Annotated in this window: 212 protein-coding genes and 1 tRNA gene (1 of these 213 only partly in view); 113 read left to right on the forward strand and 100 right to left on the reverse strand. The window is 71.4% G+C overall.

Features of this window, described 5'->3' with window-relative positions; genetic code table 11:
- Positions 1-226 precede the first annotated feature (226 nt).
- From dctP to JMJ55_RS13520, 8 genes are all read left to right on the forward strand, one after another.
- Positions 227-1,219, forward strand: coding sequence for a TRAP transporter substrate-binding protein DctP (dctP, locus tag JMJ55_RS13485; protein WP_202826090.1), 993 nt, complete (start codon positions 227-229; stop codon positions 1,217-1,219).
- Positions 1,220-1,272: 53 nt separating this feature from the next.
- Positions 1,273-2,802, forward strand: a complete 1,530-nt coding sequence (locus JMJ55_RS13490; protein ID WP_202826091.1) for a sulfatase — start codon at positions 1,273-1,275, stop codon at positions 2,800-2,802.
- Entirely contained in the window at positions 2,799-3,782 is a 984-nt protein-coding gene (locus tag JMJ55_RS13495; protein ID WP_202826092.1) for a Bug family tripartite tricarboxylate transporter substrate binding protein, read from the forward strand. The genes JMJ55_RS13490 and JMJ55_RS13495 overlap by 4 nt, the downstream gene beginning before the upstream one ends.
- A 144-nt stretch (positions 3,783-3,926) precedes the next feature.
- Complete coding sequence (hemC, locus tag JMJ55_RS13500; RefSeq protein ID WP_202826093.1) at positions 3,927-4,928, forward strand: hydroxymethylbilane synthase; 1,002 nt, start codon at positions 3,927-3,929, stop codon at positions 4,926-4,928.
- A gap of 65 nt (positions 4,929-4,993) precedes the next feature.
- Entirely contained in the window at positions 4,994-5,842 is an 849-nt protein-coding gene (locus tag JMJ55_RS13505) for an ABC transporter substrate-binding protein (RefSeq protein WP_202826094.1), read from the forward strand.
- A 7-nt stretch (positions 5,843-5,849) separates the two neighbouring features.
- Entirely contained in the window at positions 5,850-6,521 is a 672-nt protein-coding gene (locus JMJ55_RS13510; RefSeq protein ID WP_202826095.1) for an amino acid ABC transporter permease, read from the forward strand.
- Positions 6,521-7,207: an amino acid ABC transporter permease gene (locus JMJ55_RS13515; RefSeq protein ID WP_202826096.1), complete on the forward strand. Its 687-nt coding sequence runs from the start codon at positions 6,521-6,523 to the stop codon at positions 7,205-7,207. The genes JMJ55_RS13510 and JMJ55_RS13515 overlap by 1 nt, the downstream gene beginning before the upstream one ends.
- Positions 7,204-7,959, forward strand: a complete 756-nt coding sequence (locus JMJ55_RS13520; RefSeq protein WP_202826097.1) for an SDR family NAD(P)-dependent oxidoreductase — start codon at positions 7,204-7,206, stop codon at positions 7,957-7,959. The genes JMJ55_RS13515 and JMJ55_RS13520 overlap by 4 nt, the downstream gene beginning before the upstream one ends.
- Here JMJ55_RS13520 and JMJ55_RS13525 read toward each other — a convergent pair.
- On the reverse strand, positions 7,953-8,828 hold the full coding sequence (locus tag JMJ55_RS13525) for a polysaccharide deacetylase family protein (RefSeq protein ID WP_202826098.1): 876 nt from the start codon (positions 8,826-8,828) through the stop codon (positions 7,953-7,955). The genes JMJ55_RS13520 and JMJ55_RS13525 overlap by 7 nt on opposite strands.
- Positions 8,829-10,400, reverse strand: coding sequence for an ABC transporter substrate-binding protein (locus JMJ55_RS13530; RefSeq protein ID WP_202826099.1), 1,572 nt, complete (start codon positions 10,398-10,400; stop codon positions 8,829-8,831).
- Positions 10,401-10,460: 60 nt separating this feature from the next.
- Between JMJ55_RS13530 and JMJ55_RS13535 the strand changes: the two genes are divergently transcribed.
- The 3 genes from JMJ55_RS13535 (at position 10,461) to JMJ55_RS13545 (ending at position 16,224) form a co-directional block, all read left to right on the forward strand.
- Positions 10,461-11,915 carry an N-acyl-D-amino-acid deacylase family protein gene (locus tag JMJ55_RS13535; protein ID WP_202826100.1) on the forward strand — a complete coding sequence of 485 codons (1,455 nt, stop codon included), beginning with the start codon at positions 10,461-10,463 and terminating at the stop codon, positions 11,913-11,915.
- Between the two features lie 84 nt (positions 11,916-11,999).
- Positions 12,000-15,494: a PAS-domain containing protein gene (locus JMJ55_RS13540; RefSeq protein ID WP_202826101.1), complete on the forward strand. Its 3,495-nt coding sequence runs from the start codon at positions 12,000-12,002 to the stop codon at positions 15,492-15,494.
- A gap of 58 nt (positions 15,495-15,552) precedes the next feature.
- Positions 15,553-16,224, forward strand: a complete 672-nt coding sequence (locus JMJ55_RS13545; protein ID WP_202826102.1) for a MarC family protein — start codon at positions 15,553-15,555, stop codon at positions 16,222-16,224.
- 3 nt (positions 16,225-16,227) lie between these two features.
- On the opposite strand, the gene JMJ55_RS13550 is transcribed toward JMJ55_RS13545, so the two are convergent.
- Complete coding sequence (locus tag JMJ55_RS13550) at positions 16,228-16,941, reverse strand: response regulator (RefSeq protein WP_202826103.1); 714 nt, start codon at positions 16,939-16,941, stop codon at positions 16,228-16,230.
- A 183-nt stretch (positions 16,942-17,124) separates the two neighbouring features.
- Here JMJ55_RS13550 and JMJ55_RS13555 point away from each other — a divergent pair, with 183 nt between their 5' ends.
- The 3 genes from JMJ55_RS13555 to JMJ55_RS13565 all read left to right on the forward strand — a co-directional run bounded on the left by JMJ55_RS13555 (position 17,125) and on the right by JMJ55_RS13565 (position 22,286).
- On the forward strand, positions 17,125-19,434 hold the full coding sequence (locus JMJ55_RS13555; protein ID WP_202826104.1) for a molybdopterin guanine dinucleotide-containing S/N-oxide reductase: 2,310 nt from the start codon (positions 17,125-17,127) through the stop codon (positions 19,432-19,434).
- A gap of 91 nt (positions 19,435-19,525) precedes the next feature.
- A complete protein-coding gene (locus tag JMJ55_RS13560; RefSeq protein ID WP_202826105.1) occupies positions 19,526-21,463 on the forward strand; it encodes a PhoX family protein in 1,938 nt (645 codons plus the stop codon).
- 10 nt (positions 21,464-21,473) lie between these two features.
- Positions 21,474-22,286 (forward strand): metallophosphoesterase family protein, encoded by an 813-nt coding sequence (locus JMJ55_RS13565; protein ID WP_202826106.1) that lies wholly within the window; start codon positions 21,474-21,476, stop codon positions 22,284-22,286.
- Here JMJ55_RS13565 and JMJ55_RS13570 read toward each other — a convergent pair.
- Entirely contained in the window at positions 22,274-22,834 is a 561-nt protein-coding gene (locus tag JMJ55_RS13570) for an HD domain-containing protein (RefSeq protein ID WP_202826107.1), read from the reverse strand. The two genes, JMJ55_RS13565 and JMJ55_RS13570, sit on opposite strands and share 13 nt — an antisense overlap.
- Positions 22,835-22,906: 72 nt before the next feature.
- Between JMJ55_RS13570 and JMJ55_RS13575 the strand changes: the two genes are divergently transcribed.
- From JMJ55_RS13575 to JMJ55_RS13660, 18 genes are all read left to right on the forward strand, one after another.
- On the forward strand, positions 22,907-23,413 hold the full coding sequence (locus tag JMJ55_RS13575; protein ID WP_202826108.1) for a cupin domain-containing protein: 507 nt from the start codon (positions 22,907-22,909) through the stop codon (positions 23,411-23,413).
- Positions 23,414-23,489: 76 nt separating this feature from the next.
- Complete coding sequence (locus JMJ55_RS13580) at positions 23,490-23,954, forward strand: (2Fe-2S)-binding protein (RefSeq protein ID WP_202826109.1); 465 nt, start codon at positions 23,490-23,492, stop codon at positions 23,952-23,954.
- 10 nt (positions 23,955-23,964) lie between these two features.
- Entirely contained in the window at positions 23,965-26,142 is a 2,178-nt protein-coding gene (locus tag JMJ55_RS13585) for a xanthine dehydrogenase family protein molybdopterin-binding subunit (RefSeq protein WP_236033699.1), read from the forward strand.
- Positions 26,143-26,149: 7 nt separating this feature from the next.
- Positions 26,150-26,380, forward strand: a complete 231-nt coding sequence (locus JMJ55_RS13590) for a c-type cytochrome (protein ID WP_202826111.1) — start codon at positions 26,150-26,152, stop codon at positions 26,378-26,380.
- Positions 26,377-27,597 carry an NAD(P)/FAD-dependent oxidoreductase gene (locus JMJ55_RS13595; RefSeq protein WP_328702635.1) on the forward strand — a complete coding sequence of 407 codons (1,221 nt, stop codon included), beginning with the start codon at positions 26,377-26,379 and terminating at the stop codon, positions 27,595-27,597. Before JMJ55_RS13590 ends, JMJ55_RS13595 begins: the two co-directional genes overlap by 4 nt.
- Positions 27,590-27,997 carry a sulfur oxidation c-type cytochrome SoxX gene (gene soxX / locus JMJ55_RS13600; RefSeq protein ID WP_202826112.1) on the forward strand — a complete coding sequence of 136 codons (408 nt, stop codon included), beginning with the start codon at positions 27,590-27,592 and terminating at the stop codon, positions 27,995-27,997. Before JMJ55_RS13595 ends, soxX begins: the two co-directional genes overlap by 8 nt.
- Positions 27,963-28,424 carry a SoxY-related AACIE arm protein gene (locus JMJ55_RS13605; protein WP_202826113.1) on the forward strand — a complete coding sequence of 154 codons (462 nt, stop codon included), beginning with the start codon at positions 27,963-27,965 and terminating at the stop codon, positions 28,422-28,424. Before soxX ends, JMJ55_RS13605 begins: the two co-directional genes overlap by 35 nt.
- Positions 28,425-28,427: 3 nt before the next feature.
- Positions 28,428-28,748, forward strand: coding sequence for a thiosulfate oxidation carrier complex protein SoxZ (gene soxZ / locus JMJ55_RS13610; RefSeq protein WP_202826114.1), 321 nt, complete (start codon positions 28,428-28,430; stop codon positions 28,746-28,748).
- Positions 28,745-29,473, forward strand: a complete 729-nt coding sequence (gene soxA / locus JMJ55_RS13615; RefSeq protein WP_236033700.1) for a sulfur oxidation c-type cytochrome SoxA — start codon at positions 28,745-28,747, stop codon at positions 29,471-29,473. Before soxZ ends, soxA begins: the two co-directional genes overlap by 4 nt.
- A 77-nt stretch (positions 29,474-29,550) precedes the next feature.
- Positions 29,551-30,858, forward strand: coding sequence for an LLM class flavin-dependent oxidoreductase (locus tag JMJ55_RS13620; protein WP_202826115.1), 1,308 nt, complete (start codon positions 29,551-29,553; stop codon positions 30,856-30,858).
- Positions 30,859-30,873: 15 nt separating this feature from the next.
- The gene (locus tag JMJ55_RS13625) at positions 30,874-31,287 is read left to right on the forward strand and encodes a carboxymuconolactone decarboxylase family protein (RefSeq protein WP_202826116.1); all 414 of its coding nucleotides are present in this window, start codon (positions 30,874-30,876) and stop codon (positions 31,285-31,287) included.
- On the forward strand, positions 31,284-32,048 hold the full coding sequence (locus JMJ55_RS13630) for an SDR family NAD(P)-dependent oxidoreductase (RefSeq protein ID WP_202826117.1): 765 nt from the start codon (positions 31,284-31,286) through the stop codon (positions 32,046-32,048). The genes JMJ55_RS13625 and JMJ55_RS13630 overlap by 4 nt, the downstream gene beginning before the upstream one ends.
- Complete coding sequence (locus JMJ55_RS13635) at positions 32,041-32,817, forward strand: SDR family NAD(P)-dependent oxidoreductase (RefSeq protein WP_202826118.1); 777 nt, start codon at positions 32,041-32,043, stop codon at positions 32,815-32,817. Before JMJ55_RS13630 ends, JMJ55_RS13635 begins: the two co-directional genes overlap by 8 nt.
- Positions 32,818-32,837: 20 nt before the next feature.
- On the forward strand, positions 32,838-33,668 hold the full coding sequence (locus JMJ55_RS13640) for a polysaccharide deacetylase family protein (protein WP_202826119.1): 831 nt from the start codon (positions 32,838-32,840) through the stop codon (positions 33,666-33,668).
- Between the two features lie 4 nt (positions 33,669-33,672).
- The gene (locus JMJ55_RS13645; RefSeq protein ID WP_202826120.1) at positions 33,673-35,259 is read left to right on the forward strand and encodes an ABC transporter substrate-binding protein; all 1,587 of its coding nucleotides are present in this window, start codon (positions 33,673-33,675) and stop codon (positions 35,257-35,259) included.
- 43 nt (positions 35,260-35,302) lie between these two features.
- Positions 35,303-36,292 (forward strand): 4-hydroxythreonine-4-phosphate dehydrogenase PdxA, encoded by a 990-nt coding sequence (gene pdxA, locus JMJ55_RS13650; RefSeq protein WP_202826121.1) that lies wholly within the window; start codon positions 35,303-35,305, stop codon positions 36,290-36,292.
- The gene (locus tag JMJ55_RS13655) at positions 36,289-37,020 is read left to right on the forward strand and encodes a pyridoxine 5'-phosphate synthase (protein WP_202826122.1); all 732 of its coding nucleotides are present in this window, start codon (positions 36,289-36,291) and stop codon (positions 37,018-37,020) included. The genes pdxA and JMJ55_RS13655 overlap by 4 nt, the downstream gene beginning before the upstream one ends.
- 75 nt (positions 37,021-37,095) lie before the next feature.
- Entirely contained in the window at positions 37,096-37,260 is a 165-nt protein-coding gene (locus JMJ55_RS13660) for a hypothetical protein (RefSeq protein ID WP_202826123.1), read from the forward strand.
- A 100-nt stretch (positions 37,261-37,360) separates the two neighbouring features.
- Here JMJ55_RS13660 and JMJ55_RS13665 read toward each other — a convergent pair whose 3' ends face one another.
- From JMJ55_RS13665 to JMJ55_RS13705, 9 genes are all read right to left on the reverse strand, one after another.
- Positions 37,361-38,605: an Hsp70 family protein gene (locus tag JMJ55_RS13665; RefSeq protein WP_202826124.1), complete on the reverse strand. Its 1,245-nt coding sequence runs from the start codon at positions 38,603-38,605 to the stop codon at positions 37,361-37,363.
- A gap of 64 nt (positions 38,606-38,669) precedes the next feature.
- A complete protein-coding gene (gene cynS, locus JMJ55_RS13670) occupies positions 38,670-39,116 on the reverse strand; it encodes a cyanase (RefSeq protein ID WP_202826125.1) in 447 nt (148 codons plus the stop codon).
- Positions 39,117-39,229: 113 nt separating this feature from the next.
- The gene (locus JMJ55_RS13675) at positions 39,230-40,183 is read right to left on the reverse strand and encodes a Bug family tripartite tricarboxylate transporter substrate binding protein (RefSeq protein WP_202826126.1); all 954 of its coding nucleotides are present in this window, start codon (positions 40,181-40,183) and stop codon (positions 39,230-39,232) included.
- Positions 40,180-40,605, reverse strand: coding sequence for an acyl-CoA thioesterase (locus JMJ55_RS13680; RefSeq protein WP_202826127.1), 426 nt, complete (start codon positions 40,603-40,605; stop codon positions 40,180-40,182). Before JMJ55_RS13680 ends, JMJ55_RS13675 begins: the two co-directional genes overlap by 4 nt.
- On the reverse strand, positions 40,602-41,309 hold the full coding sequence (locus tag JMJ55_RS13685; protein WP_202826128.1) for a ribonuclease activity regulator RraA: 708 nt from the start codon (positions 41,307-41,309) through the stop codon (positions 40,602-40,604). The genes JMJ55_RS13680 and JMJ55_RS13685 overlap by 4 nt, the downstream gene beginning before the upstream one ends.
- A gap of 29 nt (positions 41,310-41,338) precedes the next feature.
- Positions 41,339-42,802: a hypothetical protein gene (locus JMJ55_RS13690; RefSeq protein ID WP_202826129.1), complete on the reverse strand. Its 1,464-nt coding sequence runs from the start codon at positions 42,800-42,802 to the stop codon at positions 41,339-41,341.
- Positions 42,802-43,293, reverse strand: a complete 492-nt coding sequence (locus tag JMJ55_RS13695; protein WP_202826130.1) for a gluconokinase — start codon at positions 43,291-43,293, stop codon at positions 42,802-42,804. Before JMJ55_RS13695 ends, JMJ55_RS13690 begins: the two co-directional genes overlap by 1 nt.
- A complete protein-coding gene (gene gnd / locus JMJ55_RS13700; RefSeq protein WP_202826131.1) occupies positions 43,290-44,267 on the reverse strand; it encodes a phosphogluconate dehydrogenase (NAD(+)-dependent, decarboxylating) in 978 nt (325 codons plus the stop codon). The genes JMJ55_RS13695 and gnd overlap by 4 nt, the downstream gene beginning before the upstream one ends.
- Positions 44,268-44,280: 13 nt before the next feature.
- Positions 44,281-47,139 carry an FAD-dependent oxidoreductase gene (locus tag JMJ55_RS13705; RefSeq protein ID WP_202826132.1) on the reverse strand — a complete coding sequence of 953 codons (2,859 nt, stop codon included), beginning with the start codon at positions 47,137-47,139 and terminating at the stop codon, positions 44,281-44,283.
- A 71-nt stretch (positions 47,140-47,210) separates the two neighbouring features.
- On the opposite strand from JMJ55_RS13705, the gene dapA reads away from it, so the two are divergent.
- From dapA to JMJ55_RS13730, 5 genes are all read left to right on the forward strand, one after another.
- Positions 47,211-48,119, forward strand: a complete 909-nt coding sequence (gene dapA, locus JMJ55_RS13710) for a 4-hydroxy-tetrahydrodipicolinate synthase (protein ID WP_202826133.1) — start codon at positions 47,211-47,213, stop codon at positions 48,117-48,119.
- A 12-nt stretch (positions 48,120-48,131) separates the two neighbouring features.
- Entirely contained in the window at positions 48,132-48,950 is an 819-nt protein-coding gene (locus tag JMJ55_RS13715) for an ABC transporter substrate-binding protein (protein WP_202826134.1), read from the forward strand.
- A gap of 1 nt (position 48,951) precedes the next feature.
- A complete protein-coding gene (locus tag JMJ55_RS13720; protein WP_202826135.1) occupies positions 48,952-49,641 on the forward strand; it encodes an amino acid ABC transporter permease in 690 nt (229 codons plus the stop codon).
- 61 nt (positions 49,642-49,702) lie between these two features.
- Complete coding sequence (locus tag JMJ55_RS13725; protein WP_202826136.1) at positions 49,703-51,109, forward strand: hypothetical protein; 1,407 nt, start codon at positions 49,703-49,705, stop codon at positions 51,107-51,109.
- Positions 51,106-51,933, forward strand: coding sequence for an EF-hand domain-containing protein (locus JMJ55_RS13730; protein ID WP_202826137.1), 828 nt, complete (start codon positions 51,106-51,108; stop codon positions 51,931-51,933). The genes JMJ55_RS13725 and JMJ55_RS13730 overlap by 4 nt, the downstream gene beginning before the upstream one ends.
- 3 nt (positions 51,934-51,936) lie before the next feature.
- On the opposite strand, the gene JMJ55_RS13735 is transcribed toward JMJ55_RS13730, so the two are convergent.
- Positions 51,937-53,520 carry an ABC transporter substrate-binding protein gene (locus tag JMJ55_RS13735; protein ID WP_202826138.1) on the reverse strand — a complete coding sequence of 528 codons (1,584 nt, stop codon included), beginning with the start codon at positions 53,518-53,520 and terminating at the stop codon, positions 51,937-51,939.
- Positions 53,521-53,634: 114 nt separating this feature from the next.
- Between JMJ55_RS13735 and JMJ55_RS13740 the strand changes: the two genes are divergently transcribed.
- From JMJ55_RS13740 to JMJ55_RS13775, 8 genes are all read left to right on the forward strand, one after another.
- A complete protein-coding gene (locus JMJ55_RS13740; RefSeq protein ID WP_202826139.1) occupies positions 53,635-54,567 on the forward strand; it encodes a LysR substrate-binding domain-containing protein in 933 nt (310 codons plus the stop codon).
- Positions 54,568-54,636: 69 nt separating this feature from the next.
- Positions 54,637-55,968 carry an NAD(P)/FAD-dependent oxidoreductase gene (locus JMJ55_RS13745; RefSeq protein WP_202826140.1) on the forward strand — a complete coding sequence of 444 codons (1,332 nt, stop codon included), beginning with the start codon at positions 54,637-54,639 and terminating at the stop codon, positions 55,966-55,968.
- Positions 55,968-57,104 (forward strand): M24 family metallopeptidase, encoded by a 1,137-nt coding sequence (locus JMJ55_RS13750; protein ID WP_202826141.1) that lies wholly within the window; start codon positions 55,968-55,970, stop codon positions 57,102-57,104. Before JMJ55_RS13745 ends, JMJ55_RS13750 begins: the two co-directional genes overlap by 1 nt.
- 8 nt (positions 57,105-57,112) lie before the next feature.
- Entirely contained in the window at positions 57,113-58,357 is a 1,245-nt protein-coding gene (locus JMJ55_RS13755) for an NAD(P)/FAD-dependent oxidoreductase (protein ID WP_202826142.1), read from the forward strand.
- A 28-nt stretch (positions 58,358-58,385) separates the two neighbouring features.
- Complete coding sequence (locus JMJ55_RS13760; RefSeq protein WP_202826143.1) at positions 58,386-59,450, forward strand: ABC transporter substrate-binding protein; 1,065 nt, start codon at positions 58,386-58,388, stop codon at positions 59,448-59,450.
- An 11-nt stretch (positions 59,451-59,461) separates the two neighbouring features.
- Positions 59,462-60,523 carry an ABC transporter ATP-binding protein gene (locus JMJ55_RS13765; protein WP_202826144.1) on the forward strand — a complete coding sequence of 354 codons (1,062 nt, stop codon included), beginning with the start codon at positions 59,462-59,464 and terminating at the stop codon, positions 60,521-60,523.
- Positions 60,524-60,528: 5 nt separating this feature from the next.
- On the forward strand, positions 60,529-61,365 hold the full coding sequence (locus tag JMJ55_RS13770; protein ID WP_202826145.1) for an ABC transporter permease: 837 nt from the start codon (positions 60,529-60,531) through the stop codon (positions 61,363-61,365).
- Positions 61,362-62,165: an ABC transporter permease gene (locus tag JMJ55_RS13775; protein WP_202826146.1), complete on the forward strand. Its 804-nt coding sequence runs from the start codon at positions 61,362-61,364 to the stop codon at positions 62,163-62,165. The genes JMJ55_RS13770 and JMJ55_RS13775 overlap by 4 nt, the downstream gene beginning before the upstream one ends.
- 16 nt (positions 62,166-62,181) lie before the next feature.
- Here JMJ55_RS13775 and JMJ55_RS13780 read toward each other — a convergent pair whose 3' ends face one another.
- The gene (locus JMJ55_RS13780; protein ID WP_202826147.1) at positions 62,182-62,571 is read right to left on the reverse strand and encodes a response regulator; all 390 of its coding nucleotides are present in this window, start codon (positions 62,569-62,571) and stop codon (positions 62,182-62,184) included.
- Positions 62,568-65,546, reverse strand: coding sequence for a response regulator (locus JMJ55_RS13785; RefSeq protein ID WP_202826148.1), 2,979 nt, complete (start codon positions 65,544-65,546; stop codon positions 62,568-62,570). The genes JMJ55_RS13780 and JMJ55_RS13785 overlap by 4 nt, the downstream gene beginning before the upstream one ends.
- Before the next feature lie 247 nt (positions 65,547-65,793).
- Between JMJ55_RS13785 and JMJ55_RS13790 the strand changes: the two genes are divergently transcribed.
- Positions 65,794-67,656 (forward strand): AI-2E family transporter, encoded by a 1,863-nt coding sequence (locus JMJ55_RS13790; RefSeq protein WP_202826149.1) that lies wholly within the window; start codon positions 65,794-65,796, stop codon positions 67,654-67,656.
- On the opposite strand, the gene JMJ55_RS13795 is transcribed toward JMJ55_RS13790, so the two are convergent.
- Positions 67,645-69,426: an SLC13 family permease gene (locus tag JMJ55_RS13795; protein ID WP_202826150.1), complete on the reverse strand. Its 1,782-nt coding sequence runs from the start codon at positions 69,424-69,426 to the stop codon at positions 67,645-67,647. The genes JMJ55_RS13790 and JMJ55_RS13795 overlap by 12 nt on opposite strands.
- 176 nt (positions 69,427-69,602) lie before the next feature.
- Here JMJ55_RS13795 and JMJ55_RS13800 point away from each other — a divergent pair, with 176 nt between their 5' ends.
- A complete protein-coding gene (locus JMJ55_RS13800; protein WP_202826151.1) occupies positions 69,603-70,205 on the forward strand; it encodes a DUF533 domain-containing protein in 603 nt (200 codons plus the stop codon).
- 2 nt (positions 70,206-70,207) lie between these two features.
- Here JMJ55_RS13800 and JMJ55_RS13805 read toward each other — a convergent pair whose 3' ends face one another.
- Both JMJ55_RS13805 and treY read right to left on the reverse strand, forming a co-directional pair.
- Positions 70,208-70,657, reverse strand: coding sequence for a CBS domain-containing protein (locus tag JMJ55_RS13805; protein WP_236033702.1), 450 nt, complete (start codon positions 70,655-70,657; stop codon positions 70,208-70,210).
- Complete coding sequence (treY, locus tag JMJ55_RS13810; RefSeq protein WP_202826152.1) at positions 70,647-73,442, reverse strand: malto-oligosyltrehalose synthase; 2,796 nt, start codon at positions 73,440-73,442, stop codon at positions 70,647-70,649. Before treY ends, JMJ55_RS13805 begins: the two co-directional genes overlap by 11 nt.
- 185 nt (positions 73,443-73,627) lie before the next feature.
- Here treY and glgX point away from each other — a divergent pair, with 185 nt between their 5' ends.
- On the forward strand, positions 73,628-75,865 hold the full coding sequence (glgX, locus tag JMJ55_RS13815) for a glycogen debranching protein GlgX (protein WP_202826153.1): 2,238 nt from the start codon (positions 73,628-73,630) through the stop codon (positions 75,863-75,865).
- A 22-nt stretch (positions 75,866-75,887) separates the two neighbouring features.
- Here glgX and JMJ55_RS13820 read toward each other — a convergent pair whose 3' ends face one another.
- Positions 75,888-76,664 carry an HpcH/HpaI aldolase family protein gene (locus tag JMJ55_RS13820; RefSeq protein ID WP_202826154.1) on the reverse strand — a complete coding sequence of 259 codons (777 nt, stop codon included), beginning with the start codon at positions 76,662-76,664 and terminating at the stop codon, positions 75,888-75,890.
- Between the two features lie 77 nt (positions 76,665-76,741).
- Between JMJ55_RS13820 and JMJ55_RS13825 the strand changes: the two genes are divergently transcribed.
- The 13 genes from JMJ55_RS13825 (at position 76,742) to JMJ55_RS13885 (ending at position 93,270) form a co-directional block, all read left to right on the forward strand.
- Positions 76,742-79,612, forward strand: coding sequence for a molybdopterin oxidoreductase family protein (locus JMJ55_RS13825; protein WP_202826155.1), 2,871 nt, complete (start codon positions 76,742-76,744; stop codon positions 79,610-79,612).
- Positions 79,609-80,349 carry a 4Fe-4S dicluster domain-containing protein gene (locus tag JMJ55_RS13830; protein WP_328702637.1) on the forward strand — a complete coding sequence of 247 codons (741 nt, stop codon included), beginning with the start codon at positions 79,609-79,611 and terminating at the stop codon, positions 80,347-80,349. The genes JMJ55_RS13825 and JMJ55_RS13830 overlap by 4 nt, the downstream gene beginning before the upstream one ends.
- Positions 80,346-81,278 carry a dimethyl sulfoxide reductase anchor subunit family protein gene (locus tag JMJ55_RS13835; protein ID WP_202826157.1) on the forward strand — a complete coding sequence of 311 codons (933 nt, stop codon included), beginning with the start codon at positions 80,346-80,348 and terminating at the stop codon, positions 81,276-81,278. The genes JMJ55_RS13830 and JMJ55_RS13835 overlap by 4 nt, the downstream gene beginning before the upstream one ends.
- Positions 81,279-81,396: 118 nt before the next feature.
- Entirely contained in the window at positions 81,397-81,966 is a 570-nt protein-coding gene (gene rimP / locus JMJ55_RS13840) for a ribosome maturation factor RimP (RefSeq protein ID WP_236033703.1), read from the forward strand.
- Between the two features lie 4 nt (positions 81,967-81,970).
- The gene (nusA, locus tag JMJ55_RS13845; RefSeq protein WP_202826159.1) at positions 81,971-83,512 is read left to right on the forward strand and encodes a transcription termination factor NusA; all 1,542 of its coding nucleotides are present in this window, start codon (positions 81,971-81,973) and stop codon (positions 83,510-83,512) included.
- On the forward strand, positions 83,490-84,119 hold the full coding sequence (locus JMJ55_RS13850) for an RNA-binding protein (protein ID WP_202826160.1): 630 nt from the start codon (positions 83,490-83,492) through the stop codon (positions 84,117-84,119). Before nusA ends, JMJ55_RS13850 begins: the two co-directional genes overlap by 23 nt.
- 81 nt (positions 84,120-84,200) lie before the next feature.
- On the forward strand, positions 84,201-86,990 hold the full coding sequence (gene infB / locus JMJ55_RS13855) for a translation initiation factor IF-2 (RefSeq protein ID WP_202826161.1): 2,790 nt from the start codon (positions 84,201-84,203) through the stop codon (positions 86,988-86,990).
- Between the two features lie 79 nt (positions 86,991-87,069).
- The gene (gene rbfA, locus JMJ55_RS13860; RefSeq protein ID WP_202826162.1) at positions 87,070-87,483 is read left to right on the forward strand and encodes a 30S ribosome-binding factor RbfA; all 414 of its coding nucleotides are present in this window, start codon (positions 87,070-87,072) and stop codon (positions 87,481-87,483) included.
- Between the two features lie 44 nt (positions 87,484-87,527).
- A complete protein-coding gene (locus tag JMJ55_RS13865; RefSeq protein WP_202826430.1) occupies positions 87,528-87,869 on the forward strand; it encodes an acyl-CoA thioesterase in 342 nt (113 codons plus the stop codon).
- Positions 87,869-88,849, forward strand: coding sequence for a tRNA pseudouridine(55) synthase TruB (truB, locus tag JMJ55_RS13870; RefSeq protein WP_202826163.1), 981 nt, complete (start codon positions 87,869-87,871; stop codon positions 88,847-88,849). Before JMJ55_RS13865 ends, truB begins: the two co-directional genes overlap by 1 nt.
- A 46-nt stretch (positions 88,850-88,895) precedes the next feature.
- On the forward strand, positions 88,896-89,168 hold the full coding sequence (rpsO, locus tag JMJ55_RS13875; protein ID WP_202826164.1) for a 30S ribosomal protein S15: 273 nt from the start codon (positions 88,896-88,898) through the stop codon (positions 89,166-89,168).
- Between the two features lie 403 nt (positions 89,169-89,571).
- Entirely contained in the window at positions 89,572-91,782 is a 2,211-nt protein-coding gene (gene pnp, locus JMJ55_RS13880) for a polyribonucleotide nucleotidyltransferase (RefSeq protein ID WP_202826165.1), read from the forward strand.
- 87 nt (positions 91,783-91,869) lie between these two features.
- Positions 91,870-93,270: an NAD(P)H-dependent flavin oxidoreductase gene (locus tag JMJ55_RS13885; protein WP_202826166.1), complete on the forward strand. Its 1,401-nt coding sequence runs from the start codon at positions 91,870-91,872 to the stop codon at positions 93,268-93,270.
- Between the two features lie 66 nt (positions 93,271-93,336).
- On the opposite strand, the gene JMJ55_RS13890 is transcribed toward JMJ55_RS13885, so the two are convergent.
- From JMJ55_RS13890 to JMJ55_RS13925, 8 genes are read right to left on the reverse strand one after another with little or no spacing between them, the layout of a single operon-like run.
- Positions 93,337-93,630: a DUF1330 domain-containing protein gene (locus tag JMJ55_RS13890; RefSeq protein ID WP_202826167.1), complete on the reverse strand. Its 294-nt coding sequence runs from the start codon at positions 93,628-93,630 to the stop codon at positions 93,337-93,339.
- A 34-nt stretch (positions 93,631-93,664) separates the two neighbouring features.
- On the reverse strand, positions 93,665-95,395 hold the full coding sequence (locus JMJ55_RS13895) for a complex I subunit 5 family protein (protein ID WP_202826168.1): 1,731 nt from the start codon (positions 95,393-95,395) through the stop codon (positions 93,665-93,667).
- Entirely contained in the window at positions 95,392-95,736 is a 345-nt protein-coding gene (locus JMJ55_RS13900; protein WP_202826169.1) for a sodium:proton antiporter, read from the reverse strand. Before JMJ55_RS13900 ends, JMJ55_RS13895 begins: the two co-directional genes overlap by 4 nt.
- A complete protein-coding gene (locus tag JMJ55_RS13905) occupies positions 95,733-96,485 on the reverse strand; it encodes an MnhB domain-containing protein (protein ID WP_202826170.1) in 753 nt (250 codons plus the stop codon). Before JMJ55_RS13905 ends, JMJ55_RS13900 begins: the two co-directional genes overlap by 4 nt.
- Entirely contained in the window at positions 96,482-96,742 is a 261-nt protein-coding gene (locus JMJ55_RS13910; protein ID WP_202826171.1) for a hydrogenase subunit MbhD domain-containing protein, read from the reverse strand. Before JMJ55_RS13910 ends, JMJ55_RS13905 begins: the two co-directional genes overlap by 4 nt.
- The gene (locus JMJ55_RS13915; RefSeq protein ID WP_328702639.1) at positions 96,739-97,032 is read right to left on the reverse strand and encodes a monovalent cation/H(+) antiporter subunit G; all 294 of its coding nucleotides are present in this window, start codon (positions 97,030-97,032) and stop codon (positions 96,739-96,741) included. The genes JMJ55_RS13910 and JMJ55_RS13915 overlap by 4 nt, the downstream gene beginning before the upstream one ends.
- Positions 97,029-97,280, reverse strand: coding sequence for a monovalent cation/H+ antiporter complex subunit F (locus tag JMJ55_RS13920; RefSeq protein ID WP_202826172.1), 252 nt, complete (start codon positions 97,278-97,280; stop codon positions 97,029-97,031). The genes JMJ55_RS13915 and JMJ55_RS13920 overlap by 4 nt, the downstream gene beginning before the upstream one ends.
- On the reverse strand, positions 97,277-97,732 hold the full coding sequence (locus JMJ55_RS13925; RefSeq protein WP_202826173.1) for a hypothetical protein: 456 nt from the start codon (positions 97,730-97,732) through the stop codon (positions 97,277-97,279). Before JMJ55_RS13925 ends, JMJ55_RS13920 begins: the two co-directional genes overlap by 4 nt.
- Positions 97,733-97,835: 103 nt before the next feature.
- On the opposite strand from JMJ55_RS13925, the gene JMJ55_RS13930 reads away from it, so the two are divergent.
- Positions 97,836-98,585, forward strand: coding sequence for a 2-keto-4-pentenoate hydratase (locus JMJ55_RS13930; RefSeq protein WP_202826174.1), 750 nt, complete (start codon positions 97,836-97,838; stop codon positions 98,583-98,585).
- On the opposite strand, the gene JMJ55_RS13935 is transcribed toward JMJ55_RS13930, so the two are convergent.
- Both JMJ55_RS13935 and JMJ55_RS13940 read right to left on the reverse strand, forming a co-directional pair.
- Positions 98,582-99,697 carry an NADH:flavin oxidoreductase/NADH oxidase gene (locus JMJ55_RS13935; protein WP_202826175.1) on the reverse strand — a complete coding sequence of 372 codons (1,116 nt, stop codon included), beginning with the start codon at positions 99,695-99,697 and terminating at the stop codon, positions 98,582-98,584. The two genes, JMJ55_RS13930 and JMJ55_RS13935, sit on opposite strands and share 4 nt — an antisense overlap.
- Positions 99,694-100,482 carry a DUF2272 domain-containing protein gene (locus tag JMJ55_RS13940; protein WP_202826176.1) on the reverse strand — a complete coding sequence of 263 codons (789 nt, stop codon included), beginning with the start codon at positions 100,480-100,482 and terminating at the stop codon, positions 99,694-99,696. The genes JMJ55_RS13935 and JMJ55_RS13940 overlap by 4 nt, the downstream gene beginning before the upstream one ends.
- A gap of 45 nt (positions 100,483-100,527) precedes the next feature.
- On the opposite strand from JMJ55_RS13940, the gene JMJ55_RS13945 reads away from it, so the two are divergent.
- Positions 100,528-101,961 carry an FAD-dependent oxidoreductase gene (locus JMJ55_RS13945; protein WP_202826177.1) on the forward strand — a complete coding sequence of 478 codons (1,434 nt, stop codon included), beginning with the start codon at positions 100,528-100,530 and terminating at the stop codon, positions 101,959-101,961.
- 175 nt (positions 101,962-102,136) lie between these two features.
- Here the strand turns inward: JMJ55_RS13945 and JMJ55_RS13950 are convergent, their stop codons facing one another.
- Entirely contained in the window at positions 102,137-104,113 is a 1,977-nt protein-coding gene (locus JMJ55_RS13950) for an ankyrin repeat domain-containing protein (protein ID WP_202826178.1), read from the reverse strand.
- Positions 104,114-104,204: 91 nt separating this feature from the next.
- Positions 104,205-105,755 (reverse strand): MDR family MFS transporter, encoded by a 1,551-nt coding sequence (locus tag JMJ55_RS13955; protein ID WP_328702642.1) that lies wholly within the window; start codon positions 105,753-105,755, stop codon positions 104,205-104,207.
- Positions 105,756-105,889: 134 nt separating this feature from the next.
- Between JMJ55_RS13955 and JMJ55_RS13960 the strand changes: the two genes are divergently transcribed.
- The gene (locus JMJ55_RS13960) at positions 105,890-106,891 is read left to right on the forward strand and encodes an aldo/keto reductase (RefSeq protein WP_236033704.1); all 1,002 of its coding nucleotides are present in this window, start codon (positions 105,890-105,892) and stop codon (positions 106,889-106,891) included.
- 8 nt (positions 106,892-106,899) lie between these two features.
- Here the strand turns inward: JMJ55_RS13960 and JMJ55_RS13965 are convergent, their stop codons facing one another.
- The 8 genes from JMJ55_RS13965 to JMJ55_RS14000 all read right to left on the reverse strand — a co-directional run bounded on the left by JMJ55_RS13965 (position 106,900) and on the right by JMJ55_RS14000 (position 120,060).
- Positions 106,900-108,177, reverse strand: coding sequence for a TRAP transporter large permease (locus JMJ55_RS13965; protein WP_202826179.1), 1,278 nt, complete (start codon positions 108,175-108,177; stop codon positions 106,900-106,902).
- Positions 108,174-108,683: a TRAP transporter small permease gene (locus JMJ55_RS13970; protein WP_202826180.1), complete on the reverse strand. Its 510-nt coding sequence runs from the start codon at positions 108,681-108,683 to the stop codon at positions 108,174-108,176. Before JMJ55_RS13970 ends, JMJ55_RS13965 begins: the two co-directional genes overlap by 4 nt.
- Complete coding sequence (locus JMJ55_RS13975) at positions 108,680-109,351, reverse strand: cyclase family protein (RefSeq protein ID WP_202826181.1); 672 nt, start codon at positions 109,349-109,351, stop codon at positions 108,680-108,682. The genes JMJ55_RS13970 and JMJ55_RS13975 overlap by 4 nt, the downstream gene beginning before the upstream one ends.
- Positions 109,352-109,354: 3 nt before the next feature.
- Positions 109,355-110,347, reverse strand: coding sequence for a TRAP transporter substrate-binding protein (locus JMJ55_RS13980; RefSeq protein WP_202826182.1), 993 nt, complete (start codon positions 110,345-110,347; stop codon positions 109,355-109,357).
- 93 nt (positions 110,348-110,440) lie between these two features.
- Positions 110,441-114,229 carry a cellulose biosynthesis protein BcsC gene (locus tag JMJ55_RS13985; protein ID WP_202826183.1) on the reverse strand — a complete coding sequence of 1,263 codons (3,789 nt, stop codon included), beginning with the start codon at positions 114,227-114,229 and terminating at the stop codon, positions 110,441-110,443.
- Positions 114,230-114,231: 2 nt separating this feature from the next.
- Positions 114,232-118,710 carry a UDP-forming cellulose synthase catalytic subunit gene (gene bcsA / locus JMJ55_RS13990; protein ID WP_202826184.1) on the reverse strand — a complete coding sequence of 1,493 codons (4,479 nt, stop codon included), beginning with the start codon at positions 118,708-118,710 and terminating at the stop codon, positions 114,232-114,234.
- Positions 118,707-119,528: a cellulose synthase operon protein YhjQ/BcsQ gene (locus tag JMJ55_RS13995; protein WP_202826185.1), complete on the reverse strand. Its 822-nt coding sequence runs from the start codon at positions 119,526-119,528 to the stop codon at positions 118,707-118,709. The genes bcsA and JMJ55_RS13995 overlap by 4 nt, the downstream gene beginning before the upstream one ends.
- Before the next feature lie 16 nt (positions 119,529-119,544).
- Entirely contained in the window at positions 119,545-120,060 is a 516-nt protein-coding gene (locus JMJ55_RS14000) for a hypothetical protein (protein ID WP_202826186.1), read from the reverse strand.
- Positions 120,061-120,239: 179 nt separating this feature from the next.
- Here JMJ55_RS14000 and JMJ55_RS14005 point away from each other — a divergent pair, with 179 nt between their 5' ends.
- Together JMJ55_RS14005 and JMJ55_RS14010 are read left to right on the forward strand one after the other, a co-directional pair.
- Entirely contained in the window at positions 120,240-120,392 is a 153-nt protein-coding gene (locus JMJ55_RS14005) for a hypothetical protein (protein ID WP_202826187.1), read from the forward strand.
- A gap of 39 nt (positions 120,393-120,431) precedes the next feature.
- A complete protein-coding gene (locus JMJ55_RS14010) occupies positions 120,432-121,100 on the forward strand; it encodes a TVP38/TMEM64 family protein (RefSeq protein ID WP_236033705.1) in 669 nt (222 codons plus the stop codon).
- On the opposite strand, the gene JMJ55_RS14015 is transcribed toward JMJ55_RS14010, so the two are convergent.
- The 4 genes from JMJ55_RS14015 to JMJ55_RS14030 form a co-directional block, all read right to left on the reverse strand.
- Positions 121,085-121,861, reverse strand: a complete 777-nt coding sequence (locus JMJ55_RS14015) for an SDR family NAD(P)-dependent oxidoreductase (protein WP_328702643.1) — start codon at positions 121,859-121,861, stop codon at positions 121,085-121,087. The two genes, JMJ55_RS14010 and JMJ55_RS14015, sit on opposite strands and share 16 nt — an antisense overlap.
- The gene (locus JMJ55_RS14020; RefSeq protein WP_202826188.1) at positions 121,858-122,814 is read right to left on the reverse strand and encodes an alpha/beta hydrolase; all 957 of its coding nucleotides are present in this window, start codon (positions 122,812-122,814) and stop codon (positions 121,858-121,860) included. The genes JMJ55_RS14015 and JMJ55_RS14020 overlap by 4 nt, the downstream gene beginning before the upstream one ends.
- Positions 122,815-122,908: 94 nt before the next feature.
- Positions 122,909-123,796 (reverse strand): CDP-alcohol phosphatidyltransferase family protein, encoded by an 888-nt coding sequence (locus JMJ55_RS14025; RefSeq protein WP_328702644.1) that lies wholly within the window; start codon positions 123,794-123,796, stop codon positions 122,909-122,911.
- Complete coding sequence (locus tag JMJ55_RS14030) at positions 123,793-124,482, reverse strand: phosphatidylserine decarboxylase (RefSeq protein WP_202826189.1); 690 nt, start codon at positions 124,480-124,482, stop codon at positions 123,793-123,795. The genes JMJ55_RS14025 and JMJ55_RS14030 overlap by 4 nt, the downstream gene beginning before the upstream one ends.
- A gap of 47 nt (positions 124,483-124,529) precedes the next feature.
- Between JMJ55_RS14030 and JMJ55_RS14035 the strand changes: the two genes are divergently transcribed.
- The gene (locus tag JMJ55_RS14035; protein WP_202826190.1) at positions 124,530-124,979 is read left to right on the forward strand and encodes a hypothetical protein; all 450 of its coding nucleotides are present in this window, start codon (positions 124,530-124,532) and stop codon (positions 124,977-124,979) included.
- Here JMJ55_RS14035 and JMJ55_RS31920 read toward each other — a convergent pair.
- Positions 124,913-125,974, reverse strand: coding sequence for a LysM peptidoglycan-binding domain-containing protein (locus tag JMJ55_RS31920; protein ID WP_202826191.1), 1,062 nt, complete (start codon positions 125,972-125,974; stop codon positions 124,913-124,915). The genes JMJ55_RS14035 and JMJ55_RS31920 overlap by 67 nt on opposite strands.
- 55 nt (positions 125,975-126,029) lie before the next feature.
- Entirely contained in the window at positions 126,030-126,806 is a 777-nt protein-coding gene (locus JMJ55_RS14045) for a hypothetical protein (protein WP_202826192.1), read from the reverse strand.
- A gap of 74 nt (positions 126,807-126,880) precedes the next feature.
- Here JMJ55_RS14045 and JMJ55_RS14050 point away from each other — a divergent pair, with 74 nt between their 5' ends.
- Entirely contained in the window at positions 126,881-127,558 is a 678-nt protein-coding gene (locus JMJ55_RS14050) for a cytochrome b/b6 domain-containing protein (RefSeq protein ID WP_202826193.1), read from the forward strand.
- A gap of 1 nt (position 127,559) precedes the next feature.
- Here the strand turns inward: JMJ55_RS14050 and JMJ55_RS14055 are convergent, their stop codons facing one another.
- Entirely contained in the window at positions 127,560-127,991 is a 432-nt protein-coding gene (locus JMJ55_RS14055; RefSeq protein WP_202826194.1) for a cytochrome c, read from the reverse strand.
- Positions 127,992-128,113: 122 nt separating this feature from the next.
- Here JMJ55_RS14055 and JMJ55_RS14060 point away from each other — a divergent pair, with 122 nt between their 5' ends.
- Both JMJ55_RS14060 and JMJ55_RS14065 read left to right on the forward strand, forming a co-directional pair.
- Positions 128,114-128,701: an LOG family protein gene (locus tag JMJ55_RS14060; protein ID WP_202826195.1), complete on the forward strand. Its 588-nt coding sequence runs from the start codon at positions 128,114-128,116 to the stop codon at positions 128,699-128,701.
- Between the two features lie 64 nt (positions 128,702-128,765).
- A tRNA-Pro gene (locus JMJ55_RS14065) sits at positions 128,766-128,842 on the forward strand.
- A 47-nt stretch (positions 128,843-128,889) separates the two neighbouring features.
- Here JMJ55_RS14065 and JMJ55_RS14070 read toward each other — a convergent pair.
- Positions 128,890-129,081, reverse strand: coding sequence for a DUF2842 domain-containing protein (locus tag JMJ55_RS14070; protein WP_202826196.1), 192 nt, complete (start codon positions 129,079-129,081; stop codon positions 128,890-128,892).
- 143 nt (positions 129,082-129,224) lie between these two features.
- Between JMJ55_RS14070 and JMJ55_RS14075 the strand changes: the two genes are divergently transcribed.
- Together JMJ55_RS14075 and JMJ55_RS14080 are read left to right on the forward strand one after the other, a co-directional pair.
- Positions 129,225-129,740 carry an adenine phosphoribosyltransferase gene (locus tag JMJ55_RS14075; RefSeq protein ID WP_202826437.1) on the forward strand — a complete coding sequence of 172 codons (516 nt, stop codon included), beginning with the start codon at positions 129,225-129,227 and terminating at the stop codon, positions 129,738-129,740.
- Between the two features lie 17 nt (positions 129,741-129,757).
- On the forward strand, positions 129,758-130,744 hold the full coding sequence (locus JMJ55_RS14080; protein WP_202826197.1) for a hypothetical protein: 987 nt from the start codon (positions 129,758-129,760) through the stop codon (positions 130,742-130,744).
- Here JMJ55_RS14080 and JMJ55_RS14085 read toward each other — a convergent pair.
- A complete protein-coding gene (locus tag JMJ55_RS14085; protein WP_202826198.1) occupies positions 130,741-132,258 on the reverse strand; it encodes a sigma-54-dependent transcriptional regulator in 1,518 nt (505 codons plus the stop codon). The two genes, JMJ55_RS14080 and JMJ55_RS14085, sit on opposite strands and share 4 nt — an antisense overlap.
- Positions 132,259-132,271: 13 nt before the next feature.
- Positions 132,272-132,616 (reverse strand): Hpt domain-containing protein, encoded by a 345-nt coding sequence (locus JMJ55_RS14090; RefSeq protein ID WP_202826199.1) that lies wholly within the window; start codon positions 132,614-132,616, stop codon positions 132,272-132,274.
- Between the two features lie 397 nt (positions 132,617-133,013).
- Between JMJ55_RS14090 and JMJ55_RS14095 the strand changes: the two genes are divergently transcribed.
- On the forward strand, positions 133,014-133,316 hold the full coding sequence (locus JMJ55_RS14095) for a hypothetical protein (protein ID WP_202826200.1): 303 nt from the start codon (positions 133,014-133,016) through the stop codon (positions 133,314-133,316).
- On the opposite strand, the gene JMJ55_RS14100 is transcribed toward JMJ55_RS14095, so the two are convergent.
- Together JMJ55_RS14100 and JMJ55_RS14105 are read right to left on the reverse strand one after the other, a co-directional pair.
- A complete protein-coding gene (locus tag JMJ55_RS14100; RefSeq protein ID WP_202826201.1) occupies positions 133,313-134,935 on the reverse strand; it encodes a GMC family oxidoreductase in 1,623 nt (540 codons plus the stop codon). The two genes, JMJ55_RS14095 and JMJ55_RS14100, sit on opposite strands and share 4 nt — an antisense overlap.
- Positions 134,932-135,882 carry a LysR family transcriptional regulator gene (locus JMJ55_RS14105; RefSeq protein WP_202826202.1) on the reverse strand — a complete coding sequence of 317 codons (951 nt, stop codon included), beginning with the start codon at positions 135,880-135,882 and terminating at the stop codon, positions 134,932-134,934. Before JMJ55_RS14105 ends, JMJ55_RS14100 begins: the two co-directional genes overlap by 4 nt.
- A gap of 115 nt (positions 135,883-135,997) precedes the next feature.
- On the opposite strand from JMJ55_RS14105, the gene JMJ55_RS14110 reads away from it, so the two are divergent.
- Positions 135,998-136,426 carry a DoxX family protein gene (locus JMJ55_RS14110; RefSeq protein ID WP_202826203.1) on the forward strand — a complete coding sequence of 143 codons (429 nt, stop codon included), beginning with the start codon at positions 135,998-136,000 and terminating at the stop codon, positions 136,424-136,426.
- 16 nt (positions 136,427-136,442) lie between these two features.
- Here the strand turns inward: JMJ55_RS14110 and JMJ55_RS14115 are convergent, their stop codons facing one another.
- Positions 136,443-136,973 carry a GNAT family N-acetyltransferase gene (locus JMJ55_RS14115; RefSeq protein WP_202826204.1) on the reverse strand — a complete coding sequence of 177 codons (531 nt, stop codon included), beginning with the start codon at positions 136,971-136,973 and terminating at the stop codon, positions 136,443-136,445.
- A gap of 102 nt (positions 136,974-137,075) precedes the next feature.
- On the opposite strand from JMJ55_RS14115, the gene JMJ55_RS14120 reads away from it, so the two are divergent.
- Positions 137,076-138,224 carry an MFS transporter gene (locus JMJ55_RS14120; protein ID WP_202826205.1) on the forward strand — a complete coding sequence of 383 codons (1,149 nt, stop codon included), beginning with the start codon at positions 137,076-137,078 and terminating at the stop codon, positions 138,222-138,224.
- Here the strand turns inward: JMJ55_RS14120 and JMJ55_RS14125 are convergent.
- Together JMJ55_RS14125 and JMJ55_RS14130 are read right to left on the reverse strand one after the other, a co-directional pair.
- Positions 138,205-139,278 carry a trypsin-like peptidase domain-containing protein gene (locus JMJ55_RS14125; RefSeq protein WP_202826206.1) on the reverse strand — a complete coding sequence of 358 codons (1,074 nt, stop codon included), beginning with the start codon at positions 139,276-139,278 and terminating at the stop codon, positions 138,205-138,207. The genes JMJ55_RS14120 and JMJ55_RS14125 overlap by 20 nt on opposite strands.
- Before the next feature lie 22 nt (positions 139,279-139,300).
- Positions 139,301-140,020 (reverse strand): hypothetical protein, encoded by a 720-nt coding sequence (locus JMJ55_RS14130; RefSeq protein ID WP_202826207.1) that lies wholly within the window; start codon positions 140,018-140,020, stop codon positions 139,301-139,303.
- Here JMJ55_RS14130 and JMJ55_RS14135 point away from each other — a divergent pair.
- The 4 genes from JMJ55_RS14135 to trpS all read left to right on the forward strand — a co-directional run bounded on the left by JMJ55_RS14135 (position 140,019) and on the right by trpS (position 144,058).
- Entirely contained in the window at positions 140,019-142,355 is a 2,337-nt protein-coding gene (locus JMJ55_RS14135; RefSeq protein ID WP_202826208.1) for a heavy metal translocating P-type ATPase, read from the forward strand. The genes JMJ55_RS14130 and JMJ55_RS14135 overlap by 2 nt on opposite strands.
- Complete coding sequence (gene cueR / locus JMJ55_RS14140; protein WP_202826209.1) at positions 142,352-142,750, forward strand: Cu(I)-responsive transcriptional regulator; 399 nt, start codon at positions 142,352-142,354, stop codon at positions 142,748-142,750. Before JMJ55_RS14135 ends, cueR begins: the two co-directional genes overlap by 4 nt.
- Complete coding sequence (locus JMJ55_RS14145) at positions 142,747-142,947, forward strand: cation transporter (RefSeq protein ID WP_202826210.1); 201 nt, start codon at positions 142,747-142,749, stop codon at positions 142,945-142,947. Before cueR ends, JMJ55_RS14145 begins: the two co-directional genes overlap by 4 nt.
- 109 nt (positions 142,948-143,056) lie before the next feature.
- Positions 143,057-144,058, forward strand: coding sequence for a tryptophan--tRNA ligase (trpS, locus tag JMJ55_RS14150; protein ID WP_202826211.1), 1,002 nt, complete (start codon positions 143,057-143,059; stop codon positions 144,056-144,058).
- A gap of 59 nt (positions 144,059-144,117) precedes the next feature.
- On the opposite strand, the gene JMJ55_RS14155 is transcribed toward trpS, so the two are convergent.
- From JMJ55_RS14155 to JMJ55_RS14190, 8 genes are all read right to left on the reverse strand, one after another.
- Positions 144,118-144,819, reverse strand: coding sequence for a M48 family metallopeptidase (locus JMJ55_RS14155; RefSeq protein ID WP_202826212.1), 702 nt, complete (start codon positions 144,817-144,819; stop codon positions 144,118-144,120).
- A gap of 32 nt (positions 144,820-144,851) precedes the next feature.
- Complete coding sequence (locus JMJ55_RS14160; protein WP_202826213.1) at positions 144,852-145,172, reverse strand: cupin domain-containing protein; 321 nt, start codon at positions 145,170-145,172, stop codon at positions 144,852-144,854.
- The gene (locus JMJ55_RS14165) at positions 145,169-146,107 is read right to left on the reverse strand and encodes a dihydrodipicolinate synthase family protein (RefSeq protein ID WP_202826214.1); all 939 of its coding nucleotides are present in this window, start codon (positions 146,105-146,107) and stop codon (positions 145,169-145,171) included. The genes JMJ55_RS14160 and JMJ55_RS14165 overlap by 4 nt, the downstream gene beginning before the upstream one ends.
- The gene (locus JMJ55_RS14170; RefSeq protein ID WP_202826215.1) at positions 146,104-146,592 is read right to left on the reverse strand and encodes a YcgN family cysteine cluster protein; all 489 of its coding nucleotides are present in this window, start codon (positions 146,590-146,592) and stop codon (positions 146,104-146,106) included. The genes JMJ55_RS14165 and JMJ55_RS14170 overlap by 4 nt, the downstream gene beginning before the upstream one ends.
- A gap of 60 nt (positions 146,593-146,652) precedes the next feature.
- Complete coding sequence (locus JMJ55_RS14175; RefSeq protein ID WP_202826438.1) at positions 146,653-147,762, reverse strand: glycosyltransferase family 4 protein; 1,110 nt, start codon at positions 147,760-147,762, stop codon at positions 146,653-146,655.
- A gap of 7 nt (positions 147,763-147,769) precedes the next feature.
- The gene (locus tag JMJ55_RS14180) at positions 147,770-149,428 is read right to left on the reverse strand and encodes a heparinase II/III family protein (protein WP_202826216.1); all 1,659 of its coding nucleotides are present in this window, start codon (positions 149,426-149,428) and stop codon (positions 147,770-147,772) included.
- The gene (gene rpe, locus JMJ55_RS14185) at positions 149,428-150,108 is read right to left on the reverse strand and encodes a ribulose-phosphate 3-epimerase (protein ID WP_202826217.1); all 681 of its coding nucleotides are present in this window, start codon (positions 150,106-150,108) and stop codon (positions 149,428-149,430) included. The genes JMJ55_RS14180 and rpe overlap by 1 nt, the downstream gene beginning before the upstream one ends.
- Positions 150,109-150,227: 119 nt before the next feature.
- Positions 150,228-151,472, reverse strand: coding sequence for an RsmB/NOP family class I SAM-dependent RNA methyltransferase (locus JMJ55_RS14190; protein WP_202826218.1), 1,245 nt, complete (start codon positions 151,470-151,472; stop codon positions 150,228-150,230).
- A gap of 47 nt (positions 151,473-151,519) precedes the next feature.
- Between JMJ55_RS14190 and JMJ55_RS14195 the strand changes: the two genes are divergently transcribed.
- The 5 genes from JMJ55_RS14195 to trmB all read left to right on the forward strand — a co-directional run bounded on the left by JMJ55_RS14195 (position 151,520) and on the right by trmB (position 156,694).
- Positions 151,520-153,208, forward strand: coding sequence for an ArnT family glycosyltransferase (locus JMJ55_RS14195; protein ID WP_202826219.1), 1,689 nt, complete (start codon positions 151,520-151,522; stop codon positions 153,206-153,208).
- Positions 153,205-153,795 carry a DedA family protein gene (locus tag JMJ55_RS14200; RefSeq protein ID WP_202826220.1) on the forward strand — a complete coding sequence of 197 codons (591 nt, stop codon included), beginning with the start codon at positions 153,205-153,207 and terminating at the stop codon, positions 153,793-153,795. The genes JMJ55_RS14195 and JMJ55_RS14200 overlap by 4 nt, the downstream gene beginning before the upstream one ends.
- 45 nt (positions 153,796-153,840) lie before the next feature.
- Complete coding sequence (gene dapB / locus JMJ55_RS14205; RefSeq protein WP_202826221.1) at positions 153,841-154,581, forward strand: 4-hydroxy-tetrahydrodipicolinate reductase; 741 nt, start codon at positions 153,841-153,843, stop codon at positions 154,579-154,581.
- A 143-nt stretch (positions 154,582-154,724) separates the two neighbouring features.
- Positions 154,725-155,915, forward strand: a complete 1,191-nt coding sequence (metK, locus tag JMJ55_RS14210) for a methionine adenosyltransferase (RefSeq protein ID WP_202826222.1) — start codon at positions 154,725-154,727, stop codon at positions 155,913-155,915.
- Between the two features lie 68 nt (positions 155,916-155,983).
- A complete protein-coding gene (trmB, locus tag JMJ55_RS14215) occupies positions 155,984-156,694 on the forward strand; it encodes a tRNA (guanine(46)-N(7))-methyltransferase TrmB (RefSeq protein WP_202826223.1) in 711 nt (236 codons plus the stop codon).
- Here trmB and JMJ55_RS14220 read toward each other — a convergent pair.
- A complete protein-coding gene (locus tag JMJ55_RS14220; protein WP_202826224.1) occupies positions 156,691-156,915 on the reverse strand; it encodes a DUF3072 domain-containing protein in 225 nt (74 codons plus the stop codon). The two genes, trmB and JMJ55_RS14220, sit on opposite strands and share 4 nt — an antisense overlap.
- A 176-nt stretch (positions 156,916-157,091) precedes the next feature.
- Here JMJ55_RS14220 and JMJ55_RS14225 point away from each other — a divergent pair, with 176 nt between their 5' ends.
- Positions 157,092-158,237, forward strand: coding sequence for an extracellular catalytic domain type 1 short-chain-length polyhydroxyalkanoate depolymerase (locus JMJ55_RS14225; protein WP_202826225.1), 1,146 nt, complete (start codon positions 157,092-157,094; stop codon positions 158,235-158,237).
- 59 nt (positions 158,238-158,296) lie between these two features.
- Entirely contained in the window at positions 158,297-159,247 is a 951-nt protein-coding gene (locus JMJ55_RS14230) for an aldo/keto reductase (protein WP_202826226.1), read from the forward strand.
- On the opposite strand, the gene JMJ55_RS14235 is transcribed toward JMJ55_RS14230, so the two are convergent.
- The gene (locus tag JMJ55_RS14235) at positions 159,248-159,568 is read right to left on the reverse strand and encodes a hypothetical protein (RefSeq protein WP_202826227.1); all 321 of its coding nucleotides are present in this window, start codon (positions 159,566-159,568) and stop codon (positions 159,248-159,250) included.
- A 158-nt stretch (positions 159,569-159,726) separates the two neighbouring features.
- On the opposite strand from JMJ55_RS14235, the gene JMJ55_RS14240 reads away from it, so the two are divergent.
- The 3 genes from JMJ55_RS14240 (at position 159,727) to chrA (ending at position 162,932) form a co-directional block, all read left to right on the forward strand.
- A complete protein-coding gene (locus tag JMJ55_RS14240) occupies positions 159,727-160,605 on the forward strand; it encodes a manganese catalase family protein (protein WP_202826228.1) in 879 nt (292 codons plus the stop codon).
- A 111-nt stretch (positions 160,606-160,716) separates the two neighbouring features.
- Positions 160,717-161,532, forward strand: a complete 816-nt coding sequence (locus JMJ55_RS14245; protein ID WP_202826229.1) for a chromate resistance protein ChrB domain-containing protein — start codon at positions 160,717-160,719, stop codon at positions 161,530-161,532.
- A gap of 74 nt (positions 161,533-161,606) precedes the next feature.
- Positions 161,607-162,932 carry a chromate efflux transporter gene (chrA, locus tag JMJ55_RS14250; RefSeq protein ID WP_202826230.1) on the forward strand — a complete coding sequence of 442 codons (1,326 nt, stop codon included), beginning with the start codon at positions 161,607-161,609 and terminating at the stop codon, positions 162,930-162,932.
- Positions 162,933-162,982: 50 nt separating this feature from the next.
- Here chrA and JMJ55_RS14255 read toward each other — a convergent pair whose 3' ends face one another.
- The 9 genes from JMJ55_RS14255 to msrA form a co-directional block, all read right to left on the reverse strand.
- Complete coding sequence (locus JMJ55_RS14255; RefSeq protein ID WP_202826231.1) at positions 162,983-163,381, reverse strand: (R)-mandelonitrile lyase; 399 nt, start codon at positions 163,379-163,381, stop codon at positions 162,983-162,985.
- A 23-nt stretch (positions 163,382-163,404) separates the two neighbouring features.
- The gene (locus tag JMJ55_RS14260) at positions 163,405-164,160 is read right to left on the reverse strand and encodes a glucose 1-dehydrogenase (protein WP_202826232.1); all 756 of its coding nucleotides are present in this window, start codon (positions 164,158-164,160) and stop codon (positions 163,405-163,407) included.
- Positions 164,161-164,292: 132 nt separating this feature from the next.
- Positions 164,293-165,240: a LysR family transcriptional regulator gene (locus JMJ55_RS14265; RefSeq protein WP_328702646.1), complete on the reverse strand. Its 948-nt coding sequence runs from the start codon at positions 165,238-165,240 to the stop codon at positions 164,293-164,295.
- A gap of 25 nt (positions 165,241-165,265) precedes the next feature.
- Entirely contained in the window at positions 165,266-166,441 is a 1,176-nt protein-coding gene (locus JMJ55_RS14270; RefSeq protein WP_328702647.1) for a BaiN/RdsA family NAD(P)/FAD-dependent oxidoreductase, read from the reverse strand.
- An 83-nt stretch (positions 166,442-166,524) separates the two neighbouring features.
- Entirely contained in the window at positions 166,525-167,481 is a 957-nt protein-coding gene (locus JMJ55_RS14275; protein WP_202826234.1) for a sterol desaturase family protein, read from the reverse strand.
- Positions 167,482-167,484: 3 nt separating this feature from the next.
- Entirely contained in the window at positions 167,485-168,228 is a 744-nt protein-coding gene (locus tag JMJ55_RS14280; protein WP_202826235.1) for a polysaccharide deacetylase family protein, read from the reverse strand.
- Complete coding sequence (locus tag JMJ55_RS14285) at positions 168,225-169,370, reverse strand: YncE family protein (protein WP_236033707.1); 1,146 nt, start codon at positions 169,368-169,370, stop codon at positions 168,225-168,227. Before JMJ55_RS14285 ends, JMJ55_RS14280 begins: the two co-directional genes overlap by 4 nt.
- 69 nt (positions 169,371-169,439) lie before the next feature.
- Positions 169,440-169,883, reverse strand: a complete 444-nt coding sequence (gene msrB, locus JMJ55_RS14290; protein ID WP_202826236.1) for a peptide-methionine (R)-S-oxide reductase MsrB — start codon at positions 169,881-169,883, stop codon at positions 169,440-169,442.
- A gap of 12 nt (positions 169,884-169,895) precedes the next feature.
- A complete protein-coding gene (gene msrA, locus JMJ55_RS14295; protein WP_202826237.1) occupies positions 169,896-170,450 on the reverse strand; it encodes a peptide-methionine (S)-S-oxide reductase MsrA in 555 nt (184 codons plus the stop codon).
- A 105-nt stretch (positions 170,451-170,555) separates the two neighbouring features.
- Here msrA and JMJ55_RS14300 point away from each other — a divergent pair, with 105 nt between their 5' ends.
- Complete coding sequence (locus JMJ55_RS14300; protein ID WP_202826238.1) at positions 170,556-171,671, forward strand: THUMP domain-containing class I SAM-dependent RNA methyltransferase; 1,116 nt, start codon at positions 170,556-170,558, stop codon at positions 171,669-171,671.
- A gap of 9 nt (positions 171,672-171,680) precedes the next feature.
- Here the strand turns inward: JMJ55_RS14300 and JMJ55_RS14305 are convergent, their stop codons facing one another.
- From JMJ55_RS14305 to JMJ55_RS31925, 6 genes are all read right to left on the reverse strand, one after another.
- Positions 171,681-172,472, reverse strand: a complete 792-nt coding sequence (locus JMJ55_RS14305) for an ABC transporter ATP-binding protein (protein WP_236033708.1) — start codon at positions 172,470-172,472, stop codon at positions 171,681-171,683.
- 17 nt (positions 172,473-172,489) lie between these two features.
- Positions 172,490-173,329, reverse strand: a complete 840-nt coding sequence (locus tag JMJ55_RS14310) for an ABC transporter permease (protein WP_202826240.1) — start codon at positions 173,327-173,329, stop codon at positions 172,490-172,492.
- Entirely contained in the window at positions 173,326-174,351 is a 1,026-nt protein-coding gene (locus JMJ55_RS14315; protein ID WP_202826241.1) for an ABC transporter substrate-binding protein, read from the reverse strand. The genes JMJ55_RS14310 and JMJ55_RS14315 overlap by 4 nt, the downstream gene beginning before the upstream one ends.
- On the reverse strand, positions 174,348-175,376 hold the full coding sequence (locus JMJ55_RS14320; protein ID WP_202826242.1) for an ABC transporter substrate-binding protein: 1,029 nt from the start codon (positions 175,374-175,376) through the stop codon (positions 174,348-174,350). Before JMJ55_RS14320 ends, JMJ55_RS14315 begins: the two co-directional genes overlap by 4 nt.
- Positions 175,377-175,387: 11 nt before the next feature.
- The gene (rutA, locus tag JMJ55_RS14325) at positions 175,388-176,464 is read right to left on the reverse strand and encodes a pyrimidine utilization protein A (RefSeq protein ID WP_202826243.1); all 1,077 of its coding nucleotides are present in this window, start codon (positions 176,462-176,464) and stop codon (positions 175,388-175,390) included.
- Between the two features lie 165 nt (positions 176,465-176,629).
- Positions 176,630-177,235, reverse strand: a complete 606-nt coding sequence (locus JMJ55_RS31925) for an acyltransferase (protein ID WP_328702648.1) — start codon at positions 177,233-177,235, stop codon at positions 176,630-176,632.
- Positions 177,236-177,439: 204 nt separating this feature from the next.
- On the opposite strand from JMJ55_RS31925, the gene JMJ55_RS14335 reads away from it, so the two are divergent.
- Positions 177,440-178,069: a class II aldolase/adducin family protein gene (locus JMJ55_RS14335; protein WP_202826244.1), complete on the forward strand. Its 630-nt coding sequence runs from the start codon at positions 177,440-177,442 to the stop codon at positions 178,067-178,069.
- Here the strand turns inward: JMJ55_RS14335 and JMJ55_RS14340 are convergent.
- Positions 178,062-178,643, reverse strand: a complete 582-nt coding sequence (locus JMJ55_RS14340; protein ID WP_236033709.1) for a Tat pathway signal protein — start codon at positions 178,641-178,643, stop codon at positions 178,062-178,064. The two genes, JMJ55_RS14335 and JMJ55_RS14340, sit on opposite strands and share 8 nt — an antisense overlap.
- A gap of 160 nt (positions 178,644-178,803) precedes the next feature.
- On the opposite strand from JMJ55_RS14340, the gene JMJ55_RS14345 reads away from it, so the two are divergent.
- The 3 genes from JMJ55_RS14345 to JMJ55_RS14355 are packed head-to-tail and all read left to right on the forward strand — an operon-like array spanning position 178,804 to position 182,430.
- Entirely contained in the window at positions 178,804-180,495 is a 1,692-nt protein-coding gene (locus JMJ55_RS14345; RefSeq protein ID WP_202826246.1) for a tetratricopeptide repeat protein, read from the forward strand.
- 8 nt (positions 180,496-180,503) lie between these two features.
- Positions 180,504-181,352: a 4-(cytidine 5'-diphospho)-2-C-methyl-D-erythritol kinase gene (locus JMJ55_RS14350; protein WP_202826247.1), complete on the forward strand. Its 849-nt coding sequence runs from the start codon at positions 180,504-180,506 to the stop codon at positions 181,350-181,352.
- A gap of 7 nt (positions 181,353-181,359) precedes the next feature.
- Positions 181,360-182,430, forward strand: a complete 1,071-nt coding sequence (locus tag JMJ55_RS14355; RefSeq protein WP_202826248.1) for an AGE family epimerase/isomerase — start codon at positions 181,360-181,362, stop codon at positions 182,428-182,430.
- Here the strand turns inward: JMJ55_RS14355 and JMJ55_RS14360 are convergent.
- The 4 genes from JMJ55_RS14360 to JMJ55_RS14375 are packed head-to-tail and all read right to left on the reverse strand — an operon-like array spanning position 182,400 to position 185,240.
- Positions 182,400-183,209: an alpha/beta fold hydrolase gene (locus tag JMJ55_RS14360; protein WP_328702649.1), complete on the reverse strand. Its 810-nt coding sequence runs from the start codon at positions 183,207-183,209 to the stop codon at positions 182,400-182,402. The genes JMJ55_RS14355 and JMJ55_RS14360 overlap by 31 nt on opposite strands.
- Before the next feature lie 2 nt (positions 183,210-183,211).
- Positions 183,212-184,306, reverse strand: a complete 1,095-nt coding sequence (locus JMJ55_RS14365) for a branched-chain amino acid aminotransferase (protein ID WP_202826249.1) — start codon at positions 184,304-184,306, stop codon at positions 183,212-183,214.
- A gap of 36 nt (positions 184,307-184,342) precedes the next feature.
- Entirely contained in the window at positions 184,343-184,810 is a 468-nt protein-coding gene (locus JMJ55_RS14370) for a DUF3237 domain-containing protein (protein ID WP_202826250.1), read from the reverse strand.
- Positions 184,811-184,823: 13 nt separating this feature from the next.
- Complete coding sequence (locus tag JMJ55_RS14375; RefSeq protein WP_202826251.1) at positions 184,824-185,240, reverse strand: rhodanese-like domain-containing protein; 417 nt, start codon at positions 185,238-185,240, stop codon at positions 184,824-184,826.
- Positions 185,241-185,335: 95 nt separating this feature from the next.
- On the opposite strand from JMJ55_RS14375, the gene JMJ55_RS14380 reads away from it, so the two are divergent.
- The 4 genes from JMJ55_RS14380 to JMJ55_RS14395 all read left to right on the forward strand — a co-directional run bounded on the left by JMJ55_RS14380 (position 185,336) and on the right by JMJ55_RS14395 (position 190,985).
- Positions 185,336-186,055, forward strand: coding sequence for a maleate cis-trans isomerase family protein (locus JMJ55_RS14380; protein ID WP_202826252.1), 720 nt, complete (start codon positions 185,336-185,338; stop codon positions 186,053-186,055).
- Between the two features lie 72 nt (positions 186,056-186,127).
- Entirely contained in the window at positions 186,128-187,732 is a 1,605-nt protein-coding gene (locus tag JMJ55_RS14385; RefSeq protein ID WP_202826253.1) for a DUF4214 domain-containing protein, read from the forward strand.
- A gap of 44 nt (positions 187,733-187,776) precedes the next feature.
- Positions 187,777-189,858 carry a TonB-dependent receptor gene (locus JMJ55_RS14390; protein ID WP_202826254.1) on the forward strand — a complete coding sequence of 694 codons (2,082 nt, stop codon included), beginning with the start codon at positions 187,777-187,779 and terminating at the stop codon, positions 189,856-189,858.
- Positions 189,859-189,926: 68 nt separating this feature from the next.
- Positions 189,927-190,985 (forward strand): TIGR03617 family F420-dependent LLM class oxidoreductase, encoded by a 1,059-nt coding sequence (locus JMJ55_RS14395; protein ID WP_202826255.1) that lies wholly within the window; start codon positions 189,927-189,929, stop codon positions 190,983-190,985.
- Between the two features lie 2 nt (positions 190,986-190,987).
- On the opposite strand, the gene JMJ55_RS14400 is transcribed toward JMJ55_RS14395, so the two are convergent.
- Positions 190,988-191,956, reverse strand: a complete 969-nt coding sequence (locus tag JMJ55_RS14400; protein WP_202826256.1) for a tripartite tricarboxylate transporter substrate binding protein — start codon at positions 191,954-191,956, stop codon at positions 190,988-190,990.
- A 160-nt stretch (positions 191,957-192,116) separates the two neighbouring features.
- Here JMJ55_RS14400 and JMJ55_RS14405 point away from each other — a divergent pair, with 160 nt between their 5' ends.
- Both JMJ55_RS14405 and JMJ55_RS14410 read left to right on the forward strand, forming a co-directional pair.
- Positions 192,117-193,094: a Bug family tripartite tricarboxylate transporter substrate binding protein gene (locus JMJ55_RS14405; RefSeq protein WP_202826257.1), complete on the forward strand. Its 978-nt coding sequence runs from the start codon at positions 192,117-192,119 to the stop codon at positions 193,092-193,094.
- A 45-nt stretch (positions 193,095-193,139) separates the two neighbouring features.
- Entirely contained in the window at positions 193,140-194,321 is a 1,182-nt protein-coding gene (locus JMJ55_RS14410) for a multidrug effflux MFS transporter (RefSeq protein WP_202826258.1), read from the forward strand.
- On the opposite strand, the gene JMJ55_RS14415 is transcribed toward JMJ55_RS14410, so the two are convergent.
- On the reverse strand, positions 194,318-195,184 hold the full coding sequence (locus tag JMJ55_RS14415) for a TauD/TfdA dioxygenase family protein (protein ID WP_202826259.1): 867 nt from the start codon (positions 195,182-195,184) through the stop codon (positions 194,318-194,320). The genes JMJ55_RS14410 and JMJ55_RS14415 overlap by 4 nt on opposite strands.
- Before the next feature lie 226 nt (positions 195,185-195,410).
- On the opposite strand from JMJ55_RS14415, the gene JMJ55_RS14420 reads away from it, so the two are divergent.
- Positions 195,411-197,024 (forward strand): hypothetical protein, encoded by a 1,614-nt coding sequence (locus JMJ55_RS14420; protein ID WP_202826260.1) that lies wholly within the window; start codon positions 195,411-195,413, stop codon positions 197,022-197,024.
- Between the two features lie 10 nt (positions 197,025-197,034).
- On the opposite strand, the gene JMJ55_RS14425 is transcribed toward JMJ55_RS14420, so the two are convergent.
- Positions 197,035-197,859, reverse strand: a complete 825-nt coding sequence (locus tag JMJ55_RS14425) for a cell envelope integrity EipB family protein (RefSeq protein ID WP_236033710.1) — start codon at positions 197,857-197,859, stop codon at positions 197,035-197,037.
- Between the two features lie 29 nt (positions 197,860-197,888).
- On the reverse strand, positions 197,889-199,691 hold the full coding sequence (gene aspS / locus JMJ55_RS14430) for an aspartate--tRNA ligase (protein WP_202826261.1): 1,803 nt from the start codon (positions 199,689-199,691) through the stop codon (positions 197,889-197,891).
- A gap of 122 nt (positions 199,692-199,813) precedes the next feature.
- Between aspS and rnd the strand changes: the two genes are divergently transcribed.
- Complete coding sequence (rnd, locus tag JMJ55_RS14435) at positions 199,814-200,995, forward strand: ribonuclease D (protein ID WP_202826262.1); 1,182 nt, start codon at positions 199,814-199,816, stop codon at positions 200,993-200,995.
- A 102-nt stretch (positions 200,996-201,097) separates the two neighbouring features.
- Here the strand turns inward: rnd and JMJ55_RS14440 are convergent, their stop codons facing one another.
- The 4 genes from JMJ55_RS14440 to JMJ55_RS14455 are packed head-to-tail and all read right to left on the reverse strand — an operon-like array spanning position 201,098 to position 205,633.
- A complete protein-coding gene (locus tag JMJ55_RS14440) occupies positions 201,098-201,364 on the reverse strand; it encodes an acylphosphatase (protein ID WP_202826263.1) in 267 nt (88 codons plus the stop codon).
- On the reverse strand, positions 201,361-202,074 hold the full coding sequence (locus JMJ55_RS14445; RefSeq protein ID WP_202826264.1) for an ATP12 family chaperone protein: 714 nt from the start codon (positions 202,072-202,074) through the stop codon (positions 201,361-201,363). Before JMJ55_RS14445 ends, JMJ55_RS14440 begins: the two co-directional genes overlap by 4 nt.
- Before the next feature lie 2 nt (positions 202,075-202,076).
- The gene (locus tag JMJ55_RS14450) at positions 202,077-204,623 is read right to left on the reverse strand and encodes an AsmA family protein (protein WP_202826265.1); all 2,547 of its coding nucleotides are present in this window, start codon (positions 204,621-204,623) and stop codon (positions 202,077-202,079) included.
- Between the two features lie 20 nt (positions 204,624-204,643).
- A complete protein-coding gene (locus JMJ55_RS14455; protein WP_202826266.1) occupies positions 204,644-205,633 on the reverse strand; it encodes an RluA family pseudouridine synthase in 990 nt (329 codons plus the stop codon).
- 101 nt (positions 205,634-205,734) lie between these two features.
- Between JMJ55_RS14455 and JMJ55_RS14460 the strand changes: the two genes are divergently transcribed.
- The gene (locus JMJ55_RS14460) at positions 205,735-206,175 is read left to right on the forward strand and encodes a septal ring lytic transglycosylase RlpA family protein (protein WP_202826267.1); all 441 of its coding nucleotides are present in this window, start codon (positions 205,735-205,737) and stop codon (positions 206,173-206,175) included.
- Here JMJ55_RS14460 and JMJ55_RS14465 read toward each other — a convergent pair.
- Positions 206,172-207,530, reverse strand: coding sequence for a replication-associated recombination protein A (locus JMJ55_RS14465; RefSeq protein ID WP_202826268.1), 1,359 nt, complete (start codon positions 207,528-207,530; stop codon positions 206,172-206,174). The two genes, JMJ55_RS14460 and JMJ55_RS14465, sit on opposite strands and share 4 nt — an antisense overlap.
- Before the next feature lie 37 nt (positions 207,531-207,567).
- Here JMJ55_RS14465 and JMJ55_RS14470 point away from each other — a divergent pair, with 37 nt between their 5' ends.
- From JMJ55_RS14470 to JMJ55_RS14480, 3 genes are all read left to right on the forward strand, one after another.
- Entirely contained in the window at positions 207,568-208,530 is a 963-nt protein-coding gene (locus JMJ55_RS14470) for a Bug family tripartite tricarboxylate transporter substrate binding protein (protein WP_202826269.1), read from the forward strand.
- A 76-nt stretch (positions 208,531-208,606) separates the two neighbouring features.
- Complete coding sequence (locus tag JMJ55_RS14475) at positions 208,607-209,305, forward strand: SDR family oxidoreductase (RefSeq protein WP_202826270.1); 699 nt, start codon at positions 208,607-208,609, stop codon at positions 209,303-209,305.
- Between the two features lie 44 nt (positions 209,306-209,349).
- Positions 209,350-210,039 carry an RraA family protein gene (locus JMJ55_RS14480; protein WP_202826271.1) on the forward strand — a complete coding sequence of 230 codons (690 nt, stop codon included), beginning with the start codon at positions 209,350-209,352 and terminating at the stop codon, positions 210,037-210,039.
- Here JMJ55_RS14480 and JMJ55_RS14485 read toward each other — a convergent pair.
- Positions 210,023-211,231: a tetratricopeptide repeat protein gene (locus JMJ55_RS14485; protein ID WP_202826272.1), complete on the reverse strand. Its 1,209-nt coding sequence runs from the start codon at positions 211,229-211,231 to the stop codon at positions 210,023-210,025. The two genes, JMJ55_RS14480 and JMJ55_RS14485, sit on opposite strands and share 17 nt — an antisense overlap.
- 247 nt (positions 211,232-211,478) lie before the next feature.
- On the opposite strand from JMJ55_RS14485, the gene JMJ55_RS14490 reads away from it, so the two are divergent.
- Positions 211,479-211,640 carry a hypothetical protein gene (locus JMJ55_RS14490; protein ID WP_202826273.1) on the forward strand — a complete coding sequence of 54 codons (162 nt, stop codon included), beginning with the start codon at positions 211,479-211,481 and terminating at the stop codon, positions 211,638-211,640.
- 7 nt (positions 211,641-211,647) lie between these two features.
- Here the strand turns inward: JMJ55_RS14490 and JMJ55_RS14495 are convergent, their stop codons facing one another.
- Both JMJ55_RS14495 and JMJ55_RS14500 read right to left on the reverse strand, forming a co-directional pair.
- Positions 211,648-212,178 (reverse strand): RNA polymerase sigma factor, encoded by a 531-nt coding sequence (locus JMJ55_RS14495; RefSeq protein ID WP_236033711.1) that lies wholly within the window; start codon positions 212,176-212,178, stop codon positions 211,648-211,650.
- A gap of 156 nt (positions 212,179-212,334) precedes the next feature.
- Positions 212,335-214,005: a formate--tetrahydrofolate ligase gene (locus JMJ55_RS14500; protein WP_202826274.1), complete on the reverse strand. Its 1,671-nt coding sequence runs from the start codon at positions 214,003-214,005 to the stop codon at positions 212,335-212,337.
- 87 nt (positions 214,006-214,092) lie between these two features.
- On the opposite strand from JMJ55_RS14500, the gene JMJ55_RS14505 reads away from it, so the two are divergent.
- Together JMJ55_RS14505 and JMJ55_RS14510 are read left to right on the forward strand one after the other, a co-directional pair.
- Entirely contained in the window at positions 214,093-214,299 is a 207-nt protein-coding gene (locus JMJ55_RS14505; protein WP_202826275.1) for a DUF1289 domain-containing protein, read from the forward strand.
- An 86-nt stretch (positions 214,300-214,385) separates the two neighbouring features.
- Positions 214,386-215,039, forward strand: coding sequence for an OmpW/AlkL family protein (locus tag JMJ55_RS14510; RefSeq protein ID WP_202826276.1), 654 nt, complete (start codon positions 214,386-214,388; stop codon positions 215,037-215,039).
- 66 nt (positions 215,040-215,105) lie between these two features.
- On the opposite strand, the gene JMJ55_RS14515 is transcribed toward JMJ55_RS14510, so the two are convergent.
- Positions 215,106-216,221: a 2-aminoethylphosphonate--pyruvate transaminase gene (locus tag JMJ55_RS14515; RefSeq protein ID WP_202826277.1), complete on the reverse strand. Its 1,116-nt coding sequence runs from the start codon at positions 216,219-216,221 to the stop codon at positions 215,106-215,108.
- Positions 216,222-216,233: 12 nt separating this feature from the next.
- On the reverse strand, positions 216,234-216,878 hold the full coding sequence (locus tag JMJ55_RS14520) for a DUF1194 domain-containing protein (protein ID WP_202826278.1): 645 nt from the start codon (positions 216,876-216,878) through the stop codon (positions 216,234-216,236).
- A 70-nt stretch (positions 216,879-216,948) separates the two neighbouring features.
- On the opposite strand from JMJ55_RS14520, the gene JMJ55_RS14525 reads away from it, so the two are divergent.
- Genes JMJ55_RS14525 through JMJ55_RS14540 form a run of 4 tightly spaced genes read left to right on the forward strand, consistent with a single transcriptional unit; the run spans position 216,949 to position 220,751 of the window.
- The gene (locus JMJ55_RS14525; protein WP_202826279.1) at positions 216,949-217,905 is read left to right on the forward strand and encodes a Bug family tripartite tricarboxylate transporter substrate binding protein; all 957 of its coding nucleotides are present in this window, start codon (positions 216,949-216,951) and stop codon (positions 217,903-217,905) included.
- A gap of 33 nt (positions 217,906-217,938) precedes the next feature.
- Complete coding sequence (locus JMJ55_RS14530) at positions 217,939-218,712, forward strand: endonuclease III domain-containing protein (protein WP_202826280.1); 774 nt, start codon at positions 217,939-217,941, stop codon at positions 218,710-218,712.
- Between the two features lie 27 nt (positions 218,713-218,739).
- A complete protein-coding gene (locus JMJ55_RS14535) occupies positions 218,740-219,951 on the forward strand; it encodes a CaiB/BaiF CoA transferase family protein (protein WP_236033712.1) in 1,212 nt (403 codons plus the stop codon).
- Positions 219,948-220,751 carry an enoyl-CoA hydratase gene (locus JMJ55_RS14540; protein WP_202826281.1) on the forward strand — a complete coding sequence of 268 codons (804 nt, stop codon included), beginning with the start codon at positions 219,948-219,950 and terminating at the stop codon, positions 220,749-220,751. Before JMJ55_RS14535 ends, JMJ55_RS14540 begins: the two co-directional genes overlap by 4 nt.
- Positions 220,752-220,782: 31 nt before the next feature.
- Here the strand turns inward: JMJ55_RS14540 and JMJ55_RS14545 are convergent, their stop codons facing one another.
- Positions 220,783-221,280 carry the 3' portion of a LysR substrate-binding domain-containing protein gene (locus tag JMJ55_RS14545; RefSeq protein WP_202826282.1) on the reverse strand. It continues 423 nt past the right edge of the window, so only the last 498 of its 921 coding nucleotides appear in the window; its start codon lies beyond the right edge, outside the window; the stop codon is at positions 220,783-220,785.

Genomic DNA, 221,280 nt, shown 5'->3' on the forward strand with positions numbered 1-221,280 from the left:
CATGATACTGCAGCTCAAGCTGCGGGAAAGTCGGTCGCCGCCGGGCCACCCAGCCGGATCCAACAGTGAAACCCGTCAGTCGAAAGCCGCCAGCCCATCCAGGGCCGGCGGCTTTTTTTGTTTCCATGCTGCTTGCATCCAAGCTCTTCAGGCGGCACCCATGCAGGTGGCGCCGCCCTTTGGGCCGGATGGCAGCGCTTGCCCGCACGGCCCGGAAAGCCAGGACATGCCCGCCCGCCGCTCCCTGCTGGTCACCACCACCTTTTCCATGATTGGCGCGGCTGGCTGGCGGCCACGCCCGGCGCGGGCCGAAACCATCTGGCGCATGGCCACCGAATACCCGGAGCGCGCCATACCTGGCGAGGGGCTCACCGCCTTCGCCGCCGCCGTCGCACGACGCGCCGGCGATGCGCTGACGGTACGGCCAGGCTTCAATGCACCGGACGGCCTCCGCTCCGCCGCCATGCCGCGCGCCGTCGCCGAGGGCCGGCTGGAAGCGGCCGATGCCTTCACCGGCGCCCTGGCCGGCGAGTCGCCGATCTACGAGCTCTCCGCCCTGCCCTTCCTCACGGCCTCGACCGAGGATACACGCCGGTTGCTGGCGGCGGCGCGGCCGGCTTATGCGGCGGCGCTCGCGGCCCGCGGTCTCGACCTTCTTTATGCCACGCCCTGGCCGGCGAGCGGCCTCTGGTCCCGTCAGGCATTGCCGGGGCCGGAAGCGCTCCAGGGCCTCCGGGTGCGGACCTATGACGCCGCCAGCACCGCGGTGCTCCGTGCCGCTGGCGCCCAGGCGGTCCAGATCTCCTTCGCCGACGCCCTGCCGCGGCTGCGGGCTGGCGAGCTAGATGCAGTGCTGTCCTCCGGCGATGGTGGCGCCGGGGCGCGGCTGTGGGAGCTGCTGCCGCACTTCACCGTGCTCGACTACGCCTCGCCGCTCAGCCTCGCCTTCTGCAGCAAGGTTGCGCTCGCCGCGCTGCCGGAGGCAGCGCAAGCCGCCGTCCGTCAGGCCGGCGAGGAGACCGAATCCCGGCAATTCGCGGCCATGGCAACGCGGCTGGCGGAGAACACCGCCCGGATGCAGGCGAATGGCGTGACCATCGCCACCTCCCCTGCCCTGCGCGCGGCGCTGGCCCAGGCCTCGGTGCCGGTCATTGCGGATTGGGTAAGCCGGGTCGGACCGGGCGGCGAAGCCATCCTCGCCACCTATCGCCGCGGCTGAGGCAGCCAGCGCCGCCCCTTGGCAACGACCGGATGGGAGGCGAGGATCGGCGGATGCGCCTCATCTTCGTCCTGTTCGACAGCCTGAACCGCCACGCCCTCGGCGCCTATGGCGGAAGGCTGTTGCCGACGCCGAATTTCGACCGATTGGCGGCGTGCTCCGCGACATTCGACCGCCATTATGTCGGCAGCCTGCCCTGCATGCCCGCGCGGCGCGACCTGATGACCGGCCGCCTGAACTTCCTGCACCGCGCCTGGGGCCCGCTCGAGCCCTTCGACAACGCCTTCCCCGAGGTGCTGCGCGCCGCCAGCGGCACCTATAGCCACCTCGTCACCGACCATTACCACTATTTCGAGGATGGCGGCGTCGGCTTCCATGGCCGCTACTCCTCCTGGGAGTTCTTCCGCGGCCAGGAGAAGGACAAGTGGAAGGGCCTGGTGGCGCCGCCAATGGAGCGCTGGCGCGGCACCTACCACCCGACCCAGTTCGACGGCCGCACCGACCCCAACGCCAACCTGCCCTACTATGTCTCCCGCGAGCAGATGCGGGAGGAGGCGCAATTCCCCCTCGCCCTCTGCACCGCCGCCGCGCTGGAATTCCTCGAGACCAATCGCGGCGCCGATAACTGGCTGCTCCAATTGGAATGCTTCGACCCGCACGAGCCTTTCTTCGCCGCCGCCCGCTTCCGCGACGGCCTGCCGACCAATTACCGCGGGCCGGTGCTGGACTGGCCGCGCTATGGCCAGCCCGGCTATGCGCCGGAGGAGGAGGCGGAGCTGCGCGCCAACTACCTCGCGCTGCTGGCCATGTGCGACGAGTATCTCGGCCGGCTGCTCGACTGGATGGATGCGACGGGGGCCTGGGGCGATACGGCGTTGATCGTCTCGACCGATCATGGGCTGTTGCTCGGCGAGCATGAATACTGGGGCAAGAACCGGCCGCCCTTCTTCGAGGAGGTGGCGCATATCCCGCTCTTCCTGCACCACCCGGATTTCGCCTCGGCGGCCGGCACGCGGCGGGGGGCGCTGACCCAGACCACCGACCTGATGCCGACCATCCTCGATATCTTCGGCGCGCCGGTGCCGCCCGAGGTGCGAGGCCGGTCCCTCCTGCCGGTGCTGGCCCGTGACGAGCCGGTGCGGGAAGGTGTGATCTACGGCCAATTCGGCGGCGCGGTGAATTGCTGCGACGGCCGCTTCGCCTATCTTCGCTACCCCGAGGCCGAAGGGGCGGAGGTGCAGCTGCACCACTACACGCTGATGCCGGTCCATATGCGCACATTCTTCGAGCCGCAGGAGCTGGCCCGGGCCGAGCTGGCCGGACCTTTCGGCTTCACCAAGGGGATGCCGGTCCTGAAGCTGCCCCTGGTGCCCGATGCCGCGGCGAACATGATCCACCGCTACCCGCTGCTGGATGCACGCACGGCGCTCTACGACCTCGATTCCGATCCGGGCCAGGCCACGCCACTCGACGCACCGGCCGAGGCGGTGCGGCTGGCCGGGCTGATGCGCCGGCTGATGGCCGAGCAGGAGGCGCCGCCCGAGGCCTATGCCCGGCTCGGCTTGGAAGGGGTGGGACAATGACCGCGACTTCGGGCCGGATTGGCCGCCGCACCCTCGCTGGCCTGCTGCCGCTGGCAGCCCCGGCCCTGGCCCAGCCCGCCTGGCCGGACCGCCCGGTCCGCCTGCTGGTCGGCTTCGCCCCCGGCGGCACCGCCGATGTCATCGCCCGGCTCCTGGCCGGCGCGCTCCAGCCCCGGCTTGGCCAGCCGCTGGTGATCGAGAATCGCTCCGGCGCCGCCGGCATGCTGGCCCTCCAGCAGGCGGCGCATGCGGCGCCCGATGGCGCCACCTTCGCCTATGCCAATATCGGCCAAGTGGTGCTGACGCCGCTGCTGCAGCCGCGCATCGCCGCGCTGGACCCGGCGCGGGAGCTCCTGCCGGTGGCGCATGCGGTGAACATCCCTTTCTGCATCGGCTGCTCCGCCGCCCTGCCCTGCACCACCCTGGCGGAATTCCTCGCCCTGGCGCGGGCGCAGCCGGGGGCGATGAATTACGGCTCCTCCGGCGTCGGCCAGATGACCCATGTGGCGGTCGAGCTGCTGCGGGCGCGGACCGGCATCGAGCTGACGCATGTGCCCTTCCGCTCCGGCGCCCAGGCGGTGCAGGAGATGGCGGCGGGCCGCATCCAACTGGCGATGGAGGCCCTGTCCGTCCTGCGCGGCCCTGCCGAGGCGGGGCAGGTCCGCATCCTGGCCATCGCCGGCGCCTCGCGCAGCAGCCAAGCGCCGGAAGTGCCGACGGCCGCCGAAGCCGGGGTGGCGGATTTCGTGGTCTCCGGCTGGCAGGGATTCTTCGCCCCCACCGGCCTGCCGACCCCGATCCTGACGCGCTTCGCCGGCTTGGTGCGGGAGGCGCTGGACAGCCCCGCGGTTCGGAATTCTTTCGCCCAGCAGGGCTTCGAGCCCGGCCCGGGCGATGCAGCGGCCTTCGCCTCTTTCGTCGCAGCCGAGCGCGCACGCTGGACCGCCGTAGTGCAGCAGGCCGGCATCCGGGCGGAATAGCGGCCCGCCGCTGGGGAGGCCGCAAAAAACCCTGGCATTCCAGCCGCTGGAGGTGGATGAGACCCGCCAACTCCATTCGCGCAGGCGGCCCGCTGGCGCCTGCCCTGCCCCGGCCGCATCCGGGCCTGAAAGGACAAGACCGCGATGCGCCCGGTGCGCTCCCTCGACACCCCCGCCGCCTCGCGGCATGGCCGCGGCCAGACGCTGCCGCTGCGGGTCGGCACCCGCGGCTCGCCGCTGGCGCTCTGGCAGACGCGGCACTTCCTCTCAATCGTCAGCCGCTTCTGCCCGGTGCTGCGTGACGCCAAGGCTTTCGACGAGCATGTCATCAGCACCGAGGGCGACCGGGTGCAGGACCGACGGCTCGCCGATATCGGCGGCAAGGGCCTCTTTGCCAAGGAGATCCATGAGGCGCTGCTGGACGGGCAGGTGGATTTCGCGGTCCACAGCCTGAAGGATCTGGAGACGGAGCTTCCGCCGGGGATCGTGCTGGCCTGCCTGCTGCGGCGGGAGGACCCGCGCGACGCCATCGTGCTCGGCCCGGTCTGCGGCGCGCCCGACCGGCGCGACCCGCTGGCCTGCATCCCGCATGGGGCGCTGGTCGGCACCGCCTCGGTCCGGCGGCAGTCGCAGCTGCTGCATCTCCGGCCCGATCTGCGCTGCGAGATCATCCGCGGCAATATCCAGACCCGGCTGGGCCGGGTGCGGAACGGCGATTTCGCCGCCTCCTTCCTCGCCATCGCCGGGCTGAAGCGGATGGGGCTGGAGCGCGAGGCGGGGATCGTGCTCGACCCCGAAACGGTGGTGCCGGCGGCCGGTCAGGGCATCGTCGGCGTCACCGTCCGCGCCCGCGACACCGAGCTGCATGAGCTGCTCTCCGCCATTGAGGACCGCGAGGCGCGGGTGGTGGCGACGGCGGAGCGGGCGCTGCTGGGTGCGCTGGACGGCTCCTGCCGGACGCCGATCGGGGCGCATGCGCGGCTCGGGACGGATGGGGTGGTGCGGCTGACCGGGCTGGTGGCGCGGGCGGATGGCAGCTACCTGCTGCGTCACACCGCGGAGGGCCCGGCCGCCGACGCGGCGCGGCTCGGCCGCGCCCTCGGCGAGCGGCTGCGGCGGGAAGCGCCGGCGGATATCCTGACTTGAGCATGGCTTGACGGAATGCTCCGAGGCCGGAAGGCTGCCGCCTTCCCGGCTGATGGAGAGTTCACGTGCTGAGACGCCTGCTGCTGGCCGCCCCGCTGCTCGCCCTGGCCTTCGCCGCTCCGGCGCAGGAGGCCGACCATCCGCAGAACCGTCCCCTCATCGTCGGCTCCGATTTCGGCGTGGCGCCCTGGATGGTGCGCGGGGCCGGCGGGCCCGAGGGCTTCGGCGTCGACCTCATGACGGAGATCGCCAAGCGCCTCGGGCGGCCGGGGGTCGAGATCGTGGACGTGAATTTCTCCGGCCTCTTCGCCGCGCTGTTTGCCAAGCGCTTCGAGTTCACCGCCAACCCGCTCAACATCACCGAGGAGCGGGCGCAGCGGATGCTCTATACCGAGCCCTTCTTCGCCACCGGCAACGGCTTCATCACCCGGCGCAGCGACACCATGGCGGGGCTGGAGGCGCTGAAGGGCCGGGCCATCGCGGTCAACCGCGGCACCATCAGCGATACCTGGGCGACGGCGAATGCGGAGAAATACGGCTTCGAAGTGCAGCGCTACGACACCTTCCCCGACAGCGTGCAGGCGGTGCTGACGCGCCGCGCCTTCGCCGCCATCAACGAGATTCCGACCACCGTCTATGCCGCCAGCCAGAACCGGCAGATCACCGTTGCCTTCAAGGACTATACCGGCCGCAATTTCGGCATCGCCTTCCGCCCCGAGAGCCGCGAGTACCGCAACCGGGTGGAGGAGGTGCTGGAATGCATGAAGGGCGACGGCACGCTGGCGAAGCTGCATGAGAAATGGTACGGCGCGCCGCCCGATGCCGGCTCCTCCATGACCCAGGTCTTCCCCGGCTATGGTCCGCCCGGCCTGCCGGGCTTTGAGGATACGCCGCACACGCCGCGCTGCAGCTAGCGGCGGCATGGACCGCCTCGCCGAATACTACCTCAATCTCGAGATCCTCGGCACCTATGGTCCCGCCATCGCGGCGGGGCTCTGGGTGACGCTGGCGGCGGCCATCGCCACGGTCGCGCTCGGCATCGGGCTCGGCCTGATGATGGCGGTGGCGCTGGCGGCGCGGGTGCCGGTGCTGCGCCAGGCGATCGTGGTGTGGATCGAGGTCTTCCGCACCCTGCCGCAGCTCGCGGTCATCATCGTGCTCTATTTCGGCCTGCCCTATGCCGGCATCACCCTCTCGCCTTTCTGGGCGACGGTCGGGGCGCTGGGGGCGGTCCTCTCGGCCTTCGCCGCCGAGATTTTTCGCAGTGCCATCCAGGCTCTGCCGCGCGGGCAATGGGATGCGGCCTATGCGATGGGCTTCCGCTTCCGCGGCGCCTTCTTCCTGGTGATCCTGCCGGAGGCGGTGCGGCTGGCGATCCCGCTGCTGACCAACCGCGCCATCGCCATCACCAAGGGGACGGCGCTGGGGACGGCCGTCTCGCTCTCCGAGGTGCTGGGGCGGGCGCAGAGCGCGATGGCGATCGCGGCCAATCCCTCGCCGCTGACGCTGGCCGCCGCACTTTACCTCGTGCTGTTCTTGCCGCTGGTCATCGCCAGCCGCTGGCTGGAATCGCGCCGCGTGGTGCCGCGGTGATGCTGCAGGACCTGATCGACAACTTTGCCGATTGGGACAGCCTGGTGAAGGTCTGGCCGCTGCTGGCGCAGGGGCTCTGGCTGACGGCGAAGCTGGCGCTGGTGGCGCTGCCGCTCGGCATGCTGGCGGGGCTGCTGGTCGGGCTGGGCTGCGCGCTCGGCGGCCGCGCGGTGCGGATCGGGCTGCTCTGCTGGATCGACCTGTTCCGCGCCTTCCCGGTGCTGGTGCTGCTGGTGCTGATCTATTACGGCCTGCCCTTCCTCGGCCTGACGCTGCCGGCCTTCGCCGCGGTGGTGCTGGCGCTGGTGCTGAACAATTCCGGCTATTACGGCGAGATCTTCCGCGCCGGCCTCGCCAGCATCCCGCATGGGCAGCGGGAGGCGGCGGCGGCGCTCGGCCTCTCGCCGCTCCGGGCCATGCTGCTGGTGGTGCTGCCCCAGGCCTTGCGGGCGGTGATCGCGCCGCTCGCCTCGAACAGCCTGGAGCTGGTGAAGGCCACCTCCATCGCCGCCATGGTGGCGCTGCCGGAACTGCTGCGGAGCGCCCGCGTGGCGCAGGAGCAGACCTACAACCCGACGCCGCTGATGGCGGCCGCGGTGCTCTATTTCCTGCTGCTCTGGCCCTTCGCCCATGCGGTGGCGCGGCTGGAACGGCGCATGCTGGCAACGAGCGGAGCGGGGCGATGAGGCTGAAGGATCGCGTGGCGCTCGTCACCGGCGGGGCATCGGGCATCGGCCGCGCCATCGCGGCGCGCTTCGTGGCAGAGGGCGCCATCGTCGTCATCGCCGATGTGACGACCGTGGTGCGGGAGGGCGGCCAGCCGACGCATGAATGGCTCGGCATCGAGCATATCCAAATGGATGTGTCGGTGGAGGCGGAGTGCGAGGCGGCCGTCGCCCGGGTGGTGGCGCGGCACGGGCGGCTCGACGTGCTGGTGAACGATGCGGCGATCACCCTCGGCAAGCCGCTGCTCGATTGCTCGCGGGAGGAGTGGGACCGCGTGCTGGCGGTGAACCTCACCGGCTGCTTCCTGATGAGCCGTGCCGCGGTGCGGCAGATGGTCCAGCAGGCGCCGCGCGGCGAGGTGCGCGGGCGGATCGTCAACATCTCCTCGCAGCATGGGATGGTCGCCTCGCCGGGCGACATCGCCTATGGGACCTCCAAGGCGGGCGTCGCCTATCTCACGCGGCAGGTCGCGGTGGATTATGCGGCGCAGGGCATCGTCTGCAATGCGGTGGCGCCGGGGAAGATCCTGACGGGCAAGACGGGCCGTGCCATCGACCCGGCGATGATCGCCTATTCCCATGCCCGCACGCCCTGGCCGCGGCTCGGGCGGCCGGAGGATGTGGCGGGGGCGGCACTGTTCCTCGCCTCGGACGACGCGATGTATGTCACCGGGGAGAACCTGATGGTCGATGGCGGCTGGATGGCCTACTGAGACTGGCCTTTGTACCAGTCCAGCAGCTGCACCCCGTTCCAGTGCAGCACGCCGCTATGCTTCGCCACATGCTCGTAGAAGCGCTCGAGGTATTTGATCCGGTGCGGCTGGCCGGAGATATAGGGGTGGATGGCGATGGACATGATCTTCGCCCGTTCCGCTCCTTCCTCATACAGCCGGTCGAACTGGTCGATGGCGCGCCGCAGCAGGTAGTCGCTCTCGTGATGCTGCACGAGCATCATCGGGATGTCGTTCAGCTCCACCGTATAGGGCAGCGTGACGAGCGGCCCCTTCTCCGTGTGTATGGTGGTCGGCTCATCGTCATAGACCCAGTCGCCGATGTATCTCACGCCGGCCTCGGCCAGCAGCTCCGGCGTCTCCAGCGTCTGGGTCAGGCCGGGGCCGAGCCAACCAACGGGGCGCGTGCCGGTGAAGCGCTCCAGCGCATCCATCGAACGATGGATCATGGCGCGCTGATCGGCCTCCTTATGGATCGGCCCTTGTTCCCAGGAATGGCCCATGAACTCCCAGCCGGCCTCATGCGCCTGCCGCGCCACCCGTTCATAGTCCTGGCAGACCCGGGCATTGATCGAGAGAGTCGGGGCGATGCCCAGCCGCTCATAGAGCTTGAAGAAGCGCCAGACGCCGACGCGCATGCCGTATTCGTGCCAGGACCAGTTCGGCACATCGGGCAGCAGCACCTGGCCGGTCGGCGCCGGCAGCACCTGGCGGGCCATGGGCTTGGCGATATCCCAGACCTCCAGGTTCACGATGCTCCAGACCACGATGCGCGCATCGCCCGGCAGGCGCAGCGGCGGGCGGTCGACGATGGCGGAATAGGCGGCCCGGTCGCGCGGCTGCAGGCTCATTCAGGCTCTCCGTACGCCCCAGAAGACGCAATGGCCGGTAGGGATATCGAGGATGGTGCGGCGATGCGCCGTGACCCGGGAATACTCGCCGAGCGGCACATAGGGCAGGTCCTGCATCGCCTGGAGCTGAATCTCGCGGGCGATAGCCTGCTGCGCGGCTAGCTCCGTCGCGGCCATCCAGTCGCGGCGAAGCTGCTCGATCCGCGGACTGTCCGGCCAGCCGAACCAGGCGCCGGCGCCGTTCGACCGCAAGGCCAGATGCGACACGGGATCGAGCACCCCCGCCCCGGCGACGCCGCTCACAAACACGCTCCAGCCGCCCTGCGCCACCGGCGCCTTGCTGGCGCGGCGCTGGACGATGCTGCCCCAATCGGCGGCCACCAGCTGCACCGCCATGCCGGCCTGGCGCAGCCCATCCGCCACCACCTCGGCCAGGGCCTTCAACTGGGCGAAGTCGTTCGGCTGCAGCACCGCGACCGGCTCGCCGCGATAGCCGGCCGCATCCAGGGCGCGCCGGGCCGCGGTCGGGTCGCGCGGGCCGCGCAACGGGGCTAGGCCCACCTCGCTCGCCATCGGCGTGCCCGTGAGGAAGGTGCCGATATCGTCCCGCCAGGTGGCGCGATCCTCGCCATAGGCGGCGAGCATGCAATCCGTCTGGGAGATCACCGGCAGCACGGCACGGCGGATGGCGGGATTGTCGAAGGGCGGCTGCAGGTGATTGAAGCGCAGCACGCTGGCATTGCGGTCATCGACGGCGGTGACCGTCAGCTCCCGGTTCCGGCGCAGCAGCGGCACCAGATCGGCGCCGGCATATTCCAGCCAATCCACCTCGCCGCGTTGCAGGGCGGCGCCGGCCGTCGCCGGGTCAGGCAGGATGTGCCATTCCATCCGGTCGAAATGGACCTGCTTCGGGCCTGCGGTGCGGCTCGGCTGGCCCTCGCGCGGGCGGTAGCCCTCGAACCTTGCATAGGCGAGGCGCGCGCCGGCCAGCCGCTCCTCGGCCAGGAAGCGCCAGGGGCCGCTGCCGATCATCTCGGTCAGGCCGCGCGCCGGGTCGGCCAGAGCGAGGCGCTCCGGCATGATCGCCGGCATGGAGGTCGTGACCTTGCCCAGCGCCCGCGGCAGCAGCGGAAAGGGGTGCTTCAGGCGGAAGAGGATGGTGCGGTCGTCGGGCGCCGAGAGCTCGTCCGTTGCCGCCAGCAGCTCGGTGCCGAAGACGTCGCGCGCCGCCCAGCGGCGGATGGAGGCGACGCAGTCCCGCCCCCGCACCGGCTCGCCGTCATGGAAGAGGAGGCCCTCGCGCAGGGTCAGGGTCCAGCGGCGGCCCTCCTCCTCGATGCGATGCCCTTCGACCATCTGCGGCTGCACGCCATAGCCGGCATCGGTGCCGTAGAGCGTGTCGAAGACGGCATAGCCATGCAGCATCGTCACCGTCGCCGTGGTGACGATCGGGTCGAGGATGGCGAGATCGGCCTGGGGCACGAAGCGCAGCACGCGCTGGCCCTGGGCCGCCGCCAGGGCGGGGGCCGCAAGGGGTGCGGCAAGCAGGGCGCGGCGGGTCGGGCGCAGCATCACGGCAGCTTGGCAGCCCCCGGGCCGCGCGCCAAGCTCGGCGCATCGGGAGAATGATCCATGGCCCTCCGCTGCGACCTCATCATCCGCGACGCTACACTGATCGACGGCACCGGCGCCCCACGCCGCCGCGGCGACCTCGGCGTCACCGGGGACCGGATCACGGCCATCGGCGACCTCTCCGCCGCCAGCGCGGACCGCGAGGTGATGGCCGAGGGCCGCGCCCTCGCCCCGGGCTTCATCGATGCCCATACCCATGACGACCAGGCGGTGCTTTGCGGGCCGCACTGCATGGTCTGCAAGACCTCCCAGGGCGTCACCACGGTGGTGGTCGGGAATTGCGGCATCAGCCTCTCGCCGGTGCCGATGGCCGAGCGCCCGCCGGCGCCGCTCGACCAGGTCTGCGCCCCGGAATGGTGGATCTTCGACAGTTTCGGCGCCTATGCCGAGCGGTTGCGGCAGGAGCCGGCCGCGGTGAACACCCTGGCGCTGATCGGCCATATGTCGCTCCGTCTCGGCGCCATGGGCCGGGACCTCGACCGGCCGGCGACGGACCGCGAGGCGGAGGCCATGCGCCGCAAGCTGGAGGAGGCACTGGCCGAGGGCGCGGCCGGCCTCTCGACCGGCCTCTTCTACGCCCCCAGCAAGCACGCCCCGACCGATGAGGTGGTCGCGGTGGCCGAGGCGCTGCGGGCCCATCGCGGCCTCTATGTCACGCATATGCGGAACGAAGCGGAGGGGGTGCTGGACAGCATCGAGGAAACGCTCTCGATCGGCGCCGCAGCCGGGGTGCCGGTGGTCATCAGCCACCACAAATGCGCCATGCCGGAGAATCACGGCCGCTCGCGCGAGACGCTGGCGGCGATCGAGGCCGGGTCGCGGCGGCAGCCGGTCGCATTCGATGTCTACCCCTATGCCGCCGCCTCCACTTCGCTTGCCGCCCGCAAGCCGCGGCCGGATGTGCCGGTCCGGATCGCCACCTCCCTCCCCCATCCGGAAATGGCCGGGCGGATGCTGGCCGAGGTCGCGGCGGAATGGGGCATCTCGCTGGAGGAAGCGGTGTCGCGGCTGCTGCCGGGCAGCGGCATCTTCCACAACATGGCGGAGGAGGATGTGCAGCGGATCATGGCCCATCCCATGGCAATGATCGGCAGCGATGGCGGGCCGCTGGCCAAGCACCCGCATCCGCGGCTCTGGGGCACCTTCCCGCGCGTGCTCGGGCATTACAGCCGGGATCTCGGACTGTTCGGGCTGGAGGCGGCGATCCACAAGATGACCGGCCGCCCGGCCGCCGTCTTCGGCCTGCCGGATCGCGGCGTGCTGGCCCCCGGCGCGCATGCCGATCTCGTCCTTTTTGACCCCGCGACGGTGGCCGACCGCGCCACCTTCGCCGAGCCGCGCCAGCCAGCGGCCGGGATCGCGGAGGTCTGGGTGAATGGCCAGACCGCCTATGCCGCGGGGACCGGCGCCACTGAAGCGCGCTCGGGACGTCTCCTCCGCCGGCACGCCGTCTGAAATTAGGGAAATGCGCGACAGACGCGACAATTCTTCTGGGACATCAGGATCGCCCTGAGACGGGCCCGGCGTCACATGCCCATCATGCCTGACCTGGATCTAGCGCCGCACGCGATCGACCCGGCCGACGCCGCGGCGCTGCTGCCCGCCCTGCTGCGGCAGATGACCGCGGGCATCGGCGTGCTCGATACCGGCCTGGTCCTGCGGCTCGCCAATCCCCGGCTCGGCACCATCCTCGGCCTCGGCGAGCGGGAGCTGGCCGGGCTCGGCCTTGCGACGCTGCTGATCCCCTCCGCCGGCGCCGCGCTCGGTGCCGCCATGGCGCCTTTTGAGCGGCCCGAAGGCGGCATCGCCCGCTGGACCACGCCGGATGGCCGCCGGATGGAAGTGACGGTGGAGCCGCTGCCGGATGGCCGCCGCCTCGGCATCTGGCGCGACGTGACCCGTCAGCGGGAGGCGGAGGAAAGCCTCGCCGAGGCGCGCATCCGCACCAGCCACCTGCTTCGCCACGTCACCGATTCCATCGTGCTGATGGACCCGAACGGTGTGATCCTGGAGAATTCCGACCGCTCCGGCCGGCTGCTCGACCTGCCGCCGGAGATGGTGAAGCCGGGCGGCACGCATCAGGACATCCTGCGCCACATGTACCGGCGCGGCGATTACGGCTTCGACATGCCGGAGGAGGAGTTCATCGCCACCCGCCGGGCCGCGATCCTGGCCGCCGGCGATCTCACCTTCGCCTCCCGCATGCCGAACGGCGTCTGGGCCGAGTATAATTTCCGCTCGCGCGAGGATGGCCATCTGCTGGTCATCGTCCGCGACGTGACCGCGCTGAAGGAAACCCAGGCAACGCTGGAGGCGGAGCGCGCCCAGGCCCGCCGGCTGCTCGCCAACCTCACCGATGCGGTGATGCTGTTCGATGCCGACGGCACGCTGCTCGAGACCAACGGGCGTGAGAGCGAGCTGCTCGACCTGCCGCCCGAGCTCACCCGCCCCGGCGCCCGCTTCCAGGACGGGCTGCGCCATATGATCCGGCGCGGCGATTTCGGCTCGGACCTGCCCGAGGATGCGGAGGTCGCCGCGCATTGGCTGGCGCTCACCTCGCCCGGCCAGAAGCGGATGGTCCGCCGCATCGCCAGCGGCCGCTGGATCGAGCTGCACTACCACCCGCAGCCGGATGGCAAGCTCTTCATCGTCGCCCGCGACATCACCCAGATGCGCGAGAGCGCCCTGGCGCTGGAGGCGGAGCGGGCGACGCTGCGCAGCGTCATCGACAATCTCAGCGACGGCGTGATGCTGTTCGACCGGGATTTCCGCTGGCGCATCGCCAACCGCAAGCTGATGGAATTCCACCGCTTCCCGGAGGATGTCGCCTATCCCGGCGCGGATGGGCGCGACATCCTGCGGTTCCAGATCCAGCGCGGCGATTTCGGCCCGCCGCCCGCGACACCGGAGGCGCTGGAGGCGCAGGTCGAGGACCGCGTCCGCGACATGCGGAAGCCGGGCGGCAATCGCTATGTCCGCAAGACCGCCGGCGGCTATTGGATCGAGTTCAACATGCTGCCGCTCGCGGATGGTGGGCTGCTGGCCTTCTACCGCGACATCACCCGCCTCAAGGATCAGGAGGAGGCGCTGGAGGCCGAGCGCAGCCTGCTCCGCCGCGTGCTGGAAGGGATGCAGGATGCCGTGGTGCTGCTCGACCCCGATGGCGCCATCGTCGAGACCAATGGCAAGGCGGCCGCGCTGTTCGGCCTGCCGGAGGAGCTGATGGTCCCGGGCTCCTCGCATCAGGCGGTGCAGCGCTGGCGCTACCGGCGCGGCGAGTTCGGCTATGACCGCCCCGAGGACGAGGTGGTGGAGGAACGCTGGAACACGGCGAAATCGGCCCAGGGCCCGCTGCCGCTCCGCCTGATGCCGCACGGCAAATGGGTGGAGAACCAGTTCCGCACCCTGCCCAACGGGCAGGTCCTGGCCATCTGCCGCGACATGACCGAGGTGAAGCTCAGCGAGCAATCGGCGCTGGCCGCGAAGGCCGAGGCCGAGGCGGCGCGCGACGCGGCCGAGGCGGCGGCCCGCGCCAAGGCCACCTTCCTCGCCGCCATGAGCCACGAGATCCGCACCCCGATGAACGGCGTGCTCGGCATGATGGAGATCCTGGAACGCTCCGGTCTTTCGGTCGACCAGGCACGCAACCTCGCGGTGATGCGCGAGAGCGCGCAATCCCTGCTGCGCATCATCGACGACATCCTCGATTTCTCGAAGATCGATGCCGGGCGGATGGAAGTGGAATCGCTCCCCTTCAGCCTGCGCGGCCTGGTCGAGGGCGCGGTCGAGACGCTGATGCCGCAGGCCCGCGCCAAGGGCCTCGCCCTGTTCACCGACCCGCCCGGCCCGGGGCCCGACTGGGTCGCGGGCGACCCGACGCGGGTGCGGCAGATCCTGTTCAACCTGCTCGGCAATGCGGTGAAATTCACCGAACGCGGCTTCGTCCGGGTGATGGCCGATAGCAGCCCGCTGCCCGACGGCGCGGTGCAGGTCATCCTTGCCGTCGAGGATAGCGGCATCGGCATGGATGAGGGCACGCGCTCGCGCCTGTTCCAGCCCTTCGCCCAGGCCGACAGCTCCACCACCCGGCGCTTCGGCGGCACCGGGCTTGGCCTGTCCATCGTGCGGCGGCTGGCGCAGCTCATGGGCGGTGATGTGGCGGTGGAGAGCATCCCCGGCCGCGGCAGCCGCTTCACCGTGACGCTCCGCCTCGACGCCTCCAGCGAGGATGCCTGCCTCGCCCCGATCAGTCTTGCCCAGCCCGCGGCGCCGGCGCCGGCGCTCGATGGATTGCCGCGGCTGTTGCTGACCGATGACCATCCGGTGAACCGGGAGGTGCTGCTGCGCCAGCTCGAGGTGCTCGGCCTCTCGGCCGATGTCGCGGCCGACGGGGCGGAGGCGCTGGCGCTCTGGCGGGAGAGGCGGCATGGCATCGTGCTGCTCGACCTGCACATGCCGGAACTCGACGGCTTCGGCCTGGCGCGATCCATCCGCGAGGCGGAGGCGGCGGGCGGCCTGCCGCGCAGCGGCCTGATCGCCGTGACGGCGGATGCGCTGAAGGGCGAGGATGCGCGCTGCTTTGCCGCCGGGATGGATGGCTTCCTCTCGAAGCCCGTCTCCCTCGATGCCCTGGCCCGCACCCTCGGCCGCTGGCTGCCGGAACTGGCGCCGGCCGTGCCGGGGGCGGATTCGGTCAGCGGCGCGCTGTTCGATCCGGAGGCGCTGCGCGGGCTGTTCGGCGCCGATGCGCAGCGGCTGGGTGGCATCCTCGACAGCTTCGCCGCCAATGCCTCGAAGGAGGTCGCGGCGCTGGCCGAGGCAGCGGAGGCGAAGCGCATCGCCGGCACGGCGCATCGGCTGAAGGGCGCCTCCCACATGATCGGCGCCCGGCTGCTGGCCGAGCAGGCGGCGCGGGTCGAAAGCCTGGCCAAGGATGGCGATGCGGCGGCGGCGCAGCAGGCGGCGGCCGGCATCCCGGCCCTGCTGGCCGATACGCTGCGGGCGGCGCGGCAGGCGACGGGCGTCGGCCGGTAGGCATCGACGGGGCGGCGTGGGACAGGCATCCTGCGGGGGATGCGGAGCCCTGCCTGACATGCCCGACTGGAGCAGCGCGGCCCAGAGCTTCGTGCTGGCCTTCTCGGCCCTGTTTTCCATCGTCAACCCGATCGGCGCCGCGCTGGTCTTCAGCCAGGTCACCGCAGACCGCACGCATGACGAACGGGTGCTGCTCGCCCGCCGGATCGGCGTCTATGCCGCGGCGATGATGCTGGGGGCGCTCTGGCTCGGTGCCTATGTGCTGGAATTCTTCGGCGTGACGCTGGCGGCGCTGCGGATCGCCGGCGGGCTGGTCGTCGCCACCCGGGCCTGGAGCCTGCTGATGGCGCCGGAGACGATCGAGGCGCGGAAGCAGGAACAGGCGGGCGACGCGCCGCTCCAGGCGGATGCCGCCTTCTTCCCGCTGACCATGCCCTTCACCACCGGACCGGGGACCATCTCGGTCGCCATCGCCCTTGGCGCCAACCGGCCGCCGGGCGGGATCGGCACCATCCTGCCCTTCTTCGCCGGGGTCTCGGCCGCGGCCCTGGCAGTCGCGGCCACGGTCTGGCTGGCCTATTCCTCGGCGGACCGGCTGACCGGGCTGCTCGGCGAGGCGCGGGCGCGGGTCGTCTCGCGGCTGGCGGCCTTCCTGATGCTCTGTGTCGGGACGCAGATCGCGCTCGGCGGCGTCATCGACGTGCTGCGGCCGCTGCTGGCGGGGCGGTAGGCGTCAGTCCTTCGCAGGCACGAACATATAGCCCACGCCCCGCACGCTGCGGATCGCCTCCGGCTTGGCCGGGTCGGCCTCCAGCTTGCGGCGCAGGCGCAGGATGCGGTTGTCGATGGCGCGGTCGAAGGCTTCCGCCTCGCGGTGGGAACTGCTCTCCAGCAGCCAGTCCCGCGTCAGCGGCCGGTTGGGGTGGCTGACGAAGAGCTTCAGCAGGTCGAACTCACTGGCGGTCAGCGCCTCCTCCGACCCGTCCGGCCGGACCAGCAGCCGCCGGTCCAGATCCAGCATGCAGATGCCGACCCGCACCTGGGAGACCTTGGCCGGCGGCGGGGCGGAGGCGCCGGCAGTGCGGCGCAGCAGCGCCCGGACCCGGGCCAGCAGCTCCCGCGGCTCGAAGGGCTTGGTGACATAGTCGTCGGCGCCGGATTCCAGCCCCACCACCCGGTCCACCATGTCGCCGGCCGAGGTCAGCATCAGGATGCCGATCCGGGCGGAGCGGCCGCGCAGCCAGCGCGCCAGGGCGAAGCCGTCCTCCGCCTCGCCGAGCTGGACATCAAGGATGGCGAGGTCGGGCATCTGCTGCTCGGCCAGCCGCTTGAGATCGGCGCCCGAGGCAAGCGCCGTCGGCCGCAGCCCATGCTGCGCCAGGTAGTCGGTGACGAGCTGGCGCTGGAAGGCCTCGTCCTCGACCAGCAGGATCCGGGGTGTCGCCATCTGGCAGCCGCCTTGCCCAGGGCTTTGTTTCGTCGGCCTGAGTGTAACCGGACGGGACCGGGGAACAAGATATGCCTTCCCGCGGCCTGTCCCCTGGCCTGTTCCCTGGCCTATTGCCCCTGGGCCGGGCTTGCCTGCGGCGGCCGGGCTGCGCAGGATCGAGGCCGGCCGGGAGGACAGGTGATGGCGCAGGATACGGGGCTGCTTCCGCACAGCGCGCATTGGGGCGCCTTCTCCGCCGGCTTCCGCGACGGGCGGCTGGTGGTGGAGCCGCATCCGGGCGACCCGGACCCCAACCCGCTGCTGCAGAACTTTCCCGAAGCGCTGCGGCACCGCGCCCGCATCGCCCGGCCGATGATCCGCCGCGGCTGGCTGGAACGCGGCCCCGGCCCCGATCCGCGGCGCGGCCGGGATGAATTCGTCCCCGTCTCCTGGGACAGGGCGCTGGAGCTGCTGGCCGGGGAGCTGCGGCGGGTGCAAGGGGAGCATGGGCCGGGCGCCATCTTCGGCGGCTCCTATGGCTGGTCCAGCGCGGGGCGCTTCCACCATGCGCAGAGCCAGGTGCACCGCTTCCTCAACACCGCGCTCGGCGGCTATGTGCGGTCGGTCAACAGCTACAGCGCCGGCGCCTCGGCGGTGATCCTGCCGCATTTCCTCGGCCCCTTCGAGGCGGTGGCACGCCGCAACGTCACCTGGGACCAGGTGGCGGCGCATAGCGAGCTGGTGCTGGCCTTCGGCGGCATGGCGCTGAAGAACAGCATGGTGGCGAGCGGCGGCGTCAGCAGGCATATCGAACGCGGTGCCATGGCGGCGGCCCGGGCACGGGGCTGCGAATTCCTCCTGATCGCCCCGCTGCGGGATGATTTGCCGGAGGAAGCCGGGGCGGAATGGCTGCCGGTAGTGCCGGGGACGGATACCGCCCTGATGCTGGCACTGGCGCATGTGCTGGTGACGGAGGGGCTGCACGACCGCGCCTTCATCGACCGCTACTGCACCGGCTGGGACACATTCGAGGCTTATCTGCTCGGCCGGGCCGATGGCCAGCCGAAGACCCCCGACTGGGCCGCCCCGATCTGCGGCCTGCCGGCGGATCAGATTCGCGAGCTGGCCCGGCGGCTGCCGGGGCGGCGGGTGCTGGTCACGGTCGCCCATTCCCTCCAGCGCGCCGAACATGGCGAGCAGCCGATCTGGATGGCCTGCGTGCTGGCGGCGATGCTGGGGCAGATCGGCCTGCCTGGTGGCGGCTACAATTATGCGCTGGGCGCGCTCGGCCATTATGGCCGGCGGCAGAATGCGGTCTCGGCCGCCGCCCTGCCGCAGGGGCGGAACGGCGTCGGCGCCTTCATCCCCGTGGCCCGCATCGCCGACATGCTGCTGAACCCGGGCGGTGCCTTCGACTATAACGGCCAGCGCCTGGCCTATCCCGATATCCGGCTGGTCTATTGGGCCGGCGGCAATCCCTTCCACCACCACCAGGACCTCAACCGCCTGCGCCGCGCCTTCGCCGCGGTGGAAACGCTGGTGGTGCATGAGATCGGCTGGACCGCGACCGCGCGCCATGCCGATATCGTCCTGCCCTGCACCATGACGCTGGAGCGCGAGGATATCGGCGCGACGGCCACCGACCCCCTGATGGTGGCGATGCACCAGGTGGCCGAGCCCTTCGCCGAGGCGCGGGACGACTACGCCATCTTCTCGGCGCTGGCCGAACGACTCGGCCGCGCCGCCGAATTCACCGAGGGCCGCAGCGCGCGGGACTGGCTCCGCCATTTGTATGAGCCGACGCGGCGGGGGCTGGAGGAGCGCGGCCTGCCGGCGCCGAGCTTTGAGGAATTCTGGGCCGCCGGCAGCCTCACCCTGCCCCAGGCCGAGGATGACGGCGGCATCCTGCGCGACTTCCGCACCGACCCGGAAGCGCATCCGCTGCCGACGCCGAGCGGGCGGATCGAGATCGCCTCCGCCACCATCGCCGGCTTCGGCTACCCGGATTGCCCCGGCCATCCGGCCTGGCTGCCGCCGGAGGAGGTGCCGACCGGCGACGCGCCGCTGCGGCTGGTGGCGAACCAGCCGGCGACGCGGCTGCACAGCCAATTCGACTATGGCGGCCACAGCGCCGGCATGAAGCGCCGTGGGCGGGAGGTGATGCGGATCAACCCCGCCGATGCCACCCCGCGCGGCATCGCCGATGGCGATGTGGTGCGGCTGCGCAATGCCCGCGGCGCCTGCCTCGCCACCGCCGCGGTGAGCGGGGATGTGATGCCGGGTGTCGTCCAGCTGCCGACCGGGGCCTGGTACGACCCGGAGGACCCGGCGGAGGATGGCTCGCCCTGCGTCCATGGCAATCCAAATGTGCTGACGCGGGATGTCGGCACCTCCCGCCTCGCCCAGGGCTGCACCGGGCAGCTGACGGTGGTGGAGGTGGAGCGATTCGAGGGCAACCTGCCGCCGATCCGCGCCTATGATCCGCCCGGAGAGGCGCTGGCGGCGGAATAGCGGGACCGACGCAGAAGGTTCATCAAGACGTCACGCCGTTGTCCCTCGCCGGGGCTAGCTGGGCGGCCTGACAGCAAGGGACGAGACTACCATGCCGCCGCTGGACGATGCCGAGCCGCTCGAGATCGAGGATATCGGCAGCAATCCAACCAGGCGCGAGACCCTGGCCGGGATCGCCGAGCGGCGTTTCTCCCGCCGCGGGATGCTGGTAGGCGCGGGTGCCGCCGCCGCGCTGGCCGCAGCCGGGCCGGCGCTGGCCGAGGCAGAGGGGCCGTCCAGCCTCGGCTTCCGCGAACTGTCGCACCGGCTGGGCCAGCGCGATGCGGTGGCCGAGGGCTATGAGAGCCAGGTCGTGATCCGCTGGGGCGATCCGGTGCTGGCCGATGCCCCACCCTTCGACCCGGCGGCGCAGACCGCCGCCGCCCAGGCGCAGCAATTCGGCTACAACAACGACTATCTCGACTTCTTCCCCCTGCCCCGCGGCTCGGCGAGCAGCGATCACGGGCTGCTGGTGGTGAACCACGAATACACCAACACCAACCTGATCTTCCCCGGGCTCGGCGCCGGCCGGAGCGCGGCGCAGAAGGCGAGCGCCGAGCAGTCGGCGGTGGAGCAGGCGGCGCATGGCCTCTCGGTGGTGGAGATCCGGCGCCAGGACGGGCGCTGGGCGCCGGTGCGCGACGGGCGGCTGAACCGCCGCATCACCGCGGCGACACCGATGCGGATCAGCGGCCCGGCAGCGGGGCATGAGCGGTTGAAGACAAACGCCGACCCGACGGGCACGCGCGTGCTGGGGACGCTGAACAATTGCTCGGGCGGCAATACGCCCTGGGGCACGGTCCTGACGGCCGAGGAGAATTTCAACGTCTATTTCGGCGGCGCCGCGGCGACCAGCGGCGCGCAGCGGGACCACTACAAGCGCTACGGCATCATCGCCGAATCCAACTATGCCTGGCCGCGCTACGAAGACCGCTTCAACCTCGACAAGGAACCGAACGAGCCGAACCGCTTCGGCTGGGTGGTGGAATTCGATCCCTACGACCCGGACTCCGTCCCGGTGAAGCGCACCGCGCTCGGCCATTTCAAGCACGAGGCCTGCAACCACGCGATCAGCGCCGATGGCCGCGTCGTCATCTATATGGGCGATGACGAACGCTTCGAATATATCTACAAATTCGTCACCGCCCGGCCCTTTGCGCCAAACGATCCGGCCGCCAATCGCGACCTGCTGGATGAGGGCACGCTCTATGTCGCCCGCTTCGCAGATGATGGCACGCTGCAATGGATGCCGCTGGTGCATGGCGAGGGGCCGCTGACCGCGGCGAACGGCTTCGCCTCCCAGGCCGAGGTGCTGATCGAGACGCGCCGCGCCGCCGACCTGCTGGGCGCGACGCCGATGGATCGGCCTGAAGACGTGGAGCCCAACCCGGCGACGGGCCGGGTCTATGCCATGCTCACCAACAACATCTCCCGCACGACGCAGCGGCTGAACCCGGCCAATCCCCGCGCCGCCAACGCCCATGGGCATGTGGTGGAGATCATTCCGCCCGGTGCCGGGACCGGGCGCGTCGACCATGCGGCGACGACGGCGACATGGGAGATCTTCCTGATGGCGGGCAAGCCGGGCCTTGATCCCGGCACGCGCTATCACCGCGCCACCAGCGACCAGGGCTGGCTCTCCTGCCCCGACAACTGCGCCTTCGACAAGCATGGCCGGCTCTGGATCACCACCGACGGCGCGCCGGCGGCGGCGGGGGTCGCGGATGGGCTCTATGCCGCGGATACGCGCGGCTATGGTCGGGCGCTACCCCGGCTGTTCTACCAGGCGCCGACCGGAGCGGAGGTCTGCGGCCCGTGCTTCACCCCGGATGGGGAAACGATCTTCCTCGCCATCCAGCATCCGGGCGAGGATCCTGGCAGCAGCTATGACCGGCCGAGCACCCGCTGGCCCGACTTCCAGGAGGGCATGCCGCCGCGCCCCTCGGTGATCGCCACCACCCGCAAGGGCGGCGGCGAGATCGGCAGCTAGGCGGCGCGCCATGCTCCGCATCCTGCAGGTCTCGGACGCGCATCTCTCGCCGCGGAACGGGCTGTTCCGCGCCAATCTGGCTCGGCTGCGGGCCTGGGCGGAGGCGGCGCGGCCCGACCTCGTCATCGCCAGCGGCGACCTGTCGCTGGATGGCGCCGACCGGTCGGAGGACCTGTCCGGCGCCGTCGCGCTGCTGCGGGCATTCCCGGTGCCGCTGCTCGCCATCCCGGGCAACCACGATGTCGGCAGCCATCCCCGGACCATGCCGAAGCAGCCGGTGGATGCGGCGCGGGTGGCGCGCTTCCGCAGCCTGGTCGGGCCGGACTGGTGGATGCGGGACCTGCCCGGCTGGCGGATCATCGGCCTCGATACCGAGATCATGGGGACGGGCCTGGCCGAGGAGGCGGCGCAGGCCGCCTTCATCGCCGAGGCCGCGGCGACAAGCAGCCGCATCGCCCTCTTCCTCCACAAGCCGGTCTTCGTCACCGCTCCGGAGGACCCGAAATTTGACTACTGGTCGGTGCCGCCCCAGGCCCGGCCGGCGCTGGCGCCGCTGCTCGGGCATGCGGGGCTGCGGCTGGTCGCCTCGGGCCATCTGCACCTGCATCACGGCTTCACCCGTGGCGCGGTCCGCTATGCCTGGGCCCCGGCCGCCTCCTTCCTGGTCGAGCCGGAGATCCAGCCCGGCCTGCCCGGCGAGCGCTGCTGCGGCGCCCTGCTGCACCGGCTGCTGGAGGACCATGCCGAGACGGAGCTGGTCCAGCCGGAGGGGACGGAGCCGGTCTGGCTGGCCGATATCCGGGCGGAAGCCTATCCGGGCTGACGGATCGAGGCCGCGACGGCCGGCATGAAATGCGCGACCGGCGGCGTCTCCAGCCCCTTCGCCTTGGCTTCCTCATCGAAGCGGCGGAGCTGCACCGCCGCCGCGGCCTGCGGCAGGGCGCGGAAGGCCACGACCTCCGTCGCCGACATCGGCCCGCCTTGCAGCGTGAGGCTGAGCACGGAATCCGGCGAGAGCTTGCCGAAGTAATCGGCCTCGGTGGCGCAGAGGAAGCGCTTGGCGGCGACATGCATCCGCACCGGCTCCGTCACCTCCGGCCCGAACCAGCGGGCGAGGAAGGCATGGCCCACCGCCTCATGCCGGTCGTCGATACCCTCGGCGGCCGGGTTGTCGCCGAGATCGTGCACCAGATGGCCAATATCATGCATCAGGGCGGCGGCGATCAGCGCCGGCGGGCAGCCGGCCTGCTCGGCCAGCCAGGCGGATTGGAGGGCATGCTGCCGCTGGTTGATGTCATGCAGCCCATATGGACCATCCGCGCGCAGCTCCAGCAGCTCGGCGATTTGGGCCAGGCGGGGATCCTGGGTCATGGGCCTGCTCTCGACAGTCGGCGGAGTATGGTCTTACCGTCGCCGCCCCATCAAGGCGAGGAGGCCAGAATCATGGCGATGACGCTCGAGCGTTTCGCGGCGCAGTGCCGCGAGGCACTGGCAACCCATCCCGGCACCGAGGGCCGCGTGGCGGTCACGGAGCTGGTCCAGCAGGCGCTGAAGGACCCGGCTTTCGTCGCCGAGATCCTGCCCGAGGGCACGCCGGAGCGGAAGGTGCTCTACGAGGATCCCGATCTGGGCTTCGCCATCCTCGCCCATGCCTATCAGGGAGCGAAGAACAGCACGCCGCATGACCATGGCCCCTCCTGGGCGATCTATGGCCAGGCCGAGGGCCAGACGGTGATGACCGATTACGAATGCCTCGCCCGCCCGACCGAGACCACGCCCGGCAAGGCGAAGCCGGTGCGCGACTACGCGCTGCAGCCGGGCGATGCCTATCTCTATGAGCCGGGCGAGCTGCATTCCCCACGCCGCGACGGCCCGACCCGGCTGCTGCGGATCGAGGGGCTGAACATGGACCGGGTGAAGCGCCTGCCCTATGTGGCCGTCGCCGCCTGACCTGATCGGCCTTGCCGGATGTTGAACCCCCGCCATCTCCACCGCTAGGGTTGGGGCAAAGGCGGGGAGACAGCGGATGGCCAGGCTCAATATAAACGGGCGCGTCGTCGAGATTACGGTCGAAGACGATACGCCCCTCCTCTGGGCCATCCGCGAGCAGGTCGGGCTGACCGGCACGAAATATGGCTGCGGCGTCGCGCAATGCGGCGCCTGCACCGTCCATGTGGATGGCGTCGCCACCCGCTCCTGCTCCATGCCCGTCTCGGCCTTCAACGAGACCCAGAAGATCGTCACCATCGAGGGGCTGTCGCCGAATGGCGACCATCCCCTGCAGAAGGCCTGGGTCGCGCTCGACGTGCCGCAATGCGGCTATTGCCAGTCGGGCATGATCATGGCGGCGGCCGCGCTGCTCACCGCCAACCCGAAGCCGAGCGACGCCGATATCCGCGGCGAGATCACCAATATCTGCCGCTGCGGCACCTATAACCGCGTCCAGGCCGCCATCAAGCAGGCAGCCGGCGGCAACCAGGCCAATGGCTGAGGAGGCGGGGATGAACCAGATCGCATCGCTGCCGCGCCGCGGCTTCCTCCAGGTCTCGGCGGCGCTCGGGGCCTTCACACTCGGCATCCGCGTGCCCGATGCTGCGGCCCAGGGGGCTGCGCCCGCCGCCACGCCCGAGGTCAATGCCTGGGTGGTGGTGAAGCCGGATGACAGCATCATCATCCGCATCGCCCGCTCGGAGATGGGCCAGGGCACGCTCACCGGCCTCGCCCAGCTCGTCGCCGAGGAACTGAATGCCGACTGGTCGAAGGTCTCCACTGAATACCCGACCCCGGGGCAGAACTTGGCACGCAATCGCGCTTGGGGGAACATGTCGACGGGCGGCAGCCGCGGCATCCGCGAAAGCCATGAGTATGTCCGCAAGGGCGGCGCCGCGGCGCGGATGATGCTGGTCGAGGCCGCGGCCCAGGGCTGGGGCGTGCCGGCCGGCGAATGCCGCGCGGCGAACAGCACCATCACCCATGCGCCCTCCGGCCGGACGACCACCTATGGCAAGGTGGCCGAGGCGGCGGCGAAGCTGACCCCACCGACCGATGTGCCGCTGCGTGCCCCGAGGGACTGGACCATCGCCGGCAAGCCGCTGCCGCGGCTGGATACGGCCGAAAAGACCAATGGCAAGCAGATCTACGGCGCCGACCTCGTCCTGCCCGGGATGCTGAACGCCGCCATCCGCGACTGCCCGGTCTTCGGCGGCAAGGTGGCGAGCTTCGACGCGGCCAAGATCGCCGGCATGCCAGGGGTGAAGAAGGTGGTCCAGGTAGGCGAGACCGCCGTCGCCGTCGTCGCCGATACTTGGTGGCGGGCGAAGACCGCGCTCGATGCGCTGCCCATCACCTGGGACAACGGGCCGAACGCGCAGGTCTCCTCCGCCAGCATCGCCGAGGTGCTGAAGGCCGGGCTGGAGGCGCCGGAAGCGGCGGTCGGCAACCGCGCGGGCGACGCCAAGGCAGCGATCGCGGGCGCGGCGAAGCGGGTCGAGGCCACCTATGGCTACCCCTTCCAGAACCACGCGACCATGGAGCCGATGAACGCCACGGCGCGCTGGACTCCGGAGCGCTGCGAGGTCTGGACGCCGACCCAGAATGGCGAGGCAGCGCTGGCCGCGGCCTCGGAGGCGGCGGGCCTGCCGCCCGCCAAATGCGAGGTCTACAAGATCCATCTCGGCGGTGGCTTCGGCCGGCGCGGCGCGGTGCACGATTGGGTGCGCCAGGCGGTCGAGATTGCCAAGCAGATGCCCGGCACGCCGGTGAAGCTGCTGTGGTCGCGCGAGGAGGATATGATCCATGGCCGCTACCATCCGATCACCCAGGCCAAGCTGACCGGGGCGCTGGACGCGCAGGGGAACCTGACCGGTCTCGCCATGCGCATCTCCGGCCAGTCGATCGTCGCCGGCATCTTCCCGCAGAATATCCGCGACGGGCGGGACCCGGTGGTGTTCCAGGGGCTCAGCCCGGGCGGCGAGGAGGGGGCCTTCGGCTATGCGGTGCCGAACCTCCTCATCGACCATGCGATGCGCAACCCGCATGTGCCGCCGGGCTTCTGGCGCGGAGTGAACCTCAACCAGAACGCCGTCTATGTCGAATGCTTCATGGATGAGCTGGCGCATGCTGCCGGCAAGGACCCGCTGGAATTCCGCCGCGCCCTGCTGAAGAACAGCCCGAAGCACCTCGCGGTGCTGAACGCGGTGGCGGAACGCGGCGGCTGGGGCACGCCGGCACCAGCGGGACGGGCACGCGGCCTCGCCCAGATCATGGGCTTCGGCAGCTATGTCGCTGCCTGCGCCGAGGTTTCGGTCAACCCGGCCGGGGAGCTGACCATCCACAAGATCACCGCCGCCACCGATCCCGGCCATGCGGTGAACCCGCAGCAGATCGCGGCGCAGGTCGAAGGCTCCTTTGTCTATGGGCTGAGTGCGGCGCTCTATGGCGAATGCACCGTGGCGAATGGCCGGATCGAGCAGGAGAATTTCGATACCTACCCGGTCATGCGCATGGCGGAGATGCCGGCGGTGGAGGCGATCCTGATGCCCTCCGGCGGCTTCTGGGGCGGCGTCGGGGAGCCGACCATCGCCGTCGCCGCGCCGGCGGTGCTGAATGCGATCTTCGCCGCCACCGGCAAACGGGTGCGGCAACTGCCGCTGAAGCATGCGGATCTGCGTAGGGCTTAGTCTCCTGGTGGCGCTGCCGGCCGCGGCGGCGCCGCCGCCGGGCGCCTCCTCCTGCGCCGGCTGCCATGGCGGGGGCGGGATGCCCGTGCTGGCCGGCCAGCCGGCGGAGGCGATCGCCGGGACGATGCTGGCCTACAAGGCCGGCCGGGGATCGCCCACGGTGATGGACCGGATTGCCCGCGGCTTCACCGAAGAGGAGATCCGGGCCATCGCCGCCTGGGTTTCGGCGCCGCGGTGAGGCGGCGGGCGCTGCTCGGCGCGGCGCTGCTGGCCGCGCCCGCCCTGGCGCAGGCGGCGCCGAAGGTGGTCGTCATCGGCGGCGGCTTCGGCGGCGCGACGGCGGCGCGGGCGCTGCACCGGCTGGGCGTGGCGGTGACGCTGGTGGAGCGGGATGCGACCTACCTCTCCTGCCCCTTCAGCAATGCGGTCATCGCCGGGCTGCGGGAGATGGAGGCGCAGCGCTTCGGCTATGACGGGCTCCGGCGGGAGGGCATCGCCGTCGTGCTCCAGGCGGCGCGGACGGTCGAGGCGCGGCAGGTGGTGCTGGCGGACGGCGCTACCCTCCCCTTCGACCGGCTGGTGATGGCGCCGGGGATCGCGCTGCGGCCGGATGCCATCCCCGGCCTCGATACCGAGGTCATGCCGCATGCCTGGCGCGCCGGGCCGCAGACCCTGCTGCTGCGGCGGCAGCTCGAGGCGATGGAGGATGGCGGGCTGGTGGTGCTCTCGGCGCCGGCCAACCCCTATCGCTGCCCGCCCGGCCCCTATGAGCGGGCGAGCCTCATCGCGCATCACCTCAAGACGCGGAAGCCACGGTCGAAGCTCATCCTGCTCGATGCGAAGGATACCTTCTCCAAGCAAAAGCTCTTCGAAGAGGCTTGGGCGGCGCTCTATCCTGGCCTGCTGGAATGGGTGCCGCTGTCCTCGGGCGGCAAGGTGGTGGAGGTGGATGCGGCGGCGCGGGTGGTGCGGACCGAGTTCGGCGAGCATCAGGCGGCGGTGGCCAATATCATCCCGCCGCAATCGGCCGGGCGGATCGCGCAGGCGGCGGGGCTGACCGACCGTAGCGGCTGGTGCCCGGTCGATCCGGTCAGCTTCGAATCGCGGCAGCGGGCGGGGGTGCATCTGATCGGCGATGCGATCATCGCCGGCGCCATGCCGAAATCGGCCTTTGCCGCCAATGCCCAGGCGCGGGTCTGTGCCGAGGCGGTGGCGGCGCTGCTGCGCGGCGAGGCTCCTGCCCCGCCCAAGCTGATCAACACCTGCTACAGCCTGGTCGAGCCCGGCTATGGCATCTCCATCGCCGGGGTCTACCAGCCGGCGAATGGGCTGCTGGCGGATGTGCCGGGGGCGGGTGGCGTCAGCGCGCTCGGCGCCCCTGCCGCCACCCGCGCCGCGGAGGCCGGCTATGCCGAGGACTGGTTCCGCACCGTCACGGCGGATGCCTTTGGCTAGATGGGCGCTGGCCCTCGCCCTGCTGCTGGCCGGTGGGGCCGCCGCCGAGGAGGGCATCCCCTCCCTCACCGGCCAGCCGGGCGATCCGGCGCGGGGGCGCGCCATCGTCACCACGCGTCAGCGCGGCCTCTGTCTGCTCTGCCATGCCGGGCCCTTCCTGGAGGAGCGCTTCCAGGGCGACCTGGCGCCGAGCCTCGCCGGGGTCGGCGCCCGGCTGACCGAGGATCAGTTGCGCCTGCGGCTGGTGGATGGGCGGAGGTTGAACTCCGAGACCATCATGCCCTCCTACTACCGGACCGAGGGGCTGGTCCGGGTCGGGCCGGCCTGGCAGGGGCGGCCCATCCTGACCGCCATGGAGATCGAGGATGTCGTCGCCTTCCTCCTTACGCTTAAGCATTGAGCGTCGCGCGCTGGGCGCCGGGCTGCTCGCCGTGGCGCTGCTGCGCCCGGCACGGGCGGAGCGGCCGGGCCTGCGCGAGGCGGTGCTCGGCTTCACCGGCGGGAAGGAGCCAAGCGAGGGCGGCATCACGCTCGACATCCCGCCGCTGGTCGAGAACGGCAACACCGTGCCGGTCACCATCGCGGTCGAGAGCCCGATGACCGAAGAGGATCATGTCCGCCGCATCGCCCTCTTCAACGAGCGCAACCCGCAGCCGCATGTCATCACCGCGCAGATCGGCCCACGTGCCGGCCGGGCGCGGCTCTCGACGCGGATGCGGCTCGCTACCTCGCAGCGGCTGGTGGCGGTGGCGGAGCTGAGCGATGGCAGCTACCGCAGCGCGAGCGCCGAGGTCATCGTGACACTGGCCGCCTGCGTGGAGGGTTGAGGCATGGCCCGCGCCCTCATCAACCTGCCCCGCACCGCCCGGCGCGGCGAGGTGATCGAGATCCGCACCCTGATCCAGCATGTGATGGAAACCGGCTACCGCCCCGGCGCCGATGGCGTGGTGGTGCCGCGCGACATCATCACGCGCTTCACCTGCCTCTACAACAATGAGGAGATCTTCGCGGCGGAGCTGGCACCGGCCATCGCCGCCAACCCCTTCCTCAGCTTCAGCACCGTGGCGACCGAGAGCGGCATCCTCGCCTTCACCTGGACCGGCGATAACGGCTTCGAACAGACCGAGACGCGCAGCCTGACGGTGACATGAGACGGGTGCTGCTCGCCCTGCTGCTGGCCGGCGCGGCCTCGGCCGAGCCGCGGCAATCGGGCTTCGAGCTGATGTCTCCCGGAACCCAGGCCATGCAGCGGGACGACAGCGCCAATCCCGGCATGCTCTGGGTCGAAGAGGGCCGGGCATTGTGGGACAGCACCGGCTGCGCCTCCTGCCATGGCGACGTCGCCAGGATGCGCGGCGTCGCCGCCCGCTATCCGGCCTGGGATGCGGCAAGCGGCGGGCCCACCGACCTCGCCGGCCGCATCGCCCAATGCCAGGAGGCACGGCAGCACCGCACGCCCTTTCCCCGCGAGTCGGCAGAAGCGCTGGCGCTGGCGGCGGTGATCGGCCTGCAGTCGCGCGGGATGCCGATCAGCCCGCCGGAGGATCCCCGCCTCGCCCCGGCCCTGGCCCGCGGCGAGGCGCTGTACCGGGAGCGGCGTGGGCAGCTCGACCTCTCCTGCGCGCAATGTCATGACGCAAATGCCGGGCGTCACCTGGCCGGCAGCCCGATCCCGGAGGCGCATCCCACCGGCTATCCGCTCTACCGGCTGGAATGGCAGGGCATGGGTTCCCTGCAACGGCGCCTGCGCAACTGCATGGCCGGCGTCCGGTCCGAACCCTATGCCTATGGCGCGCCCGAATATGCCGCCATCGAGCTGTTCCTGATGCGCCGCGCCGCCGGCATGCCGCTGGAGACCCCGGCCGTCCGGCCTTGAGGCGCCGGTGACCCACCCGCATAGTGGTGGCGGAGAGAATGCCAGCCGGCCGCAACCCAAACCGAGGGGCCTGCCGCATGACGACGCCGCGCCGGATGCACCTGGTCGCCTATCTGAAGACCGGGCCGACCGCCAACCATCCGGGGGCCTGGCGCCATCCGGAAGCCGATCTGCACGACATCTTCGAGCCGTCCCGCTACGAGCATCTGGCCCGCGTGCTGGAAGCCGGTTGCTTCGATGCCTGCTTCTACGCCGACACCTTCGGCCTGCCGGATATCCATGGCGGCAATTTCGATGCCTATCTGCGGATGGGCGGACAGATCAGCTACCTCGATCCGCTGACCATCCTACCCTTCATGGCGCGGGTGACGCGGCATCTGGGGCTCGGCGCCACCCTCTCCACCACCTTCTCGACGCCCTATTACCTGGCGCGGACGCTGGCCTCGCTCGACATGGTGACGAAGGGCCGCGCGGCCTGGAATGTCGTCACCTCGGCGACCAATCTGGAGGCGCGGAATTTCGGCCTGGACGGCATCCCGCCCAAGGCGCTGCGCTACGACCGGGGCGACGAGGTGCTGGAAGCCTGCTGCGCCCTCTGGGAGAGCTGGGAGGAGGATGCGCTGGTCCTCGACAAGTCGGGCAACCGCTTCATCGACCCGGCCAAGGTCCACTACACCAATTTCGAGGGGAAATACGTCCGCACGCGCGGGCCGCTCAGCATCCCGCGCACGCCGCAGGTGCGGCCGGTCTTCCTGCAGGCCGGCGCCTCCGACCGCGGCCGGGAATTCGCCGCACGCTGGGCAGAGATGATCTTCTGCACCCCGCACAGCAAGGCCGACACCATCGCCTTCCATGACGACATCAAGGCGCGGATGGAGAAGTACGGCCGCCCGCCCGAAGCCTGCAAGGTGCTGCCCTCCTTCGCCGTCGTTGTCGGCGAGACGGAGTCCATCGCGCAGGAGCGGCACGCCTATCTCCAGTCGCTGATCGAGCCGGAGGCGCAGCTGATGCTGAACTCCTCGCTGCTCGGTGCCGATCTGTCGAAGCACCAGACGGCGGAGCAGGTTTCCCAGGCCCAGGGCAACCAGGGCATCTCCGGATCGCATGACCGAGTGCTGCAATTGATGGAGCAGGAGCGGATCAGCTTCGCCCAGGCCGCGAGCAAGCCGCGCGACCTGCTGGTCGGCACGGCGGCGACGATTGCCGACCAGCTGGAGGATTACTTCACCAGCGGCGCCTGCGACGGCTTCATCATCTGGCCGACCGTCTCGCCGGGGATGCTGGAGGATTTCTGCCGGCTGGTGGTGCCGGAATTGCAGCGCCGCGGGCTGTTCCGCACCGAGTATCGCGGCGCTACGCTGCGCGAGAACCTGCAGAAACCATAAACGGGAAGGACGCCCATGGACCGCAGCGAGATGTACCGCAAGGGCACGGAGATGCGCCGTGCCCTGATGGGCGATGCGATGGCCGAGCGCATGGCCAGCACCGTCTACAACGACCCGCTGATGGAGAAATTCGCCGACTGGACGCGGGAAGGCGTCTTCGGCCTGCTCTGGACCCGGCCGGGGCTCGATCTCAAGACCCGGGCGCTGATCACCTGCATCACCGATACCGCGACCGCGGCTTGGCCGGAGCTGCGCATCCATCTCCGTATGGCCCGCCGCCAGGACTGGACCGAGGATGAGCTGGGCGAGGCGCTGCTGCACACCGCCGGCTATATCGGCGCCCCGCATGTGCGGGAGGCGCTGCTGGTGGCACGCGAGGTCTTCGCCGAGCTGCGTGCCGAGGAAGCCGCGCCCGGCGCCGACGCATGAGGCCGGATCGCTTCACCGGCCAGGTGGCGCTCGTCACCGGCGCCGCCTCCGGCCTCGGCCGCGCCACCGCGCTCGGCCTGGCGCGCGAGGGGGCGCGGCTGATGCTGTTCGACCGCGACGCGGCGGGCCTCGTCGAGACCGCGGCGCAATGCCCCGGCGCCCTGACGCGGGTCGGCGATGCCTCCAGCGCCGCGGATATCGAAACCGCGGTCGCCGCGGCGGCGAGCCTCGGCACGCTCCGCCTGCTGGTGACGGCGGCCGGCCTGCTCGGCCCGGTGCGCCCGGCGACCGAGGTGGAGGAGGCGGAGTGGGACCGGCTCTTCGCCGTCAATGTGAAGGGCACCTGGCTCGCCGCCCGCGCCGCCTTTCCCCTGATGCGCGCGGCGGGCGGCGGGGCGATGGTCGCCTTCTCCTCGGCGGCGGGGCTGGTCGGCTCGCCCACCATGCCGGCCTATTCGGCGAGCAAGGGCGCGGTGGTGCTGCTGACCCGCAGCCTCGCCGTGGCGCATGCGCCGGAGGGCATCCGGGTCAACTGCGTCTGCCCCGGCTCGATCGAGACGCCGATGCTGGAGGAGACCTTCGCCAGCGCCGGCGACCCGGCGGCGCGTGCCGCGCGCGAGGCGCTGTTCCGCGCCCGCCACCCGCTCGGCCGCTTCGGCAAGGCGGAAGAGGTGGCGGATGCGGTGCTGTTCCTGCTCAGCGAGGAGGCCGGTTTCGTCACCGGCGTCGCGCTCCCCGTCGATGGAGGCCGGCTTGCCTGATCCGAAGCGCTTCGCCGGCCGCGCGGCCATCGTCACCGGCGCGGCGCGCGGCATCGGCGCCGCCACCGCCGCAAGGCTGGCCGAGGAGGGCGCGCAGGTGCTGCTCGCCGACCTGGCACCGGAGGTGATGGCCCAGGCCGAGGCCATCGGCGGCGTCGGGCTGCGCATTGACCTCGCGGCACGCGGGGCGGGCGAGGCGGTAGTGGATACCGCGCTCGATGCCTTCGGCCGGCTCGACATCCTGGTCAACAATGCCGGCATCGGTGGCTCGAAGCCGCTGCTGGACTCGGATGACGACCTCATCGACCGCTTCATCGACACCAACCTGAAGGCGGTGCTGCGGCTGACGCGCGCGGCCATTCCGCATCTGGCGCGGCCCAAGGGACATGCACCCGGGCGGATCGTCTCCGTCTCCTCCACCTTCGGCATCGCCGGCTATCCCGGCACCACCGCCTATGCCGTCGCCAAGGCCGGCATCGCGCAGATGACGCGACAGCTCGCCGGGGAACTGGCGCCGGAGGGGATCCTGGTGAATGCCGTCGCCCCCGGCGTGATAGAGACGGCGATGACCATGGGCCATCTCGGCAACGACTACTACCGCCGTGCCGTGCTTGAGCCGACGCCGCTGCGCCGGGCCGGCACGCCCGAAGAGGTGGCCGCCGTCATCGCCTTCCTCGCCTCCGACGACGCGGCCTATGTCGCCGGCCAGGTGATCGCCGTCGATGGCGGGTGGCTTGCGGCGCGGCACCCGCCGCGCGAGGCTGGCTGAAACGGGCGAAGAGGCGACCGATGATCGATATGCGGGTGAACTGGCCGGGCAATGCGAAGGTCGCGGTGATGCTGACCTTCGATTTCGATGCGGAGACGCTCTGGCTCTCCCGCGACCCGGAGAATGCCCGCCGCCCTGGCATCCTCAGCCAGGGCGCCTACGGCGCGAAAGTCGGCGTGCCGATGATCCTCGAGGTGCTGCGGCAGGAGGGCGTGAAGGCCACCTTCTTCGTCGTCGGCTGGACGGCCGAAAAGCACACCGCGCGGGCCGAGATGATCCTGCGCGAGGGGCACGAGATCGCCCATCACAGCTATTCCCATAGCTGGATCGACCCTGCCTTCCCCGACAAGGAGGTCGAGGAGATGGAGCGGGGGCTCGAGGCGTTGAAGCGCTGCCTCGGCGTGGTGCCGCACGGCTACCGCTCGCCCGCCGGCGAGACCAGTGACAACCTCATCCGGCTGCTGAAGAAGCACGACTTCCTCTACGACAGCTCCCTGCTCGACCATATCAACCCCTACCGGCATATCATGCCGGATGGCAGCCCGGGCCCGATCGAACTGCCCTGGCACTGGAGCCTGGACGACGCGCCACATGCGCTGTTCTCGGTGAAGTCGCCGCGGCCGATCTTCCCCAACAGCCATATCCGCGAGGTCTTCCAGGAGGAGTTCCGCGAGATCTATCGCTGGGGCGGGCTCTACAACCTGGTGATGCATCCGCAGGTCAGCGGCCGGCCGAGCCGCATCGCGCTGCTGCGCGAGATGATCCAGTGGATCAAGACCTTCCCCGATGTATGGTTCGCCACCGGCACCGAGGTCGCCGAGGCTTGGTCGGCGGCGCATGAGACGGAGTGAATCGATGATCCTTCGCCGCTTTTTTCTCGGCGCGCTGGCCGCCGGCAGCCTCGTCCTCTCGGCGGTGGCGCAGCCGCGCGAGCGGCCGCTGCGCCTCGTCCTCAATGTCGGGCTGCAGAATCTCGACCCGATCTCCAGCCCCTCCTTCGTCACCCGCAACTTCGCCTATATGGTCTACGACACGCTCGTCGCCATGGACAGCAAGGGCGAGTACCGGCCGCAGATGCTGGAGGGATGGCAGGTCAGCGACGACAAGCTCGCCTGGACCTTCACCCTCCGCCCCGGGCTCGAGTTCAGCGACGGCACGCCGGTCACGGCGGATGACGTCATCGCCTCGCTCAAGCGTTGGGGCGCGCGGGATGCGATCGGGCGGCGCCTGATCGCGGCGACGAAGGAGTTCCGCGCCGAGGCGCCGAATCGCTTCGTGCTGCAGCTGGCGCAACCCTTCGGCGGCGTCATCGATGCGCTCGGCAAGCCGAGCGTGCATGTGCCCTTCATCATGCCGGCGCGCATCGCCTCCGCGACGCCGCCGACCCAGCCGGTGGCGGAGGTCGTCGGCAGCGGGCCCTATCTCTTCATCAAGGAGGAATGGGTGCCCGGCGAGCGCACCTTCTTCCGCCGCAACCCGCGCTACGTCCCGCGCCCGGAGCCGGCCGATGGGCTGGCCGGCGGCAAGCTGGCGAAGATGGAGCGCGTCGAGTTCGTCACCCTGCCGGACATCTCGCTCCGCGCCGCGGCCATCACCCGCGGCGAGGTCGACTACCTCGAATATGCGCCGATCGACTACCTGCCGACCTTCCGCCGCGACCGGAACCTCGTCATCGCCAAACCGGGCGGCATCGCGCAGATCGTCGGCGGCGTCAGCATCAACCACTACCTGCCGCCCTTCGACCGGCTGCCGATGCGCCGCGCCCTCCAGGCCGCGCTGGACCGGGAGGAGATCCTCGCCGGGCACGGGCTGCCGGAGGGGATGGTCGATGCCAAATGCGTCTCGGTCTATCTCTGCGGCACGCGCTACAGCACCGATACCGGGGGCGAAGCCATCCGCACGCCGAACCTCGAGCGCGCCCGCGCCCTGCTGCGCGAGGCCGGCTACAACAACGAGCGCATCGTCTACCTCCAGCCGGCCGACAGCGCGCTGATCAACCCGATGGCGCTCGTCGTCATCGACCGGCTGAAGCGCGCCGGCTTCAACCTCGATGTCCAGGCCTCCGACTGGTCCTCGCTGGCGCAGCGCTGGGTCGGGCGGCAGCCCATCGCGGAGGGCGGCTGGAACCTCATCTCCGTGGTCTATACCGGCTTCGACATGGCGGACCCGCTCTCCAACATGGGCATCGGCTACAACTGCTCGAACAACCAGCCCTGGGGCTATTGCGTGCCGGCGATGACGCCCGTGCTCGACCGCTTCGCCGCCGAGAGCGACCCCGCGAAGCGGAAGGAACTGGCAGCGGAGTTGCAGCGGCTGTCGATCGAGAACGTCACCTTCCCGCTCGACGGTCAGTTCCAGGCCCCGGCGGTGTGGCGGGCGGAGCTCAAGGGCGTGATCGATTTCGGCTTCCCCGTGATCTGGAATATCGAGCGGGCGCGCTGATCTGGGCAGGCGGGACCGGGGGGACTACATCGGGGACATGGACATGCCCCCGGACCTCGCCCCCTTGGCCCTGACGATGGGCGAGCCCGCCGGCATCGGCGGCGAGATCGCCGCCGGCGCCTGGGCCGCCCTGCGCGCCACCGGCCCGGCCTTTTTCCTGATCGACGATGCCGACCGACTGGCGGGGGTGCCCATCCGCCGCATCGCCGCGCCGGAGGAGGCGCTGGCCGCCTTCCCGGAGGCGCTGCCGGTGCTGCACCGGCCCCTCCCCCGCCCCTCTGTCCCGGGCCGGCTGGACCCGGCCAATGCCCCGGCCGTCATCGCCGCCATCGACGAGGCGGTGGCGCTGGCCAAGGCAGGCCGCGCTACCGGCATCGTCACCAACCCGATCCAGAAATCCGCCCTCTACGCCGCCGGCTTCCGCCATCCCGGCCATACCGAATACCTGGCCGAGATCGCCGGGACCGGCCGCCCGCCCATCATGCTGCTCGCCTGTCCCGAATTGCGGGTGGTACCGGTGACGATCCACGAGCCGCTGAAGCAGGCCATCGCCCGCCTCACGCCCGAGCTCATCATCGAATGCGCCCGGCTGACCGCGGCCGGGCTGCGGCAGGATTTCGGCATCGCCGCCCCGCGGCTGGCCATCGCCGGGCTGAACCCGCATGCGGGCGAGGACGGCACCATCGGCACCGAGGACCGCGATATCGTGGCCCCGGCCGTCGCCATGCTGCGGGCCGAGGGGATCGACGCGCGCGGGCCCATCCCGCCGGACACGATGTTCACCGCCAAGGCGCGGCCCGGTTATGACGTGGCGCTCGGCCTCTATCACGACCAGGCGCTGATCCCGATCAAGACGCTCGACATGGCGGGTGGGGTGAATGTCACCCTCGGCCTCTCCATCGTCCGGACCAGCCCGGACCATGGCACGGCGCTCGACATCGCCGGGCGGGGCCTGGCCGATCCGGGCAGCCTGATCGCCGCCCTCCGCCTCGCCGCCGAGATCGCCGCCCACCGCAGGAAAGCCAGCTCATGACGCCGATGCGCCTCTCCGTGAACATCGACCATGTGGCGACGCTGCGGAATGCCCGCGGCGGCAGCTTCCCCTGCCCGGTCGAGGCGGCGCGCATCGCCATGGCGGCCGGCGCCGACGGCATCACCATGCATCTGCGGGAGGACCGCCGCCACGTCCGCGACCGGGACCTGGAGCGCGTCTCGGCCGAGGTGGCGACGCGGCTGAATTTCGAGATGGCGGCGACCGAGGAGATGGTCGGCATCGCGCTCCGCCTCTGCCCGCCCGCCTGCTGCATCGTGCCGGAGAAGCGCGCGGAGTTGACCACGGAGGGCGGCCTCGACGTCATCGCCGCCGGTGCATCCTTGCAGAATGCAATTGCGCGGCTGGCCGGGGCCGGGATCGAGGTCTCGGTCTTCGTCGAAGCGGATGCCCGGCAGATCGAGGCGGCGGCCCGCATGGGGGCGCAGGCGGTGGAGCTGCATACCGGCGCCTATGCCGATGCCCCGGCCGCCGAGCGCGAATTGCATCTTGCGAAACTGCGACAGGGCGCCACCGCGGCGGCCGCGGCCGGGCTGCAATGCCATGCCGGGCACGGGTTGTCCTATGAGACGCTGCCGCCGGTCGCCGCCATGCCGGAGGTGGTGGAGGTCAGCATCGGCCATTTCCTGATCGGCCAGAGCGTCTTTGAGGGGCTGCCGGTGGTGATCCGGCACATGAAAGGGCTGATCGCCGCCGCCCGCGGGGGCTGATCCCCGCCCGAATTGCAATTTGCATGGCATGGCGGCTGCAACCTCCCTGGCACACCACCCAAAGGGAGTTGCACCATGGCCCAGTCCGCCCCCGCCACCCCGATCACCATCGCCCGCTCGCGCGAGCCGATCCGCCGCCGGGCCGAGGAGAAGGTCAGCGCGCTGTCCTATCTCCTCCAGGGCGCCGGCTTCATCGGCTTCCTGCTGGTGCTCTTCGTCCTGGCCGGCTTCCGGGGCTAGACTGCCTGGGCCGCGGCGATCATTACGCCGGACACAAGGTATAGGCGGCCACCCAGGCCGCTTCGACCTCCGGCGTGAATGCCTCGCCCGGGCCTCGGATTTACCGGGCCGCGCGCAACCGCGCCCCGCCGATCAGAGCCAGCCCCTCGGCGACCGAGACGAATTCGCCGCCCCCCGCCAGCCGCGCCGCGCCGAAGCGCATCTCGAACAGCCGCCGCACCGCGGGGACGAGGGAGGTCCCGCCGGTCAGGAAGACGCGGTCGATCGCCTCATGCGGCAGCCGCGCCTCCTCCAGCGCCGCATCGATGGCGGCGCCGATCCGGGCGAGGTCGGGCGCGATCCAATCCTCGAAGGCATCGCGAGTGATCTCCGCCTCCACCTGGAAGCCCTCATGGCGGAATTGCAGCATCGCCCGCGGCGCGGCCGAGAGCGCCGCCTTCACGCCGGAGACGGCGCGGTAGAGCGCATAGCCGGCCTCCTCCTCGATCAGGGAGACCAGGGCATGGAGCCGTTCCGGATGGTCGGCGGTGCGGGCGACCTCGGCGATGTCGCGCAGGATGCGCGGCGCCCGCATCAGGGAGAGGCGATGCCAGCGGGCGAAGCCGGCATACCAGGCGATGGGGATGGGCATGGGCTTGCCCATCACCCGGTAGCTGTCGTTGCGGCCGAGCAGGGGCGAAACCGCATGGTCGATGATGCGGTAGTCGAACTGGTCGCCGGCGATGCCGATGCCGGCATGGCCGAGCGGGGTGACGCCGCCCGGTTCGAAGCGCAGCACGGAGAAGTCGCTGGTGCCGCCGCCGAAATCCCCGACCAGGATGGTCGCCGGCCCGTCGAGGCTATGGGCGAAGCGGTGTCCGGCCGCCTCCGGCTCCAGCGCGAATTCGATCTCGGGCCAGCCCGCCTCGGCATAGGCGGTGCGCAGGCGGGACTCGCCCAGCGCATCCTCCGGCAGGTCGCCGGCGAAGCGCACCGGCCGCCCCGCGATCAGCCGTGCGCCCGGCACCGGCGGATGCAGCGCGCCGAGGAAGAGCGCGATCAGATCCTCCAGCGTGAAGGCACGGCCGAAGATCCGCGTCTCGGTGAAGCTGCGCTGCGCCAAGTAGGACTTCATCGACATGATGAGCCGGCTGGCGAGCGGGTCTTCGAGATAGGTCTCGATCGCGGCGGGGCCAGCGGCATGGCGCGGCCCGCCCAGGCCGGGCGCGAAGCAGAGCACCGAACGGAAGACATCAAGCTCGGCGCCGCCGATGGCGAAGCGCGCCGTCTCCACCCGCCCATCCGGCTGCAGGATGGAGACGACGCTGTTGGTGGTGCCGAAATCGACGCCGAGGATGGGTGGCATTGGGGGACCCGCGCCGCGGAAAGGGGCGCGGGTTACAGCCGAAGCCGCCCGCCCCGGCAAGCCCTCAATAGCGCTTGTAGGGCAGGAACTTGCCCGACATGGTGATCTTCACCCGGTCGCCCTTCTGGTCCGGCAGGCGTTCCAGCTGCATGTCGTAATCGATGGCGGACATGATGCCATCGCCGAATTCCTCGTGGATCATCTCCTTCCAGCTCGTGCCATAGACCAGCACCAGCTCGTAGAAGCGGTAGATCAGCGGGTCGGTCGGCGGCATGGGCTGGGCGCCGCGATAGGGAATCTCGCAGAGGGTCGCCTCTTCCTCCTCATCGAGGCCGAGGATCTCGGCGATGCCGCGGGCGTGGTGCGGCTCGGCGCTCATCTGGCCCATGCAGAGGGCGCAGGTCCAGACGGGGCTCATGGTGATGCGGGCGGCGATGTCGGCCCATCTGAGACCCTTGGCCTTCTTGATCTTCAGGATCTTGCGGCCGAGCTCGGTCTTGGCGTCATTCATGCGGCTGCTCCATCAGGGCGGATGACGGACGCAATGCCCGTGCCAGGACGGCGCCAGGGAGGCGCGCGGGCAGCCATTCCCCGGCCTGCCCGCGAAGGCGGCAGCCGGGACCGCTATTCGAGGCGGATGCCTGCCTTGCGGATCACCTCGCCCCATTTGGCGTATTCGGCGGCGATATGGGTGCGATAGGCCTCCGGCGTGCCGGGGATGGGTGTCGCGCCCAGCTCCGCCAGCCGGCGCGTCGCGGTCGGGCTGTCCAGCATCCGCCGCAGCGCTGTGTTGGCCGCGGCGATGACGTCCTCCGGCGTGCCGCGCGGCGCCAGCAGGCCGAACCAAGCCGTCACCTCGTAGCCGGGCAGGCTCTCGGCGATGGCCGGGATGTCGGGCGCGCCCGACCAGCGCGCCTTGCTGGTCACGCCGAGCCCGACCAGCGCTCCGCTGCGGACATGCGGCAGGATGGAGGGCAGGTTGTCCACGCCCCAGGCGATGCGGCCGGGCAGCAGGTCGCCCAGCATCGGCGCGCTGCCGCGATAGGTGATGTGCTCGCCCTCGATCCCGGCCTGGAGACGGAAGAGCTCGGCCGAGAGATGCGTGCTGCCGCCGATGCTGGTCTCGCCATAGGCCAGGCGCTCCGCCTTGGCGCGCGCGATCAGCGCCGGGATGTCGCGGAGGCCGAGCGAGGGATGCGCGGCGAGCAGGTTCGGCAGCTCCGCCACCAGCGAGATCGGGGCGAAGTCGGCGATCCCGTCATAGCCTGGGTTGGGATAGAGATGCGCATTGATGGCCTGCGTCCCGGGCGATCCCATCAGCAGCGTGTAGCCATCCGCCGCGGCGCGGGCGACCGCCACCGCGCCGATATTGCCGCCGGCGCCGGAGCGGTTCTCCACCACGAAGCTCTGCCCCGTCGCTTCCTGCAGCCAGCTCGCGGTGAGGCGGCCGAGGATGTCCACCGTCCCGCCCGGCGGGAAGGGCACCACGATGCGCACCGGCCGCGCCGGCCAGCCCTCGGCCGCGAGAGCAGGCGCGGCGAGGAGGCCGGCGGCGGCGAGCAGGGTGCGGCGCTTCATGACGGTTGCAGCCTTTCCAGGGCGGCGCGCAGCTCGGGCGGGATGGCGGCGGAGCGGCGCGTCTCGCGGTCGAGCACCACCATCACCGAGAGCGCGGCGGCATGGCAAGCATCGCCGGCGAATAGCGCCTGCTGCAGCGCGAAGCTGCTGCCGCCGATGCGGGCGACGCAGGTGCCGATGCGGACGCGGCCCGGATAGTGCAGCTCCCGCAGGTAGTCGATCTCGACCCGGGCGAGGGCCATGGCGACCAGCCGCGTCTGCGGGGGTCCTGCGATCTCGGTCAGCAGCTCTCCCCGCCCGGCCTCGAAGAAGGCGCCATAGGCGCCGTTGTTGATATGGCCGTTGAGGTCGGTATCGGCGATCCGCAGCTTCTCCTCCGTCCAGAAGGGGAAGCGCTCGGGACCGGGCGGGGTGGGCCTCACTTCGACTTCTCGGCCTCGTAGCGGGCCTTGTTCTCGGCATTCGGCGGGTAGAGGCCGGGGAGCTTCTCGCCGGCCTCTACCTTGCCGACGATCCAGGCCTCGAGCCGCTCCTGCTCCTCGCCGGTATTGGCGACCTCGTCCACGAAGGCGGCGGGGATGCAGACGGCGCCGTCATCGTCGGCGACGATCACATCGCCCGGGAAGACAGCGACGCCGCCGCAGCCGATCGGCTCCTCCCAATTGACGAAGGTGAGGCCGGCGACGGAGGGCGGTGCGGCGCCGCCGGAGCAGAAGACCGGCAGGCCGGTGCCGTTGACGCCGGCGACGTCGCGCACCGCGCCATCCGTCACCAGCGCGATGACGCCACGCTTCACCAGGCGCGCGCAGAGGATGTCGCCGAAGATGCCGGCATCGGTGACGCCCATCGCATCGGCGACGACGATGGCGCCTTCCGGCATCGCCTCGATGGCGGCGCGGGTGGATTTCGGCGAGGACCAGCTTTCCGGCGTCGCCAGATCCTCGCGCGCCGGGACGAAGCGCAGGGTGAAGGCGGGGCCGACGAAACGCTTGCCCTTGGCCGCCGGGCTGAAGGGCGGGGTGCCGCGCAGCCAGATGTTCCTGAGGCCCTTCTTGAGCAGGACCGTGGTGATGGTCGCGGTGGTGATCCGCTCCAGCTTGGCGCGGATGGTGGGGTCGAGACTCATGGCGATCCTGCCTTGGTGTGGTGAGGGCACTATTGACCCGGCGGCGGGGGAAGGGAACCGGGCCGGGCGTCGAGAAGGGGGCCTAGCCGCGCCAGCGCCTCGGCGAGGAAATCCGCCGGCGCTATGGCATAGGAGAGATTGCCGGCGCCACCCCACTCATAACGATGGACGCCTTCGGCCTCGGGTGCCGGGCGGATCGTCGCCTGCCCGATCGGGCGGGCCTCGGCGAAGCCGCGATGCTGGCTGGCGAAATGGCCGAACAGCGCCGGATGGCTCCAGAAGAGGCCGGGCAGGCCGGCCAGGGTGGCGATGAAGGCGGCGGTGCCGCCGGGCGCGGCGAAGGCGTCGCAGCCGCGGATCGCCGCGACCTTGCTGGCGATGTCGCGCCCGTTGAGGAAATGAAGCGCGAAGCCCTCCCCCATCGCATCCTGCCAGCGCGCCATGATCGCGCGCTCCCGCCCGGCAATGGCGGGGAAGGCGGCGTCCAGCGCCTCCGGCCCCTGCTCCCCGATTACCCCGGTCATGCCGTTGAGGAAGACCGCGAGGCGCGGGGCGCGTGGGCGGAGCGCCTGGAACAGCGCCAGGAACCCCTCCTCCTGCTCCACCCAGACCCGCTTCTCGAGGTCGAGCGAGACGAAGAGGCGCAGTTCGTCGGGGTCCGGCGGCACGGGTGGGGTGGTGGCCAGCAGGGCGTCGCACAGCCGGCGGGCGGCCAGGTTCTGCTCCTCCCAGCCGCTATCCGGCACATACATCGCCTCGGCGACCGAGCCGCCCCCGGCCATGGCGGCGGCGCGGAGGGCGGGGCCGGTCTCGAAGCCGGTGTCCGGATGTGCGGCGATGGCCGGCAGCAGCCGCGGGTCGAGGAAGGCGGTGCGCGGATCCTGCCGGATGGCCAGCGCTGGCGCGACCTCGACCTCCGCCAGGACCCGGTCGAGCCGGGCGAGCACGGTGGACTGGTCGACCGGGCGGCCATTGCCGAGCAGGAAGCAGGTCGGCGGCGTGCGGCCGGCGGCCCGGGCATGGAAGCCGGCGGCAATATCGGCCAGTGCCGCCGCCATGTCCCGCTCCGCCCCTGCCGGGTTGCGGCTGCGGCCGGCGGCCGCCCGCATCGCCCCGGCCTCGCCGATGACGAAATACAGGCTGTCGAAGCGGCCATGCAGGACCAGCCAGCGCCCGTCCTGCCGGACCACATGCAGCCGCACGCTCCAGACATGCGGGTCCATCCGGCGAAGGTGGGCAATCGCCTCGAAGGGCGTATCAGCCAGGAAGCCGGCCACCTCCTCCACCGGCCCATGGCCGAGATCGAGCGCCGCCGGATCGCGCAGAACGGAATGTGCCGCCTGCGCGAAGACCTCCCAGAGCGCCGCCTGGCGCGGACCGGCGGTCATGCCGAGCAGGCAGGCCGCGGCCAGGATCTCGACATGGCGCGCCGCCTCGCCTGCGTCGAGGCGGTGCCGCAGCTCCTCGAACAGCGCCACAATCCCGGGCGCCATCACCCCAGCGCCGCCAGCGCCGCCTCCACTATCGCCTCGGGAGAGGGGGTGACGGAAAGGATGATGGTGCCGTCGCCCGGCGCCGGCGGTTCCAGCGTGGCGAATTGGCTGGCCATCAGGCTCGGCGGCATGAAGTGGTCGGGTCGGGCCGCTTGGCGGGCGCCGATCACCGCCGGATCGCCCGACAGGTGCAGCAGCCGCACGGCGGGGCGCGAGCCGAGCAGCCGGTCGCGATAGACCTGCTTCAGCGCGGAGCAGGTGGCGACGCCGCCCCGCGGGCCGTGCGCATCCAGCCAGGCGCCGATCGCGTCCAGCCAGGGCCAGCGATCCTCGTCGGTCAGCGGCTCGCCGCGGCTCATCTTCTCGATATTGGCGGGCGGGTGGAAGCTGTCGGCATCGGCGAAGGGCACGCCCAGCCGCTGCGCGAGGAGGCTGCCGACCGTGCTCTTGCCGGCGCCGGAGACGCCCATGACGAGAACGAGATGGCTCATTTTTTGGGGGCTTCGAGATGCCCGCCGAAGCCCTTGCGCTGGGCGGAGAGGACCTTGCCGCTGAAGCGTTCCTCGTCCCGGCTGGCGAAGCGGGCATAGAGGGCGGCGGAGAGGACGGGGGCGGAGACGGCGGTCTCCACCGCGGCCTGCACCGTCCAGCGCCCCTCCCCGCTGTCCGAGACATGGCCGGAGAAGCCGGCCAGCTCCGGATCGCCGGCCAGGGCCTGGGCGGTCAGGTCGAGCAGCCAGGAGGCGACGACGCTGCCGCGCCGCCAGGCCTCGGTGACCTCGGCGAGGTTCAGGGTGAAGCGCTGGTCCTCCGGCAGGGCGGCGCTGTCGGCATGCTTCAGGATATCGAGGCCCTCGGCGAAGGCCTGCATCATCCCGTATTCGATGCCATTATGGATCATCTTGGTGAAATGCCCGGCGCCGTTCGGCCCGGCATGGACATAGCCCTGCTCCGGCCGCGGATCGCCCGCATAGCCGGGGGTGGGCGAGGCGGCCGCCTTGCCGGGGACGAGCGCGGCGAAGATCGGGTCGAGCCGGCGGACCACCGCATCCTCCCCGCCGATCATCAGCGAATAACCCCGCTCCAGCCCCCAGACACCGCCCGAGGTGCCGATATCGAGGAAATGCAGCCCCCGCGCCCGCAGGCCGGCGCCGCGGCGGACGCTGTCCTTCCACATGGAGTTGCCACCATCGATCAGCACGTCGCCGGGTGAGAGCAGCCCGGCCAGCGTCTCGATCGCCGCCTCGGTCGGGGCGCCGGCGGGCAGCATGATCCAGATGGCGCGCGGGGCATCGAGCGCGGCGACCATGGCCTCGAGGCCATCGACCACCCGCGCGCCCTCCTTCGCCAATTCGGCGCCCGGGGCCGGGTCGCGGTCGAAGGCCACGCAGTCATGCCCGGCGCGCAGCAGCCGCCGCACGATATTGCCGCCCATGCGGCCGAGGCCGACCATGCCGAGTTGCATTGCGTCCGTCCCTTTAGTTGAACCGTGCCAGCGTGAATTGGGGCGGGATCTCCCCCCGCCCCAGCACCGCATCGGCCGTCATCCGCCCGGCGATGGGCGCCAGGGTGTAGCCGTTGCTGGTCACCGCATGGAAGAGGCCGGGCACCCCCGGAACGCCGCCGAGCAGCGGCGCCCGGTCCACCTCCACCGCGAGGCCGGTCCAGGCCCGGATCGCCTGCATCCCGGCCAGCCCCGGCAGCACCCGCCCGGCGACCCACAGATTGCCCTCGATCGAGCGGCGCAGGTTGCGCGGCGCGCCCCCGGCATCGAGCACCCCCGGCCAGCCGCCGCCGACCAATACATGCCCGCCATCTCCCTGCTTGAGCGAGAGGTGCCGCCCGGCATGGGCGACCAGGTGACGCATGGTCGGCGCCACGCCTTCGGTTGCGATCACCTGCTGGACGGAGCCGATCACCGGCAGCGTCACCCCGAGCATGGCGGCGATGCGCCCGGCATAGGCGCCGGCACAATTCACCACCCGCCCGGCGCGGATGGTCCCGCCCGGCGTCGCCACGGCAAAGCCGGCGCCCTCGCGGGCGATGCCCTGCACCTCGACGCCCTCGCGCAGCCGGGCGCCGGCGCGGGCGGCCAGGCGACGGAGCGAGAGGGTGCCGCGCAGAGGGTCGATCTGCCCCTCGCCCGGGGCGAAGCCGGCGCCGATGAAATGCGGGCCGAGATAGGGGGCGAGGCTGCGGAGTTCGTTGGCGCCGAGCAGGTGGCTCTCGATCCCCCTCACCTTCTCCGCCGCGACCTTGGCGCGGAGCCAGCGGAACTGCGCCTCGGTCTCGGCCAGCATGAGGCCACCCTCGGTGCGGATGCCGAGCCCTTCCCCCGCCCCCGCGGCGATCTCGCGCCACAGGGCGATGCTCTGCGGGCCGAGCGGCAGGCGGTCGAGCGAGGGGCCGGTCTCCTGCTCGCCGTCGAAGTCGTAGGTGAGGAGCTGGACATGCAGGCTGCCGGCATTGGCGGTGCTGGCCGCCATGCCGGCCTCGCCGCGCTCCGCCAGCAGCACATCGGCGCCTTCGCGGGCGAGATATAGTGCGGTCGAGAGGCCGAGCGCGCCGCCGCCGATGACCAGCACGTCGCAAGATTCCGCCAGCGGCGCCGAGGGCCTGGCATTCCACTGGTTGTAATGCGGCAGGGGAAAGGTCGGCCAGTCGCCGCCCTCCGGCAGTTCCAGCATCAGCGCCGCAGCCGGGATCGGCTTTACCGGGGCACGCGGCGCGGCGAAGCCGGCTTCCTCGGCGACGCCGCAGAGGCGCGCGACGGAGGACGAGCACATCCGCCCCTGGCAGCGCCCCATGCCGGCCCGCGTCGCCTTCTTCAACGCCGCAAGCGACTGCACCCCGGCAGCCTGCTCGGCGCGGAGGCGGCCGGCCGTGACCTCCTCGCAGCGGCAGAGGATGGTCTCGTCCGGCACCGCCGCGATGTCGAAGGGCGGGGCGGCGAAGAGGCGCCAGAGGCCGGACTGGAACGCGAGCGCCCGGCGCAGCTCCGCCCGGGCTGGCGCCGGATCCCTGGCCGGGAAGCCGAGATCGCCGGCCGCCGCCAGCCCGGCCAGCCTGCCACGGGCGAAGGCGATCCGCGCTCCGCCGATCGCCGCGCCGTCGCCCACCGCGAAGACGCTGGGGATTGAGGTGCGACCATCCTCCGCCGTCACCGTCTCCAGCCGGCCGAGGCCGCTATCGATGAAGCGATGCTCCGCCCCCAGCGCCCGGGCGAGGCCGTTCTCCGGCTGGAAGCCCATATTCAGGGCGCAGGCATCGGCCTCGATCCGCCGCTCGCCCTCGGGCGTCCGCAGGCGCAGGGCGGCGAAGCGCCTCTCCCCCTCGCAGCCGAGGATGGTGCTGCCCCAGAGCACCGGCACCCCGGCGCGGCGCAGGCGGCGGAGATAGCGCAGCCCGTCCCAGGCGAGGTCCGGCGCGGCGCGGAGGATGCGGACGGCATCCCGCCAGGCGGCGAGGCCGGGCCGCGGCGCCGCCTCGGCCACAGCCACGACCTCGGCCCCGCCCTCCAGCAGTTCGCAGGCCAGCTGCAGGTTCAGCGGCCCGTTGCCGGCGATGACGATGCGCCGGCCGGGCGAGACGCGGTTGGCGCGGGCCAGGGTCTGCATCGCGCCGGTGGTCATCACGCCGGGCAGGGTCCAGCCGGGCACGGGGACGGGCCGTTCATGCGCACCGGCGGCGAGGATCAGGCGACGCGGGCGGAAGGTGGTGGCGGCGCCATCGACCAGGGCGGCGATCTCATCCGGGGCGAAGCCGCCCCAGACGGTGGCGCCGGTCAGGATCTCGGCGCCGGCGGCGCGGGTCAGGGCCCGCAGCGTGTCGCCCTTGCGGAATTGCGCGTCCGGCGCGGCATGGTCGTGCGAGGCGGCGAGCGGCTTGAGATATTGCCCGCCCGCCTCGCCGCGTTCGTCCAGCACCACCACCCGGGCACCGGCCTCGGCCGCGGCGCGGGCGGCGGCGAGCCCGGCCGGGCCGGCGCCGACCACCAGCAGGTCGCAGTCCTGGTCCGGGATGGCCGCCGGCGCGGCCGCCAGCGGCACGGGTTCGGCCGGCGGGGCGCTGCCCACCACCATGCCATCCTGCACCTTGGTCAGGCAGGCGCGCTGGCCCGGCTTGCCATCCACCGTCACCAGGCAGTCGAAGCAGGCGCCCATGCCGCAATACAGGCCGCGTGGGGCGCCGGAGGGTGTCTCCCGATAGGCGAGGATGCCGGCGGCGGAGAGGGTGGCGGCGAGGGTCTCGCCCGGCAGCGCCTCCAGCGCCCGGCCGTCGAAGCTGATGCGGATGGGGGCGGCGACGGGGCGGATATCGGGATGGGTGAGGCGCATGCGCTTGCCGGGGTCCGCCACTTCCTGTTCAGTCCGGCATCATCGCACGCATCAGCGAAGGGGCAAGCGACGTGGCCAAGCCGTTCCGCGGGACCTATACCGTCCTCATCACCCCCTTCACCGCTGACGGCGCGGCGGTCGATCTCGAAGCACTCGAGCGGCTGGTGGAATTCCAGATCGCCGAGGGGATCGACGGGCTGATCCCGCTTGGCTCCACCGGCGAGTTCCTCAGCGTGAGCCGCGAGGAGCGGACGGCGATCATCGAGACGGTGGTGAAGACCGCCGCCGGGCGCGTGCCGGTGCTGATGGGCACCGGCGCCGAGGATACGCGGGAGGTGGTGGCCCTCAGCCGTGAGGCGGAGGCGCTCGGCGCGGATGGGGTGATGATCATCCCGCCTTTCTATGCGGTGCCGACCGAGGACGAGCTGTTCCACCACTACAAGACGGTCGCCGATGCGATCGGCATCCCGATCATGGTCTACAACAACCCGGCGACGGCGAATGTCGATCTGTTGCCCACGACGCTGGCGCGGCTCTCGACCATTCCGAACTGCAAATACGTCAAGGAGAGCACGCTGGAGGTGACGCGGGTGCGCGACATCATCGCGCTCTGCGGCGACCGGATGGAGGTGTTTGCCGGCGTGCTCGGCTATGAGAGCGCCTGGCTCGGCGCCATCGGCTGGGTGGCGGTGTGCAGCAACCTCGTCCCCCGCCTGTCGCGCGACATGTTCGCCGCCGCCGCTTTTGAAGCCAATCGGGAGAAGGCGCTGCCGCTGTATCGGCGCCTCGCGCCGCTGCTGCCCTGGGTCGGTGGGCCGCGCTACGTCTCCGGCACCAAGGCGGGGTTCCGGCTGATGGGGATGGAGATGGGCGATCCGCGGCCGCCGCGCCTGCCGCTGCCGGAGCGCGACGTTCCGACCCTGGCCTCGGTCTTGCAAGCGATGGGCGCGATGCCTGCGGCCCGCGCGGCCGCCGAGTAAGGAGACCTCCCCATGCTTCGCCGTTCCCTCCTCGGTGCCGCCTGCGCCGCCGTCAGCCTGCCCGCCTTCGGGCAGAGCTGCGCCCCGAAGGTCGCCGATGCGGAGTTGGTGAAGCCGAAGACCCTCACCCTCTCCACCAACCCGACCCTGCCGCCGATGCAGTATGTGAATTCGCAGGGCCAGCTCGTCGGCATGCGGGTGGAGCTGGGGGCGGAGATCGCCAAGCGGCTCTGCCTCGGCGTCGAGCATGTGCGGGTCGAATTTGCCGCCATGATCCCGGGCCTGGCGGCACGGCGCTGGGACATGATCAACACCGGCATGTTCTATACCGAGGAACGTGCCAAGCTGATGTATCTGGTGCGCTACGAAGAACAGGCGATCAGCGTCAGCGTGCCGCGCGGCAACCCGAAGCGGATCGCGCGCATCGAGGACATGGCGGGGCTGACCGTCGGCGTGGAACAGGGCGGCTTCGAGTTCCGCCGCACCCAGGACATCGCCAAGGCGCTGGAGGAGAAGCGGCTGCGGCCGATCACCATCCGGCCCTTCGACAATTTCGCCGTCTCCTTCCAGGCGCTGCGCGTCGGGCAGCTCGATGCAGCGATCTCGATCGACAGCACCGGCAAGGAATATGACGACCGCGGGGAGTTCACCCGCGCCATCAGCGGCCTCTACGGCACGCCTATCAATTTCGGCTTCCGCAGCAAGGCGCTGGCCCAGGCCGTCGCCGGCGTGCTGACGGAGATGCGGGCGGATGGCTCGCTCAAGGCGCTGCTCGACCGCTATGGCGTCAAGGAATACGAGGGCGCTTTCGAGGTGGTCGGGCCCGGCTGAGGTGACTGTCTGGCGCTGGGACGGGTTCCTCGACTACCTCTTCAATCGTTACCTGCTGGAAGGCGCGGCGATCTCCGTCGCGCTCACCGCCGCGGCGCTGGTCTGCGGGCTGCTGATCGGCCTTGGCATCGCGGTGCTGCGGCTTTCGGCCAACCGGGTGCTGCGCGGCCTCGCGGGTTTCTATTGCTGGATCTTCCGCGGCACGCCGCTGCTGGTGCAGCTCCTCGTCATCTATACCGGCCTGCCGCTCTTCGGCCTCCGCTTCTCGGTCTGGGAAGCGGCGTTGCTCGGCCTCTCGCTGAACGAGGCGGCCTATCTGTCGGAAATCCTCCGCGCCGGCATCCTTGCCGTCCCGAAGGGCCAGCGGGAGGCAGCGCTGGCCCTCGGCCTCCGGCACGGGCAGGTCTTCCGGCTGGTCACCTGGCCGCAGGCGCTGCGCATCGTCATCCCGCCGCTCGGCAACAGCGTGAACGGGTTGCTCAAGACCACCTCCGTCGCCAGCGTCATCTCGGTGGATGAGCTGCTGCGGCGGACGCAGATCCTGATCCAGGAGCGGTTCCTGGTGCTGGAGCTCTTCGCCGTCGCCGCCCTTTACTACCTGCTGATGACGACGCTCTGGGACCTGGTGCAGCGGCGGCTGGAACGGCGCTACGGCCGCGGCTACGGGACGGAGGCCGCCGACCACCGCTGAGCCGGCTTGCCTCGGGATGCCGCCCCCCGCATCCTCCGCCCGAATCAGCCAGAGGACCCCGATGCGGCGCTTCATCCTGGCGGCGATGCTGGCCCTGGCCGGCCCCGCCGCCGCCCAGTCCCCTACCCCCGCCCGGGAGGTGACGGTGGCCAACGAGACCGACCGCATCCTGCAGGAACTCTATCTCTACCGCCCCGGCGCCGAGGATGGGCCGGACCGGCTCGGCAGCGCCGTGCTGCCGCCCCGGGCAACCCTGCGCATCCCCCTCGCCCGCGGCCGGGACTGTGCCTGGGAGGTCCGGGGGGTCTTCGAAGGCGGCGACGAGATGCGCCGGCGCCTCGATGCCTGCCGCGCCCCGCGCGCCACCTTCGCCGAGACCGGCCCGCGGCGGGAGGTGGAGCTGGTGAACCAGAGTGACCTGAGCTTGCGCGAATTCTACCTCGCTCCGCCCGGCCGGCGCGGCGATTGGGGTGAGGACCGGCTCGGCAGCACCACCGTCGCCGCTGGGGAGAACCATCGCTTGCGCCTGCGCGGCACCACCGCCTGCCTCTTCGACCTGCGCGCCGTCTTCGAGGACGATTCGGAGGAGGTGCGGGAACGCCAGGATCTCTGCCGCGCGCCGCGCCTGGCCTTCGGCGATCCCTCCCTGCCGCTGCGGGAGGCGGTGCTGACCAATCGCGGCCGCCGCACCCTGCGTGAATTCTATGCCCGCCCGGTCGGGCGGGAGGCCTGGGGCGCCGACCGGCTCGGCGCCAGCGTGGTGGAGCCGCGCGGCGAGTTCCGCCTCCGCCTCCGCAGCCGCGACTGCGGCTTCGACCTGCGCGCCGTCTTCGAGGATGACCGCGAGGAGGTGCAGCGCAACCTCGACCTCTGCACCACCCGGACGCTCGCCTTCGGCGCGCCGGTGGTGAATGAGGGCGGGGCGCGCCGCGTCACCCTGATCAACGGCTTCAGCCGCACGGTGCAGCAGGCCTACCTCTCCCCCGCCGAGAGCGGCGATTGGGGCGATGACGCGCTGGGCGAAGCGGTGCTCGCCCCCGGCGCGCGGAAGGAGGTCTCGCTGGAGGGCGGCTGCCATGCCGATCTCCGCATCGTCTTCGAGACCGAGGCGGCGGAGGAGCGGCGCGACATCGATATCTGCGCCGTCACCAGCATCTCGCTCCGCCCCGGCTGGACGCTGGAGGAGCTGGTGGCGCCGGCCCCGACCCAGGCCGGGCCGCAGCCGGGCAGCATCCGACTGCGCAATGCCGCCGCCCTGCCGGTGGTCGAGCTCTATGCCGATGCGCCGGGCGCGGCGCGCGGCGCCGACCGGCTGGGCGCAACCGTGCTCGGCGCCGGGGAGAGCATGGATTTCGCCCCGCCCGAGGGCCAGTGCCAGGCCGACCTGACCGCGGTCTTCCGCGACGGCCGGGAACTGCGTCTGCCTGAGGCCGATCTCTGCGCCGGACGGGAGGTGGTGCTGCAATGAGACCGGTCCTGACCCTGCTGGCGCTGCTGCTGCCCGGCATCGCCCTCGCCCAGCCGGTGCCGGAGGCGCTGCAGGGCGCCTGGTTCCAGGGCGACTGCGCCCGGCCGGAGGCGATGCTCAACCTCACCGCCCGCGCCGCCGCCCGGATGCCCCGCCGCGGTCCGGGCCGGCTGCTGCGCTTCGCCGCCTCGCGCGAGGCGGGCGGCTGGACCATCGGCACCGGCCGCGGCCCGGAAGCGCCGCGGCTGATGCTGCGCCCCGCCGGGGAGGCGCTGGAGACCGTCGAGCCCGAGGCCAAGGCGCGGGAGGACCGGCTGCCGGGCGAGGCGCCGCTGTCCCGCTGGCATCGCTGTGCTGGCGCGCCGCCTGCCCTGGCTGCGCTGCATGGCGAGGGCGTCGCCGTGATGGCGGTGCTGGAGCATCTGGAGGCCGGTTGCGGCGGGGGCGACACCCAGGCCTGCCTCGGCGCCGTAGTGGCCCAGGCGGATGTCTCAGGCGATGGCCGCCTCTCGCCCGCCGAGCTGGCGCGGCTGGCCCGCGGCGCCGCCTGGCTGGTGGCGGTGCAGGAGGGGATGACGGCTGAGAACCTGCCGGGCGCACTCGCCGCCGGCGCCTTGGCCGGGCAGCTCGCGGCGCGGCTGGCGGTGGATGGGCTGGACTATGACGGCGATGGCCGCCTCTCGCCCAGCGAGCTGGCGCAGGATCGCGCCGGTTTCGGCACCGCCCGCGGCACTGCCGAGGGCCGGCCGCTGCATGGCGAGGCGGCCGGGGCGGGGCTCGAGGCGCTGCGCGGTCTGCTCAGCGGCCTCGGCCTGCTCAAATAGGGCTCAGCGCGCGGGCGAGAACTCCATCGCCCGCGTCTGCTCCGACAGTTGGGGCGTGTAGGTGACGCCCTTGCGCATCGCCCAGATATTGACCTGGTGGTGGATCGGGATCACCGCCAGCTCCTGCTGGAAGCCAATGCGGATTGCCTCGAAATACAGCTTCTCCCGCGCTTCCTGGTCGATGGTGGTCAGCGCCCGGTCCACCAGCCGATCCAGCGCCTGGTTGCTGTAATGGCTGGGGCGGATGCGCGTGCCGCGGCCGCGCTCCGGCTCCGGCGTCGCCAGCATCAGGGAGAGATGCGTATCCGGCTCGCCGGTCGAGGTGCTCCAGCCGGTGAGCGCGATGCTGTGCTCGTCGCGCACGCCGCCGGCGGTGAAGAAGACGCTGGCCGGCGTGGTCGCCACCTGGGTGCGGATGCCGATGCGGGCCCACATCTGGGCGATGGCCTGGGCGATGGCGTCGTCATTCACATAGCGGTCGTTCGGCCCGCTCAGGGTGATGGTGAAGCCATCCGGATAGCCGGCCTCGGCCAATAGCCGCCTGGCACGGTCCGGCTCATAGGCGGGGACGGGGATGGAGGGGTCGTAGCCCATGCCGCCCTCGGGCATCGCCTGTCCGGTCGGCTTGGAATAGCCCTCCATGATCTGCCGCTGGATGCCCTCACGGTTGATGGCGATCGAGAGCGCCTGGCGCACGCGCACGTCGCGCAGCGGGTTGGGGATCGGCTTGCCGTCCCGGTCGGTGACGAGCGGCGAGACCGGGCGGTTGGCATCGACATAGAGGTAGATCAGCCGGAGGCCGGGGCGCGATGCCACGGAGAGCCGCGCATCGCGCGAGATGCGGGCGACGTCGCGCGTCGGCACGGTGTCGATCGCGTCCACATCGCCCGATTGCAGCGCGGCCACGCGGGCGCTGTCATTGGTGATCATCCGGTAGGTGACGCGGTCCCAGGGCTGGGCGCGGCCCCAGTAGTCCGGGTTGCGGGCGAAGACCGCGCGATCACCCAGCGCCAGCGAGACCAGGCGGTAGGGGCCGGTGCCCACCGCCGCCTTGCCGCTGTTGTAGTCGGCGGTGGACATGCCCTCGCCCTGCTTGCGGCCGATGATGGAGAAGCTGCTCATCATCTGCGGAATCAGCGGCACCGGCTCGGCGGTGTGCATGCGGATGGTATGGGCATCCACCACCTCCAGCCGCGTCACCGGGCGGATATACTGGCCCATGGAGGTCGGGCTGTTCGGCACGTTCGGGGCGCGCTGGAAGGTGAAGACCACGTCGTCCGCGGTGAAGGGCGTGCCATCCTGCCAGCGGACGCCCTCGCGCAGCTTGAACTCCCAGGTCCGCTCGTCGATCACCCGCCAGGAGGTGGCGAGGCCGGCGGTCGGGCGCTGGTCGGCATCGGGGTGAACCAGCCGGTCGAAGACGTGCCAGGTGAGCGCATGGTTCGGCGAGAGGTCGAAGAAATGCGGATCCATCGAGGTGAAGGCGCCGCCCACCGCGATGGTGATGTCGGCGGCCCTGGCAGCAGGTGCAGCCAATGGTGCAGCCATGGCCATGGCCGCGATGGCCCAGCGCGCGCTTCGTCGCATCAACCGTCTCCCTTATGCCTTCCCGCCGGGCAGCGTGGCGGATCGGGCCATGGGGATGCAAGCGCCATACCCATTGGCCTTGACGCTGGCTTCGTTCCGCCGCGAGTTTGGCGCATGGCGGCGAAATCCCTGGAATACCGGCATCTGGAGGTCTTCCGGGCGGTCATGCGGTCCGGCAGCGTCACCGGCGCCGGCGCCCTGCTCGGGGTCTCCCAACCCGCCGTGAGCCGCCTGCTGGCGCAGACCGAGGCACTGGCCGGCTTCCCCCTGTTCGAGCGCATCCGCGGCCGGCTGGTCCCGACGCCGCTGGCCCATGCCCTGCACGAGGAGGTGGAGCGCGTCTTCATCGGCGTCGAGGAGATCTCGGCCCTGACGGAGCGGCTGCGCCAGCGCTCGCCCCGGCGCATCCTGCTGGCCTCGATCCCGGTCCTTACCCTCTCGCTGCTACCGCGCGTCGCGGTCTACTGGCGCGAGGCGCGGCGGGAGATGCCGCTCGCGGTGCATTCGCGCACGGTCGGCGGGGTGCTCGGCATGGTCGCCTCGCGTCAGGCGGATATCGGCCTCAGCACCGGGCTGCATCGCATCCCGGGCCTGCGCTCGGCCAAGCTGGCGCGCGCCCGGGCCTATTGCGCCATGGCGGTCGGCCATCGCCTCGCCGCGCAGCCGCTGGTGCGCGCGGCCGATCTCGATGGCGAGGCCTATATCGCCCTGTCGCGCGAGGAGGGGCGGCAGGCCCTGGTGGACCGCGCGCTGGAGGGCAGCGGCGCCCGCCCGGTGGAGCTGGTCGAATGCCGCATGACCAGCGGGGCCGCCGCCATGGCCGCGGCCGGCGCCGGGATCGCGGTGATCGATGCCTTCGCCGCCGCGCCCTTCCTCGGCGCCGGGCTGGTGCTGCGCCCCTTCGAGCCGGCGGTGACGGTGGACTACCAGGTCTTCTGGCCCGAGGAGGCGCCGGACGGCTTCGGCCGCGCCATCCTGCTGCAGGGCATCCGCCAGGCGGCGCGGGCGGTGATGGCGGAGGTGGAGGCGCGGCTCGCCGGGCCATAACCGCACCGCCCGACGCATGCCGATTTGGTATGGCCGATGCGATTCCGTCGCATGTTACGCTTCGGTGGCATGAGCGAATTTCCGTTTGCCCCCGGCTTCCTCGAGCGTCCCTGGTGGTGGGAGGCGGCCCCGCCGCCCGCGCCGCCCCCCGCCAGCCTGCCCGATGCGGCGGAGGTGGCGATCATCGGCGGCGGCATCGCCGGCCTCTCCACCGCCATCGAGCTCGGCCGCAACGGCGTCCGCGCCCTGGTCCTCGATCGCGAGGCGATCGGCTGGGGCGCCTCCTCGCGCAATGGCGGGGCGCTCAGCGGTGCGGGCGGGCTCGGCAAGGTCCGCTCCGACCTCGTCGAAGCCTTCGGCAAGGAATACGTTTCCGAGCTGATGGAGGAGAGCGAGGGCGCCTTCGAGAATTTCGAGGCCTTCGTCGCCCGCGAGGGGCTGGACTGCGACTATGTCCGCTGCGGCCGCTTCGTCGGCGCGCATGCCCCCTCCGCCATGGAGGCGCTGAAGCGCCGCGCCGAGCTGATCAACAATGCCGGCACCGAGGAAGCCTTCCTCGTCCCGCGCGACCGGGTGGCGGAGGAGATGGCCACCGACCGCTTCGTCGGGGGCATGATGCTGCGCCGTGCCGGGTCCCTGCATCCGGCGAAATATGTCCGCTCCCTCGCCGCGGCGGCGGAGCGCTATGGCGCCACCCTGCTCGGCGGGGTCGAGCTGCGCAGCTACCGGCGCGAGGCGGATGGAGGCTTCGTGCTGGAGACCAGCCACGGAAGGCTGCGCGCCGGCAAGCTGATGATCGCCACCAATGGCTATACCGGCGGCGCGACGCCCTGGCACCAGCGGCGGCTGATCCCCGTCGCCAGCTACATGATCGCCACGGAGGAGATCGGCGAGGAGCGGGTGCGCCGCGCTCTGCCGAAGCTGCGCGTCTATGGCGATACCAAGAAGGTGCTGTACTACTTCCGCCCCTCCTCGGACTACAAGCGCATCCTGTTCGGCGGGCGGGCCAGCTTCACCGATGCCGATGTGCGACGGTCCGGCGCCACGCTGCACCGATTTCTGACGCATCTCATCCCCGATCTGGCGGATGTGCGGATCACCCATTCCTGGAAGGGCAATGTCGCCTTCGCCTTCGACATGATGCCCCATATCGGGGAACACGAGGGCGCGCATTACGCCATGGCCTGCAATGGCAGTGGCGTGGTGACGATGACGCATCTCGGCCAGGCGGCGGCGGGGGCGATTTTGGGCGGGGCCAACCGGCCCTCGGCCTTTGCCCGGCTCGATTTCCCGACCAAGCCCTTCTACACCGGCAATCCCTGGTTCCTGCCGGTGGTCGGCCTGTCCTACCAGCTCCGCGACCGGCTGGATGGCTGGCGCGTGCCGAAGGACGGCGGCTGATGGGCATGCATCCCTATTTCACCCGAGCTGAATTCGAGGCTCGTCTTGTCCGGCTGAAGGCGCGGCTGCGGGCGGCTGGCGTCGAGGCCGCGCTGTTCGACGAGATCGAGGCGATGACCTGGGTCTCTGGCTTCGGCAGCTCGGCCAATCGCTGGCGCTGCGTGGTGATCCCGCTGGAGGCCGAGCCCTTCTTCCTGATCCGCGCCCTCGATGCCTCCGTCTGCCGGCAGCGGAGTTGGATCGAGGATGTGCCGACCTACCGCGACTGGGAATACCCGATGCCGGTCTTCGCCGCCGCCATGCGCGCCCGCGGGCTGGACCGGGCCACCATCGGCCTCGATTTCGAAAGCTACGGCACCTCCATCGCCCGCTTCGCCGCCTTGCAGACGGCGCTGCCGGAGGCGCGCTTCGTCGATATTGGCCCGGTCGTCGCCGAGCTGCGCCTGATCAAGTCGGCCGCCGAGATCGAGTTGCTGCGCCGCGCCGCCGCCATTGCCGATGAAGCCTTGCGCCGCGCCGCCGCCGCCTGCATCCCGGGCGGCCATCAGCGCGACGCCGCCCGCATCGCCCAATTCACCTTCGTCGAGATGGGCGCCGATCCCTATCGCCCCGGCCCGATCACCGCAGGCCGCGGCTGGGATTTTCTGCACGGGCATCTCGGGGACGAGCCCCTGGCGCCGGGCGATGTGGTGCATATCGAGCTGACGCCGCGAATCTATGGCTATTCGGCCCGCGTCATGCGCTGCGTGGTGCTGGGGGAGCCGGAGCCGGAGCGGCAGCATGCCGCCGAGCTCCTGGCGGAACTCCAGGACCAGCAGATCGCTGCCATGCGCCCCGGCGCGGTGGCGGGCGATGTGGACGCCATCCTGCGCGAGGGCATCCTCCGCGAGGGGCTGCGCGACAGCTACGACAACATCACCGGCTATACGCTCGGCCTCTATGGCGATGCCGGGCCGCGGACCAGCGACTTCACCCGCATCCTGCATCCCGGCGCGACCTGGCGGCTGGAGCCGGGGATGGTCTTCCATGTCTATGCCTCCGCCGGCGGCGCGGCGCTCAGCGAATCCGTCCTCGTCACCGAGACAGGGCCGGAACTGCTGACGCATCTGCCGCGTGGCTTGTTGGTGAACCGGTAGGCGCCGCGATGGCCGGGCCGCGCGTCCTCGTCCTCGGCGCTGGCGTTGCCGGCCTCTCGGCGGCACTGCCGCTGCTGCGGGCCGGCTGCGCGGTCACGGTGCTGGACCCGCTCGGCCCGGCGGGTGGCGCCTCCTTCGGCAATGCCGGGCTGCTGAGCGCCGATACCGCGGTGCCGATCGCCCTGCCGGGGATGCTGCGCAAGGTCCCCTCCTGGCTCGCCGATCCGCTCGGCCCGCTGGTGGTGCGGCCCGGCTACCTGCCGCGGGCGGCGCCCTGGCTGCTGCGCTGGGTCGCGGCCGGGCGGATGGACCGCGTCCATGCCATCTCGGACGCGATGCGCGCCCTGCACGCCCCGGCCTTCGAGGATTGGCGCGGCCTGCTCGGGCCGGAGAACTATGCCGAGCTGGTCCGCCGCAAGGGCCAGGTGCAAATCTGGGACGAGCCGGAGGAGACGCCCAGCGCTGCGCTGGAACGCGGGTTGCGGGAACGCCTCGGCATCCAGGCGGAGGTGCTCGGCGCCGATGAGCTGCGCCAAATCTTCCCCGGCATCGCCCGGCATGTTTTGCGCGGCGTGCTGGTGCCGGGCAATGGCCAGACGGTCAGCCCGCCCCGCATCGTCCGCCGCCTCGCCGACCTCGTCCTGGCCGAGGGCGGCGCGATCCTGCCCGAGCGCGCCATGAAGCTGATCCCCCGCGAAGGCGGCGGCTGGTTGGTCATGACCAACACGGACAACCACCGGGCGGAGCATGTGGTGGTCGCCGGCGGCGCCTGGTCGCGCAGCCTGCTCGATCCGCTCGGCCTCCGCGTGCCGCTCGAGACCGAGCGCGGGTACCACCTGATGCTGCCCGCGCCGAGCCTGATGCCCAGCCTGCCCATCCTCTACAAATCGCGCAATTTCGGCGTGACGCCGATGGCGGAAGGCCTGCGGGTCGCCGGCACGGTGGAGATCGCGGGGCTGGAGGCGGCGCCGGATGAGCGCCGGGCGCAGCAGCTGCTCGGCCAGCTGCGCGGGCTGTTTCCGGGGATCGAAGCGGGCGAGCCGCGGCTCTGGATGGGCTTCCGCCCCTCGACACCGGACAGCCTGCCGGTGCTCGGCCCGGTGCCGGGCCGCCCCGGGCTGCATTGCTGCTTCGGGCATGGGCATTTCGGCATGACCGGCGGGCCGCCGAGCGGCCGGCTCGTCGCCGGCATGATTCTTGGTAAACCAGCGCCCATCGACACGGCACCCTATTCCATCACGCGCTTCCGCTGAGACAGCCCAACCCGCAGGAGGACGACGCATGACCGACCGACCCCGGATTCTCCGCCCGAGCCGGCGCCTGCTGCTGGGCGCCGCGCTGGCGGCGCCTGCGCTCCGTGCCTTCCCGGCACGGGCGGCGGGCGAGGTGATCGTCCGCACCCCGGGCGGCACCTATGACGATGTGATGCGCCGCCATGTCTACGATCCCTTCACCAAGGAGACGGGGATCGAAGTCCGCCCGGTGGCGGCGACCAGCGCCAAGCTGCTGGCCATGTTCCGCGCCAATAATGTGGAGCTGGACCTGATCGATACCGGCGACGGTCAGCTGCTGACGCTGGAGCGGATGGGCGCCCTCGCCCCCATCGCCTATGACAAGTGGCGCTGGTCGAAGCCCGAGGACATCACGGCCGAGGTGAAGAACCAGTATCGCGTTGCCAATTTCGTCTATTGCACGGTGCTCGGCTACAACAAGGAGCATTTCGCGGGCGGCGCGCCTGACTCCTGGGCGGATTTCTGGAATGCGGGGAAATTCCCCGGACCGCGCATGCTGTCCGACATGGCCTCCGGCTCCGCCAATCTCGAATTCGCCCTGCTCGCGGATGGCGTGCCGAAGGACAAGCTCTATCCGCTGGATGTCGACCGGGCGCTGAAGGCGATGGACCGCATCCGCCCGCAGATCCGCCGCTTCTGGGATACCGGCGCGCTTTCGGCGCAGATGCTCTCCGACAAGGAAGTGGTGGCGGGCTCGATCTGGAACGGCAGGCTGCAGGTGTTGATCGATCGGAAGGCGCCGCTCGCCTATACCTGGAACGAGCACATGATCCAGGTGCAGGCGCTCGGTATCTTCAAGGATGCAAAGAACATCGCCGGCGCCCAGCTCCTCGCCGACTACATGCTCCAGCCCGAGGTGCAGGCGAAGTATTCCCGCGACCTGATCTACGGCCCGACCAACACGAAGGCCTTCCCGCTGCTGAGCGAGGAGGAGCGCGCCCGCGCCCCGGGCGGCGAGCGGTCGCGCCAGACCGGCTTCTACCAGAATGTGACCTGGTGGGAGGATAACCGGGACCGGGTGAACCGCATCTGGTCCCGCTGGCTCCAGCGTTGAGCGGGACACCCATGGCGGCAGGCGCCGTTGCGCTCGAGGGCGTCACCAAGCGATACGGGGCCGAGACGGTGGTGGCGGATGTCTCGCTCGCCATCGCGCCGGGCGAGTTCTTCACTCTGCTCGGCCCTTCGGGCAGCGGCAAGACCACGACGCTCTCGATCCTCGCCGGCTTCGTCACCGCGGATGCCGGCCGGGTGCTGCTGGGCGGCCAGGACATGACGCAGGTGCCGCCGCGCGGGCGGGGCCTCGGCATGGTGTTCCAGAACTACGCCATCTTTCCGCATCTCGACGTGGCCGGGAATGTCGCCTTCCCGCTGGCGGTGAAGCGCGTGCCGAAAGCCGAGATCGCCACCCGCGTCGCCGAGGCCCTGGCGCTGGTGAAGCTGACCGGTTTCGAAGGCCGCTACCCGCGGCAGCTCTCGGGCGGCCAGCAGCAGCGCGTTGCGTTGGCCCGCGCCATCGTCGCCCGGCCGGGCATCGTCCTGATGGACGAGCCGCTGGGCGCGCTCGACAAGAACCTCCGCTACCACATGCAGGTCGAGATCAAGGAGATCTCCCGCCGCCTCGGCACCACGGTGATCTATGTCACCCATGACCAGGAGGAGGCGCTGACCATGTCGGACCGCATCGCCATCATGGAACATGGCCGCATCGCCCAGATGGGTCCGCCGCGCGAAGTCTATGAACGGCCGGACAACGCCTTCGTCGCCGCCTTCCTCGGCGAGGCGAATTTGCTGCCCGCCCGGCGCGACGGCACGGGCGTGGCCGGCCCTGGCGGGGCGCGGCTGGAGGCCGGCGCCGGCACCCTGCCCGGTGCCGAGGGCTTGCTGTTCATCCGGCCGGAGAAGCTCGGCATCGCCCCCGGCACGGCGGCCGAGGGTCCGAACAGCCTTGCCGGCCGCGTCCGCCATGCCTCCTTCCTCGGCAATACCGTCCGCTATGCGGTGGAGGTGGCGGAAGGCGCGGTGTTGGTCTGCGACGCCCCGAATGGCGCCGGCACCGTGCTGCATGCCGCCGGCGACTCCGTGCTGCTGCGCTGGCGGGCCGAGGACTGCCGGCTGCTGGCGGGCTAGGGCCGATGCCGCTCACCCTTCGCGCCACGCTGCTGCTGCTGCTGCCGGCGCTGCTGCTGCTGTCCGGCCTCTTCCTGCTGCCGATCGGCTGGTTCCTCACCGCCTCCATCGCCGAGCTCGGCACCTGGCCCGAGATCCTGGAGGAAGCCGAGGCCGTGCTGCTCTCGGGCGCGGTCGGGCGGTCGCTGCTGACCACCGGCTGGATCGGGCTGGTGGTGACGCTGCTGACCCTGCTGCTCGGCTATCCCGTGTCCTATGCGTTGTCGCGGGTGCGGGGCGCGGCCTTCACCGCCATCCTGCTCTGCATCGTGCTGCCCTATTTCACCAGCACCATCGTCCGCACCTATGCCTGGATGGTGCTGCTCGGCCGCAACGGGCTGATCAACCAGATCCTGCTCGGCCTCGGCTTGGTCGCGGAGCCGGTGAACCTGCTCTACAACCGCACCGGCGTCATCATCGGCATGACCTATGTGCTGCTGCCCTACATGGTCCTGACGCTCTATGCGGCAATGAAGGCGGTGGACCAGCGGCTGCTGCAGGCGGCCGAGGGCATGGGCGCGTCGCCAGGGCAGATCTTCCTCCGCGTCTTCATGCCGCTGACGCTGCATGGCGTGGTGGCGGGCCTGTTGATCACCTTCATCCTGGCGATCGGCTTCTTCGTCACCCCGGCGCTGATGGGCGGCCCCGGCGATGTCATGGTGGCGATGCTGATCGAGCGGGAGGTGGAGATCACCCAGAACTGGCCCTCGGCGGCGCTGATGACCATCGTGTTGCTGGCCGTCACCCTCTCGCTCTATGCGGTCTATAGCCGCTTCGCCGAACCCGGGGAGGCGGTGCGATGATGGGGCCAGTACTGCGCGCGACCCTGCTGCGGGTGCTGGTCGTGCTGCTCTGCTTCGGACTGCTGGCGCCGATCGTGATCGTCGCCATCGCCTCCTTCTCCGGCGACGGCTACCTGAAATTCCCGCCGGAGAGCCTGTCCACCCGCTGGTATGCCCGCTTCCTCGGCGACCCGCGCTGGCGGCAGGCGATCCTCAATTCCTTCCTGATCGGCGCCCTGGCCTCGGCGCTCTCGACACTGATCGGCTTCCTCGCGGCCTATGCCATGCTGCGCGGCAGGTTGCCGCTGCGGCGGGTGGTGGCGGCCCTGCTGCTGACGCCGGTGATCGTGCCGCATGTCATCACCGCGGTCGCCATCTACTTCCTCTCGGCCCGGTTCGGGCTGGTCAGCGTCCGGCCCTGGATCGCGGTGGCGCATTCGGTGGTGGCGCTGCCGGTGGTGCTGGTGATCCTGCAATCCGCGCTGCGCACGGTGGACCCGGCGCTGGAACGGGCGGCGATGGTCTTCGGCTGCACCCGCTGGGGCGTCTTCCACCGGGTGGTGCTGCCGCTGGCGCTGCCGGGCGTTGTCTCGGCCGCGCTGTTTGCCTTCCTCACCTCCTTCGATGAGCTGGTGATCTCGATCTTCCTGGCCGGCTTCCGGTCCGAGACGCTGCCGGTGCGGATCTGGAACAGCCTGCTGCTGGAGGTGGAGCCGACCATCGCCGCGGTCTCGACCCTGCTGATCGCGGTGACGACGATCGCGCTCGGCATCGATGCCCTGCTCCGCCGCCGCCGGGGCGAGGGTTTCCCCGGCCGCTGACCAATGCGGCCGGGCGTCAGCCCGGGCCGGGCGCGCCTTCCTTCGCCAGCAGGGCCGCGTCGATCTGCGCCAGCAGGCGGGAGAAATCGACCGGCTTCGGATGGTAGTCGTCGCAGCCCGCTTCCAGCGTCTTGGCACGGTCGCCGGCCATGGCATGCGCGGTCAGCGCGATGATCGGCACCCCCGCCATCTCCGGATCGGCGCGCAGCGTCCGCGCCGCGGTCCAGCCATCCATCACCGGCAGGTTCATGTCGAGCAGGATTACGTCCGGCCGTTCCGCCCGGGCCGCATCCACGCCCTGCTGCCCATCATGCGCCAGCACGATGTCGAAGCCGCGCCGCTTCAGCCGGCGCGACAGGAAATCCCAGAGCTCCTCGTGGTCCTCGACGAGCAGGATCTTGGTCATGTCGCTTTCTCCATGGGCCCCGGCCCGGCGATCCGGGCAGCGGGCTGGGACTGGTTGGCGATGCGCTGGAGCTCGGCGAGGAGGCCCTCCGGCGGCTCCTCGCCCATAGGCAGGACACGGCGCACCTGGCCGCGTAGCCCGTCACGCTCCGCATCGGACATCTTCCCCTCGGCGAGGGCGATCACCGGCAGCTCGCGCCATTCGGGATGGCGGCGCAAATTCTGGATCAGGGCGATGCCGTCCCCCTCGAAGCCGGGGACGCCGACCAGCACCAGGTCGGGCACGGCGGCGCCACCACCCGATTCCAGCAGGCGCAGCGCGGCCACGGATGTCGCCGCCTCCCGCACCGTCCAGCCCTCGGCCTCCAGCAACTGCCGCAGCTCCAGCCGCTGCACGGCATCATGTTCCAGCACCAGCGCGGCGCCGGCGGTGGTTGCCGTGCGCGCCCGATCCAGCGCCGCTTTCAGCCGCGGCCATTGCACCGGCTTGGTCAGGTAGTCCGCGGCGCCGAGCGAGAAGGCAAGCCCGCGTTCCTGCACCACCGTCACCATGATGACCGGCGTCTCCGCCAGGGCCGGCTCCGCCTTCAGCGCCGAGAGCACCGCCCAGCCATCCATGCGCGGCATCATGACATCGAGGAGAATGGCGTTCGGCCGCATCTCCCGCGCCAGCCGCAGCCCGGCCGCGCCATCCTGCGCGGTGCGCACGGCGAACCCCTCCCGCCGGAGGAAGCGGGCCAGGAGGTCGCGCGCGGCGGCGTCGTCATCCACTACCAGCACCAGCCCGGCGCTGCCTTCCTCGGCGCTCGGCGGGCCGGGCAGCTCCTCGGCCGCCGCCTCCGGCTCGCCCGGATCGGCCCGCGCCTCGCGCAGATCGGCCGGCAACTGGATGGTGAAGGTGGTGCCGGCGCCGGCCTGGCTCTCCACCGCGATATCGCCCCCCAGCATCGTGCAGAAGGCCTTGGTGATGGCGAGGCCGAGGCCGGTGCCGCCGAAGCGGCGCGTGGTCGAGGCATCCGCTTGGCTGAAGCGCTGGAACAGGCGCTGGAGCTGCTCCTCCGTCATGCCGATGCCGGTATCGGCAACGCGAAGCTCCAGCCAGTCCCGCCCGTCCCTTTGCTGCCGGCTGGCCGCGAGGGTGATCTGGCCGCCCTCGGTGAATTTCGCGGCGTTGGAGAGCAGATTGAACAGGCATTGCCGCAGCTTGACGGTGTCCGAATGCATCTCGCCGAGCCCGGGCGCGAGCTCGAGCACGAGCCTGTTGTGCTTGCGCCCGATCAGCGCCTCCACGGTATCCCCGACCTCGTGCAGCAGGGGCTCCAGCGGGAAATCCTCGGCCTGCACCTCCATCTTGCCCGCCTCGATCTTGCTGAGGTCGAGCACGTCATTGATGAGCGAGAGCAGGTGGCGCGCATTGGAGCCGATCTTGCGCAGGTCGTCCAAGATCTCTGCGCCTTCGTCCCCGAGATCCTCGACCTGTTCCTCCAGCATCTCGGAATAGCCGATCACGGCCGAGAGCGGCGTGCGAAGCTCATGGCTCATATTGGCGATGAACTGGCTCTTCGCCTTGTTGGCATCCTCGGCCGCATCGCGGGCGGCGGCCAGCTCCTCCTCGGCCGCGCGCATCTCGGTGATGTCGGTATTGGTGCCGAACCAGCCGACCAGCCGGCCCTCGGACGAGGCCTCATCTGGCTCGTCGCGGAGCGGCAGGGCGCGGGAGAGGAACCAGCGATAGCGCCCATCGGCGCCGCGGATCGGGAAGGTGTCCTCCCAGGGCTCGCCGGCGGCGATGGCGGCGCGGAAATGCGCCACCACCCGTTCCACATGGTCGGGGCTGTGGACCTTGACCCAGCCATCGCCCTGCATCTCTTCGGGCGTCGTGCCGGTATATTCGTACCAGCGGCGGTTGTACCACTGGACGCTGCCCTCGGCGTCGGTCATCCAGGCGAGCTGCGGGATGCTGTCCACCAGGGTGCGCAGCCGTCCCTCGCTGCGCCGCAGCCGCTCCTCGTAGCGCCGCCGGATCGAAACATCGGTGACGACGAGGCCGGCGCCGAGCCCATCCTCGCGTAGCGGGAAGAAGGCCATCAGCAACTGGCGCGGGGCGGCGTTCGGGCGGCCGGCGGGGCGCAGGGTGACCTCCACCTCGGACTGCGCCTTGCCGCCTTCCAGCACTTCCCGCAGCCGGGGCTCCACGGCCGCCAGCACCTCCGCCGGCAGGGCCGACCGCAGATCCTGCCGCCCGGCTTCGAGGCCAAGGGTCCGCTCGCTCATCTCGGCCAGGGCGCGGTTGGCCTGATGGAGGCGAAGGTCGCGGTCGAGCAGGCCGAGGCCGACCGGGGCATTCTCCATCACGCTGTCCAGCAGCGCCGCGGCGCGCCGCTCCGCCCGCCGTCGCGCCAGGGCATAGGCGCCGAGCACGGCGCCGGCGGCGACGATCAGCAGAGCGCCGAGTGCGAAGCACCAGGCGGTGCGGCGATCGTCCTGCTGCCGTAGCGCCTCCACCCGCTGCGTGATGGCGGCCTGCGCCTGGGCGGTTTCGGTCCGCAGGGCATCCATCACCTCCTTGCCCCGCCCTTCCTCCACGGCGAGGCGGGCGGCTTCCAGCCCCCCCTCCCGGCGCAGCGCGACGACGCGGGCAGCATAATCCTGCCGCGCCCGCACCAGCTCCCGCAGCCGGGTCGGGTCGAGCCCGCTGCCGGGCCCCTCCGCCTCGATCGCGGCCAGCTGGCGGGCGGCGGCGGCGAGGCCATTCGCATAGGGTTCGAGGAAGGCGTCGTTGCCGGTGAGGACGAAGCCGCGCTGCCCCGTCTCCACATCACGCATGGCCGAAAGCAGCGCCTCGGCCTGCAGCATCGCGGCATTGCCGACGGCCATTCCGGCGCGGTCCCGCCGTCCGGCGAGCAGGCTCCAGGCGCCCAGCAAGATCGCGGCCGCGACCAGCAGGGCGGCCAGCAGCAGCGCACGGCCGGTCATGCGCGATCGGACGCCGCCCCCGGCCAAGGTCGGGTTCCGCAAGGAAGAAGTGCCGCTAGCGTCCAATCTGCTGTCCATCCGCGAGCGGTGACGAGCCCCCCCAAGCGCCGCAGGAGGGGCAAGGTTCGCCGGGGTCGGGTGCGGCTTCGGTGCCGGCCATCGCCTTTCCTCCGCGCGTTGTCCGCCCGCAACGCCGGCGGCGCCCTTGCGTTGCACGACCGAAACGCGGCGGGGGTGGGACAGACGCATGGCAGCCTGGCAGGACGAGGATGGGATGCGACCGCGCCGCGCCGAGGGCGGCCGCCGCGACACCGGCCGGGGCCCGGGCGGCCTCGCCACGCTCTGCGGCGCGGCCGTGGTCATCGCCGGGCTCAGCCTGGCACGGGAAGTCCTGGTGCCGCTGGTGCTGGCCGGCCTTTTCGCCTTCGTGCTGGCGCCCGTCGCGCGCCTCCTGCAACGGCGGCTGCGGGTGCCGCGGGCGCTGTCGGTCGTGGTGACCTCGCTGCTCGCGGTCGCGCTGATCGTCGGCATCGGCCTCGCGGTCAGCGGGCAGGTGGTGCAGCTGGCGGCGAACCTGCCGCGCTACCAGGCGGCGGTGCGGGCCAAGGTGGAGTCGCTTCGCCTTGGCGAAATGCTGGCGGCGGCGGAGAACCTGGCGCAGGGCGTCACCGGCATGACCACCGGCCATGGCGGCGCGCCCGCCGGTGCCGCCGCGCCGGCACCAGCCGCCACCGGGACCGGGGCACCGCTCGATGCGGTGCTCGGCGTGGCGGAACAGGTCCTGGCGCCGCTGGCCACCGCCGGGCTGGTCGTGGTCTTCGTGATCTTCGTCCTGCTTTACCGCGAGGACCTGCGGGACCGGCTGATCCGCCTCGCCGGGGCGCGCGACCTGCACCGCACGACGGTTGCGCTGAACGATGCGGCCAACCGGCTCTCGCGCTTCTTCCTGGCGCAGGTGGCGCTGAATGCCGGCTTTGGCCTCGTCATCGGCCTCGGGCTTTGGCTCACCGGCCTGCCCAACCCGGCGCTCTGGGGCGCGCTGGCGGGGCTGATGCGCTTCGTCCCCTTCATCGGCAGCTTCATCGCCGTGGTGCCGCCGCTGCTGCTGGCCCTGGCGGTGGATCCGGGCTGGTCCCTTGCCCTAACGGTGCTGGCGCTGTTCCTGGTGACCGAGCCCCTGGCCGGCCAGGTCTTCGAGCCCCTGCTCTATGGCCATTCCACCGGGCTCTCACCCATCGCGATCATCGTCGCGGCGACCTTCTGGGCCTTCCTCTGGGGCCCGGTCGGGCTGCTGCTGGCGACGCCGCTGACCGTCTGCCTGGTGGTGCTGGGCCGGCATGTGGAGCGGTTGGAATTCCTCGATGTGATGCTGGGCGACCGGCCGCCGCTCCGCCCCGACCAGAGCTTCTACCAGCGCGCGCTGGAGGGCGATGCCGACCTGCTGGTCACCGAGGCACGGCGGCACCTGAAGGCCGAAGCCGAGGGCGAGGGCCGGCCGCTGGTTGCCTGGTGCGACACGGTGGCGCTGCGCGGCCTGGCGCTGGCCCAGGCCGACTGGTCGCGGGAGGTGCTGGATGGCGACCAGGTGGAGCGCATCCGCAGCCAGGTGGAGATGGTGCTGGACGAGCTGGCAGCGCAGGCCGCGGCCAGGCCGGGCAGCGAATCCCTGCCGGACTCCTGGCGGGCGGAGGGGGCGGTGCTCTGCATCGCCGGCCAGGGACCCTTCGATGCTGCCGCGGCCGGGGTGCTGGCGCTGATCCTGCGCGCCGAGGGCTTCGGCGCCCGGGCCCTGCCCAATGCGGCGCTGGAGGCGGCGCAGATCGAGACGGTGCTGGACCCGGCCCGCATCCGCCTCTGCCTGCTCTCGGTGCTGGAAGGCGGCAGCAGCGCGACCAGCGTGCGCTACTTCCTGCGTCGCCTGCACCGCCACCTCCCCGAGGCCCGGATGGCGATCGGGCTGTGGGAGGCGGCCTCGGACAGCCCGATGCTGGCGGCGCTGCGGGGCGAGGCAGCCGGCGAGGTGATCGTCACCTCGGCCGGCGAGGCGCTGGCGCTGGTCGGGGCGGCGGCCGAACGGCCGGCCCAGGAAGCCGCGCCGCTACTGCCCTAGCGGCCAGACCAGGGCAATCATCGGCACGCCCACCACGAGGACAATGAGCGAGAGCGGCAGGCCCAGCCGCCAGTAGTCGCCGAAACGGTAGCCGCCAGGACCCATCACCAGCGTGTTGCACTGATGGCCGATGGGGGTGAGGAAGTCGCAGGCCGCGCCGACCGCGACCGCCATCAGGAAGGCATCCGGGCTCAGCCCCAGCCGCTGCGCCAGGCTCGCCGCGATCGGGCCCATCATCAGCACCGTCGCGGCATTGTTGAGGAAGGGCGTCACCGCCATCGCCACCACCATGATGACCGCGAGCGAGCCTATGGTGGGCAGCCCCGCCACCGCGCCCTGCAGCCAGCCGGCAATCAGGTCGGTGCCCCCCGTGGTCTGGATCGCCTCGCTGACGGGGATCAGGGCGCCGAGCAGGATCAGCACCGGCCATTCGATCGCCTCATAGGCCTCCCGCATCGTCAGGCTGCGGAGCAGCAGCAGCACCACGGCGGCGCCGAAGAAGGTCACCGCCACCGGCACGACATGGAAGGCCAGCAGCAGCATGGCGATGCCGAGCACGACCAGCGGCACCCAGCTCCGGCGGCTGCGGCCCAGCACCACGTCGCGCTCGGTCAGCGGCAGGACGCGGAGGCTGCCCAGCGCCTCCGGCAGCCGCGCCTCGGCGCCCTTCAGGATCAGCACATCGCCGCGGCGCAGCCGGAGCGTCGCCAGCCGCTGCGAGATCCGCCGGCCGCTGCGGCTGACGGCGAGCAGGCTGATCCCGTGCCTCTCCCGCAGCTTCACCCCCGCGGGCGTCGCGCCGACCAGCGGCGAATCGGCGGTGATCACCGCCTCGATCACCGCAACCTCGCCCTCCTCCTCGCGCGGGTCCGTGCGCCGCTCCCCCGCGAGGCGCAGGCCGGCGCGGGCCAGCATGCTGTCCAGCGTCTCCGCATCGCCCTCCAACAGCAGCACGTCATCGGCGCGGATCTGCCAGTCCGGCGTGGGCGGATAGCGGCGGAAGCGCTCTCGGATCACGGTGGCGACGCCGGCGCGACCCTCGCCCAGCGCCTCCAGCTCCGCCACCGTCCGGCCGACCATGGCCGAGCCCGCGGGCACGCGGGCTTCCGTGGTGTAGGGCTCAATGGCGATCGCCTCCTCGAGCCCCGCCGCCCCGCTCCGCCCGCCGCGTGGCAGGAGGCGCCAACCGAAGGCGAGGAAGACAAGGCCGGACAGCGCGATGACGGCGCCGACCGGCGTGTAGTCGAACATGCCGAAGGGCTGGCCGGTGATCTCCTCCCGCACGCGGGAGACGATGATGTTGGGCGAGGTCCCGATCATGGTGACGAGGCCGCCGATGAGCGAGGCGAAGGCCATCGGCATCAGCAGCGCCGAGGCCGGCGTGCCGGTGCGCCGGCCGAGCTGGAGGGCCACCGGCATGAAGATGGCCAGCGCGCCGATATTCTTGGTGAAGATGGAGGAGACCATTACGGCACCGACCAGCGCCGGCACCTGGGTGGCCGGCCCGCGCAGGTGGCGCAGCAGCGGCCGCATCAGCGTCTCCACCGCGCCCGATCGCGCGACGGCGGCGCTGACCAGCAGGGCGCCGGCCACGATGATGACGATGTCGTCGCTGAAGCCCGAAAAGGCCTTGTCGGCGGGCACGATCCCCACCGCGAGACCAGCAGCGAGCGCCAGCAGCGCCACCAGCTCATAGGCGATGCGGCCCCAAACGAAGAGCCCGACGGTGACGGCGAGGATGCCGAAGGCAAGGGCCTGGGGGAGCGTCATCGCGCCCCGGTCCGGCAGGAGCGGCGAGAGAGGGCATCGAGCATGGAATGGGAACCTCGTCCGGGAATGGGGGCGGTGTGGCCTGCCCGCCTTGCCGCCGGGGCGGAACGCGCCGCCTTCCCTTCCGTTCTGTCCTGCCCGCGGCACGGACCCGCCCGGCGAGGAGGCCTTCCCGAATGTCGAGCACGCTGAGCCTCCTCGGACGGCTCTTCTCCTTCCCTTCCGACCGCGACGGCCAGGCGGAGCTGCTGGAACGGCAGGCGATCGGCACCGCGGAGGAGGAGCCGGCGCCCGCCCCGCCGCGGCGGCATGGCGGGGCCCCGGACCCGCGCTGGGTGCTGCGGGATGTCCTGGCCACCAAGGCGCTCGGCGCCTGGCTGCAGAACCGGCACCAGACGCTGTTCCCGCTGACGCTGAACCTCTCGGCCGTCGATCCGCCGGCGCGGCTGCTGCTGATCCGCATGGTGGCGCTCTCGGCGCTGGCGGGCGGGGCGGCGCCTGAGCGGGGGCACCTCTGGGAGGACCTCACCGCCATCGGCGCCGGCGAGGCGGAGCGGGCGGCTTTCGAGGCCGAACTCGCCGCGCCCACGCCGCTGCCGCCGCTGCTGCATGCCTTGCAGGAGGCGCATCTGGGCGCGCATGCCTATGCCGCCTCGCTGCTCGTGCTCGACCGCCGGGCCGAGACCGGCCGCGCTTGGCTGGACTATCTCGCCGCCCGCTTCGGCCTGCCGGCCGAGGTCGTCCTCGGCCTGCAACGGCGGCAGCGCATGCGGCGCTGAACCTAGGCCGGCGCCTCGGTCAGTTCGCGCAGCGCGCCCTGCAAGGCCTCGCTGTCCAGCAGCAGGCGGCGGGACAGGTCGGAGAGGGTGATCCAGCCCTCGACCCGGCCGGTCGGGTCGCAGACCGGCAGGCGGCGGATATGATGCGCCGCCATCAGGTCCATGGCGGCCTGGACCGTATCCTCCGGCCGGCAGGTGACGACGGGGCTCGACATCACCTCCCGCACGGGGGTCGTGCCGGGGTCGCGGCCGGCGGCGACCAGGCGGTAGAGGATGTCGCGGTCCGTTAGAACACCTTGCAAGGAACCGGCGCTGCCGACCGGCAGGGCGCCCACCTCCAGCTCGCCCATCAGCTCCGCCGCCTCCTTCACTGGGGCTTCGGCCCCGATGAATTCGACATCGCCGCTCATCGCCTCGGCCACCCGCAGCATGGCGCGCCCCTCAGCCGCCATGCCCGGTCTCCGGCACCAGCAGCGCGACCGGCAGATCGGCCAGCACCGCCTCGGCCGTGATCGCGCCGGCTTCGAGCCGCCGTCCGGTCAGCAGGTCGCGCCAGCCGCCCGTGCCCGGCACGGGGATCGCCGTGTCGCCCCAGCCCCGATCCACCTCCTGCCGGGCGGGGAAACGGGATGCGACCACCAGCAGCCGGTCCTCGCCATGGCTGCGGAGGAAGGCGCAGAGCTGGTCGGCCTTGGCCCCGGTCGCGGCGAGGGCCTCGTAGCCACCCTCGGTGAAGAGCGCTTCATGGTCCCGCCGATGCGCCAGCAGCGTGGCCGTCAGCGCCAGCTTGGCCCGCCCGTCGCGCCAGTTCTCCAGCATACCGAGCATGGCCGCGCGCCGGTCCCGCGCCATGGCCGCGCCGACCTCCTCCAGCACCCGCTGGCGGAGGTCGTAATCGACGGGGCGGCGGTTGTCGGGATCGACCAGGCTGAGATCCCACAATTCGCAGCCCTGGTAGATATCCGGCATGCCCGGCAAGGCGAGCTTCAGCGCCGTCTGCACCAGGCTGTTGCGGAAGCCGAGCCGCGCCACCTTCGCCTGGAAGGGCAGGAAGGCATCGAGGAAGGCGCCGGAGCGCGAGGGGTCGAGCGCCTCCCGCAGGAAGCCCAGCATCCCCTCCTCATAGACGGTGTTCGGAGCGGCCCAGGTGGTGTGGCGCTTCGCCTCGCGCATCGACTTCACCATGGCGCCTTCCATGCGCTCGGCGAAGCCGCGCAGCGCCTCGGCCTCCGGCATGCCGGTGCCGGTCAGCTCCGCCGGCCAGGCGCCGAGCAGGAGCTGGTAGAACAGGTATTCGTCGTTGCGGTCGGGCGGCGCGGTGCCCTCCACATCGCCGCGGCGGGCGCGCAGGATGCGGCTCCAGGTCTGGACTTGGCGGGCCCATTCCTCCGGCATCTCCGACAGCACCGCGAGCCGCGCCCGCGTATCCTCGCCGCGCTTGGTGTCGTGGGTGGAGGTGCCGAGCATGGCATGCGGCCAGCGCTGGGCGCGCTGGGCATTCGCCTTGTGGAAGGCCGGCAGCGAGACGCCGAAATGGTCCGGGTGTCCGCCCACCTCGTTCAGCGCGACGAAGCGGTTGTAGCGGTAGAAGGCCGTGTCCTCGAGGCCCTTGGCCATCACCGGGCCGCTGTACTGCTGCACCCGCATGGCGAAGCGCACCACGCTGTGCCGGCTGAAGCCGCTGCCCGGTTCCGCCACCAGGTCGCTGGTCAGGAGCCGGTGCAGGAAGTCGAAGACGCTGGGGTCGAGATCGGTCTCGTTCCGCCGCGCCTGGGCGATGGCCCATTCGATGTCGCGCCGGTCGGCCTCGGTGGGGGAGACGGTGCCGTCCACATAGGTGCGGTAGACGGGGAAGCAGGCGACGATCTCCTTCAGCCCGCGCTGGAGGATGTTGCGGGTGAAATCCGCCGTGCGCGGGTTCTGCCGCGCCACCCGCGCCGCGTCGCGGGCGAGGGTGTTCAGCTCGCTCGCCATCTCGTTCAGCATGATGCGGATCTTGCAGTCGCGCACCGTCTCGGCGAAGGGCTCGGCGCCGCGGATGAACTCCGCATAGGTGCGGCTGAACCCCTCCTCGCCGGCCGGATCCACCAGCAGGCCGAGCACGAGATTGGCGAATTCATAGCCCGTGGTGCCCTCGACCGGCCAATCCTCGCGCAGCGCCTCGTGCCGCGACAGGATCTTCTCGACCACCAGGTAGAAGGGGCGCGGTGCCGCCTCCCGCAGGCGCTGGAGGTAGCCCTTGGGGTCGAGCAGCCCATCGACATGGTCGATGCGCAGCCCCTCCAGCGTGCCGTCCTCCAGCAGGGAGAAGACGAAGCGGTGCGCATGGTCGAAGAGCTCCGGCAGCTCCATGCGCAGGCCGGCGAGCTCGTTGATGTTGAAGAAGCGGCGGTAGTTGATGTCGTCGGCAGCGACGCGGAAATGGGCGGCGCGCCAGTGCTGGTCCTGGATCAGCGTGTCCAGGTCGCGCCAGGTCTCCAGCCGGCCGGGCTTGCCGTTCAGCCGCGCGACGGCGGCCTCCACCGCCTCGCGCACATCCGACCGCTCGCGCACCAGCCCGGCCAGCTCGGCCTGGAGGTCGCGGGCGCGGGCATGCACGCGGGGCCGCCAGTTCGGCAGGCCGGAGAAAGCATCGCCGAGCCGCTCCAACTCCGGATGCGCATGGCCCAGCACCCGTTCGTAATGCAGCGGGCAGATCGGCAGCTTATGCGTGCCATAGGCCCAGACCGCGAATCCCCCCTCCGCCGGATCGAAGCGGAGCTCAAGCTGGCCGTCCTGCAGCACCGCGCCGTATTGGTCGCCGAGGAAGGGCACCAGGAGCTTATTGAACAGGTAGCGCCGGTCCGGGTCCCAATCGATGTCGAACCAGCCGGCATAGTCGCTGTCCGGCCCCCATTCGAGCACGTCGAGCCACCAGGGATTGTCGGACCCGCCGACACCCATATGATTCGGCACGAAGTCGAGCAGTTGGCCGAGGCCGTTCTCGCGAAAGGCGGCGGACATGGCACGGAATTCGGCCTCCTCCCCCAGTTCGGGGTTCAGCCGGCCATGATCGACGATGTCGTAGCCATGCGAGGAGCCGGGCCGCGCCTTCAGATAAGGTGAGGCATAGACATGGCTGACCCCCAGCCGGGCCAGGTAGGGCGCCAGCGCCGCTGCGTCCCGGAAGCGGAAGCCGGCATGGAATTGCAGGCGGTAGGTGGCGCGCGGAATCGGCGGCGGGCCGGCTTCGGGCATGGTCGGGTGGTCCTTCGGTCTGCGGGGCGCCGCCTTGGGGGCGAACTGTCTCGGCGACGCTTAAGAAGCGCGGGCGCCCGCGAGTTCCGCCACCCATCCCGACCACCGGGCGAAATCGTTGAATGCCCGGGAACGAAAGCACCCCCGCCCTGTTCTGCTGCCGCTTGATGGAAGGGACTGGCGGCATGGATACCCGGCTCGAGATTTCGGCACCGCAGATCGTGCGGAAGTCCCGTGTCAGGGAAGGCTCGCCATTTCCGCTGGGCGCCACCTGGGATGGGCTCGGCGTCAATTTTGCGATCTTCTCCGCCCATGCGACCAAGGTCGAGCTCTGCCTGTTCGATGATGCGGGCGAGACCGAGCTGGAGCGGATCGAGCTGCCGGAATACACGGACGAAGTCTGGCACGGCTACCTGCCCGATGCGCGGCCGGGAACGATCTACGGCTACCGGGTGCATGGCCCCTACGAGCCCGAGGCCGGCCACCGCTTCAACCCCAACAAGCTACTGCTCGACCCCTATGCACGGACCATCGTCGGCGAGCTGCAATGGGGCCCGGAGATCTTCGGCTACCAGCTCGAGTCCGGCGACGACCTCACCTTCGATACCCGCGACAGCGCGCCGCTGATGCCGAAATGCCGGGTCATCGACCCGGCCTTCAGCTGGGGGCGGGAACGCAGCCCGGCCGTGCCCTGGGACCGCACCATCTTCTACGAAACCCATGTGAAGGGTTTCACCAAGCTCCGCACCGACCTGCCGGAGGAGATGCGCGGCACCTATGCCGGCCTCGCCGCGCCGGAAGTCGTGGCCTATCTGCGCGGGCTCGGCGTGACTTCGGTCGAGCTGCTGCCGGTCCATACCTTCGTCAATGACGGGCCGCTGGTGGACAAGGGCCTGACGAATTACTGGGGCTACAACACCATCAGCTTCTTCTCGCCGGCGCGGCGCTATGCGCGCAACCCGGCCTTCGCCTTCTCCGAGTTCAAGGAGATGGTGGCGCGGCTGCACGATGCCAATCTCGAGGTCATCCTCGACGTGGTCTACAACCACACCGCCGAGGGCAATGAGCGCGGGCCGACCCTGTCCTTCAAGGGCATCGACAATGCCAGCTACTACCGGCTGCTGCCGGACCAGCCGCGCTACTACATCAACGACACCGGCACCGGAAACACGGTGAACCTGTCGCATCCGCGCGTGCTCCAGCTCGTCACCGACAGCCTGCGCTACTGGGCGACGGAGATGCATGTCGACGGCTTCCGCTTCGACCTCGCCACGATCCTGGGGCGGGAGCCGCATGGCTTCGACGAGGGCGGCGGCTTCCTCGATTCCTGCCGGCAGGATCCGGTGCTGGCGAGCGTGAAGCTGATCGCCGAGCCCTGGGATATCGGCCCGGGCGGCTACCAGGTCGGCGGCTTCCCGCCCGGCTGGGCGGAATGGAACGACCGCTTCCGCGACACGGTGCGCGCCTTCTGGAAGGGCGATGAGGGGATGGCGGCGGAGCTCGCCGCACGCCTCACTGCCTCGGGCGACAAGTTCAACAAGCGCGGCCGCAAGCCCTGGGCCAGCGTGAACTTCATCGCCGCCCATGACGGCTTCACGCTGAACGACCTCGTTTCGTACAACGAGAAGCACAACATGGCGAATGGCGAGGACAATCGCGACGGCCATTCGCACAACCTCTCCTGGAACCATGGCGTCGAGGGGCCGACCGACGACCCCGAGATCCAGGCGCTGCGCGAGCGGCAGAAGCGCAACATGCTGGCGACCCTGCTGTTCTCGCAGGGCACGCCGATGGTGCTGGCCGGCGACGAATTCGGCCGCACCCAGCAGGGCAACAACAACACCTACTGCCAAGACAACGAGCTGAATTGGGTGGACTGGGCCGGCATCGACGAGGGGGGCCGGGCCCTCGCCGCCTTCACCCGCAAGCTGATCGCGCTGCGTCAGGCCTTCCCGGTGCTGCGCCGCAACCGCTTCCTGACCGGCGCCTATAACGAGGAGTTGGGCGTCAAGGACGCCACCTGGGTCCTGCCGGACGGCACGGAGATGGACAGCGAGCATTGGGGCGACGCGAATACCCGCTGCTTCGGGATTGTGCTCGACGGCCGCGCCCAGGCGAGCGGCATCCGCCGCCCGGCCTCGGATGCCACGCTGCTGATGGTGCTGAATTCGCACCATGAGGCGGTGGAATTCTCCCTGCCCGAGCCGCCGGCCGGCCAGCGCTGGCAGCTGCTGATCGACACCAACCGGCCCGAACTGGAGGAGCCGGAACCCTTCGAATTCGGCCACCCCTATATCGTCACCGGCCGGTCGCTGCTGCTGCTGGTGCTACGGCCCGAGCGGGGCGGCGGCGCCATCCTGACCGCGGCGCGGACCGCGTTGCTGGCCGGCACCGCCCCGCCGCCGCTGCCGGCGGCGGAGTAAGGGCCAGGGATCGCCGGCGCCGTCAGGCCCCGGCGATCCCCCGCAGCCGTCCCACACCTTCCGCCACGGCCGCCTGCAACAGCCAAGCATCGCCGCCCCAGGCGAGCAGGCGGAACCCGTCCTGCCAGGCCCGTTCCGCCTCCGCCGCCCCGGTCACCAGCCGGCCGAGTCCCTTGCCATGCCGCTGCGCCGCCGCGCAGACGCGTCGCGTCGCCTCCCGGAAGGCCGGGTGGTCGAACTCGCCCGGGATGCCGAGCGAGGCAGAGAGGTCGAAATGCCCGACCCAGAGGGCATCGACCCCATCGAGGGCGGCGATCACCTCCGCCTGCTCCACCCCCTCGGCGGTCTCGATCATCAGGATCAGCACGGTGCGGTCATTGGCCGCGGCCAGCTTCGCCGCCGCCGGGCCGGCGCGGTAATTGTCATGCGCGATCTGGAGGGCGACGCCGCGCCGCCCCTGGGGCGGGTATTTCAGGGCGGCGACGGCCGCCCGAGCCACCTCCAGGCTGCCGACCAGGGGCAGCATCACCCCCTCCGCCCCCACATCGGCGAGGCGGGCGATATCATGGGCGTCCCGCGAGGGGACCCGCACCAGGGTCGGGATGCCGCCCGCCTCCAGGTAGCGGAGCGCCGATTTCACCGTCTCGGTCGAGAAGCCGCTATGCTCCATGTCGAGGAAGGCAAAGTCGCAGCCGGCGCCGGCCAGGATATGGCCGATCCCCGGGGTCACGAATTCCACCAGGAAGGTTCCGGCGGCGAGCCGGCCGGACTGGACCAGGCTTTTCAGGCTGTGCGGCATGGACTTCTCCTCCCGGTTTGCCCAGAACACGGGCCCGTGGCTTACTGACATTTCAGGGTAAGGGAGAAGGCCAGTCTATGCCCGAAGCGCCGATACCGCTGGCGACGGAAAGGCCAGACCGGGCGGTGGACTATTCGCCCCCGGTCGGCGACCAGGTGAAGACCACTACCTGCTACATGTGTGCCTGCCGCTGCGGCATCCGCGTCCATCTGAAGGACGGTCGCATCCGCTATATCGAGGGCAATCCGAACCACCCGGTCAACAAGGGCGTGCTCTGCGGCAAGGGCAGCGCCGGGATCATGACGCAATATTCCCCGGCCAAGCTGCGGGCGCCGCTGAAGCGCATCGGCCCGCGCGGCTCGGGCGAATTCGCCGAGATCTCCTGGGAGGAGGCGCTGGAGACCGCGACCGGCTGGCTCCGCCATGTGCGTGAGACGGATCCGCGCCGCCTCGCCTTCTTCACCGGCCGCGACCAGTCGCAGAGCCTGACCGGCTTCTGGGCCGCGCAATTCGGCACGCCGAATTTCGCCGCGCATGGCGGCTTCTGCTCGGTGAACATGGCGGCCGGCGGGCTCTATTCCATCGGCGGCAGCTTCTGGGAATTCGGTGAGCCGGATTGGGACCGGGCCAAATACTTCCTGATGTTCGGCGTGGCCGAGGATCATGACAGCAACCCGATCAAGATCGGCCTGTCCCGGCTGAAGGCGCGGGGAGCGAAATTCGTCTCCATCAACCCGGTCCGCACCGGCTATTCCGCCATCGCCGATGAATGGGTCGGCATCCGCCCCGGCACCGACGGGCTCTTCGCTCTGGCCCTGGTGCATGAGCTGCTGCGCACCGACAGCATCGATCTCGACTTCCTCTCCCGCTATACCAACGCCCCCTGGCTGGTGGTCCGCAATCCGGGCGGCGAGGATGACGGGCTCTTCGCCCGCGACGAGGCCGGCAAGCCGCTCGCCTGGGACCGCAGCCGCGGCGCCGTGGATGCCTCGCTGGCCGATCTCTCGCCGGTGATGGCGGGCGAGTTCACCCTGCCCGATGGCCGCCGCGTCCAGCCGGTCTTCCACCTGATGGCCGAGCGCTACCTGGCGCCCGAATACGCGCCGGAGGCGGTGGCCGAACGCTGCGGCCTGCCGGCCGAGCGCATCCGCCAGATTGCCGCCGAGATCGCCGATGTCGCCTTCAACCAGGCGATCACGCTCGACCAGCCCTGGACCGATGTCTGGGGCCGGCGGCATGAGACGATGGTGGGCCGCCCGGTCGCCTTCCATGCGATGCGCGGCATCTCCGCCCATAGCAACGGCTTCCATAGCTGCCGGGCCCTGCATCTGCTGCAGATGCTGCTCGGCGCGGTCGATACCCCAGGCTCCTGGCGCTACAAATCGCCCTTCCCGCGGCCGATCCCGCCCGGCCCCGGCCCGGCCGGCAAGGGCGCCAAGCCCAATACGCCGCTGGCCGGCAATATCCTCTCCTTCCCGCAGGGGCCGGACGATCTGCTGGTCGATGACGAGGGCAATCCCCTCCGCATCGACAAGGCCTTCTCCTGGGATGCGCCGCTGGCCCTGCACGGGATGATGCACACCGTCATCGGCAATGCCGGCATCGGCGACCCGTACAAGATCGATACGCTGTTCATGTTCATGGCCAATATGGCCTGGAACAGCGCGATGAACCCCGGCGAAGTCATTCGCATCCTGACCGAGACGCAGGAGGATGGCAGCTACACCATTCCCCACGTCATCTACTCGGACGCCTATTATTCCGAGACGGTGCCCTATGCCGACCTGATCCTGCCGGACACCACCTATCTCGAGCGGTGGGACTGCATCTCCATCCTCGACCGTCCGATCGGCAGCGCGCATGGCGCGGGCGATGCCATCCGCCAGCCGGTGCTGAAGCCGGACCGCGACGTGCGGCCCTTCCAGGACGTGCTGATCGAACTCGGCGCCCGGCTCGGCCTGCCGGCCTTCACCAAGCCGGACGGCTCGCCCAAGTTCAAGGACTACCCCGACTACATCATGAACCATGAGCGGATGCCGGGCGTCGGCCCGCTCGCCGGCTTCCGCGGCGTGGATGGCAGCAAGAAGGGCGTTGGCGAGCCAAACCCCGACCAGCTCCAGCGCTATATCGAGAATGGCTGCTTCTGGCGCGACCACCTGCCGCCGGAGCAGGGCTTCTACAAGCACGCCAACAAGGCCTATCTCGAACAGTCCAAGGCCATGGGGCTGATGGGCAAGTCGGACCAGATCGTCATGCAGATCTGGTCGGAGCCGCTGCAGAAATTCCGCCTCGCCGCCGAGGGCCATGGCGCCAAGCAGCCGCCGGACCGGCTGCGCGAGCGGATCCGCACCTATTGCGACCCGCTGCCGATCTGGTACCCGGCGCTGGAGCATGAGGGTCAGGACCTGGGTCGCTTCGACCTCTCCGCCATCACCCAGCGGCCGATGGTGATGTATCATTCCTGGGGCTCGATGAATGCCTGGCTGCGGCAGATCCTCGGCGCCAACAAGCTCTATATGGCGCGCAGCCGTGCCGCCGCGCTCGGCCTCGCCCAGGATGACTGGGTCTGGGTCGAGAGCCGCGCCGGCCGGCTGAAATGCCAAGTCTCGCTGATGGAGGGGGTGAACCCCGACACGGTCTGGACCTGGAACGCCATCGGCAAGCGCGCCGGCGCCTGGAACCTCGACCCCGACAGCCCGGAGGCGACGCGCGGCTTCCTGCTGAACCATGTCATCAGCGAGTGGCTGCCGGCCCAGGGCGGCTTCCGCCAGGCCAATGCCGATCCGGTGACGGGCCAGGCGGCTTGGTATGACCTCCGCGTCTCGGTGACGAAATGCGCGCCGGGCGAGGAAGGCGTCACCAGCCCGCATCCGGAGGCGCTGCCGCTGCCGCCGCACATGCCTGCGCGGCCCGATCTGCTCCGCTATTCGATGAAGGCAAACCCGTGACCTGCCTGCCCGAGATCACCCCAGGCCAGAAGAAGCTCGGCCTCGTCATCGACCTCGATACCTGCGTCGGCTGCCAGGCCTGCGCGGTCAACTGCAAGGAATGGAACGCTTCCGGCCATAGCGGCCCCTTGCCCGACCTGAAGCCCTATTCGGCCGGGGCCGAGGGCGTCTGGTTCAACCGCGTCCATAGCTATGAGGCGGGCGAAGGGGCGCAGGGCCGCACGGTCCATTTCCCGCGCTCCTGCCTCCATTGCGAGACGCCGGATTGCGTCACGGTCTGCCCCACCGGTGCTTCCTACAAGCGCATCGAGGACGGCATCGTGCTGGTGGACCACGACATCTGCATCGGCTGCGGGCTGTGTGCCTGGGCCTGCCCCTATGGGGCGCGCGAGATGGACGAGGATGCGGGGGTGATGAAGAAATGCACCCTCTGCATCGACCGGATCTACAATGAAAATATCCCCGAGGCGCAGCGCCAGCCCGCCTGCGTGCTGACCTGCCCGACCAGCGCCCGGCATTTCGGCGATCTCGGCGACCCGGAGAGCAAGGTCAGCAAGCTGGTGGCCGAGCGTGGCGGCCAGCCGCTGATGCCGGAGCTCGGCTACAAGCCGGTCAACAGCTACCTGCCGCCACGCAACCGCACGAGCCTGGCGGCAAAGCCGGATGAGGCGGCGCCGACGCCGATGGACATCAAGAACCCGCTGCTGCGCTGGATGGACAAGGTGCTCACCCGGTGAATCCCGCCCCTTCGATTGTCTTCTTCACCACCGCTTCGGGCGCCGGCTACGGGCTGCTCTTCTGGCTCGGCCTGCTGCGCCCGCTCGGGCTGGTGCAGATGAGCCCGATGCCGGCGCTCGTCGCGCTTGTGCTGGCGCTCGCGCTGATCACGGCCGGGCTGCTCTCCTCGACGCTGCATCTGGGCAATCCGAAGCGCGCCTGGCGGGCCTTCTCGCAATGGCGCTCCTCCTGGCTCTCGCGGGAGGGGGTGGCGGCGGTCCTGACCTATATTCCGGCCCTGCTGCTCGGCCTCGGCCTCTGGGTCGGCGCGCCGGCACTGGCCGTTATCGCCGGGCTGCTCGCCGCGGCGGGGGCGGTGGCGACCGTTTATTGCACGGCGATGATCTACGCCTCCCTCAAGCCGATCCGGCAATGGCGCCACCCGCTGGTGGTGCCGGGCTATCTCGCCCTTTCAGCCTTCAGCGGCGCGGTGCTGCTGGCGATGCTCGCCGCCTTCTCCGGCAGCGGCACGGTGCCGGCGGTGCTGGCGATCCTCTCCGGCGCGGCTGCGCTGCTGCTGAAGCGGGCCTATTGGCGGGGGATCGATGCCGCCCCGCCGATCGCCACCATCGAATCCGCCACCACGCTCGGCTTCATCGGCAAGACCCGCACGCTGGAGCCGCCGCATACCGAGCAGAATTACCTGCTGCGCGAGATGGGCTTCCGCATCGCCCGCAAGCATGCGGCGAAGCTTCGGCTGATCGCCCAGCTCGGCGGCTTCGCCCTGCCGGTGCTGCTGGCGGTGCTGGCCCTGCTGGCGGGGGGTGGCTTGGCGACGCTGGCGCTGACCCTGGGGGCGGTGCTGACCCTGGCCGGGCTGCTGGTCGAGCGCTGGCTGATGTTCGCCGAGGCGACCCATACGGTGACACTCTATTATAGCGGCACCTGAGGGGCCGCCGCCCGGCCTGCGGATGCATCTTGCGGCCGGCCGGGCGGATGCCTATAGTTTGTGCGACAACCTCATCCGATCTTAGGGGGGTGGCCTTCACGGGCCGCCTTTTTTGTTTTTGGCCACCGAACGTCCACAGCATGAAGGGCTCGAGGCGCGCATCGCCGATGCGATCGCGCCCACCATCGAGCATATGGGCTATGAGCTCGTCCGCGTGCAGGTCAGCGGCCAGGCCCGGCCGGTGGTGCAGATCATGGCCGACCGCGCCGATGGCGCCCCCTTCCGCGTCGAGGATTGCGAGGCGATCAGCCATGCCATCGGCGCCGTCCTGGATGTCGAGGATCCGATCAAGGGCGAATGGTCGCTGGAGGTCTCCTCGGCCGGCATCGACAGACCGCTGACCCGGACCAAGGACTGGACCAATTACGCCGGCCATCTGGCCACGCTGGAGTTGCTGGTGCCGCAGGAAGGCCGCAAGCGCTTCCGCGGCATCATCCTTGGCGCCGATGCCGAGACGGCGCGGCTGCGGCTGGAGGACGGCGCGGAGCTGGCCGTGGCCCGCGGGAATATCCGCCGGGCCAAGCTGGTGCTGACCGATGAGTTGATCGCGGCCACCGCCGCGGCCGCCCCCGAAGAGGATGCCGATGAGGCGTCCGACGAAGACCCCAAGCCCGCCAGGAGGAACTGACGCCATGGCCGTCGATATCACCATCGCGCGTCCGGAGCTGCTGCAGGTCGCCGATGCCGTCGCGCGCGAGAAGATGATCGAGCGCGACGAGGTGCTGGAGGCGATGGAGCAGGCCATCCAGAAGGCCGGCCGCGCCAAATACGGGCATGAGAAGGACATCCGCGCCGTCATCGACCGGCGCAACGGCGAGGTCCGCCTCTCCCGCTGGACCGAGGTGGTGGACCAGGAGCCGGTCGAGAACGAGGCGACGCAGATCCCTCTCCGCATTGCCCGCAAGTTCAAGCCGGAGATCCAGGCCGGCGAGTTCCTGGTGGACCCGCTGCCGCCGATCGATTTCGGCCGCATCGCCGCCCAGACGGCGAAGCAGGTGATCGTCCAGCGGGTGCGCGAGGTCGAGCGGAAGAAGCAGTTCGACGAGTACAAGGACCGCGTCGGCGAGGTCATCAACGGCACGGTGAAGCGCACCGAATACGGGAACCTGATGGTCGATCTCGGCCGGGCCGAGGCGCTGCTGCGGCGCGACGAGACCATCCCGCGCGAGGCCTTCAAGAACGGCGACCGGGTGCGCGCCTACATCTATGACGTGCGAGAGGAACCGCGCGGCCCGCAGATCTTCCTCAGCCGCACCCATCCGGGCTTCCTGGCCAAGCTTTTCGCCCAGGAAGTGCCGGAGATCTATGACGGCATCATCGAGATTAAGGCGGTGGCCCGGGATCCCGGCAGCCGCGCCAAGATGGCCGTCATCAGCCGCGATTCCAGCATCGATCCCGTCGGCGCCTGCGTCGGCATGCGCGGTTCCCGCGTCCAGGCGGTGGTGCAGGAGCTGCAGGGCGAGAAGATCGACATCATCCCCTGGTCCGGCGACAACGCCACCTTCGTCGTGAACGCCCTGGCCCCGGCCGAGGTGACGAAGGTCGTGCTCGACGACGAGGCGCGGCGGGTTGAAGTCGTGGTCCCGGATGACCAACTCTCGCTAGCCATTGGCCGGCGCGGCCAGAATGTCCGGCTCGCCTCGCAGTTGACGCGGTGGGATATCGATATCCTGACCGAGGCGGAGGAGAGCGAGCGCCGGCAGGAGGAATTCCGCAAGCGCAGCGGCCTCTTCGTCGAGGCGCTGGATGTGGACGACGTCATCGCCGGGCTGTTGGTGACCGAGGGTTTCACCTCGGTCGAAGACATCATCTCGGTCGAGGATGAGGAGCTGGCGGGCATCGAGGGCTTTGACGAAAGCGTGGCCGCCGAGCTGAAGCGCCGCGCCGAAGCCTGGCTGGAACGCCGGGACGTCGAGCTGGACGAGAAGCGGCGCGCGATGGGCGTCGAGGATGCGGTCGCCGAGATCGGCGGCTTCACCCCGACCCAGCTCGTGGCCCTGGGCGAGAAGGGGGTGAAGAGCTTGGACGATCTGGCCGACCTCGCCTCGGACGAGCTGATCGAGATCATCGGCGCCGACGCCATGGATGAGGAAACGGCGAACGCCGTCATCATGGCCGCGCGTGAACACTGGTTCGCCGAGGATGGCGCGAATGCTGACGGCGCCTCCGCATGAGCCGGCGCTAGGCGCCGAGGGCGAGGCGGAGGAGCCCGAACGGGGCCCCCTCCGCCGCTGCCTGGTCACCCGAGAGAGCCTGCCGAAGGAGGCAATGATCCGCTTCGTGCTCGGTCCCGAGCATGTGGTGGTGCCGGATCTCGCTGGCCGCCTGCCGGGGCGGGGAATGTGGTTGTCGGCCAAGGCCGATGTGTTAGAACGCGCGGTGAAGCGCGGCGCCTTCTCGAGGGCGGCACGCGGGACTGTGCATCTGCCCCCTGACCTTCGCGCGCGGATCGAGGACGGCCTGAAAGGTCGGCTCCGCGATCTCATCGGCTTCGCCCGGCGCGGTGGCCAGGCAGTGTGCGGCCGGGATGCGGTGCGCGAATGGCTGCATTCCGGCAAGGCCGGGTTGCTGGTCGAGGCCTCCGACGGCAGCCCGAAGGAAAGGGCGCGTCTGGTGGGCGGTCGGGGGTTGCCGGTGGTGGCCCCCCTGCCCGCCGAGGTGCTCGGCGGCGTATTCGGACGGGACCATGCCGTGCATGTGGCGATCGCGCCGGGCCGGCTGGCGAAATCGATCGCGGCGGAAGCCGCGCGGCTGGCGGGCATTTCGGCGCCGTCAGGATAGAATTGTTCCCGGCGCGGCAAGCCGTGACGGGACGTGGCATGGACGGCAATGACGTCAGACGGATCGGGTTCGGATCAGCGCATGAGTGACCAGAACGACCAGGATGCAGCAAAGAGCAGGCTGAGCCTTCGGCCGGCCGGAGGCCGCCTGGAACTGGGCAAGACGGTGGATGCAGGCAGCGTCCGCCAGAGCTTCAGCCATGGGCGCAGCAAGACCGTCCAGGTCGAGGTGGTGAAGAAGCGTGTTGTGACGCCAGGCACCCGCCCGGCGGCGACCGGCGCTGGTCCCGCCCCTGCGGGCGGCCGGCCGGCCGGTGGCCCGCCCGGCAACCGCCCCTCCGGCGGTGGCCAGGCACGTGGCGCCGCCTCCTCGGCCCCCGGCCGCCCCCTGACCCAGGCCGAGCTGGCTACCCGCCAGCGCGTGCTGGAGGAGCAGCGTCGGCTGGAAGCGCAGCGTCAGCGCGAGGAGCGCGAGCGCCAGGCGCTGATGGTCCGCTCCGCCGCCGAGGAAGCCCGCCGCCGCGAGGAGGAGGAGCGCCGCGAGGCCGAGGAGGCCGCCGCCCGCGCCGCCGAGGAGGCCCGCCTCCGTGAGGAGGAGGAGGCCCGCGCTGCCGCCGAGGCGAAGAAGGCCGCCATCGCCGCTGCCGTCGCCCCGAAGCGCGAGGAGCCCGAGGAGGAGCCGGCGCCCCCGGCTGCCGCCGCCCCCGCGGCTGCCGGCCCGGCCGCGGCGCCCAAGCCGCGCCCGCAACCGGCCCTGACTCCGGCCCAGATCGCCGCGGCTCGTCGCCCGGCTGCCGCTGCTCCGGCCGCGCCCGGTGCTACCTCGCCGGCGGCCAAGCTCTCGCTGCGAGCCCGCACCGCTGAGGAGGAGGACGAGGCGCGCCGCGCCGCCGCCCGCCGCCCGGGTGGCGTCGCCGTACCGGCGAAGAAGCCGGTGCTCGCCGCCGTCAAGAAGGGCCCCGGCGCCGACCGCCGCGGCGGCCGCATCGACGTCCAGGCCGCGATCGAGGGCGAGGACGACCGCAGCCGCTCCATCGCCAGCATGCGCCGTGCGCGCGAGCGCGAGCGGCGGCAGCAGGAGCTCGCCCGCCTCCGTTCCGGCCAGGAGCGGGTGGTGCGCGACGTGGTCATCCCCGAGACCATCACCGTCCAGGAACTCGCCAACCGCATGGCCGCCCGTGGCGGCGAGGTGGTGAAGGCGCTGTTCCGCATGGGCGTGATGGCGACGCTGACCCAGAGCATCGATGCTGATACCGCCGAGCTGGTGGTGCAGGAATTCGGCCATCGGGTGAAGCGCGTCGCCGAGAGCGATGTCGAGCTCGGCATCGAGGGCGCGACCGATGTGGATACCGACCTGCAGCCGCGGCCGCCGGTCGTCACCATCATGGGCCATGTCGATCACGGCAAGACCAGCCTGCTGGACGCACTGCGCCAGGCCGATGTGGCGGCGCACGAGGCCGGGGGCATCACCCAGCATATCGGCGCCTATCAGGTGACGGTGCCGGATGGCTCGAAGGTCACCTTCATCGACACGCCGGGCCACGCCGCCTTCACCGCCATGCGCGCCCGCGGCGCCAGCGTGACGGATATGGTTGTGCTGGTGGTGGCCGCCGATGACGGCGTGATGCCGCAGACGATCGAGGCGATCAACCACGCCCGGGCGGCGAATGTCCCGATCATCGTGGCCATCAACAAGATCGACAAGCCGGGCGTCCGCCCCGAGCGCGTGCGGCAGGAGTTGCTGCAGCACGAGATCGTGGTGGAAAGCCTCGGCGGCGATACGCAGGAGATCGAGGTCTCGGCGACGCAGAAGCTGAACCTCGACAAGCTGCTGGAAGCCATCACCCTGCAGGCTGAGGTTCTGGACCTGAAGGCCAACCCGAACCGGGCGGCCGAGGGCACGGTGATCGAAAGCCGGCTGGATCGCGGCCGCGGTCCGGTGGCGACCGTGCTGGTTCAGAAGGGCACGCTGCACACGGGCGACATCGTCGTCGCCGGCTCCGAATGGGGCCGCGTCCGCGCCATGCTGGACGACAAGGCGCGCCAGGTGAAGGAAGCCGGGCCGAGCCTGCCGGTCGAGGTGCTCGGCCTCACGGGTGTTCCCTCCGCCGGCGAGCCCTTCGTCGCGGTCGAGGACGAGACGCGGGCGCGGGAGATCTCCGAATTCCGCCAGCGCAAGCTGCGCGAGAAGTCGGCCGCCGCGACCAGCGCCGGGCGCGGGACGCTGGCCGAGATGCTGGCCCGGGTCCAGCTCGGCGAGCAGAAGGAGGTTGCCGTCGTCGTCAAGGCCGATGTCCAGGGCTCGGCCGAGGCGATCGGCGTCACCCTCGGCAAGCTCGGCAATGAGGAGGTGCGCGTCCGCGTGCTGCACTCGGCGGTCGGCCAGATCACCGAGAGCGACGTCCAGCTCGCCAAGGCTTCCGGCGCCGTCATCGTCGCCTTCAACGTCCGCGCCACGACGCAGGCGCGGGAGATGGCGCAGCGCGACGGCGTGGATATCCGCTACTACTCGATCATCTACGAGGTCGCCGACGACATCGAGAAGCTCTACAAGGGCAAGCTCGCGCCGGTGCAGCGCGAGAAGTTCCTCGGCTACGCGCAGATCCTCCAGGTCTTCGAGGTCAAGCGGATCGGCAATGTGGCCGGCTGCCGCGTGACGGAAGGCGTGGTCCGCCGTGGCTGCGGCGTCCGTCTGCTGCGCGACGGCGTGGTCATCCACCAGGGCGAGCTCTCGACGCTCCGGCGGTTCAAGGACGACGTGAAGGAAGTCACTAACGGCTACGAATGCGGCATGAGCTTCGCCAACTACAACGACATCCGCGTCGGCGATCAGATCGAGTGCTACGAGACGGAGATGGTCGCCGCCACCTAAGGCGCCGCCTCCACCCTTCCACGGGGGCGCGGCGCCGCAAGGTGCCGCGCCCTTTCTTGTTCCAGAGGGTTCAACCCCCATGCCCAAGCATTCCGCCGGCCCCGCCGCCGGCCCCTCCCAGCGCCAGCTGCGCGTCGCGGAGGAGGTGCGCCATGCCCTCTCCGCCGTCTTCGCCCGCGCCGAATTCCGCGACCCGGACCTCGTCGGCCTGCATGTGACGGTGACCGAGGTCCGCGCCTCCCCCGACCTGAAGCACATGACCGCCTTCGTGAGCGGCCTGGGTCGGGAGCTGCCGGAGCCGCAGATGCGGGCGCTCCGCCGCGTCGCCCCCTGGCTGCGGACCCAGGTGGCCAAATCAGTCCGGCTGCGCTCAGCGCCGGAGCTGCATTTCCAGCAGGATACCGCGCTCGACTACGCCATGCAGATCGACCGGGCGCTGCGCCAGCCGGAGGTTGCCCGCGACCTCGCCCCGCGCCCGGATGACGAGGCGTGAGCGACCGCCCACCGGCGGGCGAGCCCCGCATCCGCACCATTGCCATGCCGGCCGATACCAACCCGGCAGGCGATATCTTCGGCGGCTGGCTGATGTCGCAGATGGACCTTGCCGCCGGCAATGCCGCCGGCCGCCGCACCCATGGCCGCTGCGCCACTGTCGCGGTGGAGGCGATGAGCTTCCACGCCCCGGTCAAGGTCGGCGATGAGGTCAGCCTCTATGCCGATGTGATCTCGACCGGCCGCACCTCGCTCCGCATCCGGGTCGAGGCTTGGCGCCGCAACCAGGTCTCGGACGAGTGCGTCCGCGTCACTTCCGCCGTCTTCACCTTCGTCGCGCTCGATGCCAATGGCCGGCCGCGTCCCGTTCCCCCCGAGGCCCCTTGATGTCCGCCAATGGCAAGCCCCGCCACCACCGCCACCGCAAGCCGAAAGGTCGCGTGATCGATGGCTGGCTGATCATCGACAAGCCCTCGGGCATCGGCTCCACCGATGTCGTCGCCAAGGTGAAGCGCGCCTTCGATGCGCAGAAATGCGGCCATGGCGGGACGCTCGACCCGCTGGCGACCGGCGTGCTGCCGATCGCCCTCGGCACCGCGACCAAGACCGTTCCCTATGTGATGGACGGCACCAAGTCCTACCGCTTCACCCTCCGCTTCGGGGACCTGCGGGACACGGACGATGCCGATGGCAAGACCATCGAGACCTCCGACGCCCGCCCGACCGACGAGGCGATTCGCGCCGCCCTGCCCGCCTTCATCGGCGACATCATGCAGGTCCCGCCGATCTATTCCGCCATCAAGCTGGGCGGCGAGCGGGCCTACGATCTGGCGCGCGAGGGCCAGGCGGTCGAACTCCAGCCCCGCCCTGCCCGGGTCGATCGGTTCGATCTGGAATCGCGCCCCGATGCCGATACCGCCATCTTCCTCGTCGAGAGCGGGAAGGGCGTCTATATGCGCTCCCTCGCCCGCGACCTGGCGCGAGCGGTCGGCACGGTCGGCCATATCGCCACCTTGCGGCGCATGCGGGTCGGCCCCTTCCTCGAATCCGCCGCGATTCCGCTGGACAAGCTGGGCGGTTCCGGCGATACGCCGCCTCCTTCCCCGGACCTCCTCCTTCCCGTGGCGACCGCGCTGGCCGACATCCCGGCGCTGGCCCTCACCGAGGCGGAGGCCATGCGGCTCATGCAGGGTCAGGCTTTCAGTCTGGTCGATCTCATGGGCCGCATTCCCGGTGCCGCCAACCCCGATGGGGGGCTGGTGCGCGCCATGGCGGGGGAGCGGTTCGTGGGGCTCTGCCGCCTGGATTCCGGCCTGATGAAGGCGGAGCGCCTGGTGTCGCAGGAAGGTCTGCAGCCGGTCGCGTGAACCGCCGAACCTCCGGAAGGGGGCGGCCAATATGGAGAACAACCCGATGTCGGCAGTCAGTGCGGAGCGCCGCCAGGCGCTCATCACCCAGTATGCGACCAAGCCCGGCGATACCGGCAGCCCGGAAGTGCAGGTCGCCCTCCTCTCGGAGCGGATCAGCGGCCTGACCGAGCACCTGAAGACCCATGCCAAGGACTTCCACAGCCGGCGCGGCCTGCTCGTGCTGGTTGGCCAGCGGCGCGGCCTGTTGGACTACCTGAAGAAGAAGGACCAGGGCCGCTACGAGCGCCTGATCGGCAGCCTCGGCCTGCGGCGCTAGGCCGCTTTTGCTGGCATGGCGCCTCCCGGCGCCATTCCGGCCTCCGTCCGGGCGCAGATTTCCGTGGTAATCCGCGCCCGGCCGGGCCATATGACCGCCGTGAGGCCGAATCCTGCCCCGATGGGCAGGCATGTCGGCCGACCGCCGCGCGCGGCGGGCTGACAGGACAGCCACCACCCTCAGCCTGATGGCGGGGGCGGCAACGGCGTTTCCGGCCACATGGATCCCCGGCAACGGGGGCGGCCTTCCTCCTCCCTCCCCGGCGGAAGTCTCGCTCCATGCAGCCCGAAGCGCCGAAAGTGAACGGCCAGACTGCCACCCTCCGCGTCGCACCCCGGACCGTCCCGATGGCGGCTCCGGTCCTCCACCCTGCCGGGCCTCGGGTCCGGCCAAGGAACGACGCATGTTCGAAAACTATTACCGCAAGGATATTGCCTGGGGCGGCCAGCTCCTGACGCTCGAGACGGGCAAGATCGCCCGCCAGGCCGATGGCGCCGTCATGGCCCGCCTCGGCGACACCATCGTGCTCTGCACCGTGGTCGGCTCCCGCAGCGTGAAGCCGGGCCAGGACTTCTTCCCGCTGACGGTGAACTACCAGGAGAAGGCCTTCGCCGCGGGCAAGATCCCGGGCGGCTTCTTCAAGCGCGAGGGCCGTCCCTCCGAGCACGAGACGCTGGTCTCCCGCCTGATCGACCGGCCGATCCGCCCGCTCTTCCCGGATGGGTTCCGCAACGAGGTCCAGGTGATCGCCACCGTCCTCAGCCATGACCTGGAGAATGATCCGGACATGGTGGCGATGGTCGGCTGCTCCGCCGCCCTCACCCTCTCCGGCATCCCCTTCTTCGGCCCCGTGGCCAGCGCCCGCGTCGGCTATATCGACGGCCAGTACGTGCTGAACCCGACCGCGGCCCAGCGCCAGCAGTCGAAGCTGGAGCTCGTCGTCGCCGGCACCGCCGAGGGCGTGCTGATGGTCGAGTCCGAGGCGCAGGAGCTGTCCGAGGAGGTCATGCTCGGCGCCGTCGAGTTCGGCCACCGCGGCTTCCAGCCGGTCATTCAGGGCATCATCGAGCTCGCCGAGCGCGCCGCGAAGGAGCCCTGGCCACTGGTCGAGCCCTCCGAGGCCGAGACCACCCTCAAGACCCGCATCACCGAGCTGGGCCGCGACGCCATCGCCCTCGCCTACAAGGAGACGCAGAAGCTTCTCCGGCAGGAGAAGGTCTCGGCCGCGAAGAAGGCCGTGGTCGAGCAGCTCGCCGCCGAGGGTCTCGAGGCCGACAAGGCGAAGGGCCTGCTGAAGGAGCTCGAGGCGGACGTCGTCCGCAACGCCATCCTGGAGACCGGCCTCCGCATCGACGGCCGCGACACCAGGACCGTGCGCCCGATCGTGGCCGAGGTCGGCGTGCTGCCGCGCAGCCATGGCTCGGCGCTTTTCACCCGTGGCGAGACCCAGGCGCTCTGCGTCGCGACCCTCGGCACCGGCCAGGACGAGCAGATCATCGACGCACTGCCGGGCGAGTACCGGGAGCACTTCATGCTCCACTACAACTTCCCTCCCTATTCTGTGGGTGAGACCGGCCGCATGGGCAGCCCGGGCCGCCGCGAGATCGGCCACGGCAAGCTCGCCTGGCGCGCCCTCCGCCCGCTGCTGCCGGAGAAGGACAAGTTCCCCTACACCCTCCGCGTGGTCTCCGAGATCACCGAGAGCAACGGCTCTTCCTCCATGGCCACCGTCTGCGGCAGCTCGCTGGCGCTGATGGATGCCGGCACACCGCTGAAGCGCCCCTGTGCCGGCATCGCCATGGGCCTGATCAAGGAGGACCGCGGCTTCGCCGTGCTCTCCGACATCCTGGGCGACGAGGACCATCTCGGCGACATGGACTTCAAGGTGGCCGGATCGGAGCAGGGCATCACCGCGCTCCAGATGGACATCAAGATCACCTCGATCACCTTCGACATCATGCGCCAGGCGCTCGACCAGGCGCGCGACGGCCGGATCCACATCCTCGGCGAGATGGCGAAGGGCCTGACCGGCGCCCGCGGCGACGTGGCGGCTAATGCGCCCCGCATCACCGTCATCAACGTGCCGAAGGAGAAGATCCGCGAGGTCATCGGCTCCGGCGGCAAGACGATCCGCGAGATCACCGAGCAGACCGGCTGCAAGATCGACATCGAGGATGACGGCACCATCAAGGTGGCGGCCACCAGCACCGAGCAGGCGCAGCGCGCCATCGACTGGATCCGCGGTCTGACCGCCGAGGCCGAGATCGGCGCCATCTACAACGGGAAGGTTGTGAAGACCGCCGAATTCGGCGCCTTCGTGAACTTCCTCGGCGCCAAGGACGGCCTCGTCCATATCTCCGAGTTGCAGAACGACCGCGTCAACCGCACCACCGATGTCGTCAATGTCGGCGATGCGGTGAAGGTGAAGGTCATCGGCTTCGACGATCGCGGCAAGGTGAAGCTGTCGATGCGGGTGGTCGACCAGGCCACCGGCGCCGACATCACCGAGCAGGTCGGCGCCCGCCGTCCACGCGAAGGCGGCGAAGGCGGCGGCGAGGGCCGGGAGAACCGGCGCGAGCGGCCGCGGCGCGAGCGGCACGACGCTGCGGAGTAAGCCATTACCGGCCGCCGGGACCTCTCCCCTCGGCGGCCGGAGGCACCATATGGTCCGATCTACCTGGAAGAAGTTGAGGGCAGTGGCGTGAAGCCTATCAACGCGATCCGCATGGGGGGCTGCGAAGTCCTGCCGCTGGTCGAAGGCGGCAAGGGTGTCGCGGTCTCGAACGGCGCATCCTGTGGCGCCTGGGCCTCTGGCGGCGGGGTTGGCACCTTCTCGGCTGTCAATGCCGACAGCTATGACGCGGATGGCCATGTCATCCGACAGGTCTATCACGGCACGACCCGACGCGAGCGGCATGAGGAGCTGGTTGCCTACGGCATCCGCGGCGGCATCGCCCAGGCGCGCGAGGCGCATGAGCGCTCGGGTGGCAAGGGACGCATCCACGCCAATATCCTCTGGGAGATGGGCGGGGCGGAGCGGGTGATCCGCGGCGTGCTGGAAGGCGCGCGGGGCCTCATCAACGGCATCACCTGCGGCGCCGGCATGCCCTATCGCCTGTCGGAGATCGCCCGGGAGTTCGGGGTGTTCTACTACCCCATCGTCTCCTCGGGCCGGGCCTTCGCCGCGCTGTGGAAGCGCAGCTACAGCAAGACCCGGGAATGGCTCGGCGGCGTGGTCTATGAGGATCCCTGGCTGGCCGGCGGCCATAACGGCCTCTCCAACTCCGAGGATCCGGCGGTGCCGGAGGATCCCTATCCCCGCGTCCTCAAGCTGCGCCAGCAGATGCGCGAATTCGGCCTGGGCGAAGTGCCCATCATCATGGCCGGCGGCGTCTGGTGGCTGGAGGAATGGCAGGACTGGATCGACAACCCGGAGCTCGGGCCGATCGCCTTCCAGTTCGGCACCCGTCCCCTGCTGACCCAGGAAAGCCCGATCTCGGATGCCTGGAAGCAGCGGCTGCTGACCCTGAAGGAGGGCGATGTGCTGCTGCAGCGCTTCTCCCCTACCGGCTTCTACAGCAGCGCCGTCCGCAACGACTTCTTGCGGGAGCTGGAGGCGCGGAACGAGCGGCAGGTGGCCTATACGCAGGAACCGGTCGGCGACCATGTGGCCGAATACGCCTTCGGCCCGCGCCGCCGCCGCGTCTGGCTGACCGGGCATGACCGGGAACGGGTGGCGGGCTTCGAAGCCGCGGGCTTCAGCGAGGCGATGCGGACGCCCGACAACACGCTGATCTTCGTCACGCGCGAGAAGCATGCCGAGATCGTCAAGGACCAGATCGACTGCATGGGCTGCCTCTCCTCCTGCCGCTTCTCGAATTGGGACCAGCACGGGCCCAATTTCGACAACGGCAAGAAGGCCGACCCGCGCAGCTTCTGCATCCAGAAAACGCTGCAGGACGTGGCGCATGACGGGGCGTTGGAGCACAACCTGATGTTCGCAGGGCACAACGCCTTCCGCTTCGGCTCGGACCCGTTCTATTCAAACGGCTTCATCCCGACCGCCAAGCAGCTGGTCGAGCGCATCCTGACCGGGCGCTGACCGGCGCGAAAAGGGGCAGATCGAGCGGAAAGGGCGGCCTCGGCCGCCCTTTTTCAGGCGTTTCCGTTACCCGTCATACCCCTCCACCAGCGCCACATGCGAAACCGTGCCCGCCCGCCGCAAGGCCAGCAGCGGCGCATAGTCCGGGCTGTCGTAGAAGGCTCGTAGCCGCTCCATGCTCGGGAATTCCAGCACCACCACTCGGTGCAGCCCAGGATCGCCCTCCACCACAGTCACCGCGCCGCCGCGCACCAGGTAGCGCCCGCCGAAGGCAGTGATCATCGGCGCGACCTTCTCCCGGTATTCGGCGAAGCGCGCCGGGTCGCGCACCTCGATATTGGCAATCAGATAGGCTGGCATGGGTCCCTCCCTTTGTTGCGGAGGAGACTATCCTTCATCCGAGCATGAAGCCCAGCGTCAGCACCGCCAGCCCGGCCAGCATAAAGGCCACATAATCTCCGACCCGCCCCGTATGCAGTCGGTCGAGCAGCGCGAAGGCCGGCCCGCTCGCCGCCTCCACCGGCGCCCGCAGCCAGCGCGGCAGATGCGCCCGCCCCAGATCCCAGCCGGCGATCAGCAGCGAAAGCCCGATCGCCGCCCAGGGCAGCCAGGGGTTGGGCGTCTCGGCCGGCATCTCCCCGCCCCCGGCAGCGGTCAGGGCGAAGTGCGCGATTGGTCCACCGAGCCCCAGCGCCGCCGCCAGCAGCACCGCCGCCGGCGCCAGCATCAGCCAGAGCGGCCGGTCGCGCGGCTCCTGCTCCTCCTCCGTCGGCGCCCGCTCCTCCTCGCCGGAGACGCGCCCCCAGCCGAGGAAGATGCGCCCACCCGCCCGCAGCACCGCGCCCCCGGTCAGCGCCGCGCCCAGCAGCAGCGGTGCCGCCAGCCAGGGCAGCCCCTGCTCCGCGGCGGCGGAATCCAGCAGCCGCGTCGCCTCATCCAGCGTGCCGAAGGGCAGGCCGCCCAGCACCAGCCCCGCCAGGCCGAAGACGATCCCCGCCGGCCAGACCGCGCGCCCCCGCCCACGCAACTGGATCTCGTCGATGCCGCCGCAGCGGGTCAGCAGGATTCCGGCGATCATGAACAGTGCCGCCTTCACCGCGCCATGCCCCAGCAGATAGGCCAGCATCCCCGCCTTGCCCTGGGCGGAGACCAGCGCCAGCGCCCCGAGCAGGATCCCGGTATGGGAAATGGTGGAGAAGGCCAGCATCCGCTTCAGGTGCCGCTGCTGCAGGCAGCCCACCCCGCCGAGCAGCGCGCTGGCAAGGCCGAGGCCCAGCAGCAGCCCATGCATCACCCCTTGCGCCGCCGGCACCCCGGCGAAGACCGTCCCGCCCAGCCGCGCGATCCCGAAGATGCCGAGCGAGACCATGACGCCGGAGAACACCACCGAGACGGGGCTCGGCGCCACCGCATGGGCATCGGTCAGCCAGAACTGGAAGGGCACCATCGCCGCCTTGGTCAGTAGCGCCGCCAGCAGCAGGCAGCAGGCGGCGGCCACCACCATCTCGCCCGGCGCCTCGGCTGCGGCGCGGCCCAGCGCCGGCATGTCCAGCAGCCCGAACCGGGCATAGAGCAGGCCGATGCCGCCCAGCATCATGAAGCTCGCCAGGCTGTTGGTGATGGTGAAGTTCAGCGCCCCCTCGATCGCCGAGGATTCCAGGTGGTAGGCCGTGAGGGCGAAGGCGGCGACGCTCATCACCTCGAACCAGACGAACAGGTTGAACAGGTCCGCGGTGAGGCAGAAGCCGGCCATGGCGCCCATGAAGACCAGCATCAGCACATGGAACATGGCGCCCGCCGGCTCGAAATAGCCCCAGGCGAAGGCGAAGCAGGCGGCGAAGACCAGGCCGATGAAGCAGACCATCCCAGCCCCGGCCAGGTCGGCGGTGAAGGCGATGCCGAGCGGCCTTCCCCCCTGCGGCACCCAGCCGCCGAACCAGTGCGTCACCGGCCCCGCCGCGGCCTCCCGCGCCAGCCATGCGCCGATCCCCGCCAGGGCCAGCGCCAGCAGCAGCGCCACCATATCCGAGGCCCGCTTCGGGATGACATGGCCGAGCGCCAGCAGCAGCGCCGCGCCCAGCAGCGGCAGGGCGACGGCCAGCGGCAGCAGCGTCTCGCCGCTCATCGGTCGAGCGGCCGCAGGGCGTCCGGGTCCACCGTGCCGCGCCGCTTATGGACCTGCAGCACCAGCACCAGCAGCAGCGCCGTCACCGCCGCGCCGACGACGATATCGGTCAGCACCAGCGCCTGCACCACCGGGTCCACCACCAGGCTGCCCGGCGGCTGGTCCTGGAAGATCGGCGGCCCCGCGCCCCAGCGGAAGCCGGCCGAGAGCAGCAGCACATAAGTCGCGCTCTGCACCACCGAGAGGCAGCCGATCAGATGCAGGTAGTTGCGGCTGGTGACGATGCCGTAGAGGCCGATGCCGAAGAGCCAGGCGGCGACCAGCCAGGGCAGCGGGCTCATTCCTCGCCTTCCTCCGGGGCCCGCGTCTCCTCAAGGAATTCGAGGAAGAGCATGGCGAAGCCCCCCGCCACCGCCAGCGCCACGCCGAGATTGAGCAGCGGGATCAGCCCGCCCGAGAGCAGCGATCCGGATTCGCCGGGCGGCAGGACATTCGCCAGGAAAGCATCGCCGAGGGCGAGCCCGGCCAGCCCCGCCAGCGCATAGAGCGCGGCCCCGCCCCCTTCCAGCGCATGCAGCAGCGGCCCCGGAAGCATCCGGCGCCAGGCGGCATAGCCCTCGCCCAGCCAGACCAGCAGCATGGCGCTGGCGATGATGACGCCGCCCTGGAAGCCGCCCCCGGGCGTGAGCTGTGCGTGCAGCACGACATAGAGGCCGAACAGCAGCGTCACCGGCGCCAGCAGCCGGCAGAGCAGCACCACCGCCTCGCTCCGGCGCGGGATCGGCCGGCCGGGGATGGCGGCGGCGCGGCGCTGCCCCCCCTCCCCCCGCGCGCCGCGCAGCAGCATCACCGCGCCGCCGACCGCGGCCAGCAGCATGATCTCCTCGCCCAGCGTGTCGATGGCGCGGAGGTCGAAATTGACGCCACTAACCATGTTGGTGACATGCCGCTCATGCAGCATCAGCGCCGTCGCCGCATCGCCATAAGGCAGCGGATGCGCGCCGAATTCCGGCATGCGGAATGCGAGCAGCAGCGCCGCCGGAACCAGGACCAGCGCGGCGGCGAGGGCGAGGAGGAGCCGCGGCCTCATTCCTTCCGCTCCTCCTTCGGTGGCCCGTGCAGGCGGAGGCTGGCCAGCGCCACGAGGAAGAGCAGCGGCACCGCCGCCGTCCCGACCACGAGCTGGGAAAAGGCCGCATCCGGCGCCTGCAGGGCGGTAAAGAGCAAGGTCAGCGCCAGCCCATTCGCTGCCAGGGCGAGCACCTGCCGCCGCGGTTCCCGCGTCAGCACGACGCCGGTGCCGGTGGCCGCGACCAGCAGGAACAGGGTGATCAGCAGCAGGCTCATTCCCGCTCCCCTGCCGCGATGCGGCGCACCAGCGCGGCGCCCGCCGCATGGGCGAGGCCGGCGCCGACCGCGAGCAGGGCCAGCACCAGCAGCAGCAGCTTCAGGGGCCGCTGGCCGAATCCGTCCTCGACCAGCGCGGCGAGCAGGAAGGCGAGGCCCGGCCCGGTCGCCAGGAAGGCCACCAGATGCAGCCGGTCGAGCGGCGTCCGCAGCCGCAGCATCCCGATCGCCGCCAGCCAGGCCGCCAGCACGCCGAGGCCGAGCAGCAGATCGACCGCCAGCGCCCTCACAGCCAGCGTTCCAGGAAGACGGCCAGCAGCAGCGTCCCCGGCAGGGTCAGCAAGGCGAGAGTGAGCGCAAGATCCATGAGCGAGGGCTGGGCAAAGGCGAAGCTCATCAGCGCCAGCATCAGCACCGCCAGGGAGGTGGCGAATTGCACCGCGACCAGCCGGGTGCCGATGCTGCCGCGCAACGCCTGCCAGACCGGGACGGCCAGGGCCGGGACCAGGCCGAGCAGGGCGAGCAGCCAGGAACTCATGGCGGCCAGCACCGCTCGGACGAGACGGGTTGCCCCGCATCCAGCCGGTGCAGCGGCAGGGTCTCGGTGACATAGTCCGGCGCCAGGACCAGCCCATTGGGCGAGACCGAGAGCGAGAGCAGGGCAAGGCCGCGCCGCACCGTATCGGCAGGCCCCTCCCCGCCCGGCGCGAAGGGCTGCGGCAGCACCGCACCTTCCGGCAGGCGGCCGGGTCGCAGCAGCCAAGCCGCAGCCCGCCCCGTTTCCTGGGCGAGGCTGGCGAGCACGCCGCGCAGCAGCTGCGGCCAGGGCGCCCGCAGGCGAAGGGGATGGGTGGCGATCCGAGCCAGGATCCGAGCGAAGAGCAGGGTAAGGAGCCCGATGACGGCGGCGGCCACCAGCTCTCCGGTCGAGAGCTGGCCGGCGAAGACCAGATACAGCGCCGCGAATGCCAGCCACCGTACCGATGCCAAAGCGGAACCCTCCCGTGACAGGCTGCTAACCGGCGGTCCTGGTTGCGGTTCCAACAGGGCCGGGCAACCATGGCCACGCATTCAGACCGGAGGAGGCCCCAGCATGGCTGATCAGGACATCGCCGCCACCGTCGAAGCCCTGGTCCAGGCCCGGCGCAGCGGAACGCAGGTCGAGGGGTTGCCGGCGGTGCCCGCCTCGGTCGCCGAGGCGCATCGCATCCAGGACGGGGTGGCGGCCGCGCTCGGTGAGGCGACCGGCGCCTTCAAGGCGAATGCGCCGCCGGGCGAGCCGCCGGTCCGCGGACTGATCCCGGCGCGCATGATCCGCCCCAGCCCGGCCCGGATGCCACCTGCCGAGGTGCCGCATTGCGGCGTCGAGGGCGAGGTCGCCTTCCGCTTCACCCGCGACCTGCCGCCGCGCGAACAGCCCTATGGGCGGGAGGAGGTGGCCGCGGCGGCGACCGTGCTGCCGGCCATCGAGGTGGTGTCGGGCCGCCTCCGCGATCCCCGCACCCGGCCGGCGCTGGAACAGCTGGCCGACTGCATCGCCAATGGTGGGCTGGTGCCGGGGGCGGAGCTGGCGGAGTGGTCCTGGCTCGACTTGCCGCGACTGCGCGTCACGCTGCTGGTGAACGGGGCGCCGGTGCTGGAGCAGGAGGGCGGCCATCCGATCAACGATCCGCTCGGCGTCGCCGTCGCACTGGTCAACCTGATGCGGGAGGCCGGCGGCGTGCGCGCCGGCCAGATCGTCACCACCGGCAGCTGGACCGGGCTGCGCTTCCTGCAGCCCGGCGACCGCTGCACCGTCCGCTTCGAGGCGCTGGGCGAAGCGGAGGTGGTTTTCGCGGGCTAAGCCAGCCCCGCCAGCGGCGCCCCTATCGCTTCGTCGCGGGCCATCTTGCCGAGCGTCATCAGGCCGCGTTCGTATTGCGGCGGCACCTGCAGCGCCTCGGTCCGGCCGAGTGCCGCCGCGGCATGGATCGGCCAGTACGGATCGCGCAGCAACGCCCGCGCCAGCAGGATCAGGTCCGCCTTGCCCTCGCTGAGGATCGCCTGCGCCTGCGCCGGCTCGGTGATCATCCCGACCGCGGCGACGGCCACCCGGGCTCCCTCGCGCACCGCCGCCGCCCCCGGCACCTGGTAGCCCGGACCGACCGGAATTGCCTGCCGTGCGTCCAGCCCGCCGGAGGTCACGTCGATCATATCGACGCCAAGCGCCTTCAGCCGCGCCGAGAGCGCCACCGTCTCCTCCGTCGTCCAGCCGCCCTCGACCCAATCGGTGTGCGAAAGGCGGACACAAAGCGGCACCTCATCCGGGATCGCCGCCCGCACAGCCCGGGTCGATTCCTCGACGATCCGCACCCGGCCGTCGAAATCACCGCCCCAGGCATCGTTGCGCTGGTTGGACAGGGGCGAGAGGAATTGGTGCAGCAGGTAGCCATGCGCCGCATGCAGCTCGATGAAGCGGTAGCCAGCGGCGATGCTGCGCCGCGCCGCCGCCACGGTATCGGTGATCACCCCCTCGATCTCCGCCTCGCTCAGCGCCCGCGGCGTGGCATAGCCCTGGAAGGCGAGAGCACTCGGCGCCACTGGCACCCAACCCGGCTCGGCCGAGCCATGTACCCAGGCCTGCTTCCGGCTGCCCTTCCGCCCCGCATGCGCGATCTGGATTCCCGGCACGGAGCCCATGGCGGCAATCCCTTCCGCCAGCCGCCGGTGGCCGGGGATTTGCCCATCCTCCCAGATACCGAGGTCGGCCGGGGAGATGCGCCCCTCCGGCGAGACCGCTGCTGCCTCGGTGATGGTCAGCCCGGCCCCGCCCACGGCGCGCGACAGCAGGTGTTGGAAATGCCACTCGGTCGGCTGGCCGTCTTCGGCGCAGGAATACTGGCACATGGGCGAGACGCCGATGCGGTTCTTCAGGGTCACGCCCCGGAGGGTCAGCGGCTCGAACAGGTCGGTCATGAAAGGGGGCTCCAAGGGGGCAGCCGGCCAAGCCGGTTCTGGAACAGGACGAACCATGCGGGCTCGCCCGCTGGCCATGGCAGAAGATAGCCCGCGGCGTCGGCGGGGAAACGGGTCAGCGTCACGCTGTCGCGCACATTGCCGCCCACCACCTCCACCACCCCCGGCGCGGTGCCGGTAACGATGTCGCAATGCATGGGCCGGAACCGCCCGCCATCGGCGGCGCGCTGGCGCCAGTCGGCGATCGGGTTGCGGCTGCGATCAGTGCAGAGCAGGTCGCCCGGTTGCGGCGGCAGCTCCCGCGGCAGGCGCGGCAGGAAGGGAGCGGCGGCCGGGAAGGCGGCGGCATCGCGGATCAGCGCATCGACATAATCAGCATGCGCGGCCGAGGGCGGGAATTCCCGCCGGTCGACCCCAGCCGAGGCCAGGACGAAGGAGATGAAGGCCGCCGACCAATAGGGCTCCCGCCACAGCGCCTCACCTTCGGGCAGGCCGGCGAGAGCCGCGGCATAGCGCCGGCGGTTGCCGGCGATCGCCCCCTCATCCTGCGGCACTACCCGCCAATAGGCCAGCACGCGGGGAAAGTTGGCCGGCTCGCTCTCCGCCCCGGTGGAGCCGCCGGGCAGGCCCGGCTCCATCACCACCCGGCCCCAATCCGCCCATTCGGCGAGGGCGATCCGCACCATCCGTTCCCGCGCCGCCGGCGGATAGGGAAGCGGCGGGGCCGGCGGCGGCGGCACCACCGCACAGGCCCCGAGCAGGAGCAGAAGCAGGATCGAACGCATGGCCCCCTGTAGCGCAGCGCTGGCCCCCGCCATAGGCTCCGGCCCATGAGCGACACCCCCTCCGGCCGCCTGTTCTTCCAGAGCGAGACCTTCCGCGTGGAAGGCGGCGGCACCGCCCGCACCCGCCACCCGCGCATCACCGGCGGCAGCATCACGGAGCCGGCGCGGGAGATTCCCATCCATGCCGAATGCGACGTGCTGGTCGTCGGCGGCGGCCCGGCCGGCACCGCGGCCGCCGTCGCCGCGGGCCGGCTCGGCGCCCGCACCCTTCTGTTGGAACGGCACAACCATCTGGGCGGGCTGTCGACCGGCGGGCTGGTGATCTGGATCGACCGGATGACCGACTGGTCCGGCGCCCCGGTCATCCGCGGCTTCGCCGAGGAATACCTCTCCCGCCTGCCGCGCGACGCCATCGCCGGCCCGCCGCGCGAGGCCTGGGGCAGCCGCGATGCCGCGACCGCCGCCTGGTGGGCGCTGCGCACCGCCGCCTTCCACGGCATCGTCACCCATTCGCCGACCGCCGATCCCGAATGGATGAAGGCGACCGCGCTGGAGATGGTGATCGAAGCCGGGGCCGAACCCCTCTTTCATGCCTGGGGCGCCCAGCCGGTGATGGAGGGGAATGCCGTCCGCGGCGCCATCTTCGAAAGCAAGCAGGGCCGCCGCGCCATCCTGGCCAAGGTGGTGGTGGATGCGACCGGGGATGGCGACATCTTCCACCGCGCCGGCGCCGCCACCGCCGCCGATATCGAGGAGGGCGACATCCACCACGCGATCAACACCAGCTGGATGTTCGGCGGCGTCGACATGCCGGCCTATCTCCGCTGGCGGGCGGAGCAGCCGGCGGAATTCGGCGCCTTCCTGCAACGTGGGCGGGAAGCGCATGGGCAATTCGAGAAGGCCTTCGTCTCCTGGCGCGACGATGTGGCGCTGTTCATGGGCCCACGCATGACCGGCTTCTCCGCCGTCGCAGTGGACGACCAGACCGAGGTGGAGATCCGCAGCCACCGGCTCATGCTCGCCCATTTGGCGTTCTACCGCGCCCATGCCCCCGGTTTCGCCGGCGCCTGGCCGCTGCTGAGCGCGCCGCAGCTCGGAGTCCGCCATGCGCGGCGGCTGGTCGGGATGGGTGCCGTGACGCGGGCGATGTGGGACGGGCGAGTAGAGCCGGATGAGATCGGGGTCTCGCCCAGCCTCTCGCCGCGCTTCCCCAATGTCTCCGTGCCCTATGGGGCGTTGGTGCCGGCGGCGCTGGATGGGCTGCTGGCACCGGGGCGGCACCTCTCCTGCGATGCCACCAGCCACTCCTTCCTGCGGGAGATTCCGCAATGCTGGCTGACCGGCCAGGCGGCCGGGGTGGCGGCGGCGCTGGCGGCGGATGCGAGGGTGGAGCCACGGACCGTGCCGGTGCGGGCGATGCAGGGGGCGCTGCTGCGCCAGGGCGTGCATCTCTCGGCGGCGGTGGAAGCGGTCGCCTGACTGGCCCCACATTACCGTGAGTTCATCTTTCCTCCATGCTCACCTTATCGTGATTATGTATACTGTCTTCGTTCAGGCCGTGGCCTTGGACGTCTCCTCCCAGTGATCTTTGCCGCAACCTGGGGTTGGGCATTGCATCGCCACTTGGGCCGGCTGGTTTCGGGCGTCACGCCCGTCACCGCCGGCCCCTTTTTTTGTTCACCTCCAGCAGCGCGCGGATGGCGGCATTGGCTGCCCGGTCGATCGGGCTCTGCCCTTCGGAATCGGCGGCGTGCGGATCGGCGCCACGGGCGAGCAGCAGGGTGACGATCGCTGCATCACCCCGCTCCGCCGCATGGGACAGCGCGGTGCGGCCGGTGACCGGGTCCGGCGCATCCTCGGCGGCGCGGCAGGGCTGCGGCTCGGCGGCGATGGCGACGCCTTCCATGCTGGCTGCATCCGGCTTGGCGCCGGCCTCCAGCAGCAGCCGCACCGCCTCCTCCGGCCCGTATTCCGCTGCCAGGGAGAGCGGCGCGCGGCCCGAGCCGCCACCGGCATTCGGATCGGCGCCGGCACTCAGCAGCAGGCGCAGCGCCTCGGGCGAAGCGGCGGCCAGAGCCAGCAGCGGGTCCTCCCACGCATGCGCCGGCGGCCGCCGCGCGAGCCCTGGCTCGGCCGCCAGCGCCGCCCGCAACGGAGCAAGGTCGCCGGCGAGCAGGGCAAGGCGCAGCGCGCGCACCGGCGCCTCGGCGGGGTCGAGCGCCGCGGCCGTCACGCCACCATCCGTATCGCGCAGCCGGTTGTCGGCCACCAGCCGGTCCAGCACCCGGTCAGCGACGGCCTTCGCCTGCTCCGCGCCAAGGCCGAAGCGTTCGGCATAGACCCCGGCCAGGGCGGCCAGGGCGCGGTCCCGGGCAGCGCCGGCCGCCAAGAAGCCCCGATAGGCCGACAGCGCCACCTGCGCCCGGGCCCGCATCAGCGGCCCTGCCTCGGCGGTGCCGATCTCCTCCTCGCTCGGCGGCACCGGCAGCAGGCTCCAGGGCCGCCATGGCGCGCGATCGGCGGCGGTGCGCCGGTCCTCATCGGCGGTGCCGCAGGCGGTGGGCGGCAGCAGCGCATCCGCGAGCGCCAGATATTCGGACACCGCCTCGCCCCCGGGCGGCAAGGGATCGGTCGCGGCCGGAGGCTCCGCGACGAAGAGACAAAGCTGGCGCGGTCGCGCCGCCGGCCCGGCCAGGGCGTAGACCCCCATATCGCCGGGGCTAACCGGGGAGGTGGTCATGGGCGTCAGCACCAGGACCTGCCCGCCCTCGCGGAAGAGGCGCGGCGCGTCATAGATCCACCAGCGGCTGCCGCGGGCGAGGGTCGGATCGGGTTCCGCCAGGGGCCGGTCCCCGCGCGGCGCCGGCAGGGTCCCCTCCTCCAGCATTGGCCCACCCGCCTCCCAGGCATCCTCCGGCACCTCCCCACGCAACAGGCGGCGGGCCAGGGCGGGCGGGAGGATGCGGTAGCCGATCTCCTCGACGCGGGTCGCGCTGCGCGGCTCCTCCAGACGCAACACGGTCACCGGGCGGCCGGTGCCATACAGATCGAGGCTCGCGGTCATCGGCAGCCCGGCATCCGGATCGGCCGGGCCAGGGATGGAGGTGAAGCCGACCTCCCGCTCGCCGAGCGGATTCGGCACGGCGGCGGGGCCACGGAACGCTGCTTCCAGATCCTGCGCCAGGGCTTCGCAGACCGGCGTACCGGCACCGCGCAGCAATCTCGGCAGAAAGGGCAGGCGCGGCCAAGCGGCGCGCTGCGCCTCGAGCCCCAGCACCGCAATGCGCTGTTCCATCCGCGCCCCGAGGCAGGTGGCGGCCTGCCGCGCGCCCCAGGCGCCGAGGTCGGTGGCGCGGCGCTCCGCCACTTCGATGACCGGGCAGGTCGCGGTCCGGGCTGCCAGCCAGCGGCGCTGCTCGGCGATGCGACGGTCGCGCTCGGCAGGATTCGGGGCGGCGGCGAGATGGGCGCGATAGGCCCCGGCCAAGCTGGCATCCAGCCCGGCCAGGCGCGGCTCGGCGCAGATCAGCCGCTCCAACGGCGTCGCTGCGGCGCGGCAGTCGAAGCTCGGCTGGGCGCGGGCCACGGGCGCGAGCAGGACAAGCATGAGTATGGGCAGGACCTGCCGCATGAGACCTCTCCGTGATGGCGCCGCCGTTGCCAGCACGGCGCGCCGGCTCATAGGCTCCCGGCAACAATTCCTCGGCGTTCACTGAACCGGGCTATTCCGCCGGGGCGTCGCCGATCTCGTTCCGCAGGCGGCGCTCCGGCAGGCCGAGCACCAGCAGGAAGGCCAGCGTCATCACCAGACCGCTCAGCAGGAAGCAGCCCATCAGCGCCTCCCGATAGGCACCGGCGATCGCCGCCTGCTGCGCCGGGGGCAGCGTGTGCAGCACCTGGACGCCATGCTCCGTCAGCGCGCCGAGGCCCTGCCCCGCCCCCGCCGCGGCGAGCCGCCCGGAGAGGATCGCGCCCGAGACCGCGACACCCACCGCGCCGCCCATCGAGCGGAGGAAGGCCATGGCGCCCGTCGCCGCACCGAGTTCGCCATAGGGGACGGCATTCTGCACTGCCGTCGTCAGGTTCGGCATGCCCATGCCCATCCCGAGGCCGAGCGCACCCATCGAGACCAGGAAGGCGAGAGGCGGGGCGCCGAGCCAGGCGAAGAGGGCAAGACTGGCCAGCGCCACCGCCTCCAGCCCCAGCCCGGCCAGCAGGAAGGGCTTGTTGCGGCCCAGCCGCGCCACGATCCGCCCGCCGATCACCGAGGTCAGCACCATCCCGCCCACCTGCGGCAGGGTCATGGCCCCGGCCGAGGACGGGCTCATCCCCAGGACCAGCTGGAAATAGAGCGGCAGGAAGACGGTGGAGCCGAGCATGGCGAAGACCATCATCCCGCCCACCACGACGCCGCGGGCGAAGATCGGGTTGCGGAACAGCGCCAGCCGGATCAGCGGCTCCGGCGCCCCCGTCTCCCGCCAGAGAAACAGGCCGAACAGCACCGCGGTCGCCACCCCAAGCCCGATGCTCCGCACCGAGGCCCAGGGGAATTCGGTCCCGCCCCAGGCGAGCAGCAGCAGCAGGGCCGCGGTCGCGGCCGTCAGCAGCAGGGCGCCGACGTAGTCCACCGGCCTGGCCCGGCCGGGCGGCGGCGCGCGCAGGCCGAGCGCGATCATCGTCACGGCCAGCAGGCCGATCGGCAGGTTCACGTAGAAGACCCAGCGCCAGGACAGTGCCTCGGTGATGAAGCCGCCGAGCAGCGGGCCGGCGACGCTTGCCAGGCCGAAGGTGCCGGAGAACAGGCCCTGGTAGCGTGGCCGCTGCCGCGGCGAGACCACATCGCCGATCACCGCCTGGGCCAGCACCAGCAGCCCGCCGGCGCCCAGGCCCTGCAAGGCGCGGAAGCCGATCAGCTCCCCCATCGACCGAGCCGCGCCGCAGAGCAGCGAGCCGCCGAGGAAGAGGCCGATGGCGACGAAGAACAGCCGCCGCCGGCCATGGATGTCGGAAAGCTTGCCGTAGAGCGGCGTGGTGGTGGTCGAGGTCAGCATGAAGGCCGTGACCACCCAGGAGAGATGGGCCATCCCGCCCAGCTCTCCCACCATCCGCGGCAGGGCAGTATTGACGATGTTCTGGTCGAGCGCCGCCAGCAGCATCGCCAGCAGGGCGCCGGCCAGGACGATCCGAAGCTGCGTAGCGGAGACGGGTGCGGGGGGGACCGCGGCCATGGCCTCGGCGGGGTTCAGGGCCTGGGCCTGGGTGGGGGGACTCACACCGCGTCCTCTTGTCATGAAGCAGCCCGAAAGCCGGGGAAGCGGGCGGGTTCCAACCTCGCGGCGCCATGGCCGGCATCCGCCGGGCGGCGGTGGGCTTGCCGGCCAGGGGCCGGGGGCCGCACCATCCCGCCATGCACCCCAGCGCCTCCCGCATGATGAGCCGTTGGCGGCCACCCGGCCCGCTCGGCCTCGGCGGCGCGCCGCTCGGCAACCTCTTCGCCCCGATCGCGGAGGAGGAGGCGGAAGCGGCGATCGAGGCCGCCTGGGCAGCCGGCATCCGGACCTTCGACACCGCGCCGCTCTATGGGCTCGGCCTTTCGGAGCATCGCTTGGGCCGCATGCTGCGGCGCCGGCCGCGGGCCGAATTCGCTCTTTCGACCAAGGTCGGCCGACTGCTGGAACCGGACCAAGCCGCGCCACGCGAGCAGCACGGCTATGTCGGCGGCCTGCCCTTCCGGGTCCGCTTCGACTATTCCGCCGCGGCGACGCTGCGTTCCATCGAGCATAGCCTGGCCCGGCTCGGCCTCGCCCGCATCGATACCGTGCTGATCCACGACCCGGCCGAGGACACCCATGGCCCCGCCTGGCGCGACCGCTTCGCCGAGGCCATGGCGGGGGCGGCCCCGGCGCTCACCCGGTTGCGGGAGGAGGGCGTGATCCGCGCCTGGGGCCTCGGCGTGAACAGTGTGGAGCCCTGCCTGCTGGCGCTGGAGCAGGCAGACCCGGACCTCTTCCTGATCGCCGGGCGCTACAGCCTGCTGGACCAGGGGGCGCTGGCGCGGCTTCTCCCGGCCTGCGCGGCGCGCGGGGCCAGCCTCATCATCGGCGGCCCTTACAATTCCGGCCTGCTGGCGGGTGGCGGCACCTTCGACTACGTCCCCGCCGCCGCCTGGCTGGTGGCAAGGCGGGACCGGCTGGCCGCTCTCTGCGCCGAATGGGGTGTCTCCCTGAAGGCGGCCGCGCTGCAATTCTGCGCCGCGCCGGAGGTCGTCGCCTGCGTCATCCCCGGCGCCCGCTCCGCAGCGGAGGTGACGGAAAACGTCCGGTTGATGGCGCAGCCGATCCCGCCCGGCTTCTGGGCCGCGCTGCGCGAGGCCGGGCTGATCCACGCCGAGGCACCGGTGCCGGGGTAGGACCCCTCTCACCGCATCCAGCGCAACGGAACCAGGACGATGTCCGGCACCAGCACCAGCAGGAACAGCACCACCAGCTGGGCGATCAGGAAGGGCGTTACCGCCCGGGTGACCCGGCCGAGATCGACCCGCGCCACCGCCGAGGCGACGTTCAGCACCGTCCCCACCGGCGGGGTGATCAGCCCGATCGCGTTGTTCATGATGAAGAGCACGCCGAAATAGACCGGGTCGATCCCCGCCTCCCGCACGATCGGCATCAGCACCGGCGTCAGGATCAGGATGGTCGGGATGAAGTCGAGCGCGGTGCCGACCGCGACCACCAGCAGCATCATCGCCGCCATCAGCAGCACGCGATGGCCCATGAAGGGCTCCAGCAGCGGCCGCACCTGGCCGGGGATGTCGGCGATGGTGATGAGATAGGCGGTGACGGCGGCGCAGGCGACGAGGAACATCACCGCCGCCGTGGTCCGCACCGCGGCGACGAGAACGCCCGGCAGCATGGCCGGCGTCAGCTCCCGATAGCCGAACATGCCGACCAGGATGGCATAGACCGCGGCGACGACGCCGGCCTCGGTCGGGGTGAAGATGCCGAATTTCAGCCCGAGCACGATGATGACGGGCAGGCCGAGCGCCAGCAGCCCGTCGCGCAGAGATTCCGCCGCCTCGGCCCAGGACCGGCGCGGCAAGGGCTCTGCCGACTCGCGGCGGGCCATCAGCGCCCAGGCGATGGCGAGCGACAGGCCGAGCAGCAGCCCCGGCACGACGCCGGCGAGGAAGAGCGAGGTGATGGAGACATTGGCGGCGACGCCGAAGACGATGAAGCCGATGGAGGGCGGGATCACCGGCCCGATCACGCCGCCCGAGGCCATCAGCGCCGCGGCCCGGCCGACATCATAGCCGGCGCGGCGCATCATCGGCACCAGCACGGCGGCGAGCGCCGCGGTATCCGCCACCGCCGAGCCCGAGAGGGAGGAGAGCAGAATTGCCGCCAGCACCGCGACATAGCCGAGCCCGCCGCGCCGGTGCCCAACCAGGGCGAGCGCGAAATTCACCAGCCGGCGCGACAATCCGCCTGCGGTCATCGCCTCTCCCGCCAGCAGGAAGCAGGGCACCGCGAGGAGGGCGAAGCTGTCGGCCGCGTTCAGCATCTGCAGCGCCATCGACTGCGCATCGATGGCATCGAGCTGCCACATCATCACCAGCGAGGAGACGAGCAGCGCGAAGGCCACCGGCATGCCGAGCGCCATGGCGCCGAGCAGCGAGCCGACGAACAGCAGCAGCGTCACGCGCCGGGTTCCGCCAGGACATCGGGTGGGGCCGGCGGGTTCTGCCCGCGCAGCGCGGCGATCAGGTCGGCGAGGATGACAAGGCCGAGCCCCACCCCCGCCACCACCGCGGCCGCATAGGCCCAGCCGAGCGGCAGGCCGGAGACCGGCGCGAGATTGTCGAGATTGAGCAGCGTCTGGGTCCAGGCGCCGCGCAGGAAGACGCCGCAGCAGAGCAGCATCAGCAGGTCCGACAGGATGCGGCAGGCGCGCTGCCCTGCCCGCGGCAGGGCGCGCGCCACGAGGTCGAAGCCGAGATGCCCGCCCTGCCCCATCACGATGACGGCGCCGAGGAAGGTCACCCAGACGAAGAGGAAGCGGGACAGTTCCTCACTGACGGTGATGCCGGAATCGAAGGCGTAGCGCAGCACCACATTGGCGAAGACCATCACGATCATGCCGGCGAGGGCCAGCGCCAGCAGCCCCTCCGCCACCCGCACCGCCGCGCCGACCAGGCGATGGATCACGCGGCGAGGCCCTCGATGGCGAAGATGCGGGCCGGCGCGCCATCGGCACCCGGAATCTTCAGCGGCGCGGCGCAGAGCAGCGTGCGCGGCCCGGCCAGCGCCGTTGTGTTCACCAGATATTCGATCAGGGTGATGCCGGCGCGCAGCACCACGTCATGCGTCACATGCTGCTCGAAGGGCACGCTGATGCCGTCCAGCAGCAGGCGGATCGGGTAGTCCTGCGGAAAATCGAAGGCGACGGCGCTGGGGCGGCGGGCCAGCAGCCATTCCGCCGCCTCCCGCGTCAGCCAGGGCGAGTCGCGCCAGAATTCCGGCGTGTTCGGGTCGCGCTGCCGGTCCCAGGCGGCGGCGAGCAGCAGAATCTCCCCCTCTGCCCCGCCCGGATCGGCGGCGGCCAGGCGCTCCGGCCCGATCGCCTCGCCGGGCGCGGCATCCGCGAGGCGCAGGATGCGGCAGGGGCCGACCACGCGGTCGAGCGGCGTCTCCTCGATGGTCGGGGCATCGGCCAGGATATGCGCCTGCGCGTCCACATGGCTGAAGCCGTGGCAGGCGGCCTCGATCCGGCTGATGCGGAACTGATCGCCCGCCTTGATGTCGCCGGTGACGTTGAGCTGCGTGCGCCAGCGGAAATGCGGCGCGATCGGCATGGAGAGATCGACGACCTGCATCGCTCAGGCGCCCGGCGTCGCGGCGGCGATGGCCTCGGGCAGTTGCGCGCCGTGGCGGGTGGCGAATTCCTGCCGCGTCTCGTCTACGACGAGCTTGGCGAAGGCGTCGCGGTCGGGTGCCTCCACGATCTGCATGCCGCGGCGCTTCAGCTCGGCGAGCGAGCCGGCCTCCGCATCCTCGTTCATCTGCCGCTGCTGCGGCGTCACCTCGGCGGCGGTGGCGATCACCACCTCGCGCTGGGCGGGCGCCAGAGCCTCGAGCCGCGTCTTCGACATGGCCAGGATGCCGGCGGTATAGGCGTGGCGCGTCAGGCTGAGATGCCGCTGCACCTCGAAGAAGCGGGCGTTCAGGATCAGCGTCGTCGGATTCTCCTGCCCATCCACCGCGCGGGTCTCGAGTGCGGTGAAGAGCTCGGTGAAGGGCATCGGTGCGGGATTGGCGCCGAGGAGTTGGAAGGCCTTGATATGCGCCGGGTTCGGCGTGGTGCGGATCTTGAGGCCCCGCAGATCGGCCGGAGTCGCGACGGCGCGGCGGGAATTGGTCACGTTGCGGAAGCCGATATCCCAGAAGCCCAGCGCATGCAGCCCCGCCGGCTCCAGCTCCGCCCGCAACCCATTCCCGATCGGCCCGTCCAGCACGGCGGCAACATGCCGGCGGTCCTGGAACTGGAAGGGCAGGTCGAGCACGTTCAGCTTCGGCGCCAGGCCGGTGAAGAAGGGATTGCCCGTCAGCGCGATATCCAGCGTGCCGCCGCGTGCCGCCGAGATGATGGTCGGGTCGCTGCCGAGGCTGCCATTGGGAAAGACCTGCACGGTCAGCGCGCCGCCGCTGCGTTCCTTCACCAGATCCGCGAAGCGGAGCGAGGCACGGTGCCAGGAATCGGTCTCGGGATGCGGATGCGCGAGGCGCAGGCGGGTGGCCTGGGCACGCGCGGTGCCGAGAACCGCGGGCGCGGCCAACAGGGCCAGCGCCGTGCGGCGGGTGATGGACGCCATTCTGCTCCTCCCTCGGACCTCTGCCGGGCCCGGTTGGTCAGGACGGCATGAAGCGCCGCCGTCGCGGCCTTGGCAAGGGAGGGCCGCCCCGCCTCAGAAGCGGTTGTTGAGCCGGAGCAGCACCCGCGTCTCGTCGAAATTGGCCGCCTTGTCGTAGCGGAAGGCGCCGCCGATGCTGAGCTTCGGCGTCAGCGCATAGTCCAGATCGGCCCGGATGCCGCCGATCAGCCCGCTACGCGACTGGCCGGGGAAGCGGGCGACGATGGTGTTGTCGGCCCGCGCCGCCGCCTCGGCCTGGGCCTGCAGTGCGGCATTGGTCGGGAAGGCGTTGGAGGCATCCTCCCGCCAGTTCACGTAGCCGATCGTCCCGCCGACCCGGTAGCTGAAGTCGCCGATGCGGCTGCGGTAGTCCAGCGGGACATTGATCGCGGTATAGGTCTGCGGGCTGTAATAGCCGCCCTGGCCATAGGTGAAGTAGCGCAGGTTCCGGTCGAAGCCGAAATAGACCAGGTCGAGGCCGGTGGTCAGCTCGGTATCGCCATCGCGGAGGATGGGGTAGCCGAAGCCCGCCCCGCCCTCGATCCGGCTGTTGCTGGCAACGCCGTCGCCCTCGTAGCGGGCATAGCCGCCGCCGGCATAGATGTAGCCGCGGCCGACCGGAATCTCGACCTGGCCGCGCCCGCCGCTGCGGGTCACGCCGCCCCAGAACCGCCCCTGCCGGCTGTCCTTGACGCCGGCCCAGGAGAGCAGGCTGTCGGTGATCGCCCGCCGCTCTGCGGTGAAGCGCAGGCGGAGATTGTCGGTCACCGCCGGGGCCAGTTCCACCCCGCCCAGCACATTGGTCGCGTGGAAGCCGAGCGGCGAGGTCCCGACATCGAGCTTCAGCCAGTCCGACGCCGTATAGCCGAGCGAGAGCCCGATGCCGGATGCGGTGCTGTTCGAATTGGCCGAGCCGCCGCCCAGCAGGTTGCTGCCGAAGCGCTGCCGCGTCGACGCGTCATTGCCAAGCCTGCCGCTGTCGATGGTCACCGGGCTGACCGTGGCACTCAGCCTGCCGCCGATCCCGCCCGGCGCGACCGAGGCGGTGACAGCGCCCGAGATCTCCTGCAGCCGGTCGATGCCGGCCGAGCCGGAGCGGGACCGGCCGCCGACCGTTGCCTGGAGGCGCGGCGCCGTCTGATCCTCGATCGCGGCAAGCTGGGTGGCGATGTCGCGCGCCACCGGATCGGCGGGCTGCGCCACGATTGGGCCGCGTGCCATCGGCGTCGTCATGCCGCCGCGGGCGAAGGGATTCTCCATGCCAGGGAAGGAGACCGGCTGTGCCGCACCGCCGGCCTGGGCGAGGACGGGCCGGCCCAGCTCCTGCTGGCGCTGTACCGCCGCCGTCTCCAGCGCCCGCCGCGCCCGGCTGTCCTGTCCGAAGGCGCGGGCCACGCGGGCTTCCAGCACCGTCGCCCGCGCATCCTGCGGGGCGAGCGCCAGGCCCTCGGCCACCAGCGCCTCGGCCCGCGCCCGGTCGCGCATGCCGATCGCCGCATCCACCGCGCTGCGCCGCGCATCGAGGTCGCGCGGGTCGCGCGCCAGCACCTCCTCGGCCACCAGCAGCGCCTCGCCCGGCCGGCGGGCGCCCTGGTAGAGCCGGGCCAGCGCGAGGCGCAGCTCCGGATTCTGCGGGTTGCCGGCCAGGGCCGGGCGCAGCCGTTCGAAGGCCTGGGCCTGGTCGCCCGCCTCGTTCAGCCGGTCGGCGGCGCGGATGGCGATGCCGGTGCGGAGCGAGGCGAGGTCGCGCTTCTGGTCGGCCGGCAGGCTGGTCTGGTCGGCGGCATCGGCCAGCGCCGCCGCCTCCGCCTCCAGCCCCGCCCCCAGCAACGCGCTGGCAATGGCGAGCTGCGCCCGGCCGCCACCGCTGCGGTTCACCGTCTGGCCGATCCGCCCCGCCTCGGCGGCGCCGTAGCGGTCATTGGCATCGGCGAAGGCGCGAATGACGGCCGCCACGGTGGTGCCAGAGGGGTCGGGCCGTGCCGCCAGCATCAGCAGCCGCTGCCGCCCATCCAGGCCGCTGCCGGTGCCGAGCATGGCGGCGGCGCGCGCCACCTCCGCCTGGGTCCGCGCCCGCTGCTGCAGCCGCGCCATGTCCGGGCTGCGGCGGCCGGGCGGGATGCGGTTGACCAGAGCCTCGACATCGGCCGGGCGGCCATCCTCATCGGCGAAGAGCGCGGCGGCCATCAGCGTCTCGGGGCCGGCCTGGCGCACCGCCAGCTCCTCGACCAGCGCCCGCCCCTCCCCGGCGCGGCCCTGCCGGCGCAGCGCGCGGGCAAGGTCGAGCCGCACCCAGGGGTCGGAGGGCGCGATCGCCATGGCGTTGCGCAGCAGGGCGCCGGCGATGCCGGGATCGCCGCTGCGCGCGGCTTCCTCGCGCAGCTGGGCCACCTGGGCATCGGCCGGGGACTGCACCGGGCGCGGCTGGTTCACCGCCACGATCTCGGAGACCCGACCCTGGGCCCGGAGCGCCTGGTTCAGCCCCAGCTGGGCGGGCGCGAAACCGGGGCGGCGGGTGAGTGCGGTGCGGAAGCGCTGCTCCGCCGAGGCCGGGTCGTTGCGCTTCAGCGCCAGCTCGCCCAGCGCCACCTCGGCATCGGTCTTGTCCTCGGCCTCGCGCCGGACGGCGCGGCGCAGCACGGCATCGGCCTCATCAAGCTTGCCGGCGCGCAGCAGGGCGCGGCCCTCAGCCAGCTCGGCGCCGTAGCTGGCACCGTCCAGCGCCCGCTGCCATTGCGCGGCGCGGGCCGGGTCGGCGGCGATGGCGCGCTCCAGCAGGGACCGTGCCTCGGCCGTCTTGCCCTCCCGCAGGCGGACGATGCCGAGGCCGCCTAGCGCATCGGCGTCATTGGGGTTGGCGGTCAGCGCGGTTTCGAATTGCCGGTTGGCGTCGCGCAGCCCGCCGCCCTCCAGCCGGGCGAAGCCCTCGCGCCGCGCATCGGCGCCCGGATCGGGCGGCGTGGCCGGCACGCGGGAGGCCTCGGCGCGGCGGCGCAGATCGGCATCCTCGGGGAAGCGCTGGAGGTAGTTGTCCACCTGCGGCGAGGCGGCGGGATCGCCGATGCCCCAGACCAGCGCCTGCCGCCAGGCGCGCCGTGCTTCGGCGCCGATGCCCGGCTGCTCGGCCAGTTCGGACAGGCGGCGGATGCCCTCGGCGCGGGTCTGCGGCTGGTACGTCAGGGTCTGCGCATAGGCGAGGCGGGCGCGGGCATCGGCATTCGGCCGCTCGGCCAGGCGCTGCAGGCCGGTCGTGCCCTCCCGCGCGCCGGCATCGGTGCCGGCCAGGGTCTGGTAGTATTCGAGGGCGAATTGCTCCGGCGGCCCCTCCCGCCCGAACAGGCTGCGGTAGCGGGCGGCGGCATCGGCCGCCTTGCCATCACGAGCCAACTGCCGGGCGGCATCGAGCGCGGAGCGGTCAATGGTCGCCCCCCGCACCGCGCTGTCCACCTGGGCCCGCTGCTCCTCCGTGCCGCCGGCGGCGCGGAGCCGGGTGAGATAGGCCGCGGCGGCGGTGCGGTTGTCGCGCGCCGCCTCGATCCGCGCGGCGACCGCCAACGCATTCGCATTGCGCGGATCGGCCGCCAGGGCCCGCTCGATCGAGGAGGCAGCGAGATCGGCGCGGTCCTGGCTCAGCCAGCGCTCCGCCTGGCGGATGAGGAGGTCGACCCCGGCCCGGGTCTGGGCCGGGGCCGCGGCGACGAGGCTGGGCTGGGCCGGCGGTTCCGGCGTCTGGGCCGCAGGAGTCGGGGGTGCGGCAGTCGGGGCCGGCGTCTGCGCCAGCCCGGCCAGCGGTGCCGCCAGCCCGGCAAGGGTCAGGGCCCAAGGTGCAAGCGGCTTCCGCATCGTCAATGCGCCTTCTCGACCGGCGTGCGCGCCCGGAGCCGCATCGCCGCACGGCGCCGCAGCATCCAGTAGAAGGATCCGCCCATGGCGAAGGCGGCCGCCAGCAGCAGCAGCATCGCCCGTTCCGGATGGTTGCCCATCCAGACCTGCGGCAGGAGCCACCAGGGCAGGTCGCCCACATCGTAATGCGGCATGGCGGTATAGGCGGCGACTGGGCCGCCGGACATGACGACGACATCGCCCTGGATGCGGCGGGACTGCACCGGGTCGCGCATCGCCCCGGCCATCGCCGCCAGCGCCGCCTGGCTGGCGCCGGTGATGGCAACGATGGAGCGACCGGATTGCAGCGGGCTCTCGGCGCCGATGATGGCGCCCAGCCCCTCCCCGCCATCCGACAGGGCGGCGGCGGCGCGGTTGCGATCGGCACGCGACGGCGCGCCGAGGAAGACCGCCCGCACATCCTGCAACATGTCCGGCAGGGCGAGCACCAGCCGCTCGCCTTCCAGCTTCACCGGCGTTTCCTTCAGCAGGGTATTCAGCGCCGGCGAGCGGCCGAGCGGCCCGACCACCAGCAGGTCCCGCCCCGCAACGGATTGCAGCGCATTGGCATGCACCACCTGCAACCCGGTCGCCGGCAGGCCGACGATGACCGAAAGCTGGCCGATCAGGTCGAGGAAGAGCTGCATCTCGGTCGCGCTCGGCCGCTCCGGCAGCACCGCGGCGGTGCCGGAGAGATCGGCATAGCGGGTGAAGGGGAAGCCGGCCGAGGCGAAGAAGCCGAGATTGGGCATCCGCGCATGGCGGTGGATGCGGCGGAGATCGATGGTGCTGTCCGGCTCCACCGAGGCCCGCAGATCGCCCGGCGTCGCCACGCATTCGCCGCGCGCCAGCGGCCGCATGTCGAAGCGAAGCTGCAGCTCGTCGCGGCCGAGCAGCAGGTAGGGCGGCACCGTCGCGCTGCCGCTGCGGATCTCCGGATCGCCGAAGATGCGGCGGCGGATCTCCTCGAAGGGCCACCACAGCTCCCCGGGCGAAAGCGGCAGCGAGCGCAGATAGGCCTCGGAGACGGAGACATCGAGCCGCGAGGCGGCGATGTCGATCACTGGCCCTGGCGGGGCGCGGAAGCGAAGATCGACCGGGAAGCCGCGATTGCGCCAGGTGAAGATGTCCGGCGAGGTCCGCAGTGGGACGCGGATCGGCGCCGGCGCATAGCCGCTGCCCTGCAATTCCTGCCGCTCGACCAGGCTGCCGAGGGTGACCACGCGGTCGGTCGCCACCCATCGCGGCGAATCATAGGGCTGGCGCGGCGCGATGGTCGGCGGCGCGACGCGGGCCATCTCGCCGGCCAGGGCGGCGCGGCCGACCGCGAGCGCGCTGGCCGCAGCAGAGACTTCCGCTTCGGTTCGCCCGCCCAACACCAGCAGCGTGCCATAGCTGTCATTCGGGTTGGCGACCATGGCGATGGTCGGCCCCTCGAAGCGGGGCAGGGCGAGGCCCGGCACGGCATCGGCCCCGACCGCGATCACCAGCGCATCGCCCCGGGTCGGCGGGGCACGCTCCACCGGGAAGGTCGCGCCGCGGTAATCCGCCTGCACCGCGAACCAGGAGGAAGCGATGGCGGCGGCGCGCAGCCCGGCCGGGCCGGTGCCCTCGGCCAGCACCACCGGCAGGGTCAGCATCCCGCGCAGCACCCGCCGGTCGAAGAGCGGTTCGGGCAGGCGGGCCAGGTCGCGCTGCGGCGGCAGCCGCTCGATCCTCATCGCCACCGTCGAGAGGTCGGAGACGGTGGCCCAGAGGAGGCCCGAGAGCGGGTCGTTGCACTCCACCGCATAGCGACCGGAGAAGCGGAAATTCAGCCGGTTGATCTCGCTGAAGAAGAGCGGGTCAAGCGGGAATTCGAGCGGGCCGAAGGCCTGCCGCGCCGGATCGACCGGGATGGTGCCGACATACTGCTCATTCAGGGAGATGGCGATCTGCGAGAGCGATGGGATCAGCGCCGGCGAGGTGCCGCCGGAGACGGACAGCTTCGCCTCGGTCACAACCTCATCGGCGCGCAGGCCGAATTGCACGCCCTGGAGGTCGGACACGCCGCGCAACTGCATCGGCCCGCCGAGGCCAAGCTCGCGCAGCGTCGGGCGGATCTCCCGCACGCCATCGACGGCATCGGTGAAGCCCGGCCGGGCCGGCGCTGCGGCTGCGGGCGGCGGCGCCAGGGAGGGCAATGCCGCCGGGCCTTGCGCCAGCGCCGCTGGCGCCGAGAGCAGCAGGGCGGCGAGCGCGGCACCTGCCACCGAGGCAGCGCGCCGGCGCGGCTCCACCACGTCGGAGACGCGGGCCGGGGCAGCCGCCGCGGCCGGGCCTGGCCGCTGCACGGATTTGGTCGGGAAGGCGATACGGTATTTGCGGAACACGGCATCGGCAGTCGCCAGCACCACATTCAGCAGGGAGCGCAGTGGCCGGTCCACCGGCCAGTCGTCCCAGTGCAGCCAGGCATCCGGCCGGCCGAAGAAGACGCGGGCGACAGCGGCCTCATCGGCCAGGGTCTCGACCACAAAGCGCAGGAAGACCTCGTCATCCACCCAGCGCAGAACCTCGGCCTGCACCTCGATCACCTCGCCGCAGGTCTCGAAGGCGATGGTCGCGCGGTCGCCATCGGCGGTGCCGAGCGGCCGGGCCAGGGTGATGCGGGCACCGGAGAGGGAGATGTTCGAGCTATGCGCCTTGATAGTCTCGCCACTGGCCAGCCTGAGGGTGGCCGGCACCACCGCATCGGTCCGGGCGCGGACGCGCATCTGCTCCCTCTCACGCCCCACCGCCACCGCGGCCGAGGCGGGGATGACGCAGAGCGCCGCCCAGATGGTGTTCAGCAGATAGGCGCGGAATTGCAGGGTGGAGCTGTCGGTGATGATGATGCCGACGATGCCGATGACGAGGCCGACCAGCAGCAGCCCGGTGAGGATCACCATGGCCATCACGGTCGGCAGGTCGAGATAGCCTTCCTCCACCATGCCGCCCTTGTCGGTGACGTTGAACTTGCCCTTGGTCGGGTCCCAGAGCGTCTTGAAGGTCACCGGGATGAGCTGCCAGGCGAGCGAGGCTTCATAGATTTCCGACCAGAAGGAATGGCGGTGCCGCCCGTTCAGCCGCGCCGTGGTGGCGACCGCATGGAACATGTGCGATCCGGCATAGGCGATGATGCCCAAGGGGCTCGCCGCGATCACGCTCTCGCCAAAGAACAGGAAGGCGAGCGGCGAGGTGAGGAAGATCAGGCGCGGGATGGCGAAGAGGAAGCCGAAGCCGCCCATGAAGTAGCAAAGCCGCTGCCACCAGCCGAGGCCCTCGGCCACGATGGTCTTCTCCAGCCGCATGATCTGCATCATGCCGCGCGCCCAGCGCATCCGCTGCCCGACATGCAGCGAGAGCCGCTCCGTCGCCAGGCCCGAGGCCAGCGGCAGGCGGATATAGGCGGTGTGCCAGCCGCGCTTCTGCATCAGCAGGGAGCAGTGGCAGTCCTCGGTGACGGTGATGTGCGGCACGCCACCCACTTCCTCGAGCGCGGTGCGGCGGATGACGGCGCAGGACCCGCAGAAGAAGGCGGCGTTCCAGAGGTCATTGCCCGGCTGGATGGCGCCGTAGAACAGCAAGCCCTCATTCGGCACCGGCCGCTTGCGGGCCAGGTTCCGCTCGAACGGGTCGGGCGAATAGAAATAGTGCGGCGTCTGCACCATGGAGATCCGCGCATCCCGCACCAGCCAGCCGACCGTGAGCTGGAGGAAGGCCCGCGTCGGGGCATGGTCGCAGTCGAAGATGGCGATGAACTCGCCCTTGGTGTGGCGCAGGGCGTGGTTGATGTTGCCGGCCTTGGCGCCCTTGTTGTCGGGGCGGATGACGTAGCCGCAGCCGCAATCCTCGGCGAATTTGCGGAATTCGGGGCGGCGGCCGTCATCCAGGATGTAGACGTTCAGCTTGTCCCGCGGCCAGTCCATGTTCATCGCCGCCAGCACGGTCGGCCGCACCAGGTCGAGCGATTCGTTGTAGGACGGGACATAGACATCGATGCTCGGCCAGAGCGCCGGATCGGCCGGCAGCGGCACCGGCTTGCGGTCGAGCGGCCAGGAGGTCTGTAGGTAAGACAGCGCCATCAGCAGGCCGGCATAGAGCTCGGCCAGGAACAGCATCACGCCCAGCACGGTCTGCAGGATGCTGTCGAATTCCAACGTCTCGGTGGCGCGCCAGAACAGGTAGCGGAAGGTGATGGTGATCGACATCACCACCAGCACCAGCCCGATCCGCCGCGAGGCAAAGCGGTTCAGCACCAGGAAGACCAGGATGCCGGTGGCGGTCAGCAGCGCCTGCTGCTCGGCATCCATCGGCAGGGTGATGTAGGTGGCGCAGCCGAACAGGCCGAGGCCGATCAGCACGGCGCGGAGCGCCCGGGCACGCAGGCTCGGGGGCGCCGGGAAGCTGGCGGCGGCGCTCATCGCAGGCCCCAATCGGCCAGGGCCGAGAAGCCGCCGCGGCGGCGCGCCCCCGGCAGTGGCAGGCGCAGCCGGGCGGCGATGGCATCGGTGACGGCGTGCAGATCCTCGGCGCCGGGCCCGTCCCGGTCCTCCAGCAGCATGCGCTTGTCGGCCAGCGCCTCGGCGACCGCATCGTCGCGGCAGACCGCGCCGATCAGCCGGGTGCCGAGCGCCTGGGCCGCGCCGTCGAAGACCGCGCTGGCCAGCGGCGCATCGAGATCCACCTGGTTCAGCACCACCACCGCCTTCTCGCCCGCCCGCGCCGCCAGCCTTCCGCGGCCGAGCCAGCGATTGGAGATGATCTGCGGAATTTGCGCCGCGCTCGCGGCATCGGCCAGCAGCACCACCACCATCAGGTCGATCATGGGTAGCAGCGCGCTCATTGCCGGGGTCGGGCCCGGCGGGTTGTCGAGGATGACCACCTGGTCGGGATCGGCCAGCATCTCCCGCACCGGCGCGGCCAGCAGCTCCGGCTCGGCATGCAGGGCTTGGGCGGTCTCCAGCGCGGTCAGCGGATCGACCGTGCCATAGGGCAGCAGGCGCACGCCGACCGGCGTCTCCACCATCGCCTGGCGCCAGGCGGTCTGGCGGGTGATGGCCCCGAGGAAGCCAGCCTCCTCGCGCAGTGGCAGGCCGAATTGCAGACGCAGCGCATTCTGCGGGTCGAGGTCGATGGCGAGGACGCGATGGCTGCGGGCGGCCAGCAACGCCGCGACATGCGCGGCGAGGGTGGTCTTCCCGACACCGCCTTTGGGCGAGACGAAGGCGATCAACGGCATGGTCGAGGGCGGCCCTTCAGCCTGGCCAGGCGCGGCGCGGCATGGCGCCCCGCGGTGGTGGGGATGGCATGGCGCGTGGCGGAGCGGCCGCGGGGGCTGGTGCCGAGGCGGCGGCATTCAGCGCCGACATGGCGGAGCGCGGCACGCGGCGTGGAGTGACGGCTGGCGGCGCGGTCACCGGCTGCGGCTCAGTGGCCTGCACCGGCGCGGGACTGAGTTCCTCCAACATGCGGAAACGGTGCGGCGCGGCCGGGACCGGAGGCGGCGGTGCCTGCCGGACCGCAACCGGGACTGCGGCCATGGGTAGCGGCTCGGGCTCCGGTTCCGGCGGCGCCACGGCGACGGCCATGGTCATGACCGGCTCCGGTACGGGCTCCGGTGCGGGGGCCGCCACGGCCTGCTGCTCTGGCTCGGGGTCCGGCTCTGGTTCCGACAGGATCGGCACGGGGTCGATCCCGACGGGCGCGAAGGGAAGGTAGCGAAATGCCCGCAGGTCGCAGGCAGCAGCCACCCTTGCGACTTCACGCTCCACGGTCGAGCTGTCCCCTTAGCAATATGTTCACAGTGTAGTGCCTAAATGCAGACATCACCATGCCGGCAACTCCATTTCCCACTTCTTAGCTTCGCGCTGTGGCTTCGCATGGTCGGTGCAACCTTTCCCATTGCGCGAGATGGTGGGATAGAATACATCCTCCAGTAGAATTAGTGCGCTTGGAGTTCACCGCCATGCTGATTGAAGCCAGCTCCATCACGACACGCTATGGCCAGACCGGCCGGACCAGCACGTTGCGCTACGTCGCCGGTGGGGCGATGGTGCTGGTCGTGCTGTTCGGCCTGTTCCTCCTTGCCGGTCTGGATATCTGAATCATCCATCTGCTGCGTGACCGCCGGCTCTGGCTGGCGTTGGCGGCCATCGCCATCATCCTCGGCCTGCGCCTCTCCGGTGCAGCCGACTTCCTCTCGCTCGATACGTTGCGCAGCCATCGGGCCGAGCTCACTGCCTGGGTCGGCGCGCGGGGGCTGATCGCCGCCTGCGCCTATGTCGCGCTCTATGCGGCGGTGGTTGCGCTTTCCATCCCCGGCGCGGTGATCCTGACCCTGACGGGCGGCTTCCTCTTCGGCGCCCTGGCTGGCACGCTGCTCGCGGTGGCGGGGGCGACGCTCGGTGCCGTGCTGGTCTTCCTCCTCGCCCGCGCCATCTTCGGTGAGGCGGCGCTCGACCGCTTCGGGGACCGCGCCCGGCGCCTGGCCGAGGGCATCCGGCGCAATGCCCCGTCCTATCTGCTGGTGCTGCGGCTGGTGCCGCTGTTTCCCTTCTTCCTGGTCAACCTGGTGCCGGCCTTCGCCGGGGTGCGGCTGCCGGTCTTCGCCGCCACGACCTTCGTCGGCATCCTGCCAGGCACTGCGGTTTTTGCCCTTTCAGGCGCCGGGCTGGGCGCGGTACTGGATTCGGGCGGGCCGCTCGAGCTCCGCAGCATCCTGACGCCGCAGGTGCTCGCGGCGCTCTGCGGGCTGGCGGCCCTCTCCCTCGCTGCGATCCCGCTGCGGCGGCGGTTTCAGAGGGCCGAGTAGCCCCCATCCACCGTCCAGTTGGAGCCGGTGACGAAGCTCGCCCGGTCGGAGCAGAGCCAGACCACCGCCTCGGCAATCTCCTCAGGCACGCCGAAGCGGCCGAGCGCGGTGCGGGCGGTGATCGCATCGCCGCGCCGGCGCTTCGATTCCTCGGTCATCGGCGTCTCGATATAGCCGGGGCAGACCGCGTTGATGCGGATGTTCTCCTTCGCATGGTCCACCGCGGCGGCCTTGGTCAGGCCCACCACGCCATGCTTGCCGGCGACATAGCCCGCCGCGCCCGGCAGCCCGACCAGCCCGGCGACCGAGGCGGTGTTGACGATGGCGCCACCGCCCTGCTGGCGCATCTGCGCCACCTCATGCCGCAGGCAGCGCCAGACGCCGGTCAGGTTCACCTCCAGCAGCCGCAGCCAGGCGGCTTCCGGCATGTCGGCCATGAGCACGCCACCGGCGTTTACCTGGTGCGGCGCGATGCCGGCATTGTTGAAGGCGCAATCCAGCCCGCCGAAGGCCGAGACCGCGGCCGCCACCATGGCCTGCACCGCCGCATCGTCGGTAACATCGACGGCGATGGCGACCGCCTGGCCACCCTTCGCCTCGATCGCGGCGACGGTGCGCTGCGCCGCCTCCAGCGTCAGGTCGGCCGCCGCCACCCAGGCGCCTTCCCGGGCGAAGGCCAGCGCCGTCGCCCGGCCGATGCCGGAACCGGCGCCGGTCACCAGCGCCGACTTGCCGTCCAGCATGCCCTTCGCCGGCGTCACAGCACCGGCTCCGCATCCCAATGGTGGCGCAGCGAGAGCGCCGCCTGCCGCAGCACCATGGCCGAGGCGGGGATGAAGCGGCCCATGGTCAGGAAGGCATGGATCTGGTCGGCGACATAGAGATAGGTGACATGCACCCCATCAGCCTCCAGCCGGCGTGCATAGGCCGCGCCCTCATCGACCAGCGGGTCGTAGCCCGCGGTCATGACGAAGGCGGGCGGCGTGCCGGCGAGGCTGTTGGCGCGCAATGGCGAGGCCTGCCATTCGAAGCGCCGCTGCGGGTCCGGCGCGTAATGGCCGATGAACCAGCGCATGGTGTCGCGGGTGAGGATGAGGCCCTCGGTGAAGCGCTCATAGGCCGGGTGATGCCCCGCCATATCGGTCGCCGGATAGAGCAGCATCTGGTAGCCGACCGCGGGCACCGTGCCGTCGCGGCCCATGATCGCCAGGACGGCGGCAAGGTTGCCGCCGGCGCTGTCGCCGCCGACCGCCATCTTGGCCGGATCGATGCGAAGCTGGGCGGCATTCGCCACCACCCAGCGCAGCGCCGCGGCGCTGTCCTCGACCGCCGCCGGATAGGGGTGTTCCGGTGCCATCCGGTAATCGACCGCGATGACCGAGCAGCGCGCCGCATTGGCCAGCAGCCGGCAAGGCTGGTCATGGCTGTCGAGATCGCCGATCACCCAGCCGCCGCCATGGAGGAACAGCAGGCAGGGCAGCACCTCCGCGGCCTCGGTCCCCGCCGCGCGGTAGCGGCGCAGCCGGACCGGGCCGTGTGGGCCGGGGCAGGTGAGGTCCTCGACCTCGGCCACCGCCTCCCCCTCGGGTTGCAGCACGCTTCGGGACTTGGCGGAGGCGGCACGGGCCTCCTCCGGGTTCAGTGTATGGATGGGCGGGCGGCCCAGCTCGCGGATCAGGTCGAGGACGCGCTGCGCGCCAGGGTCGATGGGCATGAGGTTCGCCTGTCCAGGTCTGGGGCGGCGCTCCGGCCACCCTGGTCGCGGAAAAGCCTAGCCTCCTACCGGATGCGGTGGGAAGGGCAAGCCTTCACCCCGACTGGCCTTCGCCTCCGCTCACCACCACCGGCTCCAGCATCGATTCCGCCTCGCGCTTCAGCTGCCGGTAGCTGCGGGCGGAGAAGGGCAGCATGCCGCCATAGATCAGCCCGCCAGCCGCCAGCGCCGCCCAGGGCTCGGTCAGCAGCACCGCCACATAGGCGCCGATGCCGAGCAGCAGCGGCAGCACGTAATCCGCCGGCACCTTGAAATTCTTGAAGCTCCAGGTCGGCACGGTCGAGACCATCAGCCCGCCGACCACCACCAGCAGCAGGCCGGAGAAGACCGGGTGCCGCACCGCGCCGGCCAGCCCGGCCCAGCCCCAATCCTCGAAGAGCAAGGCGGCGAACAGCGGGAACAGCGCCAGGCCGGCCCCCGCCGGCGCCGGCACGCCGGTGAAGAAATTCTGCGAATAGGCCGGCTTGGGCGGCGGCCCCGCCAGCGGCAGGGCCGGGGCATCGACGATCGAGGCATTGAACCGCGCCAGCCGCAGCGCCGAGCAGACGGCGAACAGCAGGCAGGGCGTGAAGCCGAGCCCCCGCGCATCATGCAGCGTCCAGAGGAACAGGATCAGCGCCGGCGCCACGCCGAAGCAGAGGAAGTCCGACAGGCTGTCGAATTCCGCGCCGAACCGGCTGGTCGCCTTCAGCAGCCGCGCCAGCCGCCCGTCCAGCGCGTCGATCGCGGCGCAGACCACGATGAGCGCCGCCGCCTTCTCCCAATGCGCATCGAGGGCGAAGCGGATGGCCGTCAGCCCGGCACAGAGGCCGAGCAGGGTCATGATGTTCGGGATCAGCCGGTTGAAGGACGGCCCCTTGTAGCGGGGCCGCGTCCGCGGCCGGAACCGCCGCAGCCGGCCACGGAAGCGCGGGCCGTTCACGGCGCGGCCCGCGGCGGCAGCAGATCGGCGATCACCGTCTCGCCGCCGATCATGGTCTGGCCGACCTCGACCAGCGGCCGCACGCCTTCCGGCAGATAGACATCGGTGCGGCTGCCGAAGCGGATGATGCCGAAGCGGTCGCCCGCCTGCACCGGCTCGCCCTCGCGGATGTCGCAGAGGATGCGCCGCGCGACCAGTCCGGCGATCTGCACCACCGCCAGGTCCCGCCCATCCGGCAGGGCGATGGCGATGGCATTGCGTTCGTTGTCCTCGCTCGCCTTGTCGAGATTGGCGCTGAGGTATTTGCCGTGCCGGTAGGCGATGCGGGTCACGCGGCCATCCACCGGCACGCGGTTCACATGCACATCCATCACCGAGAGGAAGATCGCCACCCGCCAGCGCGGCGCGGGGCCGAGGCCGAGCTCGGCCGGCGGCACCGCCGGCATGACGCTGACCACATGCCCATCGGCCGGGGCCAGCACCAGCCCCTCCCGCCCCGGCGGCACGCGCCGCGGGTCGCGGAAGAAATACAGGCAGAAGAGGGTGAAGATCAGCCCCAGCCAGAACAGCCAGCTACCGAGCAGCAGCCCGCCGATGATGCCGACCGCCGCGCCGATGAGGATGAAGGGGGTACCAGCCCGGTGCGGCGGAGCCAGCACGAGCCGCAGACTTTGTCCAAGGGCCATGGCGGCGGTTTATGGTGTCTTCACGCTCGCGCGGCAAGCTGCACGGCATGCAAGCCACCCTGCCCCAGGACCTGACCCTCGGTCCCTTCGCCGTTGACCGGGACGGCAGCCTCCGCCCGCGCGAGCCGGGCCTTCGCCCCGCCATGCGCTTCGCCTGGCGCGGCCGCTGCTGCGAGGCGGCGCTCGGGCCGGAGGAGGTGCAGCTCTCGGCCATCGCCGCGCGCATCCCCTCCACCGCCGAGGCCGGCCCGGCCCGGCCCGGCGCCTTCGCCGCCATCGCCGCCCTGCCCGGCAGCCTGCCGCCCGGCTGGCGGGCCCGGCTGCTGCCCGATCACCGGGTCCAACTGGAAACCCGCGCTCCACTTTCGGACTCGCCGACGACGGTCGAGCTGCTGGCGGCCATGGTGCGCTTCGCCCTGGCGCTCGACCCCTATCTGGAGCGGCTGGATTCTGCCTGCGGCCCGCCCTCGGGCACGGCGAAGACCTGGCCGGGATAGATCAGCCGCGGTTCGCGGATCTGGTCGCGGTTGGCGGCATAGATCACCGTGTAGCGCAGGCCCCGGCCATAGACCTGGCGGGCGATGCGCCAGAGGCTGTAGCCCGGCTGCACGATGACCTTGCCGTCGCGCAGAATCTCCTCCGAGATCGCCTCGCGCTGAAAGGGCAGCTCGATCCGTGCCGCGACCGAGCCTGCGGCGGCGAGCTGGTCGACCCGAAGGGTATGCCGCCCGAGGCTCGGCTGGTGCTCGGGCGTCAGGCTCCAGCGCCCGGCCGGATCGGCCACCGCATCGCCGGCATGGTCGGGCCCGACATAGACCCGCAATTTCGAACCCGGCGGGGCGCTGCCGGCGAAGCGCATGCCGCCCTGGTCGTCGTAATCCACCACATCGAGGCCAAGGCGCTGCCGCTCCGGCGCCACCTCCGCCGGGGTCTGCAAGAGGCGGGGATTGGCGGCGGCACCGGCGGTCGGCGGCAGCAGCATGGCCATCGCCGGGCGGCCGGCCGGCGCCTCGGGCTGCGGCGCCGGCGGTTCCGGCACCAGCAGCAACACGGTGTCCTCGGAGGCGACCGCCTCCCCGCCCGCCAGCCGCGCCAGCAGGGAGAGTTCGCGCAAGCCCGGCGGCAGCGGCTCGGCCGGCAGGATCACCCATTCGCCGCGGCCATCGGCCCGGGCGCGGCCGATCTCCCGCCCGCCTTCCAGCAGCGTGACCTCGGCGGTCGGCGCAGCGCGGCCGGCGGTGACCAGCATGCCGCGGGCGCCGACCCGGGCAACATCGAAGCGTGGCGGCTGCGGCGCCGGCTGGGTCGGGGCAGTGGGCGGCGGCAGCGCCGCCACGATCGGGGCGGCAGGCCGGGCTGCGCTCGAAGCCTGGGGCCGCGGCGTCTCCGGCAGCAGCCAGAGCAGCGTTCCACCTCCCGCCAGGACGCCCAGCCCCAGCAGGCCAATCAGCTTCATCGCGCCGCCATAGACCATGGTCGCCTGCACCGCCACCCGGTCACCGCCATCCGGTGACTGGATGTTACCATACAGTTAATGCCGCGATCCATCAGTGTCCGCGATGCAATAACCAAACGAAAATCAACGGGAGCAGCCCGGCGATGGCCCAGCCGATAGGCTCCCCGGCCCGGCCACCGAAGCGCCCGCTCAGCGCCGGGCCGAGCCAGAGCGCGGCGAAGGGCGCTGCGGCCACCAGCCAATCCGCGGTGCCGCCCCGGGCCAGGATCGGCCCGGCCGCGAGCGCGGCGAGACCGATGGCGACGGGCAGTGCCGGTGCCACCCCCCAGGCCCCGCCCGGCCAGGCACCGAGCGCGGCGGCGATGCCGACCAATGCCAGCAGGAACCAGGGCCCCGGCGGCCCGAAGAACCAGAGCCCAGCCGCCAGCAATGCCAGGGCCGCCGCGCCACCAAGCGGCCCACGCAGCGCCAGCAGCGCCGCCGCCCCTGCCGCGGTGATCGCCAGCAGCGGCACCATCGCCCGCCGCAGATCCGCCAGCGTCAGCGGCCCACCCGCCAGCCACCAGCCGGCGCCGAGCAGGCCGAGCCCGGCCAGCAGCGCCGCCACCCAGCCGCGCCGCCCGGCCAGGGCCAGCACCAGCCCGGCCAATGCACCGCCGATCGCCAGCGCCGGCAGCCTTTCCGGCAACTGCCGCGGCGTGCCGGTGACGAGGCCCAGCGCCAGCACCCAGCCCAACGCCAGGCCGAGCCCGGCCCCGAGCGCCGCCAGATCGCCCCGCCGCAGCAGGCGGAACAGGCCGGACCAGAGCAGCGCCGCGACCAGCGCCGCCGCAACGCCGCGCCAGGGCAGCAGGGCCGCGAGGCTCATGCCGCCCCGCGCCGGGCTGCGCCGCGAGGCGCCACCCTGTATGCTTCACGCCTTCGGGATCGGCGGGGGGCCGGATGCGCGACGGATCGGTGCGGGACATCAAGGTGTGGGATGGCTGGATCAGGCTGGTCCATTGGTCGATCGTCGTCCTGATGGGCGTGTCCTATCTCAGCGTCGAGCAGGGCTGGATGGAGGTGCATTACCTCTCCGGCTACGCGGTGCTGACGCTGGTGCTGTTTCGCCTCGCCTGGGGGCTGGTCGGGTCGGAGACGGCGCGCTTCGCCCGCTTCCTGAAATCGCCGCTCGCCGCCCTGCATCATCTGCGGGAGTTCCGGAAGCGGGAGCCGGATCGCGAGATCGGCCACAATGCCGCCGGCGGCTGGATGGTGCTGGTGCTGCTGGCGCTGCTGCTGGCGCAGCCGATCACCGGGCTCTTCTCGGCCGAAGAGCCGGATTTCGACTATGGCGCCAAGGGGCCGCTGGCGGGGCTCGTCTCCTCGGCCACCAGCGAATGGTTCACCGGGCAGCACCATCGCCTGTTCAACCTGATCCTGATCGCGGCCGCGCTGCATGTGCTGGCGGTGCTGGCCTATGCGCTGCTGAAGGGCCATGACCTGGTGCGGCCGATGGTGACCGGCCGGAAATCCCTGCCGGTCGATTCGCGGGCGCCGCGGCTCGGCTCCCCGCTGCTGGCCGCCGCGCTGCTGGGCGCGGCGGCACTGATCGTCTTCGGGATCAGCCGGCTGGGCTGACCTACCGCGCCCGATAATTGCGGTGGCAGGCGCCGCAGAGCGGCCCGGTGGCCTGGAAGGCGGTGGCGAAGGCCGCCGCATCGCCATCGGCCGCGGCCTTCTTCAGCACCTCAAGCTGCGAGACCATGCGGGCATCCGCCGTCTCGAATCCGGTGCGGTCGGACCAGATGCTCGGCAGGGCCTTGGTGTCGCCAGTGCTCGACCCCTCCGGGAAGCGCTGCGGCATGCTGCGGAACCAGGCGATCATGTCATCGACCCGCGGCTCCAGCGCCTTCACATCGCCCCGCGACTCGGCCACCGGCTTGATCGCATCCATATGCCCGCCCATGCGCTTCAGGCCGGCGCGCCGCTCGGCGATCACGTCGCCTTGGGCCAACGCCGTCCCCGCCAGCGCCGCGAACCCCAGCGCCGCCAGCCACATCCCCCGCTTCATGCAGAACCCCTGATTTATGCCGTCACCGTTGTGATCATGGCATGGGGGCCCCTTCCCATGGCAAGTCCCCGACTGTCGCCGGCCTCGCGCGTTGCAGCGGGAAGCCTACCGGAGCATCCCGCATGTCCCACGCCATCCGATCCGTCGCCGTCTTCTGCGGCAGCCGTCCCGGCACCGATCCGGTGCATGAGGCGGCGGCGCGGGCGCTCGGCACCGCCCTGGCCGAGGCCGGCCTCACCCTGGTCTATGGCGGCGGCGGCGTCGGGTTGATGGGGACCGTGGCGGAGGCGGCGATCGCCGCCGGCGGCCGAGTCCTTGGCGTGATCCCGGAATTCCTCACCCGGCTGGAACGCCCCAGCCCGGCCGTCGCCGAGCTGGAGGTCACCACCAGCATGCACAGCCGGAAGACCCGGATGTACGAGCTCTCGGATGCCTTCATCGCCCTCTCCGGCGGGCTCGGCACCATCGATGAGCTGGTGGAGACGATCACCTGGCGGCAGCTCGGCCTGCATGCGAAGCCGATCATCATCCTCGACATCGCCGGCTGGGCGCGGCCCTTCCTGGCACTGGTCGAACACCTGATCGCAGCCGGCTTCGTCGCCCCCGAGGGCCGCGGCTGGTTCCAGGTCGCACCCGATGTGCCGGCGGCGATGGCGCTGCTGCGCGACAGCGCCACGCCCGTGGAGGCCGCGCCGGCGACGAGGCTCTGAGCCCCCTTGCCCCCGCCCGGCGCAGCCGCTATACGGCCGCCTCCCGCGGCGATGGCCAAAGCGACGGAGCGTAGCTCAGCCTGGTAGAGCACCGTGTTCGGGACGCGGGGGCCGGAGGTTCGAATCCTCTCGCTCCGACCACTGAGGCCATTGCCCGAAACCCCGCCGGTTCGCGCCGGCGGGGTTTTCTAATTCTTCCCCGCTGCCCAGATCATCAGCCGGCTCGCCGGCCAGGCCCAGAGCGTGCCGGCCAGCAGGAAGAACACCGCCTGTATCGCCCAGTGCAGCGTCAGCACATGGTCGGCGAGCGTCACCACGCCGACGACATAGGCGGCGAAGCCGAACAGGCCGGCGAGAAGGGCAATCGGGACACGCGACATAGGGCTGAGATGCCCGAGCGAGGCGCCCGCGCCAAGCCCTTCCAACCGTTGCGCGCCGGACCGTGCCGGTGCTTATTGGCGCCGCCCCGGCTGCCGGCGGCATTCCCGATGAAGGACCGGCCATGCCCGAGACTGCGACCGAGATCGACCTGCGCGAGCATATCCGCGGCATCCCGGATTTCCCGAAGCCGGGCATCCTGTTCTATGACATCTCGACCCTGCTGCGGCACGGCCCGGCCTGGCGCACCGCCATGGCACAGCTCGCCGCCCGCATCCGCCCCTACAAGCCGGACATCCTGGCGGGCATCGAGAGCCGCGGCTTCCTCGTCGCCGCCCCGCTGGCGCTCGAGCTCGGCCTCGGCTTCGTCATGCTGCGCAAGCCGCGCAAGCTGCCGGGAGCGACGATCGGCCTCGACTACGCGCTGGAATACGGCACCGACCGGATCGAGATGCAGGCCGATGCGGTGCAGCCCGGCCAGCGGGTGGTGCTGCTGGACGACCTGCTGGCGACCGGCGGCACCATGGCGGCCGGCATCGGCCTGCTGCGCCAGGCCGGGGCCGAAGTTCCGGCGGCGGCGGCGCTGATCGAGCTGACCTTCCTCGGTGGCCGAGAGCGGGTCGGCATCCCCTGCGAGACCTTGCTGCGCTACGACGACTAGGGCGGAGGACGCAGCGCATGGGCCAGGCCGCGCGACCCACCCGGAGAGCCCTGCTCGGCCTGGCGGCCCTGGCCGCCGGCGCAGGCCCGGCCCTCGCCCTGCTGCCCGCCCGCGCCACCCTGCTCGTCCCGGGGCCGGAGGACGGGCCGCTGCTGCACTGGGCAGGTCGGCTGGCGGCGGCGCTGGCGCGCGGCACCGGCGGGGTGATGCTGGATTGCCTGGTGCTCGGCGGGCCGGACGGGGTGACGGCGGCCAACCGATTCGCCACCGCGGCGGCGCCTGATGGCCATACGCTGCTGGCCCTGCCCGGCGCCGCCGCCCAGGCGCGGCTGGCCGGTGACCCGAGAGCGCGTTTCGACGGCGCCGGCTGGGTGCCGCTCTGCGCCGCCCAGGCTCCGGCGGTCCTGGCCGGGCGGCAGCCCCTCCCCGGCCTCGGCATATCGCCGCTCCGCCTCGCCTTGGCGGCGCCGGATGCGGCAACGGGCGCGGCGCTGCTGGCGCTCGATCTGCTCGGCCATGCCGCCCAGCCAGTGATGGGCCTTCCGCCGGGCCGGGCCGAGGCGGCGCTGGCCGCGGGCGCGGTGGAGGCGGTGGTGCTGCAAGGCGCCGATATCCCGGCCCGGCTCGCCGCCCTCGGCGCCCGGCCCTGGTGCGTGCTGGATGAGGCCCGCGACCCCGCCCTGCCCGAGGTCCCGGCCTGGACCGAGCTCGCCCCCGGCGGCGATGCCGCACTGCGGGCGGCCTGCGCCGCGGCGGCGGCCAATGCCCGGCTGGTCTGCGCCCTGATGCTGCCGGCGCTGACCCCGGCCGACCTGGTCGCACTCTGGCGCGCCGCTGTGGGGCGGTGGCTGGAGGAGGAGCAGCGCGCCGGCCTGCCCCCCGGCCTCCGCATCCAGCCCGCCGCCGAACTGCCCCCGGTGCTGGCACCGCTCGCCCCGCCGCCCGAGGCGGTGCTCGCCTATCGCGAATGGCTGCTGCGGCGGCTGCGCTGGAAGCCGGATTAGGCGGTCACCCGCTGCTTCGCGCCGCGCCAGCTTTGCAGCTTGCGATAGATGGTCGAGGGATTGATCTCCAGCAGCGAGGCGGCGCGGGGCACGTCCTGGCCAGTCTGGTCGAGGGCGGCGAGGATCAGCCGCCGCTCCATCTCCGCCAGCGGCATGATCTCGATCCCCGCCGGCTCGGCGGACGGCGCCGGGGCCGGCTCGGGCGGCGGCTGCCAGGCGGCGGGTGCCGGCTCGGCGGCGGGCATCGCCGGCTCGGCCAGGGCGGTAGGGATTGCGGTAGGGATTGCGGCAGGGGCCGGTGCAGCGCGCGGCCCGGCGCGGAGCAGGGTCGCCGGCAGCATCGCCGCCTCCACCCGCTCGCCCTCATGCAGCACGACCACGTTGCGGACCACATTCTGCAGCTGGCGGACATTGCCCGGCCAGGGATAGGCGAGAATTGCCCCTTCCGCCTCGGGCGTGAAGCTGCGGAAGCGCTTGCGCTCCTCGCGGCTGAACTGGGTCAGGAAGGCGCGGGCAATCAGCAGCACGTCCTGGCCGCGGGCGCGCAGCGGCGGCAGCTCGATCGGCACGACATAGAGGCGATAGTACAGATCCTCGCGGAACCGCCCCGCCTCCACCTCGGCCAGTGGATCGCGGTTGGTGGCGCAGACGAAGCGCACATCCACCTTCTCGGGCCGGGAGCCGCCGACCGGCTGGAAGCTGCCGGTCTGCACGAAGCGCAGCAGCTTCACCTGCATCTCGAGCGGCATCTCGCCGATCTCATCGAGGAAGAGCGTGCCGCCATCCGCCTGCTTGGCGGCGCCGAGCCGTGTCTCGGTGGCGCCGGTGAAGGCGCCCTTCACATGGCCGAAGATCTCGCTCTCGAGCAGGTCGCGCGGGATGGCGCCGCAGTTCAGCGCGACGAAAGGCTTGCCGGCGCGAGGCGAGGCCTTGTGGACCGCCTCCGCCGCCAGCTCTTTCCCCGTGCCGCTCTCGCCGGTGATGAAGATATTGGCCCGGCTGGCGGCGACATTCTCGATGGTGCGGTAGACTGCCTGCATCGCCGGCGAGGCGCCGATGAAGCCCATGAAGCCCTGGCGTGAGGTCAGCGCCCGGGCAGCCTGCAGCTCGCTCTCCAGCGCCCGCTTCTCGATGACGAGGGCGCGCTTCTCCATGGCGTTCTGGAGGGTGAAGACCAGCTTCGCCTTGGGATAGGGCTTGGGCAGGAAGTCGGTGGCGCCGGCCCGCATCACCTCGACCGCCGTATTCATCGAAGCATTGGCGGTGATGACGATGACCGCGGTCTCGGACCCCTCGGCCCGCAGTGTCTTCAGCACCTCGAGCCCGGAGAAATCCGGCAATTCGAGGTCGAGCAGGATGGCGTCCGGATCCCAGGACCGGGCGACCTCCAGGGCTTCGGTCGCGGTCTCGACAGCGCGGATCTCATGCCCCAGATCGCGCAGATGCGCCTTGGCGACCTCGGCCTGGGTGGGCGTGTCCTCGACGAGGAGAACCCGCCCGGTGGCGCCGCTCATCGGCGCGGGGGCGTCATGCGCCGGGGGATCGGGCCGCGAGCGCCGCGAGTTCCCGGAGCGCCGCCACCGCGCAGTCGCGGATCACCGGCACGACCACGGCCGGCGGATGCGGCGAGCGCGGGTCCATGGCGACGCGCGCCGCCTTCTCCAGCGGGACGGCGCCTACTGCCGCGGCCGCCCCGGCCAAGCTGTGCGCCGCGCGCTGGTAGCCATCCCAATTGCCCGCAACCGCCGCCGCTTCGAGCTGCACGGCCAGCCGTCCGAGGTCGTCCTCGAAGGTTTCGATGATGCGCCGGAAATCGGCCGGAGGCAGATCCTGGGCCAACTGCTCGGCAATGCTGGGGTCTATCGCGCTCACGGAATGGTTCGTCGCATTTTTGGACTTTTGTGTCAATCGCGGTTTGCAATGACCACAAGAACCCGAGTTTGACGCCAGAAATGCGGCTCATCGTTCCAAAAATCGCGCAATGGTTGTGGTATTGGCGGGCCGGCATTGATTGGGGGCTGTGCCCGCGACAGGCGGACTCCTGCCCAATGCTGGCCGGACCGATGGATCCACACGGCAGGGCTGCGGCATTCAGGGCACCCTCATGCTCGGCGCGAAGGCTTCGGCTCCGCATCCTAGACTTCGACAGGTCGTTCCAGGCAGCGCAAAACGCGAAATGCATCGCATTCTGCGGCGAGACCGCCCGAAAGCTGCCCTTCGGCCTGGCACGGCGCATGCGTCACCCCGGTCGAAGGCCAGGAGGTATTCGATGCGCTGGGCGCTCCCGCTGATCGCTGCCGTCTTCGCGGCCGTCCTGGCCGGCAGTTCGGTCCAGGGCGGCGTGCTGCTGCACAGCGCCGCCCTGCATCCCGCCGCCGCCCTGCCCTTCCCCGGCTGCGCCTTGCCGCGCTCGGTGATCGAGGCGATAGGCCAGGCGGTCACCCCGGCGCATGCCACGCCGCAGGCGCTTTGGCCCGGCCTGCTGCTCGGCACGCCGGACAGTCCCATCGTCACCGCCTGGCGCGGCTTCGTGGACTACACCAAGGGCCGCCTGCCCGGCTGCGCCGGTTAGGTCTCGCCGCGGATCAGTTCCGCCCCCCGCTCCGCCACGCTCAGCACCGTCGCATTGATGTTGCAGACCGGGATGTCCGGGAAGACCGAGGCATCCACCACCCGCAACCCCGCGACGCCACGCAGCCGAAGCGCCGCATCGAGCGGCGCCGTCGGGTCGCCGCCCATCCGCACCGTGCCGCAGGGGTGATAGACAGTGCCGCCGGTGGCGCGGGCGAAATCCAGCAGGTCGGCATCGCTCTCGGCCGCCGGGCCCGGCCGGGACTCACCCAGCACGATGCCGGCCAGCGGCGGCGTCGCCAGCCAGCGCCGCGCCAGCCGCATCCCGCGCAACACGCAGGCGCGGTCGCCCTCCGTCGCCAGGTAGCGCGGCGCGATGCGCGGCGCCACCGCCGGATCGGGCGAGGCGAGCGTCACCGTGCCGCGGCTTTCCGGCCGGCATTGCCAGACGCCGATGGTCATGCCCGGCTCCGCCTCCGGCACGCCAATGGCAAGGCCCGGCCAGCGTCCCTCGCCTGGGGCCTCGGCCCAGGAAACGGGGCCGCCATTGATCTGGACGTCCGGCGCCTCCAGCCCCGGCGCGGTGCGGGCGAAGATCGAGAACATGCCCGGCGACCAGGTCAGCACCCCGGTGCCGGCCACCGCCCAGCGGATCGCCTCCAGTGGCAGCCGCCAGCCGGCGATGCGCCGGTTGGCCGACCAGCGATGCGCCGCCAGCCGGTAGCCGAGCCGGACGATGTAATGGTCCTGGAGGTTGGCCCCGATCCCCGGCATGTCCCGCAGCACTGGGATGCCGAGGCCCTGCAGCGCCTCCCCCGGCCCGAGGCCCGAGAGCATGAGCAGCTGCGGCGAGCCGATGGCGCCGGCCGCCAGGATCACCTCCCGCCGTGCCCGCACCACGCTCTCGACCCCGCCGCGGCGGATAGCGATGCCGGTGGCGCGGCCCTCCTCGATCACCACGCGCAGCGCCAGCGCCTGGTCGATGACGGCGAGATTCGGCCGGCCGAGCGCCGGATGCAGATAGGCCCGCGCCGCCGAGATGCGCCGCCGCCCGCGCCGGGTCTGCTGGAACTCGGAGAATCCCTCCCGCACCGGCCCGTTCATGTCGCGCTGCACCGGCAGTCCAACCGCCCGCGCCGCCTCGGCGAGGTGGTCCATCAGGGGCGGCCGGTCGGCAAGCGGCTCCACCGGCTGCGGCCCCGCCATGCCGCGTCCCTCGCCGCCCCCGGCATAGGCCTCGTGCCGCTGGAAATAGGGCAGCAGGCTGTCCCAGTCCCAGCCGGTGCAGCCCTTCTGCGCCCAGAGGTCATAGTCGGAGGGGTGCCCGCGCACATGGCCGAGCCCGTTGATCGAAGACGACCCGCCCCAGACCCGGCCGCGCGGATAATCCAGCGCCCGGTCGGCGGTGCCCGGATCGGGCTCCGTCCGATAGCCCCAGGTCAGCCGCTTATGGCCGAGGATGCGGGCATAACCGGCGGGGATGTGGATATAGGGGTGGCGGTCGCGGCCCCCGGCCTCGATCAGCGCGACGCGGGCTTGGCCATCCTCGGACAGCCGCGCCGCCAGCACGCAGCCGGCGCTGCCGCCGCCGACGACGACATAGTCGAATTCCTCGCTCATTCGGTCAGCTCCGGCCCGTCCTGCAGCCCGGCCGGCGGCTCCACCCCGCGCGCCACCGTCAGCAGCAAGCGGCGCATCCAGGCATGGCCGGGATCGGCCTCGAAGCGACGATGGAACAGCAGCGAGAGCCGCGTGTGGCGCGGCGCGACGGGCGGGTCGCGCAGGGCCAGCCCATGCGCTTCCGCCAGCCGCACGGCGAGGCGGGAGGACAGGCTCATGATCATATCCGTGCGCAGCAGGATCTCCGGCACCGCCGAGAGATGCGCAACCACGGCGCCCAGCCGCCGGCTCTGGCCGATCTCGGCCAGCATCTCGTCGATCGCCCCGCTGCGGGAGCCATTGGGCGAGTGCAGCAGATGCGGCACGGAGACGAAGCGCTCCACGGTCAGCTCGCCTTCCGCCAGCGGATGGCCGGGGCGCATGACGGTGCAGAATCCCTCCGGCAGCAGCCGCAGCCTTGTGTATAGCGCCGGCGGTTCCGGCAGCACGCCGAGCGCCAGCTCCGCGCCGTCGCTCTCCAGCAGCGCCTCCCAATTCGTGCGGTCGGCATGGCGGATGGCGAGCAGCGCGCGCGGCGCCTCCTGCGCCATGCGGGCGAGCAGCGGCGGGGCCAGCACCGCTTCCGCATATTCGCTGAAGGCGAGGGTGAAGACCCGCTCGGTCGTCGCCGGGTCGAAGGGTGCCTGGGCGGAGATGGCGGCGCCGATGCGGTCCAGCGCATCGGCGACCGGTCCGGCGAGGCTGAGGGCGAGCGCGGTCGGCTCGACCCCGCCGGGCCGGCGGAGAAACAGCTCATCGCCCAGCGCCTGGCGCAGCCGGGCGAGCGCATTGGAGACGGCGGGCTGGGAGAGGTTCAGCCGCTCCGCCGCCCGGGTCACGTGCCGCTCCCGCGCCACCGCGTCGAAGACCCGGAGCAGGTTCAGGTCGAGGCTGCCGAGTCCGGCCATGCGCCTTCCTATCATTCACCGGGGTGATGATGGACGTTCCGGTCCTGCGTTGGAAGCCATGCCCGGCGTGCGGCATCTTCGGCGCATCGCAGAACCCCGGAAACGGAGACCCCCGATGCCCGAGACCCAGACCACCGCCCCCTATGCTGCCGCCCTGCTGCGGATCGCCCAAGGGATCATGTTCCTGGCGCATGGCGCCATCCTCAAGCTCGGCACCTTCGGCTTGGCGGGAACGATGGGCTATTTCGGCAGCATCGGCTATCCGCCCGTGCTCGGCGCCATCGTCACCTTCGCCGAGATCCTGGGCGGCCTGGCACTGATCGCCGGCTTCGCCACCCGCTGGGTGAGCCTTGCCCTGGTGCCGCTCATGCTCGGCGCGATGATGCAGCATGTGGGCAATGGCTGGCTGTTCAACGTCCCGGGCGGCGGCTGGGAATATCCGGCCTTCTGGACCGTGACGCTGCTGGTCCAGACCGGGCTCGGCGCCGGTGCCTGGGCGCTGGATGGCGCCCGGCTCTCCGCCCGACGCGTGGCGGCGGCCTGACTTCTTACTCCCATGGCTACTCCGGCGCGGTCGTCGGGCCCTCGCCCAGCGGCCGCGTCATGAAGACGCTGTCCACCCAGCGCCCATGCTTCCACCCCACCGCCGGCAGCAGCCCGGCATGGGTGAAGCCGCAGGCGCTGTGCAGGCCGATCGAGCCGGCATTCCCGGAATCGCCGATCACCGCGATCATCAGCCGGTAGCCGAGCGCGGCACACCGATCGACCAGGGCCGGCAGCAGCAGCCGGCCGACGCCGCGCCGCCCCGCCTCCGGCGCCACATAGATCGAGTTCTCGACCGAGAAGCGATAGGCCGGGCGGGCGCGATAGGCACTGGCATAGGCATAGCCGAGCACCTGCCCCTCGGCATCGGTGGCGACCAGATAGGGGTAGCCGGCGGCCAGCACCGCCTCCCGCCGCCGCGCCATCTCCGCCTCGCCCGGCGGGTCGAGCTCGAAGCTGGCCCGGCCGTTCAGGACCCAGTGGCCATAGATGCGGGCGATGGCCGGGATGTCGGCATCGGTACTGTCGCGCAGGAGGAGATTGGGCATGGCACAAATTCTGCCCCTGCGCGCTGCCGCTGTCCACTGGATCGCCCCTTCTCCGGCGCAGCTTCCTGCCGCAGGTTGCACCGGCGCCACGGAGCCCGCCGCTTGCCCCATCCCCGCCATGCCGCCCCTCTCGTCGGCCTCGCCGTCGGCGCCGTCGGGCTGGCGACGACCATCCCGCTGCCGCTCTATGGCGAACTCGCGGCCCGTGGCGGCTATGGGGCCGGGGCGCTGGCCTTGGCCTTCGCCTGCTATGCGGCGACGGTGATCCTGACCGCGCCCCTGCTCGGCCCGCTGCCGGACCGCATCGGGCGGCGGCCCTGCGTCTTGCTCGGCGTGGCGCTGGCGGCGCTCTCGAGCCTCATCCTCAGCCTGGTGCCGAGCATCCCGGCGCTGGCCCTGGCGCGCGTGGCGCAGGGGCTCGGCATGGGCTGCGTCGCCGGCGCGGCCGCGGCCTGGGGCGCGGAACTCGCCGGCGGCGGGCCGGAGGGCGGGCGCCGCGCCGCCGGCACCATCGCGCTCGCCACCATCGGCAGCTTCGGCGCGGGCGGCATCCTGACGCTCGCCGCCATCCTGATCTGGCCGGGGCTGCGACCGCCGCCGACCTTCGCCCTGCATCTGGTCCTCTGCGCCCTGCTGCTGCCGCTGGTGGCGCGGCTGCCGGAGACCCTGGCGGCGCCACAGCGCGGCTGGCTCCGTCGCCCTGCCTTCCCGCGCGGCACCTGGGCGACCACCTGCGCCATCCTGCCCGGCTGGGGCGTGACGGGGACGGTGCTGACCGCGGTGCAATCGGCCCTCGCCGCGGGTGGCGGGCGCCTGGCCGGGCCCTTCGCTGCCTGCGGGATGATGCTGGTCGGGGTGATGGCGCAGCGGGCCGTCCGGGACGTCGCGCCGCGGCGGGCGGTGCGGCTCGGGCTCGGGATCCTGCTGGCAGGCGCCGGGCTGACCTTCCTCGGCACCACGGGCTGGGGCATGGGGCCGCTGCTGCTGGGCGGCGCCGTGGTCGGCATCGGCAGCTATGGCTTCGTCTATCCGGGCGGGCTGGCGGCGGTGGCCGAGGCCGCCTCGGGCGAGGGGCGGGCGCGGGCCGTCGCCGGCTATTTCGTCGTGGCCCATCTCGGTTTCGGCGCGGTGCCGCTGCTGGTCGGCCTCGCCATCGATGCCTGGGGCGCCGGGCCGGCACTCGCGGGCAGCTGGGTCGTGCTGCTGGCGGCCTGCGCCGCCTTGTGGGTCGCTACCGCTCGCAACGGATGAAGAGCGTGCTGCGATTGGCGATCTCGCCGATATCGGCGGCGCCGCGCTCCGGCCCGCTGCTGTCGGCGACCTGCGGGTTCAGCCCGGCGCGGCGGAGGAAGGTCAGCGCCGCTTCCCCCTTCACCGCGAAATTGATGTTCTGGGCGATGTCGCCGGTGGCGCGGGCGATCCGCTGGGCATTCAGCTTCGAGACCACGACGCCAACGATATTGCCATGCATGTCGATCAGCGGGCCGCCGGAATTGCCCGGCTGCACCTCGGCGCTGATCTGATACTGGCCAGGATTGTTGGCGAGGCCGGCGAGCCCGTTCACCTCGCCCCGCGTCAGCTTGGCATCCGAGGAGAGCAGCCCGGCCAGCGGGAAGCCATAGGCGATGACCCCATCGCCCCGCCGGACCGCCGGCCCGCCGCGGAAGGGCAGCGCCGGGCCGGGCAGGCCGGGGACGGCGAGCAGGGCGAGGTCGAGTTCCGCATCCACCCGCGCCGGCGGCACGGCGCCGAGCCAGCGGCCATCCGGCGTCCGCATGACGATCCGGTTGCAGCCATTCACCACATGCTGGTTGGTCAGTACCCGGTCGGGCGCGACGAGGAAGCCGCTGCCAGTCGAGACGTTGCGGGCCTCCCGGTTCGGCTGCTGCTGCGGGACATTCGGGGGCGGCGGCACCACCGCGGCGCTGGCCGGCGCCGGCTTGCCGGAGGGCAGCGGGCGGCTGGCGGCTTCCAGCGCGAGTTCGCGGTTGGCGCAGATATCCTGATTCTGCAGCATCGCCTCCCGCCCATCCTCCAGCACCAGGCGGAGGTCGAAGCGGCAGCCGGCAGCTTCGGCCGGGTTCACCCGGAAGCCGCCGCCCGGCGCCAGCGGCCGGTCGGGCGAGAGCAGGTTGCGGCCCCAATCACTGGCGGTGCCGCGCGGGGTGCGGACGGCGTTCAGCTCCTTCGCCGGGACGCCGGTGCGGTTCACCACATGGAAGGGCTGGCCCTGGGCAAAGGCAATGCCCGGGGTGAGCAGGAGGAGGAGGAGCGCGAGGCGGAACGGGTGCGGCATGACCGGCATGTCGGGCGCAGCCGGCCCGCTGTCAATCGAGCGGGGCGTGACGCCGCAGCGCCTCGGCCAGCGCGGCGAGCAGCGCCGCGGCCGGCGCCGCGCCGCGGGCGCCCATGGGCTGCGGCACCGCCGTCCAGCGGCCGAGGAAGGCAGCATTTAACTCGGCCCGCAGCACCCGCGCGACCGAGAGGCCGATGACCAGCACCGCCGCCGGGTCGAGCGCCGGCAGCAGCGCGGCATGGTAGCGGTGCCAGCTCTCCCGCAGCGCGGCACCATAGGCGGCAGGCCCGAGGCGTTGCCCGCCCGGCCCGGCCACCGCGACCAGGGAGGCATCGGTGAGCCAGATGCCCCGCTGCCGCAGCCGCTCCAGCAGCGCCCGCTTGGCGGCCAGCCGCGCCGCAGCATCCGGGAAGCCGGCGCGGGTCGGGGCCGGGCTGCCCTCGGCTGCAGCCAGCAGCCGCCAGTATTGCGGCGTGCCGGCATTGGGCCGGAGGCCGGGCGCGAGCGAGGGCTCGCCATAGGCCGGGCAGTAGAGATGGCGAACGAAGCCCGCCGGCATCGGCCAGCCGGGGGCGGGTTGCAGCGGCATCGCCAGCTCCGCAGCCGAGCCCGCCATATGGCTCTCGGCGAGGAGCAGCAGCCGCAGCTTGTCCGGCCGCCAAGCCTGGCGCCAGGCCTCGACGGCGGGGGCAACTTCCGGCGGTTCCAGCCCTTGACCCTCCCATTGTGGGAAGCCCCATATCCCTGCCATGCCCGAAGCACCCCTCCCCGCCAGCCTCAGCCTGCCCATAGCCGGCATGACCTGCGCCACCTGCGCCAAGCGCGTGGAACGCGCCCTCGGCCGCGTGCCGGGCGTGCTCGGCACGCGGGTGAACCTGGCGAGCGAGCGGGCTGCGGTCGAGGGCGGGGCGCCGCTGCCAGCGCTGATCGAAGCCGTGACCAAGGCCGGCTATGCCGTGCCGGAGACGCGCTTCGATCTCGGCATCGGCGGGATGACCTGCGCCACCTGCGCCGGGCGGGTGGAACGTGCCCTGTCCCGCGTGCCGGGGGTGCTGGAGGCGCGGGTGAACCTCGCCTCCGAACGCGCCATGGTCCGCGCCGTCGCCGGCACCGAGGAGGCGGCGCTGGCCGCGGCCATCCAGCGAGCCGGCTACAGCCTGCGCGAGAGCACGCCGGAGGTTCGCGCCGCTGAGGGCGGGCGGGAGCGGCGGGACCTGCTGCTGGCGGCACTGCTCTCGGCGCCCTTCTTCCTCGGCATGATCGGGATGGCCTTCGGCCGGAACTGGATGCCGGGCGGCTGGGTGCAGCTGGCACTGGCCGCGCCGGTGCAGTTCTGGCTCGGCGCGCGGTTCTACCGGGCCGGCTGGGCGGCGCTCCGGGCCGGGACAGGCAACATGGACCTGCTGGTCGCGCTCGGCACCAGCGCTGCCTTCGGCCTCTCGCTCTGGGGTCTGCTGCGGGGTTGGCATCACCTCTATTTCGAGGCGAGCGCGGTCGTCATCCTCTTCATCCTGCTTGGCAAATACCTGGAAGCCCGGGCCCGCCGCGCGACCGGCGCCGCGATCGAGGCGCTGCTGGCGCTCCGCCCCCAATCGGCCCGGCGCCTGGATGCCGAGGGCCGGGAGGAGGAGGTGCCGGCCGCCGCGCTGGCGGTCGGCGACCGCGTCGTCGTCCGTCCTGGCGAGCGCATCCCGGCCGATGGCCTGATCCGCGAGGGCGAGGCCGGGATCGACGAAAGCGCCCTGACGGGCGAGAGCCGCGCGGTGGAACGGGGCCTCGGCGACCGGGTCTCGACCGGCACCATCGCCCTCGACGGCCGGCTGGTGATCGAGGTTCGGGCGGTCGGTGCCGAGACGGTGCTGGCCCGCACAGCCGCCCTGGTCGCCGCCGCCCAGGCCAGCCGGGCGCCGGTGCAGCGGCTGGTGGACCGGGTCAGCGCCGTCTTCGTCCCTGTGGTGGTCGGGCTCGCGGCCCTGACGCTGCTCGGCTGGCTGCTGGCCGGCGCGGGGGCGGAAGCGGCGGTGCTGCGCGCCGTCGCGGTGCTCGTCATCGCCTGCCCCTGCGCGCTCGGCCTCGCCACCCCGGCCGCCATCATGGCCGGCACCGGCGCCGCGGCCCGGGCCGGCATCCTGATCCGCGATGCCGAGGCGATCGAGCGGGCCGGCGCCATCACCCTCGTCGCCTTCGACAAGACCGGCACCCTGACCGAGGGCCGCCCGCGCCTCGCCGCCCTGCACACCGCGCCGGGCGTGACCGAGGCGGAGGCGCTGCGCCTCTTCGCCGCCCTCCAGGCCGGCAGCGAGCATCCGCTGGCCCGCGCCGTGCTGGACCGCGCCGGCGCCCCGCCGCCCCCGGTTGCCGATTTCCGCGCCCTGCCCGGCCGCGGCGTCTCCGGCACGGTGGAAGGCCGCGCCCTGCTGCTCGGCAGCCCCCGCCTGCTGGCCGAGAGCGGCGCCGATCCGGCCGGCCTCGCCGCGCCGGAGACCCAGACCCCGGCCTGGCTGATCGAGGCTGGCCCGCAGCCGCGCGTCCTCGCCCTGCTCGCCTTCGAGGATGCGGAGCGGCCCGGCGCCGCCCCGGCCATCGCCGCGCTCGGCCATATGGGCCTGCAGGCCGCGATGCTGAGCGGCGACAGCCCGGCCGTCGCCGCCGCGATCGCCGCCCAGCTCGGCATCACGGAGGTCGCGGCGGGGCTGCTGCCGGCCGACAAGGCGGAACGGGTCGCCGCCTGGCGCGCAGCCGGGGCACGGGTCGCCATGGTGGGCGATGGGGTGAACGACGCCCCAGCGCTGGCCGCCGCCGATCTCGGCATCGCCATGGGCACGGGCACCGATATCGCCATCCAGGCGGCGGGCATCACCCTGCTGCGCGGCGACCCGGCCCTGGTTCCGGCGGCGTTGGCGGTGACGCGGCGGACGCTCCGGACCATCCGGCAAAATCTCGGCTGGGCCTTTGGCTACAACCTGATCGGCCTGCCGCTCGCGGCCTTCGGCCTGCTCTCGCCCATGCTGGCAGGGGCGGCGATGGCCTTCTCCTCCGTCTCGGTGCTGGCCAATGCCCTGCGGCTGGCAAGGTGGAAGCCATGAGCTGCAACATCGGCGAGGCCGCGAAGGCCTCCGGCGTTTCGGAGAAGATGATCCGGCACTACGAGTCGATCGGCCTGCTCCGCCCGGCCCGCGAGGCCAATGGCTACCGCCGCTATGGCGAGGGCGACATCGCCGTGCTGCGCTTCATCCGCCATGCCCGCGACCTCGCCTTCCCGCTCGAGGAGGTGCGACGCCTGCTCACCCTCTGGCAGGACCGGGGGCGGGCGAGCGCCGAGGTGCGGGCCATCGCCCTCTCCCATGTCGCCGCGCTGGAGGAGAAGGCCGACAGCCTCCGCCGCATGGCCGAAAGCCTCCGTCACCTGGCCGCCCATTGCCATGGCGATGCGCGGCCCGATTGTCCCATCCTGGATGGGCTGGAAGGAAAGACCCCATGATCACCCTGCAGGTCGAAGGCATGAGCTGCGGCCATTGCGTCCGCGCCGTGACCGAGGCGATCCACACGCTGGACCCGAAGGCGGGGGTCCAGGTGGACCTGAAGTCCGGCACCGTCCGGGCCGAGACCGGGGCGGCGCCTGAGGCCATCGCCGCCGCGGTGGAGGAGGAAGGCTACAAGGTCGTCTCGGGTGTCTGACCTGGGCGTTTGACTGGGGCGTTTGACTGGGGCGTTTGACTGGGGCGCTTGACCTGGGCGGCCGGGCGGGGGATCACCCCCGCCTCAGTCGATCCACGGTCCCATCGCCATGCAGCGCGTCTTCTCGGGCATCCAGCCCTCCGGCATCCCGACCCTCGGCAACTATCTCGGCGCCATCCGCAATTGGGTGCCGCTGCAGGACACGCATGACGCGATCTATTGCGTGGTCGATCTCCATGCCATCACCGTCTGGCAGGACCCGAAGGAGCTGGCCACCCAGACGCGGGAGATGGCGGCGGCGCTGATCGCCTGCGGGCTCGACCCCAAGCGCTGCATCCTGTTCATCCAGTCGCATGTGCATGCCCATGCGCGGCTGGCCTGGATCTTCAACTGCGTCGCCCGGCTCGGCTGGCTGAACCGGATGACCCAGTTCAAGGACAAGGCGGGCAAGGACCGCGAGGCGGCCTCCTCCGGCCTTTATGTCTATCCGAACCTGATGGCGGCCGACATCCTGGCCTATAAGGCGACGCTGGTGCCGGTCGGCGACGACCAGAAGCAGCATCTGGAGCTGGCCAACGACATCGCCGAAAAGTTCAACCACGACTTCTCGGCCGAGGGCTTCTTCCCGCATATCGAGCCGCTGATCCAGGGCGTTGCCGCCCGCGTCATGTCGCTGCGCGACGGCACGAAGAAGATGTCGAAGTCGGATCCCTCCGACCAGTCGCGCATCAACCTGACCGACGATGCGGATGCCATCGCCCTGAAGGTCCGCCGCGCCCGCACCGATCCCGAGCCGTTGCCCGAGGTGGTGGCCGGGCTCGAGGGCCGGGCCGAGGCGCGCAACCTGGTCGGCATCCTCGCCGCCGTCACCGGCAGCCTGCCGGAGAATGTGCTGCGCGAGCATGGCGGCAAGGGCTTCGGCGCCTTCAAGGAGGTGCTGGCCGAGGCGCTGGTCGCGCATCTCTCGCCGATCCAGGCCGAGATGCGGCGGCTGCTGGACGACCCGGCCTCGCTCGATGCCGCGCTGCGGCTCGGCGCCGACCAGGCGGCGGCGATTGCCGACCCGATCGTGACCGAAGCCGAGCGGATCGTCGGCTTCCTGCCGCGGTAGAGCATGGTCAAGTCCGGCGTAACACGCCGGACGACTCGGACAATGCGACCAACAACGGTCTACCCGACCCGGAGCAGGCCTGGCCCATTCTCCTTGAGCCAGGCCACCGCCGCATCACGGTGCGGCGTGAGTTGCGCGACGAGGTCCCAGAAGCGCGTCGCGTGGTTCATCTCCAGCAGATGCGCCACCTCATGCGACACGACATAGTCGAGCACCCAGCCCGGCGCCATCACCAGCCGCCAGGAAAAAGCGAGCGTGCCATCCGGCGCGCAGCTGCCCCAGCGGCTGCGCGTATCCTTCAGCCGGATGCGCCGCGGCCTGGCGCCGAGCGTCGCGGCATGGCGCGCGACCAGCGCCGCGATCCGCCGCTCCGCCTCGGCGCGGAGGAAGACGGCGAGGCGAGGCGCCACCGCATCCCCACCGCCGATCAGGATCGCGCCCGGTTCCAGCCAGATCTCGCCGGCGCGGTCCGTCACCTGCCGCAGCACATGCGGTGCGCCGCCGATCGGTAGCACCTCGCCCGGTTGCAACGGCACATGCGGTGCGAGCGCGGCGAGGCTTTCGCGCACCCAGGCCGCATGAGTCGTGAGCAGCGCGACGCCGGCAGGGCGCCCGGCGCGCAGCGGCAGGGTCACCACCACCGCGCCGCTGCGTGCATCGATGCGCAGGCTGACGCGCTGCGCGCGCGCCGAGCGCCGCCAACGCACCGGGCCGGGCAGCGCCTCGGCCTCGGACGGCAGGGAATCGTCATGAAGGTCCATGCTGGCACAATGCGCAGCAAGCGGCCGCGGCTTCAACCCGGCAGGGATTTCAACTCCGTCTCCACGAAGGAGAGTGGCGCGCTTCCCGCATTGACGACGTTGTGCTCGACGCCGGGGCCGCGCGTGTAGGACACGCCCGCCTGCAGCTCCGCCGTCATCGTCTCGCCGCCCGCCATCTCCACCAGCAGCGAGCCATCGGTTACCGGCACGACGATGTAGAGCCAGCCATGCCGATGCCAACCGGTCTCCGCGCCGGGATTGAAATCCCAGCGCGTGACGCGGATGTGCTCGTTGTCGATCTGCACGGTGCCGGTTGCAGGCTCCCGGCAGCGCATCGGCTCCGTGAAGCTCATTCAGCCGCAGCCTTCACGCCGAGCCCAGGCAGCGGCAGCGCGCCGGCGGCCTGCCAGGCGGCCCAGACCGCATCCGCCTGCGCCTTCTCCAACTTCAGGTGCGGCGGTCGGATGGTGCGCCAGCCATCATCGCCGGTGCTGCGGGCGATGATCTCACGCAGGCCCGGGATCAGCGCCACGCTGGTCGCGGCCTTGCGCGTCGCGGTCAGCACCGCCTGCGCTGCATCCGCCTCCGGCCCGGTCCGCTTCGCATAGACGATGCCACCCCAATGGCTGTTGGCATTGCTCGCCGCGGTGATGCAGCCGGCGCCGCCCTCGGCCAGGATCTTCTGCACATACTCGTCCGAGCCGGAATAGACCTCGAACCCATCCTTGGCGAAGGCGTCGACCATCGCCTTCATATTGGCGTAGTCGCCGCTGCTGTCCTTCACGCCCTTCACCGCGCCGGGATAGGCCTTCAGCAGCCGCCCGATCAGGTCGAGGCTGAAGGGCACCGCCGATTGCTGCGGGAAGTTGTAGAGATAGAGGGCGATCCCGCCGCCAACGCACTGGATGACCTCGGAGAAATAGGCGAACAGCCCGTCATCGCTCGGGCTCTTGTAGTAGAAGGGCGGCAGCAACAGCACGCCGCGGCAGCCCTGCGCCTTCGCGTGCAGCGTCAGCTCGACGGTATCCGTGAGGGAGGCGCAGCCGGTGCCCGGCATCATGGTCGTGGCCGGCACGCCCGCGGCGATGAGCCCCTCCAGGATCTGCTTCCGCTCATGCAGGCCGAAGCTGTTCGCCTCGCCGGTGGTGCCGAGCACGCCGAGCCCATTGCAGCCATTGGCGAGCAGCCACTTGGCATGCCCCGCCATCCGCACCGGATCGGGCGAGAGATCGGGCTTCATCGCCGTCAGCACCGCGGCATTCACGCCGCCGAACAGGGCATTCTTCATGGCGTCTCTCCTTTCTTCGCGGGCAGCCGCGCCTTGCGCGGCATCTGGCCCGGCCATCGCACCACATGATCCTCGAGAGCGCCCGCCGCGCGCTCCGTCACCGCACGGCCGCGCACCGAGACGCCCGCCGCATGCACCGTTTCGGGATTACCCGAGATCAGCGGATGCCACCAGAACAGGTCGCGCCCTTCCGCCACCAGGCGGTAGGCGCAGGTCGGCGGCAGCCAGTCGATCGCGGCGACCCGCGCCACGGTCAGCTTCACGCAATCCGGCACATGCTGCTTGCGGTTCGCATAGTCGCGGCAGCGGCAGCTCTCGGTATCGAGCAGGCGGCAGGCAACCTCGGTGAAGACCACCTCCTCGGTGTCCTCGTCGCGCATCTTGTGCAGGCAGCAGCGGCCGCAGCCGTCGCAGAGGCTTTCCCACTCGGCGCGGCTCATCGCGTCCAGCGGTTTGGTCTTCCAGAAGGGCTGGGGTTTGCTCACGGCCGCACCTTAGTCCCTTGCGGCCCAGTGTTACAGACCCTGCTGTTACAGAGCCTGGTGTTACAGGCCCAGCAGGTCGAGCGTGCGGCCGACGACCTTCGCCTCGTCGAACCGTTCCACGGCCCGCGCGCGTCCGGCCGCGCCCATCCGCGCCCTGAGCGCCGCATCGCCGGCGAGCCGCGTCAGCGCCGCCGCCAGGGGCGCGACCGTGGCGGGCGGCACCAGGAAGCCCGTCTCGCCCTCCGCCACCATCTCACGCGAGCCGCGGATATCGGTCGCCACCACCGGCAGGCCACAGAGCATCGCCTCGATGATCGACATCGGCAGCCCCTCGAAATGGCTCGGCAGGGCGAAGGCATCCGCCGCCGCCATCACCCGCGCCACATCGTGGCGGTAGCCGAGCCGGCGGAGGCGCGGCCCGAGCACCGCCTCGGCGCGGGCGAAATGCGGTTCCAGATCGTCGCCATGATCGGTCGCCAGCCGTTCCCCCACCACCCAGAGATGGGCGCCGGGCACCGCCTTCATCGCCTCCAGCAGCTCAGGATAGCCCTTGTGGCGGACGAGGCGGGAGACGGCGAGGATGACGCAGTCCGCCTCCCCAACGCCGAATTCCGCCCGCAGCGCCGCCCGCGCCGCAGGGTCCGGCCGGAACAGCGCCGGGTCGCGCCCGTTCAGCACCGGCACTGCACCGGGATGGATACCGAGCCGGCGGGCATCCCCCGCCTCCTCCTCGCTGACGGTCAGAAAGGTATCGGTGATCCGCCCCGCCGCCCGTTCCAGCGCCAGAGAGAGGCCGCGCCGCCAGGCCGGTCCCGGCTGGTTGAACAAGAAGCCATGGCAGGTATAGGCGATGCGCGGCACGCCGGCGGCCTTCGCGGCGGTGCGCGCCAGCAGCCCGCTGATCGGCATATGCGCATGCACGAGGTCGAAGCGCTCCTCGCGGAAGATGCGGTGCAGCGCGCGCAGGCAACGCGCCTGGGCCAGCGGGTTCAGGCTGCGCGCCATCGGCACGGGGATGACGCGGAACCCCTCCTCTCGCGGCAGGTCGAGCAGGGGGCCCTCGGCGCAGAGTCCCACCACCTCATGCCCCCGCGCGCGGGCGCCCCGCATCAGCGGCAGCAGGAAGTGCCGCAGCGAGAAATCGACATTGGTGACTTCGGCGAGTTTCAGGGCGAGGTCAGGCTTCCGCCGCCTCGCCCGGCCCCGTCGCCGTCACGCGGCCCAGCGCCCACTGCACCGTGTCCTGTCCCGCCTCGGCGGTCAGCACGATCTGCCGGTTCCGCCGCTGCTCGCCGCCGAGATAGACGCTGTCTTCCAGGCTTGCCCGCGCGCCATTGGCCCGCATCCGCCAGCCCTGGCCGGAGGGCAGGCGCAGCAGCACCGCCTGGTCGTCCTCCTGCAGGCTGGCGGTGACGCCGGGATGCAGGTGGAAGCGCAGCACGAAGCCGGGCGGCTTCGCCCCCTGCTCCTGCATCTCGATGATGTCCTCGCCGCGCAGGTCGTCGCCCGTCTCCGCGAGGTAGAGGCGGCGCCGGTGCACCGCGCCGAAGGGCCGGCGCCAGCCGTCATGGCTGGCTTCCAGCCATTGCGCGCCATTGGCCTCGTGCCGCTCCTGCTCGACGCGCTCCGGCCGCCGGCCGAGGCCCTCCTCCTTCAGCTCGCTGCTGTTGGTATCGGCCAGGATCAGGGTGGAATGCGCCGCCGTCGCCCGCAGCGCGTCGCGCCAGGCGCCCTCCGCCCCCGCCGCCGCGCCGCAATTGACGATGAGGCGATCCCGCCCGACCGACATCTCGAAGGCCAGGGTGCCGGCATGGGCATAGCGGTCGGCGCCGCGCGGCAGGCCGGTATTGGCATCCCGCGCCCTGGCCGGCGGCGGCGCCGCGGCATCGGCGATCACCAGCGTCCGCCCGGCCTGGAGGCGGTGGAAGCCGCTCTCCTCCAACAGCATCGGCGCCCGGCCGCGGGCCTGGCCCTGGGTCAGGACGAGATCGACCAGACCCGACCCTTCCTCCCGCGTGCCGTTGAACTGGGCGAGGCCGCCATCGCCATGGCGGAACAGCCGCAGCGCCTGGCCGGCGCGTTCCAGCACCGTCGCCAGCACCGCCGGGGGGTTGATGCCCGCGCCATGCAGCAGGTTGCGAATCTCGATCAGGTCCTGCATCGCCAGCAGCTGCTGCGCCGGGGAGCGTTCGACATGCCCGCCATCGGGGTGGAATTGCCGTTCCAGCTCGCCGGGCAGGAAGCGGAGCGCCCGGGTCATCCAGGACTCCTCCTCCAGCGCCACGGCGGCGGCGATGGCACCCTTCAGCGTCACCAGCGCGCCGCGATGCATCGCTTCGGCGGGCAGGGAGGCGACGACGCCCCGCGCATCCTGGGCAAGCCGCACCAGGAGGCGCTTGCGGAACCCGTCCTCGGCGGTGGCGGCGAGGAAATCCCAATGGCCGAGCCAGGCGGAGACCCGCGCCGCGGCGATCTCGGGCGCCTGGGCCAGATCATCCTCGGCGCCGCGGGCCAGCCAGTCCTCGGCCAGGTCGCGGGCCCGGGTGCGGGCGGCATCGGTGCCGAGGGCGCGGAGATCACGCAGCCAGGCGAAGCCATGCGCCGCTGCCCGCCAGGCGATCGGCCCCGCCGCCGTATCCCAGCCCGAGGCGCCCTCCCCCGCCGGGTCGAGCCGGTGGGTGGTCCCGAGGCTTTCGAATTCGCCGCGCAGCAGCCGCGCGCCGCGATTGGCATCGCCCGGCCAGAGGTCGCGGAAGGCCCGCGCCGGCGCCTCCGGCACCTTCACGGGGCGAAGGCCGGAGATGAAGCGCCGCGTGCCGCGGATGATGTCGCGCATCAGGCTCGTCCCGTGCCGCGCAGCGCGGCGATCGATTCGGCATAATCGGGCCGGCCGAAGATGGCGGTGCCGGCGACCAGCACATCGGCGCCGGCCTCGATGCAGCGCGGCGCGGTCTCCACCGTCACCCCGCCATCCACCTGGAGCGCGATCGGCTGCCCGCCGGCCGCGACATGCGCATCGATCATGCGCCGCAGCGCCGCGATCTTGCCAAGCTGGCTGCCGAGGAAGGATTGCCCGCCGAAGCCGGGATTGACCGACATGACGAGGATGAGGTCGCAGAGATCGAGCACATTCTCCACCGCCGCAACGGGTGTCGCAGGATTAAGGACCACGCCGGCCCGCTTGCCCAGGCCCCGGATCGTTTGGAGGCTGCGATGCAGATGCGGCCCGGCCTCGGGATGCAGGCTGATGAGGTCGGCGCCGGCCGCGGCAAAGGCCTCGAGATAGGGGTCGGCCGGGGCGATCATCAGATGGACATCGAAGGGGATGTCGGCATGCCGCCGCAGCGCCCGCACCAGGACCGGGCCGAAGCTGATATTCGGCACGAAATGCCCGTCCATGATGTCGAGATGCAGCCAGTCGGCGCCGGCCGCGGCCACGGCACGCACTTCCTCGCCAAGGCGGGCGAAATCGGCGGCGAGGAGGGAGGGTGCAATTCGGATCGGGCGGCTGGGCATCCCGGCGGTTCTAGCGGCGGGGGGAGGCGGGGGGCAAGGCGCCGTCCTGCGGCGAAAGCCGCAGGATTCCAGACAAATATTCCAATGGTTGCCGATCGGCGGTGCCCTGCGCGCCCTGGTTAGGCCCGCCGCCACCGCGCCATGAAGAACCCGTCCATCCCGCCCCGCTCTGGCCAGAGATCCGGGCGGGTGCGCAGCGCCCCGGCGGGGGTGATGGCGGCCTCCAGCCCCGGCACTTCCTCCGGCCGCACCGGATCGGCGACGAATCCCTCCGGCGCCGCATGCGCCTCGCCTTCCTCGGGCTGGAGCGAGCAGGTGGCGAGCACCAGCCGCCCGCCCGGCGCCACCCGCCGCGCCGCCGCCGCCAGCAGGGCCCGTTGCAGCCCGGCCATCGGTGCCACGTCGCGCGCCCGCTTCAGATAGGGCACGTCCGGATGCCGGCGGATGGTTCCCGTGGCGGTGCAGGGCGCATCCAGCAGCACGGCATCGAAGACCGCCCCGCCGGCATCCCATTCCGTCGCATCCGCCTCCACCAGCTCGGCCGGCAGTTGCAGCCGGGCCAGGTTCTCCCGCAGCCGGGCCGCCCGCCGTGGCTCCCGCTCCACCGCCACCACCTGCCCGCCGGCGGCGGCGAGCTGCGCCGTCTTGCCGCCCGGTGCGGCGCAGAGATCGAGCACCCCCTCCCCCGGCCGCACCGCCAGCAGCCGGGCCGGCAGGGCGGCGGCGGCGTCCTGAACCCAGAAGCTGCCCTCGGCGAAGCCCGGCATCTCGGTGACCCGCGTCCCGGCCGGGTAGCGCCAGCTGCCGGTCGGCAGCGCCACGCCACCCTCCGGCGCCTCCGCCCCCGGGGCGAGGCTGAGATCGAGCGGCGCTTCCTGCCGATGCGCCGCGGCGATGGCGCGGACGGCGGGGCCATAGGCGCCATGCCAGGCCGACCACAGCCAGGGCGGCGTATCCAGCCGCTCGGCCTCCAGCCCCTCCAGCGCCGCCTGGCCCGCCTCGGCCACCCGTCGCAGCACGGCATTGGCGAGGCCCGTGAAGGGCTTCGGCACCAGGGTCACGCAGCTGGCCACCGCCGCATGGGCCGGGGTCCCGAGCAATAGCAGCTCCGCCGCCCCCATCCGCAGCGCCTGCCGCACCTCGGAGGGCGGCTCCCGCCGCAGGAAGGGTTCCAGCACCGCATCCAGGCTACCCGCTCGGCGCAGCACCGCACCGGCGATCCGGTGCGCCGCCGCCTTGTCGCGCGGGGCAATGCCCTTGGGCAGGGCATCCAGCGCCTCCTCCAGCGGCCGGTGGCGGGTCATCACCGCCTCCAGCAGGGAAAGGGCGGCGCGGCGGGTGGGGGAGCCGAGATGGGTGGACATGCGCCGGGTTTATGGCCCCCGCCCCCGCCCCATGCTAGTGCGCGCCCATGCACTTCTCGGCCTCCCCACGCCAGGACCTCTCGCTGGGCCTGCTGCCCGATGCGCTGCAGCAGCGGCCGCGGCTGTTCCTGGTGCTGCTCTGCCTGCTGCTCTGGCTGCCCGGCTTCTTCACCCTGCCGGCGACCGACCGGGACGAGGCCCGCTTCGCCCAGGCCAGCCGCCAGATGGTCGAGAGCGGCGACTATGTCCGCATCCGCTTCGGGGAGGAGGAGCGGAACAAGAAGCCGGCCGGGATTCACTGGCTCCAGGCCGGCTCGGTGCATCTGCTGGAAGCGACGCATCTCGGCGACCGGAACCGGATCTGGGCCTATCGCATCCCGAGCCTGCTCGGCGCGCTGCTCGCGGTGCTCGCCACCCATCACTGGGGCCGGGCCATCGTCGGACGGCGGGCGGCCCTGCTCGGCGCCGCCATGCTCGCCTCCTGCCTCGTCCTGGTCGCCGAGGCGCATATCGCCAAGACCGATGCGGCGCTGCTGGCCAGCGTCACCGCGGCCATGGGCCTCTTCGCCGCGGCCTATCTGCGGCCGGGCGCCTTCACTGGGCGCCAGGCGGCCGGGTTCTGGCTGCTGCTCGGCCTCTCCATCCTGCTGAAGGGCCCGGTCGGGCCGATGGTGCCGCTGCTCTGCGGCATCACCCTCGCGGTCGCCGACCGCGAGGCGCCCTGGCTGCGCGCGCTGCGCCCGGGCTGGGGCCTGCCGCTGATGATCGCCGCCGCCGCGCCCTGGTTCATCGCCATCGGCCTGGCGACGGAGGGGCGCTTCTTCCAGCAGGCGGTGGGCGGCGACATGCTCTCCAAAATCGGTTCCGGTGAGGAGAAGCATTGGGGCCCGCCCGGCTACTACCTGCTGACCTTCGGCATCGCCGCCTTTCCCTCGGCCTGGATCGTGCTCTGCGCCCTGCCCGCCGCCTGGCGCGACCGGCTGAACCCGCCGACCCGCTTCCTGCTCGCCTGGATCGTGCCCTCCTGGCTGATCTTCGAGGCGGTGCAGACCAAGCTGCCGCACTACACCCTGCCGCTCTTTCCCGCCCTGATGCTGCTCGGCGCCGCCTGGGCGATGGATCCGGTGCGCGGCCAGCCGGGACGCTGGTGGCGCCGCGCCGGCATCGCCGCCCTGGTCCTGGTGGCCGCCGGGCTGGCGGTGGCGGCGCTGGCGGCGCCCTGGCAGCTGGAGCGCCGGCTGCTGCCGGGCGGCCTGATCGCCCTGCCGGCCGCGGCGGCGCTGATCTATCTGCTGCTGCGGGTCGGGCGGCAGCGCGCCTGGGGCCGGGCCGGGCTGCTCGGCGCCCTGCTCGCCATCCCGCTCTATGCCGCGGTGCTGGAGGGGGTGGCGCCGCGTCTCGCCGCGCTCTGGATCGCGCCGCGGCTCGCGGATGCCGTTGCGGCGAGTGCGCCGGGCCTGCCGGCCGGGCAGATCGGCGTCACCGGCTATTCCGAGCCCTCGCTGCTTTTCTCCCTGGGCCAGGATGTGCGACTGTTGCGTACCGGGATGGATGCGGCACAGTTCCTGGCCGGTGGTCCCGGCCGGGTGGTCGCCGTTGGCAACCGGGCGGAGGCGGATTTCCGCCGCCAGGCCGCTACCCTCTCCCTCGCCCCGCAGGAGCTCGCCAGCGTGACCGGCTTCAACTACTCCCGTGGCCGCTGGGTCACCCTGCTGCTGTTCCGGCTGCCCTCGTGATCGCCTGGGCCTCGGAGCTCGTCGTCTCGGCGGGGCTGATCGGCGTTTTCCTGCTGATGGTGGCGGAGAACCTGTTCCCGCCCATCCCGTCGGAGGCGATCATGCCGCTGGCTGGCTTCGCCGCGGCGCGCGGGCAGCTGCCCATCGGCGGGGTGATCGCCGCCGGCATCAGCGGCTCGCTGTTCGGCAATGCCTTCTGGTACGAGGTGGCGCGGGCCTTCGGCGCGGCGCGGATGCACCGGCTCGCCGCCGGCTTCGGCCGGCATGTCGGGCTGACCTCGGACCGGCTGCTGCGGGCTGAGGCGGCGCTCCGGCGCAACGGCCCGGCGGCGGTCTGCCTCGCCCGGATGATGCCGGGGCTGCGGACGATGATCTCCGTCCCGGCCGGGCTGGTGGCGCTGCCTCGGCGGGTCTTCTACAGCTTCACCGCCCTTGGCACCGGGGTCTGGACCGGCGGTCTCGCCTGGGCCGGCTATGCGCTGGAGGACCGGTTCCATCTGGTCGAGGACTGGGCCGGGCCGGTCGGGATCGGGATGATGCTCATGGTCGCGCTGGTGATCGGCTGGCGGGTCTGGCGGGCGCGCTGAGGACTGTCTAGACCGGCCCGGTCACCTGATCGGGAGGGGGTCCCCATGTCCATCCGCATCGGCATCGCCGGCATCTCCGGCCGCATGGGCCGGCTGTTGCAGGAAGAAGTCGCCGCCGCCGGCGCGGTGCTCGCGGGCGGGCTGCGGCGCGGCGAGGATCCGGCCGCCCTTTTCGCCGCGAGCGAGGTGGTGATCGACTTCACCCATGCCTCGGCCGCGCCCGCCCATGCGGCGGCGGCGGTGGCAGCGGGCCGGCCGCTGGTGCTCGGCTCCTCCGGCCTCGATGCAGCGCAGGAGGCGGCGGTGGCCGAGGCGGCGCGGCAGATCCCCGTGGTCTATGCCGCCAATTTCGCCCCCGGCGTGAACCTCGTCCTCGCCATGGCCGAGCGCATGGCTGCCGCCCTGCCGGCGGCGCAATACGATGCCGAGATCCTGGAGATGCATCACCGACAGAAGGTCGATGCCCCCTCCGGCACCGCGGTCGCGCTCGGCCGCGCCGTTGCCCGCGGCCGCGGGACCACGCTGGAGGAAGCCGGGCGCGAGAGCGGGCGGGACGGGCATTGCGGCCCGCGCGGCACCGGCACCATCGGCTTCGCCGCCCTGCGCGGCGGGCAGGTGGTCGGCGAGCACAGCCTGATCTTCGCCGCCGGCGCCGAGCAGATCGTCCTCACCCATCGCAGCTTCGACCGCCGGGCCTATGCGACCGGCGCGGTCCGGGCGGCGCAATGGCTGATCGGGCGGGCGCCCGGCCTCTATGACATGAAGCACGTGCTCGGGATGGGGTGAGGCGCGGCTGCACCTTTTGTTGTGAGGGCGGCCCTTCCGCTTGACCCCCCGCCCCCTGCCTGCGACACACGCGCGCCCCGCTCGGGGCCAGCCAGGCCGGGGTATGCCGGACCATCTCCCGCGACAAGAGGCCGAACCAAGCCATGCGCGACAAGGGCGAATACCTCTTTACCTCCGAATCCGTGTCCGAAGGCCACCCCGACAAGGTCGCCGATCGGATCTCCGACACGGTGCTCGATGCCTTCCTCTCCGCCGATCCCTATGCGCGCGTGGCCTGCGAGACGCTGGTCACCACCAACCGCATCGTCCTCGCCGGCGAGACGCGCGGGCCGGAGAGCGTCACCCCTGCCCTGCTCGAGGAGCTGGTCCGCGCGGCGGTGAAGGATATCGGCTACGACCAGGACGGCTTCTCCTGGCGGAAGGCCGCCTTCGAATGCCATCTGCACGCCCAGTCCGCCGATATCGCGGTCGGCGTCGATGCCGCCGGCAACAAGGATGAGGGTGCCGGCGACCAGGGCATCATGTTCGGCTACGCGACGAGCGAGACGCCGGAGCTGATGCCCGCGCCGCTCACCTATGCGCATAACATCCTGCACCGCATGGCCGAGCTGCGCCGCGCCGGCGACAAGCGCGCCCGCGGCCTGCAGCCCGACGCCAAGTCGCAGGTCACGCTGCGCTATGTCGACGGCAAGCCGGTCGGCGTCACCTGCGTCGTCATCTCCACCCAGCATGACGAGGGCATGGAGCAGTCCGAGATCAAGGAGCTGCTGCGCCCGATCGTGCGCGACGTCCTCCCCACCGGCTGGGAGGTGCCCGAGGCCGAGTTCTATGTGAACCCGACGGGCAAGTTCGTCATCGGCGGCCCGGATGGCGATGCCGGCCTGACGGGGCGCAAGATCATCGTCGACACCTATGGCGGCGCGGCCCCGCATGGCGGCGGCGCGTTCAGCGGCAAGGACCCGACCAAGGTGGACCGCTCGGCCGCCTATGCCGCGCGCTATGTGGCGAAGAACGTGGTCGCGGCCGGCCTCGCCGATCGCTGCACCATCCAGGTCTCCTACGCCATCGGCGTCTCCAAGCCGCTCTCGGTCTATTTCGACCTGCACGGCACGGGGCATGACGTGGACGAGGCGAAGCTGGCCAGCGTGGTGCAGGAGATGGTGAACCTCTCCCCGCGCGGCATCCGCGAGATGCTGCGACTGAACCGGCCGATCTATGTGCCGAGCAGCGCCTATGGCCATTTCGGCCGCAAGCCGGACCTGGCGAAGGACACCTTCACCTGGGAGCGGACGGACCTGCTGGCGCCGGAGCTGAAGCGCGCCTTCGGCCGCTGAACCTTCGCACCGGACAGGCTATTGGGGGCGGTGCTGCGGCACCGCCCCTTTTTTATCCAGGACATCCGATGACCGCCGACCGTCCGCCCCTCGCCGAGGGCATCCCCGACCGGCTCTATGGCCGCCGCCGCGGCCATCCGCTGCGGCCCCGGCAGCAGCGTCTGCTGGAGGAGACGCTGCCCCGCCTCCGCCTCTCGCCGGCGCAGGCGGCCGATCCGCGTGCCGCCTTCGGCCGCCCGGTCGAGGCCGTCTGGCTCGAGGTCGGCTTCGGCGGCGGCGAGCATGCGCTGGCGCATGTCGAGGCCCATCCGGAGGTCGGCTATATCGCCTCCGAAGTCTTCGAGAACGGGCTCTGCTCGCTGCTCTCCCGGCTGGTGGAGGACGGGGCGGAGGCCGATGGGCCGCTGCCGCCGCATCTCCGGCTCTGGCCGCAGGATGCACGGCACCTGCTCGGCCTCCTACCAGAGGGGTCGCTGGACCGGCTGTTCCTGATGTTCCCGGATCCCTGGCCCAAGGCACGGCATGCCAAGCGCCGCTTCGTGAACCCGGCCCTGCTGCCGCTGGTGGCGCGGGTGCTGCGGCCTGGCGGCGAATGGCGCATCGCCAGCGACGACCCGACCTACCAGGCCTGGGTCGCGGAAGTGATGGCGGCCCAGGATGTCTTCGAAGTCCCTGAGCCGGCGACCAGCCGCCCCGCCAGCTGGCCCGGCACCCGCTACGAGGCCAAGGCGCTGCGCGAGGGGCGGCAGCCGCTCTATTGGAGCCTCAAGCGGCTTTAGGAATTGCGGCCGCGACCGGTCTTCTCCTGCAGCTCATCGATCCGGCGCGAGGCGTCCGCCTTGCTCAGCTCCGGGTCGAATTCCTCGCCGGCTTCCTCGCTCAGGGTCTTCAGATAGCTGGCCTGGGCGCCGGTCATCTTCTCGTCGCCGGTGGTCCAGTCATCGGGGTCCTTGATGGTGTTGGATCCGGGCTCGGCGTCGCGCTTCGGGTTCTCGGTCATGAGGAGGGTCCCCTTGGTGGTGTGTTCGCTTAACGTTCATGGCGAGCCGGCGTTGCACCCCTGCCCCGCGCAATCGACGCGACTTATGCTGCACTGCAGCGAAACCCCTGACGCCCCGGGACGCTAAAGGAATGACGCCGGGACCACGGCGCCCTTCTTCGACAAGGACCGCCACTGTGAACCAGATCCGCAGCAACCTATCCGATCTGGTGCGCCGGCAGCGCGCCCGCATGGCCACCGGGCCCAGCGCCGAGGAGGCAGGGCTGATCGAGCTTGCCGGCTTCGGCGCCAATCCCGGCGCGCTGCGGATGCTCGCTTTCCTGCCAGATGATTTGCCGCACCACGCCCCGCTGGTGGTGGCGCTGCATGGCTGCACCCAGGATGCGGCCGGCTTCGCCCGGGGCACGGGCTGGACGGCCCTGGCCCGGACCGGCGGCTTCGCCCTGCTGCTGCCGGAACAGCAACAGGCCAACAACCCCAATCGCTGCTTCAACTGGTTCGAGCCGGGGGACAATACCCGCGGCCGCGGCGAGGTTGCCTCGATCCATGCCGCCATCCAGCACATGGTGGCGACGCGGGGGATCGACCCGAAGCGGGTCTTCGTCACCGGCCTGTCGGCCGGCGGCGCCATGGCGGCCAGCCTTCTCGCCACCTATCCGGAGGTCTTCGCCGCCGGCGCCATTATCGCCGGCCTGCCGCATGGCGCCGCGACCAGCATGCCGGAAGCCTTCGAGGCGATGTCGACCGGCCGGCCCCGCCCTGCCGCCGACTGGGCCGCGCTGGTCCGCAGCGCCTCGCCGCATCGCGGGTCCTGGCCGCGGGTCTCGATCTGGCAGGGCGATGCCGATACCACCGTCCGCCCGGCCAATGCCGAGCAGCTGGTCCGGCAATGGGCGACGCTGCATGGCGTCACCGGTGCGCCGGCCGAATCCGGCAGCGGCGCGCACCGGGCGCATGCCTGGCGGGATGCCAAGGGCGAGGTGGTGCTGGAGCACCATCGGATCGCCGGCATGGCGCATGGCGTGCCGCTGGATGCCGGCGGCATCGGCCAGGCCGGGGCCTATTTCCTCTCGGTCGGCATCGGCTCCACCGCCGCCATCGCCGGCTTCTTCGGCCTGCCTGCGCCGCAGCCGGGTGCCACCATCGACCCGGAAGGACGCCAGGTTCCGCCGCGGGGCGCAACCATCGACCCGGAAGGACGCCCCGTCCCGCCGCAGGAGGAGGAGGCCCCCTTCACCCTCGGCGGCATCGAACTGGGCAAGATCGATCCGAGCGGCGTGATCCGGAAGGCGCTGACCGCGGCGGGCCTCATCAAGTCCTGAGGTGGACGGACCGGCCGGGCATCCCCATCCTCCCTCTCTCGTAAAGGGGAAACGGGCGGATGGAACAGCGCAGCCTCGGGCGGTCCGGCATCAAGGTCCCGCCGCTGATGTTCGGCGGCAATGTCTTCGGCTGGACCATCGACACGGCCCAGTCGCACCGCATCCTCGACCGGCTGGTGGAGACCGGGCTCTATGCCATCGACACGGCGGATGTCTATTCCGCCTGGGCGCCCGGCCACCAGGGCGGCGAGAGCGAGACCATCATCGGCGAATGGCTGAAGGCGAGCGGCAAGCGGGGTCAGGTCGTCATCGCCACCAAGGTCGGCATGAAGATGGGCTCCGGCGATCAGGGCCTGTCGCGCGACTGGATCATGAAGGAGGTCGATGCCAGCCTCCGCCGGCTGCAGACCGATGTCATCGACCTGTATCAGGCGCACAAGGACGATGAGTCCGTGCCGCTGGAGGAGACGCTCGGCGCCTTCGCCGATCTCATCAAGGCGGGGAAGGTGCGGGCCATCGGCGCCTCGAACTACACCGCGCCGCGGCTGAAACTCGCCTTGGAGACCAGCGCGAAGCTCGGCCTGCCGCGCTACGAGACGCTGCAGCCGCTCTATAACCTCATGGACCGCAAAGTCTTCGAGGAGGCGCTCGGCCCGCTCTGCCAGGCGGAGGGGATCGGCGTGATCAATTACTACGCCCTCGCCGCCGGCTTCCTCAGCGGCAAATACCGCTCCGAGGCGGATTACGGGAAGAGCAAGCGCGGCGCCAATATGGGGAAATACCTGACGCCGCGCGGCCTCAAGGTGCTGGCGGCGCTGGATGCGGTGGCCGGCGAGGTGGCGGCGACGCCGGCCCAGGTCGCCATCGCCTGGCTGCTGGCCAAGCCGGTGGTGACGGCGCCGATCGCCAGCGCCACCAGCCTCGACCAGCTGGAGGATCTGCTGGGTGCGACCGCACTCGGTCTCAGCCCAGCCCAGGTCGCGGCGCTAGACGCGGCGAGCGCGGAGTAGTCAGCGCCCGCCTGTCATCTTGGCGAAGACGGCGCGGTCTCGGTTCTCCTGCATCAGCATGCGGAAACCCGGGATCGTGTCGAAGCCGAGGCCGAGGGGAATCCCGGTCTCGGCATCCGCCGTCACCTTCGCATAGCTCTCGCCGGTGAATTTCTCCCATTTGCCGGCGGGCTTCTTCACCTCGACATGCACGACGGTTGCCTTCAGCACCATCCGCACGATCGCCTCCTTCGGCGCGGAGGGCTTCGTCAGGCTGGGATGCCCGCCGATCATCACCCAGCCATTGGCCATCGCCCAGGCGGTCAACTCGTCCTTCGTCATGGCGGGAATCCTTTTGCGCCTGCTGCGATAGGCGCAATTCGTACACTGCGCATCAAGGGCTTCACGGAAGGCGGAAGATCGGGGCTCGTTGCCCGCTTCGGCACGAACCCCTGCCGCTGCCACCGGTTCGGTGAGGACAATCCGGCCTGGAGGTCCACATGTTCTATACCGACGGAAAGCTACAATACCCCGTCCGCGTCGAGCGCCCCAACCCGATCTTCGCCCGCGCCCTGCAGCAGGCGATCGGCGGCGTCGAAGGCGAGATCCGCGTGATGATGCAGTATCTCTTCCAGGGCTGGGGCAGCCGCGGGCCGGTGAAATACCGGGACATGCTGATCAATACCGGGACCGAGGAGATCGGCCATATCGAGATGCTCTCGACCGCCGTCGCGCTCAACCTTGAAGGCGCGCCGCTGTCGATGCAGGAAGACGTGGCGAATGACGGCATCGCCGGCGCGGTGATGGGCGGCATGAATCTGCGCCACATCCTGAGCACCGGACTCGCCGCGACGCCGGAGAATTGCAACGGCGTGCCCTTCAATGCCAGCCATGTCTATGCCAGCGGCAATATCGCCGCCGACATGTATGCCAATGTCGCCGCCGAGGCGACCGGCCGCGCGCTGGCCACGCGCCTCTATGGCATGACCGACGATCCGGGGATGAAGGACATGCTCTCCTTCCTCATTGCCCGTGACACGATGCATCAGCAGCAATGGCTGGCGGTGATCGAGGAGCTGGGCGGCGAGACGGCGAACCTGCCGATCCCGAACAGCTTCCCGCAGTCGCAGGAGGCCAGCAAATTCTCCTACGCCTATTTCGGCCACCGCATCGACGGCCAGGTGCCGGCCGGCCGTTGGACCGAGGGCCCCTCGCTCGACGGCAAGGGTCAGTTCACGCCGATGAAGTCCGAGCCGCTGGGCGGCGAGCCGGTGCTGGCCCCGCCGCGCCCGGATAGCGGCGCGCAGACGGACCAGATCAACGCCTCGCCCATCGCCGCCAACGACCCGCTGGCCGGCGGCACGCCGAGCGTGGCCTGAGGCGTTGACAGAACGCGGTACCCCGGCCGAGACTTCGCGGCCAGGGGTACCGCGACCACCCCGTGAGGCGAAAGCCCAAGGATCGCGTCCGCAAGCTGGAGTGGACGCTGCATGCCTTCGCCCGACACCATCACCCCTGCCCAACTCGCCCGCCTGATCGGCACGCCCGAGGCTCCCATCCTCCTCGATGTCCGCATTCCCGAGGATGTCGAAGCGGATCCGCGGCGTCTCCCGGCCAGCCAGGCCATCCCCCATGCCGCCATGGCGGACCGGGGCCCCGCCTATGCCGGCCGCTCCGTCGTCCTGATCTGCCAGCGCGGGCAGAAGCTGTCCCATGGCGCGGCCGCCTGGCTGCGCCATGCCGGCGCCCGCGCCGAGGTGCTGGAAGGCGGCTTCCTCGGCTGGCGCGAGGCCGGGCTGCCCCTGGTTTCGCCGGATCGCCTGCCGCCGCGCGATGCGGCCGGCCGCACCGTCTGGGTCACCCGGGCGCGGCCGAAGATCGACCGCATCGCCTGCCCCTGGCTGATCCGCCGCTTCGTCGATCCCGATGCCGTCTTCCTCTTCGTCGCCGCCTCCGAGGTTCTCGCCGTCGCCGAACGCTTCGGCGCCACGCCCTTCGATATCGAGGGCGTCTTCTGGAGCCATCGCGGTGAGGCTTGCAGCTTCGACACCATGCTGGAGGAGTTCGGCCTGCTGACCGTGCCACTGGCGCGGCTGGCGCGGATCGTGCGCGGTGCCGATACCGCGCGGCCCGACCTGGCGCCGGAGGCGGCGGGGCTGCTCGCCATCTCGCTCGGCCTGTCGCGCATGCAACGGGACGACTTGGCGCAGCTCGATACGGCGATGCCGGTCTATGACGCGCTCTATCGCTGGGCGCGCGACGCGACGGCGGAGACGCATAACTGGCCGGCACCGAGGGCGACATGAGCGGCGACGCCACCGGGATGCGAGCCGGACGCATTTCGGCTAAGGGGGCGGCTTCCGCTTCACTGGACCCGCCGATGCCGTCCACCTCCTTCCCGAGTCTCGCCGAAGCGGTCCGCGTCTGGTTCCGGATCGGCTGCCTGTCCTTCGGCGGGCCGGCGGGCCAGATCGCGCTGCTGCACCGGGAGGTGGTGGATGAGCGCCGCTGGATCTCCGATGCGCGCTTCCTGCATGCGCTGAATTTCTGCACCCTGCTGCCAGGGCCGGAGGCGCAGCAGCTCGCCACCTATCTCGGCTGGCTGATGCATGGCGTGCGCGGCGGCGTGGCGGCGGGGATGCTCTTCATCCTGCCCGGCGCGCTGGTGATGCTGGCGCTCTCGGCACTCTATGTCGCCTTCGGCGAGGTGCCGCTGGTGGCGGCGCTGTTCTTCGGCCTGAAATGCGCCGTGCTGGTGCTGGTGGTGGAGGCGCTGCTGCGCGTCGCCCGACGCGCGTTGAAGGGCTCCGTGCCATGGGCGCTGGCAGGGGCGGCCTTCGCCGCGCTTTTCCTCTTCGGCCTGCCCTTCCCGCTGGTGGTGCTGGGCGCGGCGCTGGTCGGGCTGGCGATGCCGCAGGCCTTTGCCGGCGGCGGCCATGGAAAGGCGCAGGACGGCCCGCCGGCCCTGCTCGATGCGCTGCTCGCAACGGAGCCGGATCGCATCGCCCGCCTGGGCAGCGCGGCGCGGCGGGCGGGGCTGGTGGCGCTGGCGCTCTGGCTCTGGCCGGTCGCGCTGCTGATGCAGGCGGGCGGGCTCTATGGCGATCTCGCCTGGTTCTTCTCGAAGATGGCCGTCGTCACCTTCGGCGGCGCCTATGCGGTGCTGGCCTATGTCGCGCAGGAAGCGGTGGAGGGGTATCGCTGGCTCTCGGCCGGGCAGATGCTGGCGGGGCTGGGCTTGGCAGAGACGACGCCGGGACCGCTGATCCTGGTGCTGCAATTCGTCGGCTATCTGGCGGCCGGGGTGCCGGGGGCGCTGCTGGTGCTCTGGGTCACTTTCGCGCCCTGCTTCGCCTGGATCTTCCTCGGCGCGCCTTATGTCGAGCGGCTGCACGATGTCGAACGGCTGAAGGGCGCGTTGGCCGGGGTGACGGCGGCGGTGGTCGGCGTCATCGCCAATCTGGCGCTGTGGTTCGGCCTGCGCGTGCTGTTCAGCGTGATCCGCGAGATTCCGCTCGGCCCGATGCGGCTGGAACTGCCGGTGCCGGCGAGCCTCGACCCGCTGGCCCTGCTGCTGGCGGTGCTGGCGGCGGTGGCGCTGTTCCGGATGAAGCTCGGCGTGGTGAAGACGCTGGGCCTTACCGCCCTTGCCGGGCTGGTGCTGAAGCCAGCGGCGGACTGGCTGCTGTCAGGCTTCGGCGGGTGATGCCGGCCGCCCCGGGAGATGGCCGCCCAGGGCGGGGACCGGCGAGGAGGTCAGGGGCGGCGGTATTGCGCGTCGCTCACCTGTTCCATCCAGGTGACCGCCTTGCCGTCGAGTTGCTCCTGAATGGCGATATGGGTCATGGCCGTGCCGGGCGTCGCGCCGTGCCAATGCTTCTCGCCCGGCTCGAACCACACCACGTCGCCCGGCCTGATCTCCTCGACCGGCCCGCCCTCGCGCTGGACCAGGCCGCAGCCGAAGGTGACGATCAGCGTCTGGCCAAGCGGGTGCGTATGCCAGGCCGTGCGGGCGCCCGGTTCGAAGGTGACGCTCGCACCCGCCGTCCGCGCGGGATCCTGCGCGGGAAAGAGCGGGTCAATCCGCACGGTGCCGGTGAACCAGTCGGCGGGGCCGGCGGCCGAGGGCTGCGACCCGCTGCGCTTGATCTGCATGTCCTCGATCCTTCCTGCCGTAGTCAGAGCGACCACCCACCATCGACCGAGATCGATGCGCCGGTGACGAAGGCGCCCAGATCGGCGCTCATCCACAGCACGGCGTCCGCGATCTCCTCCGGCCTGCCCAGCCGGCCGACCGGCTCGAGGTCAATCGCCTTCTGAAGGTCGCCCCCGGTGAAGCGGTCCATCATCGGGGTCTCGATATTGCCGGGGAGGATGGCGTTCACCCGGATGTTCGACCTGGCATAGTCCAGTGCGGCAGACTTGGTCAGGCCGATGATGGCGTGCTTGGAGGCAGCGTAGGCGGCGCCGCCGGCAACCCCCCGGACACCCGCGCCCGATGAGGTGTTGACGACCACGCCGCCGCCCTGGCGGACCATCTGCGCCAACTCGTGCTTCATGCAGACGAAGGTGCCGCGCAGGTTGATGTCGAGGATGCGGTCCCATTCGTCCAGCCCGATCTCGGCGACGGGGGCCACCTTGTTCTCGACGCCGGCGTTGTTGAAGGCGATATCGAGCCGGCCAAACCTCTCGACCGTGCGCGCGACCGCCGCCTCGACCAGCTCCGGCTTCGAGACGTCGCAGGCGATTGCCAGCACCTCGCCGCCCGCCGTCCTGACCGCCTCGGCGGTGTCGCGCAGCGCCGCCTCGCTGCGATCGAGGATGGCGACGCGTGCGCCTTCGGCGGCGAAGGCGATCGCGGTCGCACGTCCGATACCGCTGGCCGCGCCGGTCACGAAGGCAACCTTGCCGTTGAAGCGATGAGCATGGGACATGGGGGAACGCCTTCGTTCTGGTGGGGACCGTGTGGCTCGAACCGCGATATGGGGCATCCCGCTGGGATGATGAGCCGCCCGCCCCTCAACGGAGCGATGAGCCGGGCTCACCGCCCCCGGGTGGCGTCCACGCTACAGGCCGAGAGGCCGCATCTCCCGCACGAGGTCGATCAGCAGGCGCAGGCCGGTCGGGATCTGCCGCCGTCCTGGATAATAGAGGTGGAAGCCCAGCCCCCACGAAGACCAGTCCTCCAGAACGAGGCGCAGGTCACCGCTGCCGACCAGCGGCCCCACGCAGGGCTCCGGAAGATAGGCAAGCCCCGCGCCCCCCGTAGCGAGGGCGATCAGAGATTGGGTGTTGTCGCATGTCAGGGATCCTGGCACGTCGATCGCGATGGCCTTCCCGGCCTTCTCGAACTCCCAATGGTAGATGCGGTCGTCGCCAAGGCGGATGCGCAGGCAGCGATGCGCAAGCAGGTCATGGGGATGGGCCGGTGTGCCGAAACGCTCCAGATAGGCGGGAGCACCCACGACGACCCAGCGGATATCGGCGGAGAGCCGCTGCGCGATCATGTCCTCTGGCACCGTGCCGCCGTAGCGGATCCCGGCATCGGCCCCGGCATCCACCACGTCCAGCAGATGGTTCGAGACCCGCAAGTCGACCTCGATCTCGGGGTAGCGCTCAGCGAAGCTTGGCAGCACCGGCGCGAGCAGCAGCGTGCTCGCATGCTCCATGACGTTGAGGCGGATACGCCCGGCCGGCCTGCCCCGATGCCGGTTCAGCGCCTCGACCGCCGACCCGATCGCCTCGAACGGGGCATGGATGGCAGCGACCAGTTCCTCGCCGGCGGCGGTGAGGGTGACGCTTCTGTTCGTGCGGTTGAGGAGGCGGACCCCGATCCGCGTTTCCAACCCCTTCAGGGCGTGGCTCAGGGCCGATGCGCTGACGCCCAGTTCAAGGCCGGCGCGACGGAAGCTGCGATGCCTGGCGATCGCCAGGAAATAGCTGAAGTCGGCCAGGTCGGTACGGGTGATCTGCACAGGCCGGTTGTGGCGACACCCCGCTGCCGGCGCAATCACGATGAGCGGCGTTCATCGCCCCCGATCACACCGCCTCGCCGGCCACCCAGCCGCTGCTCCAGGCCCATTGGAAGTTGTAGCCGCCGAGCCAGCCGGTGACGTCCACCGCCTCCCCCACCACGAAAAGGCCGGGGACCGATTTCGCCTCCATGCTGCGGGAGGAGAGCGCGGCGGTATCGACGCCGCCGAGCGTCACCTCGGCCTTGGCATAGCCCTCGGTGCCGGCCGGCCGCAGCTCCCAGCGCTTCAGCATCCCGGCGAGAGCGTCGAGCGCGCGATCAGGCAGTTCCGCCATGGGCTTCGCCGGCAAATGCGCCTCGGCCAGGGCGGTGGCGAAGCGGGCGGGCAGCATCTCGCCGAGCACGGTCTTCGGCTCCGCCTTCGGCCGGCCGCGCTTCCGCTCGCGCAGCACCGTCGGCGCATCAAGACCGGGCAGCAGGTCGAGGGCGATCGCCTCCCCCTCCCGCCAATAGGAGGAGATCTGCAGGATCGCTGGCCCCGACAGGCCGCGATGGGTGAAGAGCAGCGCTTCCGGGAAGGCGCGCTTGCCACAGCGGGCGATGGCCGGCAGGGCGACGCCCGAAAGAGGCCGCATCAGCTCGAGCGGCGCGCCCTGGAAGGTCAGCGGCACCAGGCCGGGCCGCGGCGCCACCAAGGGCAGGCCGAAGCGGCGGGCGATGTCATGCGCCAGGCCGGTCGCGCCCATCTTCGGGATGGACAGGCCACCGGTCGCCAGCACCAGGGCCGGCGCGACGACATCACCCTGCTCGGTCGAGACGCGGAAACCCTCCGGCCGCTCGACACCGGTGATGCGCTGGCCAAGCCGCAGCTCCACCCCCGCCGCGGCGCATTCCGCCAGCAGCATCGCCACCACGGCGCGCGCCGAGCCGTCGCAGAAGAGCTGGCCGAGCGTCTTCTCATGGAAGGCGATGCCATGCTTCCGCACCAAGGCGATGAAGTCGTGCTGCGTGTAGCGCGCGAGGGCCGAGCGGGCGAAATGCGGATTGGCCGAGAGGAAGCGGTCCGGCGCGCAATGCAGGTTGGTGAAATTGCAGCGCCCGCCGCCGGAGATGAGGATCTTCCGCCCCGCCTCCGGCGCATGGTCGAGCACCAGCACCCGCCGCCCGCGCCGCCCGGCGCTGATCGCCGCCATCAGCCCGGCCGCGCCGGCGCCGAGGATGATCGCGTCGTATCCGGTCACGCGAGGCTGGAGGCGGCCAGCAGATGGCGGCGATGCATGGGGCCGGGCCTCGGGCGCGGGAAGGGGACGGTCAGCATAGGCGGTCAGCGCCCTGCCAGCGCCAGCGCCATCCGGCGGAAGCCGGCCCATTGCTGGCGCAGCCAGCCGCCCGTCGCCATCGCCTCATCCGTGCCCGGGGCGCCGGTGCGCGGATAGGCGGCGCGGTTCCAGTCGGCGGTGCCGAAGATCCAGTCCCAGACCGGCAGAAGCACGGCGTAATTCTTCCCCATCGCCCCGGCCGAGAGCACGCCGTGATGCAGCCGGTGGAAGCGCGGCGAGACCACCAGCCTCTCCCCGATCCGGCCGTAATCCAGCCGGACATTGGCATGGCTCAGGCTCTCGGCCAGGCGCAGCAGCAGCAGGATCAGCGGGAATTGCCCCGGCGGCACGCCGATCAGCAGCGCGATCCCGCCGAACCAGAGCGCGGCCAGCACATCGTCCAGGATGTGGTTGCGGTCATCGGTCCAGAAGGTCATCTGCCGCTGGGCATGGTGGATGGCATGCAGCGCCCACCACCAGCGGAAGCCGTGCTGCGCCCGGTGGCGCCAGTATTCGCCGAAATCCAGCACCACGACATAAACCGCGAAGGCCAGCAGCGCCGAGTGGCGGAGCGGCGGGAAGATCTCCTCCAGCGTCGGCGGCAGCAGCCCCGTCTCGGTCAGCCAGCCCTCCCAGCGGGATTGCAGCGAGGCGAGCAGGACGAAGGCGATCAGCGGCAGCAGGCCGAGCCGGGCGAGGAAGGTATAGACCATGTCGGTGCGGATGGCGCGGCGATCCGCCACCGGCTCCACCGGCCGCCAAGCCTCGAGCGGCCGGCAGACCAGATAGACCACGGCGATGCCGAGCAGCCCGAACAGGCCGAAATCCAGCCAGTCATAGGCATCCTCCGCCCAGTCCATCAGGCCGAGGGCGTAGAAGGCGGGCTGGACGAGCGTCTCGAACAGCCAGCCGGTGACGGCGGCCCAGGCCGTGGTGAAGCTTTCGGTGCTGAAGGCGTCCATGGCTCAGGCCTTGCCTTGCGGCGGCAGGGTGGCGAAGCAGAAGCCCCGCGCCTGGAGGCCCGTGATCACCTCCTCCAGCACATGGGCGAAGGGGTCGCGCCGGCTGCGGATGCCCCAATGCATCACCACCACCTCCCCGTCCCGGGTATCGGCGATGGCGCGGCGGGCGAGCGCGGCATTGGGATGTTTGGCGCTGTCCAGCTCGTCGCCCCAGAAGCCATGCGCCGTCCAGCCCTGGTGGCGGAGGCCGCAGGCGGCGGCCATGGCGATGGCATTCGGCGTGGTGATGCCGCCCGGCGCGCGCCAGAGGGGCAGTACCTGGGCATCGGGCACCATCTGCCGCAGCCGGGTGATCGGCCGTTCCAGCTCGGCGCAGAGGGCGCGGCCGTCCAATACCTCGCTCCCCTGCCCGCCGCTTTTCACGTAGCGCACCTGGCTCGGCGCCGGGTCGCCGCGGAAATACCAGTGGCGCCAGGTATGGCTGGCGAAGACATGGCCCTCGGCGGCGCGGGCGCGCCAGAAGGGAGCCCAGCTCTCATCCAGCGTGCGGTCGCCGCGCCAGGTCGGCTCATCGGCCAGGAAGAGCGTGGCGCGTACGCCGCGGCGGCGGAGGATGGCGGCGATCTCCTCCGCCTCGCGGCTCCAGCCGGTATCGATAGTCAGGTAGACGGTGCCGCGGCAGGCAGGCTGGGCATGGGCAGCGGCCGGCAGCCCGGCGAGCCCGCCGAGCAGCAGGCGGCGCCTCATCGCGCCATCCAGCGCTGCCACCAGCGGCCGGGCTCGGCCGGCGCCGGCACCGGCTCGGCAGGGCGGACCACGACGGCCGGCTGTACCGGGGTGGGGGCACCGGCCGGTGCCGCCTGGGCGGCGGCCGGGACGGGCGCCAGGTCCTCCGGCTCCACCGCCGGCTGGCCCGCGGGGCGCGGCGGCAGGGCGGCATTCGGCAGAGGCGGCAGCGGCTCCCGCCGCGGCTGGACGAAGATGCCGTGCGGAGAGCGGCCGACCGGGATGGTCTCGGCCACGCCGGTCGCCGGATCCACCACCGCGATGCGGGCGACCCAGCGCAGCGTGACCCAGAGCTTGCCGTCCGGGTCGAAGGCGATGCAGTCCGGCCCGCCGGGGATGTCCCAGCGCGCCTTCACCTCCAGCGTCGCGGCGTCGAGCACGCTGATCCGGCTATCCACCCGGCTGGTGGCATAGAGGGTCTGCCCATCCGGCGAGGGGAAGATCGTATGCGTCCCGCGCCCGAGGTAGATCGTACGCTCCAGCTTGCCATCCGCCGGGTTGACCACGGAGATATGGTCGGAGCCCATGATGCCGACGATCAGCCGGCCGCGATTCCAGATGACGCCGGCGGGCTGGGAGCCGACCTCGGCGGACCAGACCGGCTTCCGCTCCGCGAGGTCGATCGCCAGCAGCTTCCGCGCCCCCTGGAGGGTGACATAGACCATCCGGCTGTCGGGCGAGTAGGCGAGGTGACTGGGCTTGTCCCCCACCCGCAGCCGGGTCAGCAGGGTGCGGGTCGGCGCGTCATAGATATCGACCTGGTCGCGCCGCAGGCTGGTGACCACCAGATACCGCCCGTCCGGGCTGTATTCCATGTGGTACGGGTTGCTGAACCGCTCCCGCCGCTTCACCTCGGCCGTCGCCGGGTCGATGAAGATCAGCTCGTTCCCGCCGGAATCGCCGACCATCAGCTCCGATCGGTCGGGAGTGAGCAGGAGGTGATGCACCTCCCGCAGGACGGGGATGCGCCGCACCTCCTCCCGCGTCGTGCTGTCGATCAGGCTGATCGAGGCATCGGCCGAGTTCAGCACATAGATCAGGTTGGCCCGGGCCGGGCCGGCAAGCAGAAGGGCGAGGCTGAGAGCCGCGGGCAAGTGCCGCATGACGGATGCTTTCACTGACTGGCGAGAGGGAATTCCTCCAACCCCTGGCTTTGGCAAGTTTCGTTCTGTTCAACCCTCATCCGCAACGGGTTCGAAGCGGAGCGAGACGCCGTTCATGCAGTAGCGGAGGCCGGTCGGCGGCGGCCCGTCGGGGAAGACATGGCCGAGATGCCCGCCGCACTTCGCGCAATGCACCTCGGTCCGGGTCATGAAGAAGCTGCGGTCGGTGGTGGTGCCGACATGGTCCTCGCCCTCGATCGGGGCGAAGAAGCTCGGCCAGCCGGTGCCGCTCTCGAATTTGGTGCCCGATTCGAAGAGCGGATTGCCGCAGCCGGCGCAGGCGAAAGTGCCGCGCCGCTTCTCGGCATTCAGCGGGCTGGTGCCGGGGCGTTCGGTGCCGTGCTCGCGCAGCACCCGATAGGCCTCGGGCGAGAGGGTGGCGCGCCATTCGGCGGCGGTCTTCTGCACCGGATACTCGGCCGCTGGGGCGGTTTCCTTGCGGAACAGGGACATGGCTCGTTCTCCTTACGCCGCGGGCCGCTTCAGGCGGTCGGCATAGGCCTTGCGGAATTTGGCGACCTTCGGGGCGATGACGACGCGGCAATAGCCGCTCCAGGGGGTGCGGGCGAAGTAGTCCTGGTGCTCCGCCTCGCCAGGCCAGAAGCGCTCCAGCCGCTCCACCTCGGTCACCAGCGGGGCGCCCCAGATGCCAGCGGCCGTGATCTCCGCCATCACCTCGCCAGCGATCCGCGCCTGCTCGGGCGAATGGGTCAGGATGATGGAGCGGTATTGCGGCCCCACATCGGCGCCCTGCCGGTCCTTGGTGGTCGGGTCGTGGATGGTGAAGAAGACCCGCAGCAGGTCGGCATAGGCGATCTCGGCCGGGTCGTAGGTGACCTGCACCACCTCGGCATGGCCGGTCCCCTTGCCGCAGACCTGCTCATAGGTCGGGTTCTCGACATGGCCGCCGGCATAGCCGGAGACGACCTTGGAGACGCCCTTCAGGTCGCGGAAGACAGCGTCCAGGCACCAGAAGCAGCCGCCGCCCAGGGTCGCCAGTTCCGTTGCGGTTCCGCTCATCGGGTCTCTCCTTGCCGGTTGGCCCCCTAGATAGGGAGGCGGGGCCGGTGCCGCCACCCGAACCGCCCCGTTGCGGCGGGGCCCGCCGCCTGCCATGCGGGGGCGATGACAACCGAGACCGAGTTCGAGATCTTCCTCGCCACCGCCCCGGGCCTGGAGGAGGTGCTGGCCGAGGAAGTGCGCGGCAAGGGCTTCCGCCGCCCGAAGCCGGTGCCCGGCGGCGTTGTCCTGCGCGGCGGCTGGCCCGAGGTCTGGCGCGCCAATCTCTGGATCCGTGGCGCCGGGCGGGTGCTGGCCCGCATCGCCACCTTCCATGCCGTCCATCTGGCGCAGCTCGATGCCCGGGCGCGGCGGGTGCCCTGGGCCAGCCTGCTCCGCCCGGACGTGCCCTTCCGGGTCGAGGCGGATTGCTCGGCCTCGCGCATCTACCATAGCGGCGCCGCGGCCGAGCGGATCGAGACCGCGATCCGCGAGACGCTCGGCGCCCCCGTCTCGCCCGAGGCCCCGGTCCTGGTGCGGGCCCGGATCGAGCATGACCTCTGCACCCTCAGCCTCGATACCTCGGGCGAGCCGCTGCACAAGCGCGGCTGGAAGCAGGCGGTGAACCCGGCGCCGATGCGGGAGACGATGGCCTCCCTCTTCCTCCGCCAATGCGGCTATGACGGAGGGGAGCCGGTGCTGGACCCGATGTGCGGCGCCGGCACCTTCGTCATCGAGGCAGCCGAGATCGCCGCCCGGCTCAATCCCGGCCGGATGCGGCATTTCGCCTTCGAGCAGCTGGCCACCTTCGATGCCGAGGCCTGGGCGCGGATGCGCGCGGTGCAGCGCGCCCGTCCCCCGGCGGCGCGTTGTCATGGCAGCGACCGCGATCCCGGCGCCATCGCAATGAGCCAGGCCAATGCCGCCCGTGCCGGCCTCACCGAGGAGACCGAATTCCACCAGGCCACGATCAGCGAGATCGAGCCGCCCGAGGGAGGACCAGGGCTGGTCATCCTCAACCCGCCCTATGGCAGCCGGCTGGGGGAGAGGGCGGCACTGCTGCCGCTCTACCGCGCCCTTGGCGGGGTGCTGCTGCGGCGCTTCGCCGGCTGGCGGGTCGGGCTGCTGGCCAGCGAGCCGCGGCTGGCCCATGCGACGGGCCTGCCCTTCCTGCCGCCCGGCCCGCCGGTGCCGCATGGCGGGCTGCGCATCACCCTCTACCGGACCGGGCCGCTGGGCTGAGCGCGAGCCTTAGATCACGCCGAGCTTCTGCACCTCGGCCCGGACCAGCAGCTTGATCTCCCGCTCCAGCCGGACGAATTCCGGGTCGGACCGCTCCCGCGGGCGGGGGATCTCCACATCGAAGACCTGCTTCACCGCCCCCGGCCGGGTCGCCATGACCACGATCCGGTCGGCGAGGAAGATCGCCTCGGAGATGGAGTGGGTGACGAAGACCACGGTCTTGCGGTCTTGCTCCCAGATCCGCAGCAACTCCTCCTGCAAGGTCTCGCGGGTCTGGGCGTCGAGCGCGCCGAAGGGCTCATCCATCAGCAGGACGGAGGGATCATTGGCGAGCGCCCGGGCGATGGCGACCCGCTGCTTCATCCCGCCCGAGAGGTTGCCCGGATATTTCTGCTCGTGCCCGGCGAGGCCGACCAAGGACAGGTAGCGCCGGGCGATCGCCTGCTGCTCGGACTTGCTGCGCCCCTTCAGCATCGGCCCGAAGGCGACGTTGTCGAGCGCGGTGCGCCAGGGAAACAGGGCATATTCCTGGAAGACCACGCCGCGATCGGCCGATGGCCCCTGCACCGGCCTGCCATCCACCAGCACCTGGCCGGCGCTCGGCTCGGCGAAGCCGGCGATCATGTTCAGCAGCGTCGACTTGCCGCAGCCCGAGGGGCCGAGCAGGCAGGTGAAGCTGTTCTCCCGCAGCTCGAGGTCCACGCCCTCCAGCGCCACCATCTTGCCGAAGCGCTTGGCGGCACCGCGGATATCGATCTTGGGCCGGCCAGCGGCGGGCAGGCGGGTGGCCTGCATCGGCATCGGATGGTCCATGGTCCCTACCCCCGTGTCGCCACGCGCCAGCGCAGCAGCCAGGCTTCCAGGCTGCGCAGCAGGATGTTCACGACGAAGCCGATCAGCCCGATCACCACCGCGCCAAGCAGCATCTGCGAGACCATGAAGAAGGTCCGCGCATCATTGATCATGTAGCCAAGGCCGCTATCGGCGGCGATGAACTCGGCGGCGACGATGACGAAGAAGGACAGGCCGAAGCCGAGCCGGAGGCCGGTGATGATGGAGGGCAGCGCCGCCGGCAGCACCACATAGCGGAACAGGTCCGCCCGGCTGGCGCCGAGGCTGGAGGCGGCGCGGACCAGCACCGGATCGACATATTTGATGCCCTCGACGGTCGTGGTGAAGACCGGGAAGAAGGCGGCATAGGCGATGAAGGCGATCTTCGACATCTCGCCGATGCCGAACCAGAGCACCATCATCGGCAGGAAGGCGAGCGGAGGGATCGGCCGCAGCAGCTCGATCATCGGCTCGACCAGCTTCTCGAGCGGCTTCCAGGTGCCGACCGCGAGGCCGACCACGACGCCGGCGATGGCGGCGATGCCGAAGCCTTGGATTACCCGCTTCATGCTGGCGATGATGTTCGCCTGCAACTCGCCGGTCTGCACCGCATCGATCCCGGCGCGGACCACGTCGATCGGCGTCGGCAGCAGGACGGGGTTGAAGAACTTCCACAGATACTGGTTGCCGAGGCTCACCACCGACCAGATCCCGATGAAGATCAGGATGGCGAGGCAGCGCATGCCGGCATTGGCCAGCCGCTGCGGCCAGGGCGAAGGTGGCCGTTCGGCCGCGGTTGCGATGGCGGGCAATGTGGTCGCGCTCATGCGCCGGCCCTCCAGGTGACATGGCTGCGGTCCACCGCATCGAGGATCACCGGGGTAATCCCGTCCTCCGGCCGCAGCGGCGCCGGGATGCGCTTGATCCCCAAGGCCCAGTCGATGGTGAAGCTGTAGCTGTTCACCAGCTCCGGCGAGATGGCGACGCCGTAGCGGTTGCTCTCGGTCATTACCCTGAGCGGCTCGGGCTCGATCCGCAGCACGCGCTGCAAGCCCTGCATGGCGCCGGCCGGATCGGATTTGAAGCGCGCATCAGCCTTGATCAGCGCCCGCAGCAGGGCGGCGAGGGTGTTCGGCTTGCCGTCGATCCAGCTCTGGTTCGCCATGACGACGGAGTGGTTGTAGAGCAGCTTCTCGGCTTCCGGCAGCACCAGCTTCTGCCCGGTGAAATGGGTCGCGGCGGCGGTGGCAAACAGCGTGCCGCCCATGGTGGTGAGGCGGTAGAGGAAGGGCTGCCAGCTTTGCAGGCCGTCCACATCGCCCTTGGCCGCAGCGATCACGCCCTCGCTCGGCGCCATGTTGATGAGCTGGACCTTACTGGCGTCGAAACCGTGCCGCTGCGCCAGCTTCTGGAACATGACCGGGCCGTTATTGCCCTGGGTGAAGGCGAAGCGCTTACCCTCCAGCTCCCTAGGGTCGGTGATCTTCACCTTCGGGCCGAGCGCTATGCCCTGGGTGTCCGAGATATCGGCGAGGCCGGTGAGGATCTTCACCGGCATCCCCTGGGAGGCGAGCGCGATCTGGCCGAAGACGCTGCCGACGCCGATCGGGAAGCCGCTGCCCATCACCGTCAGCACATCGCCGCCCGAAGACTGCCAGCGGAAGGTGATGTTGATCCCCTCCTCGCGGAACAGGCCGAAATGCTCGGCCACCGCGAGTTGCATGCCGAGCTGCGGGTCGCGCACCCCGAGCATTTCGAATTCCCGCTCCTCCGGCGCCGCATGGGCGAGGGTCGGCGGGATCAGTAGCGCCGGCGCGGCCAGCAGCAGATGGCGGCGGCCCGCCCTCATGCGGCCGGCCTCCAGCTCGCCAGCTTCGGATCGACCATCGCCAGGATCTTCGGCGCGAAGCAATCCTCGGGCGCCGGCGCGGCCGGGATGCGCTTGATGTTCATCGCCCATTCGCTCTGGAAGCGGTGGCTGGCGATGAGGGAGGGCGTGATGCCGAGGGCATATTTGTTGGCGTTCACCATCACCGCCAGCGCCTCGGCATCGACGCGCAGCACGCGTTGCAGGGCGGTCATCGCCCGCGGCCGGTCGTCATTGATGATGCTGGTCGCCTTCAGGAGCGCGCGCAGCAGGGCGGCCAGGGTGTTCGGCTTGCCCTCGATCCACTCATTTGTCGCCATCAGCGTCGAGTGGTTGTAGAGGGGCTTGTTGTCCTCCGGCATCACCTGGGGCTGACCGGTGACATAGAGCGTGCCGCCAGTGCAGTACATGGTCCCGCCCATGCCGACCAGGCGGAACAGGTTGGGCTGCCAGCCGAGCAGGCCATGCACATCGCCCTTGCTGGCGGCGACCACGCCTTCCGACTGGTTCATGTTCACCAGCGTGATCTTCGACTGGTCGAAGCCGAACATGTCGGCCAGCTTCGCCAGCAGCACCACCTGGGAATTGCCCTGGGTGAAGGCCAGCCGCTTGCCCTCCAGCTCCTTCGGGGAGGCGAGCTTGACGCCGGGGCTGAGCACGAAACCCTGGGTCTCGGCGATATCGGCCAGCGCGGTGATGGTGCGGATCGGCAGCTTCTGCCCGCCGAAGACTACCTGGGTGAAGCTGCCGCCGACGCCGATCGGGGCCGAACCGCCGCCCATGATCGTCAGCACATCGCCCGCCGATTGCGTCCAGCGGATGGTGACCTCCAGCCCCTGTTCCTTGAACAGGCCGAGCTGGTCGGCGACGGCCAGCTGCGCGCCGAGCTGCGGGTCGCGCACGCCGATGATCTCGACCGCGCTCTGCTCGATTCCGGCGGCGTGCAGGAAGCCTGGCGTGGCGAGGCCGGCAAGGGCGCCGAGGGCGGCGCGGCGGGTGGTCTGCATCTCGTCTCTCCTCAGGCCGCGGCCAGCAGATGGGCGCGGCTTTTCATCAGCGGCTGGATGCGGGTGCCGAACTGCTCCATCCCGATGACGAAGTCGTCGAAGGTCAGCATCACCCCGCGCAGGCCAGGGATCTCCGACATCTCGTCCAGCAGCCGCGCGACGGTGGCGTAGCTGCCGACGAAGACGCCCTGATTGGTCGGGTTGCCGCCCTGCAGCTTCATCCGGTTGGCGGTGGCATAGGGGTCGGTGGTCTTGTCGGCGCCGGCCTGCTCGTTCCGCCAGGCCATGGCCTCGTGGTCGATGCCGTCGCAATAGTGCTGCCACTTGGCCATCGCCGCCTCATCGGTCTCGTCGGCGATGACCATCTGCATCACCAGCGCGCCGACATCGCGACCCGTCTCCGCCGTCGCCGCGGTGAGGCGAGCGATGGAGGACGCGACGCGCTGCGGCTCGTTCACGCCGAAGCCGACGCAGAAATTGTAGTCGCCATATTCAGCGGCGAAGCGGGTGCCCTTGTCCGACTGCGCGGCGCAGATGATCGGGATGCGCGCGGAGGGCTGCGGCAGGAGCTGGCAATCCTCCATCTGGAAGAAGCGGCCGCGAAAATTGCTCTCGCCATGCTCCCAGAGCTCGCGCATGACCTCGACATATTCGGCGCAGTATTGGTAGCGGTTGTTGAAATGCTCCGTGCCCGGCCAGATGCCCATCTGGCTGTATTCCGCCTTCTGCCAGCCGGAGACGATGTTCACCCCGAAGCGGCCCGGCGCGATGCTGTCGATCGTCACCGCCATGCGGGCGGCGACCGGCGGCGGCATGGTCAGCACCGCAATCGAGGCAAAGAGCTTGATCCGGCTGGTGACCGAGGCAAGGCCGGCCATCAGGGTGAAGCTCTCGAGCCCATAGTCCCAGAAGCGGCTCGGCCCGCCGAAGCCGTGGAACTTGATCATCGAGAGGGCGAAATCGAGCCCGTAGCGCTCGGCTGCCTGCACGATACGGCGGTTAAGGTCGAAGCTCGGCAGGTATTGCGGCGAGGTGGTGGAGGTCAGCCAGCCATTGTTGTTGATCGGGATGAAGACGCCGACATCCATGGCAGGGGCCTTTCGGGGGGCGTATGCGGTGCCGCATCAGACGCCCAGCCGGCCCTGGGCTCAATGCCCAAACCCGCAGCAAAATCAGGCTTGCGGCGTTGATCCGCCCAAACCCGCATCATCAAGCCCGAATTGCCGCCTAAAAAAACGCCCGTAACTCCTTCCTTACGGGTCGTTGACGGCGCCCAGGCTCTGCACCACCTGCGCCGGGTTGCCGGCTGCCAGCACATGCGGCGGCAGGTCATGGGTGACGACGCTGCCGGCGCCGACCACCGTGCCCTCGCCTACCGTCACCCCGGCCAGGACGATCACCCGGGCGCAGAGCCAGACATCGTCCTTGAGGACAATCGGGCGGCAGCGCGCCATCGGCGGCGGCTGGCCGGCGGCACGCGCCCGCGCATCCAGCGCATGCAACGGATGGCCGGCGAGGAGACAGCCGCCGGACAGCCGGACATGCCGGCCGATCCGCACCTGCGTGCCGAGCGTGATCGTGCAGCCCGGCCCGATCTCGGCATGGTCGCCGATCTCAAGCAGCGGCGTCGCCTCGGAGACGGGCCAGCCGGCCAGGGTGACGTCGCGGCCGATGCGAACCTCCCGGCCGAGCCGCAGGCGCAGCGAGCCGACGACCCGCGGAACGCCGCCTTCCAGCCACAGCCCGTGCGCCGGCGTTTCCGACCGGGTGCTGAAGGCGGGTTGCCACCAGAGCCGCCGCAGCACGCGATCCAGCAGCCGGCGACTATCGCCCAGCCCGCCATGCAACACGCTGGTCACGGAGGAGCGTCGCTCCGGGCCGGGCGACAGAGGTCTGCCATGCTGAGTCATGAGGCTTCGGTGGGTCCGGTGGTCGATGCGGGGATGGCTGCAAGCCTCGTGCCCATCTCCGGTTAAGGACGAGTGAGCAATTGTGGCGTCTTGCATGATACCGTTCCGCTTGGTTGCAGAAAGCGTTGCAGCTGGCGAGCGGGGGCGGGGGTGATGCAAGCGGAATTGATCGCGGCGGCGCAGGCATTGGACGCGCTCGGCTTCATGCCGAGCAAGTCGGGCAACCTCTCCTGCCGGACCGAGCGCGGCTGCCTGATCACCCCGGCCGGCCTGCCCTATGCCGAGACCGGGCCGGAGGATCTGGTGGAGGTGGCGCCGGATGGCAGCGTCCTGGGCGGGCATCGCCGCCCCTCTTCGGAATGGCGGCTGCACATGGCGATCTATGCGGCGCGGCCCGAGGCCGGGGCGGTGGTCCATACCCACAGCCCCTTCGCCACCGCGCTGTCCTGCGCGCGGCAGCCCATCCCGCCCTTCCACTACATGATCGCCCTCGCCGGCGGGGCGGATATCCGCTGCTCCGCCTATGCGACCTTCGGCACCGCGGCCCTGGCCGAGGCCACGATCGCGGCGCTGGAGGGACGGCGGGCGGCGCTGCTGGCCAATCACGGCGCGGTCGCGATCGGGAAGAGCTTGGCCGGGGCCCAGACGCTGGCGATGGAGGTGGAGAATCTGGCCCGGCAATACCTGGCGCTGCGCGCCGCCGGCCTGCCGCCCGTCCTGCTGACCGAGGCCGAATTGCGGGAGGTCTTCGCGCAATTCGGCGACTACGGCCGGCTTACCTGAAGTTCAGCTCGCGGATCGAACAGGTCTCGACCCGACGCCGCTCCAGCGCCCTTCCATCGGCATAGACCACCCGGATATCGACGGTGCAGCTGCGGCCGGCGGGGAGGTTCACCGGCATGCTCGCGCCCGGCGGCAGCGTGCCGCGGCCCAGCCGGTCCGGCCCCCAATTCTGGTCGGTGCTGAGCGAGACATAGAGCTCGTTCACCACCACGCCGCTGCTGTTGATGAATTGGAAGCTTGGGTCGCCGCCCCCGGCCGGCCCACCGCCCCAGACCACGCGGGACAGGCTGCAGGCATTCACCTGCCGGCGCTCCTCGGCCCGGCCACCCTGATAGACCACGCGGATATCCAGCACGCAGTCCGAGAGCTGCGGCACGATCCAGACGCTCTGCCCGGGCGGCAGCACATTCTGCCCGAGCACGTCCGAGCCCCAATTCGTCAGGCGGGAGGGCGAGACGAAGACCTGCTCGATGGTCTGGCCGGTGCTGTTCACCAGATTGAAGCGGTTCTGCGCCGCCGCCGGGAGGACAGAGGCCAGCAACAGGCCGAGGACGAGCAGGATCCGGGTTCGCATCAAGGGTTTCCTCCAACGCTTCGCAACTTTACGCGATTCTACCATGCCGGACAGGTTTCGTTACAGCCACGGCGGCGTGACGACGGTGGGGTGGATGAAACCGTAGGGCTCCCCCATCCGGCGATATCGTCGCGCCGCGTTCTGGTTTAGCCTCGCTGCGATGCAGCGCCCTGCCCCGCCCCCCCTTCGCCTCGCCCTCCTCGCCGCCGCGCTCCTCTCGGCCTGCGCCGCCAGCGGCGTGCCCGGCGGGTCGCGCGGCGACAATTCGGGCGCCTTCGGCGCCTATCTCGCCGGCCGCTTCGCTGCGGCCGAGACGGACACAAGGGTGGCGGCGGACAATATGCTGGCCGCGCTGAAGGCCGATCCCGACCAGCCGGAGGTGCTGAACCGCGCCTTCCTCGCTACGCTACTGGACGGCCGTCCGGAGGCGCTGCGCCTGGCCCGGCGACTGGGAGACAACCCGGCGGCCAATCTTCTGCTGGCCGGCGCCGATGTGCAGGCGGCGCGCTGGGACCGGGCGGAGGCGCGGATGCGCGCGCTCGGCCGCAGCGGCCCGGTGCAGGTGTTGCAGCCGGTGCTGCTGGCCTGGGTGCAATTCGGCCGCGGCCAGCCCGACCAGGCGCTGGCGACGCTGCGGCCGCTGGTCGAGGGCAACCGGCTGCGGGCGCTGAACGCGCTGCATGCCGCCCTCATCGCCGATCTCGCCGGCCGGCCGCGCGATGCCGAACGCTATGCCCGCATGGCCGTCGCCGACCAGCCGCAGCCGCCCTGGCGGCTCTCGGTCCTGGCCGCCGGCGTGCTGAGCCGCACCGGCCATGGGGCGGAAGCGCAGCGGCTGCTGGATGCGGTGCTGGCCGGCGGCGACGATGCGGCCCTGGCGGCAACCCCGGCCAATCGCCGGCAGGCCCTGGCGGCGCGCGGCGTCGCCTCCCCGGCGGATGGCATTGCCGAGGCCTATACGGCACTGGCCGGCGCGCTGCGCGGCCAGGGCTCCAATGATTTCGCGCTGATCCTGGCCCAGCTCTCGCTGCGCCTGCGGCCGGGCTTCGCCCCGGCCCTGGTGCTCTCGGCGGATGTGCTGGCGGATCAGGACCATGTCCCGGCGGCGCTCGACCGGCTGGAGCAGGTCGGGGCCGAGGATCCGCTGGCGCCGGTCGTCGCGCTGCGCCGGGCCACGCTGCTGGACCGCCTCGACCGCACGGAGGACGCGGTGACGCTGCTGCGCGGCCTTGCGGCTGCCAACCCGACCCTGCCGCAGCCCGCCGCCCGGCTCGGCGACCTCCTCCGCCGGCGGGATCGCTTCGCCGAAGCGGCCGAGGCCTATGACCAGGCGCTGGCCCGCAGCGGGCCGGTGGATGCCACGGACTGGCCACTGTTCTACGCCCGCGGCATCGCCCGCGATCGCGCCGGCGCCGCCGCCGGGGCCGAGGCCGATCTGCTGCGCGCGCTGGAGCTGGCGCCGGAGCAGCCCTATGTCCTGAACTATCTCGGCTATACCTGGGCCGAGCAGGGCAAGAATCTGGACCGCGCCAAGGCCATGCTGCTGCGCGCGACCGAGCTGAAGCCGCAGGACGGCAACATCGCCGACAGCCTCGGCTGGGTCCTCTTCCGCCTCGGCAACCTGCCCGAGGCGGTGACCTGGCTGGAGAAATCGGTCGAGCTGGAGCCGCGCAGCAGCGTCATCAACGACCATCTGGGCGATGCCTATTGGGCGGCGGGCCGGCAGCGGGAGGCGCAGTTCCAGTGGCGCCGGGCCCTGGCCCTCGACCCCGAGGCGGTCGAGATCGTGAAGATCGAGCAGAAGCTGCGGGACGGGCTGCCGGGCTACCCCTCTTCCACCGCCCAGCGCTGAGGCCCTCCATGCTTGGGGAAGCGGCGCCGGCCAAGGTCAATCTCTACCTTCATGTCACCGGCCGGCGGCCGGATGGCTACCATCTGCTCGACAGCCTCGTCGTCTTCGGGCCGGGGGGCGACGAGCTTGCCGCGGCGCCGGCAGAGGGGCTTTCCCTCAGGGTCGAGGGGCCCTTCGGCGGGGCGCTGGCGGCGGAGCCGGACAATCTCGTGCTGCGCGCCGCCCGCGCCCTGGCCGCTGCGGCGGGGCGGGAGGCGGAGGCGGCGCTGACCCTGACCAAGCGCCTGCCGGTCGCCTCCGGCATCGGCGGCGGCTCCTCGGATGCGGCGGCGGCGCTGCGGCTGCTCGACCGGCTCTGGGACACCGGGCTGGGGGCGGAGAGGCTGGCGGCGATCGCGGCCGGTCTCGGCGCCGATGTGCCGGTCTGCCTCGCCGTCCGGCCGGCCCGGATGCAGGGCATCGGGGAGGTGTTGCTGCCCGCCCCCACCCTGCCGGAATGCGGGTTGCTGCTGGTCAATCCCGGCATTGCGCTGGCGACGCCGGCTGTCTTCAAGGCCCGTCAGGGCGGCTTCACCCCGCCGGCGGCGCTGCCCGAAGCCTGGCCGGACGCGGCGGCGATGGCGGCTGGCCTCGCCGCGCTGCGGAACGACCTCGAGGCGCCGGCCATTGCCCTCTGCCCGCCCGTCGCCGAGGTGCTGGCGGCGCTGCGCACCCTGCCCGGCTGCCTGCTGGCGCGGATGAGCGGGAGCGGCGCCACCTGCTTCGGCCTCTTCGCCTCGCCGGAGGCGGCCCGGAGCGCGGCCGCTGCGCTGCCGGGTCCCAGGTGGCGGATGGCGGGCGGTCTGCACCGGGCCTGAGGCACCGGTGCTGGCCCGCGCCGCCGCGGAATACCGCGACTGGATGGAGCGGGCGGCGCTGCCGCTCTGGGCCGCGACCGGTGGGGCGCGCGGCTTCCTCGAAGAACATGGCCGGCCGGAGGGAGAGGAAGCCACCACCCTCGCCCAGGCCCGGCAGATCTACGTCTTCGCCCATGCCGCCCTGCTCGGCTGGCCAGCGGGCCTGCCGGCGGCCCGTGCCGCCTGGGCCCTGCTGCGCCGCACCGCCTGGGAGGATGGCTGGGTCCATGCCGTCCACCGCGCCGGCGGCGTGCTGGACCCGGCGATCGAACTCTACGACCAGGCGCCGGTGCTGCTCGCCCTCGCCTGGCTGGCCCGCGCGGGCGAGGCGGAGGCAATCCCCTGGGCGCATCGCACGCTGGATGCGGTGGAGGCGCGGCTGACGCTGCCCGGCTCACCCGGCTTCGCCAACCGGCTGCCGCCCGATCCCGGCCCGCGGCAGCAGAACCCGCATATGCATCTGCTGGAAGCCATGCTGGCCCTGCATGCCGCAACCGGCGAGGCCCGCTTCGCCCGCCTCGGCCGCGACCTGGTCGCGCTGTTCCGGGACCGGCTCTTCGACCCCGCCACCGGCACGATGGTCGAATATTACGGCCCGGACTGGCAGCGCCTGCCGGAGCCCTGGCCGGGGCGGCAGGTCTGGCCCGGCCATCTCTGCGAATGGGCCTGGCTGCTGGACCGGGCGGCGGCGCAATTCGGCACCGGCCTCCGGGCGGAGGCGCGGGCCCTGACCCGCTTCGCCGAGCGCCATGCGACGGAGCCGCGCACCGGCCTGCTGCGCTATGCGGTGACCGAGGAAGGGGTGGCGCTCGACCCCTCGGTCCAGCTCTGGCCGCAGACCGAGGCGCTGAAGGCGGCGCTGGTGCAGGGCCGGCTGCGGCGGGCCGGGCGCATCCTGCGCGGGCTGCTCGACCACCACCTGGCGCGGCAGCCGCGCGGCACCTGGATGGAGGAGGCGGACCGGCCGGGACGCATCCCGGCGACCAGCTTCTACCACCTCTTCCTTGCCTATGCGGAGCTGCGGCGGGTGCTCGGCTGAGCCAGGAAACGCGCGACCTCCTCGATCACCGCTTCCGGCCCTTCGCGATGCGGCACATGGCCGCAACCGGGCAGCAGCACCATGCGGGATGGGCCTGCGGCCCCGGCCACGATCCGCTCCGGATGCCGCGCCGAGCCATATTCGTCCCGGTCGCCATGCAGGGCGAGAAGCGGGCAGCGGACCCGCGCCAGATCCGCATCCAGGGTCCAGCCGGCGAACTCAGGCGCCAGCCAGGTGCCGAGCCAGGCCTCCAGCACCCATTCCGCCTTGGCGCCATGGTATCGCGCCAGGCGCTGCATCTGCGCCGGGTCCCGGAAACCCGCCTCGGCCTCGCGCAGGCCCGCCAGGGTCCGGTCCTCGACGAAGGTCTGGGCCGAGACGGTGACGAGGGCCGCGCAGCGCTCGGGCAGTCGCGCGGCGGCGCCGACCGCCATGCCGCCGCCGACGCTGTGGCCGAAAGGCACCATGCGCCCGATGCCGAGTTGCTCGCACAGAGGCAGCAGGCCGGCCTCCGTCTCTCCGCGAATGAAATCCGGCGGCAGGGGGCCGGGATGCGGGTCCGACCGCCCGAAGCCGAGCCGGTCATAGGCGACGACGCGCCGCCCGAGGGCGGTGGCGAGCGCCGCCGGGAAATCCCGCCAGAGCTCGACGCAGCCGAGCGAGTCATGGATCAGGACGACCGTGGGCCCGGCCTCCGCCGCGCTGCCCTCGGGCTGCCAGGACCGGGCGAAGAGCCGGCCTCCCGGCGTCTCGACCCAGTGATCCGCCGCTTTCGCCACCGTCAGAACAGCCGGTCCACCCAGCCATGCGGGTCGGGCGCCCGGCCGCGCTGGATCTCGATCAGCGCCGTCCGCAGCCGTTCCGTGACCTGCCCCGCCTGGCCACCGCCGATGGCGAATTCATGCCGGCGACCGCGGACCTGGCCGACCGGTGCCACCACGGCGGCGGTGCCGCAGGCGAAGGCCTCGGTCAGCCGGCCGCTGCGCGCATCCTCCTGCCACTGGTCGATCGCGTAGGGCTCCTCCCGCACCGTCAGGCCCATGTCGCGGGCCAGGATGAGGAGCGAGTCGCGGGTGACGCCCGGCAGGATGGTGCCGCCCAGCGGCGGCGTCCGCAGCGAGCCGTCGGCGAAGACGAACATGATGTTCATCCCGCCCAGCTCCTCGATCCAGCGCCGCTCCACCGCATCGAGGAAGATCGCCTGATCGCAGCCCTCACGCCCTGCCTCGGCCACGGCCTGCAGGCTGGCGCCGTAACTGCCGGCGCATTTGGCCGCGCCCGTGCCGCCCGGCGCGGCGCGCGTCAGCGTATCGGAAATCCAGAGCGTCAGCGGCTTCGTGGTGCTGCCGAAGATCGGCGCCGCCGGGGAGGCGATGACGCAGAACATGTAGTCCCGGCCCGGCCTGACCGCGAAGGAGGGATCGGTGCCCATCAGGAAGGGCCGCAGATAGAGCGAGGCGCCCTCCTGCCGGGGAATCCAGTCGCGGTCGGCGCGGACCAGGCTGCGCACGCCCTCGAGGAACAGCGCCTCCGGCACTGGCTCGATCCCCATCCGCGCGGCGGAGCGCTGCATTCGCCGTGCATTCTCGGCGGGGCGGAACAGCGCGGCGCCGCCATCCGGCAAGCCATAGGCCTTCATGCCTTCGAAGACGAGCTGGGCATATTGCAGCGCCATCGCCGCGGGATGCAGGCTGAGCGGCGCGGCGGCCTCGATCCGTCCGTCATGCCAGCCGCGATCCGGGGTGTAGCGCAGCGTCGCCATATGGTCGGTGAAGACGCGACCGAAGCCGGGATCGCGCAGCGCCGCCTGCCGCTCCGCCTCCGGGCGCCGCGGCGCCGCTGCGTCCTGCACGAAGACCGAAGCTTCCCCATCCATCTGCATCACTCCCGAACCCCGCAGCGGCGGGTCGCGCTATCGAATTGCATAGACGTCATAGGTCGGCCCGCTCGGCGGCCGCTGGCCGATGCCCACCGCCAGGATGCGGTTCAGCCAGGCCAGCGGCGCGGCGCCCGTCTCGAAGCGGATGGCGGTGCGGAAATAGTAGTCGGAGGGATCGACCGCCTCGCCGGCATTCAGCCGCGCCAGCACTTCGGCGCTGCCGGTGCGGATGCCGCTGTAATGCATGAAGGCCAGGTGCCCCTCCGCGGAGCGGATGGTCAGCCGCACATCCATATGCGCGGTGCCATCGGGATCGACGCGCAGCCAGTCGGCGGCGGTGCCGGGCAGCACCTCGCCAGTCAGGGCCGGGCCCTCGATCCGGCCGCCGGTGACCGGGACGATGCGCAGATCGCCGGTGCGGGTCAGGCCGACCGGCTGCGGCGCGCCGACCGTGAGGGTGGCGCGGAAGAGGAATTCGCTGGCGAGCGGCAGCGGGGGCATGGCCTTCCTTCCCCTAGCGCTGCCGCCAGGGCAGGCCCTCGGCTTTCCAGCCGGCGACCGTGCCGCGATGGCCCTCGGCATCCACCGGCCCCTCGAACCCGTCGGCGACGTTGTAGGAGCGGGGGAAGCCGGCGGCTTGCGCCGCCTGCCCGGCCGCCAGGCTGCGGGCGCCGGAGCGGCAGATGAAGAACAGCCGGTTCTCGGCCGTGAGCCCGGCCTTCCGCAGATGCTCGGGGAAGGCGCCGTTCACCTGCATGGAGGGATAGAGCTGCCAGGGGATCAGCAGCAGCTCCTTCCCCGCCGTGGTCACATCCGGCAGGCCGACGAAATTCCACTCCGCATCAGTTCGCACATCGATCAGCACGGCGGCGGGGTCGCCCTGGAGCGCCTCCCAGGTCTCGCGCGGGCTGATATCGGGAACACCGGGCATGGGCTGGCTCCTTCGGACAGGGGCGCAGAAAAGACCCATCGGCGGCCGGGGGCAATCCGGTTGACCGGCGGCGCTTGGACCGGGACAGTCCCGGCATGATCCGGCTCGGCATGCTCACCCCCTCCTCCAACACCGTGCTGGAGCCGCAGACCGCGGCGATGCTGGCCGACCTGCCCGGCGTCACCGCGCATTTCGCCCGGCTGCGGGTGGTCGCGATCGATCTCGGCGAGGGATCGCGGGCGCAATTCACCCCAGGCCCGATGCTGGCGGCGGCGGAGCTGCTGGCGGATGCGCGGGTGCATGCGATCTGCTGGAACGGCACCTCCGGCGCCTGGCTGGGGCTGGAGCAGGACCGGGCCATCTGCGAGGCGATCACGCAGGGCACCGGCCTGCCGGCCCTGACCGCGACCACGGCGCTGCTGGCCGCGCTGGAGGGATTCGGGGCGCGACGGATCGGCCTCGTCACGCCCTATCTCGGCAGCGTGCAGGCGGCGATCACCGCGCGCTGGGCCGAACGCGGCCTCGACTGCGTCGCCGAGCGGCATCTCGAGGACCCCGGCAATTTCAGCTTCGCCGAGCATACGGAGGCGGTGGTGGCCGGGATGGTGCGCGAGGTGGCGGCGGCGCGGCCGGAGGCAATCGTGATCCACTGCACCAATTTCCGCGGCGCCGGGGTGGCCGCGGCGCTGGAGGCGGAGACCGGCATCCCGGTGCTGGACAGCATCGCCGTCTCGCTCTGGGGTGCGCTGCGGGCGGCGGGGGCGGAAACCGCGGGACTGGCGCGCTGGGGGCGGCTCTTCGCCTTGCCGCGTTAGGATTGTCTTAAAAATGTAACCGGTCTCTTTTTTGATTGATGATCGGTTAACGGCAGCCCTATCCTTCGGGGCATGAGCAGCCCCGACCCCTCCATCCTCCTCGGCCGCCAGCCCTGGCGTGGCGGCGGCCCGCTGGTCCTGACCTACAGCTTCGCCGAGGACGGGCTGGATGCGGTCGGCAACCACCTCGCCGATGGCGCCTGGGCCGCCTTCACCGCGGCGCAGGAAGCGGCGGCGCGGCAGGCGCTGGCGGCCTGGGCGGCGGTCTCCGGCCTCAGCTTCCTTGAGGTGCCGGACTTCGTCGGTGGCGCCGGGATTGACCTGCGCTTCCGGCTGGAGGCGATGAGCCTCGGCGTACTCGGCACCGCGACCGGCCCGGGCGAGGGCGATATCGCGCTCAGCCTCGGCCTCTTCCGCGCCGACAGCCTGGCGCCGAGCCCGAGCCGCGTCGGCTTCGCCGTGCTGCTGCACGAGATCGGCCATGCCATCGGCCTCGACCACCCGGACGAGGTGCCAGGCGCAACGCGCGACCTGACCGTGATGGCGGATATGCGCGGCGTGCTGCCGCAGCCCGCGGCGCCGCGCGCCCTGGACGCGGCCGCCGCCCAGAGCCTCTATGGCACCGAGGCGGCGGAGCATGCGGCGGGCCTCGCCTGGGCCTGGGCCGATGGCGCGATGCATGGCACCGGCACCGCCGGCGACGACCGGCTGACTGGCACGGACCTGCCGAACCTGCTGCTGGGAGGCGTTGGGGATGACACGCTGATCGGCGGCGCTGCCAACGACACGCTGATGGGTGGCCCGGGCAATGACAGCATCGCCGGTGGCGCGGGCATCGATGTGCTGTGCCTCGAGACCCGGCTGGCCGATGTCGTGATCGACCTATCGGCCGGCAGCATCGCCGCGCCGGACGGCACCGACCGCTTCTCCGGCATCGAGGTCATCGCCTTGCAGGACGGGCGGCTGGTGATGGATGCGGACGATCCCGCCGCGCGCATCGCCCGGCTCTATCACGTCGCGCTGGACCGGGCGCCGGATACGACCGGCCTCGCCCATTGGACCCTGGCGCTGGAGCATGGCGCCCCGGCCGCCGCGATCGCCGCCGGCTTCCTCAACAGCGCTGAATTCGCCGCCCGCTTCGGCGCGCTGGACGATGCCGGCTTCGCCCGGCTGCTGGCTGGGCACATCGGCGCCCCGGACGCGGCCTGGGAGGTGCTGGATTCGCTGGCCGCCGGCGCCAGCCGGGCGGAGGCGCTGGTCGCGCTCGCCGATGGCTTCGCCGCCCGCCGCGCCACCGCCGCCAATCTCTCCGCCGGGGTCTGGGATGCGGCTGCGGGGGCGGAGGAGGCGGCGCTGCTGCACCGCCTCGCCTTCGGCGCCGCGCCGACGCCGGAAGATTGGGATGCCTCGACCATGGCCCTCGCTGCCGGCACCCCCGCTGCCAGCCTGGCCGCGGCCGAGCTGGAGCGGGCCGGCCTCAGCGGCTTGGCGCCGCCGGTGCTGGTGCCGCTGCTGCTGGACCATGCCCTGGGCCATGCGCCGGGCGAGGCGGTGACGGCATCCTGGTTGGCCCGCGCCGCAGCCCTGGATGCGCCCGCCCTGCTGGTGGCGATGGCGGAGGAGCTGCCGGAAACCCATTGGGTGACGGTCAGCGCGGAGGGCGTGCTCTTCGCATGAGAGGGGGTTGCCGATGGCAGGATGTTATAACATAACATGCCGCTATGTCCCGACGTCTCCTCCCCCTGCTGCTGCTCGCCCCCTGCCCTGCCCTCGCGCAAGACGCGACGGAGGCGGTCCTGCCGGAACTGGTCGTCCAGGCGCAGCGCGCCGCCGCGGCCAGGCAGGACATCCTCGCCCGCTTCGGCGCACGGGAGGTCACGGTGGACCGCCAGACCATCGAGGCGCTGCCGGGCGGCGCCGACCAACCACTGAACCAGGTGCTGCTGCAGACACCGGGCGTGGTGCAGGACAGCTTCGGCGACATCCATATCCGCGGCGAGCACCGCAACCTGCAATACCGGCTGAATGGGGTGCAGCTGCCGGAAGGCCTGTCCGGCTTCGGTCAGGTCTTCGATGCCCGGGCGCTGCGCAGCGTCTCCGTCCTCACCGGCGCGCTGCCGGCGCAATTCGGCTTCCGCACCAATGCGGTGATCGATCTCGAGACACGGACCGGCGCGCTCGATCCGGGCGGCAGCATCGGCGTCTATGGCGGGGCGCGCGGCACCTTGCAGCCCTCGGCCAATTGGGCCGGGCTGGTGGGCGGCTGGGATGTCTTCACCACCGGCAGCTTCCTCCGCAGCAATCAGGGCATCGAGAACCCGACCAGCTCCTGGCAGGCGATCAATGGCCAGACCCAGCAGCTGCGCGGCCTTGCCTATGCCGCGCGGCAATTGGACGACACGACCCGCCTCTCGCTGATCGCCGGCACCTCGCTCAACCGCTTCCGCATCCCGACCTCGCGCGGGCAGGAACCGGAATTCGCGGCCTATGGCGTCTCCGATCTCGACAGCGCCGGGCTGCGCGCGCGCCAGTGGGAACGCAACTGGTACGGCACGGCGGCCCTGCAGAAAAGCTGGGGCGATATCGACCTCCAGGTCGCGCCCTTCATCCGCTACAGCTCGATCCATTATGTCCCCTCGGCGGTCGGGGAGCTGGTCTTCAACGGCACCGCCTCGGATGTCTTCCGCTCCAGCCTCGCCATGGGCGTACAGACCGATGCCGCCTGGCGCGTCGCCGCCGACCACACGATCCGCGCCGGCTTCCAGTTCACCGGTCAGCGCACCGGCTTCCGCGCCGACACCACCGTGCTGCCGCTCGATGCCTCGGGCGCCGCCATCGACGACCCGACCACGCTGCGCGACCGCTTCGGCCGCACCGGCTGGCTCTATGGCGGCTATCTCCAGGACGAGTGGCGGATCACCGACCGCGTCACGCTCAATCTCGGCGCCCGCTGGGACCAGATGGTGGAAGGCGTCGCGGCCGGGCAGCTCTCGCCGCGGGTGAATCTCGTCTGGCGCGCGACCGAGGCCACGACCCTGCATGCCGGCTATGCCCGCACCTTCACCCCGCCGCAATTCGAACTGGTGCCGGGCACCACGGTGGAGCGCTTCCTCGGCACCACCGGCGCGCCGGCGACACTGACGAATGACCCGGTGCGGCCGGAACGCGCGCATCGCTTCGATATCGGCGTCTCGCACCGGGTGACGCAGCGGCTGACCCTCGGCGTCGATGCCTATTACAAGGATGTCGAGGACCTGCTGGATTACGGGCAGTTCGGCAATGCGTTGATCTTCACCCCCTTCAACTACCGCCGCGGCCGAATCTATGGCGTGGAATTCAGCGGCAATTGGCGGGGCGAGCACTGGCTGGTCTATGGCAACCTCGCCCTCAGCCGCTCCATGGGCAAGGATATCCGCTCCGCCCAGTTCACCTTCGATCCGGAGGAGCTGGCCTATATCCAGGGCAAATATGTCCGCACCGACCACGACCAGCTCGTCACCGGCTCGGCTGGCGCGGTCTGGCGCGGCTGGGAGGGCGGGCGGCTCTCCGGCAGCATGCTCTATGGCAACGGGCTGCGCCGCGGCTTCGCCAATTCGGAGAAACTGGCGCCCTATGCCACCTTCAATCTCGGCCTCCAGCAGGATTTCACCGGGCCCGATCGCGGCCGCTGGACCGCGCGGCTGGACCTGATCAACGTCTTCGACACGAGCTACCAGCTGCGTGACGGCAGCGGCATCGGCGTGGGCGCGCCACAATTCGGCACGCGGCGCGGCGTCTTCGCGGGGCTGAGCCGCGCCTTCTGACCGGGCCGCGCATTGCCAGGCCTCCCCGCTGTGGCAGCATGCCGCGGCGAGAGATGGGGGAGGCCAGCATGCGCGTATCAACCGTCCTGCCCGTGGAGGACTGGCGGCGCTGCGGGCCCACCGCGGCTGAGGCCGAGGCCACGGGCTTCAACATTCTCCAGGCGAACGAGATCGCGCACGAGCCCTTCACCCCGCTCGCCCTCGCCGCGCTGGCAACGCAGCGGGTGGAGCTCGTCACCTCGGTCGCCATCGCCTTCCCGCGCAGCCCGATGATCGTGGCGAACCACAGCTGGGACCTTGCGCAGCATTCCGGCGGGCGCTTCGTGCTCGGCCTCGGCACCCAGGTGCGGGCGCATAACGAGCGGCGCTTCTCGACGCCCTGGGTCGCGCCCGCGGCGCGCATGGCGGAGTATGTGGAATCGCTCCGCGCCATCTTCCGCTGCTGGGAAACGGGCGACAGGCTGGACTACCAGGGCGAGCATTACCGCTTCAGCCTGATGAACAAGGAATTCTCGCCCGGTCCCAACCGGCTGCCCCTGCCCGCCATCACCATCGCCGCGGTCGGGCCGCTGATGCTGCGGAACGCCGCGCGGCTCTGCGACGGGGTGCGGCTGCACAGCTTCGCCACCCGCGCCTATATCGAGCAGCAGGTGCAGCCCCTGCTCGACCGCCACCTCGCCGAGACCGGCCGCGCGCGGGCGAATTTCGAGGTGAGCGGCGGCGGATTCATCGCCACCGGCGGCACGCCGGAGGAGGTGCGCCAGGCCGCGGAGAAGATCCGCTTCCGCATCGCCTGGTATGCCTCGACCCCCGCCTATCGCACGGTGCTGGAACCGCATGGGCTGGTGCCGCTGGGCGAGAAGCTCTCGGTCCTGGCGCGGGCGGGAAAGTTCGAGGGGATCGAGGAACTGATCCCCGACGAGGTGCTCGATCTCTTCGCCGCCATCGGCCCCTATGACCGGATCGCCGAGCGCATCGCCGCCCGCTTCGGCGGGTTGGTGGATACGGTGACGATCCCCTTCCCCGCCGGCGCCGATCCCGGCGCGGTGCGGCAGGTCTTGCGCGAGGTGCAGGCCATCCCGGCCGCCTTCACCGGCTTTCGCCCAGGGGGTGGTGCTGGCCCCTGACCTCAGCCGCCCCAGGGACGCTGCCGCCAGATGGCGCGGACCGAACCCTCCACCTGCGCCGCCATGTCGCGATAGGCGGTCCCGACCAGCGGTCGCAGCGGCAGGGAGGCGCGCTCGGCCTCGCGCAGGAAGCCAGGATCGGCCAGGGCCGCGGTGAAGGCCGCTTCCAACTTGGCACGGATCTCCACCGGCAGGCCCGGCGGCCCGGCGATGCCCCGGGCGGAGCCGGCGACGATGTCGTAGCCGCCCTCGCGGAAGGTCGGGACATCCGGCGCCGCCGCCCAGCGCCGCTCCGCCGCCTGGCCGAGCGCCCGGACGCGGCCCTCGCGCATGGCCGCCAGAATCTCCGCCATATTGCCGACGCCGAGCTCGATATGCCCGCCCAGCACCTGCGCCAGCAGCGGGGCCGAGCCGGCGAAGGGCGCGTGATTCATCGGCTCCAGCTTGGCCAGCCCCTCCAGGGTCAGCATCAGCAGATGGTCGTCCGACCCGACGCCGGTGGTGCCGTAATTCATCTGCCCCGGCCGCGCCTTGGCCGCCTGCACGAGATCCTGCAGCGTGCGGATCGGCGAATTCGCGGCGACATAGATCGTGCCCGGATCGTCGACGACATTGGCGAGGAAGCTGAATTCCAGCGACCGATAGCGGACCTGGCGCTCGAGCGGAAAGGTGCTGATTGCCGGCACGGTCAGCGCGCCCAGGGTGTAGCCATCGGGTGCGGCGTTGAACAAGGCCTCGAAGCCGACCTGCCCGCCGGCGCCGGCACGGTTGGTCACCACGACGCGCGCCCCGGCCAGGTGCTGCGCCACGAAGGGCATGATGACCCGCGCCATCACATCCACCCCGCCCCCGGGCGGATAGGGCACGATCACCTCGATCGGCCGGTCCCCCGGCCAACTGCCCTGCGCCCGGAGGATGGACGGGCAGGCGAGCAGGGCGGCGGCCGCGCCGAGGCTGCGACGGGACATCATGATGGTTGTTCCTCCCGGTTTTCCCCTGAGCCTGAGGGCCGCATGGGCGGGGGTCAAGCTGCCCGCATCGTCGCCGGAGATGGACGATCGCCGCCCATGGCGCATGATGGCCGCAAGCGCCGGCACCCTGCCGATCAAGGCGCATCCGAGGAGACAGGTCATGAACCGCCGGACCATCCTGGGCGCCCCTCTGGCGCTGCCCTTCCTGCCGCGTCCCGGGCTGGCCCAGCCATCCGAGCCCTGGCCGGCGCGGACGCTGCGCATGGTGATCCCCTGGCCGCCCGGCCAGTCGACCGATGTCCAGGGCCGCCTCATGGCCCAGTTCCTGACCGAGCGGCTGGGCCAGACGGTCGTGCCGGAGAACCGGCCCGGCGCCGGCGGCCAGATCGGGACCAATGCCGTCGCCAAGGCGGCACCCGATGGCTACACGCTGCTCGCCGCCTCCATCGGGCCGATCAGCTTCCAACCACTGGTGAGCCGCACCCTCTATGATGTCGAGCGGGAGCTGGCGCCCGTGGCGAGCTATGGCATCGCCCCCTACATGCTCCTGGTCCGGCGTGACCTGCCGGTGACCGACCTGCGGTCCTTCATCGCCCTGATGCGGGCCAATCCCGGCAAATACACCTATAATTCCTCGGGCGTCGGCGGCGCGCAGCATCTGCTGGGCGCGGTCTTCAACGCCATGGCCGGGATCGATGCGCTGCACATCCCCTTCCAGGGCAGCGCGCCGGCGCTGGCCGCCCTGCTCGCGGGCCAGGTGGATTACGGCATCGACACCATGGCCGCGGCGCTGCGGCTGGTGCAGGAGGGGAAGCTGCGGGCGCTCGGGATCACCACCGCCCGGCCATCCTCCTTCGTGCCGGACATCCCGCCGATCGCCACGGCCGGCGACCTGCCGGATTACGATATCGGCGGCTGGAACGGGCTGATGGTGCCGACCGGCACGCCGCGCCCGATCATCGACCGCCTGGTCGCGGAGGTGCAGCAGGGCCTCGCCACCCCGGCGCTGCGCCGCCAGTTCGAATCCCTCGGCATCGATGTCGAGGCGCGCGGGCCGGAGGGGTTCGGCGCGCTGCTGACCGAGTTGCGGGGGAAATTCGGCAGCGTGATCCATCAGCTTGGGATCCGTGTGGATTAGGCACCGGTTTGCCGGCGCCGCGGGAGACGATTAGGCTGCTAAGCAATGGCCGATCCCGCGCCGCAGCCGCGCCCGCCGCTCTGGCTGCTCGCCCTCCTCACCTTCAGCGGCACCCTGGCGATGCATGTCTTCGTGCCCGCCCTGCCGGTCGCGGCGCGCGATCTCGGCGCCGATCCGGCCGCCTTGCAGGCGACGATCAGCCTTTATCTGGTCGGGCTGGCGCTGGGGCAACTGGTCTATGGGCCGCTCTCCGATGCCTTCGGGCGGCGGCCGGTGCTGATGGGCGGGCTGGTGCTCTACACCATTGCCGGGCTTGGCGCGGCGCTGGCGCCGGGAGCGGGGTTGCTGATCCTGGCGCGGCTGTTCCAGGCGCTCGGCGGCTGCGCCGGGCTGGTGCTCGGCCGCGCCATGGTGCGCGACAGTTCCGAACCGGATGAGGCGGTGCGGCGCATGGCGCTGCTGACCCTGATGACGCTGGTCGGGCCGGGGCTGTCGCCGATCCTCGGCGGGCTGGTCGCGGCAACGCTTGGCTGGCGGGCCATCCTGCTGCTGCTGGTGGCGATGGGCGCCGCGAGCATCGCCTGTTCCTGGTGGCTGCTGCCAGAGACCGGGCGGCGCGCCGGCCGGCTCGGCCTCGCCGGGCTGGCACGGGACTACCGGTCGCTGGTCACCTCGCCGGCCTTCCTCGGCTTCGCCATCGGCGGCGGCTGCGCCACCACCTCCTTCTATGCCTTCGTCTCGGCGGCGCCCTTCATCCTGGCCGGGGAGCTGCACCAGCCGCCGCAATCGGTGGGGCTCTGCCTCGGCCTGCTCATCCTCGGCATGGCGGCGGGCAACCTGCTGATGCGGCGGGTGGTCGGGCGGGTCGGCATGGACCGCATGCTGGTCGGTGCCAATGCGCTGAGCGCGCTGGCGGGGTTCGGCCTGCTCGCCCTGGTGCTGGCGGGCGGGCTCGCGCTCTGGCCGATGCTCGGGCTGATGGTCGTCTTCACCCTCGGCATCGGCATGGCGAGCCCGGCGGCGCTGACCCGCGCGGTCGGGGTCAATCCATCGGTCATCGGCTCCGCCTCCGGCCTCTATGGCGCGGCGCAGATGGGCGTTGGCGCGCTCTGCACCGCCCTGGCCGGGCTCGGGCCCGATCCGGCGCTGGCGGCGGCGCTGGTGCTGTCCGGCGCCGGCATCGTCTCGCAGTTCGCCTTCTGGATTGCGCTGCGGAGCCGGACCTAGGGCCCGGCGACCGTCGTCCGGTGCATGAGCCGGACATGGCGTTCATGGTCGAACAGCGTCGCCGTGTGCAGCGTGCAGCGGTTGTCCCAGATGACGAGGTCGCCGGCGCGCCAGCGATGGCGGTAGACGTAGCGCTCCTGGCTCGCATGCGCCATGAGCGCGTCGATCAGCGCGCGGCCTTCCTCGGGCGCCAGGCCCTCGACATGGCTGATGACGGCGGGGCAGAGGAAGAGCGAGCGCACCCCGCTCACCGGATGCACCCGCACCAGCGGTTGGGAGACGGGCGGCCAGCGGCGCGTCTGCTCCTCGGTCAACGGCGGGCGTTCCGGATTGTGCTGCCGTCCCCATTCGGCCAGCGTCGCCAGGGAATGCACCGCGCGCAGTCCATCGATCCGCGCCTTCATCGCCGCGGGCAGTTCGGCATAGGCGCCGGCGGCATCGAGGAACCAGGTCTCGCCACCCTCCGGCGGGCAGATCACCCCGTAGAAGAGCGAGGCGGCGCTCGGCACCTTGCGGTAGCTGCTGTCGGCATGCCATTGCTCGATGCCGCGGGCGAAATTCGCACGGGGCTCGCCATCCTCGGTGTAGTTGCCGACGCAGAAGATCTCCGGATGGCCGGGATGGGTGTAGCGCGTCTGCGCATGCAGCTCGAGCGGACCCATGCGGCGGCTGAAGGCGACATGCGCCGCCGGGTCGAAGGGCACGTCGCGCAGCAGCAGCAGGTGGTGGCGATGGAAGGCATCGAGATAGGAGGCGAATTCCGCCTCCGTCAGATCGCTGGCGATGCGGAGGCCGCGCAGCTCGGCGCCGAAGAGCGGGCCGAGTGGCCGTTCCTCGAAGCGGGTCGGAATCATCATGTCCATGGCCGGATGCCCTCGGTTCGATGGCAGGGGCCGGATGGCTGGCTGTACGTTCAGCGACGCTTAACGGTAGTCTGACGCCAAAGCGGGGATGCGCGAAAGCCCTGTCCAACCAGGGGGATGCAGCGCTGCACACAGTTCGGTCATCCCATCCATCATCGGGTTGCTGCGGTGCAGTGCGGCATGAGATTGCCCATTCTCGATAGCATCCTGCATGGAGTGGGACAGCATGGATGATGTAACGACGCGGCCCTGGCTGCGCTGGATGGCTTGTCTCGGCGCGCTGCTGGTATTGCTCATGCCGCTCTTCGTCACCGATATGCCGCCCCTTCTGGATTATCCGAATCATCTGGCCCGGACGTATCTTCTGGCCTTCGGCGAGAACGATCCGGTCTTATCCCAAATCTATGCTCAACATTGGGATATCATACCGAACCTCGCCATCGACGTGATCCTTACCGGCCTGGTGAAGGTGCTGCCCGTCTATATCGCCGGGCGGGTGATGCTCGGCCTGATCCTGCTGCTGAACTACGCTGCCATCATCCTCTACAGCCGGTCGGTCTTCGGGCGCTGGTCCTGGTGGCCGGTGGCAGGCGCGCTGATGGGCTATCATGCGCTGTTCCTGATGGGCTTCATGAACTTCCAGGTCGGCATCGCGCTCGCCATGCTGACCGCGGCCGGCTGGAATTGGGGCCGCGAGCGCTGGCCGGTGGCGACCGTCATTGCGACGGCTATCGCGGCGACGCTGGTCTTCTTCTGCCACATCTTCGGCCTGGTCTTCTGCGCCGTGCTGATCGGCTCGCGCGAGCTGCTGGCGATGGCCGGGCGGCTGGAGCGGCGCGACTGGTCCGGGCTGGCGATGCGCGCCCTGGCCGTCGGCCTCGTCTTCCTGCCCTCGGCGCTGCTCTACCTGAATGCCAGGCTGGCGGGGGCGGATGACGGCAAGATCACCTGGGTCTCGGCCTGGCGGAAGCTGGCGAACCTGGCCGAGCCCTTCGTCAACTACTACGCCGCCTTCGACAAGCTGACGGCGCTGGCGATCTTCGGCCTTATCATCGCCTGCCTCGTGCTGCGCCGGCTGCGGCTGCACCGGCCGAGCATCCTGGCAGCGGCGATCTGCTTCCTGTTCTACCTGGCGATGCCGGCGACGCTGAAGGAAGCCTCCTTCATCGATGCGCGCTTCCCGGTGATGCTCGGCATGCTGCTTTTTGCCGGGACGCTGCCGCGGCTGCCGCGGCGCCCCGCCCAGGCGGTCGGCTTTGCGCTCGCCGCGCTGTTCCTGGTGCGGATGGGCATCGTCGCCTCGGTCTGGTCCGGCCAGCAGCGGGACATCGCCGATATCCGCCACAGCATCGCCCCGGTGGAGCCCGGCGCGCGGGTGCTGGTGGCGACCGTCGATCCCGAGACCAACCCGGACTTCTGGCGCAACCATGGGCGGCGCCTGGTGATCGCCGATTTCTGCCGCACCGACCAGCATCTCGGCTCGCTGCTGACGATCGAGCGCCATGCCTTCTGGCCGGGCGTCTTCACCCATGCCAGCCAGCAGCCGCTGCGCGTGCTGCCGCCCTATGAGGCGCTGTCGGAGCCGGCCGGCTACCTGCCGGATGTGCAGGTGCTCGACATGACGGTGAAGCCGCCGCGCAACATCGAGCGGCCGCCCTACATGACCGACTGGCCGGAGCATTTCGACTATGTGCTGCTGCTGGTCGCCGGCGGGGCGCAGGAGCTTCCGGCCTGGGCGGCGGACCGGCTGGAGCCGGTCAACCGCACCACCATGGCGGCGCTCTACCGGGTGCGGCCGGCGACGCGGCTGGCCGCGGGGCACCCGCAGGCCAGCCGGTAAGGCAGTCGGATCAGCAGGGGTTGGGGAGGACCGCCAGCTCCTGCATCCGGCCGTTCACGCTGAACTCGCCGAATTCCATCTTCAGCTCATCCGCCACGCCGTTCTCGTAGTAGCGCAGTCCGACCTCGTAATCGGGCGCGCTGGCGCCGCCGGGGCTGCCGCCGGCCGGGCTGTGGTCGAAGAAGGCGATGCGCATGCGGGCGCTGCCGAGAGGGGCCAGCGCCGGGAAGCGCTCATTCGCCTGCGGCGTCTGCCAGGCCTGCAGCACGCTGGTGGTGTCCTGCGCGCCATCCGGGCTGGTGCCGTCGAAGAGCGGCACGACCAGCAGCCGCTGCCCGGCGCGGGAGGCGGCGAGGGTCCGGATCGTGTGCAGCATCGGCAGCAGCGTGCCGGGCGGCAGCGGCACCTCCTTCGCCTCGGGCGCGGTGTAGCGCACCCGGCCACCCTCCGGCGTCACCTCCGCCTCTCCGGCGACGCGCTGCGAGACCGCGCCCTGGCTGGTCTGGGTGAGGGAGAAGCGGATGCTCCGCCCATCCTTCGTCTCATAGGTCGAGTAGTCGGAGGCGGTCTCGACCTCGGTGCCGTCGCGGTCGGTCAGCGTCAGCTGGAAGCGCTGCCGCGTGGCCCAGCCATCGCAGGCATCGACCACCTCATACAGCATCGCGCCCTCGGCCCGGGTGATGTCCGAGCCGTCGCGCACGCGGTCGAGGGTGAGGCGGTAGGCGGCGCGATGGCCGACCATCGCCTCCACCCCCGGCTCCGCGGCGCCGGGGACGCCGGGCGCCACCCCGATCGCGAGGCAGGCGGCGGCGAGCAGGGAACGGCGCAGCGGCATCACTCTGTCCTTCGAATCCACCGCCCCATCTAGGACGCCTTGGGCGCCGCCGCAGCCCCCTTGGCGGGGGGCAGGTCCGGGCGGATGTGCAATTCCTTGAGCCTGGCGGGCTCGACAGTGGAGGGCGAGCCCATCATCAGCTCCTCCCCCTGCTGGTTCATGGGGAAGAGGTTGACCTCGCGGAGGTTCGGCTCCTCGGCCAGCAGCATGACGATGCGGTCGATGCCCGCGGCCATGCCGCCGTGGGGCGGGGCGCCGTAGCGGAAGGCGTTCAGCATGCCGCCGAACCGCTCCTCCACCGCCTCGGGCGGATAGCCGGCGATGCCGAAGGCGCGCACCATGATCTCCGCCTTGTGGTTGCGGATGGCGCCCGAGGCCATCTCGTAGCCGTTGCAGACCACGTCGTACTGGTAGGCCGGGATGGTCAGCGGGTCCTGGTTCTCCAGCGCCTCCATCTCGCCCTGCGGCATGCTGAAGGGGTTGTGGCTGAAATCGACCTGGCCGGTCTCCTCGTTCAGCTCGTAGAATGGGAAGTCGGTGATCCAGCAGAAGCGGAAGCCGGTCTTCTCGGAGAGGCCGAGGTCATGGCCGAGCTTGAGCCGCGCCTGGCCAGCGAGCTTCGCTGCCTCGTCCCGCTTGCCGGCGGCGAAGAAGACGGCGTCGCCCGCCCCGAGGCCGCAGGCCTCGCGGATCGCTGCGGCGCGGTCCGCCTCGAGGTTGCGGGCGATCGGCCCCTTGGCGCCCTCGGCGTCGAAGGTGATGTAGCCGAGGCCGCCGGCGCCCTGCTCGCGGGCCCATTCGTTCATCTTGTCGAAGAAGCTGCGCGGGTTGCCCGCGGCGCCCGGCGTCGGGATGGCGCGCACCACGCCGCCCGAGGCCGCGATCTTGGCGAAGAGGCCGAAGCCGGAACCGGCGAACTGCTCCGTCACGTCGCGGATCACCAGCGGATTGCGGAGATCCGGCTTGTCCGAGCCATAGTCGAGCATCGCCTTCGCATAGGGGATGCGGACCCACGGGCCGCCATCCACATGGCGGCCCTCGGCGAAGCGCTCGAAGGTGCCGCGGATCACCGGCTCCATGGTGGTGAAGACGTCTTCCTGCGTGACGAAGCTCATCTCCACGTCGAGCTGGTAGAACATCAGCGTCCGGTCGGCGCGGCCGGCCTCGTCGCGGAAGCAGGGGGCGATCTGGAAGTAGCGGTCGAAGCCGGCCACCATCGTCAGCTGCTTGTACTGCTGCGGCGCCTGCGGCAGGGCGTAGAACTTGCCGGGATGCAGGCGGGCCGGCACCAGGAAGTCCCGCGCGCCCTCGGGCGAGGAGACGGTCAGGATCGGCGTCTGGAATTCGTTGAAGCCGACGGCGATCATCCGCTCGCGGATGTCCTGGATGATATGCGCACGCAGGATCATATTCCGCTGCAGCCTCTCCCGCCGCAGGTCGAGGAAGCGGTAGCGCAGCCGCATCTCCTCCGGATAGTCCTGCTCGGCGGCGATCTGGAAGGGCAGCACCTCGGCGGTGGATTGCACCGTGAGCTCGCGGACGCGCAGCTCGATTGCGCCGGTCGGCAGCTTCGGGTTCACCGTGCCCGCCTCGCGGTTCACCACCTCGCCGGTCACGGTGATGACGCTTTCGGGCCGCAGCCGGTCCGCCATCTCGAAGACGGGCGAGCCTTGCGCCACCACGCACTGCGTGAGGCCGTAATGATCGCGCAGGTCGAGGAAGAGCAGCCCCCCATGGTCGCGCTTCCGGTGCACCCAGCCGGACAGGCGCGCGGTGCTGCCGGCATCGGCGGCGCGGAGGGCACCACAGGTATGGCTACGATAGGCATGCATGGGACTGGGGACCTGCGCTGGCAATCGAAGCGCCCGTAAGAGGGGGCCGGGGCCGGTCCTGTCAAGCGGCGAGGAACCGGCATCGGCTTTCCCCGCGCCCCGCACGGGTCTAGAAGCGCCCCATGAGCCGCCGCCCCTCGCACGATACCGAGCCCGCCCTGGTCACCACCTCCGAGGCCCTCGCCGCCCTCTGCGAGCGGCTGCGCGGTGAGAGCTTCGTTACCGTCGATACGGAATTCATGCGGGAGAGGACCTATTGGCCCGAGCTCTGCGTGATCCAGCTCGGCGGGGAGCGGGAGACCGCGGTAGTCGATGCGCTGGCCCCCGACCTCGACCTTGCGCCGCTCGGCGCCCTGCTGGCGGACCCGGATGTGGTCAAGGTCTTCCACGCCGCGCGGCAGGATGTGGAGATCTTCCTGCTGAAATTCGATGCGGTGCCGACCCCGCTGTTTGACACCCAGGTGGCGGCCATGGTCGCGGGCTTCGGCGACCAGGTGAGCTATGACCAGCTCTGCCGGTCGCTCGCCGATGCCCAGATCGACAAGGCCCACCGCTTCAGCGACTGGGCGGCGCGGCCCCTCTCCGCCTCGCAGATCGCCTATGCCGCGGCCGATGTCACCCATCTCCGCCGCATCTATGTGGCCCTGCGCGAGAGGCTGGAGCGCGAGGGGCGGATGGACTGGGTCGCCGAGGAGATGGCGGTGCTCAACCGCCCGGAGACCTACCGGACCGATCCCGAGAGCGCCTGGGAAAGGCTCCGCCCCCGCACCAGCAACCGGCGCTTCCTCGGCATGCTCCAGGCCATCGCCGCCTGGCGGGAGCGGGAGGCGCAGCGGATCAACATCCCCCGCCAGCGGCTGGTGAAGGACGAGACCCTGCTGGAACTGGCCGCGACCGGCCCGGAAAGCGCCGCCGACCTCGCCCGGGCGCGCGGCATCTCGGAAGGCTTCGCCAAGGGCCGCAGCGGCGCCGGGCTGCTCGCCGCCATCAAGGCCGCCAAGGGGCTGCCGGATTCCGCCCTGCCTGAGGCGCCGAAGGACCGGCACGGCCCGCCCCCCTCCCCGGCCCTGGTCGCGCTGCTGAAGGTGCTGCTCGCCGCCAAGTCCGAGGAACACCATGTCGCCCCCAAATTGCTCGCCAATAGCGAGGATCTGGACCGGCTGGCGACCGAGGCGAACCCTGACCTGCCTGCCCTGCAGGGCTGGCGGCGCGAAGTCTTCGGCGAGGCGGCGCTGGCGCTGAAGGGGGGCCGGCTGGCCCTCGGCGTCGAGGGACGGCGGGTGAAGCTGATCCCGGCCGGATAGAGCGTGATCGCCGAAGGCTGGAACGGCCGGAGGCGTGAATCACGCGACCAAGCATAAGCTGGGCCATGCTCCGCGATTACCGGATCGCGGAGCATGGCCCAGTCAGCGCTGGTCGAAGCCCTCGGCTTCGGGCATGTCGGAGAAATCCTCCTGGATGTGGTCCACCCGGGCCAGTATCGGGCCGCGGCGGCAGGCGGTCAGCAGGGCCTGCACGGCCGGCTCCGGCCCCGCGACCACCGCCTCCACGCTGCCATCGGGCAGGTTCCGCACCCAGCCGCTGAGGCCGAGGCGCCGCGCCTCCCGCACCATCCAGGCGCGGTAGCCGACGCCCTGGACCCGGCCCTCGATCCGGAGGCGCCGGGCGTTCATCCCCCACCCCCCGCGAGGGCCAGCAGCCGCGCCGCCACCGCCACCTCGCCGGCGATGCGGATCCGGCGCTCCCGCGCCTCCTCGTCGAGGCCCCAGAATTCCTCCTGGAAGGTCTCATCCAGGATGGCCAGCCGATGCGCCTCCGCCGCCTCCAGCCGGCCGAGCACCACGGCGAGGCCGAGGATCAGGCTGCCGAAGGCCGGGACCAGCACGCCGAGCGAGGCCAGCTCGATCGGGCTGCGGGCAGCCAGGGTGGCGCGCAGCGCGGCCAGCGCCGAGGCCTCCTGCGGGACCGGCATCAGCCCGGCCGTGACCCGGAGCGGCGCATCGAGCTGCAGGGCGGCCCAATCCAGCACCGGCTGCCATTCCACCGCCTGCCGGGCGGCCAGCTGCGGATCCTCCGCCCGGTAGCAGAGCAGGTCGGTCTCGCCATAGCGGGCGAGGCCGGTGACCATGGCCTCCGGCTCGGGCGCGATCCTCTCCTGCGCCGTGCCGACCAGGCGGGTGAGCGGCATGTCGTTCATGCTCATCTCGCCGCCCTTGGCGCCGCCGCCGGCCTCGGCCCATTCGCCGGCGATCGCCTCGGCCAGCCGCGCCGGGCCGACCACCAGGGGGGAGCCGCCCGGCAGCCGCACCGGCCTGCCATCCAGCACTACGCCGAAGCCGCCCGGTTGCGGGACCATGGCAGCGCTGTCCCAGAAACGCTTCATCACTACCTCCCGCGGCCGAACAGGCCGCGCAACAGATCCCCGGCCGGACCGGGCAGCGCATCGCGCGCCTGGGCCGGGGCGGGGCGTTCGAAAGCCGGGCCGGGGGCGGGGCCCGGCTGGTTGCCGCGGGCGATGGCGAGCTGCGACTCGCAATCCGGCAGCGCCGGCCCACCGGCACCCAGCGCCCCGGCCAGGGATTGCAGCCCGCGATCCGGGCTGTTCTGCAAAGATAGGAAGGCACCCAGCCCGCCCGCCACCGCCGCCTCGGGCGAAACGCCGATGCGCGGCGAACGCATCGTGCCGGCGACATTCACCGGCGCCCGCAGCTCGATCCCGCCCAGGCGGAGATCGGGCAGCAGGCGGAAGGCCAGCGCCTCGGTCTTGAGGTTCAGCCCCCCCTCGCCGCCCATCCGGCCGAGCGCGCTGTCCAGCAGCAGGGTGCGGGACTGGGCCATGCCGTCCTCCGCCGCGAGGCGGAGGGCGAAGCAGCGCAGGGCCACATCCCGCCCGCCCTGGCCGGGCGGCAGCAGCATCTTCCGCAAGTCGCCCGGCAGCGCCTCGAGCAGGCTGCCCGAGAGGGTGCCGCGCACCAGCGACAGGCCGAGATGCCCATGCGCGCTGCCGGCCACCGCCCGCAGATCCTCGCCCCGGCCGCGCAGATCGGCATCGAGGCCGAGCAGGCCGGTCACCTGCGGCGGCCGGCCGAGCGCCGCCAGCAGCGGCGCGAGGTCGAGCCCCGGCGCCTGCGCCGCGACCTGCACGGTGGGCGGCGCGCTGGTGAGGTCGGCCGCGGCGCGCAGATTCAGCGGGCCGCCGGACAGGGTGGCGGTGAAGGGGTCGAGCCAGGCCTTGCCGTCCTGGATCACCAGCCGCAGCGCCACCTCCTTCGCCGTGACGCCGCCCGCGATCAGGCTCGCCACCGTCCAGCGCAGGTCGCTGTCGATGATCCGCATCGCCTCCAGCGGCAGCTTCACATCGGGGATCAGCCGCGCATCGCGGGCCGGCGGCGGGCCGGCCGGCGCCGTGGCGGCCGGGGCCGCAGGCGGCGGGCGCAGCGCATCGAGGTCGATCCGCTGCGAGGCGAGGCTGCCGGCGAAGCCCTGGCGCTGCCCGATCACATAGGTCAGCTCGCCCGCCGCATCGGCCGCCGAGGAGGTCAGCCGGAAGCCGCGCAGGAAGGCGCCGGCGGCGAAGCCGGGGCCGCGCTCGGCCACCCGCGCCTCCACCGCCAGGTCCTTCACCGGCGGCAGCGGCGTGCGGGCCAGCGGCGCCAGGGCGGCGAGGTCCGGCACCCGCAGCGCCACCGCGAGATCGACCCCGGTGCCGGCGCGCGGATCGGCGATGGCACCCTTCGCACTCGCTTCCGCCGCGCCGAGGCCAAGCGTCAGGTCCACCGGCCAAGGCTGCGCCGGGGGGGCCAGCAACGCCGCGGGGGCGCCGACCGAACCAGCGAGGCGCAGCGGCATCCCCTCCAGTGCCGCCTCCGCCGAGAGGGCGAGCGGCGCATCCTGCCGCGGCAGGCTGGCCTCCAGCCGGCCGAGGCTGAGCCCCGGCAGCACCGCATCCAGCGGCGCCGCGCCGAGGGTGAGGCGCAGGTCGCTGACCGCCGGAATGCGCCCGCCGGAATCGGCGAGGCGGGTGGTCAGGGCGAGGTCGCGCAGCGGCGGCAGCGGCGCATCGGGCAGCAGCGGCGCCAGCCGGGCCAGTTCCGGCACCTTGGCATCGACCGCCAGCTGCCAGCCGGCGGCCTGGAGCGGCTGGGCAATGCTGCCCTCGGCCGCGATCGTGGCCCCCGCCGCCTCCAGCACCAGCCGCAGCGGCCAGGGCGCGCCGCCGCCGGTGAGCGCGGCGAGGGAGCCGGTCTCGCCGGCCAGGGTGAAGGGGGCGCCATCCAGCGCGAAGCGGCCGGAGAGGCGGAGCGCGCCGTCATCGCCGGTGGCGCGGGTCTCGAATTGCGCGATCTCCAGGCTGCGGGCAGCGCCGGTCTGGCCGTTGCGCCAGCCGATCCGGCCCTCGGTTAGCTCCACCCGGTCGACCGCGATGCCGAGCCGGCTGCCGGCATCCCGGGCCGCGCTGGCCGGGGCGGCGGCATTGCCGGGGGCGGCGGGCGCCGGGGCGGGGCTGCCGGGCGGGGCGAAGGCCCAATTCGGCCGGCCCTCGGCATCCGTCTCCAGCAGGATGTCGGGCGCCTGCAGCGCCAGCCGCCGCACCTCCACCCGGCGGGAGAGCAGAGGCAGCAGGGCCAGCTCCACCTCCACCCGGCGGATGGTCGCCATCTGCGGCCGGCTGCCGCCCGGGGCATTGGCCAGCGCCACGTCCGAGAGCGTCAGGGTCGGGACCAGGGCGGGCTTCACCCCGATCGGCCCGCCGAGGGTGAGCGCCCGCCCGGTCGCCGCCTCCACCGCCGTCTGGATGCGCGGCTTCAGGCTGTCCGGGTCGAAGGCCAGCAGCAGCCAGGCGAGGCCCGCCGCCGGCAGCAGCACCAGCAGGGCGAGAGCAAGGAGGCCCCAGCGCAGCCAGCGGCGGGGGCGGCGGGGGGTATCGGGCATCGGCAGAGTCTCCTCGGGGCTCAACGCCGCGCGGGCGGCACCAGTCGCCTGGGCTTCGGCGCGCGGGGCGCCTCGAAGCCGAAAAAGGCGAAGGTGTCCTTCATATGGGGTGGCAGGTTCGCCGCTGCCTCCAGCACGCCGCCATCCGGATGCGGCAGGCGCAGCGCCCGGGCATGCAGGTGCAACTCGCCCGAGAGCCCATCGATATGCGCTGCCCCGCCGCCATACTTGCCATCGCCGAGGATCGGGGTGCCGAGCCCCTCGGCGCAATGCACGCGGAGCTGATGGGTGCGGCCGGTCAGCGGCCGCAGCTCCAGCCAGGCGGCGCGGCCGCGGGCGGCATCGACGGTGGTGAAATCGGTGATGGCGCGGCTGCCCTCATTCGGGTCGTCCAACGCCACCATCCGCTCGCCGCGCGGTCCCTCCTGCTTGGCGATGGCGATGTCGATGCGGCCATCCTCCAGGGCGGGCTGCGGCACCACCACGGCCCAATAGGTCTTCTCGACGCCGCGGCCGCGGAATTCCCGCGCCAGGAAGGCCGCCGCCGCCGGCGTGCGGGCCAGCAGCAGCACGCCGGAGGTGTCGCGGTCCAGTCGATGCACCAGGCGCGGCCGGTCCTCGGAGCCGAAGCGGAGCGCATCCAGCATCCCGTCCAGGTGCCGGGTGATCCCCGGCCCGCCCTGCACCGGCAGACCATGCGGCTTGTCGAGCACGATCACGCTCTCGTCCCGGTGCAACACCAGGCGTTGCAGCATCTCGGCATCTTCGGGCGAGACCGGGCGCTCGTCCGGTGCCGGCGGCGGGCCGTCCGGCAGGGGCGGGATGCGCACCTCCTGCCCGGCGGCGAGGCGGGTCTTCGCCTCGGCCCGGCGGCCGTCGATGCGGATCTGGCCGGTGCGCAGCATTTTCTGCAACGCGCCCTGGGTGAGCTGGGGGAAGTGGCGGCGAAACCAGCGGTCGAGGCGCGTATCCGCCTCCGCCTCGGCCACGATCCGGGTCTGGATGGTCATGCGCGGGCACTTAGCACGGCCGGGGCGGGGCGGGCGAACCCGGCGGCGGTGAACTCTCGGCGCGCCCGGGCGTAATGTATGCCATGACACGGATAGCAGCGATGGCCGCGGGGGCGGCCCTCTTGGTCCTTGGTGCCGGAACCCCGGACCTTCTCCCTTCTGCCCAGGCCGCCGAGCGCGGTCATCACGCAACCCAGCAGCAGCGCGCCGCGCAGGCGCGGCCGCAGCGCGGCACTGCCAGCTACTACGCACCGCGCTTCAATGGCCGGCGCATGGCCAATGGCGCGCGCTTCAACCCGCGCTCCAACGCCGCGGCGCACCGCACCCTGCCGCTTGGCACCACCGCGCGGGTGACCAACCTGGAGAATGGCCGCACGGCCGAGGTGAAGGTGGAGGATCGCGGTCCCTATTCCCGCGGCCGCATCATCGATCTCAGCCCGAAGGTCGCGGAACAGCTGGAGATGAAGGAACAGGGCACCGCGCCCGTGGTGGTGCAGCCGGTGCAGGTGCCCGACCGCAACGAGCGGGTGGCCCAGCGCTAACCCTTCTTCCGCCTCTCCTCCCGCAGCGCCGCCCAGCGTTCCAGCCGCTCGCCGATCGCAGCCTCCGCGCCGCGATCGGTCGGGCGGTAGAAGGCGCGGCGGCGCAGGCCGTCGGGGAAGTAGTCCTGGCCTGAGAAGCCCTCGGCCTCGTCATGGTCGTAGGCATAGTCGCGGCCGTAGCCGAGATTCTTCATCAGCCGCGTCGGCGCGTTGAGGATGTGCTTCGGCGGCATCAGGCTGCCGGTCTCGCGCGCCGCGCGCTGCGCCTCGCCCCAGGCGACATAGACGGCATTCGACTTGGGCGCGGTGCCGAGATGGACGACGAGCTGGGCCAGTGCCAGCTCCCCCTCCGGCGAGCCGAGCCGTTCATAGGTTTCCCAGGCGGCGATCGCCAGCGGCAGGGCGCGGGGATCGGCCATGCCGACATCCTCGGCGGCGAAGCGCGTGAGGCGGCGGGCGATGTAGCGCGGATCCTCGCCGCCCTGGATCATCCGCGCGAACCAATACAGCGCCGCATCCGGGTCCGAGCCGCGCAGCGACTTATGCAGCGCCGAGATGAGATTGTAGTGCTCCTCCCGGTCCTTGTCGTACAGCGCCGCGCGGCGCGCCAGCAGGTCGCCAAGTGCCGCTGAATCGAGCGGCGCCTGATCCGCCGGCAGGGCCAGCAATTGCTCCGCGAGGTTCAGCAGGTAGCGCCCGTCGCCATCCGCCATGGCGCGCAGGCTGGCCTGCGCCGCGGGGTCGAGCGGCAGGCCGCGTCCCGCCTCCGCCGCCGCCCGGTCCAGCAGCAGGTCGAGCGCCGCATCATCCAGCCGCCGCAGCACCAGCACCTGGCAGCGCGAGAGCAGGGCGCCATTCAGCGCGAAGCTCGGATTCTCGGTGGTGGCGCCGACCAGGGTGACGGTGCCGTCCTCCACCACCGGCAGGAAGCCGTCCTGCTGCGCCCGGTTGAAGCGGTGGATCTCGTCGACGAAGAGCAGCGTCCCCTGCCCCGCGCGGCGCCGCTGCCGCGCCTCGTCGAAGGCGCGCTTGAGGTCGGCGACGCCGGAGAAGACGGCCGAGAGCTGGACGAAGACCAGCCCGGCGCGTTCCGCCAGCAGCCGGGCGATGGTGGTCTTGCCCACCCCCGGCGGCCCCCAGAGGATCAGCGAGGCCAGCGCGCCACGCGCCAGCATGCGGGTCAGCGCCCCCTCCGGCCCGACCAGGTGGTCCTGGCCCACCACTTCCTCCAGCACGCGTGGGCGCAGCCGGTCGGCGAGCGGACGGGGGCCGGCGGGCTGCTCGGCCGCGGGCGGGGGCGGGGCCGCCTCGCCGAAGAGATCGGCGGGCGGTTCGTTGTGTCGGCGTGGGGCCATCACGGGCAGTATAGGCCGAGCCTGGAGAGGATGCGCGATGCCTGCCCCGATCCCCCGCCGCGGCCTTTTGGCTTCCCTGCTCGCCACCCCGGCGCTGGCGCAGCCGGCTTGGCCGCAGCGGCCGATCCGGGTCGTCGTCGCTTGGCCAGCGGGGGGCAGCGTGGATGCGCCGATGCGCCTGCTCGCCGGGCCGATGCAGGCGGTGCTCGGCCAGCCAGTGGTGATCGAGAACCGGGCCGGCGCGGCGGGCTCGATCGGCGCCGCGGCGGTGGCCCAGGCGGCGCCGGATGGGCATACCCTGCTGGCCGATGCCTCCACCCAGGCGGTCAACCCGGCGCTGATGCATGGGCTACCCTTCGACTATGCCACGGCCTTCGCGCCGGTGACGCAGCTCACCCGCGGCCCCGGCCTGCTGGTGGTGCGGGCGGATGGACCGGCCAGCCTGGAGGCGCTGCTGGCGCGGCTGCGCGGCGCCGGGCCGCCGGCGCCCTATGCCTCCTCCGGCACCGGCACGGGGTCGCATTTCGCCGCGGTGACGCTGCTGCGCCAGGCGGGCGTCGCGGCGGTGCATGTGCCCTATCGCGGCAGCCCGGCCCAGGTGCAGGCCGTGCTCACGGGCGAGGTGCTGTTCAGCTTCGTCAGCATCCCCGCCGCGGCCGGGCTGGTGCAGGATGGCCGGCTGCGGCCGCTGGCCGTCTCCGGCCCGCGCCGGCTGGCCGGCTTCCCGGCGGTGCCGACCGTCGCGGAACAGGGTTTCCCGGGCTTCGCCCCGACCGAATGGCAGGCGATCTTCGTCCCCGCCGGTACGCCGGAGCCGGTGATCGCCCGGCTGGCCGAGGCGGCGCATACCGGGCTGCGGGATCCGGCGGTGCAGGAGAGGCTGACCGGGCTCGGCCTGGAGGTGGTCGGCGAAGGCCCGGCGGCGCTCGCCGCCTTCCTGGCGGAGCAGCGGGTGAAGCTGGCGGCGCTGATCGCCGCCGAGGGGATCAGGATCGACTGAGGCCCGATCCCGCCCTGTTGATGCATCGCCCCGGCCGCTGATTTCTTGGGCGCGGATGACGACAGGAGGACCGGCGATGGATGGGCGCGTGGCATTGGTGACAGGCGGGGCGCGCGGCATCGGCCGGGCGATCGCGGCACGGCTGGCCGGGGATGGCTGGCGGGTGGTGATCGCCGACCGCGAGCCGGCCGAGGGGCTGCCCGGCCGCCTGGTCCAGGCCGATGTGGCCGAGGAAGCCGCGGTGCGCTCGCTGGTCGAGGGCATCGCCGCTCGGGAAGGCCGGCTCGATGCCCTGGTCTGCAACGCCGGCTTCATGATCCGCAAGCCGATCGCGGCGCTGAGCCTCGATGAATGGAACGCCGTGCTCGGCACCAACCTGACCAGCGCCTTCCTGCTCGCCCGCGCCGCCGAACCGCTGCTGCGCGCGGCACGCGGCGCCATCCTCACCATCGCCTCCACCCGGGCGCATCAGTCGGAGCCGGATACCGAAAGCTACAGCGCCTCCAAGGGCGGGCTGCTGGCGCTGACCCATGCGCTGGCGATCAGCCTCGGGCCGGAGGTGCGGGTGAACTGCATCAGCCCCGGCTGGATCGACACCCAGGGGGAGGCGCTGCGGCCCGAGGACCATGCCCAGCACCCCACCGGCCGGGTCGGGCGGCCGGAGGATGTGGCGGCGCTCGCCGCCTGGCTGCTCGGGCCGGAAAGCGGCTTCGTCACCGGCGCCGAATTCCTTACCGATGGCGGGATGACACGGAAGATGATCTATGCGGAATAGGCGTCGGGGGCGAAGCTGCGGGCCACCATCCAGGGAGGCCCGCCATGCTCGACAACCCGCCGCTGCTGACCATCCATCGTGGCCATAAGCGTCCCTCGCCCGCGCTGCTGGACCGCTTCCGCGGTGCCCAGACCTCGCATCTGGTCGATGCCATGGAAGGGCGCGGCGCGATGCATTGGCGGATCAAGCCGCTCGATCCCGACAATGCCGCCTTTGTCGGCCCGGCGCTGACCGCCTTCACCTATCCGGCCGATATCCTCGGCGTCTATGGCGCGCTGGGCGAGGCGGAGCCGGGCGATGCGATCGTGGTCGCCAATGACGGCTATATGGGCGCCGCGGTGATCGGCGACCTGGTCGCCGGCATGATGAAGAACAAGGGCGTCGCCGCCTTCGTCAGCGAAGGCCCAGCGCGCGACAAGGCCGGGATTCTCGCCACCGGCCTGCCGCTTTTCGCCGGCGGCGTGGTGCCGACCTCGCCAGCGGCCAATGGGCCGGGCGTGACCGGCGCGCCGATCACCTGCGGCGGGCTGGCGGTGCGCTCGGGCGATATCGTGGTGGGCGATGCGGATGGCGTGGTGGTGGTGCCGCTGGAGCGGGCCGAGGCGGTGCTGGCCGCCCTCGACGCCGTCCGCGCCGCCGAAGCCAAGGCCATCGCCGCGGTCGAGGGTGGCGCCATCGACAATGAGAAGCTGCGCCGCCTGATGCTTCAGGCCCGGATCATCGAGGCCGGCTGAGGACGAAGAGGGCGCCGGCGACGGGCACGCCCCGCTCGGTCCGCAGCGCCGCCTCGCGCCGGGCGACCGGGGCGAGGCCGGCTTCGGCCGCCAGCGCCGCCACATGCGCCGGGTCGTGGCGGTAGCGCATCGCCTCGCCCAGGGCGAAGGGCGCCCCCTCCCCAGCCTCGACCGAGAAGAGGGCGAGGCCGCCCGGGGCGAGGGCGCCGGCGATGGCGCGGAGCGCCGGCCCGAGATCGCCGAGATAGTTCAGCACATCGGCGGCGGCGATCAGCTCGAAGCCAGCCGGCCGGCCGGGCAGCCAGTCCAGCAGGTCGGCCTCGTGCAACGCGTCATAGAGGCCCCGGCGGCGTGCCTCCGCCAGCATCCGGGGCGAGAGGTCGAGCCCTTCCAGCCGCCGGGCGAAGGGCGCCAGCGCCGCGCCCGAGAGCCCGGTGCCGCAGCCGAGATCGAGCACCCGGAGGGCCCGGCGGGGCGGCGTGCCCGATTCCTCCAGCAGCCGCGCCAGCAGGGCGGGCGTGGCATAGGCGAGGCGCCCGGTCAGCTCCGCCTCGAAGCGGGGGGCGAATTGGTCGAAGAGGTCGCGCACATAGGCGGCCGGCGCCCGGTCCGGCGCCGGGCCATGGCCGAGCGCGGCCAACAGGAAGTGTGCCTGCCCCGCCAGCGCCGCATCCCCGCCGGCCCGGTCGAGCGCGGCTTCGGCCGCGGCGGCGGCGCCCTCCGCATCGCCCGATTCGCGCCGGGCATGGGCCAGGGCCAGCAGCGGCTCCGGCGCCGCCGGCTGCAGCCGGGCCGCCGCGTCCAGCGGGGCCAGCGCGGCGCCGGGGTCGCCGAGGGCGCAGAGCGCTTGGCCCAGATTGCGGAGCGTCACCGGATCCTCCGGCCGGCGGGCCAGCGCCGCCCGCAGCGCCGCCACGGCCTCCGGCAGGCGCCCGGCCTCGGCCAGGGCGGCGCCGCGATTGGCGAGGAAGGCCGGCACCTCCGGCCCCGCCGCCAGGGCCCGTTCGGTATGGCGCAGCGCCCCGGCCACATCCCCCCGCTGCCGGGCCAGGACGCCGAGCAGGTTATGCGCATTCGGCTCGCCTGGGCTGTGGCGCAGCACCTGGCGATAGAGACGTTCGGCACCGGCGAGGTCGCCCCGGGCATGGCGGGCGGCGCCGTCCTGGAGCAGCGCGACGGGATCGGGGGGCATGGCGCCAATCTGGCGGGGCGGCTCGGCTGCCGCAATGTCACCCGCGCGCCACAGTCGAACGGCCAATGCGCCGATCACAATCCAGTGCTTGCGAAAAGGTAACCACACCCATAGGTTGAACCCGACCGGGCCGAGCATCCCGGGCCGGAACCCCCGCCCGATGTCCACCAAGCCACACTCCGCCGACACCTCACATCAGGCGGAACCCAGCGGTGCCTTGAACTCTTGTTCATCGATGCAGACCGCGATGACGACCACCCTTCCTCGCCCCCCTGCCTCCGCCCAGCTGGACGATGCGGCCCTGGATGCGCTGCTGCGCCGCTCGCTCTCGGCCGCCCATGACTGGGTGCTGAAGGCGCCGGTGCCGGAACGGCTACTCCGCGTGCTGGACGGCCGGGCGCAGGGCTGAACGGGGTTCAGTCCTCGTCCTCCGACCCGCCGGGTGTGGGCGGGGCGCCGATGCTTTCGCGCAGCGCCTCCCGCGCGCGGGAGAGGCGGGAGCGCAGCGTGCCGGGCGGCACGTTGAGGATGCGCGCCGCCTCGGCATAGTCGAGCCCCTCCACCACGACCAGCCAGAGCGCCTCGCGGTGGATATGGGCCAGCCGACGGAAGGCATTGGCCACGTCCCGCATCGCCTGCCGCTCCTCCTGCCCGCCGGAGACGGGGGATTCGGGCAGGGTATCCGAAGGCATGATCGGGCTGCGCGCCGCCCGCCGGGCCGCCGCCGCCCGCGCATGACGGAGGATGGTGAACAGCCAGGCACGCAGATTGGTTCCAGCCTCAAACTGGTCGCGGGCGGCGATGGCCCGCAACAGCGTCTCCTGCACCAGATCATCCGCCGCGTCGCCGCTCCGCGTCAGCACGCGGGCAAAGCGTCGCAGGCGGGGAATCTCGTCAGCAATCGCGGTTGCGAAGGCGTCCGCCGCGGGCGCCTTTTCCTGATGCATGCTGTGCCGGCAACCCCCAAGAAACGTGGCTCTGTGTTCGGGGGCGGACACTAGCCGAAGCGCGGGCGGAGGGGGACGCGGACGGAGACACCCTTGCGTGTATACCCAGGCCCCCGGATGCACGCTTGCGTAAGCTCACGCATCGGCGGTGTGGCGTCAGAACAAGCCCTCGATTTCGCCCTCGACATTCAGGCCAATGGTCTCCGCCGCCGGCCGCCGCGGCAGGCCGGGCATGGTCATGATCTCGCCGCAGATCGCGACCACGAACCCCGCCCCGGCCGAAAGCCGCACCTCGCGCACCGGCAGCACATGCCCCTCCGGCGCGCCGAGCGCGGTGGGGTCGGCGCTGAAGCTGTATTGCGTCTTGGCGATGCAGACGGGGACATGGCCGAAGCCCTGCTCCTCGAAGCGCTTCAGCCGGGCCGCGACGGGGCCGGGGATCTGGACATCGGAGGCCCGGTAGATGCGCTGCGCGATGCGGCGGATCTTCTCGGCCAAGGGCAGCGCGGGCTCATAGAGCGGGACGAAGCGCGCCTCGCCGGCCTCGATGCGGCGGAGCACCGCCTCGGCCAGCGCCGTCGCGCCGGCCGCGCCATCGGCCCAATGGGTGCAATGCACGGTCTCGGTGCCGAGCGCCGCCATCGCCTCCCGCACCGCCGCGATCTCGGCCGGGGTGTCGGTTGTGAAAGCGTTCAGCGCGACAACCACTGGCAGGCCGAAGCCCTGCATATTCTCCACATGGCGAGCGAGGTTGACCACGCCGCGCCGCAGCGCCGCCACATCCTCCCGCCCCAGATCGGCCTTGGCGACGCCGCCATGCATCTTCAGCGCCCGCACCGTGGCGACGACGACGCAGGCCGAGGGTGCAAGGCCGGCGGAGGGGCATTTGATGTCGAGGAATTTCTCGGCGCCCAGATCAGCGCCGAACCCCGCCTCGGTCACCACCAGCTCCGCGAGCGAGAGGCCGAGCCGCGTGGCGGCGACGCTGTTGCAGCCATGCGCGATATTGGCGAAGGGCCCGCCATGCACCAGCGCCGGGGAGCCTTCCAGCGTCTGCACCAGGTTCGGCGCGAAGGCATCGCGCAGCAGCGCCGCCATCGCGCCATCCGCCTTCAGGTCGCGCGCCGTGACCGGTTGCCCGTCCCGCGTGCTGCCGACGATGATGCGGCCGAGCCGCGCCTGCAGGTCATCCAGGTCGCGCGCCAGGCAGAAGATCGCCATCACCTCGGAGGCGACGGTGATGTCGAACCCGTCCTCGCGCGGGAAGCCATTGGCGACGCCGCCCAGCGAGGCGACGGTCGAGCGCAGCGCCCGGTCATTCATGTCCATCGCCCGCCGCCAGGCGATGCGGCGGGTGTCGAGGCCGAGCGCGTTGCCCCAATAGATATGGTTGTCGATCATCGCCGCCAGCAGGTTGTTGGCAGCGGTGATGGCGTGGAAGTCGCCGGTGAAATGGAGGTTGATCTCCTCCATCGGCGCCACCTGCGCCTTCCCGCCGCCCGTGGCACCGCCCTTCACGCCGAAGCAGGGGCCGAGCGAGGGCTCGCGCAGGCAGATCATGGTCCGCCGGCCGATCGCATTCAGCGCATCGCCGAGGCCGATGGTGGTGGTGGTCTTGCCCTCGCCGGCCGGGGTCGGGCTGATGCCGGTGACGAGGATCAGCCGGCCGGCCGCGCCCTCGGTCCGGCTGCGGGCGTAGCGCTGGTCGATCTTGGCCTTGAACCGGCCAAAGGGAATCAGCGCCTCCTCCGGGATGCCAGCGCGCGCGGCGATGGCGTCGATCGGTTGCAGCGTCGCGGCCCGCGCGATCTCGAGGTCGGTTGCCATGGCGCCTCACCCTTCCGGTTCACGCCACGCGCTTATCGTCCCCCGGTTGGCCGTGCAAGCCGCCCTGAGGGGCCCATATGGTGGGGCATGGCAAGCCCCTGCATCGATATCTGCAAATACGACGAGGAAACCGGCTGGTGTCTCGGCTGCGGCATGACGCGGAAGGACAAGAAGCATTGGAAGAAGGAGAAGGAGCGGCGGCCGGAGATCCGCACCGCGCTGCCGGACCGGCTTCTGGCGCTGGCCGCGGCGGGGCATCGCACCGGAGAAAAAGCAAAGCGCAAGAAAGCTTGATCGTACGCAAAGCGCACCATCCCGGCCGGGCCTAGGGTCCGCGCAGGCGGCACGGACCGCCGAACACGGATGTGAGTGCGAGTGCGATGACCAGGATCGGGCATGGGCTGGCGGCCGCTGCGGTGGCGCTGGCGGCGATGACGGGCGTGGCGCAGGCCGAGGATGGCGTGCGCGGCAAGCAGGCGGGCGACATCGTGCTGGGCTTCGGCGCGATCGGCGTGCTGCCGAGCAATGGCGGCCATGTGGACGCGATCGGCGGCCGTCCGCATGCCAGCAACAGCGCCAGCCCGCAGCTCGACATCTCCTACTTCATGGTGCCGCAGGTCTCGCTGAACCTGATCGCGGCCAGCACGCAGCATGATGTCAGCGTGCGCGGCTCGGCGCTCGGCAATCTCGATCTCGGCCATGTCTGGGTGCTGCCGCCGACCCTGACCCTGCAGGTGCATCCCTTCCCGCAGGCGCGGCTCAGCCCCTATGTCGGCGCCGGCATCAATGTGAGCTTCTTCTATGGCGAGGGCGGGCGCCGCACCGCGCCGGTGCAGAAGGTCGTCGTCGATACCGCGCCCGGCTTCGCCTTCAATGCCGGCATCGACTACGAGATCTCGCCGCATTGGCTCGCCAATATCGACGTGAAAAAGCTGATCCTGCGGCCGGAGGCGAGCGTGAATTCCGGGCTGCTGCACGCCCGCGTCAATCTCGACCCCTGGGTGGTCGGCGCCAGCGTGCGCTACCGCTTCTAAGAATATCCTCGAGACTGCGCCGCAGGGCGCAGTCTCGAATGGCGGCAGCGGTTCAAACCCTTGGCGTCAGGCGGCTTCGCGCTGCCTGACGCCAAGCGCGTCCAGCGCGCCGCCGATGGCCGCGACCGCGCCGCGCATGTCATCCGGCGTGATGGCGCCGATGCAGCCGATGCGGAAGGTCGGCACCTTGGTGTTGTGGAAATTGCTGATCAGCACGCCGCGCGCCTTCAGCGCATCGACGAAGGGCTGCAAGGCGAAGGCCGGATCGGCCGGCTGGTGGACCGTGAGGATCACCGGCCCCTGGTGCCGTGCGTCCAGATAAGGGGTGAGGCCGAGCGCCTGCACGCCGTCGCGCAGCACCCGCATATTCTCCCGGTAGCGGGCGAGGCGCGCCGGCTGCCCACCCTCGGCGGCATAGATCCCGAGCGCAACCTGGAAGGCGGCGAGCGCCTGCACCGCCGGGGTGAAGCGGAAGCTGCCCCAGCCGGCACGCAGCGCATGCTGGTAGACATCCGAGAGATCGAAGGACCAGGACCCGGCATTGCCGGCGGCCGCCGTCACGCTGTCGATCCGCGCCACCGCGAAGCCGATTCCCGGCAGCCCCTCCAGGCATTTGCCGGAGGTGAAGAGCACCGCATCGATCTCGGGATGCGCCGCGAGATCGACCGGCAGGGCACCGAAGGCGGAGACGCTGTCGAGGATCAGCCGGCGCCCGGCGGCGCGCACCGCGGGGCCGATCACCTCCGGGTCGTTGACGATGCCGCTGCCCGTCTCATGGTGGACGATTGCCACATGCGAGATGGCAGGGTCGGCGGCCAGCGCCGCGCTGATCTCCTCGGCGGTCACCGGGCGCGTATCCGGCCCTGGCAGGGCGACGACCTGCCGCCCGGCCTCGGTCGCCAGGCGCAGGGCGCGGTCGGCATAGGAGCCGTTCTGGGCGATCAGCAGCTTGCCCCCGGCCGGGACGAAGGTGCGGATGGCCGCCTCCATGATGAAGTGGCCGCAGCCCTGCAGGGGCAGGGTGGCATGCACCCCCTCCTGCCCGCCGGCGATGGCGCGGACCTGCTCGCGGATCGCAGCATAGGTGGGACGGAAGTCATTGTCCCAGGGGGCGATGTCCTGGGCCATGGCGGCACGGGTCTCGGGACGGGTCTGCACCGGGCCGGGGATCAGCAGCAACATGAAATCGCACCTTCAAACCACCGCGAGAGATACCCCATTGCGGCGGGAGAGGAGAAGGCCGCCGATCTCCCGCCGCAGCTTTTCCCGCATCGCCGCGGCGAAGGCGGCATAGTCCGGGCAATCCATGGCGAAGCTTCCCGGGCCGCCGATCACCTCCCGCGCATAGTGGTCCAGCAGGTCCGGCTCCTCGTTCAGCACCGCGAGGCCGTTGATGGTGACCCCGGCCGCGACGCCGAGATCACGCACCGGCCCCGGCTCCCGCCCCCGGTTGTTCCGCCCATCGCCCGAGACATCGAGGGCGAGGCGGTTGGCCTCGGCCGGGCAGCGGGCCAGCAGGGCGAGGCCGGCCACCATCCCCTCGCCCAGTGCCGTGGCACCCGGCTGCGGCAGGCGCGGCGCCGCCTCCAGCGCATCGGCGAAGGCCCCGGCGGCGCCCGGCCCGTCCAGGCGCATCCAATCGACCGCGAGGTCGCTGCCGACCGACCAGAACAGCGCCGTGGCGGCGATCGCTCCGCGCGGCCCGCCGGCGCAGGCGACGGCGATGCCGGGGTCGCGGAAGGCGGCGGCCAGCCCGCCGATCATCAGGCCGAATTCGTCGTAATCGACGCTGGCCGAGACATCGATGGCGAGGCAGAGGGCGAGGTCCACGGGCTCCATCCACCGGTGATAGCGCGGGGCGGAAGCCTGTCCCTATAGTGTGCGCCGCAACACGGAGCGCCTCCCCGCCATGCGACGCCGCGCGCTGCTGACGACGCCCCTGCTCGCCGCCCCGGCCCTGGCGCAGCCCGCCTGGCCGAACCGGCCGATCCGCGCCGTCATCCCCTATACGCCGGGCGGCGCCACGGATGCGATGTCGCGGCTGGCGGCGCAGAAGCTCTCGGAACGGCTCGGCGTGCCGGTGGTGCCGGAGAACCGGGCGGGCGGCAGCGGCACCGTGGGCGGCGTCGCGGTGGCCGGGGCGCTGCCTGATGGGCATACCATCCTGCTCACCGCCTCCATCCATGTGATGGCGCGGGGGGTGCTGAAATCCGTCCCCTATGACCCGGTGGCGGATTTCACCCCCATCGCCCGGACCGGCCAGGGACCGCTGCTGCTGCTGACCAATCCCGGCCGGGCGGAGGCCGATATCCCCGCCGTCATCGCCGCCGCCCGGCGGGAGCCGGCGCGGTGGAGCTTCGGCCTCTCCTCCCTCGGCGCCGCGGGCCATCTCGCCTCGATCGAGTTCAACCGGCTGGCCGGGCTCGACATCCCGATGGTGCCCTATCGCGGCTCCGCCCCGGCGCTGGCCGATATCGCGGCGGGCAATGTGCAGCTGATGCTGGACCCGATCCTCGCCGCCCTGCCGCTGGCGCGGGGCGGCCAGGCCCGGGCGCTGGCCATCACCCGCGCCACCCGCAGCCCGATTGCGCCGGAGATTCCGACCGCGGCCGAGGCGGGGATGCCGGGCCTGGAATTCTTCTCCTGGTATGGCGTCTGGGGCCCGCGCGGCCTGCCGGGGGAGATCGTCGCCCGGATGAATGCGGCGCTGCGCGAGGGGCTGGCGGAGCCGGCGGTGGTGCAGCGCCTGGCCGAGCTCGGCTTCGAGCCGGTGCAAGAGAGCCCAGCAGAGTTCGCAGCGTATATCGCGGCGGATCTCGCCCGGAACACGGCGCTGCTGCGGGCGGCGAATTTCCAGCCGGAATAGGCATCCGGCGGGGGCCGCGGCCGTTCAGGTGCGATGGCCCGGTCCCTGCTGCCCGATCCCACGAAACGCGCCCTGGCGCTCGAGGCGCACCGGCTGCTCTGCGCCGAATATGGCTGTCCGGTGAACTACTTCCACGCCCTCGACCCGCTCTCGGAGCTGGTCTCCTCCCTCCTCTCGCACCGGACCAAGAACCGCGACAGCGCCCGCGCCTTCCAGGGCCTGCGCCAGGCCTTCCCCGATTGGGAGGCGGTGCGGGACGCCCCGGTCGCGGCGGTCGAGGCCGCGATTGCCGGCGTCACCTGGCCTGAGGCCAAGGCGCCCGCCCTGCAACGCACGCTGCGGGCACTGACCGAGCAGCGCGGCGGCCTCGACCTCTCGCATCTGGCGGGGATGACGGATGCCGAGGCCGCCGCCTGGCTGGCGGCCCTGCCGGGGGTGGGGCCGAAGACGGCGGCGGCCGTGCTCTCCTTCAGCAGCCTCCGCCGCCGGGCCCTGCCGGTCGACAGCCATCACCACCGGGTGGCGGCGCGGCTCGGTCTGATCCCGGCCTCGCTGCCGGTCGGGCCGGCCCATGCGGTGCTGGCGGCGCAGCTCCCGGCGGAGTGGGACGCACAGCAATTCTACGACAACCACCAGATGATGATGCGCCACGGCCAGCGCTGCTGCTTCTTCCGCGGCCCCGCCTGCGGCCGCTGCGTGCTGCGGGAGATGTGCCCGGAAGGCCAGGCCCGGCTGGCGCGGCCCACAACAGACCCCATGGGCGACCCCTTCGGCCCCTCCCTGGCCCTGCCGCCCAACCCGGCCTAGTCTCGCCTTCCGTCCAGGGAGGAGCAGATGCCGGAAAGCCCGATCGACCCGAAGCTGATGGCCGAGACAAGGCTGCCGCTCGCCGGCATCCGCGTGCTGGACCTCACCCTGGCCCGCGCCGGCCCGACCTGCGTGCGGCACCTGGCCGACTGGGGCGCCGATGTCATCCGCATCGAGCCGCCGACCAGCACCGACGGGCTGGGCGGGCCGCGCGACGGCTTCGACAGCGTGAACCTGCACCGCAACAAGCGGGGCGTAGCACTCGACCTGAAGAACCCGGCCGGGCATGCCGCCTTCCTCAAGCTCGCCGCCACCGCCGATGTGGTGGTCGAGAATATGCGGATGCAGGTGAAGCACCGGCTGAAGATTGCCTATGAGGATCTGGCGCCGCTCAACCCGCGCCTCGTCTATGCCTCCATCTCCGGCTTCGGCCAGACCGGGCCCTATTCCAAGCGCGGCGGCGTTGACCAGATCGCCCAGGGCATGGGCGGGCTGATGAGCATCACCGGCGAGAAGGGCCGCGGCCCGATGCGCGTCGGCATCCCGATCAACGACCTGACCGCGGGCAACCTGCTGGCCTTCGGCGTGATGCTGAAGCTGTTCGACCGGGAGCGGACCGGGCGCGGCGGCTATGTCCATACCTCGCTGCTGGAAGCCCAGGTCTTCATGCTGGACTTCCAGGCCAGCCGCTACCTGATGGATGGCGAGGTCGCCGGCCAGGCGGGCAATGACCACCCCGTCAACATCCCGATGGGCGTCTTCCCGACCAGCGACAAGCCGATCAACATCGCCGCCTCCTCGCCCAAGCTCTGGACCAATTTCTGCAAGGCGGCGGGGCATGAGGAATGGCTCGCCGTCCCCGAATGGCAGACCGCGGGGGGCCGCAGCCAGGACCGCGCCCGGGTCAATGCCACCATCGCCGCGGTGACGCAGACGCAGTCCAGCGAGTGGTGGATCGAGCGGCTGGAGGAAGCCGGCATCCCCTGCGGCCCGGTGAACGACATCGCCGAGGTCTTCGCCGACCCGCAGGTGCAGCACCTGGAGATGGCGATGCCGATGCATCACCGCCGGCGCGGCGACATCAACATCGTCGCCAATCCACTGAACATCGAAGGCATGGAAACCGGCGTCACTCGCGACGTGCCGGAGTTGGGCGAGCACGGGGCGGAGGTGCTGGCGGAAGCCGGGCTCTCGCCCGAGGAGATCGCCGATTTGAAGGCCAAGGGGGCGCTCGGATGAGCCAGATGGAATTCGCCGCAGGGAAGATCCTCGCCAGCAGCGAGGGCGGTGTCGGCCGGGTGGTGTTCAACCAGCCGGAAAAGCGCAACGCCATGTCGGTCGATATGTGGACCGGCCTGAGCGAGGCGCTGGACCTCTTCGCCGAGGATGCCTCCGTGCGCTGCGTCGTCCTGCAAGGCGCCGGCGACAAGGCCTTCGTCAGCGGCGCCGACATCTCGCAGTTCGAGAAGGTGCGCAACAACGCCGATGCGCAGAAGGAGTACGACAAGCTCACCTCCGCCGGCCGCCGCAAGCTCTCGACCTATGAGAAGCCGGTGATCGCGCAGATCCGCGGCTTCTGCATGGGCGGTGGCCTGGGCATCGCCATGTCCACCGATATCCGCATCGCCTCCGAGGACAGCCAGTTCGCGATCCCGGCGGCGAAGCTCTCCATCGCCTATGGCTTCGACATGGTCCGCGCGCTGGTGGACCTGGTCGGCCCTGCCCATGCCCATATGATCCTGATGACCGGCGAGCGCTTCGACGCAAGCGAGGCGGAGCGGATCGGCCTGGTCAACCGGGTGGTGCCGGTCGATCAGCTCGATGCCACGGTCGCCAAGCTGACCGCGACGCTGGCCTCCAACGCCCCGCTCTCGCTCCGGACCAACAAGATGACGGTCAAGGCGGCCTGCGCCGACCGCTCGGACCGCGACATGGCGAAGCTCCAGGCCGCGATGGCCGCCTGCTTCGACAGCAACGACTACCGCGAGGGACGCCGCGCCTTCATGGAGAAGCGCAAGCCCGCCTTCACTGGCAGCTGACCGCGTAGCCTTCTCCCAACGTCAGGGCCATTCATCGCGGGTGGCGGCCGGGGCATAGCCGCCCGGCTGTCTCCCGCGCCTCCTCGCGCAGCAGGGTGGCGAAGGCTTCCGCCAAGCGGTCGCGCATGCTGCCGCGCGGCCGCAGCAGGCGGGAGGTGAACAGCACCTCCGGCGCGAAGGGCTTCGTCACCAACGGCAGCACCGCATGGTCCTCGGCCACCACCGGATTGACCACCGCGACGCCCAGCCCGGCCGCGACCATGGCGCAGAGCGTCGCGCCATATTGCGTCTCCAGCCGCATCCGCGGCACCAGCCCGGCTGCCCCGAAGGCATCATCGGTGGCGTGCCGCGCGCCATCCTCCAGCGCCGAGGCCAGAAAATCCTCCCCCGCCAGGTCGGCCGGGCCGGCCGGGCGCCGCAGCCGCGCCAGCCGATGGCCACGCGGCACCACCAGCACGCCCGGCAGGGCGAGCAGCACCTCCTCCTCCACCGCTGCGAAGCCCGTGCGCGGCGCGGCGATGCCGATGTC

Source organism: Belnapia mucosa, from assembly GCF_016775475.1.
Classification (GTDB): domain Bacteria; phylum Pseudomonadota; class Alphaproteobacteria; order Acetobacterales; family Acetobacteraceae; genus Belnapia; species Belnapia mucosa.

Bases quoted from the DNA above. Each gene is read 5' to 3' on its own strand.
- dctP (WP_202826090.1), top strand. From the start codon at position 227: ATGCCCGCCCGCCGCTCCCTGCTGGTCACCACCACCTTTTCCATGATT.
- JMJ55_RS13490 (WP_202826091.1), top strand. From the start codon at position 1,273: ATGCGCCTCATCTTCGTCCTGTTCGACAGCCTGAACCGCCACGCCCTC.
- JMJ55_RS13495 (WP_202826092.1), top strand. From the start codon at position 2,799: ATGACCGCGACTTCGGGCCGGATTGGCCGCCGCACCCTCGCTGGCCTG.
- hemC (WP_202826093.1), top strand. From the start codon at position 3,927: ATGCGCCCGGTGCGCTCCCTCGACACCCCCGCCGCCTCGCGGCATGGC.
- JMJ55_RS13510 (WP_202826095.1), top strand. From the start codon at position 5,850: ATGGACCGCCTCGCCGAATACTACCTCAATCTCGAGATCCTCGGCACC.
- JMJ55_RS13515 (WP_202826096.1), top strand. From the start codon at position 6,521: ATGCTGCAGGACCTGATCGACAACTTTGCCGATTGGGACAGCCTGGTG.
- JMJ55_RS13520 (WP_202826097.1), top strand. From the start codon at position 7,204: ATGAGGCTGAAGGATCGCGTGGCGCTCGTCACCGGCGGGGCATCGGGC.
- JMJ55_RS13525 (WP_202826098.1), bottom strand. From the start codon at position 8,828: ATGAGCCTGCAGCCGCGCGACCGGGCCGCCTATTCCGCCATCGTCGAC.
- JMJ55_RS13530 (WP_202826099.1), bottom strand. From the start codon at position 10,400: ATGCTGCGCCCGACCCGCCGCGCCCTGCTTGCCGCACCCCTTGCGGCC.
- JMJ55_RS13535 (WP_202826100.1), top strand. From the start codon at position 10,461: ATGGCCCTCCGCTGCGACCTCATCATCCGCGACGCTACACTGATCGAC.
- JMJ55_RS13540 (WP_202826101.1), top strand. From the start codon at position 12,000: ATGCCTGACCTGGATCTAGCGCCGCACGCGATCGACCCGGCCGACGCC.
- JMJ55_RS13545 (WP_202826102.1), top strand. From the start codon at position 15,553: ATGCCCGACTGGAGCAGCGCGGCCCAGAGCTTCGTGCTGGCCTTCTCG.
- JMJ55_RS13550 (WP_202826103.1), bottom strand. From the start codon at position 16,941: ATGGCGACACCCCGGATCCTGCTGGTCGAGGACGAGGCCTTCCAGCGC.
- JMJ55_RS13555 (WP_202826104.1), top strand. From the start codon at position 17,125: ATGGCGCAGGATACGGGGCTGCTTCCGCACAGCGCGCATTGGGGCGCC.
- JMJ55_RS13560 (WP_202826105.1), top strand. From the start codon at position 19,526: ATGCCGCCGCTGGACGATGCCGAGCCGCTCGAGATCGAGGATATCGGC.
- JMJ55_RS13565 (WP_202826106.1), top strand. From the start codon at position 21,474: ATGCTCCGCATCCTGCAGGTCTCGGACGCGCATCTCTCGCCGCGGAAC.
- JMJ55_RS13570 (WP_202826107.1), bottom strand. From the start codon at position 22,834: ATGACCCAGGATCCCCGCCTGGCCCAAATCGCCGAGCTGCTGGAGCTG.
- JMJ55_RS13575 (WP_202826108.1), top strand. From the start codon at position 22,907: ATGGCGATGACGCTCGAGCGTTTCGCGGCGCAGTGCCGCGAGGCACTG.
- JMJ55_RS13580 (WP_202826109.1), top strand. From the start codon at position 23,490: ATGGCCAGGCTCAATATAAACGGGCGCGTCGTCGAGATTACGGTCGAA.
- JMJ55_RS13585 (WP_236033699.1), top strand. From the start codon at position 23,965: ATGAACCAGATCGCATCGCTGCCGCGCCGCGGCTTCCTCCAGGTCTCG.
- JMJ55_RS13605 (WP_202826113.1), top strand. From the start codon at position 27,963: ATGTCGTCGCCTTCCTCCTTACGCTTAAGCATTGAGCGTCGCGCGCTG.
- soxZ (WP_202826114.1), top strand. From the start codon at position 28,428: ATGGCCCGCGCCCTCATCAACCTGCCCCGCACCGCCCGGCGCGGCGAG.
- soxA (WP_236033700.1), top strand. From the start codon at position 28,745: ATGAGACGGGTGCTGCTCGCCCTGCTGCTGGCCGGCGCGGCCTCGGCC.
- JMJ55_RS13620 (WP_202826115.1), top strand. From the start codon at position 29,551: ATGACGACGCCGCGCCGGATGCACCTGGTCGCCTATCTGAAGACCGGG.
- JMJ55_RS13625 (WP_202826116.1), top strand. From the start codon at position 30,874: ATGGACCGCAGCGAGATGTACCGCAAGGGCACGGAGATGCGCCGTGCC.
- JMJ55_RS13630 (WP_202826117.1), top strand. From the start codon at position 31,284: ATGAGGCCGGATCGCTTCACCGGCCAGGTGGCGCTCGTCACCGGCGCC.
- JMJ55_RS13640 (WP_202826119.1), top strand. From the start codon at position 32,838: ATGATCGATATGCGGGTGAACTGGCCGGGCAATGCGAAGGTCGCGGTG.
- JMJ55_RS13645 (WP_202826120.1), top strand. From the start codon at position 33,673: ATGATCCTTCGCCGCTTTTTTCTCGGCGCGCTGGCCGCCGGCAGCCTC.
- pdxA (WP_202826121.1), top strand. From the start codon at position 35,303: ATGCCCCCGGACCTCGCCCCCTTGGCCCTGACGATGGGCGAGCCCGCC.
- JMJ55_RS13655 (WP_202826122.1), top strand. From the start codon at position 36,289: ATGACGCCGATGCGCCTCTCCGTGAACATCGACCATGTGGCGACGCTG.
- JMJ55_RS13660 (WP_202826123.1), top strand. From the start codon at position 37,096: ATGGCCCAGTCCGCCCCCGCCACCCCGATCACCATCGCCCGCTCGCGC.
- JMJ55_RS13665 (WP_202826124.1), bottom strand. From the start codon at position 38,605: ATGCCACCCATCCTCGGCGTCGATTTCGGCACCACCAACAGCGTCGTC.
- cynS (WP_202826125.1), bottom strand. From the start codon at position 39,116: ATGAATGACGCCAAGACCGAGCTCGGCCGCAAGATCCTGAAGATCAAG.
- JMJ55_RS13675 (WP_202826126.1), bottom strand. From the start codon at position 40,183: ATGAAGCGCCGCACCCTGCTCGCCGCCGCCGGCCTCCTCGCCGCGCCT.
- JMJ55_RS13685 (WP_202826128.1), bottom strand. From the start codon at position 41,309: ATGAGTCTCGACCCCACCATCCGCGCCAAGCTGGAGCGGATCACCACC.
- JMJ55_RS13690 (WP_202826129.1), bottom strand. From the start codon at position 42,802: ATGGCGCCCGGGATTGTGGCGCTGTTCGAGGAGCTGCGGCACCGCCTC.
- JMJ55_RS13695 (WP_202826130.1), bottom strand. From the start codon at position 43,293: ATGAGCCATCTCGTTCTCGTCATGGGCGTCTCCGGCGCCGGCAAGAGC.
- gnd (WP_202826131.1), bottom strand. From the start codon at position 44,267: ATGCAACTCGGCATGGTCGGCCTCGGCCGCATGGGCGGCAATATCGTG.
- JMJ55_RS13705 (WP_202826132.1), bottom strand. From the start codon at position 47,139: ATGCGCCTCACCCATCCCGATATCCGCCCCGTCGCCGCCCCCATCCGC.
- JMJ55_RS13715 (WP_202826134.1), top strand. From the start codon at position 48,132: ATGCTTCGCCGTTCCCTCCTCGGTGCCGCCTGCGCCGCCGTCAGCCTG.
- JMJ55_RS13725 (WP_202826136.1), top strand. From the start codon at position 49,703: ATGCGGCGCTTCATCCTGGCGGCGATGCTGGCCCTGGCCGGCCCCGCC.
- JMJ55_RS13730 (WP_202826137.1), top strand. From the start codon at position 51,106: ATGAGACCGGTCCTGACCCTGCTGGCGCTGCTGCTGCCCGGCATCGCC.
- JMJ55_RS13735 (WP_202826138.1), bottom strand. From the start codon at position 53,520: ATGCGACGAAGCGCGCGCTGGGCCATCGCGGCCATGGCCATGGCTGCA.
- JMJ55_RS13740 (WP_202826139.1), top strand. From the start codon at position 53,635: ATGGCGGCGAAATCCCTGGAATACCGGCATCTGGAGGTCTTCCGGGCG.
- JMJ55_RS13745 (WP_202826140.1), top strand. From the start codon at position 54,637: ATGAGCGAATTTCCGTTTGCCCCCGGCTTCCTCGAGCGTCCCTGGTGG.
- JMJ55_RS13750 (WP_202826141.1), top strand. From the start codon at position 55,968: ATGGGCATGCATCCCTATTTCACCCGAGCTGAATTCGAGGCTCGTCTT.
- JMJ55_RS13755 (WP_202826142.1), top strand. From the start codon at position 57,113: ATGGCCGGGCCGCGCGTCCTCGTCCTCGGCGCTGGCGTTGCCGGCCTC.
- JMJ55_RS13760 (WP_202826143.1), top strand. From the start codon at position 58,386: ATGACCGACCGACCCCGGATTCTCCGCCCGAGCCGGCGCCTGCTGCTG.
- JMJ55_RS13765 (WP_202826144.1), top strand. From the start codon at position 59,462: ATGGCGGCAGGCGCCGTTGCGCTCGAGGGCGTCACCAAGCGATACGGG.
- JMJ55_RS13770 (WP_202826145.1), top strand. From the start codon at position 60,529: ATGCCGCTCACCCTTCGCGCCACGCTGCTGCTGCTGCTGCCGGCGCTG.
- JMJ55_RS13775 (WP_202826146.1), top strand. From the start codon at position 61,362: ATGATGGGGCCAGTACTGCGCGCGACCCTGCTGCGGGTGCTGGTCGTG.
- JMJ55_RS13780 (WP_202826147.1), bottom strand. From the start codon at position 62,571: ATGACCAAGATCCTGCTCGTCGAGGACCACGAGGAGCTCTGGGATTTC.
- JMJ55_RS13785 (WP_202826148.1), bottom strand. From the start codon at position 65,546: ATGACCGGCCGTGCGCTGCTGCTGGCCGCCCTGCTGGTCGCGGCCGCG.
- JMJ55_RS13790 (WP_202826149.1), top strand. From the start codon at position 65,794: ATGGCAGCCTGGCAGGACGAGGATGGGATGCGACCGCGCCGCGCCGAG.
- JMJ55_RS13795 (WP_202826150.1), bottom strand. From the start codon at position 69,426: ATGACGCTCCCCCAGGCCCTTGCCTTCGGCATCCTCGCCGTCACCGTC.
- JMJ55_RS13800 (WP_202826151.1), top strand. From the start codon at position 69,603: ATGTCGAGCACGCTGAGCCTCCTCGGACGGCTCTTCTCCTTCCCTTCC.
- JMJ55_RS13805 (WP_236033702.1), bottom strand. From the start codon at position 70,657: ATGGCGGCTGAGGGGCGCGCCATGCTGCGGGTGGCCGAGGCGATGAGC.
- treY (WP_202826152.1), bottom strand. From the start codon at position 73,442: ATGCCCGAAGCCGGCCCGCCGCCGATTCCGCGCGCCACCTACCGCCTG.
- glgX (WP_202826153.1), top strand. From the start codon at position 73,628: ATGGATACCCGGCTCGAGATTTCGGCACCGCAGATCGTGCGGAAGTCC.
- JMJ55_RS13820 (WP_202826154.1), bottom strand. From the start codon at position 76,664: ATGCCGCACAGCCTGAAAAGCCTGGTCCAGTCCGGCCGGCTCGCCGCC.
- JMJ55_RS13825 (WP_202826155.1), top strand. From the start codon at position 76,742: ATGCCCGAAGCGCCGATACCGCTGGCGACGGAAAGGCCAGACCGGGCG.
- nusA (WP_202826159.1), top strand. From the start codon at position 81,971: ATGGCCGTCGATATCACCATCGCGCGTCCGGAGCTGCTGCAGGTCGCC.
- JMJ55_RS13850 (WP_202826160.1), top strand. From the start codon at position 83,490: ATGCTGACGGCGCCTCCGCATGAGCCGGCGCTAGGCGCCGAGGGCGAG.
- infB (WP_202826161.1), top strand. From the start codon at position 84,201: ATGAGTGACCAGAACGACCAGGATGCAGCAAAGAGCAGGCTGAGCCTT.
- rbfA (WP_202826162.1), top strand. From the start codon at position 87,070: ATGCCCAAGCATTCCGCCGGCCCCGCCGCCGGCCCCTCCCAGCGCCAG.
- JMJ55_RS13865 (WP_202826430.1), top strand. From the start codon at position 87,528: ATGCCGGCCGATACCAACCCGGCAGGCGATATCTTCGGCGGCTGGCTG.
- truB (WP_202826163.1), top strand. From the start codon at position 87,869: ATGTCCGCCAATGGCAAGCCCCGCCACCACCGCCACCGCAAGCCGAAA.
- rpsO (WP_202826164.1), top strand. From the start codon at position 88,896: ATGTCGGCAGTCAGTGCGGAGCGCCGCCAGGCGCTCATCACCCAGTAT.
- pnp (WP_202826165.1), top strand. From the start codon at position 89,572: ATGTTCGAAAACTATTACCGCAAGGATATTGCCTGGGGCGGCCAGCTC.
- JMJ55_RS13890 (WP_202826167.1), bottom strand. From the start codon at position 93,630: ATGCCAGCCTATCTGATTGCCAATATCGAGGTGCGCGACCCGGCGCGC.
- JMJ55_RS13895 (WP_202826168.1), bottom strand. From the start codon at position 95,395: ATGAGCGGCGAGACGCTGCTGCCGCTGGCCGTCGCCCTGCCGCTGCTG.
- JMJ55_RS13900 (WP_202826169.1), bottom strand. From the start codon at position 95,736: ATGAGCCCGCTGCCCTGGCTGGTCGCCGCCTGGCTCTTCGGCATCGGC.
- JMJ55_RS13905 (WP_202826170.1), bottom strand. From the start codon at position 96,485: ATGAGGCCGCGGCTCCTCCTCGCCCTCGCCGCCGCGCTGGTCCTGGTT.
- JMJ55_RS13910 (WP_202826171.1), bottom strand. From the start codon at position 96,742: ATGAGCCTGCTGCTGATCACCCTGTTCCTGCTGGTCGCGGCCACCGGC.
- JMJ55_RS13920 (WP_202826172.1), bottom strand. From the start codon at position 97,280: ATGAGTTCCTGGCTGCTCGCCCTGCTCGGCCTGGTCCCGGCCCTGGCC.
- JMJ55_RS13930 (WP_202826174.1), top strand. From the start codon at position 97,836: ATGGCTGATCAGGACATCGCCGCCACCGTCGAAGCCCTGGTCCAGGCC.
- JMJ55_RS13935 (WP_202826175.1), bottom strand. From the start codon at position 99,697: ATGACCGACCTGTTCGAGCCGCTGACCCTCCGGGGCGTGACCCTGAAG.
- JMJ55_RS13940 (WP_202826176.1), bottom strand. From the start codon at position 100,482: ATGCGTTCGATCCTGCTTCTGCTCCTGCTCGGGGCCTGTGCGGTGGTG.
- JMJ55_RS13945 (WP_202826177.1), top strand. From the start codon at position 100,528: ATGAGCGACACCCCCTCCGGCCGCCTGTTCTTCCAGAGCGAGACCTTC.
- JMJ55_RS13950 (WP_202826178.1), bottom strand. From the start codon at position 104,113: ATGCGGCAGGTCCTGCCCATACTCATGCTTGTCCTGCTCGCGCCCGTG.
- JMJ55_RS13960 (WP_236033704.1), top strand. From the start codon at position 105,890: ATGCACCCCAGCGCCTCCCGCATGATGAGCCGTTGGCGGCCACCCGGC.
- JMJ55_RS13975 (WP_202826181.1), bottom strand. From the start codon at position 109,351: ATGCAGGTCGTCGATCTCTCCATGCCGATCGCGCCGCATTTCCGCTGG.
- JMJ55_RS13980 (WP_202826182.1), bottom strand. From the start codon at position 110,347: ATGGCGTCCATCACCCGCCGCACGGCGCTGGCCCTGTTGGCCGCGCCC.
- JMJ55_RS13985 (WP_202826183.1), bottom strand. From the start codon at position 114,229: ATGCGGAAGCCGCTTGCACCTTGGGCCCTGACCCTTGCCGGGCTGGCG.
- bcsA (WP_202826184.1), bottom strand. From the start codon at position 118,710: ATGAGCGCCGCCGCCAGCTTCCCGGCGCCCCCGAGCCTGCGTGCCCGG.
- JMJ55_RS13995 (WP_202826185.1), bottom strand. From the start codon at position 119,528: ATGCCGTTGATCGCCTTCGTCTCGCCCAAAGGCGGTGTCGGGAAGACC.
- JMJ55_RS14020 (WP_202826188.1), bottom strand. From the start codon at position 122,814: ATGCCCATCGACCCTGGCGCGCAGCGCGTCCTCGACCTGATCCGCGAG.
- JMJ55_RS14030 (WP_202826189.1), bottom strand. From the start codon at position 124,482: ATGGCCCTTGGACAAAGTCTGCGGCTCGTGCTGGCTCCGCCGCACCGG.
- JMJ55_RS14035 (WP_202826190.1), top strand. From the start codon at position 124,530: ATGCAAGCCACCCTGCCCCAGGACCTGACCCTCGGTCCCTTCGCCGTT.
- JMJ55_RS14045 (WP_202826192.1), bottom strand. From the start codon at position 126,806: ATGAGCCTCGCGGCCCTGCTGCCCTGGCGCGGCGTTGCGGCGGCGCTG.
- JMJ55_RS14050 (WP_202826193.1), top strand. From the start codon at position 126,881: ATGCGCGACGGATCGGTGCGGGACATCAAGGTGTGGGATGGCTGGATC.
- JMJ55_RS14055 (WP_202826194.1), bottom strand. From the start codon at position 127,991: ATGAAGCGGGGGATGTGGCTGGCGGCGCTGGGGTTCGCGGCGCTGGCG.
- JMJ55_RS14060 (WP_202826195.1), top strand. From the start codon at position 128,114: ATGTCCCACGCCATCCGATCCGTCGCCGTCTTCTGCGGCAGCCGTCCC.
- JMJ55_RS14070 (WP_202826196.1), bottom strand. From the start codon at position 129,081: ATGTCGCGTGTCCCGATTGCCCTTCTCGCCGGCCTGTTCGGCTTCGCC.
- JMJ55_RS14080 (WP_202826197.1), top strand. From the start codon at position 129,758: ATGGGCCAGGCCGCGCGACCCACCCGGAGAGCCCTGCTCGGCCTGGCG.
- JMJ55_RS14085 (WP_202826198.1), bottom strand. From the start codon at position 132,258: ATGAGCGGCGCCACCGGGCGGGTTCTCCTCGTCGAGGACACGCCCACC.
- JMJ55_RS14095 (WP_202826200.1), top strand. From the start codon at position 133,014: ATGCGCTGGGCGCTCCCGCTGATCGCTGCCGTCTTCGCGGCCGTCCTG.
- JMJ55_RS14100 (WP_202826201.1), bottom strand. From the start codon at position 134,935: ATGAGCGAGGAATTCGACTATGTCGTCGTCGGCGGCGGCAGCGCCGGC.
- JMJ55_RS14105 (WP_202826202.1), bottom strand. From the start codon at position 135,882: ATGGCCGGACTCGGCAGCCTCGACCTGAACCTGCTCCGGGTCTTCGAC.
- JMJ55_RS14110 (WP_202826203.1), top strand. From the start codon at position 135,998: ATGCCCGAGACCCAGACCACCGCCCCCTATGCTGCCGCCCTGCTGCGG.
- JMJ55_RS14115 (WP_202826204.1), bottom strand. From the start codon at position 136,973: ATGCCCAATCTCCTCCTGCGCGACAGTACCGATGCCGACATCCCGGCC.
- JMJ55_RS14125 (WP_202826206.1), bottom strand. From the start codon at position 139,278: ATGCCGGTCATGCCGCACCCGTTCCGCCTCGCGCTCCTCCTCCTCCTG.
- JMJ55_RS14135 (WP_202826208.1), top strand. From the start codon at position 140,019: ATGCCCGAAGCACCCCTCCCCGCCAGCCTCAGCCTGCCCATAGCCGGC.
- JMJ55_RS14130 (WP_202826207.1), bottom strand. From the start codon at position 140,020: ATGGCAGGGATATGGGGCTTCCCACAATGGGAGGGTCAAGGGCTGGAA.
- cueR (WP_202826209.1), top strand. From the start codon at position 142,352: ATGAGCTGCAACATCGGCGAGGCCGCGAAGGCCTCCGGCGTTTCGGAG.
- JMJ55_RS14145 (WP_202826210.1), top strand. From the start codon at position 142,747: ATGATCACCCTGCAGGTCGAAGGCATGAGCTGCGGCCATTGCGTCCGC.
- trpS (WP_202826211.1), top strand. From the start codon at position 143,057: ATGCAGCGCGTCTTCTCGGGCATCCAGCCCTCCGGCATCCCGACCCTC.
- JMJ55_RS14155 (WP_202826212.1), bottom strand. From the start codon at position 144,819: ATGGACCTTCATGACGATTCCCTGCCGTCCGAGGCCGAGGCGCTGCCC.
- JMJ55_RS14160 (WP_202826213.1), bottom strand. From the start codon at position 145,172: ATGAGCTTCACGGAGCCGATGCGCTGCCGGGAGCCTGCAACCGGCACC.
- JMJ55_RS14165 (WP_202826214.1), bottom strand. From the start codon at position 146,107: ATGAAGAATGCCCTGTTCGGCGGCGTGAATGCCGCGGTGCTGACGGCG.
- JMJ55_RS14180 (WP_202826216.1), bottom strand. From the start codon at position 149,428: ATGCGCGACATCATCCGCGGCACGCGGCGCTTCATCTCCGGCCTTCGC.
- rpe (WP_202826217.1), bottom strand. From the start codon at position 150,108: ATGCCCAGCCGCCCGATCCGAATTGCACCCTCCCTCCTCGCCGCCGAT.
- JMJ55_RS14190 (WP_202826218.1), bottom strand. From the start codon at position 151,472: ATGTCCACCCATCTCGGCTCCCCCACCCGCCGCGCCGCCCTTTCCCTG.
- JMJ55_RS14195 (WP_202826219.1), top strand. From the start codon at position 151,520: ATGCACTTCTCGGCCTCCCCACGCCAGGACCTCTCGCTGGGCCTGCTG.
- dapB (WP_202826221.1), top strand. From the start codon at position 153,841: ATGTCCATCCGCATCGGCATCGCCGGCATCTCCGGCCGCATGGGCCGG.
- metK (WP_202826222.1), top strand. From the start codon at position 154,725: ATGCGCGACAAGGGCGAATACCTCTTTACCTCCGAATCCGTGTCCGAA.
- trmB (WP_202826223.1), top strand. From the start codon at position 155,984: ATGACCGCCGACCGTCCGCCCCTCGCCGAGGGCATCCCCGACCGGCTC.
- JMJ55_RS14220 (WP_202826224.1), bottom strand. From the start codon at position 156,915: ATGACCGAGAACCCGAAGCGCGACGCCGAGCCCGGATCCAACACCATC.
- JMJ55_RS14230 (WP_202826226.1), top strand. From the start codon at position 158,297: ATGGAACAGCGCAGCCTCGGGCGGTCCGGCATCAAGGTCCCGCCGCTG.
- JMJ55_RS14235 (WP_202826227.1), bottom strand. From the start codon at position 159,568: ATGACGAAGGACGAGTTGACCGCCTGGGCGATGGCCAATGGCTGGGTG.
- JMJ55_RS14240 (WP_202826228.1), top strand. From the start codon at position 159,727: ATGTTCTATACCGACGGAAAGCTACAATACCCCGTCCGCGTCGAGCGC.
- JMJ55_RS14245 (WP_202826229.1), top strand. From the start codon at position 160,717: ATGCCTTCGCCCGACACCATCACCCCTGCCCAACTCGCCCGCCTGATC.
- chrA (WP_202826230.1), top strand. From the start codon at position 161,607: ATGCCGTCCACCTCCTTCCCGAGTCTCGCCGAAGCGGTCCGCGTCTGG.
- JMJ55_RS14255 (WP_202826231.1), bottom strand. From the start codon at position 163,381: ATGCAGATCAAGCGCAGCGGGTCGCAGCCCTCGGCCGCCGGCCCCGCC.
- JMJ55_RS14260 (WP_202826232.1), bottom strand. From the start codon at position 164,160: ATGTCCCATGCTCATCGCTTCAACGGCAAGGTTGCCTTCGTGACCGGC.
- JMJ55_RS14275 (WP_202826234.1), bottom strand. From the start codon at position 167,481: ATGGACGCCTTCAGCACCGAAAGCTTCACCACGGCCTGGGCCGCCGTC.
- JMJ55_RS14280 (WP_202826235.1), bottom strand. From the start codon at position 168,228: ATGAGGCGCCGCCTGCTGCTCGGCGGGCTCGCCGGGCTGCCGGCCGCT.
- JMJ55_RS14285 (WP_236033707.1), bottom strand. From the start codon at position 169,370: ATGCGGCACTTGCCCGCGGCTCTCAGCCTCGCCCTTCTGCTTGCCGGC.
- msrB (WP_202826236.1), bottom strand. From the start codon at position 169,883: ATGTCCCTGTTCCGCAAGGAAACCGCCCCAGCGGCCGAGTATCCGGTG.
- msrA (WP_202826237.1), bottom strand. From the start codon at position 170,450: ATGAGCGGAACCGCAACGGAACTGGCGACCCTGGGCGGCGGCTGCTTC.
- JMJ55_RS14300 (WP_202826238.1), top strand. From the start codon at position 170,556: ATGACAACCGAGACCGAGTTCGAGATCTTCCTCGCCACCGCCCCGGGC.
- JMJ55_RS14305 (WP_236033708.1), bottom strand. From the start codon at position 172,472: ATGCCGATGCAGGCCACCCGCCTGCCCGCCGCTGGCCGGCCCAAGATC.
- JMJ55_RS14310 (WP_202826240.1), bottom strand. From the start codon at position 173,329: ATGAGCGCGACCACATTGCCCGCCATCGCAACCGCGGCCGAACGGCCA.
- JMJ55_RS14315 (WP_202826241.1), bottom strand. From the start codon at position 174,351: ATGAGGGCGGGCCGCCGCCATCTGCTGCTGGCCGCGCCGGCGCTACTG.
- JMJ55_RS14320 (WP_202826242.1), bottom strand. From the start codon at position 175,376: ATGCAGACCACCCGCCGCGCCGCCCTCGGCGCCCTTGCCGGCCTCGCC.
- rutA (WP_202826243.1), bottom strand. From the start codon at position 176,464: ATGGATGTCGGCGTCTTCATCCCGATCAACAACAATGGCTGGCTGACC.
- JMJ55_RS14335 (WP_202826244.1), top strand. From the start codon at position 177,440: ATGCAAGCGGAATTGATCGCGGCGGCGCAGGCATTGGACGCGCTCGGC.
- JMJ55_RS14340 (WP_236033709.1), bottom strand. From the start codon at position 178,643: ATGCGAACCCGGATCCTGCTCGTCCTCGGCCTGTTGCTGGCCTCTGTC.
- JMJ55_RS14345 (WP_202826246.1), top strand. From the start codon at position 178,804: ATGCAGCGCCCTGCCCCGCCCCCCCTTCGCCTCGCCCTCCTCGCCGCC.
- JMJ55_RS14350 (WP_202826247.1), top strand. From the start codon at position 180,504: ATGCTTGGGGAAGCGGCGCCGGCCAAGGTCAATCTCTACCTTCATGTC.
- JMJ55_RS14365 (WP_202826249.1), bottom strand. From the start codon at position 184,306: ATGGATGGGGAAGCTTCGGTCTTCGTGCAGGACGCAGCGGCGCCGCGG.
- JMJ55_RS14370 (WP_202826250.1), bottom strand. From the start codon at position 184,810: ATGCCCCCGCTGCCGCTCGCCAGCGAATTCCTCTTCCGCGCCACCCTC.
- JMJ55_RS14375 (WP_202826251.1), bottom strand. From the start codon at position 185,240: ATGCCCGGTGTTCCCGATATCAGCCCGCGCGAGACCTGGGAGGCGCTC.
- JMJ55_RS14380 (WP_202826252.1), top strand. From the start codon at position 185,336: ATGATCCGGCTCGGCATGCTCACCCCCTCCTCCAACACCGTGCTGGAG.
- JMJ55_RS14385 (WP_202826253.1), top strand. From the start codon at position 186,128: ATGAGCAGCCCCGACCCCTCCATCCTCCTCGGCCGCCAGCCCTGGCGT.
- JMJ55_RS14390 (WP_202826254.1), top strand. From the start codon at position 187,777: ATGTCCCGACGTCTCCTCCCCCTGCTGCTGCTCGCCCCCTGCCCTGCC.
- JMJ55_RS14395 (WP_202826255.1), top strand. From the start codon at position 189,927: ATGCGCGTATCAACCGTCCTGCCCGTGGAGGACTGGCGGCGCTGCGGG.
- JMJ55_RS14400 (WP_202826256.1), bottom strand. From the start codon at position 191,956: ATGATGTCCCGTCGCAGCCTCGGCGCGGCCGCCGCCCTGCTCGCCTGC.
- JMJ55_RS14405 (WP_202826257.1), top strand. From the start codon at position 192,117: ATGAACCGCCGGACCATCCTGGGCGCCCCTCTGGCGCTGCCCTTCCTG.
- JMJ55_RS14410 (WP_202826258.1), top strand. From the start codon at position 193,140: ATGGCCGATCCCGCGCCGCAGCCGCGCCCGCCGCTCTGGCTGCTCGCC.
- JMJ55_RS14415 (WP_202826259.1), bottom strand. From the start codon at position 195,184: ATGGACATGATGATTCCGACCCGCTTCGAGGAACGGCCACTCGGCCCG.
- JMJ55_RS14420 (WP_202826260.1), top strand. From the start codon at position 195,411: ATGGATGATGTAACGACGCGGCCCTGGCTGCGCTGGATGGCTTGTCTC.
- JMJ55_RS14425 (WP_236033710.1), bottom strand. From the start codon at position 197,859: ATGCCGCTGCGCCGTTCCCTGCTCGCCGCCGCCTGCCTCGCGATCGGG.
- aspS (WP_202826261.1), bottom strand. From the start codon at position 199,691: ATGCATGCCTATCGTAGCCATACCTGTGGTGCCCTCCGCGCCGCCGAT.
- rnd (WP_202826262.1), top strand. From the start codon at position 199,814: ATGAGCCGCCGCCCCTCGCACGATACCGAGCCCGCCCTGGTCACCACC.
- JMJ55_RS14440 (WP_202826263.1), bottom strand. From the start codon at position 201,364: ATGAACGCCCGGCGCCTCCGGATCGAGGGCCGGGTCCAGGGCGTCGGC.
- JMJ55_RS14445 (WP_202826264.1), bottom strand. From the start codon at position 202,074: ATGAAGCGTTTCTGGGACAGCGCTGCCATGGTCCCGCAACCGGGCGGC.
- JMJ55_RS14450 (WP_202826265.1), bottom strand. From the start codon at position 204,623: ATGCCCGATACCCCCCGCCGCCCCCGCCGCTGGCTGCGCTGGGGCCTC.
- JMJ55_RS14455 (WP_202826266.1), bottom strand. From the start codon at position 205,633: ATGACCATCCAGACCCGGATCGTGGCCGAGGCGGAGGCGGATACGCGC.
- JMJ55_RS14460 (WP_202826267.1), top strand. From the start codon at position 205,735: ATGGCCGCGGGGGCGGCCCTCTTGGTCCTTGGTGCCGGAACCCCGGAC.
- JMJ55_RS14465 (WP_202826268.1), bottom strand. From the start codon at position 207,530: ATGGCCCCACGCCGACACAACGAACCGCCCGCCGATCTCTTCGGCGAG.
- JMJ55_RS14470 (WP_202826269.1), top strand. From the start codon at position 207,568: ATGCCTGCCCCGATCCCCCGCCGCGGCCTTTTGGCTTCCCTGCTCGCC.
- JMJ55_RS14475 (WP_202826270.1), top strand. From the start codon at position 208,607: ATGGATGGGCGCGTGGCATTGGTGACAGGCGGGGCGCGCGGCATCGGC.
- JMJ55_RS14480 (WP_202826271.1), top strand. From the start codon at position 209,350: ATGCTCGACAACCCGCCGCTGCTGACCATCCATCGTGGCCATAAGCGT.
- JMJ55_RS14485 (WP_202826272.1), bottom strand. From the start codon at position 211,231: ATGCCCCCCGATCCCGTCGCGCTGCTCCAGGACGGCGCCGCCCGCCAT.
- JMJ55_RS14490 (WP_202826273.1), top strand. From the start codon at position 211,479: ATGACGACCACCCTTCCTCGCCCCCCTGCCTCCGCCCAGCTGGACGAT.
- JMJ55_RS14495 (WP_236033711.1), bottom strand. From the start codon at position 212,178: ATGCATCAGGAAAAGGCGCCCGCGGCGGACGCCTTCGCAACCGCGATT.
- JMJ55_RS14500 (WP_202826274.1), bottom strand. From the start codon at position 214,005: ATGGCAACCGACCTCGAGATCGCGCGGGCCGCGACGCTGCAACCGATC.
- JMJ55_RS14505 (WP_202826275.1), top strand. From the start codon at position 214,093: ATGGCAAGCCCCTGCATCGATATCTGCAAATACGACGAGGAAACCGGC.
- JMJ55_RS14510 (WP_202826276.1), top strand. From the start codon at position 214,386: ATGACCAGGATCGGGCATGGGCTGGCGGCCGCTGCGGTGGCGCTGGCG.
- JMJ55_RS14515 (WP_202826277.1), bottom strand. From the start codon at position 216,221: ATGTTGCTGCTGATCCCCGGCCCGGTGCAGACCCGTCCCGAGACCCGT.
- JMJ55_RS14520 (WP_202826278.1), bottom strand. From the start codon at position 216,878: ATGGAGCCCGTGGACCTCGCCCTCTGCCTCGCCATCGATGTCTCGGCC.
- JMJ55_RS14525 (WP_202826279.1), top strand. From the start codon at position 216,949: ATGCGACGCCGCGCGCTGCTGACGACGCCCCTGCTCGCCGCCCCGGCC.
- JMJ55_RS14530 (WP_202826280.1), top strand. From the start codon at position 217,939: ATGGCCCGGTCCCTGCTGCCCGATCCCACGAAACGCGCCCTGGCGCTC.
- JMJ55_RS14535 (WP_236033712.1), top strand. From the start codon at position 218,740: ATGCCGGAAAGCCCGATCGACCCGAAGCTGATGGCCGAGACAAGGCTG.
- JMJ55_RS14540 (WP_202826281.1), top strand. From the start codon at position 219,948: ATGAGCCAGATGGAATTCGCCGCAGGGAAGATCCTCGCCAGCAGCGAG.